This is a genomic window from Sulfitobacter sp. KMM 9851 (assembly GCF_057178245.1).
In genome coordinates, this window is record NZ_CM169991.1 from 2,841,945 (window position 1) to 3,067,727 (window position 225,783).

A 225,783-nucleotide genomic window follows, 5' to 3' on the forward strand; every position below is an offset into this window, starting at 1 on the left:
CATTATCCGCCAGATTGCGGCGCAGGCTGCGTGGCAGTTCAAGCTGCACGCCCGCGCCCGAAGATGTCCGATTGCAGATGTTCGTCTGATGTACACCGGGCAGCGCCGTGTTGCGGTCGGCCGCAAACCCCGCATCGCGCAACGCCTGTCCGATGGCATCGCGCATCGCAGTCGCGCGGCCCCCCAACCACACCGTGTCACGGCCGTCATCTTTGCGTCCGTGCACCGCAACCGCCCTGCGGGAGCGCCTGATGAGGTCAAGCGCCTGCGGTTCATCAAACCGGTGTGACGTGATGTGAAAGTCGCCGTGTACCCCGGGAATCAACGCCTCGAAGGCGTAGAAAGAAAACAGCTCCCCCGCAATCGCCTCTGCAATCTGCGCGGTTTCAGGCTCGATCGTGCCGCCGTGCGGGGCAAGGACGACCACGGGCGTGCCGCGATCCACACAGCGGATGCGGTAATCGACCTCTGCCCGCATCGCAGCGCCGAGTTTGGCAAAGCTGTCATACCGATCCGCCATTAAAACCTCGTCCTTGCGAAAGTGCCACGCCCCTTGCCCGCTGATCCTGCGCTCAAACGTCCAGCTTGCTAATCGTTTTGGAAATTTTATCGCCCTTACGCTCAAGCGCCACAATCTCGCCGAATGCGATGTTCAGCCAGGCATCGCCGTCGTCGGTCAGGGGTTCTGAGGCAAAAATGGCCGAGGTCGCTTCGCCTTCGGGGGTCGCATCGACCTTGTAGGAATTTTCATGGTCCTGAAAATTCGTACCCGTCAGCAGATACATCGGCTCCAGCAGCATCGACAGGGCATAGTCGTCACTGTCCGAGGCGGATTTACGCAGCTCTTTCCAGTCGCCTTTGGGGTGTGTCTCGCCCTTGTGTCCGGCACCATAATTGACCCCGATGATCCGGTTCGGCGCGACCAGTGCGATCTTGAGCTTGGTCAGCTCGACCAGATCAAGCTTTTTCATCGCTTGCAGGATGACCTGCAACAGCTTCTCGAACCCGGCCTTGACCTGCGCATCGCTGTCACCCTCCAGCAATGAGAGCAACAGCACATACAGGAATTCCGTATCCGTGGTGCCGCGCATCTGCTTCAGATATCGGTCCTCGCAATGCACCAGAAGTTCGCGTTGCAGAATGCGCCAGCTCGGCAAGGCCCCATTCTGCGCGATGATCCAAGGGGTTTCGTCATAGCAAAACGGGTGACAGTTTTCATCCGCCAGCACGGTGCGCGAATTATAGGCAGCGGCCCTGACATGGGCGAGCATGGTGCTGCACTGAAGGCTTGGGATAATGCTATCAGCGTTGTCGTCGTAAAAGGCGCCCATCGGGCGGTGATACAATAACGGCTCTTCGGGCTTTAGCAGATGCGCGCTCCAGGCACCAAAGCCCCAGCCAGCCAGTTGCAAAAGCGGGTGCAACTCGGGGTCCAGGCTCTGGTTGATCAGGCTGTTTTCTGGCGCAAGAAGCAGGCTTTCGAGCGGAATTTCTGGCCCGATATAGGCAAGGACGCGGCACATATATTTTCCTAACTTTTCAGTTACACGCAGGCGAAAACCGGTCATCAACCACGCGCGAGACCGCTGGCGCGCAGCCCAGACGGCGCCCAGCGCGGTCAGCGGCGATGCCTGGCCACGTGTTGATTGTTTCATGCGTTTTCATCGTGCTGCACCTAGTGCGGCGCATGGCCAAGACAACGGCGACCCTGCAATTCGCGCGCCACGCAAGCAAAGCAGAGCGCGCGTTCATGGTGCGTTTTCGTTTCGAAAAACGTAAAAAACAGATGCATTGGCTGTGGGGCAACATAAGCCGAACACCGCCCGGCAACGACAATCGTGCCGCGCGTCAGGTTCGGTGCGATGTGGGAAAATTGGCTCCGGCGGTAGGGATCGAACCTACGACCAATTGATTAACAGTCAACTGCTCTACCGCTGAGCTACGCCGGAATGCCTTTTGTCCGCCCGTGGGCCATGCCCTCGAACACGCGCTCTTTAGCGTGGGGCATCCGGGTAGTGCAAGTGCTATCCGACCCAAGTATGCAAAAAATTCGCGACGGGGTGCCGCGCACCGGTCGGCTGGGGCCTAGGACCCTGTTACAAAACCTTCGCCAATCCTCAACATTCCTGACATTCGCCCCTGCGATAGGTCGCCCGAAATCCGGGGGACATATGCTCGTTATCACTGATCTGACCAAAACTTTCGGCGCCAATACGGCGGTGGCGCGTGCCAATCTGAATGTCGACAAACCCCAGATGATCGGGATCATCGGGCGGTCCGGGGCGGGTAAATCCACCTTGCTGCGGATGCTCAACCGGCTGACCGATGCGACCTCGGGGCAAATCACCTTTGAGGGGCAGGATGTCACGGCGCTGCGTGGGGCGGCAAAGCGGAACTGGCAATCGCAATGCGCGATGATCTTTCAGCAATTCAACCTGGTGCCGCGCATGGATGTGGTTTCCAACGTGCTGCACGGCACGCTGAACCGCCGCTCGACCCTGCGCACGATGTTCAACCTCTATCCTGATGCCGATATCGTCCGCGCCATCGAAATCCTCGACCGTTTGGGCATCGCCGCTCATGCCCCAAAGCGGGCCGAAGCGCTGTCGGGGGGCCAGCAGCAGCGTGTTGCGATTGCCCGCGCCCTGATGCAGGACCCCAAGATCATTCTGGCCGATGAACCCATCGCCAGCCTTGACCCCATGAACGCCCAGGTGGTGATGCAATCGCTGCGCCGTATCCACGAAGAGGACGGGCGCACCATCATCGCCAACCTGCACACGCTGGACACCGCGCGCCGCTATTGCGACCGCGTGGTGGGTATGCGCGATGGCCGGATCGTCTTTGACGGCCTGCCAGAGCAGCTAACCACAGCCATGGCGCGCGAAATCTACGGTGCAGATGCCAGCTTTTCCGAAGCCGCCACCTCTACCGAGATCGAGACGCTGGACAAGATCCCAGCCTGACCCCTGCCCGTATTTGCGGGCCTTTTCAAACCGGAGAACCCCATGAAGAACCTGATTGCTGCCGCATTGGCAACCACCGCCCTGACGGGTGCGGCCTGCGCCGACACCACAGCCATCACCGAATTCCGCATCGGCATTCTGGGCGGCGAAAACGCTCAGGACCGGATGAATTCCTATGAATGCCTGCGCCTCGATACTGAGGAAAAGCTGGGCGTCCCGGTCAAGCTCTTTGCCCCTGCCGACTACAATGGCGTGATCCAGGGCCTGTTGGGCGGCACGCTCGATATGGCGTGGATGGGCGCGTCAGGATATGCCGCCGTCTACCTGCAAGACCCACAGGCGGTTGAACCGGTGCTGGTCAAGATCAACCTTGATGGCTCTTACGGCTACCACTCCATCGGTTTTGCCCGCAAGGACGCAGGGATCACGTCGCTCGAAGACATGAAGGGCAAGGTTTTCGGCTTTGGCGATCCCAACTCGACCTCCGGCTTCCTCATCCCTTCCATCGAAATCCCCCAGACTACGGGTGCTGGCATGGAATCGGGCGACTACTTTGGCGAGGTCAAATTCACCGGTGGTCATGAGCAGACCATCGTGGCGGTCAACAACGGCGACGTGAACGGCGGCGTGACATGGGCCGATGGCCAAGGCAACTGGGAAGACGGCTATAACTCGGGCGCGCTGCGCAAGGCGGTGGATGCGGGTCTGGTCGATATGAACGATCTGGTCGAAATCTGGCGGTCCAAGCCGATCCCCGAAGGCCCGGTTGTGCTGCGCAAGGATCTGCCTGCTGACGTCAAGGCCACGATGACCGAACTGGTCGATACCTTGTATGAAAACGATCCCGACTGCGCCTATGGCGTCGCTGCGGGCGAAAGCCTCGGCTTTGATCCGATCACTCATGACGCCTATGTGTCGATCGTCGAGGCGCGCAAGGCAAAATCCAACTGATCGCACGATCACACAGTTTGGCAGGCCCCGGCAAATCCTTGTCGGGGCCTGTTTTCACAACGGGGGACAGACACATGCACCATCCAACCACAGCACCCGGTATCGCGGCGGATTACCTTGCCCAAGCCCGGCAGAAACGGGTGCTAAACCTGATCCTGCTGATCGTCTTTGTCGCGCTGCTGATTGCCGGGTTCGGCGCCGCCGATGCGCGCAATGCGGGCGGGTTCTGGAACGGGCTCCCCAATATCTTTGACTTCCCCGGTGACGTGGTGGGCGAAGCTTGGGCGCGCGCGCATTTGTTGCCCGGCTATTTCGTCACCTATCTGCCGTCGCTGGTCGAGACCGTCAATATCGCCGGGGCGGCAACCCTGATCGGCACGATCTGCGCGTTTTTCGCGGCCCTGCTGGCGACGCGCGGCCTGGCCCCTGCCGCCTGGATCGTAGCACCGATGCGCCGGTTGCTTGATGTATTGCGCGCCGTGCCCGAGATCGTGATCGCGCTGGTGCTGATTTTCCTGCTTGGCGGTGGCCCGGTGCCTGCGATGATCGCGATTGCCCTGCACACCGTCGGCGCGCTGGGAAAACTGTTTTCCGAAGTGAACGAAAACGCCTCTCTCAAACCTGTCGAGGGGTTGGAATCGGTGGGTGCGTCGTGGTTCCAGCGCATGACGCTGGGCGTGGTGCCACAGGTCGCCCCGAATTACCTGTCCTATGCCCTGTTGCGGTTTGAAATCAACATCCGCGCCTCCGCCATCCTCGGCTTCGTCGGGGCCGGTGGCATCGGGTATGACCTGCGCAACACGATGTCTTGGGGTCAGGGCAAGTTTGATGAGGCGGCGGCGATTTTCCTGCTGCTCTTTGCCACGATCATTCTGGTCGATCAGGTATCAAGCCACTTTCGCAATCGGCTGACCCACGGCCGCGCCTTCAAGGACAAAGGAGCAATCCTGTGACAACGCAGACCCTTACCCTCGGCACCGCGCGCGCGTTCCGCCGTAAACAACTGACCGGCTTTGCCGTGCCTTTTCTGATCGTCCTTTATCTGGGCTATGTCCTTGCGTCGTTCGACGTCATGGGGCTGGCGGACCGCGTCAGTGTCAAGAACATGCAGACGCTCGTTTCCGACAGTTATAGCTACAAGACCCACGTTGTGCGCGACAACCGCAATGGCGAGATCGAGATCGCCATCGAAGGCGAGCGCAAAGGCCGCTATGAAAACGGCACTCATCCTGACTGGGTCACCCCCGGCACCACCACCCGTGTCGACCTTGGCGACGGGCATGTGATCGAGCTGGGCACAGATGTCCGCTATGATGTGCCGGGCTATGGGCTGATCACTGCCACCCCCGGCGCAGGCGGCGCGAACGCCACGCTGCCGGACGGCCCGCTGCCCGATTGGATCAACGCGTCGAAAAACCGCCTTACCGTGACCACTGACGCCGGGCGCCTGACCATCACCCGAAACCGTACCGAAGTGTTTCGCTATTTCGTGGGCTGGGAACTGTTCTTTTTCACTCTCGACAGCCCGTTTTACGGCTTGTCGGCGCTGGAGTTGCTGCGGTCGGGCGACTACGCCGCGATCTGGCAGGCATTTTGGACCAACAAAATCTGGCGGCACGGTGATGTGGCCTGGGCGCTGGTGGAAACGGTGCTGATGGCATTCTTGGGCACCTTTGGCGCAGCAGTTATCGCGCTGCCGCTGGGATTTCTGGCCGCGCGCAACTTTTCCCCACTGGGGGGCCTGCGCTTTGCCGCACGGCGGTTGTTCGATTTCCTGCGCGGGGTCGACGGGTTGATCTGGACGATCGTGCTATCACGCGCCTTTGGCCCCGGCCCGCTGACCGGGTCCCTGGCGATCTTGCTGACGGACACCGGCACCTTTGGCAAAATCTTTTCCGAAGCCTTGGAAAATGTCGATGACAAACAAATCGAAGGTATCGCGTCCACCGGGGCAAAACCGCTGCAACGCTACCGCTTTGGCGTACTCCCGCAGATCACCCCGGTGCTATTGAGCCAGGTGCTGTATTACCTTGAATCCAACACCCGATCGGCCACCATCATCGGAGCGATCACCGGCGGGGGTATTGGGCTGTTGCTGACCCAGGCGATCATCACCCAGAAGGACTGGGAAGAGGTGAGCTATTACATCATCCTGATCATCCTCATGGTGTTTGCAATGGACAGCCTGTCGGGCTGGCTGCGTCGCAAGCTGATCGCAGGCAGCGAGGGCGGACACTGATGGCACGGCTGCGGGCCGATGCGCCCTTTATCCACCCCGATTGCGATGTCACGGATACGACGTTTGGCAGCTATGTCGAGATCGGTCGCGGCACGCGGCTGGCGCATTCGGTGGTCGGGGATTATTCCTATTGCGACCGGCTGTGTGACATCGCAAATGCCGAGGTCGGCAGGTTTTCCAACATCGCCAGCGCCGTGCGCATCGGGGCCACGGATCACCCCATGGACAAGGCCAGCCTGCACCACTTTCACTACCGCGCGGCAGATTATTTCGACGATGCCGGGAACGATGACAACTGGTTTGCCCAGCGCCGAAGCCGCCGCGCGGTGATCGGCCACGACACCTGGATCGGCCATGGCGCGCAGGTGCGGCCCGACGTGACGATCGGCCACGGTGCCGTGGTGGCGGGTGGCGCCATCGTGACCCGCGATGTCGCCCCCTATATGATCGTGGCGGGCATCCCCGCCGCCCCCCTGCGCGCGCGCTTTTCCGACGCGCTGGCCGCGCGGATGGTTGATCTGGCGTGGTGGGATTGGCCCCACGCGCAGCTGCGCGCTGCATTGGACGACTTTCGCGGGCTCAAGGCCGAAGCCTTTTTGGAGAAATACGAGGGGTGCGCCGGCTAGGCGTGCCGTTCGTTATCGGCGGCTTTGGCACCAAACCAAGTGACGTCCAATGGGGGCTTTGCCCCCAAACCACTGGCTTCAAATGGGGGCTTTGCCCCCAAACCCCCAGGAATATTTACAACCAAAAAGAAAAGCGACGCCGCGGCGCCGGGCTATTCGGCAGCGAGGGAGTGGCGGCGGGGCGCGTCAGACAGGCGCTGAGCGAGTTCCCCGGCAAGATGCGACCAACGCCCGCCTGCCATCGTGCCTTCGATCATGCGGCTGCGGCGGTTGATGATGGTCAGGTCGGCACGTTTTCCGGTGGCGATACTGCCCCGGTCCGCCAGCCCCATAATCTGCGCCGGTGCGGTCGAGATCAGGCCCCAGGCCGTGGCCAGATCCATTACGCCCGCGTCGGCCAATCGGAACGCTGCCTTGTGCAGCGTGGGATAGTGGTAGTCCGACACAAGGGCGGTGCAAAGCCCTGCACGGATCAGCGCAGTGGCCGCGATATTGCCCGATTGCGAGCCGCCGCGCACCACGTTGGGCGCACCCATCAACACCGGGTCATCCCATGATTTCGCCGCCGCTGCCGCCGCCTTGCCGGTTGGGAATTCACAGACGCGCGCGCCGATCATCGAAAACCGTTCGCGGGTGTTGGCATCAGCGTCGTCATGGCTGCCGAATTTCACGCCCAGCCGATCGAATTCATGCGCAAGCGTGCATAGGTAGCGCGGCACTTCGCGGCTGCGCGCCTTGGCGGCCTGCACCACCGCCATGAACTCATCCACGCTTTGCCCCGCGCGCGCGGCCCATGCCGCAAGCCGGTCTGGGTTGCGGGCGGCCATGGCGACAGTTTCGTCGAGGTGGTTGTTAAAGATGACATAGCCCACGCCGTAGATCGCCACCGCGTCGATCAGCGCATCGCGGCTGCTGATCGTATGGGTCTCGACCCGCAGTTGGACACGCAGATCGGTCAGCATTTGCGGCTGGTACAATCGGTGTGCCTCCAGAAAGGCGCGGGCAAATTCCGGGCTGCGCTGGCCGCCTTCCCATGACCAGCTTTGCGCCATCCATGCGGTGGTCACCCCGTTGGCTGCCGCGTCGCGATCGGTGCCGACAAGCGCCATCTCCAGCGGGAACGGCGCGGTGGGCCGGGGCGCGATATGGTGTTCAAAGGCGTCGCCGTGCAGATCAATAATACCCGGCAATATCAGATAGCCCGACAGATCGACCCAAGGCGCGCCCTTTGGCATGGCATCTGTCAGCGTGCCCTGGTGCACGGCGATGGCGCCGGGCGCAATCTGTCCGTCGCGCAGGATTTCGGCATTGATCAGGTGCAGATTGGACAGGGGTCTGGACATGTTGCGGCTCTCGGGGTTTTCCCCCGGTGATACCGCTGCGATGTATCGGTGATATGACAGATCAGCTCTGATCGCTTAGTGTCAGTGTCACCCGGTCGCCGGCAAACCACGTCTGACCAAATTCAACCGGCCGCCCGGCGGGATCGACGTTGATACCCACCGTACGCAGGATTGGCGCGCCTTCGCGGATTTGCAGGTGCAGCGCCTGTGTGGCGCTTGCCAGTTTGGCGGTCAGCCGGGTGGACGCACGGGTGTAATCGGCCACCCCGCCCCGCGCCAGCGCCGCTGTGACAGATTTCGTTTCGCGGATGTCATCGGGCAGGGTCGGAAAGGGCGCCGCCGGAAAGGTACTGCGGAAAATGGCGATGGGCTGGCCGTCGGACAATGACAGGCCTTCGTAAACATGCACCGGGGTCGACGCGGCGAGGCCCAGCATCTCGGCCTCATGCGCACTGGCCATGCGGGTTTCCAACGACAGGATTTCCTTGGCCGGAACGCGCCCCGCCGCCAGCAGATTCTGATGGAACCGCACCCGCTTGCCAATCGGATACTCCGTCGGGGTCTGCGCCACAAAGACCCCCGCCCCACGGCGGCTGTGAACCAACCCATTTTCGCTCAGCTCACCCAGCGCCCGGCGCACCGTATGGCGGTTGACCCCAAAGCGCGTGGCGAGGCTGGCTTCGGTCGGCAGCTTGTCACCGGGGTGGTATTTATTGTCCGCAATTTCGGCGGTCAGGGACATGGCGATGGATTTCCAGATCGGGGTCTTGGTCGCGGTTTCGGTCATTGTCACACAAGTTTCACAGTTGAGGGGATTGCGCCGATGCAGCACTTCGATTTAGTATTTGTCTAGTTGTATAGTATATTAGACAAATACGCAAGGTGTCTAGATGAACGCGGAAACCACAAAAACGACGACCCCACGGCAGGCCTGGATGGGCCTGCTGGCGCGGGCGTCCGGCGACGAACTGGCGCGGCTCTGGGCCGCTTATGGCACGGTGCCGTCACATAGGGTGCTGCGCGCGCCAGAGATCGGGGGCGTCATGGTGCGCGGGCGCATGGGGGCCGTGGGCGATGCCTTTAACCTGGGCGAAATGTCGGTCACGCGCGCGTCTGTGCGGCTGGACGATGGCACCGACGGACATGCCTATGTCCAAGGGCGCAGCCGTGACAAGGCGCTGCAAGCGGCAATGGTGGATGCCCTGATGCAGACCGACGCCGCAGAGGCGGTGCAGGCGGCGGTACTGACCCCGCTGTCAGATCTGGAAACCACCCGTCGCGCGGCCCGCGCCGCCAAGGCAGCGGCGACCAAGGTCGACTTTTTCACCATGGTCAGAGGAGAAGACTGATGCAACCGCTGTCACTAGAAGGTGGGTTTGAACATGCCGCCATTGACGCCGCCTATGCGTTTCGCAGTGTGATGAACGCCATGGCGAAACCGGGGCAGATTGTGACCCTGAAGGGGGCGCAGCCGCCTGCCCCTCTGTCGCGGGCGGCAGGGGTTGTGGTGCTGACGCTGTGTGATCCGGAAACGCCTATCTACCTCGCGCCGGGGCTCGACACCCCTGACTTGCGCGACTGGATCACCTTTCACACCGGGGCGCCGATTGGGGCGGCGGGTCAGGCGCAGTTTGCGATTGGGGGATGGGGCGCGTTGGCGCTGGCGGACTTGCCGCTGGGCAGTGCCGCCTATCCCGACCGCTCGGCCACGGTGATTGTTGAGATGGACGCGCTGGCGCCTATGGGGGCCACCTTGCGCGGGCCGGGGATCAAGGACAGCGCCGCCTTGTCGCTGCCTGAAACGGCGGCTTTTCAGCACAACGCGGGGCTGTTTCCGCGCGGTCTCGATTTTATTTTCACCTGTGGCGACCGCCTGGCGGCGTTGCCCAGAACCACAAAGGTGACCTGATGTACGTAGCTGTAAAAGGCGGCGAGCGGGCGATTGACAATGCCCATGCCTGGCTGGCCGAGGAACGGCGCGGCGATACCGGCGTGGCCGAACTCAGCGTGGCGCAGATCCGTGAACAGCTGGCTCTGTCGGTGAACCGGGTGATGGCCGAAGGGTCGCTTTATGATCCTGATCTGGCGGCGCTGGCGATCAAACAGGCACGCGGGGACCTGATTGAGGCGGTGTTTTTGATCCGCGCCTATCGCACCACCCTGCCCCGGTTCGGCGCCTCGCGCCCGGTGGAAACCGCCGACATGGCCTGTGATCGCCGCGTGTCGGCAACTTTCAAGGACGCGCCCGGTGGGCAGGTTTTGGGGCCGACGTTTGATTACACGCACCGCTTGCTTGACTTCAAACTGGCCGCCGATGGCGATGTTCCGCCCGCCCCGGAAACCACGCCAAGCGTGGAAAAGACACCGCATATCATGGAATTTCTCGACCGGGAAAACCTGATGCAACGGGATGAGCGCCGCGAAACCACGCCCCGCGATCTGACGCGCGAGCCGCTGGAATTGCCTGCCGGGCGTGACCTGCGATTGCAGGCGCTGACGCGGGGCGACGAAGGGTTTGTGCTGGGCATGGCCTATTCGACGCAGCGCGGGTACGCCCGCAACCATGCTTTTGTCGCTGAATTGCGCATCGGCAAGGTGGCGGTGGAAATGGACATTCCCGAACTGGGGTTCGCTGTGGAAATCGGCGAGGTGGAACTGACCGAATGTGAAACGGTGAACCAGTTTCAAGGCTCAAAATCCGAACCGCCGCAGTTTACGCGCGGGTATGGCCTGGTCTTTGGCATGTCAGAGCGCAAGGCGATTTCGATGGCCTTGGTCGACCGGGCCTTGCGTTGGGAAGAACTGGGCGAGGACAACTTGGGCGCCCCGGCACAGGACGCGGAATTTGTGCTGTACCACGCCGACAACATTCAGGCGACGGGGTTTCTGGAGCATATCAAGCTGCCGCATTACGTCGATTTCCAATCAGAACTGGAATTGATCCGCAAGCTGCGTCGCGAGGCGCAGACCAATTCCGTGCAGGAGGCTGCGCAATGAGCGACTATAATTTTGCCTATCTGGATGAGCAGACCAAGCGGATGATCCGCCGGGCAATCCTGAAGGGGCTGGCGATACCGGGCTATCAGGTGCCCTTTGCCAGCCGCGAAATGCCGATGCCTTATGGTTGGGGCACGGGTGGGGTGCAGGTGTCGGCGGCAGTGCTGACGCCGGATGATACGTTCAAGGTTATTGATCAGGGGGCGGATGACACAACCAATGCGGTGTCTATCCGGCGGTTCTTTGAAAAGACGGCGGGGGTGGCGGTGACCGAGGCCACCGCGCAGGCCAGCGTGATCCAGACGCGGCACCGTATCCCGGAGGTTTCGCTGCGCGACGATCAGGTATTGGTGTACCAGGTGCCGATCCCCGAACCGCTGCGTTTTCTGGAGCCGTCGGAGGTGGAAACCCGCAAGATGCACGAGCTAGAGGAATACGGGCTGATGCATGTGAAACTGTATGAGGACATCGCCCAGCACGGCGCGATTGCCACGGCCTATGCCTATCCGGTCAAGGTCGAAGGGCGCTATGTCATGGACCCGTCACCGATCCCGAAATTTGACAACCCCAAGCTCGAGATGGCCGCGATCCAGCTGTTCGGCGCAGGCCGCGAACAGCGGATTTATGCGCTGCCGCCTTACACGCAGGTCGTGTCCTTGGATTTTGAGGACTACCCGTTTGAAGCCAGCAAGGCGGACCACCCTTGTGGGCTGTGCGGGGCCGAGGACAGTTATCTGGATGAATTGATTGTCGATGATGCAGGCGGGCGGCTGTTCATGTGCTCGGACACCGACTATTGCGCCGGGCGGCAGGCCGCCGGACATCGCGGCGCGGATGCCGCCCCGCTGACGGAGGATGCGGCATGACCCCGCTGTTGCAGGTTGAAAACATCGCGAAATCCTATGGCGCGCGGATTGGCTGTACCGATGTCAGTTTTGATCTCTATCCCGGCGAGGTGATGGGGATCGTGGGCGAAAGCGGGTCGGGTAAATCGACGTTGCTGAACACGTTGGCGGGGCATTTGGTGCCTGATCGTGGGGCGGTGCGTTTCGACACCCGCGCCGAGGGGCTGCGCGACACGGTGAGCATGAGCGAGCCGGAACGCCGGATGCTGTCGCGCACCGATTGGGCCTTTGTCCACCAGCACGCCCGCGATGGGCTGCGCATGAATGTCAGTGCGGGCGGCAATGTGGGCGAGCGGCTGATGGCCGTGGGGGCGCGGCATTACGGCGATATTCGCGCCGCAGCGACCGACTGGCTGGGTCGGGTCGAAATTGCCGAGGACCGGATCGACGACCGGCCCAGCGCCTTTTCCGGCGGGATGCAGCAACGCTTGCAGATTGCGCGCAATCTGGTGACCGGGCCGCGATTGGTGTTCATGGACGAACCCACCGGGGGCCTGGATGTCAGTGTGCAGGCGCGGTTGCTGGACCTGCTGCGCGGGCTGGTGCGCGAGATGGGGCTGAGCGCCATCATCGTGACCCATGATCTTGCCGTGGTGCGGCTGTTGGCGGATCGGCTGATGGTGATGAAGGACGGGCATGTGGTGGAAACCGGGCTGACCGATCAGGTGCTCGACGATCCGCAGCATGGCTATACGCAATTGCTGGTTAGTTCGGTGCTGTCCGTCTGAGGTTTCGCGCGCGAAACCTAAGTATTTGTTAACAAAGAGTTAATATCATGATCCAAGTCGAAAACGTTTCCAAGTCCTTTACACTGCACAATCAGGGGGCCGCCGTGATCGAGGTGATGCGGGGCGGCAGTCTGCGCGTGGCCCACGGTGAGTGTGTGGCACTGACCGGGGCATCGGGGGCAGGCAAATCAACGCTGATGCGGATGATCTACGGCAATTACCTGACCGCTTCGGGGCGGATCATGGTGGGGGAACTGGATGTCGCCAGCGCCGCGCCGCGCGAGATACTGGAGCTGCGGCGGCATGTGTTGGGCTATGTCAGCCAGTTTCTGCGGGTCGTCCCACGGGTGCCGACGCTGGACGTCGTAGCAGAGCCGCTGCGCGCGGTTGGCGCGGGCGAGGCCGAGGCACGCGCAAAGGCCGCTGGCCTGCTGGCCCAGCTTAATATCCCCGAACGGTTGTGGCAGTTAAGCCCGACGACGTTTTCAGGCGGCGAGCAGCAGCGCGTCAATATCGCGCGCGGGTTTGCCCATGACTATCCGGTTCTGCTGCTGGATGAGCCAACGGCCAGTCTGGATGCCAAAAACCGTGCCGTGGTGCTGGGGCTGATTGCGCAGGCCAAGGCGCGCGGCACCGCGATCCTGGGTATATTCCATGACGAGGCGGCGCGCGATGCGGTCTGTGACCGGGTGGTTGATGTCACCCGCTTTACCCCCGGATTGGCGGCATGACGGGCAGGTTCATCGCCGTGGTCGGCCCATCGGGTGTGGGCAAGGACAGTGTGATGGCGGGGTTGAAAGTCGCCGAGCCTGCGCTGTTTCTGGCGCGCCGGGTGATCACGCGGCCTGCCGAAGCGGGGGGCGAAGATTTTGACGGGATCAACGTGGCCGAGTTTGAGGCGATGCAGGCCGATGGCATGTTTGCGCTGAGCTGGGCCGCGCATGGGTTGCATTACGGCATTCCATTGGCGGTGGATGAGGCCTTGGCGCAGGGGCGCGATGTGCTGGCCAATCTGTCGCGCGGCGTCTTGGGGCAGGCCAAGCTGCGGTTTGCGCGGTTCGACTGTCTGGAGCTGGTGGCCGACCCTGGGGTGCTGGCGGCGCGGTTGCGCGCGCGGGGCCGCGAGGATGACGCAGAGATCAAGGCGCGGCTGGCGCGGGCGGATCATGCGCTGCCCGGCGGAATCACGGCACAGCAGATTGATAATTCAGGATCGTTGGATCAGGCGGTGGCGCGGGCGCGGGCCTGGCTTTATCCCGACAAGGTCGCCCGGTGAAGGGCGTGGAACATGCCATCCGGCCCCTGCCCGGCCAGTGTCAGGCTGTCGACGCAAAAGGGCTGCGGCAGGTGCGGCGCGATATAATGCGCAAGCTGCGTTGTGACCTGGGCCAGTTGCGCGCGGTCCATCCGGCCGGTCAGGGTGATGTGAAAGCGGAAGGCGTCCATCACATAGGGGTATCCCCATTGGGTCAGGTTCGCCTCTTGCTGCGGTGTCAGATTGGCCTGTCGGCGGCGGGCAAGGTCGGCGTCGGTCGGGGCGGCGCGGAAGCTGTCGAGATCACGCACGACATTGGCGGCAAGATCACGCAGCCGGGCGGTGTCGCCTTGCGGAGTCAGCGCCAGAAACCGACCCAGCGGCGTGAGTGCCAGCCCCGGCAACGTCACGGGGGCAAGGCGGGCGCAAAGTGTATCGAATGCCGTGCGCAGATCATCGGCACGGGCGCCATCTGCCAGCACGAAGGGCGGTTTGATGGTGGCGTGCAGCCCGTATTTGCGCGGGGTATCGGTAAGTGTGGCGACATCCAGCCCAGGCATATCGGGGTGTGGCACGTGTCGGCCCGTTGTCATATCCCAGCCCAGCCAAGCCGCCCCGGCCTGCGCCAGCGCGCCATCGGGCGTGTAGTAGATGGCGTAGCGGTCAAACTTCATGATCAATTCCCCTGCATCCCAGGATGCGCAACAAGCGTGACGTTCACATGACAAAAGAAACCATTCTCGCCAATGCCAAAATGATCCTACCCGATGCGGTGATGACGGGCAGCATCGTGCTGCGCGACGGGGTGATCGCGGATATTGCCAGCGGGGCGGGCGTGCCGAAGGGCGCTGTGGATTGCGCCGGACAGTTTGTGGCGCCGGGCCTGATCGAGTTGCATACCGACAATCTGGAACGGCATATGAAGCCGCGGCCAAATGTCGACTGGCCGCACCGCGCGGCGATCATTGCCCATGACCGTGAATTGGCCGGCACCGGCATCACGACCGTTTTCGATGCGATCCGGGTCGGGTCGATCATCTCGGACGGGGGCAAAAAGCGGTATGGCCGGTATGCGCGCAGTATGGCGGATGAAATCCTGATGATGCGCGACAGCGGGGCGCTGGCGATCAGCCACCACATCCATCTGCGCGCCGAGGTCTGTTCGGAGACGCTGGAAGAGGAGTTGGCGGAGTTCGGGGCGGACGACAAGGTCGGTATCGTGTCGCTGATGGATCACACGCCGGGGCAGCGCCAGTTCCGCGACCTGCAAAAGTTCGAGGATTACGTCTGTGGCAAAAACGGCATGCCGCGCGAGGGCTTTGCCGACTACATCGAGTTTCTGTACGGCCTGCAGGCGCGGCTGGGCGCACGGCACGAGGCGGCGGCGGTCGCGGCGGCCCAGCGCTATGGCGCAGTGCTGGCCAGCCACGATGACACGACAAAAGATCAGGTGCAGACCAGTCAGGCGCATGGTGTGCGGCTGGCAGAGTTTCCCACTACGGTTGAGGCGGCAGAGGCCTGTCACGGGGTTGGCATTGCCACGATCATGGGCGCCCCCAATCTGGTGCGGGGCGGGTCACATTCGGGCAATGTCGCGGCATCAGATCTGGCCGCGATCGACCGGCTGGACATCCTGTCGTCCGATTATGTGCCAGCAGCGCTGTTGCTGGGCGCGGTGCAGCTGGGCGAAATCTGGGGCGATATGGCGCGGGGGCTGGCGACGGTCACGGCCACGCCTGCGCAGCATGTGGGGCTGGATGACCGGGGCCGCATTGCGCCCGGCGCGCGGGCTGATCTGGTGGCCTTTGACGTTATGGCCGGCGCCCCCGTGGTGCGGCAGGTCTGGGCGATGGGCAATCGCGTGGCCTAACCCCTGCCGGATACGGATCATGTACAAAGACAACACAGTTGGGTCATCTGGACTTTGTGTTGGAACCGCAGGTGGCATTGATAGGTTTCTCCCTCGAACAGACTACAAAATGAGGGGAAGTGACATGAAACGCAGAGACTTCATCACGACATTTGCAGCATCCGGGCTGGCGCTGGCCGCCGGGGGTGCCGCTGCGAGCACGGCCAGGACGATCCCATCCTACGACCTGCCGCCACATATGCTGCCGCAGATCGTGCCGATCGAAATGGGCGCAGGCGCGCGGCCCTACGAAATCCATGTCGACCCAGACGAATTTGCCCTCTACTGGACGCTGCCGGACAACACGGCAATGCGTTATGTTGTCGGCGTCGGACGGCCCGGTCTTTACGAGGCGGGCGAGTTCTTTGTCGGGGCGCGCAAAGAATGGCCCAGCTGGACCCCCACGCCGGGCATGATCAAGCGCCAGCCGGAGCTATATGCAAAACACGCCGATGGCATGGCGGGCGGGCTGGAAAATCCGCTGGGGTCGCGGGCGCTGTACCTGTTTCAACCCGATCGCGGTGATACCTTTTTGCGCATCCACGGCACCAATGATCCCGCAACGCTGGGTCAGCGGGTGTCCAACGGATGTGCCCGGCTGGCAAACGATCAGATGGTCGACCTTTACAACCGTATCCCGATGGGCACACGTGTTGTACTGTATGAACCACTGGCATGACCCAAGCGGCGTTATGCGCCTTGGGCGCGGCACCAGAATGATGCGGACCAAACGGGCCACCCAAGGCCCTGCACAAGGAACGATGCGACCGTGACTGAAGGCTCTTTTTTTGCGCTGAGCAGCTATCACATTGCGCTGGTCGTTGTGGGGATCGTTGTCATTCTGGCGCGGTGGCTGCCGCGACTGGTGTCCAATCGAGAGCCCGCGTCAGCGCCGCTGATGATCCTGTTCGGGGCGGGCGCCGCATTGTTGGTGCCAAACCTGCCGATCCTGCCTGATCCGCGCGAAACCCCCCTGCCCTGGGAGTTGGTCAGCGAATTGACCGTGATCGTGGCGCTGTTTGGCGCAGGCATGCGGATCGACGATCTGCGCCCCTGGCGACGCTGGATGCCAACGCTGCGGATGTTGGCGATTGCCATGCCGCTGACCATCTTTGCGGTGGCCCTGCTGGGCGTGGCACTGGGCGGTCTGACGCTGGCGGGTGCGATCCTGCTGGGGGCCGTGCTGGCCCCAACCGATCCGGTTTTGGCCGCAGACGTGCAGGTCGGCCCGCCGCAGCAAGGCGAGGAACACCCGGTGCGGTTTACCCTGACCACCGAGGCGGGGTTGAACGACGGGCTGGCGTTTCCTTTTGTCTACCTTGGCATCATCATCGCGGCGCAGGGGCTGACCCCGGACGTTTGGGTGTGGGAATGGCTGCTGCGCGACGTGTTTTACCGGATCGCGGTGGGGGTCGCGATGGGCTGGGCCGGTGGGCGTGCTCTGGGCTATGTGCTGTTCGCCGTGCCCAAAGGATCAATCCTGGCGGAAACCGGATCAGGTGTGGTCGCACTGGCGGGGGTTCTGCTGTGTTATGGATCGACTGAACTGGTCGAGGGCTACGGCTTTATCGCCGTGGCCATACTGGGCCTGACCCTGCGGCGGGTCGAGCAAGATCACCATTTCCACCGCCATCTGCACGACTTTTCGGAATCCATCGAACACGCGCTGACGGCGGTTCTGTTGATTGCACTGGGCACGGTGATGCCGCTTTTGTTTGCCGATCTGACCTGGACCCATGTGGTGATCGCGCTGGCCCTGATCGCTGTCATCCGGCCCCTGTCGGGGGCGGTTGCGCTGTGGCGGTCAGGTATGGCCAAGCGTGACCGGGCGGTGGTGTCAGTTTACGGCGTGCGGGGGATCGGTTCGATCTATTACCTGTGCTACGCGGGTAGCCATGTCGAGTTTTCCAACGAAAGCCAGCTTTGGTCGTTGGTGGCGCTGGTCATCTTGCTGTCGACGATCCTGCATGGTTTCAGCGTCGGCTGGGCGATGGACCGGATCAAAGACCCATAGGGCAATGAGCGGGTATTGGTGAAATAGCGGCAGAGGCACAGGTGTTTCGCGTGATCGCAGCGGTGCCATGGCGTTGCGGATTGAGGCAGGCGTCAACCTGTGGGGCGGTACGGTCCGCGTCAGTGACGCACCAGGCGAAACCGACTGAAAGCCACCATTTTCAAAGTAAATGGCGGCGACGGTTTCCAGCGTCATATAATGGCGTGTGAGCGCCGCCTCGTCGTTCTGCTTCAGCATCAGCGCACCGACGAGGCGTTTGATGGCTGGCTTGTTGGGGAAAATACCGACGACATTGGTGCGGCGCTTGATATCTCTGTTTAGGCGCTCAAGCGGCTTGATAGAGTGGATCTGCCGCCAGTGAGCCTGCGGGAAAGTCTTGTAGGTTAGCTCGTTGTCTTCAGCACGCAGCATCAGTTCAGAGGGCATCGCACTAGCGTAAGCCATTGCGGTTGATGAAGATAATCCCGCTCAATACACGCCGAGCATCAACACGTTGTCGACCTCGGCTCTTGGGAGAGAACGGTCGGAGCCGCGCCATTTGCTCCTCTGTCAGCCAATAGAGATTGCTCATCTGTCCCCCCAAATCATTGGGGTTCGTGAATCATCACAACAACTTAGCATCGAGCCGATTAATGGGTCCTGAACCTAGGGCAGACTTGCTTGATATGCCGACCGCCGCTGTTTGCGAAGCAGAATACTCACGATAACCAGATTTAGAATGCCAGCCAGCGCGGCCACAGCGTATGATGCTGTATAGTTGCCCGTCAGATCGTACAGCGCGCCGCCTTGGTATCCGCCGATGGCATGGCCGAACCAACCAAACATCGTCACGATGCCAAAGGCCGAAGCCCGCCGCGCAGGCGCGACCAGTGCGCGGATCGACACGAGCACGCCCGTCATCACGCCCGCATAACCAAAGCCATAAATGATGGCGTAAATATAGAAGGTGCTCAGGCTCTCAATATAGACAAAGCCGAAAACCAGCAGGGTCATCCATGCGGTTGCGGTCATATAGGCTGGCAGCGCACCTATCACATCCGCCAGTTTGCCAAAGGCCAGACGGCCCGCGATGGCAACAATCAGCATCACGAATATCACGCTCCCCGCCTGCTCTGGCGCAAAACCGCGATCCTGTATCAGCGGGACAAGATGCATCAATGGCACGGACATACAGGTGCAACACAGAATGATTGCCGCGCTCAGATAAAGGACCACAACATTTGTCGGCAATTCGGCCTGCGACGTTGCCTGCTGGGAGGTGGTCTGCGCATCGCTTAGCGCAGGCGGCTGACGCAGTAAAAAGCTGAGAGGGATCATTGTCACGAGCATGAACACCCCGATCGCTGCAAAGGCACCGCTTATGCCAAATGATCCGATGAGCATGGAGGAAACAAACGGAACAGCGCCCTGCCCCAATGCCTGCCCGGCAGAGGCAATGCCGATTGCCACACCGGCACCGACCAAAAACCAATTACCAACTGCCGCCATAACCGGCGGAAAGATCGCCCCTGCGCCGAAAAAGCCCGCGATGAAAAACAGCAGATAAAATTGCCAGAGCGATGTCAGCACAGAGGCCATGAGATAGCAAAGCCCCAGCACGACCACGCCGAACAGGACCACCGGGCGCGTGCCACGACGATCCGCCAGTGGCCCCATGACCAGACCGCCAAAGGAGAGACCCAGAATCCCGGCGAAGTTGATCAGCGTTGTGTCTCCCCTGCTCCAGCCGAAACCTTCTTGCATGGGCACGATAAAGGCGGACATGCCATTAACGATTGCGCCCATGGCGATTGCCAGGATAAGGGCCGCTGCGATCACGACAACCCAACGATAGGCGGGCTGAGTATCAGGGGTATTCATATGCGTACTGCCTTAAATTTTGCGAAAGTTCGCTAATGTATGCCGTAAAAATGATGATTCATGCGGCCGTCTGTCGGGGCCTTATGACAGTCAGTGCAATGGATATGACGATGAGCACAAGGGCGATCATCTTTTCCCACGATAGCGCCTCCCCCAGCAGCCATACCGAAGATAACACACCCACAACAGGCGCGATCAGTGTGGAAATGGCGGCGACTGTAGCTGAAAGTCGCCCCAGCAGCACGGTCCAGAGCACGTAACAGGCAACCATGGGGCCGCAAATATGAAATCCAAGGACCCACAGGGTTGCCGTGCTGGGCATAGAAACCGCGCCAGCGGGTTGCACGGCCCACATCAGCGGCCACGCCAGCGCGGCGGAAATCACAAAGAACCAGGCCGCCCGCGCCAGCGGTGAAAGCGTCCATTGGCGTGTCTGCATCAGGACATTCCCAATAGCCCAGGACAGCGCGGCTCCAAGCATAAGGACTGGTCCCAGAGGTGCCGCAATCAGCGCGGGCAAATCGGCGGAGGCGAGCAACCCAAGCCCTGCCAGGCTGATCCCAACCGCGAGAAGCAAGCGACTGTGCAGAACCTCGCCCAGAAAGGCGACAGACAAAAGCGCCGTCATGGCGGGCATGGTGTAAGCAATGATAGCGGCATTTGAGGACGGCGTGAAAAGCTGGCCTAATGCCGTCAGGGTATTGAAGCCGAAAAGCACAAAGAACGCGGTGAGAAACAGAGACGTAAGCTCGCCCGCAGCGGGCCGAAGCCGGTGGCCGAGGCCATAAGCAATGCCCACCAGCGCCAGCGCCGCCGTGCTAAATCCCACCGCGCGCAGTGTCAGCGGCGGAATTTCTGTCAGCATGAATTTGACGGCCGGCCAGTTCCACCCCCAAAGCAAACCAATGCTCACCACCATGCATAGCGTAACGGGATAGGCCGGTTTCATGCGGTGTCTCGCCCTATTGTAGGTCAGCCGCGGCAAACGCGGCTTCCACGGCATCCAGGAACATTTGCGCCTCGGGCCGTTGCAGAATAAGCGGGGGGCGGATCTTAAGGATGTTTGCGCCCGGTCCTGTGGCGCTGATCAGAACACCGTTTTCGCGCAAATGATTGACGATGAAACTGGCGCGCGCGGCGTGGGGTGTGTTTGTCGCACGGTCCGTCACACATTCCACCGCAAGAAACAGCCCCGCGCCGCGCACATCACCGATGGTACTGTGGCGCGTTGCGATGTCATGCAGCCCCTCTTTGAGGAAGGCACCGGTTTGAGATGCATTTGCCTGAAGGGCTTCGTCTCTGATCACATCGAGAACCGCCATACCAGCAGCAGCGGCCACCGGATTGCCACCGAACGTATTGAAGTAACGCGCTTTCTCTCCAAATTCCGCAACCAACTCTGGACGCATTGCCACCCCTGACACCGGAAACCCGTTGCCCATAGGTTTACCCATCGTGACCATATCGGGCACCAGCCCGTGCCGCTGAAACCCCCAAAACGCATCGCCCGTGCGTGCGAAACCCGGCTGCACTTCGTCAGCGATAAAAATTCCGCCTTCGGCACGTATCAAATCGACGGCTGGTTTGAGAAACCCTACCGGATCGGGCTGAAGCCCATCGCTAGAAAAGATCGTGTCGACGATAAACGCCGCTGGTTCGATCCCGTCGGCGCGCATTTCGGCAATCGCCTTGCCCAGATCAGCAGCAAGTTTGGCACCCTGATCCTTTGGCGGCACGCGAAGGGCGTCGGGTGCGTCGATCAACCGGATGCGCGGGCCACGCGGCGCGAACGCCCCCAGGGCGGGGGAAAGTTCCGCCACCGCTTCGGTCAGGCCGTGATAGGCAAGCCGCGTGACGATAACGCCCTGTCGCCCGGTATAACTGCGCGCAATCCGCAGGGCGATGTCGTTTGCTTCTGATCCGGTGCAGGTGAACATGACATGCCCCAAGGCATCGGGCATCGTCGCAAGCAACCGTTCTGCATAGGCAACCACATCTTCGTGCAGATAGCGGGTGTGGGTGTTCAGCACGCCTAGCTGCCCGGCGATGGCCTGCACAACGCGCGGGTGACAATGCCCGACAGAGGCCACGTTGTTGTAGGCATCCAGATATTTCTTGCCGGATTTATCCCACAGCCAAACACCTTCGCCGCGGACGATATGCAGCGGCTTTTCGTAAAACAGCCGATAGGCAGGGCCAAGCGCCTGCGTGCGGCGTTCGATCAAGGCTTTGTCGTCAGGGTCCAGCGCGCCCGCGTTGGCGGTGTCATAGGCATTGATCATGGTCATGAGCTGATTACTCCGTACCTGCGGCGGCGTGCAGGGCTTTTATCGTGGCCGCATCGCCAAGCCGGTCAAGCGTGTCGAGGCCCCGAAGGGACGCGGCGGCGTTGCGCAAAATATAGGCGGCGTTGTCGGGGTAGCGCTGCGCCCGTGATGCACCGATCGCAAGGGTGGTGGCATGGCGCAGCCGGATGAGCATCGGCAACAGCGTGACCTCTTCGTGTTCAAGCGGTAGCTTGTCGGCATATCCAGCCACCATCGCGCAGATCTGGCGCAATGGGTCTGCGCCATCATCAATCTGATAGGAACAGGCAACAGCGAGGTCGCAGACAATCGGCGTGTGCACCATATCGCCAAAATCAATCAATCCGACGGGATGAGTGGCCTCGGCCGCGTTCACGAGGACGTTGTGAGGGTTGAAATCATTATGCACCACCTGTGCCCGCAGATGTGGCAGACGAGGCGCTATGGTGGTGTCAAACTGGTCAAGGGTTCTTTCCAACCTGTCCCGCAAGTCGCCGTCTTGCACTGCGCGCACCAGCGGGCGCAGTTTGCCCGCCTGTTTGATATCCCACTGCAGAACATGACCGGCGGCAGGATGAAAGAAACCGCGCAGGCCCAGCGTTACCCGACCCAGAAACCCTCCTAGGGCATGATGCAGGCCGGGGGTGGCTGTGGCACTGCTAAGAATCGTGCCGCCGAGATAGGTAAGCAACCGCACGACATGGCTTTGACCATCGGCGGCTGTCACGATCTCACTGGCATTGCCGTTGAGGCTGGCACAGATGCGTTGGACGGGCAGAGTGGGATCGGCAGCGGCAAGGTGCATAAGCGCGGCGGTCTGCATGTCGGTAACAGCGCGGTCTTCAACCGCGTTGGTGATCTTCAACAAGGCTTCCTCGCCCGTCGGCAGGACGATCAGGAAATTTGAATCCTTTTCCGCCGACAGCCGCTTGATCGCCCCTGACACACCGTAAAACCGCATCGCGACATCGGCTGCCATTGCAGTGTCAAACGCAGGCGGATCATATGCCAGAAGGTCCACTTTGTCCGGACCGCATTCCGCCAGAACGTCGGCAAGAACTGGGGGCAGACTAACGCTCATGGCTCAATGTCCTCGGTCCCGCACCATTCCGCGATAAACAATGCCATGGCCTGCGTGATCTTTTTGACAGAGCTGATACTGACGGATTCGTTGATGCCGTGAATGTTGCGCGATTTCGGGCCATAACATAGCGCCGGTATCTTGTTATAAAGCGCATAGACACGGGTATCGAGGTATCCTGCCGTCATGAAAGATTTCAGCGGTGCGCCAATGGCCGCTTCATGGGCGCGTTCAAGCACCGCTTCTGCCGCGCTGCCCGGCTCCAGCACATAGCCTTCGGCGTGAAAGCCGTTGAAGACGACGTTGGGCGGATTGTTAGATAGAAACGCATCGCCCTGCGCAAAAGCACGGACGCGGTCGGTGATTTCGCGTGCGGCATCTTCTGCGTTGCGTCCCGGATAGATCGAAACACGGCAATCAATATTGCACCACGATGGCACGGAGGAAGCCCAGTCGCCGCCTTCGATCTTGCCGATGTTGAGGTTGATCGGGTGTGCCTCACCCTCAAAATGCGGATGATCGCCCTTTTCGGCATTCCAATCTTCTTCCATCTGGCGCAGGGCCGTAATGACACGGGTGGCGGCGTCGATGGCATTGGCCCCTTCGCCCATTTCGCGCACATGGACGGGTACGCCGCGCACTTGAACCTGAAACCAGATCACGCCGGTATTGGCGCGCACCAGCATTTCCTCTTCCGGTTCAGGGATAAAGACAGCATCGGCAGTATAGCCCTGCAAATAGGTCTGCAAAGCACCGTTGCCGGTGGATTCTTCCTCGACCACAGATTGCACATAAACCGTCGCCGCAGGTTGCAGCCCGATGCGCCGCAGCGCGTCGAGAGCAAAAAGGTTCGCCGCGGCCCCTGCCTTCATGTCAGCGGCACCGCGCCCATACATCCAGTCGCCGTCGATCTTGGCCGAAAATGGTGGGTCGTCCCACATATCGTGCAGACCTTCAGGCACCACATCGAGATGCGATTGAAGGATCAGCGAGCGGCCGGTTTCATCGCGGGGGCGGTGGATGCCCACGACGATGGGCGCGTCGGAATGATCGTCAGAGTATTTCGACCCGCCGGGATGCGCCTCAATTGCTGCGCGGTCCATTTTGAAGCGATCCATCGCATAGCCGCGCGTTTGCAGGGATTTGAACAGCAGGTCCTGGATGGCGTGTTCATGGCCACGCAAAGAGGGGATTTGCACCAATTGTTGCGTGAAGGAGATTTGATCAGAAAACCCGTCTTCGACGGCCTGAATGATCCGGTTTCTGAGGTCTGCACTTAATGCCACATCGTTTCCTTTCAGAGATCAGAGCGCCGCTTCGATGAGGTAGGGGCCGGGTTCTTTAGCCGCATCTTGGATGGCACGCATCAGATCGGTCACGTCTTCGACCCGGCGACCCGGTACGCCCATCCCCTTGGCCAGCGCCACGAAATCGAGGTGGGGGCGGTCAAGGTTGAGCATGCTCAGCGCGTCAGGCCCGGGCTGGGCACCGACATTGTGCAATTCGCCCTTGAGGATTTCATAAGACCGGTTGGCCAGTATGATAGTTGTCACATTTGCGTTTTCGCGCGCCTGCGTCCAAAGGCCCTGAATGGTGTACATCGCAGAGCCGTCGGCCTGTAGCGTGATAACGGGACGTTCGGGGCAAGCGATAGCGGCACCCGCAGACAGCGGGATGCCGATGCCGATTGACCCACCTGTAAGCGCCAGCCAGCTATTGGGCGCGGCAGTGGTGCCTGCCGCAAATGTGGCCCCGCCAGAGGAGACTGCCTCATCCACCACAATCGCGTTTTCGGGCAAGGCATGGGCCAGCGCGGCGGCGATGTTCTTGAGCGTGATCGCCCCCGCCGTCGGTACTGGCAACGCCGTCAGGTCGCCCGGCTGGCTGGGTTTTGCGCCGATCCGGTCTGCAAGGGCGGCAAGCGCAGTAGGCCCATGCCCGTCGACGTCGGCCAGCGTGACTGTATTGCACCCGACGGGCAGCAGCAGACTTGGCTTGCCGGGATAGGCAAAGAAGGCAACCGGATGCGTCGCCTCGACAAGAATGGCGCGCCTATAGGGTGCCAGCGTTTCAAGGGCTGCGTTGATTGGATAGGGGATTTTGTTCACGACAAAGCGGCCGCGCCCGCGTTCCATCCGGCGGTTTGATGTCGGCGCAAGGATATCTGCCCCGGTCTTTTCAGCGATGCCGTGCAGGAGGGCCAGCGCATCGCTATCCTCAAGCACGGAATTGGCCGCGATAATCACGGTTCGTTCGCCACTTTCCAGCGCGGCCACAGCGGCGGTTAATGCGCGTTCTTCCAAAGGCGCGGGGCCCTTGGGGGCTATCGCCTCTGCCAGCTTGCCGCCTGCGTCCCACCCGATGTCGGCAGGTGCGATGAGCGTGGCAATGCGCCCCGGATTGCCCTTGGCCACGGCCAAGGCTGTCATCGCATCAGCGGCAAAACTGCCCGCGTCACGGCCAGAGCGCACCCAGTCACTAAAGGGCGCGCAGGCACCTTCAACATCGGCAGACAAGGGTGCGTCATATTTCTGGTGCCGCAGGGCGTGATCGCCCACCAGGTTCAGCATCGGCACCCGCGCCTTGCGCGCGTTGTGCAGGTTGGCCGCAGCATTGGCAAATCCGGGTGCAAGGTGCAGCAAGGTCACCGCTGGTTTGCCTGCCATGCGGGCATAGCCATCCGCCGCGCCGGTAACCACGCCTTCGAACAGGCCCAGCACGCAGCGCATCAGCTTGGTTCGGTCCAGCGCATCCACAAACTGCATCTCTGAGGTGCCGGGATTGGCAAAACACACGTCGACCCCACCCGCATGCAAACTGCGCACAACGCTTTCGGCGCCGTTCATGTCTTTGGGTGCGGCGCTCATTGGGTGGCCCCACGGAATGTGGTGAGAAATGATTTCGCGTTGTCGGCCAGCGATGGCCCGAGATAGCCACCTTCCTGCACCAGTGCGGTTGGGATGTTCAGTTCCGCAAGCCGCCGCGCCATTTCGGCAAAACCGTCGGGATAGACGTTAACCGCCGCCAATGGATCGTCAGCGGCCATATCGAAACCCAACGAGATCACCAGCGCCTCGGCCCCAAAATCGCGTATCGCATCGATGCCCTTATTCAAAGCGGCCAGCACATCGTCCTGGCTGGCCCCCTGTTCAAGCAGCACGTTCAGCGATGCGCCCTCGCCCTCACCTTCGCCAGTTTCATCGGCGTGGCCGAGATAGAAGGTGGGATAAGTGGCCGGATCGGGGTGCAACGAGCAAAAGAAGATGTCGCCGCGTTCGTACAGAATATCGAGCGAGCCGTTGCCCGTATGAACGTCCACGTCGATCAGAGCGACCTTCTTGAATTTTTGGGTCAGATGATGCGCCACGATCGCGGCATTGTTGAAAAAGCAAAAGCCGTTGGAACAGTCGCGCATCGCATGATGCCCCGGCGGACGGCAAAGCGCATATGCCGCGCGGTCGCCTGCCAAAACGGCCTCGGCGGCTTCAACCGCGGTCTGCGCGGACCAATAGACAGCCTCCCAAGTGCCTTCGGTCAGGGGCGTCGAGGTATCCGTCATCCACCAGCCCAATTGGCCGTGAATATCCTTCGGCTCTTTTCCGCGCCGCACACCCGGGTGCATTGTCGGAATCGCAAGCGCCTCTGTCCCCGCGCTGGCGACAAAACGGCTGTGCGCGGTGGGCAGAAAGTCGACATAATCGGGGTTGTGCACGGCCTTGATCGGGGCCAGCCCGTGGTCTTGGGGTTTTGAGATCTCAAACCCTTCACCAATCAGCATATCGCGCAAAATTTCAGCACGTTGCGGCTGTTCTTGATGCGGCATCGCTGCGCCGCGACGAAAGTAATGTGTCGGTGCGTGGCGCAGCTGGCGTTCGTCGAAAAAGACTTTCATCGTAATCCCTGTGGTCTGATGGTGTTACCGCAAAGCATTGCAGTTTATATTTGCAGGCACAACAAGAATGATGCATCATGCATCAAAATGACACCCCGAATTCGACCGGGAAGCGCGAGGATGAGATGGATCAGATCAGTCAAGTTTCGCTAGGCGACGCTATTTACCAGCGGGTATGCCAGGATCTGGTCGGTGGCAAATTGCGCCCGAACGAGAAGGTGACGATCAGAGGTTTGGCCGCCGCTTTGGGGACAAGCTCGACCCCGGTGCGTGATGCCGTGCAGCGGCTTTTGCGGGACGAGGCGCTAGAACAGCGTAGCGTGCGTGATGTGCGGGTGCCTGTGCTAACACTGAAGAAATATCTGGAAATCGCGAGCATCCGGCGGGAGCTGGAAGGTTTTGCAGCAGGCCGCGCGGCAGAGGTGGTGGAACCGAAGGATATCGTGAGGCTCAAGCGGATCGTGGACAAGAACGAGACCGCCGCGCGTGGCGGGCGTTGGTCCCAAGCCGTGCAGTATAATCAGCAATTCCATTTCGCGCTGGCCGAAATCGCCGACATGCCCATCTTGCTTGGCATATTGGGGGGCTTGTGGCTGCGCATGGGGCCGTTGATCGCTGGCTATTATGCCCACGAGAAAATTGCGCTTGTTCAGCACCACCATGCGATCATTGTCGCCTGCGAAAACCGCGACCCGGTGGCCGCTGCTGCTGAAATGCGCGCCGATATAGACGACTCAAAGGAGGGAATAATCAGATACATCGATACGTTCAGGGACAAGGGTAATGATGCGTAAGCATCAGCAGCAAAATGCGGCATCCGGCAACAAGTCGCGACGCTTGAACCGCGTAAGAATCAACAGAAAACAACGGGGAATTTGAATGCTTAAACCTATGAAATTAACCGCCGCCATTCTGGCGCTGGCGCTTGCCAGCCCATTGGCCGCCCAAGACGGGGAGCCGCAATCGGGCGGCACCCTTAACGTTGTGATCCAGCCGGAACCGCCCAGCCTGATGCTGGGTCTTGTGCAGAACGGACCGACCCAGATGGTCGGCGGGGACATCTACGAGAGCCTGCTGCGATATGACTTTGATCTCAAGCCTGAGGGCCAGCTTGCTGAATCCTGGGAAATCTCGGAAGACGGCAAGACCTATACTTTCAAACTGCGCGAAGGTGTCGTTTTTCACGATGGCACGCCGTTTACCTCTGCCGACGTTGAATTTTCGATGGACAAGTTCCTGCGCGAAAGCCACTCGCGCATGCGTACCTATATGGAGCATGTCGAAAGCATCGAAACCCCTGACGACCTAACCGTTGTTTTCAACCTAAAGCAGCCGTTTGGCCCCTTTATTGGCATCTTTGAGCCCGGTACGGCACCGATGATCCCAAAACACATCTACGAAGGCACAGATTTCGCCAGCAACGAGGCGAACAATACGCCCATTGGCACCGGCCCCTTCAAGTTCGACAAATGGGAAAAAGGCAGCTTTATCCATCTGGTGAAGAACGAAGATTACTACATGGAAGGCAAGCCTTACGTCGATGAGGTGTACTACCACGTGATCCCTGACGCCGCTTCGCGTGCGGTTGCTTATGAAACGGGCAAGGTTGACGTGCTGCCCGGCGGCTCCGTCGAAAACTTTGACGTGGCGCGCATTCAGGCGATGGAAAACACCTGTATCACCGACAAAGGCTGGGAATATTTCGGGCCACTGTCATGGATGTGGGTCAACAACGACAACAAGCCGCTGGACGATGTAAAAGTGCGTCAAGCGATCATGCACGGGATCGACCGTGAGTTCGCAAAAGACGCGCTGTGGAATGGTCTGGGCAAAATCTCGACCGGTCCGCTGTCTTCTTCCACCCGGTTCTGGGATGGTGATACGCCAGATATTTCCTATGACCCGGAGAAAGCCAAAGCCTTGTTGGTCGACAGCAGCTATAACGGCGAAACCATTCGCATCCTTGGCCTGCCTTATGGCGAGACATGGCAGCGTTGGGCCGAAGCGGTCAAACAGAACCTGAGCGAGATCGGCATTACATCCGAGATCGTACCGTCGGACGTAGCAGGCTGGAATCAGAAAGTCGCGGATCGTGACTTTGATCTCGCATTTACCTACCTCTACCAATACGGCGACCCGGCACTTGGCGTATCGCGGACCTACATGGGCGACAATGCCGCGCCTGGTTCGCCTTGGAACAACGTGGCGAACTATCAGAATCCCGAAACGGACAAGCTGTTTGCCGAAGCGGCGCTGATGGCCAACCCCGAGGACCGCAAGGCCGCCTATAAGCAAATTCAGGATCAGATCGTGGCGGACGTGCCGAACATCTGGTTGCTGGAGCTGGGCTTTCCGACGATCTATCGTTGCGACATCAAGAACCCCGTAAACACCGCCTTTGGTGTGAACGACGGTTTCCGCGACGTGTGGATCGACCAAAAGTAAGGACAAATAATGTCCAAAGGTCCGGGCCGCTGCTGTGGCCCGGACCCTCTTAAAACAAGAACAGGGCGGATAGCGTGATACGATTTATAGTGGGCAGGTTGATCAAGGCGGTGTTTATCCTCCTGGCGATCCTCGTCTTCAATTTCCTGCTGATACATGCGGCCCCCGGCGATCCGGCGGCGGTCATGGCTGGTGAAGCCGGTGCGGCAGATGAAAAATTCCTTTTAGATCTACGCGCCCGCTTTGGTCTTGATCAGCCGCTGTACATGCAGCTGTGGCTTTATATCAAAGGGGCGGTTCAACTGGACCTCGGCTATTCCTTCCGGCAGCAAATGTCGGTAGCCGAGATGATCGGGGACCGACTGCCAGCGACGCTTTTGCTAACCGGCGTGGCCTTTGTTCTGTCTCTCGTGCTGGGAGTTACGGCCGGCGTGGCCGCCTCTGCCCGTCAGGGCAGCTGGGGCGACACGATCATTTCGACGGTCGCACTTTTGTTCTATGCAACACCGCTGTTCTGGGTCGCGCTGATGGCCACCTTGGTCTTTTCCGTCTGGCTCGAATGGTTGCCAGGCTTTGGCTATTCGACCATCGGTGCTGGCTATACGGGTATGGCCCATGTTCTCGACGTGGCCAAACATCTGGTGCTCCCCGCGTCCACGCTTGGGCTTTTCTTCATGGCGATCTACATGCGAATGACCCGCGCCTCCATGCTCGAAGTGTCCCGGCTCGATTTTGTGAAAACAGCGCGCGCCAAAGGGCTGAAACGCGGCGTCATTCAGCGGCGTCATATTCTGCGCAACGCGCTTTTGCCGGTGATTACCTTGGCTGGTCTTCAGGCCGGGCAGATTTTCGGCGGCGCGATCCTGACGGAGACGGTATTCGCCTGGCCGGGCATCGGGCGGCTGATGTTCGAGGCGATCAACCAGCGAGATTATAACGTGATCCTCGGCGTCTTTTACATTTCGGCGGCGATGGTGCTGCTGTTCAACCTGATCACCGACGTTGTCTATGTCATTGTTGATCCGCGGATAAGGCTGACGACATGATGAGCTTTTGGAAACGCTTCAGCTATAACCGTGGCGCCGTTATTGGTCTGGTCATTCTGGCGCTTGTGGTCGCAACAGCTATGCTCGCCCCGATCCTGTTCCCGCAAAGCCCTTGGAAGATGGTGCAGCGCCCGTTCTTGCCCCCCTTCACTCAGGACGGTCTGATGCTTGGCACGGATGCGCTGGGGCGCAATGTTATGGCGGGGTTGGCACATGGGGCCTATGTCAGCCTTCTGGTCGGTTTGGTGTCGACGATCGTCGCGCTGGCCATCGGCGTGCCGGTTGGCGCGATGGCGGGGTATTTTGCGGGACGTACGGATGATGCGCTCATGCGGTTTACCGAATTTTTTCAGACAATACCTAGCTTTGCCCTGGCCATCGTACTTTTGGCGATCTTTCAGCCCAGTCTGACCTTTGTGATCATCGCAATCTCAATCGTCTCATGGCCGCCCGTTGCACGACTGGTCCGGGGCGAAGTGCTGTCGCTGCGCACGCGTGAATTTGTTGAGGCAGCGACCCTGTCGGGCCTAGGCAATCTGCAGATCATCACACGCCATATCCTGCCCAATGCCTTGCCGCCAATCATCGTGCTGGCCTCGCTCATGGTGGCGCAGGCGATCTTGCTGGAAAGCTCGCTTTCCTTTCTTGGACTGGGTGATCCCAACATCATGTCTTGGGGCTATATGATCGGGGCGGCCCGCACGGTGATACGCACCGCCTGGTGGCTATCGTTCCTGCCGGGGATGGCGATCCTTTTGACCGTGCTGGCGCTGAACCTGATCGGCGAGGGCCTGAATGATGCGCTTAATCCGCGTTTGACGAGGACATCCGAATGACCCTGCTAAGTATCCGCGACCTGTCCATCGCCTTGCCTGTTGGGGCGGACCGCCTTTATGCGGCCAAGGACATCAACTTTGACCTCGCTCCCGGCGAAATCCTCTGTATCGTGGGGGAAAGCGGATCGGGCAAATCCATGTCGGCGAATGCCGTGATGGGGCTGCTACCACAGGGTGTTTTGCCCGACAGCGGCAGCATCACCTTTAACGGACAGTCAATTTTGGGCCTGTCGGAAAAAGAAATGCTCAAGCTGCGCGGCAGCCGTATTTCGATGATCTTTCAGGAACCGCTAAGCGCATTGAACCCGCTGATGCGTGTTGGTGCACAGATCGCAGAAGTGTTCGAAGCTCATGGCGCGCTGACCGGGGCCGAACGGCGCGCGCGGGCGCTGAAGCTGCTGGATGAGGTGGGCATTCCCGATCCCAACGCCGCGATACGGGCCTATCCTTTCCAGCTATCTGGTGGACAGCGACAGCGCGTGATGATTGCGATGGCGCTGGCGCTGGAGCCGGACATCCTGATTGCGGATGAACCGACGACGGCGCTGGATGTCACGACCCAAGCACAGATTCTCAAGCTGATCGAAGATCTGCGCCGCGCGCGTGGCATGGCGGTTATTTTCATTACCCATGATTTTGGTGTCGTCGCCGATATCGCTGATAGGGTGATTGTAATGAAAAAGGGTGAAATCGTCGAAAGCGGCACGGCGCATGACGTCTTGTTGAAACCGCAGCACCCCTACACCCGCGCTCTGATCGACGCGATCCCCCGACTAACCCATCCCCACGAGGTGAACGAAGCTGAACGGACGCCGATACTGACGGTGGAAGGTTTGCAAAAAACCTTCTCAACCGGGTCAGGCACTTTTCTTGGCAAACGCCGTGTGGTCAAGGCTGTTCAAGACGTGAGTTTTGAACTCTATGCGGGTGAAACCATCGGTATCGTGGGTGAATCCGGTTCTGGTAAGTCCACCGTGGGGCGCTGCATTGTCCGGCTATTGGACCCAGACGGTGGGCGTGTCCTGATGGATGGTGTTGATATTGCCGATATGGCGGGCGTGGAATTGCGCAACCAACGGCGCAAGTTGCAGATGATCTTTCAGGACCCGTTTTCATCCCTGAACCCCCGTGCGCGAGTCTCGCGCATCCTGACCGAAGGATTGATTGCCTACGGCACCTCCAAGAGCGATGCGCAGGCCCGGGCGCGCGAACTGCTTGAAATGGTCGGGCTGGATGCATCCGCGATGAAGCGGTTTCCGCATGAATTTTCCGGGGGGCAGCGACAACGGATTGGGATCGCACGCGCATTGGCATTGGACCCGTCCATTATCATCGCGGACGAGGCGGTATCGGCGCTTGATGTGTCAATCCAGGCCCAGGTGCTGGACCTACTGGCAGAACTGAAATCCCGGCTTCATCTTTCGATGCTCTTTATCACCCATGACCTGCGGGTGGCGGCACGCATCTGTGATCGGATCATTGTGATGCAAAAAGGCCGGATCGTCGAAGCAGGGCCGGTGGGCAAAGTGTTACATGACCCTGACACCGCTTATACCCGCAGCCTGCTGGACGCTATTCCGGGACAGGAATACGAGCGCGCGTTGGCGGCAGCAGACTAGCGCGCCCGCCAACGCCTAAACGTGCCTAGGGGCATCAATTCAGGACATCGACTTGGAAATGGACAATATGGCGCAAGGCCAGAAGACGCTTCTGCTCACGGGTGCAAGCCGTGGTATCGGCCATGCCACGGCCAAGAAATTTGCGGACAAGGGCTGGCGGGTGATCGGCTGCTCCAGGCAAGCCTTCTCGCCCGAATGCCCGTGGCCCGGCGGCGCGCGCGACCATGTGCAAGTAGATCTGAGCGATCCGAAGATGACCATGGAAGCAGTCAATCGCGTAAAAGAGTTGCTCGATGGCAGCCCGCTTCACGCGCTGGTCAATAACGCGGGTGTTTCGCCCAAGGGCCCGCAGGGTGAACGGTTGAGCACGCTTGACACAGACCTGCGGGTTTGGGGAGAGGTCTTCCACGTCAATTTCTTTGCCTCGGTCGTTTTGGCACGCGGGTTACAGCACGAACTGTCACTGGGGCGCGGCTCTGTGGTCAATGTCACCTCCATAGCGGGTTCGCGGGTGCATCCGTTTGCCGGGGCTGCATATGCAACGTCAAAGGCGGCCTTGGCGGCACTGACGCGCGAAATGGCCCATGATTTCGGCCCTCTTGGGGTCAGGGTTAATGCGGTGGCACCGGGCGAGGTGGAAACCGATATTCTGAGCAAAGGTACGGACAAAATTATCGCGACTGTGCCCATGCGGCGCCTTGGCCAGCCGAACGAAGTCGCCAAGGCGATTTATTTTCTATGCTCCGATGAAAGCTCCTATGTATCGGGGACTGAAATTGAAGTGAACGGTGGGCAGCACGTTTAGGGGCTGGCCCTCGAGCGGAGAACAATATGACGACTGGAGTGGTCCACCTATTGGGATAGAATTACCCCGTTTTCAGGAGGACGATGAGATGACTGGCAAGCGAGAGAAGCCCGAGGGCATCGTGCTGAAGCTCCGACAAGTTGAAGTTCTGCAAGGGCAAGGGCGGTCAACGGCGGAAGCCCTGCGACAAATCGGCGTGACGGTTCAGACTTACTATCGGTGGCGCAAGGAGTTCGGCGGCATGAGCCGCGATCAACTCAAGCGATTAAAGCAACTCGAGGTCGAGAATACCCGGCTCAGACGTGCGGTGTAGGATCTGACGCTGGACCAGATGATCCTGGCCGAGGCTGCACGGGGAAACTTCTAAGCCCCTCCCGCCGCAGGCAGTGCATCGATCATGTGCGCCAAACCCTCAGTGTATCTGAGCGCACGATTTGCCGCACATCAGGTCAGCATCGGTCGACGCAGCGCAAGGTGCCCTGTGGTCTGCCGGACAAAGCACGGCTGACCGAGGACATAATCACACTGTCCGAAGAGTTCGGACGCTGTGGATATCGCATGATCACCGGAATGCTGAACCACAGCGGCTGGCATGTAAATCACAAGCGCGCCTCTCATCACTGCAAGCAGCGACTGGCGGGCAGTGATCGAACGGATTTGGCGGCAGCAAGGGCTCACTGAATATCCCCTAGTATTGTAGGCACTTTCTTCCCTAATTTTGAGGCAAGGAGGCCGTTATGGGGAAGCCAAATTTCAGTGAAGATTTTGAGCGTGATGCGGTGCATCGATTGCAGTGCGGGGGTACGCCGTTCGTGAGGTTTCAGAGCGCTTAGGCGTCAGCACTTACTCGCTCTACAAATGGATGAAGTTGTACGAGAAGGCAGCATCACAGTCATCATCTGTGGACCACGAGGCTGAGAACCGGAGGCTCGAGCGTGAGCTGGCGCGGATGACTGAGGAGCGCGATATCTTAAAAAAGACAGCCGCGTACTTCGCCAAGGATGCAAGATGAAGGACGCGTTGGTGGCCGAGCATCGCCCTCAGTATTCGGTACGCAGGATATGTCGTTGCCTCAACATTCATCCTAGCGGGTTCTACGCATGAATTAACAATCCATTACGCCACCGTGCGCGTGAGGATGCGCGTCAGACGAAGCTGCTCAAAGACGCATGGAAAGACAGCGACAAGGTTTCTGGTTATCGCAAGCTGCATGATGATCTGATGGAGTTGGGTGAGGCCAGTTGCCCAAACCGTGTTGCTAGGCTGGCCCGTCTGGGAGGAATCCGCGCTGAGATCGGCTACAAACGCAAGTCGGGCAAGTGTGGTGGTAAACCTTCGGTCGTGATCGGCTGGGCCACCCAGTCACACCAACTAACCGATCTTATCTTACAAGCGTTGCTAATGGCTGTCTGGCGGCGCAAACCAAAGAAATCCGTCCTGATCCATACCGACCAGGGTTCGCAATATGCCAGTCGGGATCAGGCCGCTTTTCTGCGGGCGCACAACATCGAACATTCAATGAGCAGGCGTGGAAACGATCATGACAACGCGGTCGCAGAGAGCTTCTTTAACTTGCTGAAACGCGAACGCATACGTCGGCGAACATATAAGACCCGCGAGCAAGCCAGACAGGACATCTTTGACTACATCGAAATGTTCTATAACCCAAAACGCAAACATGTCAGAAACGGGACGCTGTCCCCCGTCGACTGTTGACTGTCACCGAGAGCGCAATGTGAACCAAGAAGGTGTCTAGGAAACTAGGGGCTATTCAGACATTAGCTGCATTGCAGAAATTCGGTGCAAAGGGCTCTTTGCTGACGTTCGCTGCGTTTGCACAGGAGATCAATGCCAAATAGGAAGGCAGGAGGCGGCTACGATGAACAACTTTCTTGAAATCTGAACCCCATGAAAGGCCCCAGATGATGTTGATACAACGCATAAGGGATCACCTTTGTGAGATTGCAGAGAACGCACTTCCCATTACGTATCAGGCACTCGCGAAGGCCCTTGAACTCTCGCCGCCAAATACGATCCACCAGCTTACTGTGGCCCTCGAATTCATGATTGAAGAAGATGTCGCCGCCGGTCATCCATTGATCGCAGCACTGGTGATCAGCAAAGCAAGAAGTGGATTACCGGCTCCCGGCTTTTTCGCATGTGCAAAGCGCGTTGGGCGTTTTGGCGGCGATCCGTTCGGACCCGAAGCTGCCGCCTTTTTTGCGATCGAATTCGATGAAGCTCTCAAATTTTGGCGCTCATCTTGAGTGTATGGACCGGTCCAAAGCCGACGTCTAACAGTAATCTTGCATGCTGCGGTGCGGCCCGTCGAAGGACACGTTCATGCATCGCGCAGCATTTTGTCTGCCGAAACGTAAGTCGGCGAACAAACCCGACTTTCCGTGCTTAAAGAAGCAATGATTTATCGCGACATCAGGCGGACCGTCATCTGCCGTCTGCTCAGTAGAGAAACGGCACGAATTTCGCTGTTTTCCGAGCATAGGCGCGGAACTCCTCGCCATAACGGTCAGCCAGATATTCGTCGAGTGGCGGGATGTGGTAAAAGACGAACAGCAAGGTCATCAGGAGCGGGATCGAAAAGGCCCAGATCGAGGCCGTCAGCATGGCCCAGCCGGTGAACAGGATGCTGTCACCAAAATAGTTGATGTGCATCGAATAGCCAAATAATCCGCTCGTAAAACAACGCCCTTTTGAACCTGAAAGTTTCTTCCAAGCGCGGCGCTGCAGCTCGGATCCGGTGTTCAGATATGACCCTAACAGCAGCAGCGCGATACCGACCCAATCCCACGGCCTAAGCGGCGTGGCTTCACCAGTCAAAATCCCGGCCCCCAGCACCAGAAATCCGACTTCGAAGATCGCGATAAAAACGGTCAAGCCCAGCCCCTCAGACAGTTCGACCTTGCGTTGTAACAGCACGAACAGGGTGATCATGTGGCGCAGCCAGTAAAGCACAGCCGCGCCAGCCAGCACCTTGGCGCGGGTCTGATCGGCCCATTCGAAGGCTCCGAAAGCCAGCCACAGGCAGATCGCTACAATGGTGCTGTGCAGAAGGGCAAAGATCAGTTTGATCCCGAACGAATAATCATGCGCGCGGTCCACGCCGCCATACTTGGTTGTCATCTTGTTTCCTTTGTCTCGCAACGCTCACTGGCGTGGCTTAGAATGGCTTGAACACCATCAGGAAAAGCGACGCGAAACTCATGATGAGTGCGGCAATGCCAATGGGTGCGGCTGCCCTGAACGTGGCTTCATACCTGTCCGGCAGCGCTGCGCCGCCGTCTTGGGCGGCTTCGGTTGCAATGTCATGCAGCTTCCGTTCGACCCGGTCGCCAACCACGAATGCCACAAGCAGGGCCAGGCTGAGGGCGATAGAGGCAACCAGCCAGCCAGTCCACCAGTCATAGCCTAGCAGCCCCATCATCCAGAGACCTGAGGCCGGGAGGACCAGCAGCGATGGCGCCATGAAAACCGAGTTGATCCGTGTCACGATGCGTAGCAGTGCCGCCGCCTCGGTAGAGGTCGAGCTCCGGGCCTGGGCGTGGATCACACCGTTGAGGATGGTCGCCCCCACCATAAGGATCACGGCAAGGATGTGGATCAGCTTCACGGACAGGAAAAGGTCGGGCATTGGGCTCTCGTTTATTTCGTCCATGTGGACTATTTAATGTCTATGGACCCCACGTTCGATTCATGTCAATCGTATTTCGACCAAGTGGACGAAATAAATGCCGAAATTTGTCGATCATGAAGCTTACAGCCAAAATCTGGCGCGGCGAGCTGCCAAATACTTCTCGCGGCACGGGTATGCCGGGACCAGCATGCGCAAGGTCGCCGACGATCTGGGGGTCTCGAAAAGCGCGCTTTATCATTACTTCCCAACCAAGGAAGACCTGTTTCTGGCCTGCACGAAACAGGTCATGTCCGGATTCAATGCGGACCTTGTTGATCCGGCCCTGTCTGAACAAGAAAACCTTGCACGTCTGACGGATATTCTTCGTGGGGACTTTGCGGCCGAGATGGCCCTGACATTCGACTACCTGCGCGGCAAAAGCCCCGCCGAAATTGCGGCGGACGAGGCAATGCAGGTGGCTATGGATACCTATCGCAACGTGGTCACGAGCATTGTCGGGGAAAAGCGGGCCGAGGTTACCCTCGCCTGCCTGTTCGGTGGCTTGTTGCTGGAATACATGTCTGGGCAGTGATGCCCCTCCGGACCCTGGTATAGCTCCGGCTGTTAGGGCTCAAACCGGACTTTAGCCGCTCCGCAGCATGGAACAATAAGCATTTAGATCGGCCAGATGGTGGCTATGCCCGACTCTACTGCCGTTGATAGCCTCCGATTAAATGTCTTCTCTGGAGAAAGCCTTAACAGACGGCGTGTTTGCTCAAGGAAAATCAACGGCAGGAAGATTTCGCAGCGACTAAAGCCATGGCCCGACGATCGAGCAGTGGTCTTCTTGGTGCTGTACCGCTTCAATATCCTTTATTTATATGGGTCATGCTGATCACCGATTTCGCGAAGCCAACTATCGCCAAGTAGCAGGTGGTGGTCCCCAGCAGCCGATGGCAGGGGACCACATAGCTTTTACTTTGGCAGCTTCATCTCGCCGTAATCGCCACGGGCGTAGAGGGTCACAGTCACATCCTGCTTATCGCGGTTGCGCCAGAACCAGCCGTGATTGCCGGTAAAGGCGGCCGTCAGAACGCCCTCGCCGCGTGGCTCTGCGCGGCCTTTTTCATAGCTGATGTTTTTTCCGCCGCCGTCGCCGTGCAGGTCATAATTGACGACCCCGCCTTCCGCAATCCAGAGAAATTCAGCTTCGGCGCCTTCTTCCATTGTCAGCTTGACCTCGGCACCTTCGCCTGGTGTTAGAACGAGACTGTATTGTTCGGTCCATTCCTCTACCACGACTTCCTCGGCATAGGCCGCCCCGAAGAATATCCCGAAGATACCGCCGCTGACACTGGACTGCTCTTCGACCACAGGGGCCGGTTGAAGCTGCATCAGCCGGTCCTCTTCGGCTTCGTCTGCCAGCTGGGTTTTGATCTCGCCCATTTCGGCAAGCCCTATGGCTTTTCCGACGCCGGTGGGGTCGATGCCGTATTCGGCTGGCAGCACTACCAGCGTCAAGATCGCCACAGCCGAAGCCGCCGCGATTGCAGTTGACTTCAACAACTGCGCCGAGGTTGGCAGGTCTTCGGGGGTGGGTTTGTTACCATTGTGCATTTCAAGTTTTCCTTTGAATTAAGAGAGAATGAAGCCGGTCAACTGGTATCCAACCAGTATGAATCCGGCCGACATCATGACGACGTTCGCGGAATAGGCGTGCTTCCAAAAACTCGCCGTCCTGCGCCAAAAGCCCATGCCAATCAGGATCGCGGCAAGCGCGAGGATCTGGCCCAATTCCACGCCCACATTAAACGCCAGCAGGTTGGGCAAAAGCCCGTCTTTGGCGATGTTGTAGTCGAGGATTTTGGTAGCCAGCCCCAGCCCGTGAAAGAACCCGAAGATCAGGGTCGCGGCCTTGGTATTGGGCTGAAACCCGAACCACCGCTGATAAGCGCCCAGATTATCGAGCGCCTTGTAAACGACGGACAGCCCGATGATGGCATCGATCAAGTAAGAGCTGAAGTTCCAGCCAAAGTAGACCCCGGCCAGCATGGTGGTTGAATGGCCGATGGCAAAGAGACTGACATAAATGGCGACGTGCTTCATCTTGTACAGGAAGAATACGACGCCAAACAGGAACAGCAGATGGTCGTAGCCCGTGACCATATGTTTGGCCCCGAGGTACATGAACGGGATCAGCTTCATGCCGCTGACCTCCATGATATAGCCTTTATCACCGGCGGTGACGGCATGGGCGTAGGCAGATGATGCAAAGGCCAGAAGAGCCAGCAGGATCATCACCAGCAGGATTAGGGGCTGCTGCAAAGCGTGCGGGTTTGCCCCCGAACCAAAGTTTCGGTTGTGTGTCATTTTGTGATTTCCGCGTGGTTAAATATTGGATGAGCGGGCCGAAAGGCCGTGTCTATCCGCGCGGAGGCCGATCCAGATCGAATATGGTACGGTTCGACATGTCCGAAGCGATCGTGATCCAGACCGTAGTAGAACGGGCGAGATAATTTGCCTCCCGCCGTTGCGGCAGAACCGCCACCGTATGATCGTGGTCGACTATGTCATGGGGGTGCCCGTGATAGGCATCCGCAACATCTACGAGATCGTCGTGATCATGGCCGTGATCTACGATACTTGTTTGTTGCGGCTCAGCAATCTGCGCGAGGTCCGGCGGGTTGTGCGAAGCGATGCGCGCATTGGCGGACATCAGGATGCCCATCGCCAAGGCGAAGGTCAGTGCGTACTGAAAGAGCGTCGCAATCTGCAGTTTCATCCTGCTCAACTTCCTGCGGGTTCTGGGAGACCTGCCTACTTGCTCTATCCCCTCGGGGGGGATAGAGCTTTCTTATGACAGATCATTTGCCGCATGCAACCCACCCTGAAATCGTGAAACGGCTGAAACGTGCCAACGGACATTTGTTAAGTGTCATTGGCATGATTGAGGCGCAGAGGGCCTGTGTCGATTTGGCCCAGCAGCTCCACGCCGTCGAGAAAGCCATCGCGCAAGCCAAGCGCACGCTAATCCAAGATCACATTGACCATTGTCTTGATGCCGTGCTGGCTGCGCCCAAAGATGAAAGCGTGCGAACAATCTCTGATTTCAAGGATATCACCAAGTACCTTTGAGAGGTCATGATGCTCTCCATTCTCGCTGACAGCACCTACCGCCATCTCTTTCTGGCACAAATCATAGCACTCTTGGGGACCGGCCTTGCCACGGTTGCCCTCGGCTTGCTCGCCTATGATCTTGCGGGGACAAATGCGGCGCTGGTTTTAGGTTTCGTCTTTACGATCAAGATGGTGGCATATGTCGGGGTGGCACCAATAGCTGGCGCCTTTGCCAACCGCTGGCCCCGGCGGACGATGCTCGTCAGTCTGGATCTGATCCGCGCCGCCGTCGCCCTTTGCCTGCCCTTTGTAAGTGAAATCTGGCAAGTCTACGTGTTGATTTTTGCGTTGCAGTCGGCCTCTGCCGCCTTTACGCCGACGTTTCAGGCGACCATCCCAGACATTCTGCCGGAAGAAGAGCGATACACGCGCGCGCTGTCCCTCTCTCGTTTGGCGTATGATCTGGAGAACCTGATCAGCCCGGCTTTGGCGGCATTGCTGCTGGCCTTCGTGAGCTATCAAACCTTGTTCTTTGGAGCAGTGGTCGGGTTCGCAGGTTCTGCATTGTTGGTGATATCCGTGGTGTTGCCGAGCCCGCAAGAAACAACACGACGGGGGATTTACGACAGAACGACGCGAGGGTTACGGATCTACCTTGCAACACCCCGTCTGCGGGGCCTTCTGTCGCTGAACCTTGCGGCTGCTGCTGCGGGTGCCATGGTGCTGGTGAATACGGTTATCCTCGTCAAATCAGGTTTCGGCTTCGGAGATACCCAAGTTGCTATCGCGCTCGGCGCGTTCGGCGGCGGCTCGATGCTTGCCGCTCTCGTGCTCCCCCGATTGTTGGATAGCTGGGCGGATCGACCTGTGATGATCGGGGGTGCTGCAATACTGGTCGTCACCTTGCTGGGTCTTGCTGCCATCGGTGTCGTGAACGGCCTGCAGTGGTATCTATTGCTCACCGGTTGGGTTGTTATCGGCATCGGGTATTCGACAGTGCTGACCCCTTCGGGGCGTCTGTTGAAACGCTCGGCGCACCCTGAGGACCGACCTGCGGTTTATGCCGCGCAGTTTGCCCTGTCCCATGCCTGCTGGCTTGTGACCTATCCGCTTGCCGGTTGGCTGATTACAATTTCAGGGCCTGCGACGGCCCTTGTCAGCCTCGCGTCACTTGCCGCTCTCGGATTGGCTGGTGGCCTGCTCCTCTGGCCCCGCGACGATGCGGAAGCTGTCGAACATGTTCATGAGAATTTGCATGAAGATCATCCTCATCTGCGAGACGGGCGGTCGCACAGCCATCCGATCGTTATTGACGATTACCACGCCCACTGGCCCCGTGTGGGCGATAAGACATTACGATGACGGCAATTCTGAGTATTGCGGAAGTGCAAAACCAGACATTGGATGCATTGCGGTATTTGACATGTATGGGCTCGAACCTGCCGTTAGCTGCGGATGCACCCCGGAAAATACCGGGGCGCCGCCCCGAGCGCCCTCTTTCTTCGGATTGCCGATTTTAGTTTGCGGGCGCGGCGAATGGTGGCTATGCGGACAAAGTGAGCTTTCGCTGCATGTGCGCCAATGTCCGGTTCGGTGAACTGTTCATCAAACGGTAGCATTTGAAGCTGCCTGTGTGGGTGCCGGGAAAGCAAGATGTTGGTCGATGGTCGCGTGTCAGGTCCTGCTTGACACTTCCAATACCAAAACCGTAAGACGAGGGCAGGTATTGGGCACCTGCCGCCTGCGGACGCAAGTCTCGGTGACGCTCAAATTGACAAAGACATACACCCTCGAAGCATTTCGCAGGTGGCAACGCAGGCTCCCATCCCATCAGAAATGCCTCATCCGAGGAGTGAATGATGTCGTCTCAAAACGCATCCGAGAATCGATTTTTAACGACTACGCCGAAGCGGCTTTTTGTCGCCAATGCTCTGCCTATGATGCTTATCATGGTGATGAGCGGTCTTTTGACCGTCGTAGATGCGGTGTTTCTGGGCCACTTCGTCGGGGCTGATGCCCTTGCGGCCGTCAGCGTCGTATTCCCTGTTATCATGATCACAATAGCACTCTCGACCCTTGTCGGCGGGGGAATGTCCAGCCTTCTCGCACGTCATTTGGGGGCAGGAAATTACAGTGATGCGGTTGCTGTATTCGCGCAAGCGCATGGTCTGGCGCTGTTTCTGTCACTTTTGCTCATATCGGCCTTTGGTGTCTTCGGCGGGGTCGTCATAGACGCGCTTGCGAACGGTCGGCCCGACATTGGACACATGGCTTATACCTATCTGGCTATCATGATCCTTGCGACGCCTGTGCAACTGCTCTTGAGTGTCCATGCAGACGCTGGGCGAAACGAAGGGCGTGCGGGCCTGATGGCGTTGATATCAGTCGGCGTCACACTCGCCAATATCGCATTGAATTACGTGTTGATCGTGCGCCTCGACATGGGCGTTGCGGGGTCAGCTTGGGGAACGGCAATTGCCCAGGGGGTAGGCCTTGCACTTCTTTTAGGCTTGCGTTTGCCCAGGCAAGAAATCTTGTCCCTTACGGTCCTTAGAAACGCACGTTGGGTTGGAAAATGGAAAGCGATATTGGTCCTTGGAGCCCCTGTCAGTCTTAGCTTCATCGGGATAGCGTTGGTTTCAGGAACGGTGATCTCGACGCTGCGACTGACGTCCGACACCGGCTATGTCGAGGGGATTGCCGCTTACGGCATCGTGACCCGAATTTTCAGTTTCACATTCATGCCCCTCATGGCCATTGCATTGGCAACCCAAAGTATTGTCGGAAACAACGTGGGCGCAAAGCTTTACCACCGCTCAAATGCTATCCTGCGGATCGCCCTCACTGTAGCCGTTCTTTACTGTGCTGCCATTGAGATGATCTTGCTTTCCGGAAGTGCTTGGATTGGCCGAGGCTTTGTCAGCGATCAACGGGTGATCGCACAGGTTGGGGTCATTTTGCGCCCAATGTTGTCCCTTTATCTGTTTTCTGGTCCGGTTCTTGTGCTCGCCCTCTATTTTCAAGCTATTGGAAAACCCGTACATACCGCCGCTCTAACGTTGATTAAGCCCTTTGTGTTCAGCCCTCTGCTGATCGCCACTTTGGGCATTTTTTATGGCGCACAAGCGATCTGGCTTGCCTTCCCAATTGCTGACGGGATCGTGGTTAGTATCGCCATTTGGATTGTGATCGCGTCCCAAAGGACGGGTAAAGACAACATTGGTTTTGGATTGTCGGGTCAGGAGGAAGCACGATGAACCTACAATCTGTGATAGAGGCCAAATCCCAAGCTAAGGCCTTGCGCGCATCACTCGCCGCGCAAGGCACAACCATCACCCATGCGCGGGCACTGGAACTCGTCGCCCATCAGAATGGTGCCCGAGATTGGAACAGGCTTCAAGCCAAGCTGTCACGGGCAGAGCCGCAGCTTTTTCATCTCAATGACGAAGTTAGCGGGCACTATCTGGGGCAGGCCTTCACTGGGCGGATCGTAGCTCTTTCAAAGGTGGGCGCAAACACGCAGGTTTCGCTTCAGCTGAACGAACCTGTTGATACGGTGCAGTTCGAAAGCTTCTCAAACATGCGCCGACATATCAGAGGCATGGTAGGGCCCAACGGCCGATCACCCCGCAAAACGTCAGACGGCGCGCCGCACTTGGTCATAGATATTCCGAGCAGGTGATCTGAAATTTCTGATCGGCAACCAATTTCGGGTGGTTGCCGTTCATGCGCGCAACCTAAATCGCACTTTCGCGCAGCTTGCCGCATCGGTGAGTATGGGCTCGTTGCTGCCGTTCGCTGCGTTTTCAAACAAAACCAACGTAAAATCGGAAGGCGAGCGGCGGCTCTGCGGACGGAGCTGCCTTCCATAACATGTAGGTCAATGTCTGGTTTGCCCCCCTTCCCAGAACGGTCGTTTTTGGAACATCTGTGCGAGCGCAGCTAAGACCTAGTTCGCGACCATATATGCTAATCAAGCAAGTCTGATGGAAACTCACCACAGGTCCCAATTGGCAGCAGCCTAGCTCGATACGTTCCGTCGGGCATTTCATAAGTAAAATTGACCCAAGCTCGGAAGCGGCCAAGCATTTTCCGAACGGGCGTTACGATTTCTTGTTCTTCGGCCCGCAGTGTGTCCCATGGCGCTATGGTGCAGCATGGGATTACCTCAAAATCAGTAAGTTCCCTATCGGGAGCGGATATTTGCTTCCACCCAAGGATTTGATTTTCTTGTATAACGATCAAGCGTTCATCGTCAGTGGCATTAACATACTGCGAAGCAATCTCGACAATTTCACGCTCGGATAGGCGCTTGCCTGTATCTGAGCATATTCCTTGATAGTTCTGGTAGGCGTCCACTCCAATCGGGGCCACGAAGAACCCTAGTCCAATCACCAGGCATATAATTGCAATCTTCAATGCGGTTTCCATAAAATCGTTATAACCTCGCAGTACTAAAAATCGAGGGAACTGTTAAGCTGGTCAGTGCGTCCAACGAAGAAACTGTCACATAGTCGACCTTCTGGGGTGTTCAAAAAACCCCGTTCAAAACAGAACAATTTGTTGAAGGTTTTTGGTAGATCTCATGATAGCGGACATTAATGCAATGTGCAGCATCGGTCAGACTGGGCTCGGACCCGACCTTCGCTGCGGTTTGGGTCATGGGCAGCAATGCGGAGAAAGCCGGCCTTCGCACCTCTTTTTCGAATGACTGCGTCCGTGGAAAACACTAAAAATTTTGTAAATTTTATAAGTACGACTTTTTCAGATTTTTCTAAGTGGAGAACAGAACAATGGCGAGGCGCGGTGGCGGCGAATTTGGAGTCATAATTTTGGGCCTGATTGTGGGTGTTCCAATCATCATCGGCAAAAAAATTTTCGAAGGGGACCCTACAACGATAGCAGTCGTAGGGGGGGCTGTTGCATTGTTTGTTGGCTGGAAAGTTGTATCCCAGTGGCAAGAGGGAAGACTGGCCGAAGGAGCGCAGAAACAGGTTTTAGCGATTGTCGAACAGCACAGAACAGAACTGGTTAAACTACACCGGCAAAAAGTCTACAAAGGTGACTATGGTGAACTTAGGTCCGAAGCTTTCGATAAAGAGATCGGCTACTTTTACCAAAATATTCTGCTCCCGAAAATGAATATTTCAAACGGCATCCTACAGCGTCCAGAATTTTATCAATACGTTGTGGCGGCAGTCTACTCTGTTGTAGAAAATGCGGAGCCTAAAGGAGTTGATTTGGATATAATTCCATCCGATCCAATTGAATTTGAACATTGGACCGCTGATGTTTTGCGTCAAAGCGGATGGGACGCTCAAGCCACTCAAGGCAGCGGCGATCAAGGTTCAGATGTGGTCGCGAATTACCACGATCATAAATGCATCATTCAGTGTAAATTGTATAAAAGCGCAGTGGGAAACAAAGCCGTTCAAGAAGTTGATGCTGCTCGGACTTTTTTTGATGGGGATAGCGCAGTCGTGGTCGGGAAAAGTGGGTATACGCGATCAGCTAAACAGTTGGCCCAAAAAAATGGTGTACTTTTGCTTGATGTGTCAGATCTACCGCAGCTTTCGAGCATGCTGGAATTGGAATGATGTGAGCACCCGCTGATCTATTCGGCAGAACAAAGCTGACACTCATCTATACTGCAGCAATCCTGCAAGATGGGCTCAAACCGGACTTTAGCCGCTCCGCAGCATGGAACAACCAGCAATCAGATCGACCAGATGGCGGCTATGCGGGACAAAACTGCCTTTCAAAATCTCACACCAATGGCCGCGTTCTCGATGTTACTCTTGCAGCGAACCGCGGTATGAGCCAAATTTGGACATTCGCTTCGAATGCGACATCCCTATCCATCTGAGAAAAAAGGAGACCTCCGAATTAGGCGCTTGGTATCTCAGAGAACGTCAGATCTTTTCGCTGAAGATGTTGTCTGGTAACCGCCCTTTGGCATCAAATGGAGTCCGAACACTTGAGGCCCGCAACCAATCTGTCCAAACATAAGATGTGAACTGCGCTTGAGGCTTGGTTCTGCCCTCTGGGCAGGTTGAAAAGCGCTTGTCTGCTGGGCGGTGCTTGATCGAAGCGATGAACGGCCTGTCGAGCGATGTAAGTAATCACCAACACAGGCCATCACGTAGTTTTAAGGTGAGGGATACACCAACCTCAAGTGTGCCGATTGTTCGGCAATTGCTATCAGTTAATGTCGGCACAAACCTATATGGAATTTTGAAAAGTCGGCCGTGACCACGTGATTGAGATGCGTAAGCCTACAGAAAACAAGAGGCGGTTCAGTATGTTTTAGATGCTGAACCACTCTAACAGAGATAATTGTCTAATACATTTGTATCACGTATTACTTCCCGAATTCTATGAGCCTAGCAAAAAAATACCTGATTTAAGGATATGCTATTTTGACATTTTTTGCTTCCAGTACAAAGTTGACACCTAGTACACCTGTACCTCCGTTGAATAAGAATGCCCGCTTCACGAGCCTTTCGCTGGCTTATCTACGCAATGACCCTGCCCAGATAGCGCGCTACGAATGCGTTCACCTGTTTGCGGATTGGGCGGTGAAAGTGGGCTGCGCTTTGCCTATCACCGATGTTCAGCTTGTCGGGACGCTTCGGAATAATGAAGGCTTTGTCGCTATCCAGTGTCGGTTACACGATCCAGCTCACTGCATTACCCAAGCAGATATAAGTAGTTTTTTGTCTGCGTCAGCTACTTATCCGTTCCGTAAGCTCGTGATCATGACGTTAACGGATATACCTTGGCACGATGATACGGAGAAACCGTTATTGGCCGGGCCGATACCTGTGGTGTGTCTGGGGCGCAGCGACTTGGAGGCCAGCGTGATCAACTGGCCCTATTTTGCAAGATCTGGCAAGGTTGTTTTGATTGATAATGATCCGTCTCAAAAAAAAGCCATCAGTGCCATTCATAGGACATATCTTGATACTCTTGTCGGATTTCGGACAAAAAAGAACAGGGTGCGCGGCCTTATATCCACAACAAGATTTGGCCGGTACCTTTCAAGAGGTCAGGTTAAGGCAGAAATGCCCGAAGTTTCGGTGCCCAACGTCCGGCGCGGCCCCTTCAAGGTTTCCGCGAAAAAAATCTATGCCGATCTCGAGATTTTATTAAGTCTGACTTGGGCGGAGAGCCAAAGCTATGCCTATAGCAAGCTCTACTACCGTCTGGCAGATCAAGACTTCAGCGAAGACCGGACAGTTTGTTTCAAAGTCAAGCGGCGCAACCACACCGAGACACTGAGGCTTGCGCTGCCTGAATTCCCAATTGGCGCGACTGTATTTTTCCGCATCGACGCCTCTGCGCATGGTGTCGGGACCATTGTTGTAAACCGGTTCGATGTGGCACCTCAACAGATGGACAGCGGGCCGACCGTATTGGCCGACTACAACGCCGCAAAAGAGCAGACCCGCGCGATGGTTCTGCAAAGCGAGGCCGGGCAAAAGGCCACTTTGGCCCACTATCCTGAATCCCTGTCTATCGAGCTTACGGCGGGGTGCAATCTGACATGCAGCCATTGTAGTTCTCACGGAACAGGGGAGGTCCACGACTTCCACAACCGCCTCCAGCGGTTTACCCCCGAAGGTTTTGCCGCATTGGCGGATGAGGTCTTTCCTTATATCACCTCCATCTGCCTTGTCGGGCGCGGAGAACCCACATTCGTATCTCATCAGCTTTGGGAATGCGTTTTTGAGAAAGCCAAACAATATAATGTCCTCGTGTCGATCGTCACGAACGGCCTGTTGCTGACAAAACGGCTGCGCCCCGAACATATGCCGTGGGTCGATACGATGATGTTTTCGATTGACGGATATCTGTCAGAAACAATGGCCGCCAACCGCGGAAATGTGTCTTTGGTCACGGTGGTCGAGGCGTTGCGCCATTATGACAAATTGCGCCGTTCAACCGAACTGGCGCGCCGCCCAAAGCTGTCGGTGTCCTTTACGCTGAAACGCAACAACATTGCAGAATTTGCCGCCTTCATCGAAGCTGTCGCACAGTTCCAGCCCGATCTGGTCTATTCCCGTCATTTACTGATCTTTTTTGAAAAGCAAGCAACCGAAACGCTTCTCACCGATCCGGAAATCGCCAACCATTATTTGGCGCAGGCCTATAGCGCGATGGCCCGCCACAACATTCCCGGCGACTGTCCTCCGATTGTCGCGGAAGCCGCCGACATAATCCCCGACCCTGATGTCATCGAAGCGATGGATCACGCCTTCACCTCGCGACGGGCGAAAAGCGCGCCGATTTGGAAGGAGCAGCCGAATACGGTGGTGCCGTGCCTGTCAGACGGGGTTTCTGATCCCATTGGCGACGCGTTGCTGCAAGCGGAACAGATAGAACGTGCGCCGCTGAACCTCAGCCAGCTTGCGGCAACCATCGATATCAAAACCGACCTGTCGCAGATGGACACGCTGCCCCCCGACCGTTGTATCTATTTTCACAGAACTGGTGTTTTGATGGCGGATCAAAGCGTTGTCACCTGCGCGCGCCCCTACGCGGCCGCCGTCGGGAATGTCGGCGAAGGAGAGAGCTTTGCGCAGGCTTGGAACTCAAGGGACATGGTCCTGTGCCGCGGTGATTTTGGCACAGACAAGGAATGGTCGCAGTGCAAAGAGTGTTGGTACCGCGAATCGCGCTATGCCGGCCAACGGGACAAGAGGAGCGAGCAGCAGGCCTATGACATGGACAGCTCGGAATCGTCCTATGATCTGAGGTCTTGGGATTTTCGTGCCGAACTCGACAACGAAGTCAGGGATGCCTCATTCGCCCGCAAACCCGGCGCACGCTAAAGGGTCAGCTGCCGCCCTGCATCCCCTGCCAGTTGTTCCAAGGCGTATCCAAAGCATTACGGCCGCCTCGATGAAGGCCGGATTTATGCGCCAGACGGAAATACAGTTTGTCAGCGAAGTGGGCGCTTTTGTTCCGGGCGACCCCATGCGGGACTAGGGAATGTGCCAAAATCACATCCCCGGGCGCTGCGAGCAATTGACGCGGCGTGCCCCACGCGACACGGGAGGCGATGCCTTGGCTGATCGCTTCCAGCGGGTCGCGCAGGTTGGGCGATTGTCGAAACATCTCGCAAATCTCGCTATGCTGGCCCGGCGAGACAAACAGATTGCCATGGTCTTCTTGCTCGGTTGCGGTTAGGGGAAAGCCGACCAATAATTGGAACCCCGGAAACTGATCCTCGGTCTGGAACTTGAGGTGCTTGTTGACCCAATCAATGTGCCAGCTAGGCTGCCATGCGGGGCCCGACGGAGCCCAGCCAATCAACTGCGCGTCAACTTCATGGACGTTGTCCGGGCCCAAAAGCGCTGCTCCCAAATCGTGTGCGAGTTGGCGTAATGGTCCGATCTCCTCCCCCTTCGTCACATCCATCGCTTGGCGTGCCCGCGCAATTTCACCGCGTGTTTTGTCATCAGCGCCCTGAGTGATAATCGTGCTCCGCCAGATGTTATATTGCCGTAAAACTGAGACGACTGCGTGCTTTGGCGCATAATCTTTGAGCAGCAAAACCCCTTCTTTGCGAAACGTTTCGCGTTGTTGCGCGTCTAGATGCACCCTATCGTTCATGGCTTTGACTTTCTTTTTGCGCAGACGGCATTCCAGATTTTGCGGTCATGCTCGGAATAGGAATACAGCAAATCTATCACCGCCTCGGACGCACCGCGCGCGCGCAACTTGTCCAGCCGGTTGGCTGGCAAACTGGAGCCGTTTTTGTTGACGTGATATGCGCCTTTCAGCGGCGTGTTCGACGTCGCCGCAATATATTGTTGGATCAATGGCAATTCGTCCAATGTATAGACGCGATCCAAAGCATCGATATTGGACAGCGCCGCATCGACCAAACGGTCGATGTCGTGAAGGCCGCGCTGCATTAGATTATTAAGCTTGCGACGGCCGTCCATACGTCTGGTACCAAAGTAGTAGGTATAGAAATTATCGTAATTGTCGGCAATGAACGCCCGCAAATGAGGCGGTCCCTCAAAGAAATATTCGTCGGGGTTCATTAAATGAACAGCTTTAAGGCCCTGGTGATGCGGTAGGCTCAGCTCTTGGGCGCTCATCTTCTCGGCCTTGTCGGCGACATAAAAATAGTATGACAAAATGCGTTCCAGCGGATCACGCAGGACAGTAAAGACCATCTTCGGCCCTGACACCGCGTCTAATGTTGACCAGTCACCGTGCGGCGCATGCACGCGGTATGCGTTCAGTTGCGCCATTGAATAGGTGCACAGCTCTTCGGTTGAGCGTGCAGGACAAATAGCCGCTTCACCAAAGGCATCGTGCAGCATCTGGCGCACCGACTGCCCGCCTGTCTTAGGCACATGAAGAAACACCAACTTTTCGTTGGTGGATACACTGCCAAATTTAAAGAGGCCTTTCAAATAATTGGCCTTTGCTTCAGGGCACACCACGTGTCCTCGTATACAGCTGCTTGCAACATCACAGACCTACCAGATCATTTTCGTGCTTGATTCATAATACTACTGCAGCACGAAGTCACAACAAATGGGCTGATACCTTGCTATGTCTGTCAGACGCGATGGCTTGTGGCATGCCTTTCGTCGGATTTTCTTAAGGTCACCCTCGCCGTAAGGGTTCGGCCAAGGTGTATCCGCTATTGAGCGTCGGCGAAACATAAGTGCGCGCCGCCGACCTGAGAACACTAAATTTCGGTTGGCGAGACTGAGGTTTTCATCCGCCGGACTGAAGTGTTGGGTCGGGTGAATAGCGGCTTCTCTAATTGGGTGTCTGGGTCAAGCTCGTTTTCCTTCTTTTGAACGATCAAGGATCGCTTGTCCGGGTCACGCTTCTCTTCGCAGTCTGGTTTGGCGCTCGAAATGGCGCCGCTGCATGCATGTGTCGGATCGGAAGTGGAGAGCCCCGCTTTCCGGCGCGCTTCAAGTTGCGCAGCAGACATTTTCGGCTTCGTCCACGAACCTCGTCCGGATTGGACGATCCCGTCAGGTTAGGTGGTAGGCTACTTGTTCATGCCGTGCCTCCAACTTGTTCCTGACGGAATTCACTGCCGTCAATCCACATACGGTGGAGTAGAACGGCAAGTTTGCGGGCAACAGCGACAACGGCGCGTCGGCGACCTTTGGTGCGCATCAACCGCATGCCCCATGATTTAATCTGTGACCCTGCCATAGTTCGCATCAGCAATGCGTTGGCGGCAGCATAAAGAGTTGCACGAACATCGCGGTCTCCTGCCTTCGATATTCGGCCAGGGTTGTCGTGTTCCCCTGACTGAAAGCGCCTTGGCGTCAGACCAAAGTGCGCAGCAACTGTGCGCGAACGCCTGAAGCGGCTCGGGTCATCAACTGCCGCCTTAAATGTCAGCGCTGCAATTGGCCCAACACCTGGAACGGTCATCATGCGCAAGCAAACCTCGTCTTGAGATGCCGCATGTTTCGCGCGCCGATCCAGCTTGAGGTAGTGTTGGAACAAAACCACTGTCTGACGCCAGCGCTTATGGGTCCAGATAGGGCAATTTGCTAGGAGAGGGTTTGTTTCTCATCGTAACCACTGAGGAGTGAACGATGAGAAAGACAACGAAAAGCCCCGGCGAGAAGTTCGTCAAAGATATCAAGCGCGCGCACCACTGCCCGGCAGTTGATACGCAGTATCAATGAGAGGGGCGCAAGCATTATTCATCAGAAGAGAAGATCAGGATCGTGTTGGATGGCCTGCGTGGCGAAGACAGCATTGCTGAGCTGTGCCGCCGTGAGGGGATATCACAGGGCATCTATTACAAATGGTCAAAGGACTTCATGGAAGCCGGGAAGAAGCGGCTGGCCGGGGACACTGCGCGGGCCGCAAACACCGATGAGGTGAAAGAACTGCGACGGGAGGCAAAGGATCTCAAAGAGGTGGTTGCCGAACAGACGCTCGAACTCCGTTTGCTCAAAAAAAGCATGATAGGCCCCTCTCGGCAGATTGCTTTGCAATCGCCTGCCGGGCAATGGATGGGGGCGACCACGAATGAGATACCCTGCATCAGAGAAGCTTGAGATCATCCGGCTGGTTGAGGATAGCCATCTGTCGGCACGCCTGACACTGGCCAAGCTGGGTATCCCGCGCACGACGTTCTATCGCTGGTATGATCGGTATTTGCAGCGCGGTGAAGCTGGATTGCAGGATCAAGCCCCCAAGCCAAAGCACGTTTGGAACCGCGTGCCTGACGAGGTGAAGCGCAAGGTTGTCGACTTCGCCTTGCAGGAAACAGAATTGTCACCGCGCGAACTGGCAGTGACGTTCACGGATCAGGAACGCTACTTTGTCTCAGAATCTACAGTGTATCGCGTGCTGAAAGCCCATGATCTGATCACCAGCCCTGCGTTCATCGTCATCAAGGCTGCCAATGAGTTCAAAGACAAGACAACTGGGATCAACCAGCTTTGGCAAGCAGACTTCACTTACATCAAAGTATTGGGCTGGGGCTGGTTCTATCTCAGCACGGTCCTCGACGACTACAGCCGCTACATCGTCGCCTGGAAGCTCTGCTACCACTGCCCCGAGAGGGGAACATGCGGGCCAAAGACGTTACCGATACACTGGATCGCGCATTGCAGGCGTCCGGCTGCGACCAAGTTCACGTTGTTCACAAGCCACGTCTACTCAGCGACAACGGATCCAGTTACGCCTCAGGGGACCTGGCTGAATGGCTGCAAGACAAGGGCATGAAGCACTCTCGTGGTGCGCCATATCATCTATTACCCGGCAGGCGATTGCGTAGCAATCTGCCGAGAGGGCACAAACCCAAGGCAAGATCGAGCGTTGGCATCAGACTTTAAAGAACCGCATCTTATTGGAAAATTACTTCCTGCCGGGTGACCTCGAAGCTCAGATCGAAGCCTTCGTCGATCACTACAATCACCAACGTTATCACGAGAGCATCAACAACGTCACACCTGCCGACGTCTACTTCGGCCGTGACAAAGCCATTCTAAAACAAAGGGAAAGGATCAAACGAAAGACACTCGAAGCGCGACGCTTGCATCACCGCCAGCACGCCGCATAATCAAACCACCAATATGAGCCAAACTCTCTCTTAGTTTAGGCCGCCATTGGTCCCAAAAACCCTGACGACGGACACGAACGATCCACCGCCGCGCGCCTGATGGATCAACAACCAGATAAAGACCACTGCCATCGCCATGACGCCCAGCGCCGAGGTTCTCGACCAACCTTTTTGTCAGCTTGCCAGATAGAGCCACTCAAAAATACCACATTCCATACCACTCAACGAAAGAGATCAAACGATGTCGAAAGAAATTCACGGCAATCGAGAAGTTCACCTAAGGCTGTGTAAATTAAAGAAAAAGGCCGCTTAAAGCGGCCCATTCAAATCCAACAAAAAGATATAGTGGCGGAGACGAAGGGATTCGAACCCTCGAACGCTTGCACGTTACTCCCTTAGCAGGGGAGCGCCTTCGACCACTCGGCCACGTCTCCGCCGCCGTGTCTATGGTCTAAGCCGCAGGAAAACAACCAAATTCTTCACCTTCAATGCAGTTGATTTAGTGTCAGTTTTTTATCTTTAATCCCAATAGCTTGCGCTGAAAATTCGTCGTAATCCCGCGGTTATTGCGCCTCTGAAGTGAGCGGTTCACCCCATCGGGCCACCAAAATGTTTCACGCGGATCGCGGTGGATGCCGCGCAGCCACGGCGGGGTGATCATTTGTGTTTTGGAATTTCGCAGGTGGCTTCCCACCTTGGTTGTATCGAACAGCGGCGCCACCCGGTGCCGTTTCTGAAACCCACCAGCGGGGCACCCACCCCACGCGACTGTGAAGTCATCGTTACCCGACGCGATCAAAAGACCTCCGACCCTGACCAAGCGATTGAAATACGGACATAATATTTTGTCACCTGCGCGGCAACATTGGCGACATGGCCAGCCATTCAGGGGTGCCGCGAGGTAAGGGCCGGAAACCTTTTGCGCCGAAAGGACGTTGATTTGCCAGACAGCAGGACGCCACTTAACGGCGCCTTGCAGTAGCTAGAAATGAAAAGGAAACGAAATGAAACTGCTTATTACAACCGCCGCCGCCGCCCTGATCAGCACCGCAGCCTTTGCTGACAACTCTGACCGCTACAACGACCTGCGCTTGGACACATCGGTAAACGCGCAGACGGAATATGCTGAAGGCACACGCACAGTCGACGCAGATGCCTCGACACGTGCAAACGACCTGCGTCTGGATACCTCCGACGCAGACAACAAGCCCGACGTGAGCTTCTCGACTCGTAGCGATCTGCGCAGCGCTGGCGAAGGCTATGTCTACGGCGGCTTTGGCCCCGGCAACGACAGCCGCTAACGCCATACTATAATTACCAAAAAGGCCCGGCATCAGCAGATGTCGGGCCTTTTTACGTTTGACGGGTCTGGTTGGCTAAAATCAGGTGTTGAACAAGAAGTGCAGCACGTCGCCATCCTTGACGATATAGCTTTTGCCTTCGGCCCGCATCTTGCCCGCCTCCTTGGCCGGCCCTTCGCCACCCAGCGTCACAAAATCATCGTAGGCGATGGTTTCGGCGCGGATGAAACCCTTTTCGAAATCGCCGTGAATCACGCCCGCCGCCTTGGGGGCCGAGGTGCCGGATTTGATGGTCCAGGCGCGCGCCTCTTTCGGGCCGACGGTGAAATAGGTCTCGAGGTGCAGCAGCTCATAGCCCGCGCGGATCAACCGGTCTAGCCCGGCTTCCTTCAGGCCCATCTCGTCGAGGAACATCTCGGCCTCTTCGCGGTCAAGCTGGCTGATCTCTTCTTCGATCTGGGCCGAGATGATAACGTGGGCATTGCCCTGCGCTGCGGCCATTTCCGCAACCTTGGTGGAAAAATCATTGCCGTCGGCGGCCTCTGCCTCGCCTACGTTGCAGACGTAAAGCACTGGTTTGCTGGTCAGAAGCTGCAACATGCGCCAGGCCTTTGCGTCGTCTTCGTCTACATCGACGGTGCGTGCGGGGCGCCCCTCTTCGATGGCGGCCTGGGCCAGGGCCAGCAGGCGGTCCTGCTGGGCCGCGTCCTTGTCATTGCCCTTGATCTTGCGCACCAAACCGGCGCGTCGCTTTTCGATGCTTTCCAGATCGGCCAGCATCAGTTCGGTGTCGATGGTTTCGGCGTCTGCCACGGGGTCAACGCGACCTTCGACATGGGTCACGTCACCGTCTTCAAAACAGCGCAGCACGTGGGCGATGGCGTCGACCTCGCGGATGTTGGCCAGAAACTGGTTGCCCAGCCCTTCGCCCTTGGAGGCACCTTTCACAAGACCTGCGATATCGACAAAAGTCATGCGTGTGGGAATGATGCTTTTGGACGTGGCTATCTTGGCCAATGTGTCCAGCCGCGCGTCGGGAACGGCCACTTCGCCCACGTTGGGTTCGATGGTGCAAAAGGGAAAATTCGCTGCCTGTGCCGCCGCAGTGCGGGTCAGCGCGTTGAAAAGGGTCGACTTGCCGACATTCGGCAGACCCACGATGCCCATTTTGAAACCCATGATGATACCCCTTTGAAAGCTGCGCGTGTGTTAGGGGTAAGGGGCGCAAAGCGCAAGGCTCAGCGCGCGCGGTGGTCCTCATGGGACTGCAAAATCAGTATCCACGCCAGCACGATGAACATCGGATGGGTCAACCCCCCGGAAAAGATCAGCGCCGGCACCCAGATCAAAAAGACAACGATGGCCAGAAACGGCCGACCCAAAAGCAGGATCGACAGCGGCGGCAAAAGCAGGGCGAGCACATAATTCATGGGATATGACATAGGGCATGGCCTACAAATTGTAAGGGTATGGCCCCGCGCGGGTGAGATTTTTCCCTGCCGCGCAGTTTTTCACACGCCCCGTCCCGATCCATGGATTGATTTTTGCCGCCACATTCGGCATTGCCGAGGAAAGCAAAGAAAAGGCCCATCCCATGACCCGTATTGACGCCAAATTCGCAGACCTCCGCGCGCGCGGTAAAAAGGCCTTTGTGTCTTACGTCATGGCGGGTGACCCGGATTTCGACACCTCGCTCGACATCGTGCGCGGCCTGCCGGGTGCGGGGGTGGACATCATCGAACTGGGCCTGCCCTTTACCGATCCGATGGCCGACGGCACCACCATCCAGCTTGCCGGTCAGCGCGCGCTTGCGGGCGGCATGACGCTCAAGCGCACGTTGGAACTGGCCACAGCCTTTCGTGAAAATGACGACACAACGCCGATTGTACTGATGGGCTATTACAACCCGATCTATTCGATGGGCGTTGAAAAGTTCCTGACTGCGGCCAAGGCGGCGGGTATCGACGGGCTGATCGTGGTCGACCTGCCCCCCGAAGAAGACAGCGAACTGTGCTTGCCCGCGCAGGAGGCCGGGCTCAACTTTATCCGGCTTGCCACCCCCACAACAGATGACAAACGTCTGCCGCGCGTGGTGCAGAACACCTCCGGTTTTGTCTATTACGTCTCGATCACCGGCATCACCGGCTCGGCCGAGGCAGATGCCGGGGATGTCGGCCCCGAAGTCACGCGTATTCAAAAGGCCAGCGGCCTGCCGGTGATCGTGGGTTTTGGCATCAACACCCCCGAAAAATCCCGCGCCATCGCTGAGGTCGCGGATGGGGTTGTCGTCGGCTCCGCCATCGTCAATCGCATCGCCCAGGGTGACAGCGTGGCCGATGTGCTGGCCTTTGTGAAATCCCTGTCGGATGGCGCCCACGCCGCCTGACGCGGGCCGCCACCCACCCTGCCTCATCTTGCCAGATAAAAGACCTCGCCGCGGCGCGCCCCCAGACGCCCCGCGCGTTGCCCCCTGCCGTGATGCGATGACGATTGCCTTGCGATGTAAAAATTGGTAATTAAACCTTACCAATCTACGAAAGGTGCCCCATGCCCGTTATCACCAACATCGCCGACCTGAAACGTATCTATCAACGGCGGGTGCCGCGGATGTTCTACGACTACGCTGAATCCGGCAGTTGGACAGAACAGACCTTTCGCGAAAACACATCGGATTTCGACCAGATACGCCTGCGCCAACGTGTCGCCGTGGATATGTCAGGGCGCAGCACCACCACCCGCATGATCGGGCAGGACGTGGCGATGCCTGTGGCCCTCGCCCCGGTCGGGCTGACCGGCATGCAATGTGCCGATGGCGAGATCAAAGCCGCGCGCGCCGCCGAAGCCTTTGGCGTGCCCTTTACCCTGTCCACCATGTCCATCAACTCGATCGAAGACGTGGCAGAGGCGACCAGCAAACCCTTTTGGTTCCAGCTATATACCATGCGCGATCAGGATTACGTCAGCCGCCTTATCCAGCGCGCCAAGGATGCAAATTGTTCGGCACTGGTGATCACGCTTGATCTGCAAATCCTGGGCCAGCGTCACAAGGATCTGAAAAACGGTCTCTCCGCCCCGCCCAAGCTGACGGCCAAGACCATCGCCAATCTGGCAACGAAATGGGCCTGGGGCATCGAGATGCTGGGCGCGAAACGCCGCCATTTCGGCAATATCGTGGGCCATGTGCACGGGGTCACGGACAATGCCAATCTCGGCGTCTGGACCGCCGAACAGTTCGACCCGACACTGAATTGGGACAAGATCGCCAAGATCAAGGAACAATGGGGCGGCAAAGTGATCCTCAAGGGGATACTTGATGCCGACGACGCGCGCATGGCGCTTAATGTCGGGGCAGACGCGATCATCGTCAGCAACCACGGCGGGCGGCAGTTGGATGGCGCGCTCAGTTCGATCCGCATGTTGCCTGCCATCCTTGACGCTGTGGGGGACCAGATCGAAGTGCATCTCGACAGTGGCATCCGGTCTGGGCAGGACGTGCTAAAGGCCGTGGCGATGGGGGCCAGCGGCACCTATATCGGGCGCGCCTTTATCTATGGCCTAGGCGCAATGGGTCAGGCCGGGGTAACCAAGGCGCTGGAGGTGATCCACCGCGAGCTGGATCTGACCATGGCGCTGTGCGGGGAAACATCCGTGCAGGCACTTGGGCGGCACAACCTCCTGATCCCGCAGGATTTTGAAGGCCGCTGGCAGGACTAAGCCCGCCCGGGGCCGCATGTCAGACTGACGCCGCTGCCGCGCGCCGGGCCAGCAGCGGCACCAGCGCCAGTGCCGTGACCACCAGCAGTGCCGCAATCAAAAGGAACGCCGCGCGCAGGCCAAACCCTTCGGCGATCAGCCCCATCATCGGCGGGCCAAAGAAAAACGCGCCGTAGCCCAGCACCGCCGCCCGGCTGATCGCCTTGAGCCGTGCAGCGGGTGGGACCATGCGCCCCACCAGTGCCAGCGCCAGCGGTGCCACGACCGAAATGCCCAAGCCCCCCAGCGCAAAACCCGCCAGCGCCATTGCCACACTGCCCGCCAGTGCCGCCAGCGCGATCCCCAGCGCCGACACCAGTATCGCCAGCAACATCAACGTCGTATCCCGCATCAGCCGCGCCAGGGCATGGCCCGACAGCCGCCCGATGCCCATAGTCAGCCCCAGCATCGCAGGCCCCAGCGCCCCTTCGGCAGCACTGCCGCCCAGGGTCCGTTCCAGATGCAGCGCCGACCAGCCTTCCGCCGACGCTTCGGCGACAAACGCGATCAGCACCACGCCGCCCGCCATCCAGACCAGCCCATGCGGCACGGTCGCCGCCCCCAGGCCGCTGTCTTCGTCGATATGCGGGCTGACATCGCGCGCCCACCACGCCAGCAGGCCCAACAGCAGCACAAGCCCGGCGAAAACCTGCACCGGCGTGGCATCTGCGGCCCGCAAAGCGCCCGTCGACAGCGCGCCCCCGGCATAGGCAAAGGAATAAAGGGCGTGGTTGAGGTTCATCAGACTGCGCCCGCTGCGCGCCTCGATCTCGGACACCCGCGCGTTGATCAGCACATCGACCACACCAGACCCCATCGAGGCCAGCAAAAGCGCCGCCGCCAGCAGCCCCAGACCCGGCGCCACTCCCGCGGCAAACATCCCCGTGCCCACGACCGCGATCCCCAGCGACAGCGCCAGCCCCCCGGCCAGCCGCTGTGCCAGTGGGGCCAGCCACATCGCCGCCACCGCCCCCATCGCAGCAAAAAGCACCGCCGCGCCATAGGCACCATCCGACGCCCCGACAGCGGTCTTGATCACCGGCATCTGGGCAAAATAGCACGCCCATGCGACCCCGATGGCGATGAACCCCGCCAGCGGCTTGCGCGAAAGGTAAATATCCTGTTTCAGTCCCATCTGGCGGCTGTGCCACGCGTCCTTGCCATTGCCAAGGGGCGCGTTGGGGATTTTACCCTTTTCACACGCCCGAAACCCGTCTATACGCGCGGCTTCACGCGGGGATACAGCCTTGGAGGATTCCCGCCCTAAATAAATTGGAGATTAAAATGGCCGGAGAGATTCCTGATCTTGAAGCCCAGGTACGGACGGGGACAGGCAAGGGCGCCGCTCGTCAGGCACGCCGCGATGGCATGGTTCCTGGTATTGTGTTTGGTGGCGACAACGAGCCGCTGCCGATCAACATTCCTTTCAACAAGCTGCTGACCAAGCTGCGCGCGGGCCGTTTCAAAGCGACCCTGTTCAACCTCAAGGTTGAAGGCCACGATGACGTCCGCGTCATCTGCCGCGACGTTCAGCGCCACGTTGTAAAAGACCTGCCCACGCACATCGACCTGATGCGCCTGAAGCGGACCACACAGATCAACTTGTTCATCAATGTTGAAGTCTCGGGCGAAGAAGAATGCCCCGGCCTGCGCAAAGGTGGCGTGTTGACGCTGGTACGTCCAGAAGTCGAACTGGTTGTGACCGCCGCTGACATTCCTGAGAGCATCACAGTCGATATCTCGGAACTGCAAATCGGTGACAGCGCGACCATCGCGAACGTCAAACTGCCCGAAGGCGCAAAGCCTGTGATCGACCGCGACTTCGTGATCGCGCAGATTTCGGCACCTTCCGCCCTCAAGAGCGCGGATGACGACGCAGACGACGATACAGCCGCTGACGAAGTGCCGACCACCGAAATGGGTCCACCCGACGGCGAAGAATAAGCATCCTACCCAATTGGGTGATGTTGAAACGGGGTCGCGCCATGCGGCCCCGTTTTGCGTTTGCGGGGGATACGCCATTCCACTCCCCCGCCCCGCTTGCTAGACTGCACCGACCGCGCAAAGGGAGACACGCCCGTGAAACTGATTATCGGCCTTGGCAATCCGGGCGCGAAATATGCACGCAACCGCCACAACATCGGCTTTATGGCGCTGGACCAGATCGCGGCGGACCACGGATTTGCCCCCTGGAAGGGCAAGTTTCAGGGCAGCGTCAGCGAAGGGCGCTTTGTGTCGGACCGCGCCGTGCTGCTTAAGCCTGAAACCTTTATGAACAACTCCGGCCAGTCGGTGCAGGCCGCCATGCGGTTTTACAAACTGGAACCACAAGATGTCATCGTGTTTCACGACGAATTGGATCTGGCCCCCGGTCGGCTGAAATGCAAGACGGGCGGCGGCCATGCAGGCCACAATGGGTTGCGGTCGATCCATGCCCATATCGGGCCGGATTATATGCGCGTGCGCATGGGCGTCGGCCATCCCGGCCACAAGGACGCGGTGGCGGGTTATGTTCTGCGTGATTTCCCAAAGGCCGACGAAGGCTGGCTGGACGATGTGATGCGCGGTGTCAGCGACGGCATCGGCGATCTGGTGGCGGGCGATGCGGGCCGGTTCATGAATGCGGTCGCCCTGCGGGTATCGCCGCCCCGGTCCGGCACCGGCACCAAGGCGCCGCAGGCCCCTAAGGCAGATACCGATGCCGAAACCAAAGCGGACTCGAACACGCAACACCCAAACACCGAAACGCAGCCACAATCAGCGCTGCAAAAACTGATGGAACGTTTCCGATGAGCCTGAAAGCAGCCTTTGCCGACCAGGCCGAGGCCTGCCGGGCGCTCGGCTCGCCCTTTATGGGGCAATTGATGGACCTGCTTGCAACCGATTGGCCTGCCGACAGCGCGCTGGCACTCAAACTCGGGGCTTACGAGGGCGACATCGGGCCGCGCGGCCATTCCCTGCCCCTGCGTGTGGCCAGTGGGCTGCACGCGCTGGTGCTGAAACGGCTGGACGCCGATCTGGTTGCCGCCTATCCGCCTGCGACAGTCAGCGATGCCGTACTGCGCAAGGCGGTTCTGGGCGCAATCGACCGTCACGGCGTCTTCCTGATCGACTGGACAGCCAGCGCCCCGCAAACCAACGAGGTCCGCCGCGCCGCCGTGTTGATTGCCGGGGCCGCTGTGGCGGTCAAACATTTCGACCTGCCGATCCTGCTGAGCGAGTTGGGCGCCAGCGCCGGGCTGAACCTGCTGTGGGATCAATATGCGCTCGACATCAAAGGCACCCGTTTTGGCCCGTCGCTGCCTGCGCTGATCCTGACACCCGACTGGTCCGGCCCGCTGCCGCCCGCCAACCGCGCGCAGATCACCGCGCGCGCCGGGGTCGACCTTAATCCGCTGGATCTTCGACGCCACGACCATCTGCTGCGGCTGATGTCGTACCTCTGGCCCGATCAACCCGACCGGCTGGCCAAGACGCGCACCGCAGCGTCGTTGGATCAGGCGCCGGTTTTGCAGGGCGACGCCGTTGACTGGCTTGCCACAAGGATGCATCAGGCCGCGCCGGGGCAATTGCACCTGATCCAGCACACGATTGCGTGGCAGTATTTCCCGGCTACGGCACAGGCCCGTGGCCGCGCCCTGATCACCGCAGCGGGGGCCAAAGCCACCGCAAAACGCCCGCTGGCCTGGCTGGGTATGGAAAACGATGGCGATCCCCAGGGCCTCGGCGGGGCCGCGATTACCCTGCGGCTCTGGCCCGGAGACATCCATCTGACGCTGGGGCGCGCTGATTTTCACGGGCGCTGGGTCAACTGGACATATGACGCCTGATCAGCAACATCGCGGATGACGCAATGTTGCACTGGCCCCGCCCCGTGCCCTGTGATTGGATGCGCAAAACAGGGGGTAAATCATGCGAACATTCGGAAAATGGCTGGGCCGCATCCTGCTGGCCTTGGTGCTGGCGGCGGTTCTGATCGGGTTTTGGAAACGCGAACAGATCACGCGACTTCTGGCGGTCAACTCGCTGTTTTCCCAAGAAAAGATCGTGCAGAATTTTAGCCATATGGACGCGGCCTTTCTGTCGGCTCCGGTATCGCGTGGCGATGGCGCCACCGTCGATCTGCCCTACGGCCCCGAAACGACCCTGCCGCCTGCGGTCGACGACTGGATCGCGGCGCGAGACGTGACAGCGCTTGTGGTGCTCAAGGACGGGGCCATCGTTTATGAAAACTACTTCAAGGGCACGGCCCCAGACGATCGCCGGATCAGTTGGTCAGTCGCCAAAAGCTATCTTTCCGCCTTGGTTGGCATCCTCATGGCCGAGGGCAAGATCGCCTCGCTCGACGATCCGGTTACCAAATACGCCCCCAGCCTTAAGGGCGGTGCCTATGACGGTGCCACCCTGCGCAATGTGCTGAACATGGCCAGCGGCGTGACCTTCGACGAAGACTACCTGGACTACGATTCTGACATCAACCGCATGGGCCGCGTGCTGGCCTTGGGCGGCAGAATGGACGATTTCGCCGCCGGGCTGACCGAAACCTTCACCGCGCCGGGCAGCGAATGGCAATATGTCTCCATCGACACCCATGTCATTGGCATGGTCGTGCGCGGCGCAACCGGGCGCACAATTCCCGATTTGCTAAGCGAAAAGATTATCGCACCGCTGGGGCTGGAATACGCGCCCTATTATATCGTCGACGGCGCGGGTACGGCCTTTGTGCTGGGCGGGCTGAACATGACCACGCGCGATTACGCCCGCTTTGGCCAGATGTACGCGCAAAAGGGACAGTGGAACGGCAAACAGATCGTACCCGCCGACTGGGTTGCGGCCTCGACGATACCGACGGCCCCAACGGCCGAAGGCGAAATCGGCTATGGATATCAATGGTGGGTGCCGCAGGGCGCGGCTGCGGGCGAATATATGGCGCGCGGCGTCTACGGGCAGTATATCTATATCGATACCGCCCGGAACGTGGTGATCGCAACCAATGCCGCCGACCGTAAATTCCGCGACGCGGGCGTAAACGATGAAAACATCGCGATATTCCGCGAGATCGCCAATAACCTGTGAGGGCCCATGCAGCCAGATGACAGTATCAATGTCCTGAACAAGCCGCTGCAACTGTGCGGCACTGACCCGGTCACCGGGTTCTTTCGCGATGGCCACTGCAACACCTGTGAACAGGACGAAGGCAGCCACACAGTCTGCGCCATTATGACAGCCGAGTTTTTGGCCTATTCGAAATATGTCGGCAATGACCTCAGCACGCCCCGACCTGAATTTGGCTTTGACGGGCTAAAGCCGGGCGATAGCTGGTGCCTATGTGCCGGGCGGTTCCTACAGGCCGCCGACGAGGGCTGCGGGCCAAAGGTGCACCTGGCCGCGACCCATATCCGGGCGCTGGAAATGGTGCCGCTGGCGCTGCTGCGCGCGCACGACAGCAAGGGCGGCTGATATGCGCCCGCTCTATGCCCTCGTCGCGCTGTTGCTGATCCCTGCCCCGCTGGTGGCGGACACTGCCCTGCGCCCGCAGGACCGCGCGCGGCTTGACGGGTTCGACGCCAGTCTGGGCGACGCGGTGATGCAGGCGCTGGCAGGCGGCGCTGCACAGGATGTCGCGGCCCTCACTCGGGCGTTGTCCGGCACGCCCGACATTGCCTTTGACCCCAGCCTGATCGGGGATTGGTCCTGCCGCACGATCAAGCTGGGCGGGATCAGCCCGCTGGTGGTCTACACCCCATTCAAATGCCGCATCACCGCGTCCGAGCGGGGATTTGCCCTTGAAAAGCTTAGCGGATCGCAGCGCACCAAGGGCGAGATCACGCTGAACGACGGGCGCGCGATCTATGCCGGCGTCGGTTATGTCGCGGGCGAGCAGCCACCGGCCTATGGCGAGCTGCCCGATAATTTCGCCTCAGATGGGCGTGTGCAGGCCGATGTTGCCGTGTTCCAGCGGATCAGCCCCACCCGCGCGCGGCTGCTGTTCCCCGCCCCGGCAGTGGAAAGCGATTTTGACATTCTCGAATTGACCCGCTGATGCGGCAAGGCGCCACGAAAAAGGCCAGCCGGGCATCGCCTGACTGGCCTAAAGCGTGGCGTTCGGCCGCAGATCACTTGCGCGCAAAGGCGTCCTTGTACCCGGCACCGCGCAGCTTGGACACGGCGGACTGCACCGCACCCGCCTGACCAAATGGCCCGGCCTGCACGCTGTGATAGGTCTTGCCCCCTTGGGTCAGCTTGCCGATGCGCGCGGGCATACCCATGCGTGCGATGGTGTTCGCGGCGCGCTGCGCATTGCCCGGATTGCCATAAAGCCCGACTTGCACAAACCGTGCACCGGTCACCGCACGCGGGGCGGCGGGGGCAGGTGCGGCGGCCTTGGGGGTCGAGCGGCTGGAATACACCGGAGCACGCTGGATCGGGGCACGCTGGATCGGGGCGGCGTTGGCATGGCGGATCACACGTTTCATCAGCTTGCCGTCGCGCTGCACGATGGTGACCTCGCCCAGTTCGCGCTTTTGCGTGGTGATGTCGAGATAGGGGTAGATCAGCGGCACCGATGCCGTGACGTCCCGCCCGGTGGCTTGATTGATCAAGCGGCGCGGCACCGATTGGGTCCAGATCAGCAGCATCTCGTGACGCCCGGCGAGGTTCTGTTCGGCCCGGTTGGGGTTCAACCGCCCATCCTGCCAGACCTTGCGATAGCCCTTGGGGACCGACACATTGGTCGTGTTCTGCCGGGCGATGGCCACATGTTTCGGCACGATACGGGTGGTCGCCGTGACCTCGGGTGCCACCGCGCGGCGATAGGTCGGCGCGGCGGCAACCGGGGCTGTGCTGCTGACCGCTGCAGTGCGATAGGGCGACGGGGCATCGGCGCGTGCCGGCGCCACAGGGGCCACACGTGATGCCACGATGGGTTCAGACTGCGGGCCACAGCGCACGGCCATGCGGCCATCCCCACGCAGGTACTGCTGCGACAGCGCCGAGGCACCGGGACAGGCCGTCACAACCCGCTTGCGCGTCACAGTTTTGACCGTTTTCACGGGCTTGGTTACCACTGGGGCCGCGACCACAGGGGCCGGTTTCGCGGCGGCAACCACAACCGGCTTCGCCACCCGGCGCACCGGCTTGGCCGCCGTCTTGGCCGCCGTCTGGCGCACCACGACAGGCGCGGGTTTCGCCGCCTGTTGCACCACCTTGCGCGGTGCAGGTTTTGCAACCGGGGTCTGGGTCGCTGGGGCGGTGTTCAGGGTGATCTGAACCGGGGCTGCGGCCGTCGCGGGCTGTGCTGCCGCACTCGCCACGCCTGTGGGCTTGAACCCGCAGACCGGTTTGCGCGCCCGGCTCATACGCGGAATCCACGTCACATTGCCATCAATGCCTGCCCGGATGAACACACAGCCGCCACTGTCGACATACTGCTTGCCCTTATAGGCGGACGACGGGAATTCTGCTGGCTGTATCTGGCCATTTTGCGCCTGCAATCCGCCGACGCCCAAAGACGCGACGATGACGGCCATGGCAATACTTCTGGTAAAAGTCATCTGGTGCCCCCACACTATCTGGTAGGCACGATGCCTTACCGCGCGCCGTGAGTAAAGCACGACGCGCAGCAAAACCGGCAAAATTGGTCGATTATTTCGTGCCGAACATGCGATCCCCGGCATCGCCAAGCCCCGGAACGATATAGCCTTTGTCATTGAGCGCCTCATCGACCGCCGCCGTGACGATCGGCACATCGGGATGCGCCGCCTTCATCCGCGCAATGCCTTCGGGCGAGGCCAGCAAGCACAGGAAGATGATATTGGTCGCGCCCGCCGATTTCAGCAGATCAATCGCTGCCGCCGATGAATTGCCCGTGGCCAGCATCGGGTCCACGGCGATGACCAGACGATCGTCCAGACCTTCGGGCACCTTAAAGTAATACTGCACCGGTTGCAGGGTCTCTTCGTCACGGTAAAGCCCGACAAATCCGACCCGCGCCGAGGGGATCAATTCCAACACCCCGTCCAGCAGTCCGTTGCCCGCCCGCAGGATCGAAATCAGCGCCAACTTCTTGCCATCAAGTGTCGGCGCGTCCATCACCTGCATCGGCGTTTCGATCCGTTTGGTCGTCATCGGCAAGCCGCGCGTCACCTCATAGGCCAGCAGTTGACTGATCTCGCGCAGCAATTGCCGAAACACCGCCGTCGGCGTGTCCTTGTCGCGCATGATTGTCAGTTTGTGCTGCACCAGCGGGTGGTCAACGACGGTCAGGTGATCGGTGTGGGACATGCGGCAGGCTCCTTGGTTTCCATTGCTTCTAGCCGCGAAAGCGGATGTTTCGCAAGCGCGCGGCCGGCCTATCCCGGCACCGCCACACCCAGATGCCCCGCCACCAGCGTTGCCACATCGACAAAACCGATCTGCCCCAGCGCGCCCGCGCCCTGTTCCGCGCCCTGTCCCGCCTCCGGCCCTGCGACCAGCACCGGCACCCGTTCGCGGGTATGATCGCTGCCGATCCAGGTGGGATCATTGCCATGATCCGCCGTGATCACCAGCATGTCGCCCGGCCGCAGCGCCGCAATCACCTTGCCGATCTCGGCATCGAACCATTCCAGCGCGCGGGCATAGCCCGACACATCACGCCGATGCCCATAGAGACTGTCAAATTCGACAAAATTCGCAAAGGTCAGGCTGCCCTCCTCTGCCTCGGCCACCAGATCGTGCAAATGCCCCATCAGCACCGCATCCGGCCCCTTGCGCAGCTCATCTATCCCCTGCATCGAAAAGATATCGCCAATCTTGCCAACGGCATAGACACGCGCACCGGCATCCTGCACCCAATTGGTCAGCACGGCCTCAGGCGGCATGATCGCATAGTCGCGCCGGTTGGCCGTGCGGGCAAACGCCCCCGGCGCGCCCGTAAAGGGCCGCGCGATCACCCGGCCTACCTTCATTTCGTGCAAACGCGGCGCGATGGCCTCGCACAGCGCCAGCAAACGGTCCAGCCCAAAGGCTTCCTCATGCGCTGCAATCTGAAACACCGAATCCGCTGAGGTATAGCAGATCGGCCAGCCGCTCTGGCAATGCTCCGCGCCCATGTCATCAATGATCGCCGTCCCCGAGGCATGACAGTTGCCCAGGACGCCGCCAACCCCGGCCAGCCGCGCCACCTCCTGCGTCAATTCGGCTGGAAAAGCAGGCACAGTATCAGGGAAATACTGCCACTCCCACGGCACCGGCAGCCCGGCCAATTCCCAATGCCCCGATGGCGTATCCTTGCCGCGCGACACCTGCGTCGCGGCCCCCCAGCGGCCTCGCGGCACAGCGCCCAGCCCCGGCGCATCCAGCCCGCTGGCCAGGTGCACCGCCGCCCCCAACCCCAACCGGTCCAGATGCGGCAGATGCAACGCCCCGCTGCGCCCGTCCTCGGCCTGCCCCGCGGCACAGGCCTGCGCGATATGGCCCAGCGTATTTGCGCCGGTATCGGGCACCGCACCGTTAAAGAATTCATCGGCATCCGGCGCACCGCCAATACCGACGGAATCGATCACCACCAAAAACGCACGCGCCATCAGCCAACCCTCTCAAGTATCAATGCTGGCACCGGCTCTGGCGCGTCGCCAATGGTGATCGCCGCCTGTACTGCCGCCGCCGCAAGGTCTGCCGCACCGGGGCGCGCGGCGTGCACCATGGCAAGGCTCTGGCCCTGTTGCACCGCATCGCCCAACCGCACCACATCCGACAGGCCCACCGCTGGATCAATCTGGTCCGCCTCCACCACGCGGCCACCGCCCAGGTCCACCACCGCCAGCCCCAAGGCCGCGCCATCAATCGCCGTCACATATCCGGCGCGCGGGGCCGGCACCGACCGCATCACCGTGGCTTCGGGCAGAAACCGCTGCCAATCCTCGGCAAAGCCCACTGGCCCGCCCATCGCGGCCAACATCCGGCCAAAACGCTCCAGCGCGCGGCCATCGGCAATCGCGGCAATAATCGCATCCGCCCCGGCCTGCACATCCTTGGCCAGACCACCATTTGCCAGCAAGACCCCGCCCAGCGCCGCGGCCACTTCGACAATCGGGCCACGGACGCTGCCGGTCAGAACGCGCATCACCTCGGCCACCTCCAGCGCATTGCCAAGGCTCGGAACGAGAGGCTGGCTCATGTCACTGATCACTGCCGTCGTGGGACATCCCGCCGCAGTCGCCGTGCCGCTCAGCGCCTGCGCCAGTGCCCGCGCCTCCGACATATCCTTCATGAACGCCCCGCTGCCGACCTTCACATCCAGCACCAGACCATCCAACCCCGCCGCCAGTTTTTTCGACAGGATCGACGCCGTGATCAGGTCCAGCGAATCCACGGTCGAGGATACATCACGCACCGCATAAAGCCGCTTGTCGGCGGGCGCGATATCGCCGCTGGCGCTGACAATGGCACAGCCCGCCGCCGCCACAACCGCGCGAAACTGCGGCTCCTCCAACTGGGTCGTCACCCCCGGGATCGCTTCGAGCTTATCCAGCGTGCCGCCCGTATGGCCCAGCCCCCGGCCCGAAATCATCGGCACATAGGCGCCACAGGCCGCCAGTGCCGGGGCCAGGATCAAGGACACGCAATCGCCCACACCACCCGTGGAATGCTTGTCCAATACCGGCCCGCCCAAATCCCAACGCAGCACCTGCCCCGAATCCCGCATTGCCAGCGTAAAGGCCACGCGCCCGGCCTCATCCAACCCGTTCAGACAGACCCCCATGGCAAAGGCCCCGGCCTGCGCATCGCTGACCCCGCCATCGGCCAAGGCCCGCGCCATCCATGTCAGCTCGGCCGCGCCCAACGGCTGCCCGTGGCGCAAAAGCGCCAGAATTCCGCGCGCATTCATCGGCTCACCCCTTCATATGGGCGGCGCCAAAAGCCCCCGGAAGCAGGTCGGCCAAGGTCATAACCTGTTCGGTGCCCGCCACCGTTGCCATGGTCACCTGCACCTCGCCTGCCCCAAATTCCGCCAGCTTCTGACGGCAACCGCCACAGGGCGTCACGGGCAGATCGCTGCCCGCCACCACATAGGCCTCCGTCAACCGGGTCTCGCCCGCCGCCACCATCGCGGCAATCGCGCCCGCCTCCGCACAGGTGCCTTCAGGATAGGCCACATTTTCGACGTTACAGCCGCAATAGACAGCACCAGACGCGCCGCGGATCGCCGCCCCCACCTTGAAATTGGAATAGGGCGCATGGGCATTTTCCCGCACCCGCACGGCTGGTTCGCGCAGTTCACTCATCTAACGTCTCCCTTTTCACCAACTATAGGAATTTCCCCCGACCTGTGCGATGCAAAACAGCACGCTATTCTTTCTGGGCAAAAATATTCCCGGGGGAATCGCCTCTTGGGGCGATGGGGGCTGGCCCCCGGCACGGCCCAACACCCGCGCGGCGATTTCTCAGTTTGCCCCCGGCGCGAAATAGTTTAACACTAAACCATTCCCTGGGAGGAGCCTCAAACCCATGTCCGACACGCCCAATCTGCGCCAAGCCGCTCTGGATTATCACGAATTCCCCAAACCCGGAAAGCTTGAGGTGCGCGCCACGAAACCGCTGGCCAACGGCCGCGATCTGGCCCGCGCCTATTCCCCCGGCGTGGCCGAGGCCTGTCTCGAAATTCGCGATGATCCGGCAAATGCCGCCCGTTTCACCGCGCGTGGCAATCTGGTGGCCGTGGTCACCAATGGCACGGCCGTTCTGGGGCTGGGCAACATCGGCGCATTGGCGTCCAAACCGGTGATGGAGGGCAAGGCGGTCCTGTTCAAGAAGTTCGCCAATATTGACTGTTTCGATATCGAACTGAACGAAGCCGACCCCGAGAAACTGGCCGATATCGTCTGCGCGCTTGAACCGACCTTTGGCGCCATCAACCTTGAAGACATCAAAGCGCCCGAATGTTTTGCGGTGGAACGGATCTGCCGCGAACGCATGAACATTCCCGTCTTTCACGACGACCAGCATGGCACCGCCATCGTCGTCGGCGCGGCTGCCACCAATGCGCTGTATGTCGCGGGCAAAAAATTCGAGGACATCAAGATCGTCTCGACCGGCGGCGGGGCGGCGGGCATTGCCTGCCTCAACATGCTGCTGAAACTGGGCGTCAAACGCGAAAACGTCTGGCTGTGCGACATCAACGGTCTGGTTCACGAGGGCCGCGAGGTCGACATGAACCCGATCAAATCCGAATACGCGCAAAAATCCGACCTGCGCACGCTCGACGATGTGATCCACGACGCGGACCTGTTCCTCGGCCTGTCCGGCCCCGGCGTGCTCAGCCCCGAAATGGTCGCCAAAATGGCCAATCGCCCGATCATCTTTGCCCTTGCCAATCCCACGCCTGAAATCCTCCCCGATCTCGCCCGCGCCGTGGCCCCTGATGCCATCATCGCCACCGGGCGCAGCGATTTCCCCAATCAGGTCAACAACGTACTGTGTTTTCCCTTCATTTTCCGGGGGGCGCTGGATGTCGGGGCAACCGTCATCAATGACGAGATGAAACTGGCTTGTATCGCAGGTATCGCCGCCCTTGCCCGTGCCACCACCTCTGCCGAAGCCGCCGCCGCCTATCAGGGCGAACAGATGACCTTTGGCGCGGATTATCTGATCCCCAAACCGTTTGATCCACGGCTGATTGGCGTGGTTTCCTCTGCCGTGGCCCGCGCCGCAATGGAAACCGGCGTGGCCACCCGCCCGATCGAAGACCTCGATGCCTACAAACGCAAACTTGACGGGTCGGTGTTTAAATCCGCCATGGTCATGCGCCCGGTGTTCGAGGCCGCCCGCACCTCGCCCCGCCGTCTGGTCTTTGCCGAAGGCGAAGACGAACGCGTGCTGCGCGCCGCCCAGGCGATCATCGAGGAAACCGTCGAACGCCCCATTCTGATCGGCCGTCCCGACGTGATCGAACGGCGCATCGAAAAAGCGGGGCTGAACCTGCAACTGGGCAAAAACGTCGATCTGGTGAACCCTGAAAACGATCCGCGCTACCGTGATTACTGGGAAACCTACCACAATCTGATGTGCCGCCGGGGTGTTTCCCCCGACATCGCCCGCGCCATCATGCGCACCAACACCACGGCGATCGGCGCGGTCATGGTGCATCGCGGCGAGGCCGACAGCCTGATCTGCGGCACCTTTGGCGAATTTGGCTGGCATCTGAACTACGTGCAGCAGGTGCTGGGCCGCGACGGGCTGCGCCCACATGGCGCGCTCAGCATGATGATCCTCGAAGATGGTCCGCTCTTTATCGCGGATACGCAGGTGCATCTACATCCAACGCCCGAACAGATCGCAGAAATTGCCATCGGTGCTGCGCGCCACGTACGCCGCTTTGGCATCGAACCCAAAATCGCATTCTGTTCTCAAAGCCAGTTTGGCAACCAAGGCGAAGGCACCGGCGGCCGTCTGCGCGCAGCACTTCGCCTGCTGGACGCGGGCAACCATGATTTCTGCTACGAGGGTGAAATGAACATCGACACCGCGCTGGACGCCGACCTGCGCGCGCGGCTGCTGCCCGACAACCGCATGGAAGGCGCGGCCAATGTGCTGGTCTTTGCCCATGCCGATGCTGCATCGGGTGTGCGCAACATCCTCAAGATGAAAGGCGGCGGGCTAGAGGTAGGTCCGATCCTGATGGGGATGGGCAACCGGGCGCATATCGTTTCGCCGTCGATCACCGCGCGCGGATTGCTCAACGTCGGGGCCATCGCCGGCACGCCGGTGGCGCATTACGGCTGACCGCCCCCCGTAAACGTAAAACGCCGCCCCCACGATAGGGGCGGCGCTGCCCAATCCGGGCTGGGATTTTCCGGCGTGGGCGGGGTTACTTGCGTGGCGTGGATGGCTTGATAGCCGCCACTGCAGCGGGTGCCTTGGGGGCAGGTTTTGCTGCCGCTTTGGCTTGTTTCTTCTTGTTGCCGATCTTGTCACCCATATCGCGAACCTCTGTTCATGCGTGCGGCGCAGGCACCGTGCCGCGCCTGTGCCAAGGGTCGCAATTTTGCCCGCGCGCGTCTGGTCCGTTTTCGACGTCGATGTCGAATTTGGCCCTTCCGCGCGGGGACTTAGAACCGCAGCGTAAAGGCCCGGCTCAGCCCGATGCGCACGGTCCACTGATCTTCTGATCCGGCGCGGGTGATCGGGCTCAGGGCCGCGTCATTCAACAGGTGTTCATATTTGATGGCCCCTTGCACGGCCCAGGCATCATCCAGCTCATAGGTCGCCTTGATCTCGACGCCCGCGCCCAGCAAACCGCCATCCGCCGCAAAGGCACCAAAGCTGGGCGATAGCGCCGCTTCGGCCCCGGTCACCCCGAAATAGGTCGATGCATAGGTGTCGTTGCCCATGTTGAAACGCGGGCCTGCGGTGATGGTCCAGCGGTCACTAGGGCGAAAAATGACGTCAGACCCAATGGTGCCGCGTACGCCTTCATGCCCGCCAAAGCCACGGCGCACCTCACCAAAGACCTGCCAGTTCACTTCGCGGTAAATCACGCCGAACCCCAGTTCGACCGCCGCGTCGATGTCGTTCAGACCCGCCAGTTCAGGGTTGTCCGCTGCCTCGCGCGCACCGACATAGCGAAACGCGCCGGTAAAGGCGAAACCGGTGTCCGGGATCGCCCCGATGCCCTTGCCAATCGTGCGCCCGCCCCAATTCAGCGACCCAAAGGTAAACCCGACGTCCGGCGTGGCCCTATAGGTGCTGGCACCGGGATAATCAGGTGCTGCGCCCACCCCGCCGCGCAGGGCAAAGTTGAACGACCGGTCCTGCGCGGCGGCAGGCAGTGCAGCCGCGCCAACAAGGGCAACGCTCAGCATCAGGGAAGGGAAAAGGCGCATGGATTGGCTCCTGCTAAAAGGGGATAATATTTGTTGTGCATCTAGCACGAACCGCATCCAAGGACAGGGCTTAGCGCAGAAACCCCGTTGAAAACATATCGACCGGGCAGCTATGCAACATGTAAAAAGGTTTTCAAAGGTCTGGCCCCGCGCCCCCGGCCCGGTTGCCCCGACGCCGTTGCCCGCCTAACAAGGTCAGACCGCAGGGAGGATACCATGGGATACCGCGAAACCTATAGCCGCTGGCAGGCTGACCCAGAAACCTATTGGCTGGACCAAGCCCGCGCCATTGACTGGGATGTGCCCCCGACACGCGCCCTGTATGACCGCGGTGACAACCTTTACGAATGGTATGCCGACGCACAGGTCAACACCTGCTACAACGCCGTCGACCGCCATGTGGAAAAAGGGCGCGGCGACCAGCTCGCCATCATCCATGACAGCCCGATCACCGGCACCCAGACCAAGATCACGTATGCCGAACTGCAAACCCGCGTTGCCTCCCTCGCCGGGGCGCTCAGCGCGCAGGGCGTGGGGCTTGGCGACCGGGTTATCATCTATATGCCCATGGTGCCCGAAGCGCTTGAGGCGATGCTGGCCTGCGCGCGCATCGGGGCCATCCACTCTGTCGTGTTTGGCGGGTTTGCCGCCAATGAACTGGCCGTGCGCATTGACGATTGCACCCCCAAGGCGATCATCGCCGCCTCTTGCGGATTGGAACCGGGCCGCACCGTGGCCTATAAACCCCTGCTCGACGGCGCGATCGACATGGCGCAGCACAAACCCGAGCTTTGTCTGATCCTGCAACGCGATCAACAGCCCTGCGATCTGACACCGAGCCGCGATCTCGATTGGAACGCGGCACAAGACGGCGTTGCCCCCGCGCCCTGCGTCCCCGTGCCGGGAAATCACCCCGCCTATATTCTCTATACCTCCGGCACAACCGGCGCGCCCAAAGGTGTGGTGCGGCCCACAGCGGGCCATCTGGTTGCGCTGAACTGGACGATGAAAAACATCTACAATGTCGATCCGGGCGATGTCTTCTGGGCCGCGTCCGATGTCGGCTGGGTCGTGGGCCATTCCTACATCTGCTACGGCCCGCTGATCCACGGCAACACCACCGTGGTGTTTGAGGGCAAACCGGTGGGCACCCCCGATGCCGGCACCTTCTGGCGCGTCATATCCGAACATAACGTGCGCAGCTTTTTCACCGCCCCCACCGCCATCCGCGCCGTCAAACGCGAAGACCCCAAGGGCGAGTACATCAAGAAATACGACCTATCGTGCCTGCGCGCCCTCTATCTGGCGGGTGAACGCGCCGACCCTGACACAATCGAATGGGCGCAACAGATGCTGGGCAAACCCGTCTACGACCACTGGTGGCAGACCGAAACGGGCTACACCATCGCAGGCAACCCCGCCGGGCTCGAAGCGCTCCCGGTCAAGATCGGCTCGCCCACCGTGGCGATGCCCGGCTATGACGTGCAAATCCTCGACGAAGGCGGCCATGCCAAAAAACCCGGCGAACTCGGTGCCATCGCGATCAAACTGCCCCTGCCCCCCGGCACCCTGCCCGGCCTGTGGAACGCGCCCGACCGCTTTGCCAAATCCTACCTCACCACCTTCCCCGGCTACTACGAAACCGGCGATGCAGGTATGATCGACGAAGATGGCTATCTCTATATCATGGCGCGCACCGATGACGTGATCAACGTCGCGGGCCACCGCCTGTCGACCGGTGCCATGGAAGAAGTGCTCGCTGGCCACCCCGATGTCGCCGAATGTGCCGTGGTCGGTGTCAGCGATACGCTCAAGGGCCAGATGCCCGTGGGCTTTGTCTGCCTGACCAAAGGTGTCACCCGCCCGCACGCCGATATTACCGCCGAATGTGTCAAACGCGTGCGCGACCAGATCGGCCCGGTGGCGGCGTTCAAACTGGCGCTGGTGGTGGACCGCCTGCCCAAAACCCGCTCTGGCAAAATCCTGCGCGCCACGATGGTGAAAATTGCCGATGGGGCAGATTTCAAGCCACCCGCAACCATAGACGACCCGGCAATTCTCGACGAAATTCGCGCCGCACTCCAGACCATCGGCTACGCCAAGACCTAAGGCAGACCCCGTAGGGGGCGCAGACCCGGTTCCAACGCCGCCTACCGGACCCAGACAGACGGATACCGCCCGTCGACGGGCGCGGCTTTATCAAAGATACAGACTTTTTGCCGGTATTAAGGTACTATGACGCCGATTGACCAAGGCGCAGCCGATGATTGACAGATACGGAAATCCCCTGTCTACCCAGTCCGCCACCGCGCGGGACGCTTATGTTCTGGGGCTGGACCGTTTTCTAGGCGCCGAAATCGGTGTCCAAGCAGCGTTGAACCTAGCCATCAAAGAAGACCCGGATTTCGCCCTCCCTCACGTGGTTCTGGCACGCTACCTTCAGCTCACCGGCGATCGCGCCGGGGCGCAGTCGGCACTGCGCGCAGCGTCCAATTGCAGCCGCCCCCTGACCGACCGCGAAAGCCGCCAGATCGACATCATCGGCCTGCTGATCGCGGGACAAAGCGCCACAGGATACCGCGCGGCGCGCGACCTGCTGCGCGACCACCCCCGCGATGTGCTCGTTGCTCAGGCTTGCCTCGGCGTTCTCAGCTTGATCGGGTTCAGCGGACAGCCGGGGCGAGAGGCTGAAAACCTGGCGTTGGCCGAAATGCTTGAACCACACTATGGCGACGACTGGTGGCTTCAGGGCCTGCTGGGATTTGCACAGGTCGAGGTGGGTCAGATCGACCGCGCCGAAAAGAGCATCGAAAAGTCGCTGAACGCCAACCCGCGAAACGCGCACGCAGCACATTTTCGATCACATCTCTATTACGAAACCGGTCAGACCGACGCCGGTTATACCTTCATTACCGATTGGCAAAACGCCTACCACAAGGAAGGCCAATTACACTGCCACATCGCATGGCACATCGCGCTTTGGGCCTTGGCACGGGGCGACACGGACGAGATGTGGCGGATCGTCGACCGTGATATTGATCCACGTGGGGCATGGGGGCCGCCGTTGAACGTGATGGTTGATCTGGCGGCAGTACTCTACCGCGCGGAACTGTCGGGCGTCAAAGTTCCGAAGGCGCGCTGGCAGGTGGTCTGCGACTACGCCGCCATACATTTCCCCAAACCGGGCTTGGGTTTTGCAGATGCCCACGCGGCACTTGCCTATGCCATGGCGGGCCGGTCCGACGCGCTTGGCCGCATTATTTCGGGTGCCAAAGGACCGGCAGCAGATCTCGTGCGCTATCTTGCCGAAGCGTTTAAATCCATCGCCGACCAGAACTGGTCACAGGCCAACGACTTTTTGACACATGCCCTTTATGATCACGCGCGCCTCGGCGGCAGCCGCGCACAACGCGACCTCATCGAATATGCCTCTGTGGGCGTCCTGTTGCGCTTGGGCCGTCACGACGAAGCACGGCGGCAACTTGCCATGCACCGCCCCAACGCCGTGATCGGTAATGCCGTGATGGGCCTCTGACGCGGCAGCTCTGCCCGGCAAACGTGAAAAGACCGGCAAACGTGAAAAGACCGGCAAACGTGAAAAGACCGGCAAACGTGAAAAAGGCGACCCAACGGGCCGCCTTTTTCATCAAATGTCTCGCAGATCAGTGGCGCGCGGCCCATGTGTCCAGCTGGCGCTCTGCTTCATCCTTGGCCACGCCATAGCGTTCCTGGATTTTCCCGGCGAGCTGTTCGCGGTTGCCATTGGCTTCGGCGATCTCGTCGTCGGTCAGATCACCCCATTCTTCTTTCACCTTACCGGTGAATTGCTTCCAATTGCCTTCAATTCGATCCCAGTTCATCACGGAACTCCTTTGTTCTAGGTGTCTGAGGCAGGTGGTGGTGATACCCCCGACCTCTTGAACACCCAACGCCAGACCCTCGGCAAAGTTCCCGCATGCGTATGAACCGCCCCCCAAATCTGGCGAAATCCCGCCCGCCCAGTCGCGCCCGTCGCGTCACTTTTTTGAGTCGTAAATACCCTCGGGGGGTCCGGGGGGCTGGCCCCCCGGTAGTATGCAGGGGTCCGGGGGGCTGCCCCCCGGTAGTATGCAGGGGTCCGGGGGGCTGCCCCCCGGTAGTATGCAGGGGTCCGGGTAGGCCGGGGCGCGGCTGCTCGCCGTAGGTCGCGTTAGCGATCCACCTAAGTGAACTGCTCGGAAATCAACCGTTCTTCCAACCCATGCCCCGGATCAAACAATATCCGGTGCTCGATCGTTGGGTCCGATGCAATCTCGACCGTGACCACATCGCGGTGCGACTGCCCGTCGGCGTCCGCCATCACCGGCCGCTTTTCCGGCTCCAGCACATCAAACCGCACCGTGGCGCCTTTCGGCAACAAGGCCCCGCGCCAGCGCCGGGGCCGGAACGCCGCCACTGCCGTCAGCGCCAGCACATCCGCCCCGATTGGCAAAATTGGCCCATGCGCGGAATAGTTATACGCCGTTGACCCCGCAGGCGTGGCCACCAGCGCCCCGTCGCAGACCAGCTCTTGCATACGCAGGCGCCCATCAACCGTGATCTGCAATTTCGCGGCCTGCGGGCCTGCGCGCAGCAGGGCCACCTCGTTCAGCGCCAGCGCCCGGCTCTTGCTGCCGTCCAGATGGGTGGCATTCATCACCAGCGGGTTGATCACCGCCTCCTCGGCGGCGGCCAGACGCGCCACTAGATCACTCTCGGAATAATTGTTCATCAGAAACCCGATGGTGCCCCGGTTCATCCCATAGACCGGCACGCCCAGCGCCTGAATCTCATGCATCGTGTGCAGCATGAACCCATCACCGCCCAACGCCACAACGACTTCTGCCTCCTCAGGCGGCACATTGCCGTACCGCCCGATCAGCGCCGCACGCGCCGTCTGCGCCACCGTGGCGCGGCTGGCGACAAAGGCGATTTTCACAGGCATGATACTTTGGTCATTTGGGGCAAGTTTCCGATTGTCTGCATTTGGGGCCAAAACAACCACATTATTCCGCTCTTAACCAGCATTGCCGCACATATCTTTCAACACGTCGGATTCCTGCCTTCACCCTTGGTCAAGTTTCCTATAGGCAACAGACAGTCTTGACCCCGATAAAGGATCCACCATGTCCGGTTTCTTCACTAAATCCCTTGCCGATTCTGATCCCGCGATCTTCGCCTCAATAACTGACGAACTTGGCCGCCAGCGCGACGAGATCGAACTCATCGCCTCTGAAAACATCGTCTCCGCCGCTGTGCTTCAGGCCCAAGGCACTGTGCTGACCAACAAATATGCCGAAGGCTACCCGGGCCGCCGCTACTATGGTGGCTGCCAACATGTCGACGTGGTCGAGAACCTCGCGATCGAACGCGCGTGCGAACTCTTTGACTGCAAATTTGCCAACGTGCAGCCGAACTCCGGCTCCCAGGCCAACCAGGGCGTGTTTCAGGCCCTGCTCCAGCCCGGTGATACGATCCTGGGGATGAGCCTCGACGCAGGTGGCCACCTCACCCACGGTGCCGCGCCAAACCAGTCGGGCAAATGGTTCAACGCCATCCAGTACGGCGTGCGCAAAGAAGACAACCTGCTAGACTACGATCAGGTCGAAGCGCTGGCCCGCGAGCATAACCCCAAGATGATCATCGCCGGCGGCTCCGCCATCCCGCGCCAGATTGATTTCAAACGCATGCGCGAGATCGCCGATATGGTCGGCGCCTACCTGCATGTCGACATGGCGCACTTTGCGGGAATCGTGGCTGCGGGCGAACACCCCTCGCCCTTCCCCCACGCCCATGTCGCCACCACCACCACCCACAAAACCCTGCGCGGCCCGCGCGGCGGCATGATCCTCACCAATGACGAGGCGCTGGCGAAAAAGTTCAACTCCGCCATCTTCCCCGGCATCCAGGGCGGCCCCCTGATGCATGTCATCGCCGCCAAGGCCGTGGCCTTTGGCGAGGCCTTGCGCCCCGAGTTCAAGACCTACATCAAACAGGTCATCGCCAATGCCCAGGCCCTGTCGGATCAACTGATCAAAGGTGGGCTTGATACCGTGACCCACGGCACCGATACCCATGTCGTGCTGGTCGACCTGCGCCCCAAAGGCGTCACCGGCAATATCGTCGACAAGGCACTGGGCCGCGCGCATATCACCTGCAACAAGAACGGCGTGCCATTTGATCCGGAAAAGCCAACCGTGACCTCCGGTATCCGCCTCGGCTCGCCCGCTGGCACCACCCGCGGCTTTGGCGAGGCCGAGTTCCGCCAGATCGCGGATTGGATCATCGAAGTGGTTGACGGCCTGGCCGCCAACGGCGCCGACGGCAACGCGGCCGTCGAGGAAAAGGTAAAAGCCGAAGTCGAAGCCCTGTGCAAACGCTTCCCGCTGTATCCGAACCTGTAAGAGGTACGCATTACGTCCAAGGCCCTCGCAGAAATGCGGGGGCCTTTTTTATTGTGTCTCCCTCGCCCGGAACAAGCGCACAGCGCGCCGGGCCATCGCCTGCCCGCCCCACGGGGAGGCGATTTATCAAGGCTTGGCCCAACTCTGATAGGTCGCGTTACCGCTGCACCATTAAGTGGGATGAGTAACCCGCTCAATCGCCACCCCACGGGCAGCCGCTGCCCCTCAGCACCCCGCATCACCCCCTTGCCCCCCCTCGCCACAACCGCCACACTCCGCCCAAAAGGAACCGCAAATGATCATTCACCCCAAGGACAGCCGCCCGCCCGAACCCGGCCCCGCCAATTACTTCACCGGCACCGTCACCATCGCCCCGCTGATCTCGGCCCCGGCACCGGCCCGCCTGCGCGGTGCCAGTGTCACCTTTGCCCCCGGCGCACGCACCGCGTGGCACACGCACCCACTTGGCCAAACCCTTATTGTGACAGACGGCCACGGCCTCGCCCAGACCGACGGCCAGCCAATCCGCAGCCTCGCCCCCGGCGATGTCATCTGGTTTGAACCGGGCGAAAAACATTGGCACGGGGCCGCCCCCGACAGCGCCATGACCCATATCGCCCTGCAAGAAGCCCAAGACGGCAGCGCGGTGGACTGGCTTGAACAGGTCAGCGACCAACAATATCAGCCCGGCTGACGGCCCCTTGGCGGTCAGGCCCTAGACGTATCCCCGCCACCACAGCCAGACCACAAAGACGGCAAAAACCGCGATCAGATTAAAGGCCACCACCGCCGCCAGCGACAACAGCCGCGCGCGGCGGCGGTCTGCCACATCAACGGACCGCAGAAATTCGCTGACCCGTTCAAATGCCGCCCGCAGCGTGCCGCCGTCCATCTGCCGCGCCAAACGCGGATTGGCGATGTCACGCTCTGCCTTGGCCAAAATCGCGCCCTGCCCCCGCACCCGGCGCGGCAACAACCGCCCCGCCCGGCGAAAAGCATGACGCAAATCGCGGCTCTTGACCCCCAGTTGGGCCTCAAACTGCTGGCGCAACGCCTCGGCGCGTCTGGCAAATTCCTGTGGCTCTATCATCCGCGCAATCTAATCGCTCTGGCACCGGGGCCGCAATGGCAGTAATCCTACCCCATGCTCAGCTTTTCCGAATACGGCGACACCGCCGCCACCGCCCAAACACCCGCCCTTGTCATCGTTCATGGGCTTTATGGCTCTGGCCGCAACTGGGGCGTCATCGCCAAACGGCTCTCTGACAGCCGCCGCGTGATCACCGTAGACATGCGCAACCACGGCACCAGCCCGCGCGAAAACAGCCACAGCTATCCCGATATGGCCGATGATCTGGCACAGTTGATTGCCCATATCGGTGGCCCCGTCGACATCTGCGGGCATTCCATGGGCGGCAAGGCGGCGATGGTGCTGGCCCTGCACCACCCCGACCTGCTGCGCCGCCTGATCGTCGCCGACATCGCCCCCGTGGCTTACGGCCATACGCAGCAGATGTTCATTGATGCCATGCGCGCCGTGGACCTCGATAAAATCGAACGCCGCTCAGACGCCGAAACGCAACTCGCCGCCGCCGGGGTCGAACGCGCCCTGCAAAGCTTTTTCACCCAATCGCTTGATGTGGCAAACAAGGCATGGCGCCTGAACCTCGATGTGCTTGAGGCCGAAATGCCCAAGATCATCGGCTGGCCCGCCGATGTGGCAGGACAGTTCGACGGCCCCACCCTGTTTCTGTCAGGCGGCGCGTCTGACTATGTGCGCCCCGAACACCGCGACCAGATCAAATCGCTGTTCCCCGCCGCCCGTTTCGCCAAAATCCCCGGCGCAGGCCACTGGCTGCATGCCGAAAAACCGCGCGAATTCGAAGCTGCCGCGCGGGTTTTTCTGGATGCCGCAGCGCCAGACTAACGCTCTGACCCGGGGCGCGCCCCTAAGGCAACAAACGCAACTTTTAGCGGTCAATGGGACTTGCCTGAAACAGCCGCTTGCCACCGATCACGCAGGTGCAGCGCACGTCTGATTTGTATCCGTGTTTTTCGCAGATTCTGCACACCAGCCAATCTCTGCCAAGCCGGTAGAGGCATAAGCGCCCAACAACGGGCTGGATTTTTAACCGGATTTGTGCCAGCGTCGCCCTGTATAGTTTGCGATTTTTCCAAAAGACACTTTTTTAGCACCGACAAGTTGACAGTTCTAGCAACGCCGCTGCCAGCATCTTATTTGCTGGTCTGGCCCCAAACAGTTTTTCAATTGCAACAGATGTAATGAGCATCTTTGCCGCGCTATTTTATATGAAAGGAACGCGATATGATCAAAAGTATTTTCACAGCTACAGCCCTGACCTTGGGCCTTGCCGTTCCAGCCTCCGCTGATCCCAGCCTAGGCTTCGGCTTGAGCATGACTTTCGGCGGCGGGAATGTGGATTATGGCGCTGGGATCCGCGTGTTTTCAACAGACGAACAGGACGAATTTGCGGCCAGTCTTGGCCTTGATTACATGTTCAAGTCACAGCGTGTCCGCCCGACTGTAGGTGCTGCCTATCTTGGCGATAACAGCTACATTGGTCTCGACTTGGGACTTGGCCTGAATGGTGAAGGCATTGATTTTGGCGTGGGTATTGGTGGCGTGAATACGGATGGTGGCGTGGTTGCACCTGTCGTTGTCGTAAGTGACGCGTCTTAGTCGTCGTAGCTGACGCCGGGTCCATCTGTACCAATACTGTGTAGACACCCCAAACGGGTCCATTGTTGAACGGCGCCATCGACGCCGACATTGGCGCGACCGCACCAATAGCATTGCGGTCGCGCCACGATAGCGTCAGACGGCGCGGGTCAATCCGCCGTCGATCCGCAAGTTTTGACCGGTCATGTATCCTCCGCTTTCGGACGCCAGCAGTGAAATCATCGCGGACACCTCCTGTGCCCGTCCATAGCGCCCCATCGGAATACGCGCCTTGCGATCCTGCGTCTCTGGCAAGCTGTCGATGAAACCCGGTAGTATATTGTTCATCCTGATATTTTCAGCGGCATATTTGTCGGAATAAAGCTTGGTAAAAGCAGCAAGTCCCGCCCGGAATACGCCCGAGGTCGGGAACAGCGGGTCAGGCTCAAACGCGGCAAAAGTCGAAATGTTGACAATCGCCCCGCCCCCCTGCGCCTGCATGATCGGGGTGACCAACCGCGTTGGGCGAATGACGTTCATCAGGTACATTTCCATACCCTTGTGCCAATCATCATCTGAGATTTCCAGCACCGGTCCCTTCGGGCCGTGGCCTGCGGAGTTTACCAGTGCGTCCACCCGGCCCCACCGCGCAACAGCGCCTTGTACCAGTGCGGAGAGGTCGTCGGGATTGGTGTTGGAACCGGTGACGCCAAAACCACCCAATTCCTCGCCAAGCGCCTCGCCCTTGCCCGATGATGACAATATCCCCACCTTAAATCCATCCGCAGCCAACTGGCGTGCGGCATCTGCCCCAATGCCACTTCCACCTGCGGTAACAAGTGCTACTTTTTCTACTGACATTATTTTCTCCGACCTATATTCACCTGACTGATATTCACCCGACTAATAAGGTAGAATATACCGTATCACGATGGAGAATTGATGTTCCCTGACCATAGGAATACTACTGCCATATGGGCCAACTACCTCCCCTCAATGGACTGCGCGCATTTGAAGTGGCCGGCCGATTTCTGAATTTCCGTGCCGCGGCGGATGACTTGGGCGTTACGCAAGGTGCTGTCGCCCAACACGTGCGCCAGCTTGAGGCGCAGTTGGGTGTGCAACTGTTTGAAAGACTGCCCAAAGGTCTTGCGTTCACGTCATCAGGCCGAAGTTATCATGCGTCTGTCGCCGCCGCGTTTGACGCCCTACGCACTGCCACCGATCACCTAAAACCTGAACCGGGCAAGGTCCTTGTCAGCGTGACACCCACGTTCGCCGCAAAATGGCTGATCCCTAACCTGCCTGATTTTTCGGCCAAGCATCCCGAAATTGACCTGCGTATTCTGGCCACTGAAAAGATATCCAGCTTTCACAGCGATGGCATCGACCTTGCGGTGCGCCAAGGCGAACCTCCTTTTGGGGCCTCCTTGGACGCTCACCTTTTGTTTCGTCAGGAGGTCGTCGCAGTCGCTTCGCCAAACTTGATCGGCGGGCGCGCCTTACCTCTTGATGCGGCAGCAATATCGTCGATACCCAAACTTCACGATGCCCATGATCTTTGGCCCGAATTTCTCAAATCGCACAACATCGAGGATGGCCGAGGTCATGGCCTGCGCCTCAGTCAGACGTCTTTGGCAATGGACGCCGCGCTGTTTGGTCAGGGGGCAGCATTGGTAAGCCGCTTTCTCGTGGCAACGGACCTTGCCGCGCAACGGCTGATACAGATCACGCCAAAAACCCTGTCCGGCAAACAGGATTTTTACCTGCTCACCGCGCGCAAATCCAAGCAGAACGCCGCCATTGGCGCCGTCGTAACGTGGTTCTTGGCGCAAGCGGAAAAACCGCTTTAGCCCGCACCGTGACAACAGGGGCGACATTGACGTGCCTGCGGCAAATACACGCCCAATTCTGCCCCGCCGACACCCACCGCCGGGCGCCCCTTACCCCGTCCGAACCAAAACGCGCCCCGACCTCCCCGCGCCCACGCCTGCGATCAACCCTGACCCGGCAATCCACGCAGCGCCCGTCAGCCCCACAAATACCTGCCAAGCGGCCCTGTCACACATCATATACCCCATCATGCCATTCGGTCCTTGCACCTCGCGGCCCCATGCCTATAACCCACGACAATTTGCACATGACCGGGGGCCTGACCGATGCCAAAAAGAACCGACATCAAGTCGATAATGATCATTGGCGCAGGCCCTATTGTGATCGGACAGGCCTGCGAGTTTGACTACTCCGGCGCCCAAGCGTGTAAGGCGCTGAAAGAGGAAGGCTACCGCGTCATCCTCGTCAACTCCAACCCGGCAACCATCATGACCGACCCCGGCCTGGCCGACGCCACCTATATCGAACCGATCACCCCCGAAATCGTCGCCAAGATCATCGAAAAAGAACGCCCCGACGCCCTGCTGCCCACAATGGGCGGCCAGACCGGCCTGAACACCTCGCTCGCGCTCGAAGAGATGGGAATCCTTGAGAAATTCGGCGTCGAAATGATCGGTGCCAAACGCGAAGCCATCGAAATGGCCGAAGACCGCAAGCTTTTCCGCGACGCGATGGACCGTCTGGGCATCGAAAACCCCAAGGCCACCATCGTCACCGCCCCCAAACGCGCCGACGGCAAAAAAGACCTCGCCGCGGGCGTCGCACTGGCCGTCGAAGCGCTGGATTATGTCGGCCTGCCCGCCATCATCCGCCCCGCCTTTACCATGGGCGGCACCGGCGGCGGCGTGGCCTATAACCGCGACGATTACGAATTTTTCTGCCGCTCGGGCATGGATGCCTCGCCGATGGGGCAGATCCTGATCGACGAATCGCTGCTCGGCTGGAAAGAGTTTGAAATGGAAGTCGTGCGCGACACCGCCGACAACGCCATCATCGTCTGTTCCATCGAAAACATCGACCCGATGGGCGTGCACACCGGCGACAGCATCACCGTCGCCCCCGCGCTGACCCTCACGGACAAAGAATACCAGATCATGCGCAACCACTCCATCGCGGTCCTGCGCGAGATTGGCGTGGAAACGGGTGGCTCCAACGTGCAGTGGGCAATCAACCCCGCCGATGGCCGCATGGTGGTGATCGAAATGAACCCGCGCGTGTCACGCTCCTCGGCGCTCGCGTCCAAGGCGACGGGTTTCCCCATCGCCAAAATCGCCGCCAAACTCGCCGTCGGCTTCACACTGGATGAGCTGGACAACGACATCACCGGCGTCACCCCGGCATCCTTTGAACCCACCATTGACTATGTCGTCACCAAAATCCCGAAATTCGCCTTTGAAAAATTCCCCGGGTCCGAGCCTCACCTGACCACCGCGATGAAATCCGTCGGCGAGGCAATGGCGATTGGCCGCACCATCCACGAGTCCCTGCAAAAGGCGCTCGCCTCGATGGAATCCGACCTCACCGGGTTTGACGAGGTCGACATCCCCGGCGCCCCTGATGCCGCCGCCCTGACCAAAGCGATCGCCAAACAAACGCCCGACCGCATGCGCACCATCGCTCAGGCGATGCGCCACGGCATGTCAGACGATGACATCCACGCCGTCACCATGTTTGACCCCTGGTTCCTCGCCCGCATCCGCGAGATCGTCGAGGCCGAAGAAGTCGTGCGCACAAACGGCCTGCCCACCGATGAACACGGGCTGCGCGATCTCAAGATGATGGGCTTTACCGATGCCCGCCTCGCCACCCTGACCAACCAGCGCGAAGCGGCCGTGCGCGATGCCCGCCTCGCCCTTGGCGTCAAGGCCGTGTTCAAACGCATTGATACCTGCGCCGCCGAATTCGAAGCCCAGACGCCCTATATGTATTCCACCTACGAGGCCCCCCTGATGGGCGACGTCGAATGCGAAGCACGGCCCTCGGACCGCAAAAAGGTCGTGATCCTTGGCGGCGGCCCCAACCGCATCGGCCAAGGCATCGAATTTGACTACTGCTGCTGCCACGCCTGCTATGCGCTCACCGATGCGGGCTATGAGACCATCATGGTCAACTGCAACCCCGAAACCGTGTCGACCGATTATGACACCTCAGACCGCCTGTATTTTGAGCCGCTGACCTTTGAACACGTCATGGAAATCCTGCGCGTTGAGCAGGAAAACGGCACCCTGCACGGCGTCATCGTGCAGTTCGGCGGCCAGACCCCGCTGAAACTCGCCAATGGGCTCCAAGAGGCGGGCATCCCGATCCTTGGCACCACCCCAGACATGATCGACCTTGCCGAAGACCGCGAGCGTTTTCAACAGCTTGTGCTGAACCTCGGGTTGAAACAGCCGCACAATGGCATCGCCCATTCCGACGCCGAAGCACTGGAGATCGCCAAGGACATCGGCTTCCCCCTCGTGATCCGCCCCTCTTATGTGCTGGGTGGCCGCGCCATGGAAATCGTGCGTGATCAGGCCAGCCTCGAGCGTTACATCACCAGCGCCGTCGTGGTCTCAGGCGACAGCCCCGTGCTGCTCGACAGCTACCTTTCCGGCGCGGTGGAACTGGACGTTGACGCGCTCTGCGATGGCAAGGACGTACATGTCGCAGGCATCATGCAGCACATCGAAGAGGCCGGCGTGCATTCGGGCGACAGCGCCTGTTCCCTGCCGCCCTACTCCCTGCCGCAACACATCATCGACGAGGTCAACGTCCAAACCCGCGCCCTCGCGCTGGCACTGAACGTCGTCGGCCTTATGAACATCCAGTTCGCCGTCAAAGACGACGAGATTTACCTGATCGAGGTCAACCCACGCGCCTCGCGCACCGTGCCTTTCGTGGCCAAGGCGACCGATAGCGCCATCGCCTCCATCGCCGCGCGGATCATGGCGGGCGAACCGCTATCCAACTTCCCGCTGCGCGCGCCCTACCCCGCGCAGGCCGCCTACGAAGACACCCTCCCGCTGGGCGACCCAATGACACTGGCCGACCCCAACATGCCGTGGTTCTCGGTGAAAGAGGCCGTGCTGCCCTTTGCCCGCTTCCCCGGTGTCGACACGCTGCTTGGCCCGGAAATGCGCTCCACCGGCGAAGTCATGGGCTGGGACCGCGATTTCCCCCGCGCCTTCCTCAAGGCGCAGATGGGGGCGGGCAATCCGCTGCCGCGCTCCGGCTGTGCCTTCCTGTCGATCAAGGATACGGACAAAAGTGCCGACATGCTGGCGGCTGCAGAAATCCTGCTTGGGCAAGGCTTTACCCTGATCGGCACGCGCGGCACCGCCGAGTGGCTGACCCAGAACGGCCACACCTGCGCCGTGGTCAACAAGGTCTACGAAGGCCGCCCCGACATCACCGACATGATGAAGGACGGCGACGTTCATCTGGTGATGAACACCACCGAAGGCAGCCAAGCGGTTGAGGACAGCAAATCCATCCGTTCCATCGCGCTCTTTGACAAGATCCCCTATTTCACCACCGCCGCCGGCAGCCACGCCGCCGCCCTGGCGATCAAGGCGCAGGCCGAGGATGAAATTGGGGTAAAGGCTTTGCAGGGCTAAGAAAGGCTGCCCGGCGCAACGCGCCGGGCCATCGCCTGCCCGCAGTTCGATTTGATGCGCACCTCCGGTGCGACGGGAAGGCGATTTCGCACTCCCCCTCACCCCCACCACACCCAGCAACGCCAACGCAACCACCCCGCCCGGAATCAAGCGGCAGGCGCCGGGCCATCGCCTGCCCGCCAATTGAATTGATGCGCACCTCCGGTGCGATGGGAAGGCGATCTTGCGCACCCCCTCACCCGCACGCATAATGCCACGCCCATCCTGCCAGCGGCCCGGAATCAAGCCGCAGGCGCCGGGCCATCGCCTGCCCGCCCCACGGGGAGGCGATTTATCAAGGCAGGGATTAAGTTTGATAAGTCACGCCAAGGCTGCACCATAAAGTGGGACGAATAACCCTAGTTAATCGCCACCCCACGGGCAGGCGCTGCCCCTCTGCATCCTATCGCCACCCGTCACGCCAAAGGCGTGCCATCATTCACGGCGCACCTTCGGTGCGACGGGCAGGCGGGCCCTCACCCCGCCCCCCGCGCAGTCGAAAACACCACCGCCTGCGCCGCGGCCTCCTCCACTGCCGCCTCAACCACCTCGGCCTCCGCGGTCAAATCCTCCTCCGCCAAATACCGCTCCTCATCCAGCGAATACAGCCGCCCGTCATCGCGCCGCACGATGCCCTTCAGGTTCATCGCCACATCCCCCGCCCGTGGCCGCGCATATTGCTGCACCAGCGCCACCGTCAGATCCTCTGCCTCCGGCCCATCAATCACCCCGGCCACGCGTCCATGCATCCAGGCCCGAAGCACATCGTTCATCCGCTCCTGATAGCCCTTTCCCATGGCGCGGAAAAACTTCACCACATCCTCCTCCACCCGCAAGGTTACGCGCACCTTCTCCCGCGCCCCGCGCCGCCGTGCGATCCGGTGCCACTGCCGCGGCACCTCGCCATTGTCCAACACCGTCTGATGCACGTCCCAAGTCACCTGTTGCATGACATCGGTAAAATAATTCATATGCGCGCGCTGCACATGTCCACGTGGCGCCATGATCGTCTCCTTGTGTCAAACCCGTGGCAACTGTGCAAAAGTTTCGTTAAAAACTTCTAAGACCACCGTATGCACGCGCTGTGTACGTCCGGTGTACGCCGTGTGACATTTAACGCCTGCTTAACCTCCTGCGTTTTCCACACAAAGAAACCAAGGCAAGCCGCTGATAAGAAAGAGAGAACGCAGATGTACACACCCGCCATCACAGGAACGGGCGTTTTCACCCCTGAACAGACCATCAGCAACGCCGAACTGGTGCAGGCTTTCAACGCCTATGCCGACCTATATAACGCCGACCACGCCGCCGACATCGCCGCCGGAACGATCGAGGCAAAGCCCCATTCCTCCGAGGAATTCATCCTCAAGGCGAGCGGCATCGAACAGCGCTATGTCGTTGATAAAAAAGGTATACTTGATCCGCGCGTCATGCACCCCCTGCTGCGCCAGCGCGACGATGACGAACCATCTCTGATGGCTGAAATGGCCCTGGATGCCGCGCAAAAGGCGCTCGCCCAGGCAGGCAAAACCGCCGCCGATGTCGACGCCGTGATCTGCGCCGCCTCAAATCTCGAACGCGCCTACCCCGCCGTCGCCATCGAAATCCAGGACTTATTACAAATCAACGGCTTCGCCTTCGACATGAATGTCGCCTGCTCCTCCGCCACCTTCGGGATTCAGGCCGCCGCCGACATGATCCGCTCCGGCTCCATCCGCTCCGCCCTCGTCGTCAACCCCGAGATCTGCTCCGCCCACCTGGAATGGCGCGACCGCGACTGCCATTTCATCTTTGGTGACGTGGCCACGGCGACGCTGATCGAACGGGCCGAAGCCGCAACCGGGCCGTATTTCGAAATAAAATCAACCCGTTGCGCCACCGAATTTTCCAACAACATCCGCAACAACAACGGTTTTCTACGCCGATCCCGCCCCGACGGTGTGGCCGATCGGCGCGACATGCAATTCATGCAAAACGGGCGCAAAGTGTTCAAGGAAGTGCTGCCCATGGTTGCCGATCACATTGCCGGACACATGCAAAGCGACGGCATCGAAGCCGCTGATTTGAAACGTCTTTGGCTACATCAGGCCAACAAATCCATGAACGACTTTATTGGCCGCAAGGTGCTGGGCCGGGTGCCCGAACCGGGTGAACAGCCCAACATCCTGCAAGACTACGCCAACACCTCCTCCGCCGGGTCGATCATTGCCTTTTCCAAACATTCCAGCGACTTGGCCGATGGCGATACCGGGCTGATCTGCTCTTTCGGGGCCGGATATTCGGTGGGATCTGTCATCGTTCAGAAACACGGTTAGCGGATCAAAGGCAGGTGAAACGCGGCGTTAACTACTTTTTCATCCGTCGGCGCTATGGTCATCGCAGTTTGGTAACGAGTGCCGTGTTTCAATCCAGATCGGCGCACATCTGACGCAGCGCATCAAATCACCGGGCGACCGCCGCGCGATATACGTTCTTGATCCAGTCTGTTCTGCCGCGTAACACGTCCGGCATGGCAAAACTGTACTTTCATTATTCCACCATGAACGCGGGCAAGTCGACGGTGCTGTTGCAGGCGGCGCATAACTATGTCGAACGTGGCATGGCCCCCTATTTGTTGACCGCCCAGTTCGACAACCGCGCCGGTGATGGCCGCATAGCGTCACGCATCGGCATCGGGCAGGACGCCGACACTTTTTCGCCGGGTGAAGACATCCTCGCCAAAATCAAAGTTCGTATAGAATCAGGTCCTTGCGCTTGCATTTTCATCGACGAGGCGCAATTTCTCGACAAGGATCAGGTCTGGCAACTGGCCCGCGCGGTGGACGATCTGGGCGTGCCCATCATGTGCTACGGTCTGCGCGTCGACTTCCGGGGGGAGCTTTTTCCCGGCTCTGCCGCCCTGCTGGCCCTGGCCGACGAAATGCGCGAAGTGCGCACCATTTGCCACTGCGGCAAGAAGGCCACGATGGTGGTGCGCCGCGACGCCGCAGGCAACACCACCCGCGACGGCGCACAGGTTCAGATCGGTGGCAACGAAACCTATGTCTCTCTGTGTCGCCGCCACTGGCGTGCTGCGATGGGCGACGGTTAAACGACGTTCGGCGGGGTCTGGCCGGCAAAGAACGCTTGTAGATTTGCGACCGCCATCCGGCCCATATCCACACGCACCTCAAGGGCTGACGTGCCCAAATGCGGCAATAGAACCACGTTATCCAGTTCCCGTAATGCCTGCGGCACCTTGGGTTCAAATTCGTAGACATCCAGCCCCGCACCACCGATCTCGCCCGCTTGGAGGGATGCGATCAGCGCCGCCTCTTCCACCACATCGCCGCGCGAAATGTTGATCAGCCGCGCATGGGGCTGCATGGCGCGCAGCACGGAGGCGTCGATCAGATGTCGCGTCTGTGCACTGCCGGGCACTGCGGCCACCAATACGTCCACCTGACCGGCAAGATCGTGCAGGTCTTCCACGCGCTCGGCAGAGTACGACAGCACCTTGGCGCTGCGGCTGAAGTATTTGATCTTCATGTCAAAACCAAAGTGACATCGCCTAGCGATGGCTTGACCGATGCGGCCCATTCCGACAATTCCAACTGTCTTGCCGCTCAGGTGCAAGCCCAGCATCTGCGTCGGGTGCCAGCCTTCCCATGCCCCAGACCGCACCAGCCGCTCGCCCTCGCCAGCGCGTCGGGCGGACATCAGCATCAGTGTCATCGCAATATCTGCGGTGGCATCCGTAACGGCTCCCGGCGTATTGGTCACCACCAACCCGGCTGCCTGTGCGGCAGCGGCGTCGATGTGGTTATAGCCCACCCCGAAATTGGCCAGAATCTTGCACCGAGGGCGTGGGACATCCGAAAAGACCTGTGCCGAAAACGCGTCCCCCAAGGTGGGCAGAACACCATCGAAATCCCGCAGGGCAGCGCGCAATTCGTCCGCGGTCAGCGGGGCAGTGTTGCGGCGCACCGTGACGTCAAACCCAGTCAGCGTTTCGGTCACTTCGTCCGGCAAGGGTCTGGCAATCAATATCTTTTTCAATGCATCCGCCCCCCGCTTGGCACCACCTGATCGGGACCGAGCAATACAATTTCACCCGCCGCATCCGGCAGGCCAAGCACCAGAACCTCTGACATGAATTTGCCTATTTGACGCGGGGGAAAGTTGACAACCGCGACCACCTGCCGCCCCACCAGCGTGTCGGGTTGATAATGTGCGGTGATCTGCGCCGAGGTCTTCCGCTCGCCAATGTCGCCGCCAAAGTCGATCCAGAGTTTGATCGCCGGTTTGCGGGCCTCTGGAAAGGTTTCGGCGCGCAGTACGGTGCCTACTCGAATGTCGACTTTCGTAAAATCGTCAAAGGAAATCTCAGCCATTGGCCAGTTCCCGCGATCGATCCGCCGCCGCCGCAACGGCGCGTTTCAGCAGGGCAGGAAAGCCGTTTTGGGCATCCATCAAAACCTCAAGTGCAGCCTGGGTCGTGCCGTTGGGGCTGGTCACATTGACCCGTAGCTGTGCGGGAGTTTCGTCAGCCTGCATTGCCAGCGCGCCAGCTCCGGCCACCGTTGCCTTGGCCAGTTGCATGGCCAGATCTTCGGGCAGCCCCTGCGCCACGCCCGCCGCTGCCATCGTTTCAATCATGTGGAAAACATATGCTGGGCCAGAACCGCTGACGCCCGTCACCGCGTCGATCTGCGCCTCGTTCTGCAAGCGCACCACATCGCCGACCGCGCGCAGCAATGTCTCGGCTTCGTCCAAATTTTGCGGGCCGGTATGATCGTTGCCGGTGATCGCCGTTATCCCCTGGGAAATCGCCGCTGGTGTGTTGGGCATGGCGCGTACGATTGGGGTCTGGCCGCCCAGTACCTGTTCAAAATAGGCGATTGTGGTACCGGCCGCGACACTGACAAACAGTGTCTGGCCATTCCCCATCTTCTGCAACGTCGGCAGCGCCTCGGCCATCATTTGCGGTTTGACCGCAACAATGACCACAGCAGGCTGCGCGGGCAGCTCGGCGTTCAAATTTACGCCCTGCGCCTGCAACCAGTCAGATGGGTGCGGATCGGTCACCCAGACCGATGTCGCAGGCAGACCCTTGGCCAACCATCCGGCCAGCATCGCCGAGCCCATCTTGCCACAGCCCAGCAATACCAGACCGTCCCGTGCCACGCGGCTGTCTTTCATGATCTTTCCCCCGAAATGTTATTCCGGGGACGTTGTTACGCCCGCCCGTAGGCCTCTGCAATGGCGACTTCGAGCGCATCTTTTGGGGTACGGTCGCCCCAGACCAGCAATTGGATCGCGGGATAATAGCGTTCTGCGCTCATTACTGCGGCCCCGATCATCGTGTCGATCTGTTCAGGGCTGGCCACTTGCCCACCGCTGAGCACTAGCCCGTAGCGGTAGACCATCAGTTCCTGATCCGCCCAAAAGCTGAAAGCACCAGCCCAGCACTGATCGTTGACTAAGTTCAGAAGCTCGTAAAGTTTGGGCAGTTTCTCGGCCGGGGGCTCCATCTCGAAGGTACAGATCAGGCGCAGTGTTTCGTCGTAGGCGGACCACGCAAGGGTGATCGAGTAGGTGCGCCACTGGCCTTCGACAGCCATCGCGATCTGATCATCCGCGATGCGGTCAAAGTCCCATTCATGATGGGCCGCCAGATTTTCAACGATATCAATGGGGTGAATGTCTTCTTCAAGGTAATGCTCGGACAGGGCCATTTCGCCACCTCTTTATATACTCCAGTCAGGGGCAGCTACGCGCCACCAGACATGGATGCCTGCACTAATAGACGTGGCTATAACCACCGCCTATACAAGATATGGTGCGGGCATGAGGGCGATCTGGCAACCCTTTTCTTGGGGATAACTACAATTCGTAGGGGATAACCACAATAAGTTGTGGGTAACTTTGCCAGACACACAGAATTTAGGCGCAGGCAGGCCAATTCTGATCAACACCGGGGGAACGCGCGCCGCGCAGCGGGACACTGCGGCACGCAGAAGGTGGGCGGGTGAATGAAATGGCGCGGCAGCGCCACCATGGTTTCAGCCCTTGGCGTCCATCGCATCCAGACGCGCTTTGAGCGCCTCATTTTCTTCGCGGGCCTTTTGGGCCATGGCGCGCACCGCATCAAATTCCTCGCGGGTGACAAAGTCGCGATCGGCCAGCCAGCGATCCAACATGCCTTTGAACGCGGTTTCGGCCTCGTCCTTGGCGCCCTGCGCGACGCCCATCGCATTTGTCATCATTTGTGAGATGTCGTCGAAAAACTTGTTACGGGTCTGCATGTCTGGCCTCCGATGTCCTGTTGAACTCTATATGGGGTGTCTGACCTGCGCCCGCAAGGTTGACTTCCCCGCGCGGCCTTGCTCAATCAGCATCATGATAGCCATGCTCCCCTTCCCCGATATCGCGCCCGAGATTTTCTCGGTTGATTTGTTTGGCACCACCTTTGCCCTGCGCTGGTACGCGCTGGCCTATATCGTGGGCATTCTGTTGGGCTGGCAGTTGGTCGTCCGAATGGTACGCCGACCAAAGTTGTGGAAAAATGACACACCGCCGATGCAGCCCGGCCAGATCGAGGATCTGCTATTCTGGGTCATTCTGGGTGTAATCCTGGGCGGTCGGCTGGGGTATGTGCTGTTTTATCAGGCGGGCTATTACCTCGAAAACCCTGCGCGCATCCTGCAACTGTGGGAAGGCGGCATGTCGTTCCATGGTGGCGCGCTGGGGGTCATTCTGGCCGGGCTGTTCTATACATGGCGGCACAAGCTGCCGGTAATCTCGACCGGTGACATGGTCTGCCTCGGCCTCGCGCCAGGGCTGTTTCTGGGGCGTCTGGCCAATTTCATCAACGCCGAACTCTGGGGCAGACCCACAGATTTGCCTTGGGGTGTCGCCTTTCCGACGGAGGCTGCACAGTACTGCCCGGATGTGGCGGGTCTGTGCGCACGGCATCCATCGCAACTATATGAAGCGCTGCTAGAAGGCTTGGTTCTGGGCGCGCTGTTGATCTGGATGGCATGGCGGCGCGGCGCACTGAAGCGGCCCGGCCTGATCGCGGGCACGTTTCTGGCAGGCTACGGGCTGGCTCGCTTCGTGGTCGAGTTTGTGCGCCAGCCGGATGCGCAGTTTGTGACTGATGGCAATCCGCTGGGGCTGGCATGGCACCTGGGCGGATATGGGCTGACCATGGGGCAGGTCCTGAGCCTGCCAATGATGATGGTCGGTGCATTCCTGATGATGCGGGCGATGCGGCGCGCATGACGCTGAAGGATCATCTGCTAGGGCGGATTGCCCATGACGGGCCGCTGCGGCTGGATGCGTATATGCAGGCCTGCCTGCTGCATCCCGACTGGGGTTATTACACTACCCAACACCCGTTCGGGCAGGCCGGCGATTTTGTCACCGCACCCGAGATCAGTCAGATGTTTGGCGAATTGATGGGTCTGGCGCTGGCGCAGTCCTGGCTGGATCACGGAGCGCCCGCGCCCTTTACCCTAGCGGAATTGGGACCGGGGCGGGGTACGTTGATGGCCGATATGTTGCGCGCCTGCGTCAAGGTCCCGGGGTTCATCGACGCGGCGCGGATCACGTTGGTCGAGGCGTCACCGGTATTGGAGGCCCAACAACGCGAGGCACTGGCCGGATATGCGGTGCGTTGGATACCCGATGCCAGCGCCCTGCCCGACCAACCGCTGTTCGTGGTCGCAAATGAGTTCTTTGACGCGCTGCCGATTCGCCAGTTCGTGCGCGCCGGCGCTGCATGGCGCGAGCGGCAGGTGGGGATGGCTGACGGGAATTTGTCGTTTGGGCTGGGTCCGGTGTTGCCACAACCCGTGCTGAACGACCGCTTGGTGGATACCGAAGACGGCGCGCTGGTGGAGCTGTGCAGTGCCGCAGCCCCGATCATCGACGCCATCGCTCGTCGGATCGGCAGTCATGGAGGCGTGGCGCTGATCATTGATTATGGCGATTGGCAGTCACTGGGAGATACCTTGCAGGCGGTGCAAAACCATAGCCCAGTTGATGTGCTGGCCACCCCCGGACAGTCCGATCTGACCGCGCATGTGGATTTTGCGGCGCTGGCCGGGGCCGCCACAGCCTGCGCGCATAGTCGCGTCACGCCGCAAGGCCTGTTTCTGGAACGCCTTGGCATCAGCGGCAGGGCTGCGCGACTGGCCCAAAGCCTGACCGGCCCCGCGCTCGAAAGTCATATCGCCGCACATCGACGGTTGACGCACCCCGAAGAAATGGGAAACTTGTTCAAGGTGATGGGGCTATATCAAACGGGACAGACCCCGCCACCGGGACTGGAGCCATGACGCTTGAAATTCTGACATCAGACAGCCTTGCACCTCTGCGCCACGGGTTCTTTACCCGGCGGGGCGGTGCGTCATCTGGCGTATTTGCAGGGCTGAACTGCGGCACTGGCAGCTCTGATCAGACCGAGATTGTGGCGATCAACCGTGCCCGTGCAGCCGAGGCAATGGGGGTCGCACCTGAAAACCTGCTTGGTGTGCATCAGGTCCATTCTGCGACGGCATTGCATGTGACCGGACCGATGCCGCAAAAGCCGCGTGCCGATGCGATGGTGACAAGCACCCCCGGTATTGCGCTGTCTGTCCTAACCGCGGATTGTCAGCCGGTGCTGTTTGCCGATGTGGATGCGGGCGTGATCGGGGCGGCCCATGCGGGCTGGCGCGGTGCGCTGGACGGCGTGCTGGAGGCCACCGTTGATGCGATGATCGAGTTGGGTGCTGTGCGCGAAAACATCACCGCCGTGATCGGGCCGTCGATTTCGCAGCGCGCCTATGAGGTGGGCCCCGAGTTTCTCGATAACTTTCTGGCGGCCGATCCCAGCTTCTCGCGGTATTTCATCCAAGGCGACGGTGATCGAATGCTGTTTGACCTGCCCGGCTTTGGCCTTAACCGGTTGCGTGCCGCCGGAATAGGCCATGCAGAGTGGACGCGCCACTGCACCTATCATGATGCCGAGCGATTCTATTCCTACCGCCGCACGACCCACGCCAAAGAAGCGGACTATGGCCGCCTGATCGCCGCGATCACGCTCTGATCTGGGCAGGATTGGGGCAGATTTGGCCGTGCTTGCGCCGCAAAGCGAGGTGCGAAATCGGAAACAATCCGTCAAATTTCAAAGAACTGGCCACACCAGCGCGCCTATTTTCGTTGAAAACAAAGAGTTTTTCAAATTTGGGCAAGAGCACCACAAATGACCCAAAAGAACGCCGAATTTATGTCGAGTTTTTTCCAAACTGCCAAAAACCAGCCCGATTGCTCCGTCATATTAATCTCAAGCAAGGGCAGACGCCCAGCAGACATACTGAGAGGACTGAGCCATGAAAACCAACAAGCGCTTCATCAAGTCGGTTGTAGAAACAGCAGCCAAGAACGACACCGTCATGCCTTGGGCCCGCGGGACACGCCGCGCCGCGTTTATCGCCAAGCGCAATGCGACCCCCGTCGAACGCAAGACGGCTTGATCCTCTAGACCACTCCTCCCCTGGCACCGCCCAAACCACGGCGCGGTGCCCCTTTTCCCCCTGTCGCGTTGATTCGCTTCAGGGGGTTTTCTTTTGCCCGAATGTGGCAGCCAACCCCTGAAATGCGGAAACAGAAAGGCCGATTTCCCTCAAATTGGCCCGAAACAAGGCGTTAATGTTGTTCATACTTTGACAATCCGGGCCAGACGTGGCGATTTAATCGGCATAGACCAGAAATGACACCAACACGTTATTTCCGTGCCGTCGGTGGGGGCCGACGCGGATGTGACAGACCGATAAAGGTTTTCGCATGACACCAATTGCTGCTCCGGCTCAGCGCCTTCAAAGTACGTCCAAGACCTCAGGCGGGTTTGACCTGTCCGGTTCAGGGTCTTCCACCGGTGGGATACGCCCGGCGGCAACGATCCCGACGCGCAGCTACGAAGTCGCTGCATTGCGCGCCGATGGATCGCTTTACATCGGTCAGGACAATGCCCCTGCCCTGCCGCTGTTCGAATCCGCATTTTCGGCCTTTGCGCGCGGCACGTTGATCAACACCGTACAGGGCGATATCGCTGTCGAGGATTTGCAACCCGGTGTCATGGTCAATACGTCATCTGGCGAACCGGCCCAGCTGATCTGGGTCGGGTCGAGCAATTTTATTCCTGCGGATGCCGGGCGGCGCACGCCGCTGATCCGGATCATGACGGACAGTTTTGGCCAGGGCCGCCCCAGTTCGTTTTTGACCGTCGGCCCCGCCGCGCGCGTGCTGCACACGCCGCACCATCTGCGCGGCGAAGCAGGCGGCACACAGATGTTGACCCCGGTGCGCGAATTCATCGACGGGGTGAACGTGATCGAAGTGGTGCCGCCAACGCCAGTGCGCCTGTTTCACATCTGCCTGTCGCGCCATGCCGCGATCAAGGCGGGCGGGATCGAAATGGAAACATTCCATCCCGGCGCAAATGCAACGCGGTCCGTGTCACATTCGCTGCGCGATCGGTTCTTGTCGATGTTTCCGCAGATCAGCCACGCGACCGATTTTGGCCCGCTGGCCCACCCCCGCGCGCCCGAAGCGGACGCCGAGGCCGTGCCGAACTGAAGGCAATCAGGGCGCTGTTGCCAACCGCGCCTCAAGCACGTCGAAGGGCACGCCCGGTTCGTCTTTCGCGCCGCGAATGACGAGGCTGGTCTTGACGCTGGCTACATTCGGGGTTGTCAGCAACTGCCCTGTCAGAAAACTTTGAAAGCTCGACAGGTCCGGGGCGACGCATTTGAGGACGAAGTCCACCTCGCCGTTCAGCATGTGACATTCACGTACAAGCGGCCAGTCGCGGCATTTCTGTTCAAAGGCGCTCAGATCGACCTCGGCTTGACTGGCAAGCCCAACCATGGCGAACACCTGCACCTCGAATCCCAACGCGCGCGCGGCGACGTCGGCGTGGTAGCCCCTGATATACCCCTGCTCTTCGAGGGTGCGGACCCGGCGCAGGCAAGGTGGCGCTGAAATACCGACGCGTTTTGCCAATTCGACATTGGTCATCCGACCGTCAGCCTGAAGTTCAGCCAAGATCATCCGATCTATCGGATCAAGCCGTGTACCTGCCATACTATCCTCATTGAATTTTCGATTCTTATAGCAGCATCGCCATTACGCGCAATAATGTTTCACCCAAGCGCAAGATTCTTTCTGCTTGATTGATCCGGTGGGGGCCTGCCCCTGGCGCCGCAGGCTGCGTTCCCTCGTCGAGTTTTATTTTGCAAGGTGCAAGCGGGGGGTACGTCTGCGTGACTCAGAAGGGCCACCCTGCACAGGAGGGGTTTAATGGCCGCGCGCGCGCCGCTATATGAGGCGGGCATTATCAAAGAAAAACCGGGGGCGCCAGATGGCCGAGACACGTAAAACGAAAGTTCTGATCATCGGCTCCGGCCCTGCGGGCTATACCGCCGGGGTCTATGCCAGCCGGGCGATGCTGAACCCCATTCTGGTGCAGGGCATCGAACCAGGCGGGCAGTTGACCACCACGACCGAGGTTGAAAACTGGCCCGGTGACAGCGAAGTGCAAGGCCCCGACCTGATGATCCGGATGCAGGATCACGCCAAAGCCATGGGAACAGAGATCATCGGTGACATCATCACTGATCTGGATCTGTCCAGCCGCCCCTTTCATGCCAAAGGTGACAGCGGCACCACATATGTGGCAGATGCCGTGATCCTTGCCACGGGGGCGCGCGCGAAATGGCTGGGCCTGGAAAGCGAAGAGAAGTTCAAAGGCTTTGGCGTGTCGGCCTGTGCCACCTGTGACGGATTTTTCTACCGGGGCAAAGAAATCGTGGTGATCGGCGGCGGCAATACCGCTGTAGAAGAAGCGCTGTTTCTGACCAATTTTGCGTCTAAAGTGACGCTGATCCACCGGCGCGACGAATTGCGGGCAGAAAAAATATTGATCGACCGCTTGATGAAGAACCCCAAGATCGAGACGCTGTGGTTTCACCAACTTGAGGAGGTCTATGGCACCGATAGCCCCCTGGGCGTCGAAGGTGTGAAGGTTAAGCACACCAAGACCGGTGAGATCACCGATATCCCCGCCAAGGGCGTCTTTGTTGCCATCGGCCATGCACCGGCAAATGAACTGGTGAAGGATGTGCTGGAAACTCACATGGGCGGCTATGTTGTGACCAAGCCCGACAGTACAGAAACCTCGATCCCGGGCGTGTTTGCTGCGGGTGATCTGACCGACCACAAATACCGCCAGGCGGTAACAAGTGCGGGCATGGGCTGCATGGCGGCGCTTGAGGCCGAGCGTTTTCTGGCCGAAGTTGGCGATGACGCAGGCAAGGACACATCATTGCCGCTGGGATATGGCGCTGAAATCACCGAAGAAGTGTGATACGTAGCTTCCATAGCAACTGTGTTCTGAATTTTCGTCTGCGGCAAAACACTTGTCGCAGACGTCTTTAATTCTGCAACATTTCATTCCTTTGGGGTCAGAAAACGCCCCAATCACTAGACTTTAACCCTGATCAGGCGGTATTGCGCCCTCAATTACGACCAACCGCGCCAGTCATTCAACACGAGTATAGTATGTCAATGCCAAGCAACCTTTCCCCGATCCCCGAACTTTACGTTTCCTACGAGTTTGCGCAAAAGCTCAAGTCTGAGGCCGGGGATCTGGTCAGCCACGATCTCACGCCGCGCCAGATCTGCGATCTGGAATTGCTGATGAACGGTGGTTTCAACCCACTGAAAGGTTTTCTGAGTGAGGAAGACTATAACGGTGTTGTGGACAACCTGCGTCTTGCAGATGGCACGCTGTGGCCGATGCCGATCAATCTGGATGTGTCAGAGGAATTCGCGGCCAAGCTCGAAGTGGGACAGGACATTGCCCTGCGCGATCAGGAAGGTGTGATCCTTGCCACCATGACCGTGACCGACCGTTGGGAGCCGAACAAAGCACACGAGGCCGAGAAAGTCTTTGGCGCGGATGACGATGCACACCCGGCAGTGAATTACCTGCACAACCAGGCTGGCAAGATCTATTTGGGCGGCCCGATCACCGGTATTCAGCAGCCAGTTCACTATGATTTCCGCGCACGTCGCGACACACCCAACGAATTGCGGGCCTATTTCCGCAAACTAGGCTGGCGCCGCATCGTCGCGTTTCAGACCCGCAACCCGTTGCACCGCGCACATCAGGAACTGACGTTCCGTGCCGCGCGCGAGGCGCAGGCCAACCTGCTCATCCACCCCGTTGTCGGCATGACAAAACCCGGCGATGTCGATCACTTTACCCGCGTGCGCTGCTATGAGGCGGTGTTGGATAAATATGCCGCTGCCACGACCACGATGAGCCTGCTGAACCTTGCCATGCGTATGGCAGGCCCGCGCGAGGCCGTCTGGCACGGCCTGATCCGCAAAAACCACGGCTGCACGCATTTCATCGTCGGCCGCGACCACGCAGGCCCCGGCAAGAATTCGGCCGGCGATGATTTCTATGGCCCCTACGATGCACAGGATTTGTTCCGCGAGCATCAAGAGGAAATGGGCATCGAGATGGTCGATTTCAAACACATGGTTTATGTGCAGGAACGCGCCCAGTACGAACCCAATGACGAGATTGCCGACAAGGACAACGTTACGATCCTAAACATCTCGGGGACGGAATTGCGCCGACGTCTGCAAGAGGGGCTGGAGATTCCTGAATGGTTCTCGTTCCCCGAAGTGGTCAAAGAGCTGCGCCGCACCCGCCCACCGCGGAGCCAGCAGGGTTTCACCGTGTTCTTCACCGGTTTTTCCGGGTCGGGTAAATCCACCATTGCCAACGCGTTGATGGTTAAACTGATGGAAATGGGCGGCCGTCCTGTGACGCTGCTAGACGGTGACATTGTACGCAAAAATCTGTCGTCCGAACTGGGTTTTTCCAAAGAGCATCGCGATTTGAACATCCGGCGCATTGGCTATGTCGCGTCTGAGATCACCAAGAACGGCGGCATCGCAATTTGTGCGCCGATCGCCCCCTATGCCACCACGCGCCGTGCTGTGCGCGAAGACGTCGAAAGCTTTGGTGCCTTCGTCGAGATCCATGTGGCGACCAGCATCGAGGAATGCGAACGCCGCGACCGCAAGGGGCTGTACAAGCTGGCACGAGAAGGCAAGATCAAGGAATTCACTGGGATTTCTGACCCCTATGATGTGCCCAAGAATGCTGAGCTGGTTCTGGATACTGAGAATATCGATGTCGACAACTGCGCACATCAGGTATTGCTGAAGCTTGAAAATATGGGGCTGATCAAAGGGTAATCCGCCCTTCGGCACGCCACGGTGAAACGCAGCCCCAGGGCTGCGTTTTGCGTTCTAAAGGCTGTCCAGCACCGACTGAGCCGCGCGCCCTTCGAGGTCGCCCCAATGGGCAGCCCGCGATTTATCCGCGCGCAACGCCGGGATCAGCCGGTCGAACTGGTTTTGACTGGCCGCCGAAATAGCAGCTTTCAACTCCTCTGCACTATTGCAGATCACCATACCCTCAGTGTCGAAAAAATCGCCAATATTGGGGCAGCCCCAGTAGATCGGAACCGCCTCGCAGAGCACGGCGTCGACAATCTTTTCGGTAAAATAGTTCGGCTCTTGGATGTTTTCGATCACGACCGAAAACCTATACGGGGCCAGGCCATCCGCCTTGTCCTCAAAGGGGGCAAAGCCGCGCCCAAGCACGTCAACATCCAGATCCCGGGACTGAACAAAGGACACCATATCGTGGCGCAAAAGATGCCCCTCAAGATCGCGTTTGGTTGAGGCGATCAGCGACATGTGTCTGCTTTTGGTTACGTCCAGTTCGGTATGGTCTGGTATCCAGGTGGTGCCGAATGGATGTTTAATCCCATTGGGGATAGCGCTGAGCAGGTTATCGTTATGGGTCAGCACCCTGAAAAAGCGGCGATAGGTCCAGCGCAGCAATTTCAAGTGACGCGCGTGGATCATTGCGGGCTCGACAACCATGACGGATACCTTGGCCTTCACCCCCCAGTCGGGCTGAAAATGCAGGCCCGTTTTCGGATAGACAATCAGATGATCATCAGGCGACAGATCGGCCAGCGTCCCGTTTCGCAACCGCGCAGGACGCCCCAAGGGCCAGTGCAGATCATCCAGCGGACGCCCTGCATGGTGGCGGCCCAGCTTTTGTCCGTAGGGCAGAATGGCGATGGCGGGTGTCGGCATGGGGCGTTCCTGTTTGATTGGCCTGTCCTAGCTGACGTTTTCGGGTAGGAAAACCTTTCCTGACATCACGATGGTCCCCTGCCCGGCCACCTGCACCCCAGTTATGGCATCGCGTGGCCCTAGCACGGTGACCTGCGCCTGTCCGGGGCGCCCCATGCCGTGGCCCTGTTCCGCAACAAAATCAGGGGTATCGATTAACCCCTGTGCCCAAAGATAGGCCGCCATCGCACCGGTGGCCGAACCGGTGAACGGGTCTTCGGCGGGGCTGGGTGGCGCGATCAGCAGGCGTGAATATGTATCGCCCGCCGGTGTCGCCCCTTCGAGGCACACCCAGAACGGTTCCATCATATCAACCCCATCTTGTCCGAGGGCCACCGAATAGCGTGCCAGCGCATCGACATCCAGACGCAACTTCTCAAGCGTCTGTCGGTCGCGAACGAGGGTGATGCAAAACGGCAATCCGGTCGAGACGATCTGTGGCTGCCCAATGATATCGTCGCCCAACAGCCCGCCCACGGCCGCGACCAGTGAAGGGTCGACCAGCGGGCCAAATTTCGGCGCGACCTGTGTCATCGTTATCAGCGCGCCGTCGACGTTGACCGCGACGATACCGGCCCCAGTTTCTAACGTGAGCGTGCCCTCGCCGATGATACCGCGATGGCGCAGGGCCGCAACGGTGGCAATGGTCGGATGGCCGGCAAAAGGAATTTCGCGACTGGCGAGGTAGTATTTCACGCGGAAGTCCGCGACATCGGACGGACCGGTAAAGGTACATTCTACGAGTGACGTTTCGCGCACGTAGGCCATGCAGATTTCATCGCTTAACCCGGCACCGCCGTGCACCACGGCACATCCGTTGCCGCCAAACGCGTGGTCGGTAAAGGCATCAACCCAGTCAAAATCATATTCCATCGCACACCCATCACGTAAGAAAGGCCGCAGAACATGCTGCGGCCTTGGTTCATCTTACACGGTACCGTGCCTGTGCGTGGCGTCAATGCACCAAGACAGGTGCGTAGTCATGTTCACGTGCGAGGGCAAAAGCCAGTTTGCGGTCGCCTACGAGCGCCAATTGCTGACCCTGTGCATCATGAACGGCGTAAAGCAATTCAAGCCCTTCGGCCTGATCGCGCACTTCGCGGGGCAGGTCCGTCACGGCGATGGTTTTGACATAAACCGTGCGGTCGCCGGAATGGGTAATCTCTTCGTGCATGATGTTAACCCTTCTTTATCTTGATGGTCTGCACCACCGTTTCAGGTTTGGCGCGGGTCAGGTCCACGTGCAGCAGACCATTTTCCATCACCGCGTCGCCCACATCGACCCCATCGGCCAAAACGAAAGACCGCTGGAACTGCCGTGCAGCGATGCCATGGTGCAAAAACACCCTGTCCTCGCCAGCGTCGGTCTGTCGGCCCCGGATGACCAGCTGTCTATCCTCAACGGTTATCGAAAGATCCTGTTCCGAAAAACCTGCCACCGCCAAGGTGATGCGGTAGCTGAAATCAGATGTTTGTTCGATATTGAACGGCGGATAACCTTCGTTACCGGCTTTGGCGCTGCGTTCCAGCACCCTTTCCAATTGCTCAAACCCCAGCATGTGAGGATAAGAGGCAAGCGTCAGTTTCGTCATGCGACACGTCCTTATCAGGTCAAGCGACAGTCATATCAGGCCCCGCAACCGGCAACCTGATGGGATAAATATGGGGGTGCTTGTGCATCTGTGCAAGGGCTATGCCAAACGGTCACAAAAGCTTATATTCTCAGAACCAGTGCTAACGGAATCACCTGACCCATGAACGCCCCCACCGATCTGTCGATGAAGAATGACGATGTGTTGCGCGTCGAGCTTGAGGTGTTTCGCCGTGAACACCGCGATCTCGACGATGCCATTCATGCACTTGTCGAAAAAGGCACCGGGGACCAACTGACCTTGCAACGCCTGAAAAAGCGCAAACTGCGCCTCAAGGATCTCATCGCACAGATCGACGATCGCCTGACCCCCGACATTATAGCCTGATTGCCCGACTTTCGCGCATTGCCACCTCGTGTTGCATGGGTATAGTGCGCGCTCTGATCCATGACCAAAAGGCCACAGCGCTATGACCACGCCCCCGGTTGGCATCATCATGGGGTCCCAGTCCGACTGGGCCACCATGCGCGAGGCAGCAACGCTGCTCGACGAGTTGAACATTGCCTATGAGACCCGCATCGTGTCGGCGCATCGCACGCCGGACAGGTTGTGGGATTATGGCAAGACCGCCGTCGACCGCGGCCTGCAAGTGATCATCGCCGGTGCGGGTGGGGCGGCGCATCTACCGGGCATGATGGCATCAAAGACCCGCGTGCCGGTGATCGGTGTCCCGGTGCAGACCAAGGCGCTGTCGGGTGTGGATTCGCTTTATTCCATTCTGCAGATGCCGCGCGGATTTCCAGTGGCGACCATGGCCATCGGTGCGGCCGGCGCGGCCAATGCGGCACTGATGGCTGCCGGTATTCTTGCCTTGCAGGACAAAGGCATCGCACAACGGCTGGACGATTGGCGCAGCGCGCTGAGTGCGTCTATCCCAGAGGTGCCTGATGACAGTTGAACCGTTAAAGACCGGGGCCACGATCGGCATTCTGGGCGGCGGCCAACTGGGCCGTATGCTGTCGGTCGCCGCCGCGCGGTTGGGTTTTCGCACCCATATTTTTGAACCGGGCGCAGACGCCTCTGCCGGGGATGTGGCACATGCCGTCACAACAGCGCCTTATGATGATCACGCCGCACTAACGGCCTTTGCCCACGCCTGCGACGTCGTCACGTTTGAATTTGAAAACATCCCGACCGACGCGCTGGACATGGTCGAAGCCATCACGCCGATCCGCCCTGGTCGAGAGGCGTTGCGCATTTCGCAGGACCGCCTGACGGAGAAGAACTTTCTGCGTGATCTGGGACTGAACGTCGCGCCCTTTGCCGATATTCCTGATGCCGCCGCACTTGATGCCGCGCTAAAGACAATCGGCGCGCCCGCGATTCTCAAAACCCGCAGGTTCGGCTATGACGGCAAGGGGCAATCCCGCCTGCGCGATACCGATGACGCCGCACGCGCCATCGCGGATATGAACGGTGCGCCAGCGCTTCTCGAAGGGTTTGTCAATTTCAGCATCGAGGTATCGGTGATTGCCGCGCGCAGTGCGACCGGCGAAGTGGCCTGTTTCGACCCCGGCGAAAACGTGCACCGCGACGGGATTTTGCACAGTACCACGGTTCCCGCCCAACTGAACCATGGGCAGCGCACGGATGCGATCCTGCTGGCCGGGCGCATTCTGAATGCGCTGGACTATGTTGGCGTGATGGGCGTCGAATTTTTCGTGACGCCGCAGGGATTGGTCGTCAACGAGATCGCACCACGGGTGCATAATTCCGGGCATTGGACGCAGAACGGCTGCACCGTGGATCAATTCGAGCAGCACATCCGCGCTGTCGCAGGATGGCCATTGGGCGACGGGCAGCGTTATGCGGATGTCGTGATGGAAAACCTGATCGGCGACGATATGGACCGGGTGCCAGAACTGGCGCGCGCGCGCGACACCGCGCTGCATCTTTATGGCAAGTTGGACGTTAAACCGGGCCGCAAGATGGGCCACGTCAATCGGATCACCCGCGCCTAAAGATATCAGCGCGCAGCAAAGCGGTCAGCGATGGCGCCGTTCATATAGCTGACGCGCCCCTGCACAAGTGTCGCGGCCACGCGGCGCGTTTTGGCATCAAGCACCACCAGATCAGCCCGCAGACCGGGGCGCAGCGCGCCACGGTCTTTCAGCCCAAGTACCGCCGCAGGGCCGGATGACACCAGTGACCATGCGTCGTTAAGGCTTGCCACGCCGCTATCGGCCAACATCAGCGCCGCGCGGCGGGGTGAGGGATAGTGATAATCCGACGCCAGCGCATGACACATGCCCATGCCGATCAGGTCCAGCGCCGACAAGTTACCGTTGTGCGACCCGCCCCGCACCACGTTGGGCGCACCCATCACCACCGCATCGCCCGCGACAAACGCCGCCTCTGCCGCCGCGTGGGTTTCCGGAAATTCCGCCAATGTCACACCGCGCGCGCGCCATGCCGCGCGGGTTTCGGGGGTTTGGTCGTCATGACTGCCCATCAACACGCCGTCCTGCGCGAGAATTGTGCAAAGCTGGTCGAGGGCTGCGGGCACCGCGTCGCGCCCGCTGTGTAGGTCCTGCATCTGCGCCAGATGGCTTTCGGGGCTGCGCCCAGCCTTGAGCGCTTGGCCCACCAGACGTTTAGGGGTCTTGCCCGCCGCCAACCGGTCATGCGGCAAATGATCATTAAAGACGACGTAGGTCACGCCCCACTCCGCCAGACGGGCAGGCAAACTGGCATGCAGGTCAAGCAGATGGGTCTCAAACCGCAACTGCGCCCGCAGGTCGGTGACCACTTCGGGCGCGGTGGCGCGGATGGCCTTGAATACCTGGTCGGCAAATTCCAGCCCCCGCAGTCCGCCTTCCCAACTCACAAACTGCGCGAGCACCGCAGTGGTGATGCCATTTGCGGCCAGTTCTGCCTCGGCGGCGATCAAACCTTCTGACATTTGCTTCATTGCGCCGCGACGCGGGGCCAGATGGCGCTCAAAACCATCCCCGTGCAGATCGACAATCCCCGGAAGGATAAGAAACCCTGTTAAATCAACGGCATGCCCAACTGGCCTATCAACAATCTGTCCCTCGGCGATCGACAGGGTCACACGCTGTAGCCCGTCGTCGAGAAGAACCTGCGCGCCGGTCAGATCAAGGTTTGGCATCTTCAGGCTCCAATCCCGGCAGACATCTGCCCTCGGAACACCCAATCGAATCGAGCACGCCATCAAACCATGTCATCGACCGGTCAAACTTCCCCCGGTTCAAAAAGGCCATCGTTTCGGCAATGACGCGCGGATTGTTCATCATAAATGTGTGGCTGACCGGCAATACGATATGGTCGCGCATCCCGGCCACGCGGGTTGATGTGACCGATACTTTACCATCATCCGCGCCGGGCAGAAGCGTCGAAAAATAGGGGTTCAACGATTGTGTTCCTGCGATCACGCCCAGTTCGAACGACACAGGCGGCAGGCCGCGTGGAACCGACCCCTCTCCCGTGCCCATCTGCGCCCCGGCCGGGCCGTTCATCCAATCAAAGGCGGCGATATCGCCCAGTTCGTCGACCACTTCACTTCCCTGATTTGGCGGGCCAAGCATGACAACGCGCCCGATCTGGTCATCGCCGTTTTCAAGCACCCAACGCCGCACCAAAATGCCGCCCATTGAATGTGTTACGAAATCGACCTTTTGTGTCCCGCATTCGGCCACAGCGGCGGGCAAGGTCTGCTTGACCAAAGCCTCCACCGGCGCTTCGGTTGACGGGTAGCCGGGGCGCACCACGCGGTAACCTTCTGCGGCCAGCGCGGTTTCCATCAAGGCAAATGACGCCTCACTGCGGGCCAGGCCGTGCAACAAGACAACGCAGCGCGTCTGCGCCTCGGCCAGGAGCGCCGATGGCAGCGCAAGCGAGAATAGCGCAAGGAGCAGGGTGTAGGAACGGTTGGACATCCCTTGCAGATAGACCGAATGCACGTGTTGTGAAATGGTATTGCGTGGTGACTTTACGAAACTTTCGGCCCGTGGCGCCTTGCTCGCACTGCGTGCAGGGGGTCAGCGCTGGTCTACGGGAACTGACCGCGCGCTGAGGGCCCAAGCGATGCCACCGAGCACCAGCATCGTTGCAATCAACAAGGTCGTGGTCACAGCTTCGCCCAGCACGATCACCCCGCCGATCATCGCGATGACCGGTACACTCAACTGAATAACGGCCGCGGCGGATGCGTCGAGCTGGCGCAGAACCTTATACCAAAGCGCATAGCCAAGCCCGGACGTCAGCCCGCCACACAGCATACCCAGCGCAACGCCCGTCCAACTGAGCACCAGACCGGTTCCTGCCAAGAGGATCAGCATCAGCGGCAAGCAAAGCAGGAAATTTGCGGCAGTCGCTGCCAGAGGATCTGCGGCGCGACGACCGACGATCGTATAAGCAGCCCAGCCGATCCCGGCAAAGATCATCAGGACCGTCCCCGACAGGCTGCTTGCCCCACCCGCACCGGGCCAAAGCGCAAGTAGCAGTCCCAGAAATGCAACGCCCGCTCCGGCCAGTTGCCGCCGCGCAGGCGCATGTCCGGTAAGCGCGCTGTGTGCGAACATCGTAATCTGGACGACCCCAAATAGGATCAGAGCGCCTAATCCGGTGTCCAGTGTCAGATATGCCAAAGTAAACCCGATCATATAAACAGCGAGACTGAGGGCGCCCGGAATACGATTGCGCCGAAGCAGTGGCAGGCCCCCGCCCCTTGCGTTGATCAACATGCCCAGTACCAATGCGCCCGAGGCCACCCGCACCAGCGCAAAGCCTGAAGGGTCGATATGTCCGGCTTCGATCGCCAAGCGGGTCAACACGGAGTTGGCGGCAAAGGCGATCATTGTCGCGGCTGTCAGTAAGGCGAGTTGCATGACATGGGCTTATCGTCAGAAAGCCGTCACGCCAAGTGGAATACTGCACGGCAAACTCAGGCACGCCGGGCGGAGAAGATAAATTCGTCGGGTGCCGCTAACCCCGCCACCATTTCATCAATCTGTTGTGAAACAACGTCGATTGCGCGCAGCCTTTGTGAAGAGAGAGTGTTTGCAAGCACAGCTCGTAGCATCTCTGACAGGTGTTCCTGCACCCCAGCATCGCTGAAGGCAGCAACGACACCTTGGCGGATGGTCTCGCGCTGATCGACGAGCTGGTGCTGCAATTGCCGTTCCTGATGCGCCCGCTGCAGGGCATTTCGCATGGCACGGCTGAGTGCTTCGGGGCTTATCGCCGCCTTGTCGAGAAAATCATGGAAACCACTTTGCATTGCCTGCACGGCGGTGTCGACACTGCCATTTCCGGTCATCATGATTTTGGCCACATCATGATTTCGCTCCGCTCGGCTGATCGTATCAAGCGCCATCAAGCCATCGCCACGCGGCAGGCGGTAGTCGATCATGATCAGGTCATATTGCACGCGCTCTACCGCAGTTTCGAATTCTTCCAGATTTCCCGCTTCATCAAACTGGATAGCAATATCGCCTTTACCACCCAGCCGTTGGATACGCCTGCGGTCAAAGCTACTGTCATCCAGCAAAAGCGCACGGACCAGCTTTGGCGTGGTGAAGTGTTGCTGCGCGTGCATGTCGGCGGCGCGTGCTGTGTCCCGCATACTGCTATCCCATCTAGTCCTGTGGAAGCCATGATTTCAAAAAAGAATGACCAATTGGTGCACCTTTCTGACAAGAGACCGCCCCGAGCGAAAAAGTGAAGTAGAGCCGCGATACATTCAGGTTTCGATGCCAGTGGGTGTCGGCGGCATCCTCACTTCGATGCAACTGCCACGGCCATACGGGGATGCGACCAACCTCGCGCGCCCGCCGTACTGCGCGGCGATCTTGCGCACATTGGCAAGGCCCAGGCCGCTGCCTTCAACTTCGTCGCGCGAGCGCAGCGTTGTCATCGCGCCAAAAACCTTTTCGTGGAATTCCTCTGGAATGCCCGGCCCATCGTCAGACACGGCCAAAACGGTAGCGCCGCCATCGCGGACGCTGGTAATCACGATACGGCCTGACGGTTTGTCGTGGTGTTTGATCGCGTTGCTGATCAAAGCAGACAATAAAGTCATTATGTCCCGATCCCCGACCGTAACGATCGGGCAATCGAATGCGCGGATTATGGTGAATGATTTAGGCGGATTTAGTTCCTCCAACACCTCATCCAGTGCTGTGTCGAGGTTGATTTCCCGCGTGGTTTGCATGCGGCCGATACGCGAAAATGTCAGCAAATCTATCAACATCTTGTCAAGCCGAGCGGTATGCCTGTTCATCAGTTGGATCGACGTTTCTACCTGCCCGCCCATCTCGAACCCGGCAGCTTCCAGATCCTCTGCTATCCATTGTGGCAATTCCAGCAAGGCCCTTACCGAACTGCGCACGTCATGGCTGATCAGATAGATGAATTCATCTATGTCCTGCGGTATCCGCTCGTCTTGAACGGCGCTACGCGACACCGGAACGGCAGGGCGGTTGGGCAGGGGATGTGTCATGATACCTCGTACTTGTCGTTCGCTATCCAGATAACGTCACGACGTTGAAGAACACTTAACATCAGCGATGTTGCCCCTGCTCAACCCAAGTCACGAAGCAGTCGGCGCGCCGTTTGGGGGTACTTCCCCCGTAGCCTCTGCCAGCGTTCCACCTGGGCGGCACGGCCAATTCGATTGGTGATCAGTTCCCATTCCTGCGCCACACGCCCCAAGGCCATGGCGGGCGTCAACTGCCCTTGCAGCGCGGCATCTAACCCCTTGCCAAGCGTATGGAAATATTCGGACTGGCCCCTGAGATAGAGGTCTGGAATCGCACCCTCTAAAGATTGTCGCTGAACCGCGAGGAACGGCTGCGAATACGCCGCCCCGATGCCCGCATCGCTATAATGCTCGGGCCGATAGGGATCGAAGAACCCACCGGCCTGACGAATAGCAAGAGTCGACATTTCCGGACTGCACGCAAAGAGCGAAAAGAGATAGGCCAATTCAGGCTCCGGCGAAACCGAACTGACGACAAAACTCCACCCCCAATTGAAATATGGCGTTGTTAGAAATCCCCCGTTCACATCTCCGCCCGGCGTCGGGCCAAACAGCATCTGCCCGCGCATCTTGGACGAATTGCTATTGAGGTATTTCTGCGTCCCGCCCCAACCGATGTTGCAATAAACATCGCCCTGCGCGTAGCGTTCCCAGTTTTCGAATAAACCCAGCCTGCCTGCCTCCGGCAGCAGACAATCTGTAATTGCGATCAAGTCTTCGAGAGCCGCGATGCCGGCGTCTCCGGCAATTTGGGGTGTCATATCTGGTGCCAGCGGCCAGACGCCCTTGGCATGGAACCGCACCCACCATTCCCACGCCAGATATCCCGGCGTGCGGAAAAGCAGCCCGCCAAATCGCCCATGGTCTGGTTGGTGAAAAAACCTGATCTGTCGATCCAGATCCGCCCAAGTATGCGGCAGGCGCAGTTTGAGGCCAAACTGATCTTCGTACATGGCCACGAGTGACGGATCTTGTATCATTGCCTTGTGATAAAACATCACATAGGCATCTCCATCCGTTTGAAATCCATAGGTTTTTCCATCGAACTTATCGCCGACTGAATATAGGATACCGTCCCGAAAATCAGGCGGTTCGTAGCGCAGTGCAAAGTCGTCCAGCGGCCGGATCGCACCCGAATCGACCAGATCCGGCAACGCAAAAGTGGCCGGCAGCGCCACGTCAAACGTGCCACGCCCCAGCATCGCGTCCAGCATCAATTCACTGTTGATCTGATCGACATCCACTATGACCAGCTCGATTTCGACCCCGGCCTGCGTTTTGAAAGCCGCCGCAACGGGGGCCAGGTTTGCCTCTGACCCTCTGGGTAACAGGACGGAGATCGGCCTGGTGAGGGCTGAGAACTTCTCACGGACGGTCTGCGCCGTTACGGTCGCCAATGGCGCTGCAGATGCCCCGCCCGGCAGCGCCATGGCGGAAGCCGTTGCCGCGAGACCGCACAGCATATCGCGGCGGTTCAAATTTGATCTGGCGCACCGCGCGAAAGCCATTGTGGTTCTGATCCTGTTTCCGATGTCGGCTACATATTTTTGGCAACCTGCCTTGTGTCATCTAGAACGGGGTTTTTTAACATTAAGTTAAGTGGTGATCTTTAAACGTGGCGCATGGCCCTTGCACGTAATCCCAAGCTACGCCTCCAAGCCTCAGGTCGCCGCATCACCACCCGACTTCGGATGGTGCTGGGCTTGATCGCGGTGACAATCTGTATCGCGGGATTTGCATCGGCCTTGCAGCTCCGCACGATCCTGGACACACACAAGCAGCTGAACAGTCGGGCCCTTCCCATGTTCGCCCTGGCACAACGGACTGCGCGGGACTTGAACGCACTGTTTCTCGCGCTGGACACTTTGAATGCTGGCGGTACCGAAGATGATCTCGTTACGGCGATGGCGGGCATTGCCAACCATCGAACAAGCATTCAGCAGGACCTTGATAACCTGCGGGATTTTGGTCTGTCCAAAACGACAATCGACGCATTTCAACACCAGCTGAGCGCGGCAAAGACCACCGGAAACGAATTTCTGCAAAGCCACCGGGAAAAATCCCGGATTGACAGGGCGGTTGCGTCAGCCCTGGTCGGGATATCAACTGTACAGGCAGACAGCCATGTTTTTCTCGACACACTGGCATCAGAAATCGCCAGCGATACCAACAGTTTGGTCCGCAACTACGCAGCCGTTGGCAGCAGCGGGCGGGACACCCCCGACCACGGGCTTTCCGCTTTGCTTTTGTCCGCCCTCAACCTCAACCATATCCGACTGGACCTCGATGCGGCGATCAACAGCGCCCTCGCCATCGGGACTGTCTATCGACCGGAAACGATCGAACGTAGCAAACTGGTGGTATCAGACAGGCTGCGGGGGATAATCGGGCGCTTGTCCCAAATCGACGACAGAGCAGTGCAGCACCCGTTGGCGCAACACGTTTCTGCGCTACGGCAGTTGATCCTAGGCGAGCAGGGTATTTTCGCACTGGTGGCCGCCCGAAACCGTCATGAAAACCAGTTTGTCAGCATCCGCGCCACCCGATTGCCGCTGATTGCCGAAATATCAAACCTGTCATCTAATCTTATGCAGCAGACCCTTATGGGTGTAGAAACCGCGTCGCACAAACTCGATAATGCAATCTACCGGCTTTTGACCGTGATCGCGACAGTTTTGGCCTTTTCGCTGTTGATTATCGCGCTGACCGACAGATATGTCGTTGAACGCCAGTTCAACCGGCGCATCAAGACGCTGACCGGCGCAGTCACAGCAATCGCCGACGGCAAGCTTGACCATCCCATTCCCATCACGGGACGCGATGAGCTTGGTGATATGGCGCAGTCGTTGGTTGTGTTTCGCCGCAACGCCGAAGAGTTGCGGCGCTCCAACATTGAGTTAGAAAAATTTGCCTATGTCGCGGCGCACGATCTGCGATCGCCCCTGCGCGCCATTCGCGAACTCAGCGCTTGGGTGCTCGAAGACGAAGACAACGTGCTTAGCGTCGAAAGCAGGGCGTTCATGACCATGCTTCAAGACCGCATAGACCGATTGAACCGTCTGCTGAACGACCTTTTGGATTACGCACGTGTCGGTCAAAGTGATCCGCAAGTTGAACCTGTCGATCTGCATAATCTGGTCTGCGAAAACGCTCTGCTTGCCGATCCAGACGGCCGGTTTACCATCACCTACGACGGCCCTGACGCCCCTGTCATCGACTACCCGACACAGCTGCAGCAAATCGTCGGAAATCTGCTTGGTAATGCGATCAAGCACCATGACCTCCCGCATGGGACAATTCGCGTGGTTGCGGCAATTTCAGAAGGTCATCTGCATCTTGACGTCCAAGATGATGGTCCGGGCATCCCACCGCAGTACCAGACGCGCATTTTCGAGCTATTCCAAACCCTGAGCCCCCGTGACGAGGTGGAGGGTAGCGGGCTGGGCTTGGCCATAGTGCAAAAGCTGGTTCAGCATCGCAGGGGCAGTCTATCGCTGGCGTCTGATCCCTCGGTGGGGCGCGGTACCACCTTTAGTCTGAAAATCGCGTTGGCAGCAGCTCAGACTGTTTCAGGCAACCTGTCAGCGCAGGCCGCCGCATGAAAAAATTATAAGGAACTGATGATGAGGCAGGAGACTTCCGAAGTGAAATTCTTAATCGTAGACGACGACACAGTCAGCGTGATGGCGATGCAGCGGGCTATGCGAAAGCTCAAGATCGTAAACGAAACCAAGGTGTGCAACGACGGCCAGCATGCGCTTGAATTCCTGCGAGCAGAGGTCTGCACCTATGGCCGCCTGCCCCCTTATATTATCACGCTCGATCTGAATATGCCGCGTATGGGCGGGCTGGAATTTCTGGAAGCCGTGCGCGCAGATCCGGCGCTGGCGCGTGTTATCGTGTTCGTCTTCACCACGTCGGACATGCCCAACGATGTGCAATCCGCCTACAGCAAGAACGTCGCAGGATATATTGTGAAAGAGAACCCGTCCGAAACCTTTGCCAAGGCTTTAGATATGTTGGATTCCTATGTCCGCATCGTTGAATTGCCCGCGTAAAAGGCATTTTTTCCGCGGGAAAAGTCGGGCGTCGGAACAAAAAAATGGGCGCGCCGGTTATGGCGCGCCCGTCGGTCGTTTCCCTTAGGGGGATGATTTACATCATGCCGCCCATGCCGCCCATGTCGGGCATGCCGCCGCCGCCGGAACCTTCTTTCGAAGGTTTGTCGGCAACCATGGCTTCGGTCGTGATCAGAAGACCGGCGATAGAAGCCGCGTCTTGCAGGGCTGTACGCACAACCTTGGCCGGGTCAATCACGCCGAACTTGAACATGTCGCCATATTCTTCGGTCTGCGCGTTAAAGCCGAACTTCAGGTCGTCGCTTTCGCGGATCTTGCCCGCCACGACGGAACCGTCGACGCCAGCGTTTTCAGCGATCTGACGCAGTGGTGCTTCCAGTGCCTTGCGCACAATGGAGATACCGACGTCTTGGTCGCTGTTTTCGCCTTTCAGGCCTTCGAGCTTTTTACCGGCCTGGATCAGAGCAACACCACCACCAACAACGATACCTTCCTGAACAGCGGCGCGTGTCGCGTTCAGTGCATCGTCAACGCGGTCTTTGCGCTCTTTCACTTCGGTTTCGGTCATCCCGCCAACGCGGATAACGGCAACACCGCCGGCCAGTTTGGCCACGCGCTCTTGCAGTTTTTCACGGTCGTAGTCGGATGTGGTTTCTTCGATCTGGTTACGGATCTGCGCCACACGTGCTTCGATTTCGGCTTTCTCGCCGGCACCGTCAACAACTGTGGTTTCGTCCTTGGTGATCGACACTTTCTTGGCCGAACCCAGCATATCCATTGTCACGGATTCCAGCTTCATGCCCAGATCTTCGGAGATCACCTGACCGCCTGTCAGAACTGCAAGGTCTTGCAGCATGGCTTTGCGACGATCGCCGAAACCTGGTGCTTTGACGGCAGCAATTTTCAGACCGCCACGCAGCTTGTTCACAACCAAGGTCGCCAGGGCTTCGCCCTCAACGTCTTCGGCAATGATCAACAACGGCTTTTGACTTTGGATAACCTGCTCGAGCAGAGGCACCATTGGCTGAAGGCTCGACAGTTTCTTTTCGTGCAGCAGGATGATCACGTCTTCCAGCTCAACGGTCATTTTGTCGGTGTTGGTGACAAAATACGGGCTCAGGTAGCCACGGTCGAACTGCATGCCTTCGACAACATCGGTCTCTGTTTCCAGGCCTTTGTTTTCTTCGACGGTGATAACACCTTCGTTGCCGACTTTCTGCATCGCGTCTGCAATCTGACGGCCGATTTCTTTTTCGCCGTTTGCAGAGATGGTGCCGACCTGGGCGACTTCGTCGCTGTCAGATACGTCACGCGCCGCCGCTTTGATCGCTTCGACAACACGCGCTGTTGCCAGATCGATACCGCGCTTGAGGTCCATCGGGTTCATGCCGGCGGCAACAGATTTCATGCCTTCTTTGACGATGGCTTGTGCCAGCACGGTGGCGGTTGTTGTACCGTCGCCTGCTTCGTCATTGGTGCGGCTGGCCACTTCTTTGACCATCTGCGCGCCCATATTTTCGAACTTGTCTTCCAGTTCGATTTCTTTCGCCACGGATACACCATCTTTGGTGATGCGCGGTGCGCCGAAAGATTTATCCAGAACCACGTTGCGGCCTTTGGGGCCCAGCGTGACTTTCACCGCGTCGGCCAGGATGTTTACACCCCGGAGCATACGATTGCGGGCATCGGTGTCAAATTTGACGTCCTTAGCAGCCATGTTGTCTTCTCCTAAAATCTTGAATTGATGTCAGCGATTGTCGATGGGTCTTTCGGCCGGATGGCTTACTCGATGATCCCCATGATGTCGCTTTCTTTCATCATCAGCAGTTCTTCGCCGTCGAGTGTGACCTCGGTACCGGACCATTTGCCGAACAGGATCTTGTCGCCGGCCTTCACAGCCATCTCGATCAGCTCGCCGTTGTCTTTGCGTGCGCCTGCGCCAACAGAAACAACTTCACCCTCAGAGGGCTTTTCCTTGGCGGAATCGGGGATGATAAGACCACCCTTGGTCTTTTCTTCGCTCTCCGTGCGACGTACCAGCACGCGGTCATGAAGCGGTTTCAATGCCATCTTTGCAGCTCCTTAAGGCTCAAAGTTACTCTCCCAAGCCACCCCCTCCGGTCGAGGGGTGCAGCCGTTAGCACTCATCGTGTCCGAGTGATAACGACGCATAGCTATGCAGCGCATCGCTCTGAGTCAACAAGATCATCTGAAAAAATTTCGCGGTGTCGGCGCGGTTCAGCCTGTGCCCAGCACCCGTGCCGCAGTGGCCACCGCACCCGCGCCTGCCGGGGTCAGGCCATAGACCCCTTTGTCAACTTTTTCAAACCAACCATAGTGATCGTCACGCATCATGCGGGTTGCCGCCGCGACGCCAGTTTCGCGTGCGACATCAGCGCCCTTGCAGGCCCCGGCCTCAAAAAGATAGACCGCCAATTTCAACGCATCCTGCCGGTATGCGGTGATCAGCCCGGCGCGCGTCTGTCCGCCATCATTCGGATCACCCTGCCGCCGGGCAAATTCTCTCAGCAGGCGGGCTTGGCGTTTCGAGGATTTGCGCGGGCTATAAGGCCCCGGATCGCAATGCACCTCGACCAAGGCATCGCTAAGCCGCACGGTGATCAGCCCCAAACCCAGCCGACGCGCCAGTGCCACATTATCCTTCAGCGCCTTGGCGAAACGTTTCCCCGGCTGGCGCGACACCGCCATGTAGACGTCTTCTGATACGGCCAGTCGGGCCACACATTGATGAAAAAGCGCAAGCGAAAACCCCAACTTCAACTCCACCACCACAGGCGGCTCGCCTCCGCGCAGCGCCACGACATCTGCCGCCCCGACCTCTGCTTTGACGACGTAACCCTGCCCTTCCAGAAAGGATTTGATGGCGGGATACAGGTCCGTTTCGCGTGGTTTGCTCATGCGGCCAACCTGCCCCACAATGCGACGACGATCAAACCCGCTTTTTATGTAGGCATGGGGGGTGTCACGGTTAGCGATGCCGCAGCGCAGCGCGGGTGTGGTGACACGGCGCGTGAACCTGTTATAAGGCGCGCAAATCCATCTGATTGAATACAGGAATCCCCCCCATGACGACGCTTGTTTTTGGCCATAAATCCCCCGACACAGACAGCACCGGTAGCCCGATCATTTGGGCGTGGTATCTGAACGAAATCAAAGGCACCCCTGCCAAACCTGTTCTGCTGGGTGAACCCAACACCGAAGCGCTGTTCGTGCTGAACCACTGGAACCTCGACAAGCCCGAGATTCTGACCGATCTGGCCGCCGACACGCCCGTCGTGATTGTTGACACCAACAACCCGGCTGAATTGCCTGCCAATATCAACGCCGCAGACATCACAGGGATCATTGACCACCATCGTCTGGTGGCCGGTCTTGAAACCCGCGGCCCGATCGAGATCAACATTCAGCCGCTCGCCTGCACCGCAACCATCATGTACCAGATGATCGGCGATGATTGGACAAAGGCCCCCCGCGGCGTGAAAGGGGCAGCGCTGTCGTGCATTCTGTCCGATACACTGGAATTCCGCAGCCCCACTACGACCGACACCGACCGCAGGGTGGCCAAGGCGCTGGCCGAGGATCTGGGTGTAGATATTACAAGTTTTGCCGCTGAAATGTTTGCTGCGAAATCCGACGTTTCGTCGTTCTCCGAAGCGGAACTGCTGCGCATGGACAGCAAGGAATTTGATCTTAATGGCACCGGATTGCGGGTTTCCGTTCTTGAAACCACATCCCCTGCGCCTTTGCTGGCGCGCAAGGATGCCCTGATGGCCGCGATGCCCGGCGTTGCCGAAGAAGACGGTGCCGCGCAGGTGTTGCTGTTCATCGTCGACATCCTGAACGAAGAGGCCACGCTGCTGGTGCCCAACGATATGGTCAAACATATTGCCGAGCAAAGTTTTGGCGCGACTGTCAGCGGCGATACCGTGGTCCTGCCCGGCGTGATGAGCCGCAAAAAGCAGATCATCCCGAACCTGAAAATGTAACGCGACATAAGGCGGGCCCGGTGCCCGCCTTTTTCATACCCCCAGCAAGGCACGCCCATGACCCGGATCATCACCACCCTTTCAGAGGTTTCCAGCCAATACGACGCGTTGTTTGTCGACCTTTGGGGCTGCGTTCACAACGGCGTGGCGGCCCTGCCCGATGCCGTGGCCGCCTTGCAGGCCTATCGCAAGACGAGTGGCAAGGTTGTGCTGGTCACCAACTCCCCCCGCCCCCGCGCGGGTGTGGAAAAGCAGCTGGTGCAATTCGGCGTACCTCAGGATGCCTGGGATACCATTGCCACCTCGGGTGATTCCGCGCGGTCAGCCATGTTCCGTGGCACAGTGGGTGAAAATGTGTGGTTTATCGGCCAACCGACCGAGCGTAAGTTCTTTGAACCGATGGCCTTGCTGGAAAACCCCGTTGAGATCAGACCAGTGCCGCAGGATGAGGCCGAAGGCATCGTCTGCACCGGCCCGTCCGACCCGATGGCCGATCCCGCCGACATGACACCGCAGTTCGAGCGTGCGATTGCGCGCGGGCTGAAACTGCTCTGTGCCAATCCTGATATTGTGGTCGACCGGGGCGAGGTGCGCGAATGGTGCGCCGGTGCGCTGGCCGCTCTTTATACCAAGCTTGGCGGTGAAAGCCTGTATTTCGGCAAACCACATTCCCCGATCTACGATCTTGCCCGGCGGCGGTTGACGGCTTTGGGCCGCGCCATCCCGGACGATCGCATTCTGGCCATCGGCGACGGTGTTCAAACCGACATCGCAGGTGCCATGGGCGAAAACATCGATTCGCTGTTCATCACCGGTGGCCTTGCCGCAGCCGAAACCAAGACCGAGACCCAGCCGGATGCGGCAGCGCTTGACGCCTACCTGACCCGCGAAAGCGCAGTCCCGACCTACTCCATCGGATTCCTGCGTTAATACGTGCGGCTTTTTTGTTTGATTTTTCTGCACTTGCAAAGTAACAAAGTTACCAAACGGATGATCATGGTGTCATTTTGTTACTTAGGGAATCGTTATGTTGGACAATCTGCCGCGCGGAACAATCTGTATTGAAGACATCGAAATCGGCATGTCCAGGCATCTGCGTAAGGTCGTCACCGATGAAGATATCGAGATGTTCGCGAAAATTTCGACCGACCACAATCCGGTGCATCTGGACGACGACTATGCCCGCGACACCATTTTTGAAGGGCGCATCGCGCACGGCATGCTGACCGCTGGCCTGATTTCAGCGGTGATTGGGGAACAATTGCCCGGCCATGGCACAGTTTATTTGGGTCAGTCGCTAAAGTTTCTCGCCCCTGTGCGCCCGGGCGATATGGTCTATGCCGAGGTCAAGGTGACTGACATCGACATGTCCAAGCGCCGGGTGAAAATGGATTGCCACTGCGCGGTTGACGGCAAAAACGTCCTTGTCGGCGAGGCAACGGTGCTCGCCCCCTCGCGCAAGTTCGACTGAGGCGCAAGTTTTCATCGCACCGCCCCCGCCTGTGGCTTGCTCTCGCTGCGCCGCGCGGCTAGGCAAGGCATATGCGTATTATCCGCGATCATCAGTTTGTTGACGCCCCAGATCGCGGCGCTACCGCCGCGATCGGCAATTTTGATGGCGTGCACCTGGGGCATCGGTCTGTCATCGAACTGGCACAGCGCGCCGATCCCGATGCACCGCTTGGCGTCGTCACATTCGAACCGCACCCGCGCGAATACTTTGCCCCCGACGCCCCGCCCTTTCGCCTGATGGGCCGAGACGCCCGCGCGCACCGTCTGGAAAAACTTGGGGTCGAGCGGCTGTATGAACTGCCCTTTAACGGCATCCTGGCCGCGCTCAGCCCCGAGGAATTTGCCCGCGATGTCCTTCATGTTGGCTTGGGCCTGTCGCATGTGGTTGTGGGCGCCGACTTCTGCTTTGGCAAGAACCGGGCAGGTAGCGCCGGTGATCTGGTGCGATTTGGTGCGCAGTACGGCTTTGGCGTCACCATCGCGCCCTTGATGGCGCAGGCGGATCTCACTGTTTCCTCTACCGCGATCCGCCAGGCGTTGACCAACGCCGCCCCGCGCGAAGCCGCCGCAATGCTGGGCCACTGGCATCGCATCGAAGGCCCGGTGATCAGCGGCGAACAGCGCGGGCGCGAATTGGGCTTTCCCACAGCAAACATGTCTATCGACGGGCTGCACCCGCCGGCCTTTGGTGTTTATGCCGTGCTGATCGACGTGCTGGAAGGCCCCCACAGGGGCAGCTATCACGGCGCAGCCAGCTTAGGCGTGCGCCCGATGTTCGGCCAAAACCGCGCCAACCTTGAGACCTATCTCTTTGATTTCAAAGGTGACCTTTATGGCGCCCCGCTGTCGATCGCGCTGGTCGATTATCTGCGCGGCGAAGAAAAATTCGACGGGCTGGACGCGCTGATTACCCAGATGGATGCCGATTGCGCGCAAGCTCGCCGAATTCTGGCGGCACTATGAGCGATCCGATTGCCCGCAACGGCCTGGCCCCGCGGTTCTGGGAAAAGAAAAAGCTGACCAATCTGTCACAACCCGAATGGGAGGCGCTTTGTGATGGCTGCGGCAAATGCTGCCTGAACAAGCTCGAGGACGAGGACAGCGGCGAAGTCGCGCTGACCCGCGTTGCTTGCCGCCTGCTAGACGATTCCACCTGCCGCTGCGTGCACTACGAAAACCGCCATCAGTTCGTGCCCGACTGCATCGTTCTGCGCCCTGACAACTTGGATACCCACGCCTATTGGATGCCGCAGACCTGCGCCTACCGTCTGCTGTGGGAAGACAAGCCACTGCCCGACTGGCACCCCCTGATCACCGGGACCGCCCAAAGCGTGCATGACGCCGGCGTCAGTGTACGCTTTGGCACCGTATCCGAATTCGACACCCCGTTCGAGGAATGGGAAGATCATATTATTGAGGAGCCCACCTGATGTTTTTCGCCTCTGACAACGCAGGCCCCGTCCACCCCAAGATCATGGAACGGATCACATCGGCAAATGCCGATTACGCGATGCCCTATGGCAAGGACGCGATCATGGACGAGGTGCGCGATCAAATCCGCCAGACGTTCGAGGCGCCCCAGGCCGAGGTTTTTCTGGTGGCCACCGGCACCGCGGCCAACGCGCTGGCGCTGTCGTGCTATTGTCAGCCGTGGCAAACGATCTTTTGTGCCCGCGTGGCCCATATCGAGGAAGACGAATGCAACGCTCCGGAATTCTACAGCGGGGCGGCCAAACTTTCGCTGGTCGACACCGATGACAAGATGACCCCCAACGCGCTTGCAAATGCGATCGAGCACCGCGGCTTGGGCGACGTGCACTCACCGCAGCGCGGACCCGTCTCGATCACTCAAGTCACAGAGCGCGGCGGCGTCTATACCCTGGACGAATTGCGCGCCCTGACGGCAGTGGCCAAGGCGCATGACCTGCCCGTTCATATGGACGGTGCGCGCTTTGCCAATGCGGTGGCAAAGCTGGGCTGCTCCGCGGCTGACATGACGTGGAAATCCGGCGTTGATGTCGTCAGCTTTGGTGGCACCAAAAACGGCTGCATGGGCGTCGAAGCGGTGGTGTTCTTTGATCCGTCAAAGGCCTGGGAATTTCAATTGCGCCGTAAACGCGGGGCGCATCTGTTTTCAAAACACCGCTTCTTGTCGGCGCAGATGGCGGCCTATCTAACCGACGACCTGTGGCTGGCAACCGCGCAGGCAGCCAATGCCAATGCCGCCTACCTAGCCGATGGGCTGCGCGGGGTCGGCGCAGAATTCCTGCATGAACCACAGGCCAACATGGTCTTTGCCCGCTTCCCCCGCGCGATCCACCGCAAACTACACACCGCAGGCGCGCGGTACTACCTGTGGGATGGCACGCTGGACGGGCCGGATGATGAGATGGTCGGCGCACGGATGGTTTGCGACTGGTCGATCAGCCGCGAACAGATTGACAGCTTTCTGGCACATTTCTAAGGAACGTGTGGATCGCCCCGGCCACCGCAGCCGGGTGGGTCAGTGGCACCATGTGCCCGGCCCCTTCGATCACCACGCGCTGCGCATTCGGCAGCCGCCGCATCAGCGAGGTATTGATCGCATCTGTCATGTCGGGCGATGCACTGCCTTCGATCAGCAGTGCTGGCATCGCGGCGCGCTCGAACATGCCCGCGCGCAGCAACCCGGCACTGTCATGTCCGATAAACGCCGTGGAAGCCGGCACAAAGTGGATGCGGTCGGCCATGTACTGGCGCGTCGGCTCCGGTATCTGATCCCATTTCGTGCCATCGCCCCAAGCGCGGTTGAACAGGCGGGCGGCCTGCATCATGTCCCCCGCTGCCAAGGCGGCCTCGAACGGAGCATTCTGCGCTTCGTAGTTCGCCACCCCCGCGGGGTTGTCCAGCGCAGCAGCCGCAAAGTACACTGGTTCGATCAGCGTGACACTGCGCACCAGATCGGGGTGTTCAACGGCCAGTCGCAGTGCGATGGCGGCGCCGAACGAGTGGCCGATGATATCCATCGGTTCGGACAGCTGCGCCAGCGCAAGTTCCGTCGCCTGCGCCGGTATGTCGCCCTGCCCCGACAGATCCAGGTTGCGGCCATGCATCGGCAGATCGACCGCCAGCAGCGTCAGTTCATCCGCCAGCGCCTCGCCGACCCCGCGCCACGCCCCGGCGTGGGCCAGCGAACAATGAATCGCCAGCGCCCGACGCGGGCCGTGGCCGAACGACCGCCCCGCTTTGCCGTCGCTCACAGGGTCCCCGCGAGGTGGGCGTCGACCTCGCCGATCCGATCTTGCCCCCAGAACCGCTGATCCCCAACGAAGTAAAATGGCGCGCCAAACACGCCGCGTTCAACTGCTTCTTCCAGGTTTGCGGCATAGGTCTCTGCCCCTCGCAACAGACCGCTGTCGGCAAGCGACGGGTCAAACCCGGCCTCGGTCAAACAGGCGCGCACAACATCATCCTGCGCGATGTCCTGTTCCTTGGCCCAGACACAGCGGGTGATAGCATGCGCCAGCTTCCCCAGGTCACCGCCACCCGCGTGCTGCGCCGCGATAAAGGCATAGGCTGCCGGTGCGCCGTTGGTAGGCCAATGCGCGGGTTTGAGATTGAATTCCATTCCCAGCTTCTTTGCCTGGCGCAGCAGATCCTGCGCGCGGTACTCCATCCGGCTGGGGTGGCGGTCCTTGGGTGGCGTCCCGCCCGTCCGACCAAAGGCCGCGACGATGTCGAACGGCTTGTAGTTTATCGTGGCACCATGTTTTGCCGCCACTTCTTCGAGGCGTTGACCGGCAAGGTAACAATAAGGGGACAGGGTCGCGAAAAAATAGTCGATCTGGGACATTTGGCTCTCCGTGAAGGGCAGTGCTGCTTTGCCCGACCGTACGCCCATGCTAAGCGGTGTCAACGTCACGATTCTGTCATGTCCCGCTGCCCCGGAGCCCCTATGCCACGCACCTCTGAACCAAAGTTGATCTCAGGCAATGCCAATATGCCACTTGCCAAAGCCATTGCACGGCGCATGTCGCTGCATCGCGGCGTTAACGTCGGACTGGTAGAGGCGCGGGTCGAGCGGTTCAACGACGGCGAGATCTTTGTCGAAGTGTTCGAAAACGTCCGCGGCGAGGATATGTTTATCATCCAGTCCACGTCGAACCCTGCCAATGACAACCTAATGGAACTCCTGATCATGGCCGATGCGCTGCGCCGGTCTTCTGCTGCGCGGGTCACGGCCGTGCTGCCCTATTTCGGCTATGCCCGCCAGGACCGCCGCACCAAGGCGCGCACCCCTATCACTGCCAAACTGGTCGCAAACATGTTGGTCGGCACTGGCATTGAACGCGTGCTGACCATGGATTTGCACGCCGCGCAGATTCAGGGTTTTTTCGACATCCCCGTGGACAACCTTTATGCTTCGCCTGTCTTCGCGCTTGATATCAAGGACGCCTTCAAAGACCGAATGGATGAGCTGATGATCGTCTCGCCCGACGTCGGCGGTGTGGCGCGCGCGCGCGAATTGGCCAAACGGATCAACTCGCCGCTGGCTATCGTCGACAAACGCCGCGAAAAGCCCGGCGAGATCGCAGAGATGACCGTCATCGGCGACGTCAAGGGCAAGACCTGTCTGATCGTGGACGATATCTGCGACACTGCGGGTACGCTGTGCAAGGCTGCTGAAGTCCTGTTGGAAAATGGTGCCAAGGAAGTGCATTCCTATATCACCCACGGCGTAATGTCCGGCCCGGCAGTGGAACGTGTGACCAATTCTGTGATGAAATCGCTGGTGATCACCGACAGCATCGCACCAACTGCTGCTGTGAAAAAAGCGCCCAACATCCGGATCGTGCCCACGGCGCCGATGTTCGCCCAAGCGATCCTGAACATTTGGAACGGTACATCGGTATCATCGCTGTTCGAGGCAGAGACCCTGGGCCCCATTTACGACGGCATGTACACCGCAGGATAACGCCGCGCCCTGCCCTACCTGACTTTTTGGACCAAAAATACCCTCAGAGGGTTTGGGGGACAGCGTCCCCCATATCGGACCGCGCCAGCGGTCCGATCAGATCACATCCCAGTCATCTTCGTCCGACATTTCACCTATCGCGGTCCAGGCAATGCGCACCCGTGCAACGCGGGTATCGCCCCAAGTGCGAAACACCATGTCGAAACCCGATTTCGTGACCGCCTCTGCGCTCAGATCCGCGCGCATGACCGTCGAGCTGTCCACATCCCACAGTGACAGCGACAACTGCACCGTCGGATCGGAAAAGAACTTTTCAGAAAACTTGATCCGCCGACGCCGCTCGCGCTGGCCACGGCCAGTCCACATTTCGCCGCCGTCTTCGTAGTCAGAAAAAAGAACAACGTCGCCACTGTCGACGCCGACCGTATGATTGCGCAGTTTTTTCATAGTCTTGCCAGAGCCCGCCCTGTTCTTAACCCTGAAGATAATGCCGCAGTAGCAGGCGGCATTAAAGCAAAAAGCCCCGCCATAGCGGGGCTTTCCATTCAATTTTCAACCGTTCAAAGGTTCGGCTGTTTGGACGAAAGTCCGATCTCGTCCCCAACTGCAACCATATCGGCCAGCAGTTTGGCAGCGTCGTCAACCGGACCCGGCTCGTTCGCAGCGTTTTCCTTGGCCTTGGCATAAAAGCCTTCGGCCTCTGTCATCATGCTATCGAGCTGATCCTGCGTCATGGCGCCGCGTGTCACGGCGCGTTCTGCCAGAACCGACACACCGGCGCTGCTGATCTCGGCGAAGCCACCGGTCACGACATATTCCGCCGTGCCCTCTGGGCCCTCAATGCGCAGCATACCGGGGCGCAGGGTGGTGATGGTGGGGGCATGGTCGGCCATAACCGTCATGTCCCCATCACTGCCCGGAATCTGCACGGCCGTCACCTGCAACGATGCCAGCCGCCGTTCCGGCGAAACGAGGTCGAATTGCATTGTGTCTGCCATAGTCAGCGCTCCTTAAGCGGCGTCTGCCGCCATTTTCTCAGCTTTCGCTTTCACGTCTTCGATGCCGCCAACCATATAGAAGGCACCTTCGGGAAGGTGGTCATACTCACCGGCAACCACAGCCTTGAACGACGCGATTGTTTCTTCCAGCGGCACCTGAACACCGTCGGATCCGGTAAAGACCTTGGCCACGTCGAAAGGCTGGCTCAGGAAACGCTCGATCTTGCGCGCACGGGCCACGGCCAGTTTGTCTTCTTCGCTAAGTTCATCCATGCCGAGAATGGCAATGATATCCTGCAAAGACTTGTAGCGCTGAAGCACCTGCTGCACGTCTGTCGCGACTTTGTAGTGCTCGTCGCCGATGATCAGCGGGTCAAGCAGACGCGAGGTGGAGCCCAGCGGGTCAACCGCAGGATAGATGCCTTTTTCCGAAATCGCACGGTCCAGAACGGTGGTCGCGTCGAGGTGGGCAAAGGATGTCGCAGGCGCAGGGTCGGTAAGGTCATCCGCAGGTACGTACACGGCCTGAACCGATGTGATCGAACCGGATTTGGTCGAGGCAATCCGTTCCTGCATCACACCCATGTCGGTGGCCAGTGTTGGCTGATAGCCCACAGCGGAAGGAATACGGCCCAACAGAGCGGACACTTCGGAACCGGCCTGTGTGAAGCGGAAGATGTTGTCCACGAAGAACAGAACGTCCGACCCGGATTCATCGCGGAACTGTTCGGCCAATGTCAGACCGGACAGAGCAATCCGCATACGCGCACCTGGAGGCTCGTTCATCTGACCGTAGACCAGCGCAATTTTGGATTTTTCCAGATCATCGGGCACGATAACGCCGGACTCGATCATCTCGTGGTAAAGATCGTTACCTTCGCGTGTACGCTCGCCCACACCCGCAAACACGGACAGGCCCGAGTGCACTTTGGCGATGTTGTTGATCAGTTCCATGATCAAAACGGTTTTGCCCACGCCGGCACCGCCGAACAGACCAATTTTACCACCCTTGGTATAAGGGGCCAGAAGGTCGATCACCTTGATACCTGTTACCAGGATTTCGGTTTCGGTCGACTGCTCAGCGAACTCGGGTGCATCGCCGTGGATCGCACGGGTCGCGTCAGAGTTTACCGGACCTTTTTCGTCAACCGGATCACCAGTCACGTTCATGATACGACCCAGTGTCGCGGTGCCGACGGGCACGCGGACCTGGTCGCCTGTGTCTGTCACGGACTGGCCGCGCACAAGACCTTCGGTGGCGTCCATCGCGATGGCACGAACGGTGTTTTCACCGAGGTGCTGCGCCACTTCCAGAACCAGTTTTTTGCCTTGGTTGTCCGTTGTCAGTGCGTTGAGGATCTGTGGCAGATCATCCTCGAACTGCACGTCAACGACAGCGCCGATGACCTGTGTAATTTTGCCGACTGCATTTGCCATGTCGTTTCTCCGATTTGTCTTACAGCGCTTCCGCGCCGGAAATGATTTCGATCAGCTCGTTGGTGATGACAGCCTGACGCGAGCGGTTGTATTGGATGGTCAGCTTGTCGATCATCTCGCCCGCGTTGCGTGTGGCGTTGTCCATCGCCGACATCCGTGCGCCCTGTTCAGACGCCCCGTTTTCCAGCAACGCCGAGAAGATTGCCGTAGCAACACCGCGCGGCAGCAGATCGGCCAACACGGCCTCTTCGCTGGGTTCATAGTCAAACAGGGTGGACGCACCGTCTGTCGCCGTTTCGTCAGCGTCGAACTTGGCGGGGATGATCTGCTGCGCCGTCGGGGTCTGCATGACCACATTGACGAATTTCGCATAGAAAATCGTTGCCACGTCAAACTCACCGCCGTCGAAACGGTTCAGGATATCTTTGGCAATGCCTTGCGCATCCCCATATCCCAAGCGTTTTACGTCGCTCAGATCAACGTGACCCACCAGCAGCTGACCAAAGTCGCGGCGCAGCTGGTCGCGGCCTTTCTTGCCAACGGTGAGGATTTTCACGTCCTTACCTTTGGCCAGCAGATCGCGCGCATGGGCTTTCGCCAGCTTTGCGATGTTGCTGTTGAAACCGCCACACAGACCGCGTTCTGCGGTCAGCACGACCAGCAGATGCACTTTGTCCTGACCCGTACCGCTCAGCAGTTTGGGTGCGCTGTCGGAACCGCCAACGCTGGCCGCGAGCCCTGCCATCACGGCGTTGAACCGTTCTGTATAGGGACGCGAAGCCTCGGCAGCCTCCTGCGCGCGGCGAAGTTTCGCCGCGGCAACCATTTGCATGGCCTTTGTGATCTTGCGGGTCGATTTGACCGACGAGATCCTGTTTTTAAGGTCCTTGAGATTGGCCATTGGCTTATCTCTCCTTAAGCGAAGTCAGCGGCAAAACCGTCGATGGCGGCTTTGATTTTCTCTTCCAACTCATCTTTGACCTTACGGTCGTTGTTGGTGATGTCTTTCAACAGATCGTCGTGCTTGGACCGCAGGTGCGCCAGAAGGCCCGCCTCAAAACGGCCCACTTCTTTTACGGCAACTTTGTCGAGATAGCCGTGTGTACCGGCGTAGATCACGCAGACGATCTCAGAGTTGGTCAGCGGCGAATACTGTGGCTGCTTCATCAGTTCGGTCAGGCGCGCACCACGGTTCAGCAACTGCTGGGTCGCGGCATCCAGATCGGAACCAAACTGCGCAAAGGCCGCCATTTCGCGGTACTGAGCCAGCGACAGCTTCACAGGGCCAGCCACCGAGGACATCGCCTTGGTCTGGGCAGAGGAGCCAACGCGAGACACCGACAGACCGGTGTTCACAGCAGGGCGGATGCCTTGATAGAACAATTCGGTTTCAAGGAAGATCTGACCATCAGTGATCGAGATCACGTTGGTCGGAATAAACGCCGAAACGTCACCACCTTGGGTTTCGATGATTGGCAGCGCGGTCAGAGAACCATTGCCAGCCGCATCGCCCAGCTTGGCGGAACGCTCAAGCAGACGCGAGTGCAGATAGAAAACGTCGCCAGGATAGGCTTCGCGGCCCGGTGGGCGGCGCAGCAGCAGCGACATCTGACGGTAGGACACGGCCTGCTTGGAAAGGTCGTCATAGATGATCAGGGCGTGACGACCATTGTCGCGGAAGTGCTCTGCCATCGCGGTCGCGGAATAGGGCGCGAGGAACTGCATAGGTGCAGGCTCGGACGCTGTTGCGGCCACAACGATGGAATATTCAATCGCACCGGTTTCTTCGAGCTTTTTGACAAGCTGCGCCACGGTGGAGCGTTTCTGACCGATCGCGACGTACACGCAGTACATCTTCTTGCTCTCGTCGTCGCCGGCTGCGGCGTTAACCTGCGCCTGGTTCAGCATCGCGTCGAGGGCAACAGCCGTTTTACCGGTCTGACGGTCACCAATGATCAGCTCGCGCTGGCCACGGCCGATTGGGATCATCGCATCGACCGATTTCAGGCCGGTTGCCATCGGCTCGTGCACCGATTTGCGTGGGATAATGCCGGGGGCTTTTACATCAGCAACGCCGCGCGCGGTTGTTGCGATAGGGCCTTTGCCGTCGATCGGGTTGCCCAGACCGTCTACAACACGGCCCAGCAGTGCGTCACCGATTGGCACGTCCACAATGGAATTCGTGCGCTTGACGATATCGCCTTCTTTGATGTCCCGGTCAGAACCAAAGATCACGACACCGACGTTATCGGCTTCGAGGTTCAGGGCCATACCCTGAATACCACCGGGGAATTCGACCATTTCGCCGGCCTGAACATTGTCCAGACCATAAACGCGGGCGATACCATCACCGACAGACAGAACGCGGCCAACTTCGGCTACTTCTGTCTCTTGACCGAAATTCTTGATCTGGTCCTTAAGGATCGCAGAAATTTCTGCTGCTTGGATACCCATTTATCCGACCTCTTTCATTACATTCTGGAGGGAATTGAGCTTGGAACGAATCGACGTGTCGATCATTTTCGAGCCCACTTTGACAACAAGACCGCCGATGAGGCTTTCATCAACGGTCGCATGAAGTGTTACGGTCTTACCTGTGGTCGCGTTCAGCGACTTGGTCAGCTTGTCGGCCTGCGTTTTCGTCAGGGCCTTGGCCGAAACCACGTCTGCCGTGATCTCGCCCTTATCAACGGCGATGATCTCGCGCAGTGCGGCAACAAGTTGCGGCAGAACGAACAGACGCCGCTTTTGCGCCATAAGCGCCAGCGTATGCGTCATCATCGGCGTGAGTGACATCTTTTTGGCGAGGGCGTCGATGGCCCCTGCCTGTTCATCGCGCGTATAGATCGGCGAATGGATCAGGCTGCGGAAATCGTCGCTGTCATCCAGCGCAGATCGCAGCGCATCAAGGTCACCCTCAACGGCTTTGACCTTGTTGGCCTCCTTGGCCAGTTCATAAACGGCGGTCGCATAGCGGGTCGCGATGCCGGTCGAAATGGAAGCTGGTTCGGACACGTCCATCCTCTCGTTCAAAAAGCGCCGGATATGCGAAACATGTCGCGTCACCAGCAGTTGGCGCGGCTTGAAGTTACCCAAGACGTCTAAATCAGGGGCGATGTAGCAGACAGCCCCCCGTCCCGCAACACAGTATAGTGAGGTAATGGTTCCCGCCAGAGCCATTATTTCAACACGATCAGCGGGGTGCGGCGGTTTGACCCGAAAAAAAATTGCATCCTGTAGCCTCGGTCACGTGAATGGGCGAATCTTACCCATCCTCATGCGGAACAAGAATAACCTACACCGGCTTTGCCACCGGCTCTGTTATGCCCTCCAGTACGCTGATCGCACGGCGCGACGCCGTGCGCGCGGCGCGGCCTTTGGGCGGGTAGACCAGTTTGGTGGCTTCGACCATGAATGCCCCGCCGGCCATCATAGTGGGAACGTGGCGCCCCACCCGTTCAAAAAGACCCGCTGATTTCATCCACACCCGTTGCTGCGACGGAAACTGATAGAGCGCGCCAAGGTGCCGTTCGGGCAGAAACTGATGTTTGCGCAGCTGGGTTTCCAACTGGCCCGGTGAATAAGGGCGGCCATAGCCGAACGGCGTGCGGTCCCGCCGCGCCCACATGCCCGCCCGGTTCGGCACGATGAACAACGCCCGTCCCCCCGGGCCCAGCACGCGCCAACATTCTTCCAGCAGCTCACCGGGACATTCAGAGGTTTCCAAACCATGTAGCAGCACCAGCTTGTCGACATGTCCGGTTTCGACAGGCCATAAGGTTTCTTCGGTCAAGACGGATGTGTTAGGCATACCTGCGGGCCAAGGCATCACGCCCTGCGGCCCCGGCATCAACGTCATGACGCGCCGTGCATGCGCCAGATAGGGCCGCAACAGGGGCGCGGCAAAGCCAAATCCGACCACCGTCTGCCCCTTGGCTTCAGGCCAAAGCTCCAGCATCCGGGTGCGCATTGATTTCTGCGCCGCACGGCCCAATGCACTTCGATAATAGAAATTGCGCAAGTCTTGCACATCAAGATGCATTGCAGCCCGCCCCGGTGGATGTCACTCTGACCCCAACCATAACAACTGAGTTGAGGTACGCCACCATGAGTTTCGATCTGGTCACCATTCCCTGCCTGTCCGACAATTACGCCTATCTGCTGCGCGACCACGACAGCGGCAAGGTGGCGCTGGTCGACGTGCCCGAGGCGGCGCCGATTATTGCCGAACTCAAAACGCGCGAATGGGAGCTGAGCCAGGTCTGGCTGACCCACCACCATCCCGACCATGTGCAGGGGCTGGCCGAGGTGCTGGCCGCCTTTCCGGCACGCGTTATCGGAGCCAAGGCCGACAGCGCCCGCCTGCCCGAGCTTGACCGCAAGGTCGACGGCGGCGACATGATCGACCTCGGCGCGCTGGAGGCCGAGGTAATCGAAGTACCGGGCCACACCGTCGGCCACATCGCTTTTCACGTGCCCGCGGCCAAGGCCGCCTTTACCGCCGACAGCCTGATGGCATTGGGCTGCGGCCGTCTGTTTGAGGGCACACCAGAACAGATGTGGGAAAGCTTGCAAAAGCTGATGGCGCTGCCGTCTGATACCACGCTGTGTTCCGGCCACGAATACACCGCCGCGAACGCAAAATTCGCTCTGACAGTTGATCCCGACAATGCGGCACTTATATCAAGGTCCAAGGACATCGAAACAGCCCGCGCCGCGGGCCAGCCCACCGTCCCGTCGCAACTTTCACTGGAACTTCAGACCAATCCCTTTCTGCGCGCCGCCGACCCGGCCATCCGCGCCACATTGGGGATGCCAGACGCCACCGACACAGAAGTGTTTACCGAAATCCGCAAGCGTAAGGATTCATTCTGACCGCCTGCAATCATGGCTAAAAATCCTCGCTCACGGCAAAAGTGACCGAAATTTGCAAGAAATCTCTTGAAGATGCGCCATGATCAACCAAACTCTAATACTATGAGGCCATGGTCGGACCGAGGCCCTGAAACATCTCAGCGCTTTACCGACCCCGATCGAAAAGGAGCACGCCCGTGCCTTCATTCTCGACTACACTAGAGCAGGCAATCCACGCAGCCCTTGCGCTGGCCAATGCCCGCCGCCACGAATTCGCCACGCTGGAACACCTGTTGTTGGCGCTGCTTGATGAGCCTGACGCGGTTCAGGTGATGAAAGCCTGTTCGGTCGACGTCTCTGATCTGCGCGATACGCTGGTTGAATTTGTGGACGACGACCTCAGCAATCTGGTCACCGATGTTGACGGTTCCGAAGCCGTGCCAACGGCCGCTTTCCAGCGCGTGATTCAACGCGCTGCGATCCATGTGCAATCGTCCGGCCGCACCGAAGTGACCGGGGCCAATGTTCTGGTCGCGATCTTTGCCGAACGTGAATCAAACGCCGCCTATTTCCTGCAAGAACAGGATATGACCCGCTACGACGCGGTCAACTACATCGCCCACGGTGTCGCCAAGGACCCCGCCTTTGGCGAGGCCCGTCCGGTTGCCGGCGCACCCGAACACGAAGACGAACCACAAGGCGTGACCGAGGGCGAGAAAAAGGAATCCGCGCTGGCGAAATACTGCGTGGACTTGAACGCCAAATCCCGCGAGGGCGATATCGACCCGCTGATCGGCCGCGAGGCCGAGGTTGAGCGCTGCATTCAAGTGCTCTGCCGCCGCCGCAAGAACAACCCCCTGCTGGTGGGCGACCCCGGTGTCGGCAAAACCGCCATTGCCGAGGGTCTTGCACGCAAGATCGTCGCAGGCGAAACGCCCGAAGTGCTGGCCAAGACCACGATCTATTCGCTCGACATGGGCGCATTGCTCGCAGGTACGCGCTATCGCGGTGACTTCGAGGAACGGCTCAAGGCCGTCGTGACCGAACTTGAGGCTCACAAGGACGCGGTTCTGTTCATTGACGAGATCCACACCGTGATTGGTGCCGGTGCCACGTCCGGCGGCGCGATGGATGCGTCCAACCTGCTGAAACCTGCATTGCAGGGCGGCAAGCTGCGCACCATGGGCTCCACCACCTACAAAGAGTTCCGTCAGCACTTTGAAAAGGACCGCGCGCTTGCACGCCGTTTTCAGAAAGTCGATGTGAATGAACCCTCGGTCGAGGATGCAACCAAGATCCTGCGCGGCCTGAAGCCCTATTTCGAAGAGCATCACAGCGTCAAATACACCGCCGACGCGATCAAGACCTCCGTGGAGCTGGCGCACCGCTATATCAATGACCGCAAGCTGCCTGACTCGGCAATTGACGTCATCGACGAAGCAGGCGCCGCCCAACATCTGGTTGCCGCCTCCAAACGCCGCAAGACCATCGGCACCAAAGAGGTTGAGGCCGTGGTGGCCAAGATCGCCCGCATTCCGCCGAAAAACGTCTCCAAAGACGATGTGGTGGTACTCAAGGACCTTGAAAACTCTCTCAAGCGGGTTGTGTTTGGTCAGGACAACGCGATCGAGGCGCTGTCGTCTGCCATCAAACTGGCGCGCGCCGGACTGCGCGAACCTGAAAAGCCCATCGGCAACTACCTGTTTGCCGGGCCAACTGGTGTGGGTAAAACTGAGGTCGCCAAACAGCTGGCCGATACGCTGGGTGTGGAATTGCTGCGCTTCGATATGTCGGAATACATGGAGAAACACGCCGTATCGCGCCTGATCGGTGCACCTCCGGGCTATGTCGGCTTTGACCAAGGCGGCATGTTGACCGATGGCGTCGATCAGCACCCGCACTGCGTGCTGCTGCTTGACGAAATGGAAAAGGCGCACCCTGACGTCTATAACATCCTGCTGCAGGTGATGGATCACGGCAAGCTGACGGATCACAACGGGCGTACCGTTGATTTCCGCAACGTCGTGCTGATCATGACCTCCAACGCCGGTGCCGCCGAGCAGGCCAAGGAAGCCATCGGATTTGGCCGTGACCGTCGCACAGGTGAAGACACCGCAGCGATTGAACGGACCTTCACACCGGAATTCCGCAACCGTCTTGACGCGGTGATCAGCTTTGCGCCGCTACCAAAATCGGTGATCCTGCAAGTGGTCGAAAAGTTCGTGCTCCAGCTTGAAGCGCAGCTGATGGACCGCAACGTGACCATCGAACTCAGCAAAAAAGCCGCCGAGTGGCTGGCCGACAAGGGCTATGACGACAAGATGGGCGCGCGTCCACTGGGCCGCGTGATCCAAGAGCACATCAAGAAACCTCTCGCGGAGGAATTACTCTTTGGCAAACTCGCCAAGGGTGGTGTGGTCAAGGTCGGTGCCAAGAAGGGCGAGCTGACGATCGAGGTACTTGGCCTTGAGAACAAGCGTCTTTCCGGCGACAAACCCCCGCTGCTTACAGCGGAATGATCTACCGGGCCACGCTGGCCCTGATCCTGCCCTTCGCCAGCCCCGCGCTGGCGGAGGGTTTGCAATTAGACCTGCCCGTTGATTGCACCCTGGGTGACACCTGCCATATCCAACAATATATGGACCGCGATGCGGGCCCCGGTGTGCGTGACTATACCTGCGCAGCCCTCAGCTATGATGGTCACAAAGGGACCGATTTCGCCCTGCCCAGCCTTGCCGCCATGCAGGCGGGCGTGACTGTCTTTGCCGCCGCAGCAGGAACGGTCAAAGGCGCGCGAGACGGTATGGCGGATGCTGACCCCGACACCCAAGAGATCACGAACCGAGAATGCGGCAACGGCGTGCTGATCGACCACGGCAACGGATGGGAGACGCAGTATTGCCACCTCAAAAACGGGTCGATCATCGTCACCAGCGGCGATGCGGTCGCGCCCGGCACCCCGCTGGGGCAGGTTGGCCAATCCGGGCTCGCGGCCTTTCCGCACCTGCACCTGTCGGTCCGCCATGATGGCACACCGGTCGACCCGTTTGATCCCGACGGCACAATCACATGCAGTGCCCCCGGTGACAGCACCCTATGGAAAACGCCCCCTGCATATCAGCCAGGCGGCCTTATCAACCTTGGATTTTCCGATCAAATTCCTGACTACGCCGCGATCAAGGCGGGTACAGCGAACAGCAGCAGCCTGCCCCCCACCGCCCCTGCCCTGGTGATCTATGGATACAGCTACGGAACTTTAGCCGGGGATATGTTGCGGCTCGTTCTTACCGGCCCGGATGGCGTGACGATCTCAAAAGACGTCCGACTGGACAAGCCGCAGGCACAGTCCTTTCGCGCCATCGGAAAAAAACGCAATGCCGCGCTCTGGCCTGCCGGAAACTATAACGGCACCGTCACCTTGATGCGCGGCGCAACCGTCATCGACGAAAAATCCGCCACAATGACGGTGAACACTCCTTAAGCCTTTTTCGGACCGAAAATACCCTCCGCCGGAGGCGCATGGTGCACGAAGTGCCACCGCTGCCGCACCGCCACCCGACCCATCACTTTTCGGTAAATTTCAGTTCGATTCGCCGGTTCTGCGCCCGCGCCTCTTCGCCATCGCCCGCCACCACCGGCTGATACTGGCCAAAACCATTGGCCGCCAGCCGATCCGGCGCAATACCGAGGGAACCAACCATATATTTCACCACCGACAGGGCACGCGCCTGGCTCAGCTCCCAGTTGTCAGAGAACGCTCCAAACCCCGACAGCGGCACATTGTCGGTGTGGCCGTCGACCCGGATCACCCAATCAATCTCGGGCGGGATTTCATCGACGATGCCCCGCAGAATGCCTGCGACCTTAGCAATCTCGGCTTTGCCATCCTCAGACAATACTGCACCGCCGGGCGGAAACAGCACCTCTGAAGAAAAGACAAAGCGGTCGCCCTCGATTCGCACGCCTTCCTGATTGCCCAGCAGGTTGCGCAGCCGGCCGAAAAACTCCGACCGATACTGCGCCAGATCCTTGGTTTCCGCTTCCAGCCGCGCACGCTCAGCTGCTTCGAGATCGGCGCGGCGGCTTTGTTCCGCCGCCACACGGGCAAGTGCCGTGTTCAATTCAGACCCGAGCGATTGCAGCTCGATCGACTTCGCCGCATCGCGCGCCACGGCATCGTCCAGCAGCGCCTGCAAGCTGCCCAATTGCGCGCGCAGGGCGGCGACCTGCTGGTTCAACAACTCGGTCTGGCGTTGCGCTTCCGCGCTGGTGGCCTTTTCTGCCGCCAAGGTTTTTTGCGCCTCTGCCAGCAGTGCCGCGCGACGCTCGGCGGCGGTACTGGTGTCGGCAGCCTGCGCTTCAGCCGCCAGTTTGGCCGCCAGCGCCTCGGACAGTTGCGCGCGCAGGGCCTCGCGGTCGACGGTCAAATCTTCACCAGTTTCTTTCAACTGCTGCATCCGCACCAGTGCCTCGGACAGGCGCGCATCGAGATCGTTTTCGGCGGCACGCGCCGCGGCCAGCAGGGTAAGGGTGTCCTCGGCGTTCTTGCGCTGCGCTTCCAAGGCCAGTGTCATCGCGGTCAGTTCCGCATCGGCAGTTTCCATTCGCGCCCGCAGCGCTTCGGCTGCGGCTGCTTCGACGAGGCGTGCCGCCTCCTGCGTGCTCAGCGCCTCTTGGGCCGCAGTCACGTTGCCGGTCAGTTCAGCCACTTGCGCCTCAGCCGCGGCATTGCGCGCCCGCAAATCCGCCACCAGCGCATCCAGTGCCTCGCGCCGTGCCGCTGCCAGCCGCGCCACCTCGGCCTGGGCATCCACTTCGTCACGGGCGCTGGCCAGCGCGACATTCAGCGCCTCTTGTTCACTCAGCAGTTCAGCGGCCTGCGTTTCCAGCGTGCCGATCTGTTCTTCCGCCGCGTCCCGCGCCGCCAGCAAGGCCGCGACGCGCGCCTCAAACCCAGTGATCTTGGTCTCAGCGGCCTGCAATGCCGTCGCCTGCTGATCCCGTTCTGCCGTCAGCCCCGCAATCAACGCAGCCTGCTGCGATACTTCTTCGCGCGCATCGTTAAGCGAGGAATTGAGCGCCCCCAATCGGGCCTGCAACTGCGCGTTGCTGCGTTCTTCAAGCCCCAGCGCCTGCGCCAATGCCGCCACTTCACCGGCCAGCGCATCAAGTTCAGTTTCCTGTCCCGAGATGCGTTCAGTGAGTACGAACTGCACGACCATGAAAATGGTTAGCACAAACATCAATACCAGCAACAGTCCGGTCATGGCGTCGACAAAACCGGGCCAGATCGAGGCCTGAAACCGTGTGCCTGTCCGCCGTGAAAGCGCCATCCTAGCGCTCCCCTCCACCGGGTTTGTCGGGGTCGCGCAGGCGGCGCGCCTCTGTGGCACGCCCGCCCGACAGCGCCTTGGCGAGCAGGGAAATATCCTTGCGGAACTCCGCCATGGTTTCCTGCCGCCCGGCCGAAATTTCTTCTAGAATCCGCAGCATCTGGACGTCGATAGACCGCAGGCGCATCCGGCTTTCGGCGTCAATGCCTTCGCCGCTGAGCTGACCTTCCATCACCGCGATCAGGCGCTCCTGACCATCGGCAAAGCGTTCCTGGCCTTCGGCCAGACGCGTGAGGGCGTCATTCGCACTGTCAGGTTTTTCCATGCGCGTGGTCATTCGGTCAACCGCATCGGCCAGCTTGCCCAGCTTGTCATCCACCATCGACCGGCTGATGTCAGACTGGGTGAACATCTGCTGCAATTCACCCATCTGTTCCACCATGTGATCCACCACACTGGCCATGACGTTGTGATCACCACCTTCTTCACCCGAGGTGAAACCGACGCGCGTGATCGAGCTTAGCCAGTCCTCAAGCTCTTGATAGAAACGGTTCTGCCCATGGCCCGCAAAAAGCTCCAGCAGGCCCACGACCAGCGATCCGGCGAGACCCAGCAGAGACGACCCAAACGCCACCCCCATGCCGCCAAGCTGCGCCTCAAGCCCCGTCATCAGGCGACCAAAGACATCAACGCCGCCCTCGCCTTCGACCGGCGCAAGCGAACGGATGGTATCGACCACGGCGGGCACCGTCGTGGCGAGACCATAAAAGGTGCCGAGCAGGCCGAGGAAAATCAGCATGTTGACGATGTAGCGGGTGATCTCGCGCGCTTCGTCGATACGCGATGCTACGGAATCAAGGATCGACCGTGTCGAGGTGGCACTGACCTGCATCCGCGCACCGCGTTGGCGCAGCAAGGACGCAAGCGGCGCCAAAAGCTGCGGCGCAACGGTTTCGGGGTCGGGACTGTCAGAGGCAAAGTTCTCGATCCAGCGGACCGAGCCGATTAACTGCAGCACCTGATAGAAACAGGCCAGCACGCCGACGAAAAATACAAAGATGATGACGCCGTTCAAATAGGGGTTTGCGGCGAAAATCGGCAGCACACTGGGCAGCGCCAAGAAGGCACCGAACCCTGACAGCGCCAGTACGATCAACATCAGCGAAATCTGTCGTACGGGCTGCGAAAACTGTAGTTTTGTCTCTCGGTCTGGCTGCGCCATGCGGCCTTGCTCCTGACCCTTTGTCCTGCTCTCGTCGCAGCCTACACTGAAACTGCGACCAAGTGCCAAGGGTTTATGATGCCAAAGTCTTTACCCGGTCATTCAACCATTCCAAGGCGGGATCGTGCAGGCCGACCTCTGCCAGATGGTTGGCGGTGTTGAACAGATATTCGGTATTCGGCCCCCGGTCGCCCACAGCGCGGGCGATGATCTGGGCCTGTTCTTCCAACGGCAACGCGCCGCAATACTGCACATGCGCCGCGTCAATCACATAGACCAGCGCATCAACATCGCGGCCATCGGTGAGGTGGGCCGTGAGGGTCTCTTCCAGATAGGCGGAGGAAATCAACTCGCGCTCGCGCAGATAGGCCAATGTGGTCGCCTCATGGCCCTCGGCGACCCGCAGGGCGACGCCCTCGCAGGCACTGCCCGGCACCGCGTCCAGCGCCAGCACCAGTCCCGGCTCCGCTTCAGTGCCACGGTGGTGGATAGAGCGCATACAAAACGACCGCGCATAGCCCGGCAGCGTGGCGATCACGCTTTCTGCAACTTCAAATCCCGGATTCCATAACAGACTGCCATATCCGAATACCCACATTGCCATCGCGCTGGTCCTTTTTGATTGCCTTGGGTAAACCGCATCTGCGGTGCGAATTAAAGGGCTTTTGAAATGCGCAGGGTGCTTTGGTGGCTTTTGGTGATGGGTGCGCTGTGGTCTGCGTGGTGGGCGGCGGCCAGCGTTGGTGTACAGACCGCAATGTACAGCTGGCTCGACACCCGTCGCGACGCGGGTTGGCAGGCCGAGGTGGACGAAATCGCACTCTCCGGGTTCCCCGCAAGATTGCACAGTCGGGTGACAAACGTCGCGCTGGCGCCCCCCCTCAGCGGCGCAACGCTGACCGCGCCGGTTGTCGATCTGTCCGCCCCGGCATGGTGGCCCGGCTATGTCGATCTACGCCTGCCCGGGTTTGTTCTGGGCCTGCCCGGTCGTTTCGGGAACGTGACGCTTACCGCCGCTGACACCTCCGCTGATCTGCGGCTGCACCCCGGCGCCGCGCTGGAGATGCAAAGCCTTCAGGGCGCCGCCGCCAGCGCGCAGGTCGCTGGCCCCGAGGGTGATTGGCTGGACGTTCAAGGCCTGGCATTTTCGGTGCACCAAGATGCCGTGACCCCGGCTTGGTACCACATCAGCCTGACGCCGGAGCGCGTGATCCCCGGCGCGGAACTGCGCAAGGCGCTTGCCCTTGACGGTGAATGGCCGCCCGCTCTTTCACAGGTCTCGGCAGACATCGACATCCTGCTGGACCGCCCCATCGACCGCCACGCGGCATCAGGCATCACGCCCCTGCCCCGAGAGATCAACCTGTCGGGCATCAAGATGGCTTGGGGCAAGGTTGCGTTGACGGCCACCGGGGCGCTGCGTGTCGACGCGGCAGGTGTGGTGCAGGGTCACGTCACGCTGAAAGCCACCAATTGGCCGATCCTGCTGGAAATGGCAAAGCGGCTTGGCGTGCTGGTCGGACCTGCAGAAAGAACGGTCGAGCCCGTGCTGCGGGCACTGGCCAACCGGGGCGACGACCCTGATAAACTTGATCTGGATCTGGTATTTGACGGCGGGATGATGACGCTTGCTGGTATTCCACTAGGTGCCGCGCCGCGCCTGATACCGCGCTAAAGCCGGGGGCCAGCCCCCAGACCCCCGAGGGTATTTCCTGTCCAAAAAAGCTGAAGCGGCGTTACTGGCAGTAGCTGCCACTGCGATATCGGGCGGTGTCAAAGTGGAAGTGATCGCGGTGATACCTGTTTGCTTCGGGACCGAGTACGGTGCCAAAGGGGCCGCAGGCGCCACGGTGCATCTGTCGCAGGGCTTTGCTGGTTTTGCGCGCGCCCCAGCCGTCAAGCACGGTCACTTCGCTGCCATCGGCAAGGCGAAAGGCAGAAATATCGATCGCGCGGCCACGGCCATGTTCAGAGATTTTCGCGCCCTTCTTGTTGTTGCGTGGGCGGCAGGCGTAATGCGCAGCCACGCGCAGACTTTTCAGGCCACCCCCCTTGCGCGCGAGGGCCGGGCCCGCCGATTTGCGCACCCAGGTGTTCAGGGCCTTGGCAGTTGTGCAATCCATCACCGCGGTCTGACTGAGGCTCACACCCGAAACTGACCGGATGCGCACCGCATTGTCGACGCCGCAGCCCTTTAGCTTGGCCTGAACGCGGCCAATCACTTCGCCCTGGATCGAAAGGTCGCCGCAGACTGCCCCCTTGGTCAAAAGCTGGCGCTGCGCGCGGGCAGTTTTTTCCACCTTGGGACTGCGTTTAAAGGGGCGCAGCGAAAACCGCAGACCGTTGCCGGATGCCGCTTTCTGGGCAGGCGCGTCACGCGGCGTCGGCTGGATCGCACCCGACGGTGCGAGTGTCACCGGCTGAACCGCATCGCCACCACGCGGCACCGGGCGTTTCGAGGCGTCAGGCCCGGCGGCGATGGCCATTTGACCCAGGACCACAAGACTTGCTGTGGCCCAGACCCTCACGACTTGCGTCCCCCACGGCCAAAATCCGGCGCGTCAGTATCTTGCCCGGCTTCGATGATACCCCGGCGGATTGCACGGGTATGGGTGAAATAGGCATGCAGATGTTCACCGTCGCCCTGCCGAATGGCCCGCTGCAGCGCAAACAACTCTTCGGTAAAGCGGCCCAGAATTTCCAGCGTGGCGTCTTTGTTCGTCAGGAACACGTCGCGCCACATTGTTGGGTCGCTCGCCGCGATGCGGGTAAAATCGCGGAAACCCGCGGCTGAGTATTTGATGACTTCACTGTCGGTCACCCGCCGCAGATCGTCAGCGACGCCAACCATCGTATAGGCAATCAAATGCGGCGCGTGACTGGTCACTGCCAGAACAAGATCGTGGTGGTCGGCGTCCATTTCCTCGACATTGGCGCCCATCCCTTCCCAAAGACTGCGCAGCCGCGCTACCGCCGCCGGATCAGACCCCTCGACCGGGACAAGCAAAGTCCAGCGGCTGTCGAACAATTCGGCAAAGCCACTGCGCGGCCCGGAATGTTCGGTGCCCGCCAAGGGGTGACCGGGGATGAAATGTACGCCTTGGGGTATATGCGGGCCCACTTGGGTGATCACGTCACCCTTGACCGACCCCACATCGGTGACTGTGGCGCCGGGGGCTAGGTGGGGCGCGATTTCTGCGGCGACAGCGCCCATGACGCCCACCGGCACGCAAAGCACCACCAGATCCGCACCCGAGACAGCATCGGCGATCGTGTCGCACACCCGGTCGCACAGGCCAATCTCGCGCGCCGTCTCGCGGGTTTCCGCGCTGCGCGCATAGCCTGTGACCTCGCCCGCCAACCCTTTGCGTTTGATCGCCCAGAACATCGACGACGCGATAAGCCCGAGCCCAATCAGGGCGACGCGATCATATACCTGAGCCATTTGCGCCCCCTTTAAACTGGCGAATGGCATGTACTACGCGGCGGCAGGCACTTTCATCCCCGACTGTGATGCGCAGGCACTGCGGCAGGTTATAGCCCGCCACCCGGCGTACGATCAGCCCTTGGGTTTTCAGATAGTCGTCACAGGCCTCGGCCTCGGCCTGATTGGCAAAACGCGCCAGCACGAAATTGGCGCAGGACACATCCGAAGGCACGCCGATCTCGGCCAGCGCATCCGACAGCCAGACCCGCCAGCGGGCATTTTCCGCGCGGCAGTGTTCGGCATAGGCGCGGTCACGGATGGCAGCTTCGGCGGCGTTCAGTCCCGCCTGTGACAGGTTGAAAGGTCCGCGCACCCGGTTGAGTACGTCAATCACCTGTGCCGGGCCATAACCCCAGCCGACCCGCAGCCCGCCCAGGCCGTAAAGCTTGGAAAAGGTACGTGTCATCACGACGTTCTCGCGGCTGTCGACCAGCGCGGCGCCACCGTCATAGCCATCGACGAATTCGGCGTACGCCCCGTCCAGCACCAACAAGGCCTGCTTGGGCAGTTTGTCGGCCAGTCGCGCGATCTCGGCCAGGCCGATCATCGTGCCGGTGGGGTTGTTGGGGTTGGCGATAAACACCAGACGCGTGGCATCAGTGCAGGCTGCAAGGATCGCGTCAACGTCGGTCACGCGCTCGCGTTCGGCCACTTCAACCGGGGTGGCCCCAGCGGCCAGCGCTGAAATGCGGTACATCGCAAATCCGTGTTCGGTGTGAATCACCTCAGTCCCCGGTCCGGCATAGGCCTGACAGAGAAAGGCAATCACCTCGTCCGAGCCGGCACCGCAGATGATACGATCCGCGTCCAACCCATGTACGTCGGCAATCGCGGCGCGCAGAGGGCCGTGATCAGAGGATGGATACCGGTGCAGGTCAAACGCCGCGCGGCGGTAGGCCTCAACGGCCGCCGGGCTAGGCCCCAGCGGATTTTCGTTCGAACTGAGCTTTACCACATTCTCAAGCCCGGCCACATGTGCGGCACCGCCCTGATACAGGTCGATGTCCATAATGCCCGGTTGCGGTGTGATCGCTGTCATTGTGCGCTCTTCCTTGGTGTCGTGAATGACCTTCTAGCGGGGCCGCCGGCGCTGCGCCACTGCCAACTTGTCACAACCGCCACGCGGTCAACCCGCTGGCAGGTTACAAATCGGCCTGAATCGCAACCGGCATCGCCCACCGCCCTATCCGTCCTGTCCTGCGCCCGTCCCACATGCAAAAAAGGCCCCGTCAATCTGACGAGGCCTTTTCCAATTTCCTGAAACCCTAAGAACCTTAGTTCTTGGCGTAGAATTCCACGACCAGGTTTGGTTCCATTACAACCGGATAAGGCACATCACCCAGGTGTGGGGTGCGCACGAATGTCGCTGTCATTTTGGAGTGATCGACCTCAAGATAATCAGGCACGTCACGTTCGGCCAGTTGGGTCGCTTCCAGAAGGGCCGCCATCTGCTTGGAACGATCACGTACTTCGATCACGTCACCCTCTTTTACACGGTAAGAGGGGATGTTGACCTTTTTGCCGTTCACACGGACGTGGCCGTGGTTCACGAACTGGCGCGCAGCAAAGACTGTGGCCACGAACTTGGCGCGGTACACAACGGCGTCCAGACGACGTTCCAGCAGGCCAATCAGGTTTTCACCGGTATCGCCTTTTACACGCTCAGCTTCGCCATAGATGCGGCGGAATTGCTTTTCGGTCAGGTCGCCGTAGTAGCCCTTGAGCTTCTGCTTGGCGCGCAGCTGAATACCGAAATCAGAGATTTTGCCCTTGCGGCGCTGGCCGTGCTGGCCGGGGCCGTATTCGCGGCGGTTCACTGGGGATTTAGGACGGCCCCAGATGTTTTCGCCCATGCGGCGGTCTAGTTTATGCTTGGCAGACGTGCGTTTGGTCACGGCTGTTCTCCTTTATAAGGCCCTCTCGGGCGGTAAAGGGCGTTGTCCTCTGGCTTGCGCCCGACAGGCATCCCCTCGCAGGGGCCACCAACACCAATGAAGGGGCGCTTATACGGGTGTGATGGGGGGAGTCAACGGGGGAAGTGAAGAACGGGTTGTCGCCCGCCCGTGGGGTCACGATCCAAACCCCGATCCGTCCCACTTTATCTCTTGGCTATGGTGTGTCCTGTCACAGTCCTACCCAGCCTAACCAAATCACCTCTGCGCCGGACGGGCAGCCGACGGGCCTCATCCCCAATCGCACTTTACCGCGTCGTTCCCGCGCAAACATCGTGCCGATGGCAGCTTACGATATGATCATTTACCAGCCCGCAAGCCTCCATCCAGGCGTAGACAATCGTCGGGCCGCAAAACTTGAACCCCGCCCTTTTCAAATCTTTCGATACCTGCTCGGACAGTGGGGTCTTGGGCGGGACATCGGACTGGGTCGCAAAGCGGTTTTGCAACGGCATCCCATCTACATACCGCCACATGAACGCATCAAAGCCACCTTTCGCCTCGACCTCCTGCCAGGCGCGCGCATTGGTGATCGCCGCTTCAATCTTGCCCCGATGCCGGATGATGCCTGCATCGCCCAACAGCCGTGCCACACCCGCCTCGTCCCAGCCCGCGATCACATGCGGATCGAAACCCGCAAATGCGGCGCGAAAGTTGTCGCGTTTTTTAAGGATCGTGATCCAGCTCAACCCCGCCTGAAACCCATCCAGGATCAGTTTTTCCCACAGCGCCCTGCTGTCATACTCCGGCACACCCCACTCGGTGTCGTGGTACTGCTGGTATATCGGCTCGTCTCCTGCCCACCCACAGCGCTGCATTCTGGCCCCTCTTCTGATTAACCTCTTTGGCAAAAATGCAGCGGGTTAAGCCGACGTTATCACCTCATCGACCATACAATCCCGGAGACAATCAAAAGAGTAAAGCCGTGGTCAACCGCTTCAAGCGCAGATTTGCAGACGTCCCGCCGGGGTCAGACAACCCGCTGAACCATGCAGTGACCCGCCGTGATGCCAATACGCTCGACATGGTTCGCGACGCGATCACCCACAAACAGACGCTGCTGGCGTTCCAGCCGGTGATGCGCGCCAGCGACCAGACCAAGATCGCCTTTTACGAGGGGTTGATCCGGGTGCTTGATGAAACAGGCCGCGTGATTCCCGCCCGCGACTTCATGCATGTCATCGAAGACACGCCAACCGGGCGCGAAATTGACGTTCTGGCCCTGCGCATGGGCCTTAGCGCATTGCACGACAACCCCGGTCTGCGCCTGTCGATCAACATGTCCGCCCGGTCCATCGGATACAAGGGTTGGGGCCAGATGCTGCGCCGCTGGCTGGACCGTGACAGCACCATCGGTGAAAGGCTGATCCTCGAAATTACCGAAGCCTCTGCGATGCTAGTGCCGGAATTGGTGGCCGATTTCATGGACCAGCTGCAACCGCATGGTATTTGCTTTGCCATGGATGATTTCGGCGCAGGCCATACTGCCATCCGATATTTCAAAGATTTCTATTTTGACATCCTCAAAATCGATGGCCAGTTCATCAAAGGCATTGCACACAACCCCGACAACCGCGCCCTGACTGCGGCGCTGATCTCCATTGCTTCGCATTTCGACATGCTGACGGTTGCCGAATGTGTCGAAAACGCCGAAGACGCCGCGCTACTGACCCAGATGGGCGTCGATTGCCTGCAAGGCTATTACTTCGATGCCCCGACCACGCGCCCCGCGTGGATGCATATCGCCAAGCAAAGTGCCACTGGCTGACACGCGCCTGTTCAGTTGCCGCGGTGCAGCGCATCCGTTATCACTATCGTAATGGGTGGGAGTCGCCGGATACCCAACTTTATGCGTGCCGGTCAATTCCCGCCATTTAGGTAGAGGAATTACAATTAATGACCAATGTCGTCATCGCATCCGCCGCCCGTACTGCCGTTGGCAGCTTCGGGGGCGCATTTGCCAACACGCCTGCCCATGATCTGGGCGCCACCGTGCTTAAGGAAATCGTAGCGCGCGCCGGTATCGACGCCTCCGAAGTGTCCGAAACCATTCTGGGTCAGGTGCTGACCGCCGCCCAGGGTCAGAACCCTGCCCGTCAGGCCCACATCAACGCAGGCCTGCCACAGGAATCTGCGGCTTGGTCGATCAACCAGGTCTGTGGCTCCGGCCTGCGCGCCGTGGCACTGGCCGCACAGCATATTCAACTGGGCGATGCCGCCATTGTTGCCGCCGGTGGCCAGGAAAACATGACCATGTCCCCCCATGCGCAAAACCTGCGCGCGGGTCAGAAAATGGGCGATCTGCAATTCATCGACACAATGATCCGCGATGGCTTGTGGGATGCGTTCAACGGCTACCACATGGGCCAGACCGCCGAAAACGTCGCCAACAAATGGCAGATCACCCGCGAACAGCAGGACGAATTTGCCCTCGCCTCGCAGAACAAGGCTGAAGCCGCGCAAAAGGCGGGCAAGTTTGCCGATGAAATCGTGGCCTATACGGTCAAGAACCGCAAAGGCGACATTACCGTGGATCAGGACGAGTATATCCGCCACGGCGCCACCATCGAACTGATGCAGAAACTGCGCCCCGCCTTTACCAAGGACGGTTCGGTCACTGCCGCCAACGCATCGGGCCTTAATGACGGTGCCGCCGGTGCCCTGCTGATGTCCGCCGACGAGGCCGAAAAGCGCGGCATCGAGCCGCTGGCGCGCATCGCATCCTATGCCACCGCCGGGCTGGACCCGTCGATCATGGGTGTGGGCCCGATCTATGCCTCGCGCAAGGCGCTGGAGAAAGCGGGCTGGAAGCCGGAAGATCTAGACCTGGTCGAAGCCAACGAAGCCTTTGCCGCACAGGCCTGCGCCGTCAACAAGGACATGGGGTGGGACCCGTCGATCGTGAACGTCAATGGCGGTGCCATTGCCATCGGTCACCCCATCGGCGCATCTGGTGCCCGTATCCTCAACACGCTGCTGTTCGAAATGCAGCGTCGCGGTGCCAAAAAGGGTCTCGCAACTTTGTGCATTGGCGGCGGTATGGGTGTTGCCATGTGCCTTGAGCGCCCCTAAAACTAAATTTGGCGCGCAATTTTGTTGCGCGCCAATACATGCATTTGCAATAACGTTACCTTGAGGGAGGAGCATTATGTCACGTATCGCTTTGGTCACCGGAGGCAGCCGTGGCATCGGCGCCGCCATTTCGACCGCGTTGAAGGACAAGGGCTATACCGTTGCCGCGACCTATGCTGGCAATTACGAAGCCGCTGCGAAATTCACCGCCGAAACCGGCATCAAAACCTACAAATGGAACGTGGCCGATTATGACAGCTCCAAAGCGGGCATAGCACAGGTCGAAGCCGACCTCGGCCCGATCGAAGTGGTCGTCGCAAACGCGGGCATCACCCGCGACGCGCCTTTTCACAAGATGACCCCGGATCAGTGGAACGAAGTAATCGGCACCAACCTCACTGGCGTCTTTAACACCATCCACCCGATCTGGCCCGGTATGCGCGAACGCAAGTTTGGACGCATCGTCGTGATCTCGTCGATCAATGGCCAGAAAGGCCAGTTTGCGCAGGTAAACTACGCCGCGACCAAAGCCGGCGATTTGGGGATCGTGAAATCCTTGGCCCAAGAAGGCGCGCGCGCAGGCATCACAGCCAACGCCATCTGCCCCGGCTACATCGGCACCGATATGGTCATGGCTGTGCCGGAAAAGGTCCGCGAAAGCATCATCGCGCAAATCCCCGCAGGCCGTCTGGGCGAACCCAGCGAAATTGCCCGCGCGGTGACATTCCTGGTGTCCGATGACGCAGGTTTCATCAACGGCTCGACCATCTCGGCCAACGGTGCACAGTTTTTCGTCTAACCGATGACGTCAGATCAAAAAAGCAAAAGGCCGGTTCACTCGAACCGGCCTTTTTCATTCCGTAAGAGCTGGTACCGGCTCAGCGGAAAGTCGGGTGCCGCAGCCAGCCCCAAAGTGCCGCCATCGCGGCGCCCCGCGCGGCATGGGCCTTTTGCATCGCGTTACGGACAGCGGGATTTGTTGTGGCCTCGAACATGGGATCATTCCTATCTACATCAGTGTTACTGAACTGAACCCAATATGATCCCCCTACGAAAAAGCTACAAACGAGACTTTTCAACTTATCAGTTAAGCTGTACTTAACTGATATGGTCACACGACTTCCCCCTCTTACCGCCTTGCGCGCCTTTGACGCCGCCGCGCGACACATGTCTTTTGCCAAAGCGGCGGACGAGCTGAACGTCACCCCTGCCGCGCTGAGCTTTCAGATTAAATCGCTTGAGGACCACTTGGGCGCGCCGCTGTTTCACCGCCTCAATCGCGCCGTTACCCTGACAGATGCGGGTCAGGCGCTGGCCCCTGGCGCCGCTGACGCATTCCAAACCCTCGCAACCGCATGGCGCGCGGCGCAGCGATTGCAGGACAATACCACGCTTACGGTCACCGCCGGCCCCGCCTTTACCGCAAAATGGCTGGCACCCCGACTGTACGAATTTGCCCAAGCCCACCCCGAGATCGAGCTGAGGTTTTCTGCGGCCCTCAAGATGATGGATTTTGCCCGCGACAACATTGATGTCGCCATCCGTTTTGGCGTTGGGCCCGACCCGGGGCTTTACAGTCTGCCACTGGCCGATGAATGGGTTGTCCCGGTCATGACACCCGAACTTGCCCGCCGGTATCCAACGCCCCAAAGTCTGCAAGATGCAGTACTGATCAGTGACGAATCCATCGCTTTTCTTGACCCACCCGTTGACTGGCCGGCATGGTTTCGCGCGATGAAACTGCCCGAACCGACCCGCTTTGGCCCCAAGTTCAGCCAGGCGGATCACGCCATTGATGCGGCACAAACGGGTGTCGGCGTCGTGCTGGGCCGCCGCGCTCTGATCATCAAGGATCTCGCAGATGGCCGCTTGGTCGCGCCTTTCCCCCTTGCCCTCCCGACCGGGGCGCGGTTTCGTTTCATCTGCCCGGAAGGGATGGAAGACCGCCCTCAGATCGCTGCGTTCAGGGCCTGGATACTATCCGAAATCGCCAAAACCGCCCCCATAGCCGCGCAGATAACCATGCTTGAGGCCACATAATGACCCGCCAGACGGCTACCGCTACCGGCTTTATTGCCGTCCTGCTCTGGGCGCTGCTCGCGCTTTTCACTGTCGGCTCGGCACCCACACCGCCCTTGCTGCTCAACACGCTGTGCTTTGCCATTGGCGGTACGTTAGGCCTGATCTGGGCTGCGGCCAGCGGCACGCTGCACCGGCTGCGCACCGTGCCGCTGCGGGTCTATGTCTTTGGCACTCTCGGCCTATTTGGTTACCACGCGCTTTACTTCTCGGCGCTGCGGCTTGCCCCCGCCGCCGAAGCCGGGTTGGTCGCCTACCTCTGGCCGCTGCTGATCGTAATATTTTCCGGCCTTCTGCCGGGCGAAGTGCTGCGCCGTGGGCATATTATTGGCGCGCTGATCGGATTTGTCGGTGCGGCGCTGATCATCACGGGCGGCGCGGGCGGGTTCAGCACGGCCTATCTGCCCGGTTACGGCCTGGCATTGCTCTGCGCGCTGACATGGGCCAGCTATTCGGTACTGTCACGCCGCATCGGCACGGCGCCAACCGCCAGCGTGGCGGTGTTCTGCCTCGCCAGTGCCGCGCTGTCGTTCCCCCTGCACCTGATGTTCGAGAATACCCACCTGCCGGACACCGCCCTGGGATGGGCCGCCATCTTCGGCCTTGGTCTCGGCCCTGTGGGCCTCGCCTTTTTTGTTTGGGACATTGGCGTGAAGCAGGGCGATATCCAACTGCTCGGCACCGCCTCCTATGCGGCCCCTCTGCTATCTACCCTTGTGCTTGTTTCCAGCGGCGTAACCGCCCCCAGCATGACACTGCTCTGGGCCACGCTTTTGATCACCGGCGGGGCGTACATTGCCGCGCGCGCCAGCTTCTCCAAACCACGCTGACACGCAGCGCCACACCGCACCCTGCGCCACACGTCGCTTCTTTTTTGGACCTTAAATACCCCCGGGGGGGGGCTTGGGGGGCTGGCCCCCCAAATTCACTCGCTTGGGCTTGGGAGGGGGCTGGCCCCCAAAATAAACCACTGGGACTTTGGGGGAGGCTGCCCCCCCAAAGCACTATCGTATAATATCTCGGAAATCAGCTCGACAGTCGATTGATTTCCTCTTTCAGCCGCAGTTTCTGCTTCTTCATGGAAGCCACTTCTAGATCATCCACGCCGGGTGCCCGCTGGGCATGTTCTACCGCGTCGCTCATCGCCTGATGTTTGCGCTTCAGTGTGTCCAGATGTGCAGTCAAAGCCATATAATCCTCCATGGTGAAAGTTCGTATTTTGAGTGGACCACAAGCCGCGTAACAAGTCACGCAGCACCGCAGCATAAATCCAAATCCGGTAAAAAAATGCTTAACCCGCCGGGAAAATAAGCGGCGCGCCGCCACGCAAAACCGCAACAACCTGCGGCACATAGCTGTCCCCTTGCGCACCGTGGTGCGCACCCCCATGCATCACCAGCGGCAGATGCAACCTGAATGCGCCGCGCCCGTTCTTGCGCGCCCGCAAGAGAATCAGTTCCGGCAATCGTCCCGCGCGCGGCGCGATGGGCAGCACCTCGACCGATCCCAGGTCATGCGGCAACGCTTGCAGCAGTTCCGGCAACCGCTCGGCGCGGTGGATGAAATACGCTTGCCCCTTGGGTTTCAGCCGCTTTGCCGCAATACGCACCCAGTCGCCCAGCGGTGTCGCTTCGCCCAGGGCCGCCTCACGCGCATCATCCGTCGACCGGATCGACGCGCCGCGATCAAAATAGGGAGGATTGGCAAGCACATGGTCGAATTGTTGCTGCCGCAGGTCCAGCGGCATTGCGGTGATATCGGCCTCAACCACCTTCAGACTGTCGCCGCCATTGCGCCGGGCCAGCGCGGCATAGGTTGGCATCATTTCAACCCCGGTCAGATCCAGCCCCGGCACCCGCGCGCCCAGACACAGGATCGCCGCCCCCACACCGCAGCCCAGCTCCAGCACGGTTTGCCCCGCCTCTGCCTGCACGCTGGCCGCCAGCAACACCGGATCAACGCCCGCGCGGTACCCCCGGCGCGGTTGCCACAGATGCAGCAGCCCGCCCAGAAATGCGTCATGGGTCAGCTCAGGCGCGCCTGCGTCGCTCACAGCCCGGTGGGAATATCATTGTCACGCAGAACCCGCAGGGCAGCGTCGTGGTCGTCTTCGCGTACCATCACCCGGCGTGGGAAAATTCCGATGCCGCCTTCGAGCACGCTCATGTTTACGTCCATTTCAAAGCAGTCTATATCCTCCCCCCGAAGAAGGGCGGTGGCAAAGGCGATGATGGTGACGTCGGTGCTGCGCAAAAGTTCCTTCATATCAGGGATGTAGGGCTAAATCAGACAGTTTGTCGAGCCTGCGGTGGGAAATAGTGATGAAAACGGACGCGACCCTAAAACCTCATGACCGCCTTGCGGCTTATCTGACCGAGGACATGAGCGCTGTCAGCGATCTGATCCGCGCACGCATGGCGTCCAAACACGCGCCGCGCATCCCCGAGGTTACCGCGCATCTGGTCGAGGCCGGCGGCAAACGCCTGCGCCCGATGCTGACGCTGGCTGCGGCGCGGATGTGCGGCTACGCGGGCCCCTATCACGTGCATCTGGCTGCAACGGTCGAATTCATCCACACCGCCACCCTGCTGCACGATGATGTGGTCGACGAAAGCGCCCAGCGACGGGGGCGGCCTACGGCGAACCTGTTGTGGGATAATAAATCATCCGTGCTGGTTGGCGATTACCTCTTTGCCCGCAGTTTCCAGTTGATGACCGAACCCGGTTCGATGCCCGTGATGCGCATCCTGTCGAATGCGGCGGCGACCATCGCAGAGGGCGAAGTGCTGCAGCTCACTGCCGCCCAGAACCTCGCGACGGACGAGGCGGTCTATCTGCAGGTCGTGCGCGGCAAGACCGCTGCCCTGTTTTCCGCCGCGACCGAGGTGGGCGGCGTGATTGCCGATGCCCCGCAGGCGCATGTCAAAGCTCTGTTTGACTACGGTGATGCCTTGGGGATTGCATTCCAGATCGTCGATGACCTGCTCGACTATCAGGGCCAGGCCAGCGCCACCGGCAAGAACATCGGCGACGATTTCCGCGAACGCAAACTGACGCTACCGGTGATCAAAGCGGTGGCACGCGCAGATGCCGAAGAGCGCGCGTTCTGGAACCGCACCATCGAAAAAGGTCAACAAGATGAGGGCGATCTCGATCATGCGCTGACGCTGCTGCACAAACACGGCACGCTGACGGCCACGCAATCGGACGCCCGCTCTTGGGCTGACCGCGCCAAAGCCGCATTGGCGCCACTGCCCGATCATGATCTCAAGGATATGTTGGTTGACCTGGCCGACTACGTGGTCAGCCGGATCAGCTAAGCACGGGCGCCGCCGCCACCCACCAGTCGGGATGTTTGGCGCTGATCCTTGCGGCGGCTGCCTGCGCCGCCGCGACACCGGGGTACAGCCCGAAACACGTCGCCCCTGATCCCGACATGCGCGCCAGCAAGGCGTCTTCCAACCCTGCCAGAACCTGCGCGATCACAGGCATCAGTTGTACCGCAGGGTCCTGCAAATCATTGCGCTGCGTTGCCAGCCAATCGGCCAGCCGGGCGGCATCGGCAAATGTCGGGATGGCGTCCGGCATCGGCGGATTAACCTTGTCCGCCAGCGCGGCAAAGACCTGTGGAGTCGGCAGCGATACGCCGGGGTTGACCAGTACTATATGACACGCGGGCAACGCAGGCAGGGGCGACAGAAGCTCGCCGACCCCCTGCATCCTCTGCGGCCCCTGCGACAGGCAGACAGGCACGTCAGCCCCCAAGACAGTTGTATCATCGGGCAGCGGCAGCCCCCAATGCTCGGCCAGGGCGAGCAGGGTCGCGGCGGCGTCCGCCGATCCGCCGCCAATGCCTGCGGCGGCGGGCAAATGTTTGGTCAGATGCACAAGCGCCCCACGCCCGGTGCCGCCATCCAGCAACTGCGCCGCACGCACCACGAGATTGCGCGCGTCCGTTGGCACGCCTGCCGCACGCGGGCCATCGACCGCAAGCTTCAGCACAGGGTCGGCGTGAACCTGCAACCGGTCACCAATGCCCAGCCGCACCACCAGCGAATCAAGCAGGTGATACCCGTCGGGCCGCTGCCCGGTGACATGGAGCGTCAGATTGACCTTGGCCCAGGCAGTCTGGGTTGCGGGCAGACCGACCTTGCCGGGGTCGCCCGAAACTTCTGCTGTCATTTTTCCGCCGTGAGCTTTAGCGCCGGGGCACCTTCTTTGGCCAAAACGGCATCTAGGCCCACTTCCAACTTGCGGCGCATCCGGTCAGGATCGGCTTCGGATTCAGCATCGTCCTTATCGACAAAGGACAGCGCCCGCCGCCACTGGAACTCTGCCTCACGCTTGCGGCCAACGGCCCAATAAACGTCGCCCAAGTGATCATTGACCACCGGGTCCACCGCGACCAGTTCAACCGCGCGTTCCATATGGTCCACCGCCTCGTCGTAGCGGCCAAGGCGGTACAGCACCCAGCCCAGGCTGTCGACGATATAGCCACTGTCGGGGCTGGCAGCGACCGCGCGTTCGATCATGTCCAGCGCCTCGTCCAGATTGCGCTGCTGTTCGACCAGCGAGTATCCCAGATAGTTCAGCACCTGTGGCTGTTCAGGGTTCAGCGCCAGCGCGGCCCGAAAATCGGCCTCGGACGCCGCCCAGTCGCCGCTGCGTTCATGGGCGATGGCGCGGGAATAGTAGAGGACCCAGCGCACGCGCGTCGTTTCTGTTGTGCGCTCCAGGGCGCGGTCGTAGGCATTGATCGCACCTTTGAAATCGTCCTGCCCGCGCAGGATATCGCCCAGCGTGGAATGCACCACCGCCAGATCACCGTGGCTGCGCGCCAGTTGTTCCAACACTTCGACCGCCTGTTCGGTCTTGCCCGAGCGCCGCAGCGCATCGGCGCGGCCCAGTTCTGCGGCGTGATAGGCCGGATTGTTGGCGGGCACGTGCTTATATTCTGCAATCGCCAGATCGTATTGCCCAAGATTCTCCAGCAGGTTCGCCGTCAGCAACAGCGCGTCGATATGGTCGGGCCGCAGATAGCGCGCCACGCGGGAATAAAGCAGCACGTAGTAATCCCCTGCAGCTTCACTCTTGAGCACGGCAGCAAAGGTAAAAAACACCTCGGCCATGCCGGCCTGCGCATCAGGGACATGGCCAAACGGCTTGGGCTCGCCTGTTTCCAGTCCTGCGATCAACTGATCAAGTTCGGGATCGGTGTCGTTGGCGAAACTGTCGCGCAGCACCTTGAGCGCGTCTTCGTTCCGGTCCAACTGACCAAGGATTTCCGCATGGGCCATCACGCCGCGCCTCGTCTGCCCGGCAGAGCCCGCCTTGTCGCTGGAGAAAATCGCCTCCGCCCCTTCAAAGTCGCCTACGCTCGCCAGGGCCAAGGCTTTGTGATACATCACAAAGCCCTGCATTCCGGCTTCTTTGCTCAGCGCGTCGAATTCAGCCATCGCGGCGGTGACATCCCCCGCGCCCATCTGCGCCCAGGCATGCAGCAGCCCGCCCACCCAGGGCCCGATGCCCGATGTATCGCCTTCACGGCTCAGCAGTGCGCTATAGTCGCCGTCCTTGGCCAACCCGGCCACGACGGTCATTTCGGCCACCTGGCTTTTGGTGCCGCTTTTCAACATTGCCTCGGCCAGGGGCATGGCCTGATCAACGCGGCCCAACGACAGATACGACAGCACCGCGCTTTCGAGCAGCTCCAGATTGCCGGGATCACGCGCCAGCGCTTCGGTGTAATAACGTGCGGCCTCGGAATAATCGCTGTTCACCGCGGCATGGCGCCCTGCCAGATAGGCCCCCGCCACCGATTGCGCACCGGCGGGCACTGCAAGGGACAGGCACAGCACCGCAGCACTGGTATAACTCAGGACATTCCGAAACATGCAAACCGCCTCATATCGCTTTTGTTCAAGCTATCAGGTCTGTTGCCGGGTGCAATGGTGCCGCCCTTGCATGCCCAATTTGTAACGGGTTTTTGCCGAAAATTTGATGTTCCAAAGGCAAAGCGGGCCGGATCGTATGCACGATCCGGCCCGCCGGGGCGCTGCCCCGGACCCCGAGGGTATTTAAGACCCGAAAAAGCGAAGGCCAGAACGGGGTTCAGTGGTACTCTTACATGTTGGGATAGTTCGGACCGTCGCCGCCCTGCGGTGTGGTCCAGACGATGTTCTGTGCCGGGTCCTTGATGTCGCAGGTCTTGCAATGCACGCAGTTCTGGAAATTGATGACGAAACGCGGCTCCTTGCCTGCCTCCTCGACAAATTCGTAAACGCCTGCGGGACAATAGCGCGCCGATGGGCCTGCGTAGGTGGGCAGGTTGAAATTCACCGGCACCGATGGGTCCTTGAGCTTCAGGTGAGCAGGCTGGCTTTCTTCGTGGTTGGTAAAAGAGAAAGCCACGTTGGTCAGCCGGTCAAAGCTCAGCTTGCCGTCGGGTTTTGGATACGCAATTTTTTTGTGCTTGTCGGCAGGTTCGGTGGCTTCGGCATCGGATTTGCCATGTTTTAACGTCCCCATCAGCGAGAAGCCAAAGGTGTTCGTCCACATGTCCAGCCCTCCCAGCGCGAGCGACGCGGTTAGCCCATATTTCGACCACAATGGTTTGACGTTGCGGACCTTTTTGAGGTCGGCAGCAATCGGACCGCCGCGCACGTCTGCCTCGTAGTCCGTCAGTTCATCGCCACCGCGCCCGCCCTGGATCGCGGCATAGGCCGCTTCGGCTGCGGCCTTGCCCGACAACATGGCGTTGTGGTTGCCCTTGATGCGCGGCACGTTGACCATGCCGACCGAGCACCCCAGCAGTGCCACACCCGGTGCCACCATCTTGGGCATTGATTGATAGCCACCTTCGGTGATCGCGCGCGCGCCATAGGCCACGCGTTTGCCGCCCTCAAGAAGGTCGGCCACCATCGGATGATGTTTGAACCGCTGAAATTCCATGTAGGGGAACAGATGCGGGTTCTTGTAGCCCAGATGCACCACGAAACCGACATAGACCTGATTGTTATCAAGGTGATATATGAATGACCCGCCGCCCGCATTGGCGCCCAAAGGCCAGCCCATGGTGTGGGTCACGGTGCCTTCTTTGTGCTTGGCGGGGTCAATTTCCCAGATTTCCTTCATGCCAAGGCCGTATTTCTGCGGTTCCTTGCCCTCGTCGAGCCCGTATTTCGCGATTACCTGCTTGCTCAGGCTGCCGCGCACGCCTTCGGAGAGGAAGACATATTTGCCGTGCAATTCCATGCCCGGTTCATAGTTCGGTCCCGGCGTGCCATCGGCCTGACGGCCCATCTCACCCGCGACCACGCCTTTGACTTCACCGTTGTCGCCGTAGACCAGTTCGGAACAGGCCATGCCGGGGAATACCTCGACGCCCATTTCCTCGGCCTGTTCGGCCATCCAGCGGCAGACATTCCCCATCGACACGATGTAATTGCCGTGGTTGTTCATCAGCGGCGGCATCGGGAAATTGGGGATGCGCAGCTTGCCCGCTTCGCCCAACATGTAAAAGTTGTCTTCTTTTACCGGTACAGTGATCGGGGCGCCTTTTTCCTTCCAGTCAGGGATCAGCGCATTCAGCCCGCAGGGGTCCAGCACCGCGCCCGACAGGATATGCGCCCCAACTTCAGACCCTTTTTCCAATACCACGACATTGCAGTCGGCATCCATTTGCTTGAGCCGGATCGCGGCAGACAGGCCCGCAGGACCGGCCCCGACGATTACCACGTCATATTCCATTGCTTCGCGTTCAATCTCGGCCATTGTGGCGCTCCCTCACCGGTAATTTGCTTTGAATTGGGCTAAACCACTGCTGCGCGCATTGCAATCGCGACCCTGCGTTTATTGCGCAGCAGGGACGGTTTGCGACATTACTTTGCGCGCGCCTTCGTCACGACACCGGACTATCGCCCATCAGATAGCGCGGCCCCGGCCCGTTTTCCGCGGCTTGGTCCACGGGGTTGTACAAAGCACAGACCTCAAGGCTCAGGCAGCCGCAGCCGATGCAGCCGTCCAGATTGTCGCGCAGTTTGACCAGCGTGGAAATGCGCGCGTCCAGGGCGGCACGAAAGCCTTCGGAAATGCGCGCCCAATCGGATTTGGTTGGCGTGCGCCCGCCGGGCAGCAGATCCAGTTCAGCCTTGATCTGGGGTAAGGTAAAACCAAATTGCTGCGCAATCATGACAAAGCTGAGCCTGCGCAGGTCAGCGCGTTGAAACCGCCGCTGGCCGCCGGAATTGCGCCAGGGTTTGATCAGCCCCTGCCGTTCGTAATACCGGATCGCAGAGACTGCGAGACCGGTCCGCTGCGCCAAGGCCCCAATCGACAACCCTTCGTTTACCGCCATATTTGATCTCGCCTAATACCTTGACCTAAAGTTAGGTTTAGCAATTACACCTAGGTGGATCAATGGTTTCAAAAAGGAAAATCCAATGTCCGCATTGCTTGAGCACGCAAACTTCACTGTCTCTGACCCGGCCGCGACGGCCCTATGGATGCGCGACGTCTTTGGCTGGCACATCCGTTGGGAAGGTGACGCAATCGCGGGCGGGCATACCAAACATGTGGGCACAAAAACGCATTACGTGGCGCTTTATTCCCCCGGCAGCCCCACTGCGGCGCAGACCAGCAGCTACCACACCATAGGCGGGTTGAACCATATTGCGGTGGTCGTCGATGATCTGGAAGAAACCGAGGCGGCGGTAAAGGCACAGGGGTTCACAACCGGCAACCACGCGGATTACGAACCGGGTCGACGGTTCTATTTCAACGATGGCGATGGCATCGAATTCGAGGTCGTCACCTACGATTGACGCCACTGCCCCGCCGATCTCCCGCCCATCCCCCCTTGCAATTGCGCGCCAGTTTGGGTCAGGTAACGGACCAGTTGAATTTGCAATCGGCCGCCCCCCGGCTCACTACCGGGTGCGGCCCTCATTACGTAGGCATACCGCCATGGAAAAGATCCCGATGACCCGCAACGGCCACACCGCATTGGAGGTGGAGCTGAAGCATCTGAAATCCGTGGAACGCCCCGCCATCATCAAAGCCATCGCAGAGGCCCGCGAACATGGTGACCTGTCGGAGAATGCCGAGTATCATTCTGCCAAGGAAAAGCAGTCGTTCATCGAAGGCCGGATCAAAGAGCTGGAAGGCGTAATTTCGCTGGCCGATGTGATTGACCCGTCAAAAATGTCCGGCACAATCAAATTTGGTGCCAAGGTGACCTTGGTCGACGAGGACACCGACGAAGAAAAGACCTATCAAATCGTTGGCGAATACGAGGCGAATATCGAACAGGGGCTTTTGAACATCAAATCCCCCATCGCCCGCGCGCTGATTGGCAAGGACGAAGGTGATTCCGTCGAAGTGCGCACACCAGGGGGCAGTAAATCCTATGAGGTTGTCAAAATCGTCTACGCGTGACGGGGTCCGCTGACATGGCCGACACACCCGTTGCATCTGTCTCTGATCCACGCCCTGATGCGGGCGGGAAACGCACGTCGGCTGGCGGCAGCGCACGGCCCACGCCGCTGGGCATCTATGACCGCCCCAAAGCCGACGGCATTTCCGAGATCGAAATCATCGCCATCACGCTGAGCGCGGTCTGGCTGCTGGGGTCCGCGGTCTATTTTCTGGCGCTGGCGCCAGCCACGCCCGAGGGCGAGGACAGCACCGGGGGCCTGCGGTTCCTGATGACCATGCTGGCGGTCTTCATGCCCGTCGCGATGATCTGGGTTGCGGCCACTGCCGCAAAGGCCAGCCGCGTGATGCGCGAGGAAAGCCAGCGTTTGCAGGCCGCCATCGACGCAATCCGCCACGCCTATATCGCGCAGCAGCAGGGCCACAACCTACAGGGCGATTCGAGTGTGGCACGTAAGCTGGATGAAATCGCAGCTGCCGCGCGCAAGACCGAGACAGCGCTTGCCACTTTTCAAAGCCGCCGCGAAGAAAGTGCCCGCAACCCCGTCAAACCAGCACTTGCCCCGCCGGAGGACCAGCCGGTGCTGGCGCTTGGAACCCAAGCGAGCGACATGGCCCCGCCCCTGTCGACCGATGATTTCATCCGCGCCCTGAACTTTCCCGAAACAGCCGAGGACGAAGTCGGATTTGCCTCGCTGCGCCGCGCGCTCAAGGACCGTGCTGCGGCACAGTTGATCCAGGCTGCACAGGATGTGCTGACCCTGCTGAGCCAGGACGGTATCTATATGGACGACCTGCGCCCCGACCGCGCCCGTCCCGAAGTCTGGCGGCAGTTTGCCAATGGGGCCAGGGGCCGCACAATCGCGCCGCTGGGCGGGATACGCGATCGGTCGTCCCTGGCGCTGAGCAATGCTCGGATGCGGCAGGACCCGATTTTTCGCGACGCCGCGCATCATTTCCTGCGCCGTTTCGACCGGACCTTTGCCGAGTTCGAAAAGGCGGCCTCGGACGGAGAAATCTCGGCGCTGGCCGACACACGCACCGCGCGCGCCTTTATGCTGCTGGGGCGCTGTGCCGGGACCTTTGATTAAGCCCGCTTTGCGGTCTCTGGGGGACGCTGTCCCCCAAACCCCCTGAGGGTATTTTTGACCCGGAAAAAGCAGGATGGAAAAAGGGGCTTTACCTCACCCATGGTTCAGCCCGCAGGATAAGTGTCAAAGCTGATATGCGGAGACACGCAATGCCCCTTTCGCCCATCGCCACAGGTATCAGTGGCATCTTTGAAACCCACCTTCCAGTGCGCGATCTGGCAACTTCGGTCGCCTTTTACCGCGATCGCATAGGGCTGACGCTTGCCACCGAAATCCCGGCGCGCAACATCGCGTTTTTCTGGGTCGGCGCGCCCGAAGCCGGGATGCTGGGCCTGTGGGGTGGCGGCAGCGCCCCACTGAACATGACGTTGCATTTCGCCTTTCGCGCCAGCCATGAGGCCGTGTTGACGGCATGCGCGGCGCTGACCAAAGTCGGCATCACGCCGCTGGGTTTCAACGGCGAACCTGTAACCGAGCCGGTGGTCCTAGGCTGGATGCCTGCCCTGTCGGTCTATTTCAAAGACCCCGATGGCCATTCGATCGAGATGCTGCACCTGTTGCCCGACGCAGCGGATGCCGATTTTGGCACCGGCCCCTTGTCGGCCTGGCGGGCGCGGGCAGATCAGGCCCCAAAACTGCCGTAGGGCAAGAACCGGACCGTGTCACCGGGGCGGATGTCGCGGGCATCTTCGGCCAATTCCACCAGCCCTTCGGCCCAGGCCAGCCCGCTGATACGGCCAGACCCTTCGGAGGCAAAGACCTCGGCCTGCCCGTCGCGGATGCGGGCGCGCAGGTATTCGCGGCGGCCGGGTTTTTTACGTTTCTCGAAGGCCGCAGGCACGTCGAACCCTTGGGCCTGCTGCCAGCCGAGGCCAGCCAACAGACCCAGGGCGGGCCGCGCAAATATCAAGGTGCAGACCATCGCCGCCACCGGATTGCCCGGCAGGCCAAAGACCGGCACGCCGTCCCAAAGGCCCAAGGCCAGCGGTCGCCCCGGCTTTACCGCGATGCGCCAAAGTTGCATCGCGCCTGCCTCGGTCAGCAGGGCCGACACATGGTCTTCGTCACCCGCAGACGCGCCGCCGCTGGTCAAAATCACATCAACGTCTTGTGCCGCCTGATCCAGCCGTATGCGCAGGGCCGCGCGATCATCGGCGACGCGCCCCAGATCGACAGGCTGGTGGCCGAACTGTGCGATCAGGCCCAGCAGCATCGGGCGGTTGGCGTCGAAAATCTGACCGTCACGGGCGTCATCGCCCATCTCGACCAGCTCGTCCCCGGTGGAAAGAACACCCACCTTCAAGGGCTTGCGCAGTGCCAGCGCCGCGACACCGCTTGCGGCCAGCAACGCGATTTCCGCAGGTCCAATGCGCGTGCCAGCGGCAAGCACGATCTGGTCTGCGCGCACATCCTCGCCGGCCTTGCGCGTATTGGCACCCTGTTTTACCGCCCCGTCAAAGCGCAGGGAGCCATCCACCACCGTCACGTCCTCTTGCAGGATCACCGTGTCGACACCACGGGGCAGCGCCGCACCGGTCAGCACGCGTATCGCATGGCCGCCGGGCACCGCGCCGGGGGCATCACCTGCGGCAGCCCGGCCCGAGACCAGCGGCAGCACATGGGCCCCCGGCCCGCGCCCCCCGGCAAAGCCATAGCCATCGACGGCCGTGTTTGGCAGCGGTGGATTGGCGCGTGTGGCATGCACATCAGCCGCGCAAACCCGGCCAAGCGCCCGGGCGACCGCAACCGTTTCGACTTTGGTGACCACATGCAGACGGTCCCGCAGCAGGGCCAGCGCCTCGTCCACCGGGGTCCAGTGAACGCCGGGTGGCAGCGCGAAACAATCGTTGCGCAGGGGCGGCACCGCATCGGGCGCGCCCCTTTGCAGGCCAACCTTGCGCAGGATAAAATCCGCCACCGCCGTGGTATCGTCCAGATCAAACACCGGGCGGTCTAGCGTCAGCGGCACGTCACTGGCCACGGCCAGGATCGTGGGATCATCGGGCGCAATCAATGGGTTACCAGCAGCGGCACGATGGGCCTCAACCTTGGGATGGCGGTCGCGTTTATAGCCTTCGACCAGCACCAGATCGACCGGGGTCAGCCGCGCCAAAAGTGTCTCCAGCGGCGGCTCGTCGGCATCGCGCAGTTCCTGCATCAACGCGACGCGCGCGCGCGAGGCCAGCATCACCTCGCGCGCGCCGGCGATGCGGTGGCGGTGGCTGTCCTTGCCGGGGTGATCAACGTCAAAGCTGTGGTGGGCGTGTTTCACCGTAGAGACGGAAAACCCCCGCGCCGTTATCTCGGCCACCAGCCGTTCCATCAGGCCAGTCTTGCCCGCGTTTTTCCACCCGGTTACGCCAAATATCTTCATAACATCGCCTCGGCCCGTGCCAGATCTTCGGGTGTGTTGACGTTAAAGAATGCGTCGTCGTCGGGGAACATCGCCAACCGGCCGTCGTGGCGATCTGTCCACATAACCACCTTGCGCAACCCGCCTGACAGCGCCGCGCGCAGGTCGTGGCGCAAGGCCACGGGCCAGAGACCGAAGGTCGGGTGTCGTGCTGTGCCGCGCTGCGCATCAGGGGTCGCGGCCAACGCCAAAGGATGTGCCATGCCATCGGCGGCGAGCAAGAGGCGCGGCACCAGATCGCAGGGGAAAAACGGCGTGTCCGCCGCCGCCGTCACAATCGTATCGGCGCCTTGCTCTGCCGCCCAGTCCAGACCCGCCAGCACCCCGGCCAGAGGCCCGGCAAATCCCGCTATACTGTCGGCGAGCACCGGCAGGCCAAGTGCGGCAAACCGCGTCGCATCACCATTGGCGTTCAGCGCGATCTGCGCCACCTGCGGGTCTAGCCGGTCCAGCACTGAGGACAGCAGCGTGCCCTGCCCCAGCGGCAACAGCCCCTTGTCACCGCCACCCATCCGGGTGGCCTGCCCCCCGGCCAAGATCACTCCAAGTGGTTGTTTCATGTGGTTTTCTCACTGCCCTTTCGCCCAGATTTGCGCGGCTCATCCGCCACCGAATCTGGATCGGCATCGCGGATCAGGCGGTCTTCTCCGGCGAGGCAGATAAACCGCTGGCCGCGCATCCGGCCAATCAGGGTCAGCCCGACCTGCTGGGCAATTTCCACGCCCCAAGCGGTAAAGCCCGAACGGGACGCCAACACCGGGATGCCCATCATCGCCGTCTTGATCACCATTTCTGAGGTCAGCCGCCCGGTGGTATAGAGGATCTTGTCGTCTGCCACCACGCGCTCGGAGAGCATCCAGCCCGCGATCTTGTCGACCGCATTGTGTCGCCCCACGTCCTCCATATAGACCAGCGGCCTGTCGCCCTGACATAACACCGTACCGTGGATCGCCCCCGCCTCAAGATACAGGCTGGGGGTGCGGTTGATCTTTGCCGCCAGCGCATAAAGCCAGGACGTGCGCACCGGTGTGGCAGGCAGGGTGACCCCAGCCAGCCCCTCCATCATGTCGCCAAAAACTGTGCCCACGGCGCAGCCGCTGGTGCGGGTCTTGCGGCGCATCTTGTCTTCATAGTCCGTGGCACGCGACGTACGTACAACCACGGTCTCCAGCTCTTCGTCATAGTCGACGCCGGTGATATCCTCATCGTCCCGCAACATGCCCTGGTTGCGCAAGAAACCCAGCGCCAGATAGGCCGGGTAATCGCCGATCGTCATGGCCGTCACGATTTCCTGACGGTTGAGAAAGATCGTCAGCGGGCGTTCTTCGACCACGCTGATGTCGGCCACGGCACCGGTGTGATCAACGCCGCGCACTGCACGCGTCAACCGCGCGGCACCCGGATCAGGTGCGATCAGATAGTCGGTCAGATTGCTGTCGCGGGCCAATTGTATCCCCCCGTGGTTAACGCTAAGTCTTGCCAAGATAATCTAAGGGCATCGCATGGCCATCACCACCACGAAATCCGCATATCGCAAGGGCGTTGCCGACGGGGCACCGTTTATTCTGGTGATCATACCCTTTGCCTCGCTTTTTGGCCTGTTGGCAACCGAGGCGGGGTTGAGCGTGATCGAAGCGCTTACCTTTTCGGTCGCTGTCATCGCCGGGGCGGCGCAGTTCACCGCGCTGCAACTGATGCAGGAAAATGCCCCCACCGCAATTGTGCTGGCATCCGCCTTGGCGGTGAACCTGCGCATGGCGATGTATTCCGCGTCGCTGACCCCTTGGATCGGCGCGGCGCCGTTATGGCAACGCGCCCTGGCGGCCTATCTGACGGTGGACCAGTCTTATGTCGTGGCGATGGCGCAGTATGAACGTGACCCGCAGATGACGGTGCCGCAGCGCACTGCCTATTTCTTTGGAGCGGTGACGCCGATTGTGCCGTTCTGGTACTTCTTTACCCTGGTCGGGGCCATGGTGGGGGCCCGCGTGCCGGATAGCTGGGCCCTTGATTTCGCCATCCCGATTACTTTTCTGGCGATGATCGCACCGATGTTCCGCACTTTGGCACATGTGGTAGCCGCCGTTGTTGCTGTGATCGTAAGCCTGCTGGCAACGCAGGTTCCCTATTCACTCGGGCTGATCATTGCTGGCATTGCCGGCATGATCGCCGGCGCGCAGGTCGAAGCCATGACGGATCGGCGCAGGGCGTCCCAAGGTGTGAAATGATTGATAAAACAACCCTCTGGATCGTGATTGTCGGGCTGGCGATTGGCAGTTTCTTCTTGCGCTTTGTCTTTACGGGACTGGTCGGCAACCGGGCCATGCCGCCCTGGCTGCTGCGCCATCTGCGCTATACTGCCGTGGCGATCCTGCCCGCGCTGGTTGCCCCACAGGCGATCTGGCCTGCGGCCACCGGGGGCCAGCCCGACCCGGCGCGGCTGTCTGCCGCTGCCGTGACACTCGTTGTGGGCCTGCTGACCAAGAACGTGCTTGCCGCGATCCTGTCGGGCGCGGCCACGCTTTATGGCATGTTGTACCTGCTGGGCTGACCGCCCGGCAGGGCCAGTTTACTGTGCCAGTTGCGAGGCACGCTGAGCGTCGATCACTTCGCCCGCGTCGTTCTCATAATATTTGGTGGTGGTGACACCGGGGAAAGCTGCGAATTGTTCCTGCAATTTCACCGGATAGAACGTCTGGCTGATGCCCTCAAACCCCGGCACGCTTTTCAAGATACCGCTGGTGGCATTTGCACAATAGGCGCCGGGCACCGATCCGTTGGTCATTACCAGTTGCAACGCCCGCTCGGCCTGTGCCGGTGTCACGGTGATTTCCTGACTGACCACGTGAAAGGTGCTGCGCGCATGGGCCGATTTATAGGATTGCACCCAGTTGGGCGACATCCCGTACAGCACATCACCACGTTCCACCACGCGGGAATCACGGAAAGATCCGGCAGGATCGAAAACCACCTGCTGCGATCCATTCACCATCAAGGCGGTATGGCCCCCACTGCCGGTGCGGTTGTTGACCACCGTCAGCAATGTCAGCGTCTTTGGTCCCGGCGCGCTGTACGCGGCTGCTGCCACCACTTCGGGGGGGCTGTCGGGACTTTGGTCAACAGAACACCCCACCAGCAGGCCGATGGCCGCCGCAGCGCCTAGCAAACGTAACACAGAAAGGTAGCCTCCGGTTTGGAAAATGGGTGCAATCGCGCCTTAACGCGCAAAGATTGCCATCAGCACGAGAATCGCCAGAATCACGACGACGCTGCGGGTGACAAAGGACATAAAGCCGTCAAATGTCTTTTCCTGCGTATCAATGTCCATGCTGCCATGTTCGTGTTCGGCCATACCTAAGCTCCCTGAAACGTTTTGAACTGCGGGCTGATTACCCTATTCGCGCCGCCCTGTCACGACAGCAAAATGCGGCCGGCGAAACTATCCCGCCCCGCGCGCTTTTTTCGACCAAAAATACCTTCCGACCCCGCCGGATAGAACCAGGTTTTTGGCACACGGTCACACCTCATCGGCCGGGCCGCTTTCCAGATCCTCGACCAAACGAAAGCCGATCCGATTTGGCGGCTCATTTTTCGCTTCTTTCGGCAGGGCGCGCAACATTACATTCAACTGGCTGACGTGCTGCACCAGCTGCGCCCGACCGCCCGCCGGGTCGGACCCGTAAAAGGTGATCACATCGGGATCGAAATATCCCATGCCCTCGATGCGCAGCACGCCGGCATCGGCGCCGGTAAACCCGATTGCGACCTCGTGGTTGTTGTCGAGCTGTTCCTCGAAATTTTTGAGGTAAAGCACGACGCGTTCATAGGCCCATTGCGCCGGAGATTTCTGGCCCACGGGTCGGTCTGTCACCCCCTTGAGCGCGACCGGAGCGCCGGCCTTGCGCCGCTCAGGATCGCTGTGGACCTCGTGCAGGCGTGGCAGCGCATCGGCCTCATAGGCCTCGGCGGCGGTCTTGATGTCGTCACTCATGGCTCAATCCTTGCGCTGGTACACCCACGCCCCATCTGCGGCGCGCAAACTGCGCGTGGCAAGACCGGTTTGATAAAGGTGGCTCAAATGCGCCACGGCTTCAACCAGCGCGAGGCCATATTCCGCCTCGCCTATCGCGCGTTTAAACAGGGGCGCAAAACATTCGGACGCGGATTTCGGCGTGTCGATATGGGACAGCAGCCGTTTCAGCGCGCCGTGGTGATTCTCGATCAGCTGCGTCATACGCTTGGGCAGCCCGGTAAAGGGCAGCTTGTGACCGCCCAGCACCAGATGATCCGCCCGCGCCAGCAGGGCCAGCCGTTCGCAGGCCTCTAGCCATTCAGCGATCGGGTCGGCCATGGGTTCGGTGGGATATACGCCCACATTGGGGCTGATCGACGGCAATATCTGGTCGCCCGCGATGACCAGATTGTCGTCTCGGCTCCAGAATGTTGCATGTTCCGGGGCGTGGCCATTGCCCATATGCACATCCCAGACGCGCCCCCCCATGGTGATCACATCACCCTGCCTGATACGGGTATAGCCCAGCGGCAGGGGGGCGACGATATCGGCAAAGTTGAACGGGCGCTCAGCCGCGCGTTTGTCGTAAATTTCGGCGTCCATGCCGGACTTGCGGTAGAACGACAGCGATTCTGCCACCGGCACGTCCTGCACATCCAGCGTCAGCATCCGTGCCGTCAGCCACGCGGTACGTGTCGTGACCAATTCAGCGCCAAATTCGGTCTGAAACCAGCCCGCCAGTCCGATGTGATCGGGGTGATGATGTGTCACCACCACACGGCCCACCGGTTTGCCCCCCAGCGGCCCCGCCATGATCTCGCGCCAAATCTCGCGGCTTTTGTTGCTGGCAAATCCGGTGTCGATCACCGTCCAATGATCGCCCTCGTCCAGCGCATAGACATTCACATGGTCCAGTTTCATCGGCAACGGCAGGCGCAGCCACAACACGCCGGGGGCCACTTCGATCGCTTCGCCCCGTGCGGGCACCTCCTCCCAAGGGTAGCGCAGCCCCTCGGGTGCTTTCACGCGGATCGTATCAGGCATCAGCCCCCCAATTCAGCAATGGTCACATCATACAGCGCGTCGTCGCCCGCCTGCGCGTGAACCAAAAGACCGGCATGTTCCGGCAGCAACCGCTGCATATAGAACCGGGCCATTTTCTCGCGCACGCCGCCGATATTGCCTGCGTTCTTCTCTGCAATGGCCGCTTTGAGGTGCAGATGTCCACCCAAGACGCGTGCAAAAGCACGTAAATAGGGCACCGCACCCGCAAATCGGTTGTTCATCTCAGTCTGCGCGACCATCCAGTCGGTTGCCTCGCGCAGGGTCTCGCTGGCCTGCCACAGCGCGTCGGTCATGCGGGGAAATGTATCGCGCGCCGCCTCGCTGTCGGCCTGTATCTCGTCCAGCAGGCGGTTGGCCGCGTCGCCGCCATCCATCATTTTGCGGCCCACCAGATCCATCGCCTGAATGCCGTTGGTCCCTTCGTAGATTGCCGTCACCCGCACATCGCGGCTGAACTGTGCGGCGCCGGTTTCTTCGATAAAGCCCATGCCGCCGTGCACCTGCACGCCCATTTCCGCCACCGCGATGCCGGTATCGGTGCCGAATGCCTTGGTAATCGGAGTCAGAAACGCCGCGCGCGCTTGCCAATGTTGGCCCGCCTCCGCCCGCGCCATATCGCTGGCATAGGCACAGCTTAGCGCGATGGCCCGCGCCGCAAAGATATCAGCCTTCATGCTCAGCAACATGCGGCGCACATCAGCGTGATCGACGATGGTGCCGGTGCCGCCTTCAGTCAGCGCGCGGCCCTGTTTACGCTCCAGCGCAAAGCTCAGCGCCAGTTGATACGCGCCCTCAGCCGCCCCGATCCCCTGTTCGCCCACGCCCAGCCGTGCGTTGTTCATCATGGTGAACATCGCGGCCATGCCGCCGCCTTCGCGCCCGATCAGCCAGCCGGTGGCAGCGTCATACTGCATAACAGCGGTGGGCGAGCCGTGCAGGCCCATTTTATGCTCAAGACTGACGACATTCAGCGCATTGCGCGGGCCAGGTTCGCCGTTTTCGTCGGGCAGGAATTTGGGCACCAGAAACAGGCTGATCCCCTTGGTCCCGGCCGGCGCACCAGGCAGGCGGGCCAGAACCAGATGGCAAATGTTACCCGCGAAATCATTATCGCCCCAAGAGATGTAAATCTTTTGTCCGCTGACGGCGTAGGTGCCATCGCCCTTATCCTCGGCCTTGGATGACAGCGCGCCGACGTCCGATCCGGCTTGCGGTTCGGTAAGGTTCATGGTGCCTGTCCATTCGCCGCTGATCAGCTTGGGCAGGTACAGGTCCTTGATCGCGTCGCTGGCATGATGCTCCAGCGCTTCGATCTGGCCCTGGCTCATCAACGGGGCCAATTGCAGCGACAGGCAAGCGCCGCTCATCATTTCGTTGACCGCGCTGGTCAGGGTCATCGGCAGGCCCATGCCGCCATATTCCGGGTCCGCCGACATGCCGATCCAGCCACCCTGAGCAATCGCCTTGAACCCTTCGGCATAGCCCGGCGAGGTGCGCACGACGCCGTTTTCCAGTCGTGCAGGGTGCAGATCACCGCCGCGTTGCAAGGGGGCCAGTACATCGTCGCATAGCCGCGCGGCCTCTGTCAGGATCGCTTGGGTCAGATCATCTGTAGCATCGCCAAACCGTTCGGTTTTGCGCAGAGCGGCAAAATCCAGCACCTCCTCGATCAGAAAACTGTAATCATCCACGGCAGCGCGGTAGGGCATTTGATATCCTCCTGAAGGACTGGCTGATCTGGCAAGCCTGCCGCAGCCCTGATAAAGGCGGTGGGGCATTGGGACCAGCATGAAATGCCCCCACCCCCCTGCGCAACCCAAACGCGGCGTCACGAGGCCCAAGATGAACCAAGACACCCAGACCCTGCTGCCCACGCCCACCGGCATCGCCCGCGCCGCCGACCTGCTGCGGGCCGGTGCGCTGGTCGCGCTGCCGACGGAGACGGTTTACGGGCTTGGGGCTGACGCGCGCAACGGTCAGGCGGTGGCCGCAATCTATGAGGCCAAGGGCCGCCCCAGTTTCAACCCCCTTATCGTGCACCTGCCTGATATCGCGGCGGCGCAACGCCATGTGGTGTGGTCCGATACCGCAGACCGCCTGGCAGATATCTTCTGGCCCGGTGCGCTGACGCTGGTGCTGCCGCTGCGCGACGGGCACGGGCTGTCGTCGCTGGTCACCGCCGGGCTGCCCAGCCTCGCCATCCGCCTGCCCGCACATCCCACGGCACAGGCACTTTTGCGGGCGTTCGACGGGCCGATTGCCGCCCCTTCGGCCAACCCCTCCGGCAAGATCAGCGCCACCTCGGCGGCGCATGTGCTGGCCGCGCTGTCAGGCCGGATCGCGGCCGTGCTGGATGATGGCCCTTGCACCGTTGGATTGGAAAGCACCATCATCGGGCTGACCGACGACGCCCCCAGCCTGCTGCGCGCGGGCGGATTGCCGCAAGAGGCGATCGAGGCGGCCCTTGGCCATCCCCTAAAGACCGTCAGCGGCCACGACATCATCGCACCTGGGCAGTTGGCGTCACATTACGCGCCGGGTGCGGCCGTGCGGTTGAACGCGCAGAATGCCGAGCCGGGCGAGGTGTTGTTGGGGTTTGGCCATATGGACTGTGATCTTAACCTTTCCGCCTCCGGTGATCTGGTCGAGGCGGCGGCGAACCTGTTTGATCACCTGCACAGGCTGGATGCGACCGGGCGCCCCATCGCGGTGGCACCGATCCCCGATCACGGTCTGGGCCGCGCCATCAATGACCGATTGACCCGCGCGGCGGCCCCCCGCTAGGCGCGCCCGGCGACGGCAGAGAGGCCCAGTGGATCAATGCCAATGGATTTCAGCGCCGCGCCCCATTTCTTGCCATCCGTTACATCGAAAACCAATTCCGGCGTCGCGGGGCAAATCAGCCAGCCATTCTGGGCAATCTCGTCTTCCAGTTGCTCCGGCCCCCAACCTGCATAACCCAGCATCAGCATCGCCTGCTGTGGTCCCTGACCTGCTGCTATATCCTCGAGAATATCCAGGGTCGCGGTCAGGGCAAAGCCATTGCCGATCGCCAATGTTTCAATTGCCGACCGGTATTCATCGGAATGCAGCACGAACCCGCGCCCGGTTTCGACCGGCCCACCAAAGTGTACCCCCAGCCCCCGCGCCTTTGGAGCCGTGCCCTCGGTCAGCTGATCCAGCACATCCGACAGGCGCAGTTCCGGGGCAGGTTTGTTGACCATCAGTCCCATCGCGCCCTGATCGGAATGGGCTGTCAGAAAGATCACCGAATGGGCAAAGCGCGGATCACCCATGCCCGGCATCGCCACCAGCAACTTGCCTGTCAGATCCATCGCAGTCGCGCCCATGCTTTTGCCCTTTCGCATGATCATCCGCCCCGAACATGCCCATTGCTGCCCGGTCTGACAAGGGCGCGGCGCAGGCGGCCTCACCGGTGATGATACAAATGTGACTTGGCACAGGTGCTGCGATGGCCCATCAACGGTGTATGATAATCACACGCCTCGCAACCACCCTCTCCCAGTGTCTCGCCTTGGGTCTCGCCCTGTGTCTCGCCGCGCTGCCCGCCTTGGCGCAGAACAGTATTGGCACGCCGCTGACGGCTGAAATCCTGCCCGGTTGGCGCATGGCAGACGGTCGGCACGTGGCGGCGGTAAAGCTGACGATGGCGCCGGGGTGGAAGACCTATTGGCGCAGTCCGGGTGACGCAGGTATCCCACCGACTTTTGACTGGAAACGGTCAAACAACCTTCGTGATGTCGCCATCACCTGGCCTGCGCCCAAGGTGTTTGACCAGAGCGGCGCACGTTCCATCGGATATGCGCATCAGGTTGTCCTGCCGCTGACCATAACCCCAAAGCGCAACGGCAAGCCGATTATGCTGGATACAACAATTGATCTGGGCGTGTGCAGCGACATCTGCGTGCCACAGACCCTGCGCCTGAAGGCGACGCTGGACACGGAGGTAAGCACCCCAACCCCCGCCATCGCCGCCGCCCTTGCCGCACGGCCCTTTACTGCCGTTGAAGCGGGCGTGAAAAGCGCCACTTGCAGCATACGACCCAATGAGCAGGGGCTTGGCATTGAGGCACGCTTGACCCTGCCCAGCAGTGGTGGGGCGGAAACGGTGGTGATTGAACCGGGAAGTCCAAATCTATGGATGAGCGAGATGCAGAGCAAGCGCAGCGGCCAGACCCTGACCGCAACGGGGGTGCTGATGGCCAATAGCGGGGGTGCCTTTGCGCTGGACCGTTCGGCGCTGCGCATCACGGTGATTGGCAGCAATCACAGCGTTGATATTTCAGGCTGTTCGCCGGAGTAACGCCGAACGGCTGCGCGGGGGCAAGGCCCGGCACAGGTTCTATGTGTTCTATGCATATGGATCGTGGGTGTGCCTGATAAAAAGGGCGGCGCCGCCAGATCGGATATATGAGACAGGATTTTATCCCTGCATGTCTGAACCGTTCAGATATGGCGCGATCGTCTGCGCCTCTGGTCCGTAGGTAGGCTTGTTGCAACGGGGCTAAGAATGAGGCGCGGGCGTTAAGATCGGGTGAGGCCTGCGTACGGTCGAAACAGCGGGCAGACGGCAGCGCTATGTCTACGGCCTGTACCCCGCCCGTGGCACACGGCGCGTCAGCGCAAATCCGATTGCACCCACGGTATAGCCCAGAAATGCCAGCCCCGCCGCCCCTGCCAGAAACAATGCCAAGCCAGCTGACACCCCAGCCCCCGGCCACGCCGCCGCCAGTACCGGGTGCAGCGCACCAAACCACCACAGCCAGCCCAGCGTCATCGCGCCCCAGCCCAGCACCAACGCCCCCAGCAGCAGCAGCCCCCAGCGCAGCGCGGCGACCGGCGCGCGCAGGCCCCGGCGCAGCGCCGCCATCTGGCGCGCCACGTCATTCTGCATCGCCACAAGTGCCGGCACGACCAACAGCACCAGAAACATGCCAAAGCCCAAGCCGTAAACCAGAGTGATCACCGTCGGCTTCAGAAACTGCGCCTGCTGGCTTTGTTCATAAAGCAGCGGCGCCATGCCAAGGACGGTTGTTGCCGTGGTCAGAAACACAGGGCGCAACCGATCTGCCGCACCGTCAATGATCGACGGGATCACGCCACGTGTCTCGGCGTATTCGTCGATTGTGGTGACCAATACGATGGAATCGTTGATTATGATCCCCGTCATCCCCAACAGCCCCACCACTGTAAACATGCTGAGCGGCACGTCCCACAGCGCATGGCCATAGATCGTGCCAACCAGACCAAAAGGAATGATCGCCATCACCACCAAGGGTCGCGTCCACGACCCAAATACCCACGCCAGCACCAGGAATATGCCTGTCAGACACAGGATCAGCCCGGTTGCCGCGTCGGTGAGAAACTCATCCTCCTGCGCGCTTAACCCATCGAGCCGGAATTCCACCTGCCGCGCGCTGGCGATCGTCGGCAAGATGTCATCCTGCAGGGTCGCGGTGATCTCGCTTGCGCGCGCCGGGTCGTCTTCGGATATGTCGCCTGTGACCGAGATCAGCCGTATCCCATTTTCGCGCCGCACCGTGCTGAAACCGGTGCGCCGGGTCACACTGACGATATCGGCCAGCGGCACGTAATCCCCCCCCGGCGTGCGCATCAAAGTGCGCTCCAGAAAATCCGCTGTCAGTTCGCCCTCGGGCAGCTCCACCCGAATGGTAGCCGACCGCGGCCCATCGGGATAGCTCGCCGCTTCGATCCCACCCAGACGCGCGCGCAGCACCCGGCCCAGCGCGTCGATGGTAAAGCCCAATGCCTGCCCCTGCGCCGTCAGATCAAGGATCAGTTCTTCCTTGTCATAGGCCAGATTGTCCTGCACCGCGCTGACCTCAGGGTACTGCCGCAAGGCCGCCTGCAAATCTTCGGACGCGGCCTTGAGCACATCGGTGTCGGCCCCGTAAAATTGCACATCCAGCGCATCCCCACCCGGGCCCGAGCGCCAGCTGCGAAAGCTGACGACCTCGGCCAGCGGATGGTTCACCACGCGCTCTTGCAACTCTGCGACAAAGGCAAAGCTGGAATAGGGGCGCAGATCGGCGTCGATCAGTTCGATCGAAATGCCGCCCAGCAAATCGGCATCTTTCGCTTCGGCCCCATCCAACCCCCGCCCGGCGGTGCCCCCGATCTGCGCTATCACGTAATCCAGCGGATTGGCGCCATAGCGCTCGGCGTAATCAGCACCCAAGGCTTCGGCAGCGCGTTGCATTTCACGCATCATCGCCAAGGTGTCCGCGCGGGTCGCGCCTTCGACCATGGCGAAGTTGCCGGTCACGCTGCCGCGCTCGGGTGCGTTAAAGAACCGCCACTGCACGTCGCCCGATATGAACAACGCTGCCTGACTGGCCAGCACCGCTATGGCCCCCGCCAGAACAACATAGCGCGCGGCAATCACGCCGGCCATGAAGGGGCGGAACAGCCTTTCGCGCAGCCAGACAAAGCCGCGATTGACCACGCGGCTGGGCAGGTCATACCAGTGTTTCTCGCGCGCCGCGCGCATGGCGTGGGCCATGTGGTTGGGCAGGATCAGAAAACATTCCACCAGCGATGCCGCCAGCACTGCAATCACGGTAAATGGGATATCCTTGATCAGATCGCCAAAGCGCCCGCCCACCGCAACCAGTCCGAAAAACGCGATAACCGTTGTCAGTGTCGCAGCAAAGACCGGCATCGCCATGCGCCGCGCCGCGTTTTCCGCCGCTTCCATCGCGCTTTCGCCGTAGGTGCGGAACCGGTGATCGGCGTGTTCTCCCACGACGATGGCATCATCCACCACGATCCCTAGCGTGATGATCAGCCCAAAGAGCGAGATCATGTTGATGGTGATGCCGCCCACATACATCAGAGCAATCGCTGCCGCCATCGACACCGGAATGCCGGCGGCCACCCAAAAGGCGGTGCGCGCGTTCAGGAACAAAAACAGCAGCGTCACCACCAGCGCCAGCCCTGTCAGGCCGTTGTCGATCAACAGGGTCAACCGCCCGGTGATCGCCTCGGCGCGGGTGCGGATCAGCTCGACGGTGACCTCGGCTGGCAGGTTAGCCTTCAGCGCCGCCGCGACCTCTTCGACACGTGCCTGAATTGCGATGGCATCGCCCCCGTCCGACCGATCAATCCGCACCGACATCGCCGGGTGTTCACCCACGAAATAGCTTTCCTCGCGGTCCAGCCCTTTGGCCCGCACGGTGGCCACATCGCCAATGGTCAGGGTCGACCCGTCCGGGTTGCTGCGCAGCACAATCCCCGCGATCTGCTGGGCGCTGCGCTTGGCGACGCCGGTACGGACCCGCGCCGTGCCACCGCCGACGTCGCCCGCAGGGTCGGCATCCACCTCTGCCGCGATGGCGGCGGCAATTTCGGCCATGCTGACGTCATGGGCGATGAGTTGCGACGACGGTACCTCGATCAGGGTCTGTGGCGCCGCCACCCCCTGCACGCTGGTGCGCGTGACCCCTGCGGCGAACAATCGGGTTACGAATTCATCGGCAAACCCACCCAGTTGAACCACCCCCACCGGGCCGGTGATCACCACATCTGTCACGCGGTCACGCCATACGCCGCGCCGCACTTGGGGGTCTTCGGCCTCTTCGGGGAGGCTGTCGACGGCATCGACCGCCGTCTGCACGTCGTTGGCGGCACGTGCCATGTCCCAACCGGGCTCAAAATCCAAGGTGATCGTGCCACGCCCTTCGCGCGACGACGCGGTCGACCCCTCGACGCCTTCGATGCTCAGCAACACAGGCTCCAGCACCTGCACGATGGCACGGTCCACATCTTCGGCGCCAGCGCCCTGCCAGACGGTTGTGACCGCCACATTGTCGACGATCACATCGGGAAAGAACTGCGCCCGCATGTTGGGCGCGGCGGCGGCACCGGCCACCAGCAACAGCACCAGTAAAAGGTTCGCCGCCGTGGGGTGGCGCGTGAAATACGACAGCAGCCCGCCCGCAGACTTAGGGATACCGCGCGCCATCTAGCCCCCCATGCGGCTTTCGATCCGCGCAATCACACTGGCCGGCACCTCAGGCTCTGCAAGGGCTGCCAAGACACGCGCCTTGGCTTCCTGCGGCATCCGGCTGTTGCCTTGGACAAAGGCCACCAGCGCAGCGCGCCGCGCGTCGCTGAGCGTGACCATCTCGGGCGCGGCAGGCTCGGCGCCCTCGGGGCGCAGCGCAGTCACTGCGATCCCTGCCCCCAGCAAGGGCGAGCGCGCCTCGACCACCTCGCGGCCCAGGATCGGACCGCGCACCAGCACATCATCGCCCTGTCGCCGCAGCAACGTCACCTGCACCACCTCAAGCCGATCATCCGCCAGCACCAGCACCTCGCCCGCCGCATCAAGGGCCGAGGCCGGCAAGCGCACAACCCCTTGCAACACAGGCTCCTGCACGCGGACGGTCACAAAATCACCGGGTCGAAACCCCGCACTGCTGTCCAGTGTGGCAAAGATCAACCGGCCCGAGACGCCTTCACCCGCCGCCGCACTGGCGCGGGTGATCTGCCCCTTGGCCTGCAAATCGACGCCCAAGACATCCAGTGTCGCGGTCACCTCTGTCGGTATCAACTGCCCCGCATCATCCAGCAGTCGAACATATTGCGCGGTCGATATGCGAAACGACACTTCCAGATCGTCCGGGTCGATCAGCTCTGCCAATCGCTCATTCGCCGAAACCAGACGTCCCACGACCACATTGGTCGCCGACAGTCGCCCGTCAAAGGGCGCGGTCAGGCGCGTGTCCCCCAGCCGCCGCTCGGCCTCGGCCAGGGCAATCTGCGCGCGGGCAAGGCCGGTTTTGGCCTGATCCACCCGCGCCTCGGCCTGTGTCGCGGCCTGCCTGCGCGACAACACGGCCTGCCGCGCGGCAGAGGCGGCCAGTTCCGCGGTTTCGGTCGCCGCCGCCGTCCCGACGCCGCGCTCTGCCAGGCCGCGCTGACGGTCAAACGCCGTTTCGCGCAGCACTGCCTGTTCCTGCGCCGCAGCCAGTTCATCACGCGCAAGATCAAGCCCGCGCGCGGCATCGCGCCCCTCAGCTTCGGCATCGGCCACATCATTGCGTGCGCGGTCCACCGCCGCCTGCGCCTCTGCCGGATCAAGCTGCACCAGCACCTGCCCCGCGCTTACTGCGCCGCCGTCCTCAAACCCTTCGGCCAGATCCACCACCCGCCCGGCCTGTGCCGCGCGCAGTTCCAGCAACCTGCGGCTTTGGACCTCGCCAAAGGTCTCGAGCGCGGGGGCGATGTCTTCCGCTTTGGCCAGCGTCACATTTACTGCAAACACCCGCTCGCGCGCGGGCGGTGCCTTGCTGTCCTGTGCCATACGCACCTGGACGGCGCTTGCAATCATCTGCCCCGCGACCACCAGCAGCCCCAAGGCCGCCGCCGCCAGAAACAGTCCCACCATGCTTTGCCGCAAAAAACGCATATCGTTCCGATCACAAAAACGCGGGCCAGAGCGCGCAGAATAACTTAACCCAAACTGGTCTAAACCCAAGTCACATATCTGATACGCAGGCCCATCCCACTTCCGTCGCTGGTATCTTCATCTTGCACGATAAACCTCCGGGGGGTGGGGGGGGGGCGGCGCGCGCGACACATGGTGGGGGGGGACGCCGCAGACCTCGCCCCTCATTTGCGCCGTAGATGTTCGTCCAGACGGGGCATGATCTCGACAAAATTGCAGGGGCTGTGACGGTAATCCAGTTGTTTCACCAGTATCTCGTCCCAGGCATCCTTGCAGGCGCCGGGCGAGCCGGGCAGCGCAAACAGATAGGTGCCCTGTGCCACGCCGCCGGTTGCCCGGCTTTGTACCGCGCTGGTGCCGATCTTTTGCATGGAGACAATAGTGAACACCGTGCCAAAGGCGTCGATTTCTTTTTCGTAAACATCGCGGTGCGCCTCAACGGTGACATCGCGGCCCGTCAGGCCAGTGCCGCCTGTGCTGATCACCACGTCAATCTGCGGGTCCGCGCACCAGCCCCGCAGGCGCGCTGCGATATCGCCACGGTCGTCCGTGACGATGTCGCGCGCGGCCAGATGATGCCCTGCCGCCGCAATCCGCGCCACCAACACATCGCCAGAGCGATCGTCGGCGAGGCTGCGGCTGTCCGAAACGGTCAGCACCGCGATGCGTACGGGAATAAAATCTCGGGTCATGCGCGCTCCATCACAGCCAGACGTGCGGCCAAGGCCACGAATATGCCGCTGCTGACATAGCTAAGCATCCGGCCCCCACCAGCCAATCGCCGCCCCAGCCCGGCGGCGAAATATCCCACCGCGCCATTGATGATGAACCCACCCAGCGCCAGCACCGCGCCAAAGATCAGGAACTGCCCCAGCACCGATCCAGCCTGTGGCACGACGAACTGCGGCACAAAGGCCAGCACGAACAGGATCACCTTGGGGTTGGTCAGATTGACGATGAACCCGGTGCGAAACGCCCGCCGGGCGCGCAGCGCCGGGGCCGCATCACGCGCCGCGCTTGTCGGGCGCAACGCCTGTGCCGCGAGATAAAGCAGATAGGCCACGCCGATCCAGCGGATCACGTCAAAGGCCCAGGGCAGTGTCGCCACAAGCGCACCCAGCCCCAGCCCGGCCAGCGCCACATGCACCATTCCGCCGGCGGACACCCCGGCACTGGCTGCAATCGCCGCGCGCGGGCCAGAACGGATGCCCTGCCCAAGGCAGAACATCATATCCGCCCCCGGCGTCAGGTTCAGCGCCAATGCGGCCGGGATAAAAGCCAGTAAGGTCAGCGGGTCAACCATCGCGCAATCTCGCCTTGAGGCTCAGAAGGTCGGCCCAGGTCTCGCGCTTGGCCTCTGGGGTGCGCATGAGGTGGGTCGGGTGAAAGATCGGCAGGGCCGGCAGGCCGCAGGCCTCGGCCCAGGTGCCGCGCAACCGTGCGATATTGGGCGCGCCCAGCAGCGCCTGACAGGCCCAGCGGCCCACCAGCAGCAGCGCTGCGGGCTGCGCCAGCGCGATATGGCGCGCCAGAAAGGGCCGCATCAGGGCCAGTTCATCGGGTCTGGGGCTGCGGTCCTGCGGCGTGCGCCATGGCAGCGCGCTGGTGATATAGACATTGCTGTCGCGCGACATATCAATTGCCGCCAGCATCCGATCGAGCAACTGCCCCTCGCGCCCGACAAAGGGTTTGCCGGCGCGGTCTTCTTCGCGGGTGGGGCTGTCACCGATCACCATCAAACGCCCCCCCTCAACACCGTCCGAAAAGACCATATTGCGCGCGCCGTTGCGCAACTCGCAGGGGTCAAAGGCGGCAATCGCGGCGCGCAATTCCTCTAGGCTGGTCACGGTGGCGGCTGCCCGGGTCGCCAGATCAACCGGGTCCACCTCGGTGCGGGCGGCCTGCCCGGCAGCGGCAACCGTGGCAGCAGCAACGCTCACCGGATCAACCGCTTCGGGCTTGGGCGCCGCCTGCGCCTTTTGGGGCAGGGCGTAGCGGTTCACCGGCGCATCACAAAGCGCCTCTGTCGCGCCCAGTTCTACCTGCCAGGCCAGAAGTGCGACCGCCTGATGATACTCAACTGATTCCATACTCGGCAGCTTACGCGCTGGCTGTCGCAATCAAAATCCCCGATCTGACCGCATCGCGCGCGCTTCACCATCTTGCCGCGCCCGCCCTCGACCGCCTATAAGGCCCCAACAGAAAAGGGACCGCGCGATATGTCATTTTCCCACCGCCACCTGCTTGGCATCGAACAGCTTTCCCAGACTGACATCACAACATTGCTTGACCTGGCGGACACCTACGCCAACCGCAACCGCCAGCCCGACAAACATTCGGACGCGCTGCGCGGGCTGACCCAGATCAACATGTTCTTTGAAAATTCCACCCGCACGCAGGCGAGTTTTGAAATTGCCGGCAAACGTCTGGGGGCGGATGTGATGAATATGGCGATGCAGGCGTCGTCGATCAAAAAGGGCGAGACCCTGATCGACACGGCCCTGACGCTGAACGCGATGCATCCCGACCTGCTGGTGGTGCGGCATCCGCAGTCGGGCGCCGTCGATCTGCTGGCGCAGAAGGTAAACTGCGCCGTGCTCAACGCGGGCGATGGCCGCCATGAACACCCAACCCAGGCCCTGTTGGACGCGCTGACGATCCGCCGCGCCAAGGGGCGGCTGCATCGGCTGAGCATCGCAATCTGCGGTGACATTGCACATTCCCGCGTGGCGCGGTCCAACATCATGTTGTTGGGCAAGATGGAAAACCGCATCCGCCTGATTGGCCCGCCGACGCTGATGCCCAGCCAGATTGATCAATTCGGTGTCGAAGTTTTTGATAACATGGCCGAAGGGCTGGCAGATGTGGACGTGGTGATGATGCTGCGCCTGCAACGCGAACGGATGGATGGTGGGTTCATCCCGTCGGAGCGCGAGTATTATCACCGCTTTGGATTGGACGCCGAAAAACTGGCCCATGCCAAACCCGATGCCATCGTGATGCACCCCGGCCCGATGAACCGCGGTGTCGAGATCGACGGCACCCTGGCCGACGACATCAACCGCAGCGTCATTCAGGATCAGGTCGAAATGGGTGTCGCCGTGCGTATGGCCGCGATGGACCTGCTGGCGCGGAACCATCGCGCGGCGCAACACGCACCCGCGTAAACCACGCTGCCGCCGAAGCCACGCTGCCGCCGAAGCCACGGAACCGCGCCGCCGGAACCCGCGTTGACCCCGTGTGATCAAGACGACCTGACGAGGAAGCCCCAAACGAGGAAGCCCAATGCCGCCCATCGCCGTGCCTGCCCATGAAATCGGAAAGATCCGCATCTTTTCGCTGTCACTATCCGATGACGAAGCCCGCGCGCTGAGCGATGACGCCATGGCGCAGGCCGAAGCCCTTGGCGTTATGCGGGTCGACGCCAGCTGGATCGAAGTCTTCCCGGTGTCCGATCTCGACAGCTTTGGCCTGGTCGGCTATCTGCGCGAGGGCAACGATGTCGTGCCAGAGCAGATTGAACGCGACCGCGCCAAGCTTGCCGCCCTCGAAGGTTGGGTGATGATCGTCTATTCCGCCGCGTTTCCAACACAGCCTCAGTCTCTGCAACCGGTATCCGCCCTGACGCTGATCGGCAGCTACGACGAAAACCGCCCCGAAACCCCGACCGCCCCCATAACGACCGAGGCCGCCCGCCCCTATAGCGGCACCGCCCGCAACACCCCCGCCACCCCGCCACGCGGCGCACCGGGGCGGGCCATGGTGATCCTTGGACTGATCGTACTGTCGGGGCTGTTGCTGTGGTGGGTTTTGCGATAACTCTGCGACTATCCGCGCGGCGCGCAAAACGCTAAGGTGATCCCATGCAGGAACCCGAACCCGATCCGAAAATGTCTGGCCGCATCGCGATGATCGCATTGCTGGTCGCCTTTGGCGTGGTGGGCCTGATGCTGTGGGTCGGCTAGATGGACGACGCGCTAAGCTGGGCGCCGCAGCGCGCCGTATTTGTGCGCCGCAGCCTGCGCACGGCGGTCATAACTTTTGCCGCACTTGCCTGTGTCGGGTTGGGGACATCGCTGGCATTTGATCTGCCGTTGTCATGGATTACGCCCACGGCGTTCCTGCTGAGCCTTGGGTTTCTCATTGAAGATTTCATGCGCTGGCGCACCCGCCGTTTTGACCGATGGCAGATCAGCGATCACCAGTTACGCCATGACGGCCCCGATGGCCGCGCGAGTGTGCCGCTGTCGGAGGTTGCAACTGTGTTTGCGCGCTTTGGCAATCGGGTTGTGATAGAACTTCATTCCGGCCAGCGTGTCATGCTGCGCGATTTGCCCTACCCCGTCGAAACCGCGCGCCAAATTGAGGCCGCGCGTCTGGCCGATGGCGGCAAAGTGGGGGGATAGGTCGCAGACCTGCGCCTGCCACCCAGGGATGTCCGCCCCCAAGTGACATTCCGCACTGGGGGGCCAGCCCCCGCCAGGAGTATATCTGGTTAAAAAGGTTGGCAGAGCGCTGTGGCGTTTACAAAGAGTCCTTGGCTCATCTGTCGAATTGGGGCATGACTGCCGCGCACATCCGCGCCCCTGACGACAAAGGCCCGCCGCCATGACCCAGCTTTTCACCAACCTGCGCCTGATTGATCCCGAAGCGGGCACAGTGACCGAAGGCGCGCTGGTTGTATCGCAGGGCAGGATCACCGAGGTCCTGCGCCAGCCACCTGCCAATACCGACAGCTTTGCGCCTGAGGATATTGTGGATTGCGGTGGCAAATATCTGGCGCCCGGCATTATCGACATTGGCGTCAAGGTGTGTGAGCCGGGTGAGCGGCACAAGGAAAGCTATCGCTCTGCCGGGATGGCGGCAGCGGCGGGCGGGGTGACCACCATGGTCACGCGCCCGGATACCGATCCGGCCATAGACAGCCCCGAAGTTCTTGAATTTGTCACCCGGCGCGCCAACGAGGTGGCCCCGGTGCATGTGGTGCCCATGGCGGCGCTGACCAAAGGCCGCGCGGGCCGCGAGATGACCGAGATTGGTTTCTTGATGGACGCCGGGGCCGCTGCCTTTACCGATTGCGACCGTGTGGTAACGGATACCAAGGTATTTTCACGCGCGCTGAGTTATGCCCGCAGTCTGGGGGCGCTGGTGATTGCACACCCCCAAGAGCCGATCCTGAGCCAGGGGGCGGCGGCGACATCGGGCAAGTTTGCCTCGCTGCGCGGCTTGCCCGCCGTATCGCCCATGGCCGAACGCATGGGGTTGGACCGCGACATTGCGTTGATCGAGATGACAGGCGCAAAATATCACGCGGACCAGATCACCACAGCGCGCGCCCTGCCCGCGCTGGCCCGCGCCAAGGCGAATGGGTTGGACATCACGGCGGGGGTCGGCATCCACCACCTGACGCTCAATGCGCTGGACGTGGCCGATTACCGCACGTTTTTCAAACTCAAACCGCCGTTGCGCGACGAAGAAGACCGCGTGGCGGTGGCCGAGGCGGTGGCCTCTGGCCTGATCGATATTATCTGTTCCATGCACACGCCGCAGGACGAGGAATCCAAACGTCTGCCGTTTGAAGAAGCCGCCAGCGGTGCCGTGGGCCTGGAAACCCTATTGCCTGCCGCGATGCGGCTGGTGCACGCGGATGTGATGGATCTGCCGACGCTCTGGCGGGCGCTGTCGCTGAACCCGGCCAAGCGGCTGGGTCTGCCGGGGGGGCGCATCGCGGTCGGCGCGCCTGCCGATCTGGTGCTGTTTGACCCCAACGCCCCCTTCGTGATGGACCGTGCAACACTTCGGTCGAAATCACGCAACACTCCGTTTGACGGGATGCGGATGCAGGGTAAGGTGCTGGCAACTTATGTTGCAGGCAATTGCGTATACAAGGCGAACTGATGCCCCCTATTGAAAATTCTATCGACGTGCTGATCCTCTGGTCCGTGCTGGGATATATCATCGGTTCCATCCCGTTCGGCATGGTTCTGGCGCGGCTGATGGGCCTTGGCAATCTGCGCGACATCGGCTCTGGAAATATCGGTGCGACCAATGTGCTGCGCACCGGCAACAAGACGGCCGCGGCGCTGACACTGCTGCTTGACGGGGCCAAGGGCGCGGTTGCCGTGCTGCTGGCGCGCAGCTTTGCGGGCGACGACGCGGCGCAACTGGCGGCCTTGGGCGCGATGATCGGCCATTGCTACCCGATGTGGCTGGGATTTCGCGGCGGCAAAGGGGTGGCAACGTTCCTCGGCATCATGCTGGCGCTGGCCTGGCCCGTGGGCTTGGGGTGCTGCATTGCCTGGGCAATCGCCGCAGCAACAACGCGCATTTCGTCAATGGGCGCGCTGGCGGCGGCGGCGGCGTCGACCTTTTTGCTGGTGTTCCTTGGCTATGGCACGGCGCTGGTACTGGGTATCACGCTGACTGTGCTGGTGTTCTGGCGCCACCGCGACAACATCCGCCGCATCCGCGCCGGGACGGAATCAAAAATCGGCCAAAAGGCCTAGGCTTTGACGCGGACAGGTGCCAGGCAAACGCCCGGCCCCTGTCCTGTCTCACCTTAGCTTCTTAGCTGTTGCGGGCCTCAAGAATGTCGGCCGTGCGCTTGGTATTTTGATAAATGCCCAGCCCCAGATACATGAAGCCTGCGACCATGATCAGGTATATGAACCCGCCGATCAGGATCAGCAGCCCCGCCAAAAAGCCGTTCATCCCCAATTGCGATGACGCAGCCCCGCCGCTTAGCATCGCCCCGCCAGCGGCAATGACGATGGCGATTGCAGCAATAATAACCACAACATTGATCACCATCTCAAGCGACCGGATAAAAAAATCACGCATAATATGTCCCTCGTTTTGTGTTAAAAGTGGCTCACGATAGCGTGAGATCACGAACCACTCAAACAAAACCCGACAGGTGATCAGTAGGAATAATCTGCGTAGATCTGCGTGAGATCGCCGTTCCACTTGCCATGGTAATCTGCGAGCAGATCGTCGGCAGGGACCCGGCCTGTCTCGACGCTGTCTTTCAGCGCATTCAGGAAATGGGTTTCATCAGGAACCAGCCCGCCTGCACCGGTGCGCGCACGGTTTTTCAGGCCCAATTCGGCCAAGGCCAACGTTTCGCGCGCGATGTCATGCATCTTGATGCCCGAGACCTCTGCCTGCAAACCATCGATACTGGCCGCCGTCCGCAGCGCATCGTGCTGGGCGGGCGTCCAGTTTTTCACCAGATCCCAGGCACCATCAAGCGCGTCTTGATCATACATCAGCCCCACCCAAAAGGCGGGCAGTGCGCACAGACGCCGCCACGGGCCACCATCAGCGCCGCGCATTTCGATAAACTTTTTCATCCGCGCCTCGGGGAAAGCCGTCGTCAGATGGTCGGCCCAATCGCTCAGCGTCGGTGTCTCGCCGGGCAGCGCGGGCAGCTTGCCCTGCATGAAGTCGCGGAAGGATTGCCCCAGCGCGTTGATGTATTTGCCATCGCGGTAGACAAAATACATCGGCACATCCAGCGCGTAATCCACCCAGCGTTCAAACCCAAACCCATCCTCGAAGACAAAAGGCAGCGTGCCGGTGCGCGAGGCATCCAGATTACGCCAGACCATGCTGCGCAGGGACTTGTAGCCGTTGGGTTGACCTTCGGAAAATGGCGAATTGGCAAAGAGCGCGGTGGCCACGGATTGCAGGGCAATCGCCACGCGCATCTTTTGCACCATGTCCGCCTCTGATCCGAAATCGAGGTTGACCTGTACCGTGCAGGTGCGCCGCATCATTACCCGACCCATGGTGCCCACCCGGCCCATGTAGTCATTCATCAGCTTATAGCGGCCCTTGGGCATCAGATCCATTTGCTCATGGGTCCAGATCGGAGCCGCCCCCAGGCCGATGAAACCGACACCGATTTCATCCGCCACATCCTTGACCTCGCGCAGGTGCACATTCACCTCATCACAGGTCTCATGGATGGTCTCGACGGGTGCGCCCGACAATTCCAGTTGCCCGCCCGGCTCAAGGCTTACATTGGCGCCGTCTTTTTCCAGACCGATAAGCTTGTCGCCTTCCAGTACCGGCGCCCAGTTGTGGCGGTCGCGCAGCCCCTCCAGCATGACACGAATAGACCGCTCACCCTCATAGGGCAGCGGTTTGAGCGTGTCCTTGCAGTAGCCGAATTTCTCATGCTCGGTGCCAATCCGCCAATCTTCTTTGGGCTTGCAGCCGTCAGACAGATACTGCGCCAATTGGTCGTGATGTTCGATCGGGCCACCGCCGGATTGAGGAATGGACATGGGGGTAGGCTCCGTTCTTGTTTTACTGCCTCGAAGGGATGGGCGGAATTCCGGGGGGTGTCAATGCAACACGGCATGTGCAGGGCGGGTCGCCTCGCGTTCCCAAATCACAACCGCGTCATGTCGGGTCTTGCGCAATTCGAACAGCATCCGTTCGGTGCGCAGGCCCGGCAGCACGGCAAAGGCGTCGAACAGGGCGTCCGACCCTGCGGCATTCACCGGGATCAGCAGGGGGGCGGCGTCTTTCGGCTCCAGCCGCCAATGGGCCGGGAACAACTGGCGATCCAGACTAAGCCGCTGCAATTCACGCAAGGATACGGTGCCGCCGGTCAGAGGACCAAAATAGGTGATCTCGCCCTCGTCGACCTGCACCGCCCCAGCGCCATCATCCGCGCCGCGAAATCGGGCGCGCTGTGCCCCCAGCCAGACCAGCGCCGCCCCCAGCGCCATCAACCCATAGCCGGGGAACGCCAACAGCAGCCCCGGTCCGATCACCAGCCACAGGCCCAGCACCGCCAAGGCGCCCCCCACCAGCGCCTCGCGCCAGCGCCAAAGTCCAGCCTGCGCTTCGGGACGCAAGAAACTCATGTCACCGCCCCGCCTTGTTTGGACCAAAAATACCCGCCGTCGGAGGCATCAAATCTCTTTTGCACCACTATCACCAATCCCCCAATCGCTGCTGCCAGACGGTCATCGCCGCGACGGCCGCCGTATCGGCCCGCAGGATACGCGGCCCCAAGGATACCACATGCGCGTGCTCGACCCCATGCAGACGCGCGCGTTCCTTGTCAGAAAAACCGCCCTCTGGCCCAATGAGGATCGCCCAGGAACCGCCAGCAGTGGCGGGCAGCGTGCCAGTTTCGCCAGCCATGGTTTCATCGCAGAACATGATCTGGCGCGTCTTGTCCCAGCCTTCCAGCAGTTTGGCCAGCTTCACCGCCTCCGCCACCTCAGGCACATAGGTGCCGCCACATTGCTCGGCGGCCTCGGTGGCGTGGGCTTGCAGGCGGTCGCGCTGTACCCGGCCTGCATTGGTAAACTCTGTCATCACCGGCACGATCCGCGACGCGCCCATCTCGGCCGCCTTTTCGACGATGAAATCCGTGCGCGCCTTTTTGATCGGGGCAAATAGCAGCCAAAGGTCGGGTGGCATTTGCAACGGGCGGGTCTGGACAACGCAGGCCAGAACACCGCCGCGTTTGCCTGCCTCGGCTATCTCGGCCAACCATTCGCCATCGCGGCCATTGAACAGCAACACCTGCCCGCCCACGGCCTGCCGCATCACCCCAAAAAGATAATGCGCCTGATCGCGGTTCAAAGGAACTGTTTGCCCCTGCCCCAAGGGCTGATCTACATAAAGTCTGATTTTCGCATTCATGGGCTTAGATATATGCACAACCAACCGCCTTCGCCAGATGCCCCGACAGATGCGCCGGTTGCCGATGCCGTTACCGACAACTGGGTCGACCTCTATGCCCCGGCAGCCCTGCGCCCCTATCTGCGGCTTTCGCGGGCTGACCGGCCCATCGGGACGTGGCTGCTGCTGCTGCCCTGCTGGTGGGGTCTCAGCCTTGCGATGCTGTTTGACCAGTCGCCCCGCTGGGGCGATGCCTGGATATTCATCGCCTGCGGGCTGGGCGCGTTTCTGATGCGCGGGGCGGGGTGCACGTGGAACGACATCACCGACCGCCACATCGACGGCAAGGTGGCCCGCACCCGGTCGCGGCCGATCCCGTCGGGGCAGGTTACCGTCAAAATGGCGCTGGCGTGGATGGTATTGCAGATGCTGTTGTCATTGGTGATTCTGCTGACGCTAAACCGAGCGGCCATCGCGATGGGCGTTCTGGCCCTGCTGCCGGTCACGATCTACCCCTTTGCCAAACGGTTTACCTGGTGGCCACAGGTGTTTTTGGGGCTGGCGTTCAACTGGGGCGCAATGCTGGCGTGGGCGGCCCATACCGGCACGCTGCATGCGCCTGCCATTGTGCTTTACCTTGCGGGCATCGCATGGACGCTGTTCTATGATACGATCTATGCGCATCAGGACGCTGAGGATGACGCGCTGATCGGGGTGAAATCCACCGCGCGGCTGTTCGGTGACAAGAGCGATGCCTGGCTGCGCCGTTTCTTGATGGCTTGTGTCGGGCTTATGGGAATCGCGGTGATCTATGCCGCATTGCCCCATGCGTCGGTGCTGGCACTTGCCCTCGCCTTGGGTGGACCTTGGGCGATGGGATGGCATATGACGTGGCAATTGCGCGGGCTCGATACCACGAACAACGCGAAACTTCTGCAACTTTTCCGCGCCAACCGCGACACTGGCATCATCCCGCTGCTGTTTTTTGCGGCCAGCCTGCTGGCATGATTGCACCCCCCGCGTGACGCGCGTATCAAGTGCTCACGTTAACAACCCGGAAGTCTGCCCATGCGCCTGTCCGCCCTCCTCACCATCGCCCTGACGTTTGCAGCCGCAGCGGTGGTCTCTCTGGTGGCGGCCAACTTTTCGGTTCAACTGATTGAAGACACCTCGGAAATCGGGGTGCGCGATGCGCTGGACGATCAGGGGATGACCTGGGCCGAAGTGCAGGCTGACGGGTTGCAGGTCACGCTTGCCGGCATCGCACCGACCGAAGCCGTGCGGTTTCGCGCGCTTTCCACCGCCGGTTCGGTGGTGGATGCCGCGCGTGTCATCGACGAAATGGAGGTCGAAGCCCAAGCAGCCATCGCGCCACCTCGCTTTTCGGTAGAAGTGCTGCGCAACGACGCGGGCATCTCCATTATCGGGTTGATCCCCACCAGCACCGACCGCGACGCTGCCATCGAACGCTTTGAGGCCATGGCAGGTGACGCCACGGTGACGGATCTGTTGGAATCTGCCGACTACCCCGCGCCCGAAGGCTGGGAAACCGCGCTGCGTTTTGCCATTACCGCGATGGAAAAACTGCCCCGCGCCAAAGCCTCGGTAGAGGCCGGGCGCGTGACCATTACCGCCATATCCGACAGCGCCGCTGCCAAGGCCAAGATGGAAGCCGCCCTAAAGCGCGCGGCACCCACAGGCATGCGGCTCGCGCTGGACATTGCAGCACCGCGTCCGGTGATCACCCCTTTCACCCTGCGCTTTGAAATCGACGCCGAAGGCGCGCGTTTTGATGCCTGTTCTGCCGATACCGATGCCGCGCGCATCCGAATTCTGGCGGCGGGCACCCGCGCCGGTGTGGCTGAAACCGCGCGCTGCACCGTGGGATTGGGTGTGCCCAGCCCGAACTGGGCCCAGGCCGTGGGCCTCGCCATCGACGCGCTGCACCAGATCGGCGCAGGTTCCGTCGCCTTTGCAGATGCCGATATCACGATGATCGCGGCCCCCGGCACCGACGCCACCATATTCGACCGCGTGGTTGGCGAGTTGGAAACCGCGCTGCCAGATGTTTTTGCCCTGTCGGCCAAGGTGCCCGCCATCGCAGACCCCAATGCGGGCCCGCCCGAATTTAACGCCACGCTTAGCCCCGAAGGCCAAGTCCAGTTGCGCGGCCGTCTGAGCAATGAAACCCTGCGCGACCTGGCCGACAGCTATGCCAAATCACGTTTTGGTTCTGACAAGGTCTATACCGCAGCGCGACTGGCCGATGATCTGCCTGCCGACTGGGCCACCCGCGTACTGACCGGGCTCGAGGCGCTTTCCGCCCTCAGCAACGGATCGGTCAATGTGACGCCGGACCGGATGGTTGTGACGGGCAACACAGGCAACCCTGACGCCAGTACACAGGTCGCGTCGCTGCTGGCCGGTAAGTTGGGCGAAGGCGCGGATTACAGCATCGACGTCACATATCAAGAAAAGCTGGACCCCGTCGCGGGCCTGCCAACACCCGACGAATGCGAGGCCGAAATCGGTGAAATCCTAAAGGTCGGCAAGATCACCTTTGAGCCCGGCAGCGCAACCATCGACGCAGGCGCGCTTGGCACGATGGACGATATCGCGGAGGTCCTGAAACGCTGTGGTGACCTACGGCTGGAAATTCAGGGCTATACTGACAGCCAGGGCCGCACCGAAATGAACCAGGCCCTGTCGCAATCGCGCGCCGAATCAGTTTTGAATGAACTGCGCGCGCGCCGCGTGCTGACGGGGTCTTTCGTCGCCAAAGGCTATGGTGAGGAAAATCCGATTGCAGATAACAAGACCGAAGCGGGCCGCGAAGCCAACCGCCGCATCGAATTCCGCCTGATCCGGCCTGATACGGTGGACATCCCCAGCGAAACAACGCTGGAATCTATCGCCGAAACGGGCGATACCCCTTCCGAGCAGACCGACGACGCGGAAGACACGACATCCGTCGAGAGCGGCGAAACCGAAGAAGGCAGCGGTGATGAGCAGAACTGAATTTGTCCTGGCAACGGCAATCATTCTATTTGTGGCCTTCTGCCTGGGGTGGTTCGCCAATTGGCTGCTGCACCGCTTTACCCGCGTGGCCGCAGACGACGTGGCACAGCTTGACCGGATGAGCCAAGAACTGCACGAAGCGGAAGAAACCCGCGATCAGGCGATTACCTACTTGCAGCAGCGCGAGGCGGAATTGACCAACCAACTGGCCCAGACCGAAGCCGAATTGCGTGCCGCGATGGACGGGCTGCGCGACGCGCGCCACGAGGCCGAGGAAATGCGCTCCTATATCGAGCGCCAGAAACCGGCCTGAACCGGGCAAGCGCACCGCGCCCACCTGCCCTCCACTCCGCACCTGGATCAGGCGCTGTAAATCTAAGCCACCGTCAGGCAAGCGCATGTCGCCAAATGGGTCACGTCGCTTGATGTGCTGCCCATCACCAGGGCACGCAAGCTGCCCAATCCGCGCCGGCCCAAAACCACCAGTTCCGCGTCAGTTGCCGCGATGCAGGCCAATATGTCGCGCGCCGGGTCGCCATTGCCCTGGTGCGTGGTGACCTGTGCCACGCCTGCCTCCGCAGCCACGGCTTTGGCCTGCGCAAAAATCTTGTCTGCCGCCGTCGTGATCTCTTCCGGGGTGGGCAGATTTGCCGCGATATACGAATCCGCCATCACGCCCAGTGCGAATCCCACCGTGTCACGGCGCGGCGTATGCGCCACATGGATTGCAGCACCACTGGTGTTGGCCAGATAGCAGGCCATGCGCAGCGCATTCTCTGACGCGGTCGAGCCGTCAAACCCCACAACGATATTGTTGAACATAGTGCCCTCTTTGAGATGCGTTCGGGGCAATATATCAAATGGCGCGGCGGACTATCTTGATCCTGATCAAAGTTCAGCGCGCGCGTTTTGGGCTGCGGGTGCGGTGCGTGAAAGCGCCGCTTATCCTGTGCGCGGCCGGTCTTGCCAGCGTCCTAGCGCTTCCTCGTCATCGTCCTTGGCGGCGACCCACGCGGCACCACGCGCGCTGATCTCGCGTTTCCAGAACGGCGCGCGTGATTTCAGGTAGTCCATCAGAAATTCCGCAGCTTCAAAGGCCGCCACCCGATGCCGCGCGGCGGTGGCAACCATCATGATCACCTCGCCCGGCGCCAGCCGCCCATATCGGTGGATCACCAGCACATCCGCCAAATCAAATCGCACGACCGCCGTTTGCGCCATTTCGCGCAGCGCGGATTCGGTCATGCCGGGGTAGTGTTCAATTTCCATCGCCACCAAAGGCGCATCCGCACTGTCGCGCACCACGCCGGTAAAGGTCACGATGGCCCCGGCGTCACCCTTGCCACCAGCGGCAAATGCAGCGGCTTCGCGCCCCAGATCAAAGGCGTCTTCCTGTACTGAAATACGCATGTTAACCCCCTGTCATGGGCGGGAAAAATGCCACTTCGCGCACGTCTTTCAAAGGCGCATCAAAAGTTGTCAGCTGTTGATCCACCGCCACACGCAGCGCGCTGAGATCACTAAAGGCCAGGGCGTAGCGCTCTTCGCGTGTGCGCAGCTCTGCTACCAGGTCGGCCACTGTCGCGGCCGTTGTTTCGATCCGCTCTCTCGGCAGGCCAATTCGCTCTCTGACCCATGCAAAATACAAGACATCCATCAGCGTCCCTCCCGCAGATGTGGCAGTGCCTTCATCAGGTAGTCGGCCCCGGTAATCGCGGTCAACAGCGCCGCGAACCAGAGCAGCCACAGCCCGATCATGCCAGCCCATTCCATGCCTGCAAGTTTCCAGCGCAGCCCCAGCACGTCGTCCTCTTCGCCGTTTAGTATGGACTGAATCAGCTCCTGATCCATGCCAAAGACGCTCATCCCGAGATAATGTTCAAACACGCCTTGCGAAAACAGAACCGCAATTGCGATCATCTGCAACGTGGTCTTCCACTTGGCCAGCTGCGTCACCTTGAGCGTGCCTGCCACGTTACCCAGATATTCGCGCAGCCCCGACACAAAAACCTCGCGGAACAAGATTAGCGTGGCGGGCAGGACCAGCCAGGGCGACCAGCTGGAAAAGCCTACGATCACCATCAGCGCAATCACCACCATCGCCTTGTCGGCAATCGGGTCCAGCATCGCGCCCAGCTTGGTTTCCTGTTCCCAGGCGCGGGCAAGATAGCCGTCAAACCAATCGGTTATCGCCGCGCCGACGAACAGCACCAGCGCGAACCAGTCGGCATAAGGGCGCGTGAAATATAAAAACATCAGCGCCACGCCGGGCGCTGCGATCAGACGCAGAAGCGTCAGAATATTGGGCAGGTTCCACTTCATTTATCCATCCTAGCCCGCGCTTTCACGAGCCGAAAGCACCAAACGGTATCATACTGCCTCAACACATCACCCACGCTCGTGAAAAAACGCATAGATCGTCTCTGCCAGCGCATCTGACACACCTTCTACTGCCTTGAGGTCACTGAGATTCGCACGCCCGACAGCCTTGGCCGACCCGAAATGCGCCAGCAAGGCCCGTTTGCGCCCGGCACCCACGCCGGGCACGTCATCCAACGGTGTGGCGCCCACGGCCTTGGACCGTTTCGCGCGGTGGGTGCCGATGGCGAAACGGTGTGCCTCGTCGCGCAGACGTTGCACGAAGTAAAGCACCGGATCATTGTGCCGCAGCGCCATGACCCGTTGGCCGACACGGTGGAATTCCTCTTTGCCTGCGTCGCGGTCGATGCCCTTGGCGACGCCGACCATCGGGATATCCTGCACCCCGTGTTCTGCCATGATCGAGGCCACAGCGCTGACCTGCCCTGCCCCGCCGTCAATCAGCAAAAGATCCGGCCACATACCCCTGCTGCGATCGGGGTCTTCCTTGATCAGGCGTTTAAAGCGCCGGTGCAGTACCTCTTTCATCATGCCGAAGTCATCACCGGGGGTCAGGTCGTCGCCGCGAATGTTGAACTTGCGGTACTGGTTCTTGAGCAGCCCCTCCTGCCCCGCCACGATCATCGCGCCAACGGCAAAGGCACCTTGTATGTGCGAGTTGTCATAGACCTCGATCCGCGTGGGGGGAGCGGGCAGGTCAAACGCGTCGGCCAGCCCTTGCAACAATTTGGTCTGGGTGGCGCTTTCGGCCATCTTGCGAGCCAAGCTTTCGCGGGCGTTTCGTAGTGCACCATCCACCAGCTCGGCTTTTTCACCGCGCTGTGGCACCAGAAGTTCCACCCTGCGCCCCAGCTTGCCTGACAGCGCTTCGGCCATCAAATCAGGACTTTCAATTTCGTTGCTGAGGATCAATTGACGCGGCGGTTCGCGGGTGTCGTAGAACTGGCCGATAAACGCCTCCAGCACCTCTGCGGCATCCACATCCGGGCCGACGCGCGGGTAGTAATCGCGGTTTCCCCAATTCTGGTTGGCGCGGATAAAGAACACCTGAACACAGGCCTGCCCTCCTTCCATATGCAGCGCGATGATGTCGGCCTCGGACACGCCCTGCGGATTGATCCCCTGGGCCGTCTGCACCTGGGTCAGCGCCTTGATCCGGTCGCGCAGGGCGGCGGCGCGTTCAAATTCCATCGCCTCTGATGCCGCTGCCATGTCGCGGGCCAGCCGGGCCTGTATGTCGGTCGACTTGCCGCAAAGAAAGCGTTCGGCATCGCGTACGGTCTGGCGATAGTCCTCCGGGGAAATCTTGCCCACGCACGGGGCAGAGCAGCGTTTGATCTGATGTTGCAGGCAGGGCCGTGTACGGCTGTCGAACATCGCGTTCGAACAGTCACGCAGCAGGAACACGCGCTGCAACTGGTTCAGTGTCCGGTTCACAGCACCGGCGCTGGCGAAGGGGCCGTAATAGCTGCCCTTTTCCTTTTTCGCGCCGCGGTGCTTCTTGATCTGGGGATAATCACTGTCTGCCGTCACAAGGATGTTGGGAAAGCTTTTGTCGTCACGCAGCAGCACGTTGAATTTCGGCTTGAGCTGTTTGATCAGGTTCTGTTCGAGCAAGAGCGCTTCGGTTTCGGTCTTGGTCGTCAGGAACATCATCGACGACGTGGCACCGATCATCCGCGCGATGCGCCCAGAATGCCCTGTGGGGCGCGCATACGAACTGACCCGCGCGCGCAGGTTGCGCGCCTTGCCGACGTACAACACCCTGCTCTCGCCATCGAGCATCCGGTAGACGCCGGGCGAACTGTCCAGCGTCTTGAGATAGGCCTGAATAACGGCATGGCCTGTGGGCGCGGTTGTGTTGTCGGGCTGGGTCATCGCTGTGTCTGATTCTCTGCTGTCGCTGCACTAGCTTCCGGGTCGGGGCAAGTCTTAACATGTCCACTGAACTTGTGGATAAGTCTGACTATAACTTCTGCCCTTTTGAGTTTTATCGTTATTTTCGGCTGGTTTCGTCGATATGCCTATTTTTTAGGCACTTACTTAAGGCGTTGTTTTCAAAGACAACTTTCTCAACCCTGCAACAAGCCCCTGAAAACAAAGGGCTTTTGGTAACACTTTCGTAACAATTTGGGCAAAGGTGCAAAACTTTGCCCGCCGCCCGCTAGATATCGCCGATCTCGTCCGAAGTTGGCCACCTTAGGTGTTGACCACCGTCGGTGCAGATCAGTTGGCCGGTCACCCCTGGCGCGTCCAGAAAGTACCCCAAGGCCGCCGTGATATCCCCTGGATTTGCCCCCCGTCCCAACACCGTCCCCTGACGCTCTGCCGCAAAGGATGCAGCGGATTGGTCATGGCCTTTCAGCGTCGGGCCGGGCCCAATCGCGTTGACTCGGATCGCAGGTGCCAACGCCTGCGCGGTGGTGCGCGTCATCGCCCAAAGGCCCATCTTAGCCAATGTATAGGTCATGAACTCTGGCGTCAGGTTGCGCACGCGCTGGTCCAACATGTTGACGATCAGGCCGGTGGCCTGCGGCTCTGCGTCGGCGTCCATCTGGGGGGCCAGCCCCTGCGCCGCCATCGCCTGCGTCAGGATAAACGGGGCGCGCAGATTGCTGCCGATGTGGCGATCCCAACTCTCGCGGGTGGCGCTGGTCACCGTGTCATATTCAAAGATCGACGCATTATTGACGAGGCAGGTGATTGCCCCGCCCAGTGCCGCGGCGGCGGCGGGCAGCAGGGCCTGCGTCGCTGCTTCGTCCAGCAGATCGGCCTGAATCGCGACGGCGTGGCGACCCATCCCCTCGATCTCGGCCACGGCACTTTGGGCGTCGGTTTTGGACTGGCCGTAATGCACCGCCACGTCAAAGCCGCGTCCAGCCAGATACACTGCCATCGCGCGGCCAAGCCGGGTGCCTGCGCCAGTCACAAGTGCACGGGACATGGCAATGCTCCTTCCAGCTTAGTAGGTGAGGACAACAAACAAATAGAGGGCATAAAGCGCGCTGAGCGCAATGCCCCACGTGCGCGTGATATCCTGCTTGAGATAGACAAACGGGATCAGCAGCAGCGATGCCGCCAGCATGACCCACAGGTCAAAGCGCAGGAACGAGGGATCAACGGCAATCGGCCCCACAAAGCCTGCGATGCCGATGATGGCCAGCAGGTTGAACATATTCGACCCAATGACGTTGCCAAGGGCGACATCGGCCTGACGGCGCAGCGCCGCCATCACGGTTGTCGCGAGTTCCGGCAACGATGTGCCGACGGCAACGAGGGTCAGCCCGATGACGGTATCGCTGACACCATAAGCCTGTGCGATGATTGTTGCGTTGTCGACCAACAGCCCCGCGCCCAGCGGCAGACCAATAAGGCCCAGCACCAGAAACATCCCGATCTGCCAACGGGCCATGTCAGGATCAGCCCCTTCAAGATCGTCAGGGTCGGTTTCTGCGGCGTTGCGGCAGGCGTGACGATGATCCTTGGCATCGCCAAAGGCATCGTAAAGAACGTAGCCCAATGCCCCCAGCAAGATGATGCTTGCGATCCAATCGAACACGCCCCGAAAGGCCAACAGGATAAACAGGGCCGAGGCCGCCAGCATGAAATTATAGGTCTTGCGCGTGCTGCACTCTGAGGTGTGCATCGTCGCCAGCAGTGCCGGAATACCAAGCACCAAAAGAACATTGGCCGTATTCGACCCCACCACATTGCCGAGGGCAAGACCCGGCGCGTTATCCAGAATCGCCTTGACCGAGATCAGCAATTCCGGCGCCGAAGTGCCAAAGGCGACGATGGTCAGGCTGACGATCAGCGCGGGCACGCCCAGTCGCAGCGACAGATTGACGGCACCTTTGACCAGCGCATCCCCGGCAAGCAGCAAGATCACGAGGCCAAGCCCCGACAGTAGCCACGGCATCAACATCAGCGCCCCCCTTTGCAGGCACAGGTGCCTTTCCCGATACGGTAGCGCCCACAGCTGTCGCATTTGGTCTGGGACAGGCGTTTGCCTCCCAACCAATGCATTTTACCAAACCAAGCCAGCAGGCCCATGAACACCAAAAATAGCAGAACGATTTTAAAAACCATGCGCTACAGACCAAAACGCGCATAGGCTGCGCGTTCCTCGATGTCGGCAACGGCGTCCTGTACGATCTGCATCCCAAACCGCGACAGCAGCCCGCGCTTAGCGCCGTAGCGGCGGAACTTTACCTTGTCACCAAAGCGGCCCTTGAGCAGCGGGCGCAGGTGGCCGATACCGTCGATCAGCCCCAGCTCAGTCGCGCGTTTTGCCAGCCAGATCTCGCCCGTGAACAGATCCTTGTCGGTGCTCAACTTAGAACCGCGTCGGTCTTTAACGTGGTCGATGAAATTGCCATGAATATCCTCAAGCAGGGTTTTCAGCCGCGCCACATCCTCGGGGTTTTCCGGGCGGAACGGGTCGAGCATGGATTTCGACTGACCCGCCGTATAGACGCGCCGTTCTACGCCATGTTCCTTGATAAATTCATGCACTCCGAAGGACGCCGATATCACGCCGATAGAGCCGACAACCGAACTGGGATCGGCGTAAATCTCGTCTGCGGCGGCGGCCAGCCAGTAGCCGCCAGATGCCGCGACGTCCTCAACAAAGGCGATGACGGGAATTTTCTTTTCCTCGGCCAGGCGGCGGATGCGCGCCCCGATCAACGAGGATTGTACAGGGCTGCCGCCGGGAGAGTTGATCTCAAGCGCGACAGCGTCGGGTTTGCCTTTGGAAAAGGCTTTTTCAATGACGGGGCCAAGCGTCGCATCGTTCAAAGCCGCGCGGCCCTGGGTGCCTATGGCACCGGACAGACGGATGATGGCAACGCTGGGCGGGGACTTGAGGAAGGGTAACCGATGTCTCATCCCTCCCATGTAGAACGCCCCCGCCTTGCAAACAAGACGGGGGCGGAAGATTACCGTTTCGTCACTGACGGATGCGCCAGCCGGTGCGGAAAATCCACCAGATCACGCCAAGGCACAGACCGGTGAAAAGCCCGATTGCCAGAAGGCTGGTGACGATCGGCACATCGGCAGAGCCAAAGAAAGCCCAGCGAAAACCCGAGATCAGATAGACCACCGGGTTGAAGTGCGAAATGACCTGCCAAACCGGCGGCAACATCGAGATCGAATAGAAGGAACCGCCCAGAAACACCAAGGGCGTCACGATCAGCAGGGGGACCAGTTGCAATTGTTCAAAGCTGCCCGCCCAGATGCCAATGATAAAACCCATCAGCGAGAAGCTGATGCAGGTCAGTACGAGGAACAGCACCATGGCGATGGGATGCGCGATCGAGATATCGACAAAGAAGAACGCCGTGATGAGGATAATGACCCCGATGAACAACGCCTTGGTTGCCGCCGCCCCCACATAGCCGATCACGATCTCAAGAAAGTTAATCGGTGCCGAAAGCAGTTCGAACACGGTGCCGATGAATTTCGGGAAATAGATGCCGAAGGATGCGTTTGAAATGGACTGCGTAATCACGCTGAGCATGATCAGCCCCGGCACGATGAAAGCGCCATAGCTCACGCCTTCGACCTCTTGGATACGGCTGCCGATGGCGGCGCCGAAGACCACGAAATACAGCGAAGTCGACAGAACGGGGGAAATGATGCTCTGCGCGATAGTGCGGAAAAAGCGCGCCATCTCAAAGGCATAGATTGATTTGACTGCGATCCAATTCATGCCGCGTCCTCCTCGTGCAGAAGATCGACAAAAATATCTTCCAGACTGCTTTGCCGTGTTGCCACGTCACGCAGCACCAGCCCGCTGGCGGCAACGTCGGCCAACAGTTTGGTGATACCCGTGCGCTCGGCGTTGGTGTCGTAGGAATAGATCAGGGTCAGCCCGTCGTCGGACAATTGCAGCGCATCCGATGTCAGCGCGGCAGGCAGGGTCGTGATCGGTGCCGTCAGCTGCACCTCCAACTGCTTTTTGCCCATGCGCGCCATCAGTGTTTTCTTTTCCTCGATCAGCATCAGTTCGCCGTTTGCGATGACGCCAACGCGGTCGGCAATTGCTTCGGCTTCTTCGATGTAGTGGGTGGTCAGGATGATCGTCACGCCATCGGCCTTGAGCCCAGCCACGATTTTCCACATGTCCTTGCGCAGCTCCACATCGACCCCGGCAGTGGGTTCATCTAGGAACAACACGCGCGGATCATGGGCCAGCGCCTTGGCAATCAGCACACGGCGCTTCATGCCGCCGGACAGCGCGCGGATCTGGCTGTCTTTCTTGTCCCACAGCGAGAGTTGCCGCAGTACCTTTTCCAGCGCGGCGTCGTCGGCCGGGCGGCCAAACAACCCGCGCGAAAAACGCAGGGTGTTGATTACCTTTTCAAAGGGTTCGAGGTTGATCTCTTGTGGGACCAGCCCGATCATGCTGCGCGCGGCGCGGAAATCGGTGATGATGTCATGCCCACCCACCGTCACGCTACCGCTGGTGGGGGTGGTGATGCCGCAGATAGTGGAAATCAGCGTGGTCTTGCCCGCGCCATTCGGCCCCAACAGGGCCAGGATTTCACCCTCTTCGATTTCCAGATCGACGCCTTTCAGCGCCTCAAAACCACCCGCATAAGATTTGCGCAGGTTTTTGATATTCACAATTGTCGGCATGATGGCTCCGCTCTTTTCAAGCGGGCAATCTAACCCGGTTCGACAGAAGTGAACAGAGTAGTTCAGTCCTTTGTCTTACCGAACCAGCCCTTTTTGACCGGCGCTGCTTCTTCGATGGTGCCGTCGTCAGCCGGGCCTTCTAGCGAGGCTTGCAAGTTGTCAAAGAACTGATCCGCCATCTTCTTGGCAAAGCCATCAATGATGCGACTGCCCAGTTGCGCAAGTTTGCCGCCAACCTTGGCCTCCACGTCATAGCTCAACGCGGTGCCGCCGTCCTTTGCGGCCAGTCGCACCTCTGCGCCGCCCTTAGCAAACCCTGCGGCCCCGCCCTTGCCTTCACCACTGATCTTGAGTGACGTGTCGGGGACAAGATCAGACAGAGTCACCTGCCCCTTAAACGTTGCCTTAACCGGGCCCACCTTTTGCACCACAGTCGCCTCATAGCCTTCCTCGACCGAGCCAGACACGTCCTGCGCGCCCGGCACGCATTTTTGCAGCATCTGAGGGTCCAGCAGCGCGGCATAGACCTCTGCTGGGGTTGCGGCAATCTGGCGGGTGTCGGTCATCTGCATCGGAGGCCCCCTTCGGCGTAAGTCATCGCGGTGAACCTAGCCGCTTTTTTTGGCGGCACCAATCCCAAACCTTCTGGACCTTCCCCCGCGACCTGATAGGTCTTGGCGATGAACACCTCTCCCCAAAGCCGCGCCGGACTGGCGATCCTGTTTGTTCTGGCCGGTGTGGCTGCGATTTCAGTCAATGACATGCTGATCAAACGGCTGTCGGGGGGCTATCCCCTGCACCAGATCGTTTTCACACGCTCGGCTGTTGGCATCCTTTTGGGGCTGGCCCTCGTCCAGATGGAAGGCGGGCTGCACCTGCTGAAAACGCGCCAGCCCGGTATGCATCTGTTGCGCGGCACCCTCGTGGTGATTTCCAACATGTCATTTTTCCTGGCCCTCGCGGTGCTGCCCTTGGCCGAGGCGACGGCCTTGTTTTTTGCCGCGCCGCTTTTCATCACGCTGCTGTCGATCCCGATCTTAAAGGAAAAGGTGGGGCCCCTGCGGCTTGGGGCGGTGATTGTGGGGTTTGTCGGCGTGATGATCATGCAGCGTCCCTGGGCCAGCGACGCCAGCCTGCACGCCTCGCGGCTGGTGCTGCTGCTCCCGGTGCTCGCGGCGCTGACTTATGCGCTGAACCAGTTGATGACGCGCAAGCTGGGGGTCACCACAAAGGCGTCGGTGCTATCCGTATACATTCAGCTGGTTTTTGTCGTGGTGTCGCTGACCTTTTTCATCGTTGCAGGCGACGGACGGTTTATCGACGCAAACAGCGCCGCGCCGCTGCAATTTTTGCTGCGGGCGTGGATCTGGCCCGAACAGGGTGATCTGTGGGTGTTTGCCATCCTTGGCCTCAACGTCGCGATCATCGGCTATTGCCTCAGCCAGGCCTACCGCATGGGCGATGCTGCCACTGTGGCCCCGTTTGAATATATCGGCCTGCCGCTGGCGGTGTTCTGGGGATTTATCATATTTGGTGACCTGCCGAGTTGGGAGGTCTGGGTGGGCATTGCCCTGATCCTGGCAGCGGGGCTGTTCGTCTTTCTGCGAGAGCGCCAGAAATCCCTGCGCGTCACCCGCGCCCAGGGCAACAGACGGTACTGATTGACCCGCCCATTATCGCGCCGAAGCCACTGCCAGCTTTACCTTGCCAAATATGTCCAGCGCGGCCGGGGCCACGGCCCCTGCCCGATCGTGGTCAACGGGCGACCTGCACCACCACCTTGCCGGTTGCCTTGCGATCGCGCAAAAGTGACAGCGCATCGTTTGCCTGCTCCAGCGGGAGGACATTGCTGACGTGCGGCTTTAGCTTTCCGGCGACATACCAGTCGATCAGCGTTGCGAAACTGTCGGTGAGCACGGACGGTTTTATCCGCGCATAACCGCCCCAGTAAAAGCCGAGCACGGTCAGGTTCTTGACCAGCAAGATGTTCGCGGGAATTTGGGGGATGTCACCGCTGGCAAAGCCAAGCGGGATCAGGCGCGCTTCGGGGTTGCAGGCGCGCATGGCAGCCTTGAACTGGTCACCGCCAACCGGGTCATAGACCACATCGGCGCCGCCCAATGCCTTGACCGCCTCGCGGATATCGTCGGTTTCGGAATCAATCAGGTGGTCCGCCCCGGCGGCCTTGCACACCGCCAGCTTGTCCTTGCCGCGCGCAACGGCGATGACCTCGGCCCCCATCAGTTTGCCCAGTTCAACCGCCGTCAGACCCACGCCGCCAGACGCGCCCAGCACCAACAACCGCTCGCCCTTTTGCAGCCGCGCCTTGTAGTCCAGCGCCACATGGCTGGTGCCATAGGCAATCAGGAAGGCCGCGGCATCAACCGCGCCCATTTCATCGGGCAGCGGCACGCAGACCTCGGCCGGGATGGCCGCATATTCAGCCAGCCCGTCAAACCCGGTATAGGCCGCAACGCGCTGGCCCTTTTTCAGGTGATCAACCCCAGCGCCCACGGCGGTGATCGTGCCGGCCAGCTCCATGCCTAGCGTAAAGGGCAAGGGTGGTTTTTCCTGATAGGTCCCTTTGATGATCAGCAGGTCGCCAAAATTCAGCCCGCAGGTGTCAATCTGAACCAGAACTTGCCCTTGGCCCGGCACCGGCATCTCTAGGTCCTGCATGGTCAGGGGCTGATCATAGGCTGTGACTTGCATGGCGCGCATGGGGGGCTTCCTTTTTCGATTATCGTGCAACAGTTGCCGCAAGCGCGGCCCGTTTAGCAACCCCTCATGGAACCAAATGCGCCGACGTCAAGTTAGCCAGTTACACCCGTCGCAGCCGCATTGATGACGGCATTGGATATATATCATGCACAACGTTGTTCTTGTCGGTTCCGGCCCCACGTCGCTCTATACCCTTGCGGCCTTACTTGCCCAGCCCGCCGGGTTGGCCATCACCGTAATCGAGCGTGAAAGCCAAAGCGGCACGGGTATGCCCTTTCGACCTGATGACACCGATGTGGTCATGCTGAGCAATATCGCCAGCATCGAAATCCCCCCGATCTGCCAGACCTTTCTGGCGTGGATCGAAACATTACCCGACGAAGTGCTGGGCCATCTGGGCATCAGGCAGGCAGACCTGCACGCGCGGCATTTCTTTCCACGCGTTCTGCTGGGGGCCTATCTGCGCAGCCAGTTGGGCACACTTGCGAAAGGTGCCGAAGCGGCGGGCCATGACGTGACGATCTTGAACAATGCCCACGCTGTCGATGTGGTGCGTCTCGGCAAAGGATACCGCGTTACCTTTCGTCAGGGCGGCAATATCCACGCGGCGCAAGCCGATCAGGTGGTTCTGGCGACGGGGCATGAATGGCCCGAGGACCACGCAGAAACAGGATATTATGCCTCGCCCTGGCCCTCGGCCAAGCTGCGCAATATTCCAGCCGCGCGGGTCGGTGTTCTGGGCTCATCGCTCAGCGGGATCGACACGGCGCTGGGGATCGCGGCGGCACACGGGCAATTCGAAGACGGCGGGACCGTCTATCAACCCAGCCCAGACGCCGCAAAGAAACTGCGCATTGTTCTGATGTCGCGCAAAGGCCTGCTGCCCGAGGCAGATTTCTGGTGTGAGTTGCCCCACCTTCCGCTTGATCACTGCACACCCGAGCGTCTGGCTGATTTGGCCGCGACCTCTTATACAGTCGACGATATCTTTGCCCTGATCCGCGAGGAATTAGGCGCCGCTGACCCCGCCTACGCACTGCACATCGGCTTGGCATCCTTACGTGCCGACGACTTCGCAGATGCCTACTTTGCGGACCGCATTGATCAGGACCCATTTGTGCTGGCCGCCGCCAATTTGGCGGAGGTCGACAAAAACTATCAAAGCCAGACCACCGTACCATGGCGTTATGCCATACTGCGCCTGCACGAGGCCGTGGCCCCGTTTGTACCCGGACTTTCGGACGCCGAGCGGGCGCGATTCCACCGGGCCATTGCGCCGGTGTTCATCGACAACTACGCCGCTGTCCCACCACAGACCATCCGCCGTCTGCTTGCGCTCGGCAAAGCGGGTGTGCTGGAGGTTCAGGCAATTGGCGATACCGCAAAGATCAAGCATTCACCCGAAAAGGCGCGCACCCAAGTGCGCTGGGACAAGGCGAGCCGAAGCTTTGCGTATTTTGTGGACGCGCGGGGACAGCGGGCACTGAATGCCGGCGACCTGCCATTCCCCACCTTGCTGGACCAGCTTGATCTGGACCCCGATGCAGCTGTGCCGCTGGACGACTGTTTTCGCGTGAACACGGACAAGGGCATTTGGCCGGGGATCTATTGCGCGTCGCTGCCCTATATCCTGCACCGCCACCCCTTTGCACAGGGCATCACGGTGAGCCATGAAATCGGCGAGACATTGGCCAAGGCCATCGCGGCCCAACGCGACACGGACAAAAGCCGCGCAATAGCACAAGCGGGGTAAGACAGCGTTAGGGCATGATGATCGAGCGGATGCCGTAGGCCACCAGCCCCAGCGCCGCGACACTGGCCAGCCAGATCAGGACGAACCATCCGACGCGGGACATCCAGTGTCGCATCAGTGATAGCCTTCATCAGGGTCAATCTTGCCGCGAAACACCCAGTAGGCATAGGCGGTATAGCCTAGGATCATCGGCAGCAGCACCAGCGTACCAACCAGCGTAAAGGCAAGGCTTTCATCAGGCGCCGCCGCCTCGACGATGGTCAGGCCGGGGGGCACGATATGCGGATAAAAGCTGATCCCGATACCGATAAAGCCCAACACGAACAGCGCCAACGCGCAGAGAAACGGCTGTACGTCGCGTTGCTTTTGCAGGCCGCGCAACATGCCCAAGGCGGTCAGCGCGACCAGCACCGGCACCACGCCGCTGAACAGGGCTGTGGGCCAGGCGAACCAGCGCTCGAAATAGACGGCATCTTTGAACGGGGTCCACAAGCTGACCAACGCCATCAGGATCAGGGTCGCGATGGCAAAAGGCCAGGCCAGCCGGCGCATGTGGCTTTGGATACGCCCCTCAAGTTTCATGTTCAGCCAAGTCGCGCCCAACATGGCGTAGCCCAGCGTCAGCGCGACCCCGGTCAGCAGGGAAAACGGCGTCAGCCAATCCCACCAGCCCCCGGCATAGGCGCGGTTTTCAACCTCGATCCCCTGCACCAGCGCGCCAAGTGCGATACCCTGACAAAAGGAGGCCACCAGTGAGCCGCCGAAAAAGGCCATATCCCACAACGGCTTCCACCGTTTTGCGCGCCAGCGGTATTCGAACGCCACACCCCGAAAGATCAGTCCCAACAGCATCAAAATGATCGGGAGATAAAGTGCCGGCATCACGACCGCATAGGCCAGCGGGAACACCGCAAAAAGTCCGCCGCCCCCCAGAACCAGCCAGGTCTCGTTGCCGTCCCAGATCGGGGCGACCGAATTCATCATCACGTTGCGCTCGCCTTCGTCCTTGGTCAGCGGAAACAGCAGACCCACACCCAGGTCGAAGCCGTCAAGGATGACATAGATCAGCACCGCCCCGGCGATGATGCCCGCCCAGATGAATGAAAGTTCCAGTCCAAACATATCAATCCTCTCCCGGTTTACCGCGCACGGCCGCTTCTTCGCCAACAGCCACAAGCGGCCCGTCTTCTTGTGCGTCGTCACGTTCGTCTTCCAGCACGTGATCACGCACCGGTTTGCGCATCATCGCAAGGATGTACCAAGTTCCCGCACCAAAGACGAAAAAGTACACCACGATGAAGGCAATGAGCGAGGCTGCCACCGCGGGTGCCGCCACGGGCGCGAGACTGTCAGACGTGCGCAGCAACCCGTAAACGGTAAAGGGCTGGCGCCCGACTTCGGTCGTGATCCAGCCCGCCAGCACGGCGACAAAGCCAGCGGGGCCCATCACCAGCGCCGCACGGTGCAGCATGGGCGCCGCGAACAACCGCCCGCGCAGGCGCGCCAACAGTCCCCAAAGGCCCAGACCGAGCATGGCAAAGCCCAGCGCAATCATGATGCGGAAGGACCAAAAGACAATTGCCACTGGCGGCTCGTCCTCATCGGGGATTGTGTCGAGCCCTGCCAGAGGCGCGTTCAAATCGTGTTTGAGGATCAGAGAGGACAGTTTCGGGATTTCTATCGCATAGTCGATGCGTTTTTCAGCCGTGTTGGGGATGCCGAACAGGATCAGCGGCGCGCCGTGGTCATGGCTATCGAAATGCCCTTCCATTGCCATCACTTTGACGGGCTGGTGTTCAAGCGTGTTCAGCCCGTGTACGTCCCCCGCAGCGATTTGCAGCGGCGTCACCAGCACCAGCATCCACATCGCCATCGAGAACATCCTTCGGGCAGCGGCATCGGCGCGATCGCGCAGCAGGTGCAGCCCCCCCACCGCCCCCACGACCAAGGCCGTGGTCAGGTAGGCCGCCAGCACCATATGCACGAGGCGATACGGGAATGACGGGTTGAACACGATCTGCCACCAATCGCGCGGCACGAACTGACCCACATCGTTGATGGCAAAGCCTGCGGGGGTCTGCATCCAGCTGTTAACCGACAGAATCCAGGTGGCAGACGCCAATGTGCCCAGCGCAACCATCGCCGTGGCAAACATATGAAGCCCGTCACCCACCCGGCGACGACCAAACAGCATAATGCCCAAAAACCCGGCCTCAAGGAAAAATGCCGACAGCACCTCGTAGGCCATCAAGGGGCCAACAACCGGCCCTGCCTTGTCGGAGAAAACCGACCAGTTGGTGCCGATCTGGTAAGACATCACGATGCCCGACACGACCCCCATGCCGAAGGCGACGGCAAATATCTTTTTCCAGTAGTTGAACAGTTTGAGAAAGGTTTCGTCCCGCGTCCACAACCAGCGCGCATTGATCACCGCCAGAAAGCTGGCCAGGCCGATGGAAAATGCCGGAAAGATTATGTGGAATGAAATCGTGAACGCAAATTGCACCCGCGCCAGAAGTTCGGCGGTGTAGCCTTCAAACATGATCAAACCCTCAACAATTGGTTTAGGCTTATATATGGGGCGTGACCCGGCGCTGCACAGGCCAAATTGCCGCAGCGCCCCGGCGTCAGGGGTCAGTCGGTAAAATCTACAACCACCCGCAGCCCCGGCGCGTTGTCCTGCAATTCCATCGTCGCCCCGTGCAGCTTGGCCACAGCCGCCACAAGTGCGAGGCCCAACCCATGCCCCGGCGTGTTCCGGCTGGCATCCATTCGGAACAGGCGCTGCAACACTTTGTCGCGCATGTCGGGTGGGATGCCCGGCCCATTGTCGGCGACGACCAGGCGCACATGTTGCGGCGTCTGTTGCACTGTGATGGTCACGCGGTTGCCGCCGGTGCCGTGGTGCAACGCATTTTCGATCAAGTTTGTCAGCAGTTGCCCAAGCAAGGTGCGGTCGCCCAGCAGCTGCACCGGATGATCCGGCAGATCAGCTATCAACGCCTTGTTTAGATCGCTGGCAGTTGGTTCGAACAGGTCAGTCATCACCTGGCAAAGGTCCGTCAGATCAACCGCTTTAAAATGCGCCCGCGCATCGCCGCTTTCGACCTGCGCCAATTGCAGCAGGGCCTGAAATATCTCGGCGATACCGTCCAGTTCGGCGCGGGCGCGGGCGATGGGCTGCGCCCGATCCCCGCCCGTCGCTTCGGCACGGGCCAGATCATCCAGATGCACCGATACCCGCTGTATCGGCGTCTTGAGATCATGGGCGATATCAAGTGACACCTGACGCAGGGCCGCCACCGATGCCTCCTGCGCCTGCGCCATCTGGTTCACCGTGTCGCCGATGCGCATCAGATCATCCGACCAGCGCGGCCCGACCAGTACCCGCGCGGCCAGATCGCCGGTGGTCAGATCGTCAAGCGTGCGGCGTATCACCTCGACGTGGCGTTTGGACCTGCGCGCGAGGATCAACCCACCTGACAGCGCGATCAGCGCGGTGGGCAGCAGGCTGACCAACAGGATGTTCACAAAGACCACACGCAGCGCTTCGATTTCGGCGCGGCTGCGGGCAATGGTCAGCAGACCACCGTAAAGCGTATCGGTCAGGGTGAGATACACCCCGCTGTAGGGCGTGCGCGCGGCATCCAGCGACACGATGTGATACCCCTCGTCATCGCGGGCGATGGCTCCGTTGCCATAAATCCGGCCATCCGGGGCGATATAGCTTAGGATCAAGCGGCCCGGATCGGTTGCACGCGATTCCGCCTCGACCAACTGTGCCAGCGCGCGGGCACCCGGCGCGGCGCGGAACCCTGCCATGTCCTGCGCCAGATCGGCGCGAATGGCCTGTTCGAATGAACGCTGAGTGACTGCGTAACTGGCAGCAAGGCTCAGCAGGCTGGCCCCGGTGAATAGCACCACCAGCAAAAGCGCCAAGCGCAGCGGCATGGAGCGCCAGAGCTGGGCAAGCCGCGCGGTCACCCGTCGATCCTGTAGCCGGCGCCCCGTACGGTCTGGATCAGCTCAGTGTCGAATGGGCGGTCAACCTTGGCGCGCAGGCGGCTGATATGGGTCTCCACCACGTTGGTCATCGGGTCAAAAGAGATATCCCAGACCGATTCCAGCAGCATCGTGCGGGTCTGCACCCGGCCCTTGCGCCGCAGCAGATGTTCCAGCAGGGCAAATTCGCGCGGTAACAGATCAATCTCCTGCCCCGCCCGCGTCACCCGACGCGAGATCAGATCGACGCAAAGGTCACCCACACGCAGGGTCGTTTCCTGATCGAGCGCCTGCGGACGGCGGGCCAGCGCACCGACACGTGCCGAAAGTTCGCCAAAAGCAAAGGGTTTGACCAAATAATCATCTGCCCCGGCTGTCAGCCCTTCGATCCGGTCCTGCACCGCGCCCATAGACGTCAGCAGCAGAACCGGCGTGGCGTTGCCCGCCCCGCGCAGGGTTTTCACCAGGGCAAGCCCGTCAAGTTCGGGCAGCATCCGATCCACGATCAGAACGTCATATGCACCGGCAGTCGCCTGCACCAAACCGTCACGCCCGGTGGCAACTACATCGACCACATGCCCCTCTTCGCGCAATCCGCGTGCGATGTAGGTGCTGGTGGTGGTGTCATCTTCGACAATCAACAGTCTCATGGTGCTCGCTATGTAGGGTCGCCCAATGTCTAAAGCAATTCGCGCGCCGCCGCAGCCATCCCGTGCGATCCTTACAAATTTGTATAGCGCAGGCGACGCGGATGTTATGCGCGCCCCCCATTTGTCGTTCACAACATCAGATGCAAGGAGCATTTACATGCAGATCACCCTATCCAAGACCCCCCGCGCCGCCGCCCTTGCGTTAAGCGCGGCACTGGTTAGCACCCCGATGCTGGCGCTGGCCCCCTCGGCAGCGATGGCGGTGCCCCCCGGCGGCTATGCCGATCTGGTCGAAGCCGTTTCGCCCGCTGTGGTCTTTATCGAAGTCACGGCGACAGCGCAGAAGGTCGATATGCAGCACCAATTGCCGCAGGGCATGCCCGAAGAGCTGCGCCGCCGGTTCGAACACATGCTGCCCGGTCAGGACGGCGCGGGTGCGGTGCCGCAGCAAGGGCTTGGGTCCGGCTTTATCATCTCGGCAGACGGTCAGATCGTGACCAACCATCACGTTGTGGCGGGGGCCGATACCGTAACGGTCAAGCTTGCCGATGGCCGCAGTTTTGCAGCCGAAGTGGTGGGCAGTGATGCCATGACAGATATCGCCCTGCTCAAGATAACGGCGGATGTTGATCTGCCGATGGTGGCATTCGGCACTTCCAAGTCGCTGCGCGTCGGCGACGAAGTCGTGGCTGTGGGGAACCCCTTTGGCCTTGGTGGCACAGTGACGTCGGGCATCGTGTCCGCATTGTCGCGCGATATCCAGTCGGGCCCGTTCGATGACTTTATCCAGACGGATGCTGCCATTAACCGGGGAAATTCCGGCGGCCCACTATTTAACAACGCAGGCGAGGTCGTGGGTGTGAACACTGCGATCCTGTCGCCCGGTGGCGGGTCGGTCGGCATCGGGTTCTCTGTGCCGTCTGATCTGGTGCAGACCGTGGTGGCCGATCTGGCCGATGATGGATCGGTCGAACGCGGCTGGCTGGGCGTCCAAATCCGGCCGATGTCGCCCGAAGTGGCGAACGTGCTGGGCTATGACAGCCCCAAGGGCGCTGTAATCGAAGCCGTGAGTGCCGACAGCCCTGCCGCAAATGCGGGGTTGAAAGCGGGCGATATCATCCTGTCGTTTGGCGAAACAGAAGTGAACGACCTGCGTGACCTGACCCGAGCCGTCGCCACGTCCACGCCGGACGAAGCAACCAAGGTGGTGGTGCTGCGCAAAGGCGCAGAGCAGACCATCGACGTGACCGTGGGCGCGCTGAAACCCAAGCCAGCGTAAGCCCACGTCCCCCCCGGCGGCTATGCTCCTGTCCCTGTACCGCCGGACCCTGCCCGCGCGCCTCCCCCCTCGTGGCGCGCGGGCTGCCTGACCCCTTGGCATTTGCCCCTGTCCGACGCCATACTGTCCGTGATCTGGTCCGTTCAGGGCCGTATTGCGCAAAGGGATACCATGACGTCACCCACCCTATTGCTGCTTGTCATCCTAGCGGCCTTTGCCCTCTACGCCCTGCTGAGCGATGTCATTTCCCGTAGTATCCTGACACTGCCGATCCTGTTTTCCGGTCTGGGGCTGGCATTGGCCGAACCGGTGGCGCGGCATACGGACCCGGCCCTGATTGATCAGGGCAAGCGTCTGCTGGCTGAGGTGACCCTGATCCTGATCCTTTTTGCCGATGCCAGCCACGTGCGCTTTGCCAAGCTGCGGGCGAATTGGCAGCTGCCAGCCCGCATGCTGGTCATCGGTATGCCGTTGACCGTGGCATTGGGCACTGCCGTGGCCTATTGGCTTGATCCAACGGCGGGGATCGCCATGGCACTGCTGACCGCTGCGGTATTGACCCCAACCGACGCCGCCCTGGGGCAGGCCATCGTCACCAACCATGATCTCCCGCTTCGACTGAGCCAGACGATCAATGTCGAAAGCGGCCTCAACGATGGATTGGCGCTGCCGTTTGTGCTGCTGGGCGCGACCCTGGCCAGTACCAGCGCAACTGACTTTGATACCGGCGCACTCGCCCTGGATACACTGGGTCAGGTGGTACTTGGCCCGCTGGCGGGCATCGCAGTTGGCTGGATCATGGCGCGGGCTACCGACATCGCCCAAACGCGCGGCTGGATGGGCGAAGCGGCCGGGGGCATTGTGTTTCTGAGCACCGCATTTGCCAGCTATCTTGTCGCGGAGCATCTGGGTGGCAACGGATTTATCGCAGCCTTTGTCGCGGGCATGACCTTTGGCAATTGTTATCGGCACGACATCCACTTCATCACCGAATTCATGGACGATGTGGGCCAGTTGCTGACAATGGCGGCCTTTCTGGTGTTTGGCGCGCTATTGCTACCCGAGGGGTTGGCGCATGTCACACCGCGCGTTCTAATGCTGTCGGTCCTGTTCCTGACCCTCGTGCGCATGGTGCCGATTTTCGTATCTCTGACGGGCAGCGGAATACGTGCCGGCGACAAACTCTTTCTTGGCTGGTTCGGGCCGCGCGGACTGGCATCCATTCTTTTTACGCTGATCATCCTGGAAGAGTACAACCTCTCGGGTGCCGAGGACCTGCTGGCCTGCGTCACGTTGACAGTCGGCCTGTCGGTTATCCTGCACGGGTTCACGGCCACGCCGCTGGCCCGCTATATCGTGGGCCAGAACACCATTTCCAATGACAGGTAGGTTGATTTATTCAGGATTCGTCAGATCAAACGCTTCCAAATGAAAGCGGACGAGCTGGGCGACCGACTCCGCTTCGAGTTTGCGCATCACGCGGGCACGGTGCACTTCGACGGTCTTGATGGAAATCTGCAGCTCCGCAGCGATGTCGCGGTTTGATTTACCCGCAGCGACCAGCAGAAACACGCGGTGCTCTTGCGGCGTGAGCCGACTGAGGAGTTCAGCGGCTTCGGATTCTGCATCATTGGCAGCGCGCCGGGCCTCGTCCTTCAACAGAGCCGTATTGATCAGGTCCAGCATATCCTGATTGGAAAAGGGTTTTTCGATGAAATCCACGGCGCCGGCCTTCATCGCTTTGACCGCAGTGGTTACGTCGCCAAAAGCTGTCATCAGAATGATCGGCGCCTTGATCTGGCGCGCGATCATCGCTTTTTGCAACTCAAGCCCGCTCATCCCCGGCATGCGTACGTCGGTGACGACACAGGACACGCCACTGTCATCATAGGCTGCGAGAAAGTCCAGCGCCGACCCGAACGCCACCGTGTGTATGTCGACCGATTCCAACAGCCATACCAGCGACTCTCTGACCGCAGCGTCGTCATCGACAACATAGACGATAGAATTTCTTTTCATGCTATTCCTGTCCTGCCAGCGGCAGCGTCACAGACAGGCACGCACCGCTTTCATTGGATTTAGTGATTTCGATGCTGCCGCCGTGAGAATCCACGATGGCCGCGCATATAGCCAAGCCAACGCCCAAACCCTTTTCTTTGGTCGACCTAAAGGCCTGAAACGCTGTTTCGGGGCTGATCCCGGCGCAAAAACCGTTGCCGTCGTCTGCCATGACGATGGTGATCACTTCGTCCTGGCAGCGCGTTTCAACGCGCACTTGAGCATGTGGGCGACCGGCTTCAATACAGGCCTCGATGCCGTTCTTGATTAGATTGATCAATAACTGTTCGATCTCGATCTTGGCGCAGGTCAACACGGCGTCTCCGGTGTGGTCGTCAAAGATCACATCAACACCGGAGGACGTTATTTCGGCCTGAATGAGCAGTTTCACCGCCGACAGGATGTCGTCAAAGGGCACATCGGCGCGCACTGCATCGCTGCTGTGAAGATAGGTGGACATTGACCGCAGGATGGCACTGGCGCGTTCGGACTGGTTGACCATATTTGTCAGCACGGCAATCATATCGTCCCGCTTGAGCTGGTTATTCTTTGCCCGCAGGACACAGCCTGCGGCAAAATTATGAATTGCAGCCAGAGGCTGGTTAAGTTCATGGGCGATCGAAGCGGTCATCTGTCCAAGGGTTTCACGCCGGTTCAGCAGTTGCAGCGCCGCTTCGTGCGAGCGCAGTTTTTCCTCGCTGGCCACCCTTTTGGTGATATCGGATGCGATCGTCAGCAGGCTGCCGTCTGCCACGACGTAATCCGTTACCTCAAGCCAGCGGCCATCAGGCATCTGCACGCGGGTGAAATCCGCAGGGTTCTCGCGGCGGTTCTTGCGCGCGCGTTCCCAACGCTCTTTGCCGTCCGTTGGCTTACCGAGTTTTCCGCCGGTGAAAAACCTTTCATGCAGCGTCTCGAATTTTTCACCCAGAATCTCGCCGCTGACCGCCCCTGGCAAGAAATTCGCACGGTAGTTTTCGTTGCAGTATACGACCCGGTCCTCGCTGTCATACAACGCCACGATGGTGGAAATCTTCTCGAACGCCAGAGCGAGCGCATCGACGGCTCTTTTACGTTCCGACTCTGCTGCGACGATTTCGGTACGGTCAAACGACGTGCCCCTGAATCCGGCAAGCGCGCCGTCGCTGTCATAATAGGGTTTACCGGATACGTCGACATGATGAACCTTGCCGTCGTCGCGTTGCAACATCACACGCAGATTGCGGAACGGCGTCTGTGCGGCAAGGCGTCTGCGGACAACGTCATAATCAAGCGCGGTTGTATCGACGCCACATTCGGCCATCGTCTTGTGCAATGTGAAAAAGCTGCTGCCATCCGGCACGTCCTGACTTCCGCCAGACAGATAGGTAAAGCGTGTCTCGGGGTCCATTTCCCAGATCCAGTCGGTCGCGCTTTCGGTGAAATCACGAAATCGGCTGCCGCTTTCGGCAAGGTCGGTCATCGCTTGCTGGTGATCTGTGACATCTTGAATTGCGGCAATCAGACGGACACCTTTTGTCGTGGGCAGTCGGCGCAGGCAGGCGCGTAGATAGATCGTTCGACCGTCTCTTGCTACGAAACGCACGTTCTCGATCTGGTCGTTCTCCAAACCGGACATCGCCGTTTCGACGCCATCGCTGTTCCCCACGCCGCGTTGCCACAGCGAGAAAATCAAATTCGCATCACTATCAAGCAGCTTTTCCACCTCGGTGGAAATATCTTTGAGCGTTCCGTCCGTATCCCATTCCAGATAACCGACGCCCGCAACGTCAGCGGCCAGCGCACGCTTGGCTTCGCTAATTGCTACGTTGTACTCGGCCTTCTCAAGCTCCGTCTGGTCCATGACAACCACCAAAACGCCCATAACCTGATTGCGTTTGGTCACAGGCAAATAGGTTGCAGATCCATTTTCACGGTCCAACTCGGGGCGGCTAAAATCAAAATGCCACGTCACCTGTCGACCGGACATGGCCTTTTCGAGGTTGGGCATGATCGTGAGCAGAATGTCGTCAGGGATCAGCGAAGACAGTTTTTGCCCAATCACCTGAGCCGGTGGTTTTCCCAGAACCTTGCAATACGCCCGATTGGCAAAGCCGTAGCGAAAATCAGGCGTAATATAGGCTGCTTGCAACGGCAGCGAGTTCAACATGCTGTGCAACTGATTGCCAGCATCCGTGACCGGATCGACGATCGTGCCAAATCTTCTGAACTCGCGGATGCGTGTGACCAGAATAATCAGGATGCCCAGTATTAGCAGTACCAGCGCAATTTCGGCGGGATGCTGAAACACCGGGTATTCGCCCGGAGTATAGGCCAAGTATAGGGCCGCGGCGATCATGCAATTTGTAGCAAACGCGACATAGGCCCCAACCTTGAACAGCCGGTCGCCGGACATCCGATAGATCATCACCGCCAGGCCAGTGTATAGGCACAGCACTGTCAGACTGAATATTGAAATCAGACTCATTACAGCCCCCAACCCTGCCAAATGATTCTACGAAAGCCCGCAGATGTCCATTAGGGGAAACCCCTATGCCACCGCATATCGCAGCGAAGCGCGATAGGCATTGTCTCCGCTTCGCTCTTTCGGTCAGGATAATGCGCGATGACACGCGATATTCTGTTAACCAGAACAATGCGATGCTGCGACGACTAGGGGTTTACCCGTAGCACCCACAGGCTTTGCCCAATATCCCACCTGATAATCGTTAAAGTAGAATGGTTATGGCCCAGCCTTTGTTGGGACCGTTTCTATCAGGCCTTCCGATGAAAAAATCACCAGATCAAGGAAATAAGATGCTTAAAGAGTTGACACGATCCAAGCCTGCACCCACGCCACTGGAACTGAAATTCGTCGACGACATGTACGCCAAAGCGGATATGTTGATGGCGAAACAGTTGCTACAGATCGGTACTCAGAAAATGTCATCGTCGCCTACTGTGGCGAACACGACGGAAATCGACTGCGACTGCGACGACGAATAACCGTCCTATCAGCGCTAAATTGCGCTTTTCGAGACGACATGTTCGCTGTCGATTCCGCCCAGCGAATGAAACAGCCCAGACGTATTGCTCACCCCAAATTTCTTGAGCAACTTGGCGCGGTACACCTCGACCGTGCGATGCGAGATATCCAGTTTGATCGCAATTTCCTTGCTTGTCAGCCCTTCTGACAGATGGCTCAATATTTCACGCTCGCGCCGGGTCAGCGGCAGGTAAGGACGATCAGCCGATAGGTCGGCAAAGCTCCAGACCGCGCGATCCAGCGGCGTTTCTGGGGTAAACGAATGACCGCGCACCCGGCACCAGAACAGGCTGCCATCTTTGCGCGCCATGATCCGTTCGTCCCAATACGTGTTGGTTTCACGCAGCTGTACGACGCCTCTGTCGCGGATGTTCACAAATTCCTCGTCTGACGGATAAAGCACCGAAAACAATTGGTTGCGCAGGTCGATGCGGGCATAGCCGAACATCTGGGCAAAGGCGTTGTTGCATTCGCGGATCATGCGGTTCTGTGTCACCACCAACCCCACGGGCGCATAGATGAACGCCAGTTCGGCAAAATCGCCGTCCCGAAAGCAGTCTTCGGTACGTATTTCCACCATCTTGCTCCGATTGCATTAATTCTGGATGCTCAAATTTCAAGCTAAACGACGGGTATGCGCGGCGCAACAGCGCCCGCGCCCCGTTCAGGGAGGATACCATGAAGACATTCACGCGGATCGCCGCCGTGGCTGCGAGTGTTGCGTCATTCGCAAGCGCGGCCTTGGCCGAAGACCCGATCAAGATCGCTCTTGTTCACGGGCTGTCGGGCAGCAGTTTCGAAGCGTTTTCCAAGCAGGCCCAGACGGGATTTGAACTGGGCATCGAATATGCCACCGGCGGCACCAACACCGTCAAGGGACACCCGATTGAGTTGATCATCAAGGACACCCAGTTCAAACCCGACGTCGCCCGTGCCGTACTGGCCGAAGCATATGGCGATGACGATGTGCTGATGGCCATCGGATCGACCTCTTCTGGTGTGGCCCTGGGGATGTTGCCGATCGCCGAGGAATACGAAAAAATTCTGATCGTCGAACCCGCGGTGGCCGATAGCCTGACCGGACCAGACAGTAACCGCTATGTGTTCAAGACATCGCGCAACTCTTCGATGGACATGCAGGCGCAGGCGATTGCGTTGCAACCCGACGAAAATCTGTTCGTCGCCACCATCGCAGAAGACTACGCTTTTGGTCAGGACGGTATTGCCGCGTTCAAGGCCGCCCTTGATGGCACTGGTGCCACGGTGGTGAGCGAAGAATACGTGCCCCAAGGCACCGCAGACTTTACCGCCGCTGCCGAGCGTATGTTCAACGCCCTGAAAGACAAAGAAGGCCGCAAGGTCATCCTCGTCTACATTGCGGGTGGCGGCGACGCACCGGGCAAAATTCAGGCGTTGGACCCGTCGCGCTATGGTATCGAGATTTCGATGGGCGGGCATATCCTGCCGGTTCTGCCGACGTACAAGCGTTTCCCCGGTCTGGAAGGGGCGGTGTATTACTACTACGAAGCCTACGACAATCCGATCAATGAATGGCTGGTGAAAACACACCAAGAACGTTTCGACAGCCCGCCGGATTTCTTTACCGCAGGCGGCATGGCGGCAGCACTAGCGGCGGTCAAAGCGATCGAAACAGCCGACAGCCTTGAGACGGAAGACCTGATCAAGGCGATGGAAGGCATGACCTGGGACACGCCCAAAGGGTCGATGACCTTCCGTCCCGAAGACCATCAGGCGCTGCAATCCATGGTGCACTTCAAAATCCGTGTGGATGACAACGTCGATTGGGCGATCCCCGATCTGGTCCGCATCATCGAAGCGGATGAAATGAACATCCCCGTCGGTCGCAACAACAACTAATCGCGTCTGGGCTGGCCCCCATCCCATGTGGGCCAGCCCCCGCGACAAAGGTTTTTCCCAATATGCCGACGCCTTCGCTCATCACGCGCGATCTGACCATTCGTTTTGGCGGTCACGTTGCCGTCAACGCTGTGTCCTGCGCCTTTCACCCCGGCGAGCTGACCGTGATCGTGGGGCCGAACGGGGCGGGCAAGACCACGTATTTCAACCTGATTTCCGGCCAGCTGGCCGCCACATCCGGGCAGGTTATGAAAGGTGATGTCGATCTGACACGCATGGCCCCCTCGACGCGTGCGCGTCAGGGCGTGGGCCGCGCCTTTCAGCTGACCAATCTGTTTCCGCAGCTCTCCGTGCTTGAGAATATCCGCCTGGCCGTTCAAGCCCGCGCCGGGGACGGCTGGCGCCTGCTGCGCCCCGTCTCTCGGTTCACCGGGTTGATCCGCGATGCCGAACATTACCTTGAAGCCGCGCGGCTGACCCGTGTTGCCCATCTGCCTGCGACTGCATTGCCCCATGGCGACCAGCGCAAGCTGGAGGTGGCGCTGCTGATGGCGATGGAACCGGACATCTACATGTTTGATGAACCCACCGCTGGCATGTCGCTGGACCATGCACCCGATGTGCTGGACCTGATCGGCCAGATCAAATCCGATCCGACCAAAACCGTGCTGCTGGTCGAACACAAAATGGAGGTGGTACGCCGCCTCGCCGACCGGATCATCGTGCTGCACAACGGCGAGTTGTTGGCGGATGGCCCCCCCGATGAAGTGATGAACAGCCAGATCGTGCGGGATGTCTACCTAGGCACCGCGACGGAGGAAACCGCATGAGCCTGCTGCGCATCAATCAAATGAAGACCGATATCGGCCAGTACGCCGTGCTGCATGACGTCAGCCTTGATGTGGCCGAAGGTGGCGTGTTTGTCCTGCTGGGGCGCAATGGCGCCGGCAAGACGACGACACTGCGGTCGATCATGGGGCTGTGGAAACCCACGCCGGGGTCGGTGCAATTTGACGGCCGCGACATCACCGGGTTGCACACCGCCGACATCGCCCGCCGTGGCATTGCTTATGTACCGGAAAACATGGGTATCTTTGGCAGCCTGACGGTCGAGGAAAACTTGATCCTGGCCACTGCCAAGGGGCAGTTTGACGAAGCGCGGCTGAGACGCATCTATACGCTGTTCCCCGCGTTGGAACGGTTCTGGACCAAACAGGCGTGGAGCCTTTCGGGCGGGCAGAAACAGATGCTGGCTGTGGCCCGCGCCATCGTAGAGCCCCGGCGACTGATCCTGATTGACGAGCCGACAAAGGGGCTGGCGCCCGCCATCGTTGCGGCAATGGCCGACGCTTTTGTCGAGATTTCACAGGATGCTACGATCCTGTTGGTCGAACAGAATTTCCACTTTGCCAAAAGCATCGGCCGCGACATGGCCGTGATCGACGATGGGCGGGTGGTGCACAGCGGCACTATGGCGGGCTTTGCCGCCGACAAGGATTTGCAAAATCGGCTGCTGGGCTTGGCCGCATGAGGAAATACATGGAACGAATTTCGGACATTATGGGCCGTCTCGGCGGGGTTTATCTGCTGCCGCTGGTCCTTGCCCTCGTCGCTTTTGTGCTGATCGGTGCACCATCGTCCTGGGCGACACTGACCGTGGCGGGGCTGGCGATGGGGATGATGGTGTTTCTGATGGCCTCAGGGCTCAGCCTGATCTTTGGATTGATGGACGTGCTCAACTTTGGTCATTCCGCGTTTATCAGCTTTGGCGCGTTTGTTGCCGCCTCGGTATTGGCCGCGCTTAGCGGTTGGTTGGGGGCGGATAATGTGCTGCTGAACATTGCGGCACTCGGTCTTGCCATCATTGCCGCGATGTCCTTTGGCCTTGCCGCAGGGTGGTTCTTTGAAACGGTGATCATCCGCCCCGTTTATCATGATCATTTGCGCCAGATCCTGATCACCATGGGCGCGCTGATCGTGTCAGAGCAGATCATCCTCGCCGTCTGGGGCGGCACACCAATCACGGTTCTGCGGCCACAGTTCCTTGAAGGAGCGTGGATCATTGGGGATGTCAGCATCGAGATCTACCGCATCTTTGCCTTTGGCCTGGGGCTGGCGGCGTTCATCGGCCTATACCTTGTTTTGAACCGCACCCGCATCGGGCTGCTGGTACGCGCCGGCGTGGAAAACCGCGAAATGGTTGAAGCACTCGGCTTTCGCATCGACCGGTTATTCATCGGCGTTTTCATGGTCGGCTCGGCGCTGGCGGCGGTGGGCGGTGCGATGTGGGCGGGATACGAGACGTTGATCACTCCGGCGCTCGGCGGTGAGATGATGATCGTGGTCTTTATTGTGGTCATCATTGGCGGCCTAGGCTCCATCGAAGGCACGCTTCTGGGGGCGCTTTTGGTCGGGCTGACGGCGAACTACGTCGGCTTTCTGGCGCCGAAACTGGCGTTGGCCAGCAATATGATCCTGATGACGGCGATCCTGCTGTGGCGGCCCAATGGGTTGCGCCCGGCGGTGAAGTGAGGTGAGCATGCAGACCAAATCAACCTATGGCACCATCGCGGTAAAAACTGCCGTGCTGATCATCGCCACCCTGCTGCTGTTTGCACCGTTTCTGTTTCAGGACGTGCGTGCGTTGGAAGTGGCAGCGCGCATCTGTATCTTTATCGTGCTGGTAGCCAGCTATGACCTGCTGATCGGCTACACCGGGATCGTCAGCTTTGCACATACCATGTTCTTTGGTTTTGGCGCTTATGGCGCTGCGATCCTGCTGCGGCAGATGGGGGCGGGTTGGGATGCTGTGCTGCTTGGGGGGCTGTCCGGTGTGCTTGTTTCGGTTATCGTCGCCACCGCCGTGGGGCTGCTTAGCTTGCGGGTCAAGGCGATCTTTTTTGCGATGATCACCTTGGCCACCGCGTCGGTCGCGCTGGTGCTGGCATCGCAGTTGTCACAGTTCACCGGCGGCGAGGATGGCATCACCTACCGCGCGCCGGACCTTTTCAAACCCGCGACCAAGCTGATGGTAGATGCCGATGGCAAGGTGGTAACGCTGTTCGGGGTCAAGTTGAACGGCAAGCTGGCGGCCTATTATTTCGTGTTTTTCACGTCACTGGCGCTGTTCCTATTGATGCTGCGCGTGGTGGCCGCCCCGCTGGGCGCGGTGTTGAAGGCCATCCGCGAAAACGAAGCCCGCGCCGAGGCGATTGGATATCGCGTCGTGGCCTACCGCACCTTTGTGTTCTGCCTGTCGGCGGCGATCGCGTCGCTCGCCGGGACAGTCTATGCGGTCTGGCTGAAATACACCGGTCCGGACACCACGCTGAGCTTTGCCATCATGATCGACATCTTATTGATGGTCGTGATTGGGGGCATGGGCACGATGTGGGGTGCGGTTGTGGGCGCGGTGTTGATGGTCATGGCGCAATATTACCTGCGCGATCTGATGGGCGCTGCGGCTGAGGCAACGGCGAACATTCCCCTGCTGCCGGAATTGCTTAACCCTGACCGCTGGCTGTTCTGGCTGGGCATTATCTTTATCCTTCTGGTCTATTTCTTTCCGCGCGGGATTACCGGCACGGTGATGCAGAAAGGCGTGCGCTGATGTCCTTGCCGCGCTTTGCCTTTGTGCCGGTCATGGATCATGAAATCCACGTGACCGAATGGGGCGATCCGGCCAACCCCGCGCTTGTCATGTCTCACGGGTTGGCGCGGACGGGCCGCGACTTTGACGAAGTGGCGCAGGCCCTTTCAGACAGCTTTCACGTGCTTTGCCCCGACATGATCGGCCGCGGCATGTCCAGTTGGTCGCAGAATCCCGATGCCGAATACTCGGTTGAATATTACGCGGGCATCGCCGCCGATTTGCTGGACCACTACAAAATTGACAGCTCAGCGTGGCTCGGCACGTCGCTGGGTGGGTTGATTGGTATGCGCCTTGCCTCTGGTCGTGATTCAGACCGGATCACTGCGCTGATCATCAACGACATCGGGCCCGAACTGCCCGACGCCGCAATCGACCGTATTTTGTCCTATGTCGGCGAGTTGCCAAAATTTGCGGATTTTGCCGAAGCGCAGATATGGCTGCGTACCGTTTACGCGCCCTTTGGTCCAGCGTCCGACCGTTTCTGGCAGCGCATGGCGCGCACATCATTGCGGCGACGGGATGATGGCCAGTTGACGTTGCATTACGACCCGCGCATCACGACCCAGTTTACCGCTTCCCGGCATGAACTGCGCAGTTGGGATCGTTGGCAGGATATCCGCACGCCCTGTCACCTGTTTCGCGGCGCACAGTCGGATCTGCTGCTGCCCGACACGGCGGCGCGGATGTGTGCCTCCGGGCCGCGACCCGGCCTTTCTGAAATCGGTGACTGTGGCCATGCGCCAACACTTTCCAATCCGTCAGACATCAAAGCGCTGCGCGGGGTTTTGCGCAATCTTAGGCGCTAGATCCTCGGTCCCGTGGTCAAAACCATTGCGATGCTGCGGTCGCTTTAGAGTCTTTACAGCCACAAGTAGTATCTTTGGCACGGGTGCACGCGCTTTGCCCTAGGCAAATCAATTCAGCATACGCCATGGTCAGTCAAACTTGGATCAGGGTCGCACGGGCCCCGATTTCGTGCGGCATCGGCATTAACGCCTGAAAGGACAAGGTTTGGCCAAAGTCACCAAGACACCTGCGACTGGGGGCTCCTCGCAGCGCATCAAACGGATCGTGATCCTGCTGACTTTCGGTCTGGTTATCCTTGGTTTTGGCTATCGGATCGAAGATCTATCCTATCAGACCTACGTGCAGGATCTGGAAATGGAAGCGACAATTGAACTGATCGAAGTGCGCGAAAAGATTCAGACTGAGATATTCGACCAGATCCTGAAGCTGCGCGAACTGGCGACGATCATCAGTGAAAACCCCCGCATCAATCAGCAAGAGTTTGGCGCGCGGGCACAGGATTTTCTGGACAAAAACCCAGACGTGATCAACGTCGCAGCCGCACCGGATCAGGTGGTGACAATCGTCCACCCGCTGAAGGGAAACGAGAGCGTGATCGGGTTGGATTACCGAACCAACGCCGAACAATACCCCAAGGTATTGCAGGCGATGGAGACCGGCGAAGGTTTGGTAACCGGCCCTGTGAACCTGGTGCAAGGTGGTCAGGGGCTGATCCTGAGGCAGCCGGTTTTTTACGCGATGAGCGATGGGGACACCGCGCCAAGGCGCGCCTGGGGGATCCTGTCGATGGTGGTCGACTATCAGCGCTTTGTCGAAAAGCTAAAGATCAACGAAATCGAAGAGCGTTATGATGTCGTCATCCGCGAGGTCAACAGTGACGGCCTTGTGGAGCAGATAATCCTGGGCGATCCCGATGTAGCCCTGCACGATCCGATCACGCTGGGCTTCAACTTCTCGATCGGGCAGTGGGAAATGGCCGCCACGACCGACGGCGGCTGGCCAGCACAGCGGCCAAACTACGCCCGACGTTGGCTGATACGGATCGTCGGAATATCGGCGGCGATGGCGCTTTTGTCGTACATCATGAGACTGGCCGAGACCCGTCGCATCGCGGAATCACGCCTCTATAATGGGATCGAAGCCCTGGATCATGGGTTCGTCATGTTCGACCCCGATGGAAATCTGGTGGTGCATAATGACAAGTACAAGGAAATGCACAGCGCGCGCGATGTTGTCGCCCCCGGCGTTACATATGAAAGCATCGTGCGCGACAGCATTCAACGCGGGCTGGTACCAGACGCCATTGGCAACGAAAAAGAGTGGGTTCGCATCTGGTTAGAAAAGCAGGAACAGGGCGCTTTTGACACCGAACAGCGCATGCTGGACGGGCGGATCATCAAGACCTCGGACCGACGGATGAAAGATGGCAGCATCGTGGGCCTGCGCATCGACGTAACTGACCTCAAAAAAGCGCAACTGGCCGCTGAGAACGCGAACAAGGCCAAGACAGACTTCATGGGTGTGCTTAGCCACGAATTGCGCACACCGCTGACTGTGATCCTGGGCCATGTGCGGCTGGCACGCCATTTCGACAAACAGCCTGTCGCGCGCGCGCTGTCCGATGCCATCAACGAATTGCCCGGTGGCCCGGAAAACTTGCAACCCAGATTAGAAGCAACCTTCGACAAGATGTCGCAAATCATGAGCACTGTGGAGCGGTCTGGGAACCACCTGCTCATGCTTATCAACGAAGTGCTGGATTTTGCCAAGATCGACGCAGGCGGCTTGTCGATCGAAAAGGAACCTGTCGATATCGACGATATCGTTGAGCCTGCCGTCGATCAGATGCGCCCACTGGTCGAAGACAAAGGGTTGCAGTTTGACGTTATCTGCCAGCCCGGCATCCTGATTGCCGATGCCAAACGGGTTCAACAGATTTTGATCAACCTTATCAGCAATGCCGCCAAATTTTCGGATGCAGGGGAAGTCCGGCTCGTGGTCACGAACACCGGCGACACGATGGAATTCCGGGTGTCAGACAGTGGTATCGGCATCCCGGAGGCAGAGCTGGAGCGCGTGTTTGAGCCGTTCCATCAGGTCGATTCCAGCGCCGCGCGTCGCTTTGGCGGCACCGGACTTGGCCTTGCCATTTCGCGCGATATTGCATTGGCGCACGGCGGCAGCCTGACTGCCACAAGCGTCGAAGGCGAAGGCAGTACATTCCTGCTAACCCTACCGCTACAGGAGCAAGCGTCTATCGAGACAGGCCTTTCCGACTAAGCGCGGAGCGCACGTCGCGGATGGGCCTGCAGGTACAGGGGCTAAAGTTCGGTCAAGTTGACCAACGTGCGCGCGCCATGCAAGAGTTTTGAGGCGTCAGTCGTTGTCATGTGGCACCCGCCCGTGGTTGGATACCGCTCAAGATAGAGCGCCGCCCTACCGAAATTTTCGGATCATTGCCTTGAACGCCGCATCATAATCAGCCTTTTGCTAACGGCGTCACGCTCTGGGTCTGCTCACCAAGACCTTCGATCCCCAACCGCACCTGATCGCCGGGCTTGAGAAACCGGGGCGGTTTGAACCCTGCCCCAACACCCGGAGGAGTGCCGGTGCAAATCAGATCACCGGGTTCCAACCGGGTGAATTCTGACATGTAGGATACGATCGTCGCCACGTCGAAAATCATCCGCGCCGTGCTGCCATCCTGTACGCGCTCGCCGTTGACCTCCAGCCACATGGCAAGCCGACCCGGATCTGGCACTTCGTCGCGGGTGACCAGCATCGGACCCGTCGGGCAGAAGTTGGGGAAACTTTTGCCTTTGGTCCACTGCCCGCCACGTTCCTGCTGCCACGCCCTTTCGGATACATCGTTGACGACGCAATAGCCCAACACGTGATCAAGCGCGTCTGCGTGACTGACGTTTAACGCAGATTTTCCGATTACCACACCCAGTTCGACCTCCCAGTCGAGTTTGGTCATCTTGTCGGACCACAGGATCGGGTCATTTGGGCCGCAGTAGGTCACGCTTGATTTGTTGAACAGGATCGGCTCGTCGGGCACGGGCAGACCGGCCTCGGCCGCGTGATCGGAATAGTTCAGTCCGATACACCAGATATTGCGGGGCTGTGCGACGGGTGCTGCGATACGCTTGTCTTTCGTATCCAGTATCGGCAGCGTGGTCAGATCGACGCCGCGCAGTCGATCAAATAGGCCTTCGATGACCTGCGGCGTGAAGTCCGGCACTATGCCCGATACATCCCGCGCCACCCCATCGTGGTCCAAGACAGTGGGCGTTTTGACCCCTTGCCGATCCCCAAACCGCATCAATTTCATCGCGCAACTCTCCTGTTTCTCCCGGACCACAGGGCGGACCATAGTCATCTTAGTGCTCAACGCCAGTGTATTTTCAGGGTATTTTCCACCAACCTTGGCGTGCTGGGCAACGTTCACCACGGCATCAGGGCGGCGCGTTGGGCCGTCGTGTTGGCAAACACCTCTGTCAAAACGGACGAACTGCGGTTAATTGGGCTGACCCCAAAGCCCGATGCGCGAGGATACGAGCAATGCAAAAAACCGCCACGCCAGATGGGTCGGGATATTTTCTCTATCACTCCATTGGCCAATACCCTGACAAAGCCAGCGAGATGCGCCGCGCAACGGCGGACTTTGCCGACCTCTGGGGCTGTTTTGACGACAGCCAGTGGCCAAACGTCTTGCCGCTCAAGACACGCTTTATCGATGGTTGGTCACAACTGATAAACGCGCCCCGCGGTACGTTGACCACTGCGGAAAATGTCACCGTGGCGCTATATTCGCTGATCGGCGCCCTGCCCGCCCAGCATCTGCGCGGCAAGCGGGTGCTGGTGGCGCAGGATTGCTTTCCTTCACTGCACTTTTTGCTGGCGGGCATTGCAGATCGGTTTGAGTTTACACTGGATACCGTGCCGCTGCGCCAAGGCGCAACTTGGGTCGAAGACGATGACATGATTGCCCAGTGGGGCGATGATGTCGGTCTGGCACTGCTGACCTGGGTTACGTCGACCGCGTCACATCGTTGCAACCTAGACAGGCTGGTCGCACATGGACGTGCCAAGGGCAGCCTTGTTGGTGTGGACATTACCCAGGCTGCCGGGTTGCTGGATTTTGACGTGATGGCTCCGGTTGTGGATTTC

224 protein-coding genes, 2 tRNA genes and 6 pseudogenes (2 of these 232 running past the window's edge) are annotated in these 225,783 nt (G+C 60.1%); 110 read left to right on the forward strand and 122 right to left on the reverse strand.

Translation table 11 applies throughout. From position 1 onward, the window contains the following. From AC1965_RS14055 to AC1965_RS14065, 3 genes are all read right to left on the reverse strand, one after another. Positions 1-520 carry the 5' portion of a poly-gamma-glutamate hydrolase family protein gene (locus tag AC1965_RS14055; RefSeq protein ID WP_483884477.1) on the reverse strand. 68 nt of this gene lie to the left of the window's left edge, so the window shows 520 of its 588 coding nt (coding positions 1-520); its start codon is at positions 518-520; the stop codon falls past the left edge of the window. A 52-nt stretch (positions 521-572) separates the two neighbouring features. Continuing rightward, positions 573-1,655 (reverse strand): class II glutamine amidotransferase, encoded by a 1,083-nt coding sequence (locus AC1965_RS14060; protein WP_483884478.1) that lies wholly within the window; start codon positions 1,653-1,655, stop codon positions 573-575. A gap of 219 nt (positions 1,656-1,874) precedes the next feature. Beyond that, positions 1,875-1,949 (reverse strand) — tRNA-Asn (locus AC1965_RS14065). Positions 1,950-2,171: 222 nt separating this feature from the next. Between AC1965_RS14065 and phnC the strand changes: the two genes are divergently transcribed. The 5 genes from phnC (at position 2,172) to AC1965_RS14090 (ending at position 6,782) form a co-directional block, all read left to right on the forward strand. Further along, positions 2,172-2,966: a phosphonate ABC transporter ATP-binding protein gene (gene phnC / locus AC1965_RS14070; protein ID WP_483884479.1), complete on the forward strand. Its 795-nt coding sequence runs from the start codon at positions 2,172-2,174 to the stop codon at positions 2,964-2,966. A gap of 42 nt (positions 2,967-3,008) precedes the next feature. Further along, positions 3,009-3,917 (forward strand): phosphonate ABC transporter substrate-binding protein, encoded by a 909-nt coding sequence (gene phnD, locus AC1965_RS14075; RefSeq protein ID WP_483884480.1) that lies wholly within the window; start codon positions 3,009-3,011, stop codon positions 3,915-3,917. Between the two features lie 74 nt (positions 3,918-3,991). Further along, positions 3,992-4,870, forward strand: a complete 879-nt coding sequence (gene phnE, locus AC1965_RS14080; protein WP_483884481.1) for a phosphonate ABC transporter, permease protein PhnE — start codon at positions 3,992-3,994, stop codon at positions 4,868-4,870. Continuing rightward, entirely contained in the window at positions 4,867-6,156 is a 1,290-nt protein-coding gene (phnE, locus tag AC1965_RS14085; protein ID WP_483884482.1) for a phosphonate ABC transporter, permease protein PhnE, read from the forward strand. Before phnE (AC1965_RS14080) ends, phnE (AC1965_RS14085) begins: the two co-directional genes overlap by 4 nt. Further along, a complete protein-coding gene (locus AC1965_RS14090; protein ID WP_483884483.1) occupies positions 6,156-6,782 on the forward strand; it encodes an LbetaH domain-containing protein in 627 nt (208 codons plus the stop codon). Before phnE (AC1965_RS14085) ends, AC1965_RS14090 begins: the two co-directional genes overlap by 1 nt. 152 nt (positions 6,783-6,934) lie before the next feature. Here the strand turns inward: AC1965_RS14090 and AC1965_RS14095 are convergent, their stop codons facing one another. Next, entirely contained in the window at positions 6,935-8,125 is a 1,191-nt protein-coding gene (locus AC1965_RS14095; protein WP_483884484.1) for an alpha-D-ribose 1-methylphosphonate 5-triphosphate diphosphatase, read from the reverse strand. A gap of 61 nt (positions 8,126-8,186) precedes the next feature. Continuing rightward, a complete protein-coding gene (gene phnF / locus AC1965_RS14100) occupies positions 8,187-8,912 on the reverse strand; it encodes a phosphonate metabolism transcriptional regulator PhnF (RefSeq protein WP_483884485.1) in 726 nt (241 codons plus the stop codon). 103 nt (positions 8,913-9,015) lie between these two features. On the opposite strand from phnF, the gene phnG reads away from it, so the two are divergent. The 7 genes from phnG to phnN are packed head-to-tail and all read left to right on the forward strand — an operon-like array spanning position 9,016 to position 14,031. Beyond that, on the forward strand, positions 9,016-9,474 hold the full coding sequence (phnG, locus tag AC1965_RS14105; protein WP_483884486.1) for a phosphonate C-P lyase system protein PhnG: 459 nt from the start codon (positions 9,016-9,018) through the stop codon (positions 9,472-9,474). Further along, the gene (phnH, locus tag AC1965_RS14110) at positions 9,474-10,034 is read left to right on the forward strand and encodes a phosphonate C-P lyase system protein PhnH (protein WP_483884487.1); all 561 of its coding nucleotides are present in this window, start codon (positions 9,474-9,476) and stop codon (positions 10,032-10,034) included. Before phnG ends, phnH begins: the two co-directional genes overlap by 1 nt. Continuing rightward, a complete protein-coding gene (locus tag AC1965_RS14115) occupies positions 10,034-11,122 on the forward strand; it encodes a carbon-phosphorus lyase complex subunit (RefSeq protein WP_483884488.1) in 1,089 nt (362 codons plus the stop codon). Before phnH ends, AC1965_RS14115 begins: the two co-directional genes overlap by 1 nt. Beyond that, a complete protein-coding gene (locus AC1965_RS14120; RefSeq protein ID WP_483884489.1) occupies positions 11,119-11,988 on the forward strand; it encodes an alpha-D-ribose 1-methylphosphonate 5-phosphate C-P-lyase PhnJ in 870 nt (289 codons plus the stop codon). The genes AC1965_RS14115 and AC1965_RS14120 overlap by 4 nt, the downstream gene beginning before the upstream one ends. After that, the gene (gene phnK / locus AC1965_RS14125; protein WP_483884490.1) at positions 11,985-12,755 is read left to right on the forward strand and encodes a phosphonate C-P lyase system protein PhnK; all 771 of its coding nucleotides are present in this window, start codon (positions 11,985-11,987) and stop codon (positions 12,753-12,755) included. The genes AC1965_RS14120 and phnK overlap by 4 nt, the downstream gene beginning before the upstream one ends. 47 nt (positions 12,756-12,802) lie before the next feature. Continuing rightward, positions 12,803-13,486 (forward strand): phosphonate C-P lyase system protein PhnL, encoded by a 684-nt coding sequence (gene phnL, locus AC1965_RS14130; protein WP_483884491.1) that lies wholly within the window; start codon positions 12,803-12,805, stop codon positions 13,484-13,486. Further along, positions 13,483-14,031, forward strand: coding sequence for a phosphonate metabolism protein/1,5-bisphosphokinase (PRPP-forming) PhnN (phnN, locus tag AC1965_RS14135; RefSeq protein ID WP_483884492.1), 549 nt, complete (start codon positions 13,483-13,485; stop codon positions 14,029-14,031). The genes phnL and phnN overlap by 4 nt, the downstream gene beginning before the upstream one ends. Here the strand turns inward: phnN and AC1965_RS14140 are convergent. Beyond that, complete coding sequence (locus tag AC1965_RS14140; protein WP_483884493.1) at positions 14,007-14,684, reverse strand: DUF1045 domain-containing protein; 678 nt, start codon at positions 14,682-14,684, stop codon at positions 14,007-14,009. The two genes, phnN and AC1965_RS14140, sit on opposite strands and share 25 nt — an antisense overlap. A 47-nt stretch (positions 14,685-14,731) precedes the next feature. Between AC1965_RS14140 and AC1965_RS14145 the strand changes: the two genes are divergently transcribed. From AC1965_RS14145 to AC1965_RS14155, 3 genes are all read left to right on the forward strand, one after another. Beyond that, positions 14,732-15,880 carry an alpha-D-ribose 1-methylphosphonate 5-triphosphate diphosphatase gene (locus tag AC1965_RS14145; RefSeq protein ID WP_483884494.1) on the forward strand — a complete coding sequence of 383 codons (1,149 nt, stop codon included), beginning with the start codon at positions 14,732-14,734 and terminating at the stop codon, positions 15,878-15,880. A 124-nt stretch (positions 15,881-16,004) separates the two neighbouring features. Further along, complete coding sequence (locus tag AC1965_RS14150) at positions 16,005-16,598, forward strand: L,D-transpeptidase (RefSeq protein WP_483884495.1); 594 nt, start codon at positions 16,005-16,007, stop codon at positions 16,596-16,598. A gap of 90 nt (positions 16,599-16,688) precedes the next feature. Continuing rightward, complete coding sequence (locus AC1965_RS14155; RefSeq protein WP_483884496.1) at positions 16,689-17,933, forward strand: cation:proton antiporter; 1,245 nt, start codon at positions 16,689-16,691, stop codon at positions 17,931-17,933. 168 nt (positions 17,934-18,101) lie between these two features. Here AC1965_RS14155 and AC1965_RS14160 read toward each other — a convergent pair. The 9 genes and pseudogenes from AC1965_RS14160 to AC1965_RS14200 all read right to left on the reverse strand — a co-directional run. Beyond that, positions 18,102-18,353, reverse strand: a pseudogene (locus AC1965_RS14160) (transposase); the annotation flags it as partial. 13 nt (positions 18,354-18,366) lie between these two features. Next, a pseudogene (locus AC1965_RS14165) lies at positions 18,367-18,504 on the reverse strand (transposase); the annotation flags it as partial. A gap of 74 nt (positions 18,505-18,578) precedes the next feature. Next, the gene (locus AC1965_RS14170) at positions 18,579-19,793 is read right to left on the reverse strand and encodes an MFS transporter (RefSeq protein WP_483884497.1); all 1,215 of its coding nucleotides are present in this window, start codon (positions 19,791-19,793) and stop codon (positions 18,579-18,581) included. Positions 19,794-19,851: 58 nt separating this feature from the next. Next, positions 19,852-20,742 (reverse strand): DMT family transporter, encoded by an 891-nt coding sequence (locus tag AC1965_RS14175; RefSeq protein ID WP_483884498.1) that lies wholly within the window; start codon positions 20,740-20,742, stop codon positions 19,852-19,854. 13 nt (positions 20,743-20,755) lie between these two features. Continuing rightward, a complete protein-coding gene (locus tag AC1965_RS14180) occupies positions 20,756-22,081 on the reverse strand; it encodes an aspartate aminotransferase family protein (RefSeq protein ID WP_483884499.1) in 1,326 nt (441 codons plus the stop codon). A 7-nt stretch (positions 22,082-22,088) separates the two neighbouring features. Further along, the gene (locus AC1965_RS14185; RefSeq protein WP_483884500.1) at positions 22,089-23,180 is read right to left on the reverse strand and encodes a phosphotransferase; all 1,092 of its coding nucleotides are present in this window, start codon (positions 23,178-23,180) and stop codon (positions 22,089-22,091) included. Further along, positions 23,177-24,466: an ArgE/DapE family deacylase gene (locus tag AC1965_RS14190; RefSeq protein ID WP_483884501.1), complete on the reverse strand. Its 1,290-nt coding sequence runs from the start codon at positions 24,464-24,466 to the stop codon at positions 23,177-23,179. The genes AC1965_RS14185 and AC1965_RS14190 overlap by 4 nt, the downstream gene beginning before the upstream one ends. An 18-nt stretch (positions 24,467-24,484) precedes the next feature. Further along, a complete protein-coding gene (locus AC1965_RS14195; RefSeq protein ID WP_483884502.1) occupies positions 24,485-26,047 on the reverse strand; it encodes an acetolactate synthase large subunit in 1,563 nt (520 codons plus the stop codon). Then, positions 26,044-27,072: a histone deacetylase family protein gene (locus AC1965_RS14200; RefSeq protein WP_483884503.1), complete on the reverse strand. Its 1,029-nt coding sequence runs from the start codon at positions 27,070-27,072 to the stop codon at positions 26,044-26,046. The genes AC1965_RS14195 and AC1965_RS14200 overlap by 4 nt, the downstream gene beginning before the upstream one ends. A gap of 77 nt (positions 27,073-27,149) precedes the next feature. Here AC1965_RS14200 and AC1965_RS14205 point away from each other — a divergent pair, with 77 nt between their 5' ends. The 9 genes and pseudogenes from AC1965_RS14205 (at position 27,150) to AC1965_RS14245 (ending at position 36,090) form a co-directional block, all read left to right on the forward strand. Then, a complete protein-coding gene (locus tag AC1965_RS14205; RefSeq protein WP_483884504.1) occupies positions 27,150-27,866 on the forward strand; it encodes a GntR family transcriptional regulator in 717 nt (238 codons plus the stop codon). A 97-nt stretch (positions 27,867-27,963) separates the two neighbouring features. Next, complete coding sequence (locus AC1965_RS14210) at positions 27,964-29,517, forward strand: ABC transporter substrate-binding protein (protein WP_483884505.1); 1,554 nt, start codon at positions 27,964-27,966, stop codon at positions 29,515-29,517. A gap of 74 nt (positions 29,518-29,591) precedes the next feature. After that, complete coding sequence (locus AC1965_RS14215) at positions 29,592-30,563, forward strand: ABC transporter permease (protein WP_483884506.1); 972 nt, start codon at positions 29,592-29,594, stop codon at positions 30,561-30,563. Then, positions 30,560-31,399: an ABC transporter permease gene (locus tag AC1965_RS14220; RefSeq protein WP_483884507.1), complete on the forward strand. Its 840-nt coding sequence runs from the start codon at positions 30,560-30,562 to the stop codon at positions 31,397-31,399. The genes AC1965_RS14215 and AC1965_RS14220 overlap by 4 nt, the downstream gene beginning before the upstream one ends. Then, entirely contained in the window at positions 31,396-33,018 is a 1,623-nt protein-coding gene (locus AC1965_RS14225; protein ID WP_483884508.1) for an ABC transporter ATP-binding protein, read from the forward strand. The genes AC1965_RS14220 and AC1965_RS14225 overlap by 4 nt, the downstream gene beginning before the upstream one ends. A 58-nt stretch (positions 33,019-33,076) precedes the next feature. Next, positions 33,077-33,823 (forward strand): SDR family NAD(P)-dependent oxidoreductase, encoded by a 747-nt coding sequence (locus AC1965_RS14230; protein ID WP_483887052.1) that lies wholly within the window; start codon positions 33,077-33,079, stop codon positions 33,821-33,823. Between the two features lie 88 nt (positions 33,824-33,911). Continuing rightward, positions 33,912-34,432: pseudogene (locus AC1965_RS14235) on the forward strand (transposase); the annotation flags it as partial. A gap of 128 nt (positions 34,433-34,560) precedes the next feature. Beyond that, a pseudogene (locus tag AC1965_RS14240) lies at positions 34,561-35,579 on the forward strand (IS3 family transposase). 166 nt (positions 35,580-35,745) lie between these two features. Continuing rightward, the gene (locus AC1965_RS14245) at positions 35,746-36,090 is read left to right on the forward strand and encodes a hypothetical protein (protein ID WP_483884509.1); all 345 of its coding nucleotides are present in this window, start codon (positions 35,746-35,748) and stop codon (positions 36,088-36,090) included. A 193-nt stretch (positions 36,091-36,283) separates the two neighbouring features. Here AC1965_RS14245 and AC1965_RS14250 read toward each other — a convergent pair whose 3' ends face one another. Both AC1965_RS14250 and AC1965_RS14255 read right to left on the reverse strand, forming a co-directional pair. After that, positions 36,284-36,964, reverse strand: coding sequence for a DUF1295 domain-containing protein (locus AC1965_RS14250; RefSeq protein WP_483884510.1), 681 nt, complete (start codon positions 36,962-36,964; stop codon positions 36,284-36,286). A gap of 37 nt (positions 36,965-37,001) precedes the next feature. Further along, entirely contained in the window at positions 37,002-37,472 is a 471-nt protein-coding gene (locus AC1965_RS14255; protein ID WP_483884511.1) for a DUF2269 family protein, read from the reverse strand. A gap of 97 nt (positions 37,473-37,569) precedes the next feature. Between AC1965_RS14255 and AC1965_RS14260 the strand changes: the two genes are divergently transcribed. Further along, positions 37,570-38,046 carry a TetR/AcrR family transcriptional regulator gene (locus AC1965_RS14260; RefSeq protein WP_483884512.1) on the forward strand — a complete coding sequence of 159 codons (477 nt, stop codon included), beginning with the start codon at positions 37,570-37,572 and terminating at the stop codon, positions 38,044-38,046. 383 nt (positions 38,047-38,429) lie between these two features. Here AC1965_RS14260 and AC1965_RS14265 read toward each other — a convergent pair whose 3' ends face one another. The 3 genes from AC1965_RS14265 to AC1965_RS14275 all read right to left on the reverse strand — a co-directional run bounded on the left by AC1965_RS14265 (position 38,430) and on the right by AC1965_RS14275 (position 40,236). After that, the gene (locus tag AC1965_RS14265) at positions 38,430-39,071 is read right to left on the reverse strand and encodes a transmembrane anchor protein (RefSeq protein WP_483884513.1); all 642 of its coding nucleotides are present in this window, start codon (positions 39,069-39,071) and stop codon (positions 38,430-38,432) included. A gap of 18 nt (positions 39,072-39,089) precedes the next feature. Next, positions 39,090-39,752: a HupE/UreJ family protein gene (locus tag AC1965_RS14270; RefSeq protein ID WP_483887053.1), complete on the reverse strand. Its 663-nt coding sequence runs from the start codon at positions 39,750-39,752 to the stop codon at positions 39,090-39,092. A 124-nt stretch (positions 39,753-39,876) separates the two neighbouring features. Then, positions 39,877-40,236, reverse strand: coding sequence for a hypothetical protein (locus tag AC1965_RS14275; RefSeq protein ID WP_483884514.1), 360 nt, complete (start codon positions 40,234-40,236; stop codon positions 39,877-39,879). A gap of 74 nt (positions 40,237-40,310) precedes the next feature. Here AC1965_RS14275 and AC1965_RS14280 point away from each other — a divergent pair, with 74 nt between their 5' ends. The 4 genes from AC1965_RS14280 (at position 40,311) to AC1965_RS14295 (ending at position 44,253) form a co-directional block, all read left to right on the forward strand. Next, the gene (locus AC1965_RS14280) at positions 40,311-40,589 is read left to right on the forward strand and encodes a metal-sensing transcriptional repressor (protein ID WP_483884515.1); all 279 of its coding nucleotides are present in this window, start codon (positions 40,311-40,313) and stop codon (positions 40,587-40,589) included. 9 nt (positions 40,590-40,598) lie between these two features. Next, complete coding sequence (locus tag AC1965_RS14285; RefSeq protein ID WP_483887054.1) at positions 40,599-41,933, forward strand: MFS transporter; 1,335 nt, start codon at positions 40,599-40,601, stop codon at positions 41,931-41,933. Between the two features lie 494 nt (positions 41,934-42,427). After that, the gene (locus tag AC1965_RS14290; protein WP_483884516.1) at positions 42,428-43,828 is read left to right on the forward strand and encodes an MATE family efflux transporter; all 1,401 of its coding nucleotides are present in this window, start codon (positions 42,428-42,430) and stop codon (positions 43,826-43,828) included. Further along, a complete protein-coding gene (locus tag AC1965_RS14295) occupies positions 43,825-44,253 on the forward strand; it encodes a glyoxalase superfamily protein (RefSeq protein WP_483884517.1) in 429 nt (142 codons plus the stop codon). Before AC1965_RS14290 ends, AC1965_RS14295 begins: the two co-directional genes overlap by 4 nt. A gap of 287 nt (positions 44,254-44,540) precedes the next feature. On the opposite strand, the gene AC1965_RS14300 is transcribed toward AC1965_RS14295, so the two are convergent. After that, positions 44,541-45,002 carry a hypothetical protein gene (locus AC1965_RS14300; protein WP_483884518.1) on the reverse strand — a complete coding sequence of 154 codons (462 nt, stop codon included), beginning with the start codon at positions 45,000-45,002 and terminating at the stop codon, positions 44,541-44,543. Positions 45,003-45,349: 347 nt separating this feature from the next. Between AC1965_RS14300 and AC1965_RS14305 the strand changes: the two genes are divergently transcribed. Both AC1965_RS14305 and AC1965_RS14310 read left to right on the forward strand, forming a co-directional pair. Further along, positions 45,350-46,168, forward strand: a complete 819-nt coding sequence (locus AC1965_RS14305; RefSeq protein WP_483884519.1) for a restriction endonuclease — start codon at positions 45,350-45,352, stop codon at positions 46,166-46,168. 822 nt (positions 46,169-46,990) lie between these two features. Continuing rightward, on the forward strand, positions 46,991-49,405 hold the full coding sequence (locus AC1965_RS14310) for a radical SAM protein (protein WP_483884520.1): 2,415 nt from the start codon (positions 46,991-46,993) through the stop codon (positions 49,403-49,405). A gap of 4 nt (positions 49,406-49,409) precedes the next feature. Here AC1965_RS14310 and AC1965_RS14315 read toward each other — a convergent pair whose 3' ends face one another. The 3 genes and pseudogenes from AC1965_RS14315 to AC1965_RS14325 all read right to left on the reverse strand — a co-directional run. Continuing rightward, positions 49,410-50,189, reverse strand: coding sequence for a phytanoyl-CoA dioxygenase family protein (locus tag AC1965_RS14315; protein WP_483884521.1), 780 nt, complete (start codon positions 50,187-50,189; stop codon positions 49,410-49,412). Then, on the reverse strand, positions 50,186-51,031 hold the full coding sequence (locus AC1965_RS14320; protein WP_483884522.1) for a sulfotransferase family 2 domain-containing protein: 846 nt from the start codon (positions 51,029-51,031) through the stop codon (positions 50,186-50,188). The genes AC1965_RS14315 and AC1965_RS14320 overlap by 4 nt, the downstream gene beginning before the upstream one ends. Before the next feature lie 577 nt (positions 51,032-51,608). Further along, positions 51,609-52,073: pseudogene (locus AC1965_RS14325) on the reverse strand (transposase); the annotation flags it as partial. 162 nt (positions 52,074-52,235) lie between these two features. On the opposite strand from AC1965_RS14325, the pseudogene AC1965_RS14330 reads away from it, so the two are divergent. Beyond that, positions 52,236-53,643: pseudogene (locus tag AC1965_RS14330) on the forward strand (IS3 family transposase). A 346-nt stretch (positions 53,644-53,989) separates the two neighbouring features. Here the strand turns inward: AC1965_RS14330 and AC1965_RS14335 are convergent. Next, positions 53,990-54,077, reverse strand: a tRNA-Ser gene (locus tag AC1965_RS14335). Positions 54,078-54,647: 570 nt separating this feature from the next. Between AC1965_RS14335 and AC1965_RS14340 the strand changes: the two genes are divergently transcribed. Further along, the gene (locus AC1965_RS14340) at positions 54,648-54,944 is read left to right on the forward strand and encodes a hypothetical protein (RefSeq protein WP_483884523.1); all 297 of its coding nucleotides are present in this window, start codon (positions 54,648-54,650) and stop codon (positions 54,942-54,944) included. A gap of 81 nt (positions 54,945-55,025) precedes the next feature. Here the strand turns inward: AC1965_RS14340 and ychF are convergent, their stop codons facing one another. Beyond that, the gene (gene ychF / locus AC1965_RS14345) at positions 55,026-56,123 is read right to left on the reverse strand and encodes a redox-regulated ATPase YchF (RefSeq protein WP_483884524.1); all 1,098 of its coding nucleotides are present in this window, start codon (positions 56,121-56,123) and stop codon (positions 55,026-55,028) included. Positions 56,124-56,182: 59 nt separating this feature from the next. Beyond that, positions 56,183-56,374 (reverse strand): hypothetical protein, encoded by a 192-nt coding sequence (locus tag AC1965_RS14350; RefSeq protein WP_483884525.1) that lies wholly within the window; start codon positions 56,372-56,374, stop codon positions 56,183-56,185. Positions 56,375-56,538: 164 nt separating this feature from the next. On the opposite strand from AC1965_RS14350, the gene trpA reads away from it, so the two are divergent. Together trpA and AC1965_RS14360 are read left to right on the forward strand one after the other, a co-directional pair. Beyond that, the gene (gene trpA / locus AC1965_RS14355) at positions 56,539-57,330 is read left to right on the forward strand and encodes a tryptophan synthase subunit alpha (RefSeq protein ID WP_483887055.1); all 792 of its coding nucleotides are present in this window, start codon (positions 56,539-56,541) and stop codon (positions 57,328-57,330) included. A 161-nt stretch (positions 57,331-57,491) separates the two neighbouring features. Then, entirely contained in the window at positions 57,492-58,658 is a 1,167-nt protein-coding gene (locus AC1965_RS14360; RefSeq protein ID WP_483884526.1) for an alpha-hydroxy acid oxidase, read from the forward strand. A 19-nt stretch (positions 58,659-58,677) separates the two neighbouring features. Here AC1965_RS14360 and AC1965_RS14365 read toward each other — a convergent pair whose 3' ends face one another. Then, on the reverse strand, positions 58,678-59,832 hold the full coding sequence (locus AC1965_RS14365) for an MFS transporter (RefSeq protein ID WP_483884527.1): 1,155 nt from the start codon (positions 59,830-59,832) through the stop codon (positions 58,678-58,680). 149 nt (positions 59,833-59,981) lie between these two features. On the opposite strand from AC1965_RS14365, the gene AC1965_RS14370 reads away from it, so the two are divergent. From AC1965_RS14370 to AC1965_RS14395, 6 genes are all read left to right on the forward strand, one after another. Then, entirely contained in the window at positions 59,982-60,641 is a 660-nt protein-coding gene (locus AC1965_RS14370; protein WP_483884528.1) for a 50S ribosomal protein L25/general stress protein Ctc, read from the forward strand. A 135-nt stretch (positions 60,642-60,776) separates the two neighbouring features. Next, positions 60,777-61,490: an aminoacyl-tRNA hydrolase gene (gene pth / locus AC1965_RS14375; protein ID WP_483884529.1), complete on the forward strand. Its 714-nt coding sequence runs from the start codon at positions 60,777-60,779 to the stop codon at positions 61,488-61,490. Next, entirely contained in the window at positions 61,487-62,527 is a 1,041-nt protein-coding gene (locus AC1965_RS14380) for a DUF2332 domain-containing protein (RefSeq protein ID WP_483884530.1), read from the forward strand. Before pth ends, AC1965_RS14380 begins: the two co-directional genes overlap by 4 nt. 82 nt (positions 62,528-62,609) lie before the next feature. Then, positions 62,610-63,773 (forward strand): serine hydrolase domain-containing protein, encoded by a 1,164-nt coding sequence (locus tag AC1965_RS14385; RefSeq protein WP_483884531.1) that lies wholly within the window; start codon positions 62,610-62,612, stop codon positions 63,771-63,773. 6 nt (positions 63,774-63,779) lie between these two features. Then, positions 63,780-64,157: a DUF2237 family protein gene (locus tag AC1965_RS14390; RefSeq protein ID WP_483884532.1), complete on the forward strand. Its 378-nt coding sequence runs from the start codon at positions 63,780-63,782 to the stop codon at positions 64,155-64,157. A 1-nt stretch (position 64,158) separates the two neighbouring features. Continuing rightward, on the forward strand, positions 64,159-64,740 hold the full coding sequence (locus tag AC1965_RS14395) for a DUF4893 domain-containing protein (protein WP_483884533.1): 582 nt from the start codon (positions 64,159-64,161) through the stop codon (positions 64,738-64,740). 73 nt (positions 64,741-64,813) lie between these two features. Here AC1965_RS14395 and AC1965_RS14400 read toward each other — a convergent pair whose 3' ends face one another. From AC1965_RS14400 to AC1965_RS14420, 5 genes are all read right to left on the reverse strand, one after another. Beyond that, the gene (locus AC1965_RS14400) at positions 64,814-66,250 is read right to left on the reverse strand and encodes an SPOR domain-containing protein (RefSeq protein WP_483884534.1); all 1,437 of its coding nucleotides are present in this window, start codon (positions 66,248-66,250) and stop codon (positions 64,814-64,816) included. A gap of 91 nt (positions 66,251-66,341) precedes the next feature. Further along, positions 66,342-66,980, reverse strand: coding sequence for a uracil phosphoribosyltransferase (upp, locus tag AC1965_RS14405; RefSeq protein ID WP_483884535.1), 639 nt, complete (start codon positions 66,978-66,980; stop codon positions 66,342-66,344). Between the two features lie 68 nt (positions 66,981-67,048). Next, positions 67,049-68,263 (reverse strand): phosphopentomutase, encoded by a 1,215-nt coding sequence (locus AC1965_RS14410; protein ID WP_483884536.1) that lies wholly within the window; start codon positions 68,261-68,263, stop codon positions 67,049-67,051. Further along, a complete protein-coding gene (locus AC1965_RS14415) occupies positions 68,263-69,567 on the reverse strand; it encodes a thymidine phosphorylase (protein WP_483884537.1) in 1,305 nt (434 codons plus the stop codon). Before AC1965_RS14415 ends, AC1965_RS14410 begins: the two co-directional genes overlap by 1 nt. A gap of 4 nt (positions 69,568-69,571) precedes the next feature. Next, positions 69,572-69,964: a cytidine deaminase gene (locus AC1965_RS14420; protein ID WP_483884538.1), complete on the reverse strand. Its 393-nt coding sequence runs from the start codon at positions 69,962-69,964 to the stop codon at positions 69,572-69,574. A 223-nt stretch (positions 69,965-70,187) separates the two neighbouring features. Between AC1965_RS14420 and AC1965_RS14425 the strand changes: the two genes are divergently transcribed. After that, positions 70,188-72,461 (forward strand): NADP-dependent malic enzyme, encoded by a 2,274-nt coding sequence (locus tag AC1965_RS14425; protein WP_483884539.1) that lies wholly within the window; start codon positions 70,188-70,190, stop codon positions 72,459-72,461. Between the two features lie 85 nt (positions 72,462-72,546). Here AC1965_RS14425 and AC1965_RS14430 read toward each other — a convergent pair whose 3' ends face one another. Both AC1965_RS14430 and AC1965_RS14435 read right to left on the reverse strand, forming a co-directional pair. Continuing rightward, a complete protein-coding gene (locus AC1965_RS14430; RefSeq protein WP_483884540.1) occupies positions 72,547-72,657 on the reverse strand; it encodes a malic enzyme in 111 nt (36 codons plus the stop codon). Between the two features lie 130 nt (positions 72,658-72,787). Continuing rightward, positions 72,788-73,561: a MipA/OmpV family protein gene (locus AC1965_RS14435; RefSeq protein ID WP_483884541.1), complete on the reverse strand. Its 774-nt coding sequence runs from the start codon at positions 73,559-73,561 to the stop codon at positions 72,788-72,790. 216 nt (positions 73,562-73,777) lie between these two features. Between AC1965_RS14435 and AC1965_RS14440 the strand changes: the two genes are divergently transcribed. After that, positions 73,778-75,670 (forward strand): propionyl-CoA synthetase, encoded by a 1,893-nt coding sequence (locus AC1965_RS14440; RefSeq protein ID WP_483884542.1) that lies wholly within the window; start codon positions 73,778-73,780, stop codon positions 75,668-75,670. 154 nt (positions 75,671-75,824) lie between these two features. Beyond that, entirely contained in the window at positions 75,825-77,096 is a 1,272-nt protein-coding gene (locus AC1965_RS14445; RefSeq protein WP_483884543.1) for a tetratricopeptide repeat protein, read from the forward strand. A gap of 127 nt (positions 77,097-77,223) precedes the next feature. Here the strand turns inward: AC1965_RS14445 and AC1965_RS14450 are convergent, their stop codons facing one another. Both AC1965_RS14450 and AC1965_RS14455 read right to left on the reverse strand, forming a co-directional pair. Beyond that, entirely contained in the window at positions 77,224-77,421 is a 198-nt protein-coding gene (locus AC1965_RS14450; RefSeq protein WP_483884544.1) for a CsbD family protein, read from the reverse strand. Positions 77,422-77,762: 341 nt separating this feature from the next. Further along, the gene (locus tag AC1965_RS14455; RefSeq protein WP_483884545.1) at positions 77,763-78,524 is read right to left on the reverse strand and encodes an NAD kinase; all 762 of its coding nucleotides are present in this window, start codon (positions 78,522-78,524) and stop codon (positions 77,763-77,765) included. A gap of 181 nt (positions 78,525-78,705) precedes the next feature. Here AC1965_RS14455 and glyA point away from each other — a divergent pair, with 181 nt between their 5' ends. Continuing rightward, positions 78,706-79,983, forward strand: a complete 1,278-nt coding sequence (glyA, locus tag AC1965_RS14460; protein ID WP_483884546.1) for a serine hydroxymethyltransferase — start codon at positions 78,706-78,708, stop codon at positions 79,981-79,983. Between the two features lie 295 nt (positions 79,984-80,278). Beyond that, positions 80,279-80,677, forward strand: a complete 399-nt coding sequence (locus tag AC1965_RS14465) for a (R)-mandelonitrile lyase (RefSeq protein ID WP_483884547.1) — start codon at positions 80,279-80,281, stop codon at positions 80,675-80,677. Positions 80,678-80,698: 21 nt separating this feature from the next. Here the strand turns inward: AC1965_RS14465 and AC1965_RS14470 are convergent, their stop codons facing one another. Continuing rightward, complete coding sequence (locus tag AC1965_RS14470; protein WP_483884548.1) at positions 80,699-81,073, reverse strand: hypothetical protein; 375 nt, start codon at positions 81,071-81,073, stop codon at positions 80,699-80,701. 54 nt (positions 81,074-81,127) lie between these two features. On the opposite strand from AC1965_RS14470, the gene AC1965_RS14475 reads away from it, so the two are divergent. After that, positions 81,128-81,910: an alpha/beta fold hydrolase gene (locus AC1965_RS14475; RefSeq protein WP_483884549.1), complete on the forward strand. Its 783-nt coding sequence runs from the start codon at positions 81,128-81,130 to the stop codon at positions 81,908-81,910. A gap of 399 nt (positions 81,911-82,309) precedes the next feature. Then, a complete protein-coding gene (locus tag AC1965_RS14480) occupies positions 82,310-82,684 on the forward strand; it encodes a hypothetical protein (RefSeq protein WP_483884550.1) in 375 nt (124 codons plus the stop codon). 135 nt (positions 82,685-82,819) lie between these two features. On the opposite strand, the gene AC1965_RS14485 is transcribed toward AC1965_RS14480, so the two are convergent. Continuing rightward, on the reverse strand, positions 82,820-83,524 hold the full coding sequence (locus AC1965_RS14485; RefSeq protein WP_483884551.1) for an SDR family oxidoreductase: 705 nt from the start codon (positions 83,522-83,524) through the stop codon (positions 82,820-82,822). A gap of 113 nt (positions 83,525-83,637) precedes the next feature. Here AC1965_RS14485 and AC1965_RS14490 point away from each other — a divergent pair, with 113 nt between their 5' ends. Next, positions 83,638-84,516 carry a LysR substrate-binding domain-containing protein gene (locus tag AC1965_RS14490; RefSeq protein WP_483884552.1) on the forward strand — a complete coding sequence of 293 codons (879 nt, stop codon included), beginning with the start codon at positions 83,638-83,640 and terminating at the stop codon, positions 84,514-84,516. A 306-nt stretch (positions 84,517-84,822) separates the two neighbouring features. Further along, positions 84,823-88,155 (forward strand): carbamoyl-phosphate synthase large subunit, encoded by a 3,333-nt coding sequence (carB, locus tag AC1965_RS14495; protein ID WP_483884553.1) that lies wholly within the window; start codon positions 84,823-84,825, stop codon positions 88,153-88,155. A 515-nt stretch (positions 88,156-88,670) separates the two neighbouring features. Here the strand turns inward: carB and AC1965_RS14500 are convergent. Further along, entirely contained in the window at positions 88,671-89,198 is a 528-nt protein-coding gene (locus AC1965_RS14500) for a BrnA antitoxin family protein (protein ID WP_483884554.1), read from the reverse strand. Between the two features lie 186 nt (positions 89,199-89,384). On the opposite strand from AC1965_RS14500, the gene AC1965_RS14505 reads away from it, so the two are divergent. After that, positions 89,385-90,509 carry a beta-ketoacyl-ACP synthase III gene (locus AC1965_RS14505; protein WP_483884555.1) on the forward strand — a complete coding sequence of 375 codons (1,125 nt, stop codon included), beginning with the start codon at positions 89,385-89,387 and terminating at the stop codon, positions 90,507-90,509. 194 nt (positions 90,510-90,703) lie between these two features. Further along, on the forward strand, positions 90,704-91,285 hold the full coding sequence (locus tag AC1965_RS14510; protein ID WP_483884556.1) for a thymidine kinase: 582 nt from the start codon (positions 90,704-90,706) through the stop codon (positions 91,283-91,285). Here AC1965_RS14510 and AC1965_RS14515 read toward each other — a convergent pair. The 5 genes from AC1965_RS14515 to AC1965_RS14535 form a co-directional block, all read right to left on the reverse strand. Further along, the gene (locus AC1965_RS14515; RefSeq protein ID WP_483884557.1) at positions 91,282-92,232 is read right to left on the reverse strand and encodes a 2-hydroxyacid dehydrogenase; all 951 of its coding nucleotides are present in this window, start codon (positions 92,230-92,232) and stop codon (positions 91,282-91,284) included. The two genes, AC1965_RS14510 and AC1965_RS14515, sit on opposite strands and share 4 nt — an antisense overlap. Then, positions 92,229-92,567: a tRNA-binding protein gene (locus AC1965_RS14520; protein WP_483884558.1), complete on the reverse strand. Its 339-nt coding sequence runs from the start codon at positions 92,565-92,567 to the stop codon at positions 92,229-92,231. Before AC1965_RS14520 ends, AC1965_RS14515 begins: the two co-directional genes overlap by 4 nt. Further along, positions 92,560-93,375, reverse strand: a complete 816-nt coding sequence (gene proC / locus AC1965_RS14525; protein ID WP_483884559.1) for a pyrroline-5-carboxylate reductase — start codon at positions 93,373-93,375, stop codon at positions 92,560-92,562. The genes AC1965_RS14520 and proC overlap by 8 nt, the downstream gene beginning before the upstream one ends. Before the next feature lie 35 nt (positions 93,376-93,410). Continuing rightward, on the reverse strand, positions 93,411-93,911 hold the full coding sequence (locus AC1965_RS14530) for a type III secretion system chaperone family protein (protein ID WP_483884560.1): 501 nt from the start codon (positions 93,909-93,911) through the stop codon (positions 93,411-93,413). A gap of 327 nt (positions 93,912-94,238) precedes the next feature. Further along, positions 94,239-94,481 carry an accessory factor UbiK family protein gene (locus tag AC1965_RS14535; protein ID WP_483884561.1) on the reverse strand — a complete coding sequence of 81 codons (243 nt, stop codon included), beginning with the start codon at positions 94,479-94,481 and terminating at the stop codon, positions 94,239-94,241. A 94-nt stretch (positions 94,482-94,575) separates the two neighbouring features. Between AC1965_RS14535 and lgt the strand changes: the two genes are divergently transcribed. The 5 genes from lgt to AC1965_RS14560 all read left to right on the forward strand — a co-directional run bounded on the left by lgt (position 94,576) and on the right by AC1965_RS14560 (position 98,799). Then, complete coding sequence (lgt, locus tag AC1965_RS14540) at positions 94,576-95,460, forward strand: prolipoprotein diacylglyceryl transferase (protein ID WP_483884562.1); 885 nt, start codon at positions 94,576-94,578, stop codon at positions 95,458-95,460. After that, the gene (locus AC1965_RS14545; protein ID WP_483884563.1) at positions 95,457-96,518 is read left to right on the forward strand and encodes a class I SAM-dependent methyltransferase; all 1,062 of its coding nucleotides are present in this window, start codon (positions 95,457-95,459) and stop codon (positions 96,516-96,518) included. Before lgt ends, AC1965_RS14545 begins: the two co-directional genes overlap by 4 nt. Further along, complete coding sequence (gene pgeF / locus AC1965_RS14550) at positions 96,515-97,270, forward strand: peptidoglycan editing factor PgeF (protein WP_483884564.1); 756 nt, start codon at positions 96,515-96,517, stop codon at positions 97,268-97,270. The genes AC1965_RS14545 and pgeF overlap by 4 nt, the downstream gene beginning before the upstream one ends. Before the next feature lie 283 nt (positions 97,271-97,553). Further along, complete coding sequence (locus AC1965_RS14555; protein WP_483884565.1) at positions 97,554-97,697, forward strand: hypothetical protein; 144 nt, start codon at positions 97,554-97,556, stop codon at positions 97,695-97,697. 310 nt (positions 97,698-98,007) lie between these two features. Continuing rightward, positions 98,008-98,799: a Hint domain-containing protein gene (locus AC1965_RS14560; protein WP_483884566.1), complete on the forward strand. Its 792-nt coding sequence runs from the start codon at positions 98,008-98,010 to the stop codon at positions 98,797-98,799. 6 nt (positions 98,800-98,805) lie between these two features. Here AC1965_RS14560 and AC1965_RS14565 read toward each other — a convergent pair whose 3' ends face one another. Then, positions 98,806-99,306: an Lrp/AsnC family transcriptional regulator gene (locus AC1965_RS14565; RefSeq protein ID WP_483884567.1), complete on the reverse strand. Its 501-nt coding sequence runs from the start codon at positions 99,304-99,306 to the stop codon at positions 98,806-98,808. Positions 99,307-99,583: 277 nt separating this feature from the next. On the opposite strand from AC1965_RS14565, the gene trxB reads away from it, so the two are divergent. Together trxB and AC1965_RS14575 are read left to right on the forward strand one after the other, a co-directional pair. Continuing rightward, positions 99,584-100,588: a thioredoxin-disulfide reductase gene (gene trxB / locus AC1965_RS14570; RefSeq protein ID WP_483884568.1), complete on the forward strand. Its 1,005-nt coding sequence runs from the start codon at positions 99,584-99,586 to the stop codon at positions 100,586-100,588. 194 nt (positions 100,589-100,782) lie between these two features. After that, on the forward strand, positions 100,783-102,498 hold the full coding sequence (locus AC1965_RS14575) for a bifunctional sulfate adenylyltransferase/adenylylsulfate kinase (protein WP_483884569.1): 1,716 nt from the start codon (positions 100,783-100,785) through the stop codon (positions 102,496-102,498). Positions 102,499-102,552: 54 nt separating this feature from the next. On the opposite strand, the gene AC1965_RS14580 is transcribed toward AC1965_RS14575, so the two are convergent. The 4 genes from AC1965_RS14580 to AC1965_RS14595 all read right to left on the reverse strand — a co-directional run bounded on the left by AC1965_RS14580 (position 102,553) and on the right by AC1965_RS14595 (position 105,044). Further along, positions 102,553-103,413, reverse strand: a complete 861-nt coding sequence (locus AC1965_RS14580) for a glycosyltransferase family 10 domain-containing protein (protein ID WP_483884570.1) — start codon at positions 103,411-103,413, stop codon at positions 102,553-102,555. Between the two features lie 27 nt (positions 103,414-103,440). Next, positions 103,441-104,325 (reverse strand): PhzF family phenazine biosynthesis protein, encoded by an 885-nt coding sequence (locus AC1965_RS14585; RefSeq protein WP_483884571.1) that lies wholly within the window; start codon positions 104,323-104,325, stop codon positions 103,441-103,443. Between the two features lie 82 nt (positions 104,326-104,407). Next, positions 104,408-104,626 carry a DUF1150 family protein gene (locus AC1965_RS14590; protein ID WP_483884572.1) on the reverse strand — a complete coding sequence of 73 codons (219 nt, stop codon included), beginning with the start codon at positions 104,624-104,626 and terminating at the stop codon, positions 104,408-104,410. A 4-nt stretch (positions 104,627-104,630) separates the two neighbouring features. Then, positions 104,631-105,044 (reverse strand): Hsp20 family protein, encoded by a 414-nt coding sequence (locus tag AC1965_RS14595; RefSeq protein WP_483884573.1) that lies wholly within the window; start codon positions 105,042-105,044, stop codon positions 104,631-104,633. Positions 105,045-105,206: 162 nt separating this feature from the next. On the opposite strand from AC1965_RS14595, the gene AC1965_RS14600 reads away from it, so the two are divergent. From AC1965_RS14600 to AC1965_RS14610, 3 genes are all read left to right on the forward strand, one after another. Then, on the forward strand, positions 105,207-105,431 hold the full coding sequence (locus tag AC1965_RS14600; RefSeq protein WP_483884574.1) for a YdcH family protein: 225 nt from the start codon (positions 105,207-105,209) through the stop codon (positions 105,429-105,431). 82 nt (positions 105,432-105,513) lie between these two features. Then, entirely contained in the window at positions 105,514-106,002 is a 489-nt protein-coding gene (gene purE, locus AC1965_RS14605; protein WP_483884575.1) for a 5-(carboxyamino)imidazole ribonucleotide mutase, read from the forward strand. Continuing rightward, on the forward strand, positions 105,992-107,065 hold the full coding sequence (locus tag AC1965_RS14610; RefSeq protein ID WP_483884576.1) for a 5-(carboxyamino)imidazole ribonucleotide synthase: 1,074 nt from the start codon (positions 105,992-105,994) through the stop codon (positions 107,063-107,065). Before purE ends, AC1965_RS14610 begins: the two co-directional genes overlap by 11 nt. 5 nt (positions 107,066-107,070) lie before the next feature. On the opposite strand, the gene AC1965_RS14615 is transcribed toward AC1965_RS14610, so the two are convergent. From AC1965_RS14615 to AC1965_RS14640, 6 genes are all read right to left on the reverse strand, one after another. Then, positions 107,071-108,216, reverse strand: coding sequence for an alpha-D-ribose 1-methylphosphonate 5-triphosphate diphosphatase (locus AC1965_RS14615; protein ID WP_483884577.1), 1,146 nt, complete (start codon positions 108,214-108,216; stop codon positions 107,071-107,073). Continuing rightward, on the reverse strand, positions 108,203-109,003 hold the full coding sequence (locus tag AC1965_RS14620; RefSeq protein WP_483884578.1) for an alpha/beta fold hydrolase: 801 nt from the start codon (positions 109,001-109,003) through the stop codon (positions 108,203-108,205). Before AC1965_RS14620 ends, AC1965_RS14615 begins: the two co-directional genes overlap by 14 nt. 102 nt (positions 109,004-109,105) lie before the next feature. Then, a complete protein-coding gene (locus AC1965_RS14625; protein ID WP_483884579.1) occupies positions 109,106-109,954 on the reverse strand; it encodes a DMT family transporter in 849 nt (282 codons plus the stop codon). Positions 109,955-110,010: 56 nt separating this feature from the next. After that, positions 110,011-110,691, reverse strand: a complete 681-nt coding sequence (locus AC1965_RS14630; RefSeq protein ID WP_483884580.1) for a response regulator — start codon at positions 110,689-110,691, stop codon at positions 110,011-110,013. 117 nt (positions 110,692-110,808) lie between these two features. Beyond that, positions 110,809-111,567, reverse strand: coding sequence for a sensor histidine kinase (locus tag AC1965_RS14635; RefSeq protein WP_483884581.1), 759 nt, complete (start codon positions 111,565-111,567; stop codon positions 110,809-110,811). 80 nt (positions 111,568-111,647) lie between these two features. Further along, entirely contained in the window at positions 111,648-113,084 is a 1,437-nt protein-coding gene (locus tag AC1965_RS14640) for an ABC transporter substrate-binding protein (protein ID WP_483884582.1), read from the reverse strand. A gap of 357 nt (positions 113,085-113,441) precedes the next feature. Between AC1965_RS14640 and AC1965_RS14645 the strand changes: the two genes are divergently transcribed. Together AC1965_RS14645 and AC1965_RS14650 are read left to right on the forward strand one after the other, a co-directional pair. Further along, positions 113,442-115,208 (forward strand): sensor histidine kinase, encoded by a 1,767-nt coding sequence (locus AC1965_RS14645; protein ID WP_483884583.1) that lies wholly within the window; start codon positions 113,442-113,444, stop codon positions 115,206-115,208. Between the two features lie 42 nt (positions 115,209-115,250). Continuing rightward, positions 115,251-115,664 carry a response regulator gene (locus tag AC1965_RS14650; protein WP_483884584.1) on the forward strand — a complete coding sequence of 138 codons (414 nt, stop codon included), beginning with the start codon at positions 115,251-115,253 and terminating at the stop codon, positions 115,662-115,664. Positions 115,665-115,761: 97 nt separating this feature from the next. On the opposite strand, the gene groL is transcribed toward AC1965_RS14650, so the two are convergent. From groL to AC1965_RS14665, 3 genes are all read right to left on the reverse strand, one after another. Further along, the gene (gene groL, locus AC1965_RS14655; protein ID WP_483884585.1) at positions 115,762-117,402 is read right to left on the reverse strand and encodes a chaperonin GroEL; all 1,641 of its coding nucleotides are present in this window, start codon (positions 117,400-117,402) and stop codon (positions 115,762-115,764) included. Positions 117,403-117,467: 65 nt separating this feature from the next. After that, the gene (gene groES / locus AC1965_RS14660) at positions 117,468-117,755 is read right to left on the reverse strand and encodes a co-chaperone GroES (protein WP_483884586.1); all 288 of its coding nucleotides are present in this window, start codon (positions 117,753-117,755) and stop codon (positions 117,468-117,470) included. A gap of 168 nt (positions 117,756-117,923) precedes the next feature. Next, positions 117,924-118,604, reverse strand: coding sequence for a DUF2161 domain-containing phosphodiesterase (locus AC1965_RS14665; RefSeq protein WP_483884587.1), 681 nt, complete (start codon positions 118,602-118,604; stop codon positions 117,924-117,926). Positions 118,605-118,771: 167 nt separating this feature from the next. On the opposite strand from AC1965_RS14665, the gene AC1965_RS14670 reads away from it, so the two are divergent. The 6 genes from AC1965_RS14670 to AC1965_RS14695 all read left to right on the forward strand — a co-directional run bounded on the left by AC1965_RS14670 (position 118,772) and on the right by AC1965_RS14695 (position 123,668). Next, a complete protein-coding gene (locus tag AC1965_RS14670) occupies positions 118,772-119,692 on the forward strand; it encodes a manganese-dependent inorganic pyrophosphatase (RefSeq protein ID WP_483884588.1) in 921 nt (306 codons plus the stop codon). Positions 119,693-119,749: 57 nt separating this feature from the next. Continuing rightward, the gene (locus AC1965_RS14675; protein ID WP_483884589.1) at positions 119,750-120,622 is read left to right on the forward strand and encodes a TIGR01459 family HAD-type hydrolase; all 873 of its coding nucleotides are present in this window, start codon (positions 119,750-119,752) and stop codon (positions 120,620-120,622) included. 97 nt (positions 120,623-120,719) lie between these two features. Then, the gene (locus tag AC1965_RS14680) at positions 120,720-121,163 is read left to right on the forward strand and encodes a MaoC family dehydratase (RefSeq protein WP_483884590.1); all 444 of its coding nucleotides are present in this window, start codon (positions 120,720-120,722) and stop codon (positions 121,161-121,163) included. Between the two features lie 71 nt (positions 121,164-121,234). Beyond that, the gene (locus tag AC1965_RS14685; protein WP_483884591.1) at positions 121,235-122,167 is read left to right on the forward strand and encodes a bifunctional riboflavin kinase/FAD synthetase; all 933 of its coding nucleotides are present in this window, start codon (positions 121,235-121,237) and stop codon (positions 122,165-122,167) included. Beyond that, positions 122,164-122,634 carry a YcgN family cysteine cluster protein gene (locus AC1965_RS14690; protein WP_483884592.1) on the forward strand — a complete coding sequence of 157 codons (471 nt, stop codon included), beginning with the start codon at positions 122,164-122,166 and terminating at the stop codon, positions 122,632-122,634. The genes AC1965_RS14685 and AC1965_RS14690 overlap by 4 nt, the downstream gene beginning before the upstream one ends. Continuing rightward, positions 122,634-123,668: a threonine aldolase family protein gene (locus tag AC1965_RS14695; RefSeq protein WP_483884593.1), complete on the forward strand. Its 1,035-nt coding sequence runs from the start codon at positions 122,634-122,636 to the stop codon at positions 123,666-123,668. Before AC1965_RS14690 ends, AC1965_RS14695 begins: the two co-directional genes overlap by 1 nt. Here the strand turns inward: AC1965_RS14695 and AC1965_RS14700 are convergent. Beyond that, complete coding sequence (locus tag AC1965_RS14700; protein ID WP_483884594.1) at positions 123,628-124,443, reverse strand: alpha/beta fold hydrolase; 816 nt, start codon at positions 124,441-124,443, stop codon at positions 123,628-123,630. The genes AC1965_RS14695 and AC1965_RS14700 overlap by 41 nt on opposite strands. Beyond that, the gene (locus AC1965_RS14705) at positions 124,440-125,036 is read right to left on the reverse strand and encodes a DsbA family protein (protein ID WP_483884595.1); all 597 of its coding nucleotides are present in this window, start codon (positions 125,034-125,036) and stop codon (positions 124,440-124,442) included. The genes AC1965_RS14700 and AC1965_RS14705 overlap by 4 nt, the downstream gene beginning before the upstream one ends. A 102-nt stretch (positions 125,037-125,138) precedes the next feature. On the opposite strand from AC1965_RS14705, the gene AC1965_RS14710 reads away from it, so the two are divergent. Further along, entirely contained in the window at positions 125,139-126,158 is a 1,020-nt protein-coding gene (locus AC1965_RS14710; protein WP_483884596.1) for a ribose-phosphate pyrophosphokinase, read from the forward strand. Between the two features lie 96 nt (positions 126,159-126,254). Here the strand turns inward: AC1965_RS14710 and AC1965_RS14715 are convergent, their stop codons facing one another. The 7 genes from AC1965_RS14715 to AC1965_RS14745 form a co-directional block, all read right to left on the reverse strand. Continuing rightward, the gene (locus AC1965_RS14715; protein ID WP_483884597.1) at positions 126,255-126,605 is read right to left on the reverse strand and encodes an H-type lectin domain-containing protein; all 351 of its coding nucleotides are present in this window, start codon (positions 126,603-126,605) and stop codon (positions 126,255-126,257) included. A gap of 113 nt (positions 126,606-126,718) precedes the next feature. Then, positions 126,719-127,156, reverse strand: coding sequence for a F0F1 ATP synthase subunit epsilon (locus AC1965_RS14720; RefSeq protein WP_483884598.1), 438 nt, complete (start codon positions 127,154-127,156; stop codon positions 126,719-126,721). Between the two features lie 12 nt (positions 127,157-127,168). Further along, the gene (gene atpD / locus AC1965_RS14725) at positions 127,169-128,593 is read right to left on the reverse strand and encodes a F0F1 ATP synthase subunit beta (RefSeq protein WP_483884599.1); all 1,425 of its coding nucleotides are present in this window, start codon (positions 128,591-128,593) and stop codon (positions 127,169-127,171) included. Between the two features lie 19 nt (positions 128,594-128,612). Beyond that, the gene (locus AC1965_RS14730; protein WP_483884600.1) at positions 128,613-129,494 is read right to left on the reverse strand and encodes a F0F1 ATP synthase subunit gamma; all 882 of its coding nucleotides are present in this window, start codon (positions 129,492-129,494) and stop codon (positions 128,613-128,615) included. A 14-nt stretch (positions 129,495-129,508) separates the two neighbouring features. After that, a complete protein-coding gene (gene atpA / locus AC1965_RS14735; RefSeq protein WP_483884601.1) occupies positions 129,509-131,047 on the reverse strand; it encodes a F0F1 ATP synthase subunit alpha in 1,539 nt (512 codons plus the stop codon). Continuing rightward, positions 131,048-131,608 (reverse strand): F0F1 ATP synthase subunit delta, encoded by a 561-nt coding sequence (locus tag AC1965_RS14740; protein ID WP_483884602.1) that lies wholly within the window; start codon positions 131,606-131,608, stop codon positions 131,048-131,050. 280 nt (positions 131,609-131,888) lie between these two features. Next, positions 131,889-132,635: a class I SAM-dependent methyltransferase gene (locus AC1965_RS14745; RefSeq protein ID WP_483884603.1), complete on the reverse strand. Its 747-nt coding sequence runs from the start codon at positions 132,633-132,635 to the stop codon at positions 131,889-131,891. A gap of 65 nt (positions 132,636-132,700) precedes the next feature. Here AC1965_RS14745 and gloB point away from each other — a divergent pair, with 65 nt between their 5' ends. The 3 genes from gloB (at position 132,701) to AC1965_RS14760 (ending at position 136,928) form a co-directional block, all read left to right on the forward strand. After that, on the forward strand, positions 132,701-133,468 hold the full coding sequence (gene gloB, locus AC1965_RS14750; RefSeq protein WP_483884604.1) for a hydroxyacylglutathione hydrolase: 768 nt from the start codon (positions 132,701-132,703) through the stop codon (positions 133,466-133,468). A 176-nt stretch (positions 133,469-133,644) separates the two neighbouring features. After that, the gene (gene clpA, locus AC1965_RS14755) at positions 133,645-135,966 is read left to right on the forward strand and encodes an ATP-dependent Clp protease ATP-binding subunit ClpA (protein ID WP_483884605.1); all 2,322 of its coding nucleotides are present in this window, start codon (positions 133,645-133,647) and stop codon (positions 135,964-135,966) included. Further along, on the forward strand, positions 135,963-136,928 hold the full coding sequence (locus tag AC1965_RS14760; RefSeq protein ID WP_483884606.1) for a M23 family metallopeptidase: 966 nt from the start codon (positions 135,963-135,965) through the stop codon (positions 136,926-136,928). The genes clpA and AC1965_RS14760 overlap by 4 nt, the downstream gene beginning before the upstream one ends. Positions 136,929-137,010: 82 nt before the next feature. Here AC1965_RS14760 and AC1965_RS14765 read toward each other — a convergent pair whose 3' ends face one another. The 3 genes from AC1965_RS14765 to AC1965_RS14775 form a co-directional block, all read right to left on the reverse strand. Next, a complete protein-coding gene (locus AC1965_RS14765; RefSeq protein ID WP_483884607.1) occupies positions 137,011-138,780 on the reverse strand; it encodes a peptidoglycan -binding protein in 1,770 nt (589 codons plus the stop codon). Position 138,781: 1 nt separating this feature from the next. Next, on the reverse strand, positions 138,782-140,002 hold the full coding sequence (locus AC1965_RS14770; protein WP_483884608.1) for a biopolymer transporter ExbB: 1,221 nt from the start codon (positions 140,000-140,002) through the stop codon (positions 138,782-138,784). A 73-nt stretch (positions 140,003-140,075) separates the two neighbouring features. Further along, the gene (locus AC1965_RS14775; protein ID WP_483884609.1) at positions 140,076-140,606 is read right to left on the reverse strand and encodes a gamma-glutamylcyclotransferase; all 531 of its coding nucleotides are present in this window, start codon (positions 140,604-140,606) and stop codon (positions 140,076-140,078) included. A 96-nt stretch (positions 140,607-140,702) separates the two neighbouring features. Between AC1965_RS14775 and AC1965_RS14780 the strand changes: the two genes are divergently transcribed. After that, a complete protein-coding gene (locus tag AC1965_RS14780; protein WP_483884610.1) occupies positions 140,703-141,677 on the forward strand; it encodes a DUF2125 domain-containing protein in 975 nt (324 codons plus the stop codon). A gap of 61 nt (positions 141,678-141,738) precedes the next feature. On the opposite strand, the gene AC1965_RS14785 is transcribed toward AC1965_RS14780, so the two are convergent. From AC1965_RS14785 to AC1965_RS14805, 5 genes are all read right to left on the reverse strand, one after another. Continuing rightward, positions 141,739-142,488, reverse strand: a complete 750-nt coding sequence (locus AC1965_RS14785; RefSeq protein ID WP_483887056.1) for an extensin-like domain-containing protein — start codon at positions 142,486-142,488, stop codon at positions 141,739-141,741. Positions 142,489-142,526: 38 nt separating this feature from the next. Continuing rightward, positions 142,527-143,447: a prephenate/arogenate dehydrogenase family protein gene (locus AC1965_RS14790; RefSeq protein ID WP_483884611.1), complete on the reverse strand. Its 921-nt coding sequence runs from the start codon at positions 143,445-143,447 to the stop codon at positions 142,527-142,529. After that, entirely contained in the window at positions 143,431-144,528 is a 1,098-nt protein-coding gene (hisC, locus tag AC1965_RS14795) for a histidinol-phosphate transaminase (RefSeq protein WP_483884612.1), read from the reverse strand. Before hisC ends, AC1965_RS14790 begins: the two co-directional genes overlap by 17 nt. Positions 144,529-144,763: 235 nt before the next feature. Further along, positions 144,764-145,384 (reverse strand): 30S ribosomal protein S4, encoded by a 621-nt coding sequence (gene rpsD, locus AC1965_RS14800; protein WP_483884613.1) that lies wholly within the window; start codon positions 145,382-145,384, stop codon positions 144,764-144,766. 305 nt (positions 145,385-145,689) lie between these two features. Beyond that, complete coding sequence (locus tag AC1965_RS14805; protein ID WP_483884614.1) at positions 145,690-146,259, reverse strand: DNA-3-methyladenine glycosylase I; 570 nt, start codon at positions 146,257-146,259, stop codon at positions 145,690-145,692. A 107-nt stretch (positions 146,260-146,366) separates the two neighbouring features. On the opposite strand from AC1965_RS14805, the gene AC1965_RS14810 reads away from it, so the two are divergent. The 5 genes from AC1965_RS14810 to yddG all read left to right on the forward strand — a co-directional run bounded on the left by AC1965_RS14810 (position 146,367) and on the right by yddG (position 151,422). Then, a complete protein-coding gene (locus AC1965_RS14810) occupies positions 146,367-147,209 on the forward strand; it encodes an EAL domain-containing protein (protein ID WP_483884615.1) in 843 nt (280 codons plus the stop codon). A 128-nt stretch (positions 147,210-147,337) separates the two neighbouring features. Continuing rightward, positions 147,338-148,513 carry an acetyl-CoA C-acetyltransferase gene (locus tag AC1965_RS14815; RefSeq protein ID WP_483884616.1) on the forward strand — a complete coding sequence of 392 codons (1,176 nt, stop codon included), beginning with the start codon at positions 147,338-147,340 and terminating at the stop codon, positions 148,511-148,513. 76 nt (positions 148,514-148,589) lie between these two features. Continuing rightward, positions 148,590-149,312 (forward strand): acetoacetyl-CoA reductase, encoded by a 723-nt coding sequence (gene phbB, locus AC1965_RS14820; protein WP_483884617.1) that lies wholly within the window; start codon positions 148,590-148,592, stop codon positions 149,310-149,312. Positions 149,313-149,620: 308 nt separating this feature from the next. Then, positions 149,621-150,553 (forward strand): transcriptional regulator GcvA, encoded by a 933-nt coding sequence (locus tag AC1965_RS14825; protein WP_483884618.1) that lies wholly within the window; start codon positions 149,621-149,623, stop codon positions 150,551-150,553. Beyond that, entirely contained in the window at positions 150,553-151,422 is an 870-nt protein-coding gene (yddG, locus tag AC1965_RS14830; RefSeq protein WP_483884619.1) for an aromatic amino acid exporter YddG, read from the forward strand. The genes AC1965_RS14825 and yddG overlap by 1 nt, the downstream gene beginning before the upstream one ends. 196 nt (positions 151,423-151,618) lie before the next feature. On the opposite strand, the gene AC1965_RS14835 is transcribed toward yddG, so the two are convergent. The 3 genes from AC1965_RS14835 to AC1965_RS14845 all read right to left on the reverse strand — a co-directional run bounded on the left by AC1965_RS14835 (position 151,619) and on the right by AC1965_RS14845 (position 152,857). After that, positions 151,619-151,783: a YdcH family protein gene (locus AC1965_RS14835; RefSeq protein WP_483884620.1), complete on the reverse strand. Its 165-nt coding sequence runs from the start codon at positions 151,781-151,783 to the stop codon at positions 151,619-151,621. A 100-nt stretch (positions 151,784-151,883) separates the two neighbouring features. Then, complete coding sequence (locus AC1965_RS14840; protein ID WP_483884621.1) at positions 151,884-152,645, reverse strand: tRNA1(Val) (adenine(37)-N6)-methyltransferase; 762 nt, start codon at positions 152,643-152,645, stop codon at positions 151,884-151,886. Further along, positions 152,642-152,857, reverse strand: coding sequence for a putative signal transducing protein (locus AC1965_RS14845; RefSeq protein ID WP_483884622.1), 216 nt, complete (start codon positions 152,855-152,857; stop codon positions 152,642-152,644). Before AC1965_RS14845 ends, AC1965_RS14840 begins: the two co-directional genes overlap by 4 nt. Positions 152,858-152,913: 56 nt before the next feature. On the opposite strand from AC1965_RS14845, the gene AC1965_RS14850 reads away from it, so the two are divergent. Continuing rightward, positions 152,914-153,912, forward strand: a complete 999-nt coding sequence (locus tag AC1965_RS14850; protein WP_483884623.1) for a polyprenyl synthetase family protein — start codon at positions 152,914-152,916, stop codon at positions 153,910-153,912. On the opposite strand, the gene AC1965_RS14855 is transcribed toward AC1965_RS14850, so the two are convergent. The 4 genes from AC1965_RS14855 to soxR all read right to left on the reverse strand — a co-directional run bounded on the left by AC1965_RS14855 (position 153,905) and on the right by soxR (position 158,948). Next, entirely contained in the window at positions 153,905-154,774 is an 870-nt protein-coding gene (locus tag AC1965_RS14855; RefSeq protein WP_483884624.1) for a 4-(cytidine 5'-diphospho)-2-C-methyl-D-erythritol kinase, read from the reverse strand. The genes AC1965_RS14850 and AC1965_RS14855 overlap by 8 nt on opposite strands. Beyond that, positions 154,771-156,486: a tetratricopeptide repeat protein gene (locus AC1965_RS14860; RefSeq protein ID WP_483884625.1), complete on the reverse strand. Its 1,716-nt coding sequence runs from the start codon at positions 156,484-156,486 to the stop codon at positions 154,771-154,773. The genes AC1965_RS14855 and AC1965_RS14860 overlap by 4 nt, the downstream gene beginning before the upstream one ends. Before the next feature lie 229 nt (positions 156,487-156,715). Further along, a complete protein-coding gene (locus tag AC1965_RS14865) occupies positions 156,716-158,365 on the reverse strand; it encodes an electron transfer flavoprotein-ubiquinone oxidoreductase (RefSeq protein ID WP_483884626.1) in 1,650 nt (549 codons plus the stop codon). A gap of 127 nt (positions 158,366-158,492) precedes the next feature. Then, positions 158,493-158,948, reverse strand: coding sequence for a redox-sensitive transcriptional activator SoxR (gene soxR, locus AC1965_RS14870; protein ID WP_483884627.1), 456 nt, complete (start codon positions 158,946-158,948; stop codon positions 158,493-158,495). 85 nt (positions 158,949-159,033) lie between these two features. On the opposite strand from soxR, the gene AC1965_RS14875 reads away from it, so the two are divergent. From AC1965_RS14875 to AC1965_RS14890, 4 genes are all read left to right on the forward strand, one after another. Continuing rightward, positions 159,034-159,414, forward strand: coding sequence for a VOC family protein (locus AC1965_RS14875; protein ID WP_483884628.1), 381 nt, complete (start codon positions 159,034-159,036; stop codon positions 159,412-159,414). Positions 159,415-159,556: 142 nt separating this feature from the next. Then, the gene (gene greA, locus AC1965_RS14880) at positions 159,557-160,027 is read left to right on the forward strand and encodes a transcription elongation factor GreA (RefSeq protein WP_483884629.1); all 471 of its coding nucleotides are present in this window, start codon (positions 159,557-159,559) and stop codon (positions 160,025-160,027) included. 14 nt (positions 160,028-160,041) lie between these two features. Then, the gene (locus tag AC1965_RS14885; protein ID WP_483884630.1) at positions 160,042-161,115 is read left to right on the forward strand and encodes a hypothetical protein; all 1,074 of its coding nucleotides are present in this window, start codon (positions 160,042-160,044) and stop codon (positions 161,113-161,115) included. Positions 161,116-161,264: 149 nt separating this feature from the next. Then, on the forward strand, positions 161,265-161,759 hold the full coding sequence (locus AC1965_RS14890) for a VOC family protein (protein WP_483884631.1): 495 nt from the start codon (positions 161,265-161,267) through the stop codon (positions 161,757-161,759). On the opposite strand, the gene AC1965_RS14895 is transcribed toward AC1965_RS14890, so the two are convergent. The 3 genes from AC1965_RS14895 to AC1965_RS14905 are packed head-to-tail and all read right to left on the reverse strand — an operon-like array spanning position 161,738 to position 164,981. Next, positions 161,738-163,489: a bifunctional molybdopterin-guanine dinucleotide biosynthesis adaptor protein MobB/molybdopterin molybdotransferase MoeA gene (locus AC1965_RS14895; protein WP_483884632.1), complete on the reverse strand. Its 1,752-nt coding sequence runs from the start codon at positions 163,487-163,489 to the stop codon at positions 161,738-161,740. The two genes, AC1965_RS14890 and AC1965_RS14895, sit on opposite strands and share 22 nt — an antisense overlap. Beyond that, positions 163,486-164,088 carry a molybdenum cofactor guanylyltransferase MobA gene (gene mobA, locus AC1965_RS14900; protein ID WP_483884633.1) on the reverse strand — a complete coding sequence of 201 codons (603 nt, stop codon included), beginning with the start codon at positions 164,086-164,088 and terminating at the stop codon, positions 163,486-163,488. The genes AC1965_RS14895 and mobA overlap by 4 nt, the downstream gene beginning before the upstream one ends. Beyond that, on the reverse strand, positions 164,085-164,981 hold the full coding sequence (locus AC1965_RS14905; RefSeq protein ID WP_483887057.1) for a formate dehydrogenase accessory sulfurtransferase FdhD: 897 nt from the start codon (positions 164,979-164,981) through the stop codon (positions 164,085-164,087). The genes mobA and AC1965_RS14905 overlap by 4 nt, the downstream gene beginning before the upstream one ends. Positions 164,982-165,030: 49 nt before the next feature. On the opposite strand from AC1965_RS14905, the gene AC1965_RS14910 reads away from it, so the two are divergent. Both AC1965_RS14910 and AC1965_RS14915 read left to right on the forward strand, forming a co-directional pair. Continuing rightward, entirely contained in the window at positions 165,031-165,756 is a 726-nt protein-coding gene (locus AC1965_RS14910) for an AzlC family ABC transporter permease (protein ID WP_483884634.1), read from the forward strand. Further along, entirely contained in the window at positions 165,753-166,079 is a 327-nt protein-coding gene (locus AC1965_RS14915; protein ID WP_483884635.1) for an AzlD domain-containing protein, read from the forward strand. The genes AC1965_RS14910 and AC1965_RS14915 overlap by 4 nt, the downstream gene beginning before the upstream one ends. 18 nt (positions 166,080-166,097) lie before the next feature. Here the strand turns inward: AC1965_RS14915 and AC1965_RS14920 are convergent, their stop codons facing one another. The 5 genes from AC1965_RS14920 to AC1965_RS14940 all read right to left on the reverse strand — a co-directional run bounded on the left by AC1965_RS14920 (position 166,098) and on the right by AC1965_RS14940 (position 170,314). Beyond that, positions 166,098-166,703 carry a hypothetical protein gene (locus tag AC1965_RS14920; protein ID WP_483884636.1) on the reverse strand — a complete coding sequence of 202 codons (606 nt, stop codon included), beginning with the start codon at positions 166,701-166,703 and terminating at the stop codon, positions 166,098-166,100. 42 nt (positions 166,704-166,745) lie between these two features. Further along, positions 166,746-166,880 carry an aa3-type cytochrome c oxidase subunit IV gene (locus AC1965_RS14925; RefSeq protein ID WP_483884637.1) on the reverse strand — a complete coding sequence of 45 codons (135 nt, stop codon included), beginning with the start codon at positions 166,878-166,880 and terminating at the stop codon, positions 166,746-166,748. Between the two features lie 165 nt (positions 166,881-167,045). After that, a complete protein-coding gene (locus AC1965_RS14930; RefSeq protein WP_483884638.1) occupies positions 167,046-167,519 on the reverse strand; it encodes a DUF6173 family protein in 474 nt (157 codons plus the stop codon). Between the two features lie 3 nt (positions 167,520-167,522). Then, entirely contained in the window at positions 167,523-168,584 is a 1,062-nt protein-coding gene (locus AC1965_RS14935; RefSeq protein ID WP_483884639.1) for an MBL fold metallo-hydrolase, read from the reverse strand. Next, on the reverse strand, positions 168,584-170,314 hold the full coding sequence (locus AC1965_RS14940) for an acyl-CoA dehydrogenase (RefSeq protein ID WP_483884640.1): 1,731 nt from the start codon (positions 170,312-170,314) through the stop codon (positions 168,584-168,586). The genes AC1965_RS14935 and AC1965_RS14940 overlap by 1 nt, the downstream gene beginning before the upstream one ends. Positions 170,315-170,447: 133 nt before the next feature. On the opposite strand from AC1965_RS14940, the gene AC1965_RS14945 reads away from it, so the two are divergent. Beyond that, positions 170,448-171,389 (forward strand): L-threonylcarbamoyladenylate synthase, encoded by a 942-nt coding sequence (locus tag AC1965_RS14945; RefSeq protein ID WP_483884641.1) that lies wholly within the window; start codon positions 170,448-170,450, stop codon positions 171,387-171,389. Here AC1965_RS14945 and AC1965_RS14950 read toward each other — a convergent pair. Further along, the gene (locus AC1965_RS14950; protein ID WP_483887058.1) at positions 171,386-171,940 is read right to left on the reverse strand and encodes a YqgE/AlgH family protein; all 555 of its coding nucleotides are present in this window, start codon (positions 171,938-171,940) and stop codon (positions 171,386-171,388) included. The two genes, AC1965_RS14945 and AC1965_RS14950, sit on opposite strands and share 4 nt — an antisense overlap. A gap of 155 nt (positions 171,941-172,095) precedes the next feature. On the opposite strand from AC1965_RS14950, the gene AC1965_RS14955 reads away from it, so the two are divergent. Next, positions 172,096-172,929: a protein-disulfide reductase DsbD domain-containing protein gene (locus tag AC1965_RS14955; RefSeq protein WP_483884642.1), complete on the forward strand. Its 834-nt coding sequence runs from the start codon at positions 172,096-172,098 to the stop codon at positions 172,927-172,929. A gap of 279 nt (positions 172,930-173,208) precedes the next feature. Here AC1965_RS14955 and AC1965_RS14960 read toward each other — a convergent pair whose 3' ends face one another. The 5 genes from AC1965_RS14960 to AC1965_RS14980 form a co-directional block, all read right to left on the reverse strand. Continuing rightward, a complete protein-coding gene (locus AC1965_RS14960) occupies positions 173,209-176,610 on the reverse strand; it encodes an efflux RND transporter permease subunit (protein ID WP_483884643.1) in 3,402 nt (1,133 codons plus the stop codon). Next, entirely contained in the window at positions 176,611-178,059 is a 1,449-nt protein-coding gene (locus AC1965_RS14965) for an efflux RND transporter periplasmic adaptor subunit (protein WP_483884644.1), read from the reverse strand. A 203-nt stretch (positions 178,060-178,262) separates the two neighbouring features. Further along, complete coding sequence (gene moaB / locus AC1965_RS14970) at positions 178,263-178,790, reverse strand: molybdenum cofactor biosynthesis protein B (RefSeq protein WP_483884645.1); 528 nt, start codon at positions 178,788-178,790, stop codon at positions 178,263-178,265. Further along, complete coding sequence (locus tag AC1965_RS14975) at positions 178,787-179,401, reverse strand: LysE family translocator (RefSeq protein ID WP_483884646.1); 615 nt, start codon at positions 179,399-179,401, stop codon at positions 178,787-178,789. Before AC1965_RS14975 ends, moaB begins: the two co-directional genes overlap by 4 nt. After that, a complete protein-coding gene (locus AC1965_RS14980) occupies positions 179,394-180,188 on the reverse strand; it encodes a uracil-DNA glycosylase (RefSeq protein WP_483884647.1) in 795 nt (264 codons plus the stop codon). Before AC1965_RS14980 ends, AC1965_RS14975 begins: the two co-directional genes overlap by 8 nt. A gap of 129 nt (positions 180,189-180,317) precedes the next feature. On the opposite strand from AC1965_RS14980, the gene AC1965_RS14985 reads away from it, so the two are divergent. From AC1965_RS14985 to plsY, 5 genes are all read left to right on the forward strand, one after another. Further along, positions 180,318-181,265, forward strand: coding sequence for an aspartate carbamoyltransferase catalytic subunit (locus AC1965_RS14985; protein ID WP_483884648.1), 948 nt, complete (start codon positions 180,318-180,320; stop codon positions 181,263-181,265). A 118-nt stretch (positions 181,266-181,383) separates the two neighbouring features. Beyond that, complete coding sequence (locus AC1965_RS14990; protein WP_483884649.1) at positions 181,384-181,917, forward strand: hypothetical protein; 534 nt, start codon at positions 181,384-181,386, stop codon at positions 181,915-181,917. A 146-nt stretch (positions 181,918-182,063) separates the two neighbouring features. Next, complete coding sequence (locus AC1965_RS14995; protein WP_483884650.1) at positions 182,064-182,504, forward strand: hypothetical protein; 441 nt, start codon at positions 182,064-182,066, stop codon at positions 182,502-182,504. 202 nt (positions 182,505-182,706) lie between these two features. Next, on the forward strand, positions 182,707-183,996 hold the full coding sequence (gene pyrC / locus AC1965_RS15000; protein WP_483884651.1) for a dihydroorotase: 1,290 nt from the start codon (positions 182,707-182,709) through the stop codon (positions 183,994-183,996). Continuing rightward, complete coding sequence (gene plsY / locus AC1965_RS15005; protein WP_483884652.1) at positions 183,996-184,604, forward strand: glycerol-3-phosphate 1-O-acyltransferase PlsY; 609 nt, start codon at positions 183,996-183,998, stop codon at positions 184,602-184,604. The genes pyrC and plsY overlap by 1 nt, the downstream gene beginning before the upstream one ends. 61 nt (positions 184,605-184,665) lie before the next feature. Here plsY and AC1965_RS15010 read toward each other — a convergent pair whose 3' ends face one another. From AC1965_RS15010 to AC1965_RS15025, 4 genes are all read right to left on the reverse strand, one after another. Continuing rightward, positions 184,666-184,938: a hypothetical protein gene (locus AC1965_RS15010; protein WP_483884653.1), complete on the reverse strand. Its 273-nt coding sequence runs from the start codon at positions 184,936-184,938 to the stop codon at positions 184,666-184,668. A gap of 80 nt (positions 184,939-185,018) precedes the next feature. Next, positions 185,019-186,389 (reverse strand): glutamate--cysteine ligase, encoded by a 1,371-nt coding sequence (locus AC1965_RS15015; RefSeq protein WP_483884654.1) that lies wholly within the window; start codon positions 186,387-186,389, stop codon positions 185,019-185,021. 60 nt (positions 186,390-186,449) lie between these two features. After that, positions 186,450-186,977 (reverse strand): hypothetical protein, encoded by a 528-nt coding sequence (locus AC1965_RS15020; RefSeq protein WP_483884655.1) that lies wholly within the window; start codon positions 186,975-186,977, stop codon positions 186,450-186,452. A 70-nt stretch (positions 186,978-187,047) separates the two neighbouring features. Next, positions 187,048-187,767, reverse strand: a complete 720-nt coding sequence (locus AC1965_RS15025) for a 16S rRNA (uracil(1498)-N(3))-methyltransferase (protein ID WP_483884656.1) — start codon at positions 187,765-187,767, stop codon at positions 187,048-187,050. A gap of 12 nt (positions 187,768-187,779) precedes the next feature. On the opposite strand from AC1965_RS15025, the gene ubiA reads away from it, so the two are divergent. The 3 genes from ubiA to AC1965_RS15040 are packed head-to-tail and all read left to right on the forward strand — an operon-like array spanning position 187,780 to position 191,077. After that, the gene (gene ubiA / locus AC1965_RS15030) at positions 187,780-188,754 is read left to right on the forward strand and encodes a 4-hydroxybenzoate octaprenyltransferase (protein ID WP_483884657.1); all 975 of its coding nucleotides are present in this window, start codon (positions 187,780-187,782) and stop codon (positions 188,752-188,754) included. A 60-nt stretch (positions 188,755-188,814) separates the two neighbouring features. Next, positions 188,815-190,764, forward strand: a complete 1,950-nt coding sequence (locus tag AC1965_RS15035; protein WP_483884658.1) for an OmpA family protein — start codon at positions 188,815-188,817, stop codon at positions 190,762-190,764. Further along, positions 190,751-191,077, forward strand: coding sequence for a hypothetical protein (locus AC1965_RS15040; RefSeq protein ID WP_483884659.1), 327 nt, complete (start codon positions 190,751-190,753; stop codon positions 191,075-191,077). The genes AC1965_RS15035 and AC1965_RS15040 overlap by 14 nt, the downstream gene beginning before the upstream one ends. 62 nt (positions 191,078-191,139) lie before the next feature. On the opposite strand, the gene AC1965_RS15045 is transcribed toward AC1965_RS15040, so the two are convergent. The 11 genes from AC1965_RS15045 to AC1965_RS15095 form a co-directional block, all read right to left on the reverse strand. Further along, a complete protein-coding gene (locus AC1965_RS15045) occupies positions 191,140-191,586 on the reverse strand; it encodes a universal stress protein (protein WP_483884660.1) in 447 nt (148 codons plus the stop codon). Positions 191,587-191,706: 120 nt separating this feature from the next. After that, positions 191,707-192,174 (reverse strand): molybdenum cofactor biosynthesis protein MoaE, encoded by a 468-nt coding sequence (locus AC1965_RS15050; RefSeq protein WP_483884661.1) that lies wholly within the window; start codon positions 192,172-192,174, stop codon positions 191,707-191,709. A 1-nt stretch (position 192,175) separates the two neighbouring features. Next, entirely contained in the window at positions 192,176-192,421 is a 246-nt protein-coding gene (gene moaD, locus AC1965_RS15055) for a molybdopterin converting factor subunit 1 (protein WP_483884662.1), read from the reverse strand. Continuing rightward, a complete protein-coding gene (gene pgsA, locus AC1965_RS15060; protein WP_483884663.1) occupies positions 192,421-193,086 on the reverse strand; it encodes a CDP-diacylglycerol--glycerol-3-phosphate 3-phosphatidyltransferase in 666 nt (221 codons plus the stop codon). Before pgsA ends, moaD begins: the two co-directional genes overlap by 1 nt. A gap of 66 nt (positions 193,087-193,152) precedes the next feature. Beyond that, entirely contained in the window at positions 193,153-195,021 is a 1,869-nt protein-coding gene (gene uvrC, locus AC1965_RS15065; RefSeq protein ID WP_483884664.1) for an excinuclease ABC subunit UvrC, read from the reverse strand. Between the two features lie 286 nt (positions 195,022-195,307). Then, the gene (locus tag AC1965_RS15070) at positions 195,308-196,087 is read right to left on the reverse strand and encodes an SDR family oxidoreductase (RefSeq protein ID WP_483884665.1); all 780 of its coding nucleotides are present in this window, start codon (positions 196,085-196,087) and stop codon (positions 195,308-195,310) included. Positions 196,088-196,105: 18 nt separating this feature from the next. After that, the gene (locus AC1965_RS15075) at positions 196,106-197,065 is read right to left on the reverse strand and encodes a calcium/sodium antiporter (RefSeq protein ID WP_483887059.1); all 960 of its coding nucleotides are present in this window, start codon (positions 197,063-197,065) and stop codon (positions 196,106-196,108) included. Positions 197,066-197,235: 170 nt separating this feature from the next. Beyond that, positions 197,236-198,033 carry a S49 family peptidase gene (locus AC1965_RS15080; protein ID WP_483884666.1) on the reverse strand — a complete coding sequence of 266 codons (798 nt, stop codon included), beginning with the start codon at positions 198,031-198,033 and terminating at the stop codon, positions 197,236-197,238. 61 nt (positions 198,034-198,094) lie between these two features. Next, the gene (locus AC1965_RS15085) at positions 198,095-198,856 is read right to left on the reverse strand and encodes an ABC transporter permease (protein WP_483884667.1); all 762 of its coding nucleotides are present in this window, start codon (positions 198,854-198,856) and stop codon (positions 198,095-198,097) included. Beyond that, positions 198,853-199,785, reverse strand: a complete 933-nt coding sequence (locus AC1965_RS15090) for an ABC transporter ATP-binding protein (RefSeq protein WP_483884668.1) — start codon at positions 199,783-199,785, stop codon at positions 198,853-198,855. The genes AC1965_RS15085 and AC1965_RS15090 overlap by 4 nt, the downstream gene beginning before the upstream one ends. A gap of 62 nt (positions 199,786-199,847) precedes the next feature. After that, positions 199,848-200,357, reverse strand: a complete 510-nt coding sequence (locus tag AC1965_RS15095) for an SRPBCC family protein (RefSeq protein WP_483884669.1) — start codon at positions 200,355-200,357, stop codon at positions 199,848-199,850. A 108-nt stretch (positions 200,358-200,465) separates the two neighbouring features. Between AC1965_RS15095 and AC1965_RS15100 the strand changes: the two genes are divergently transcribed. Next, positions 200,466-201,446 (forward strand): DMT family transporter, encoded by a 981-nt coding sequence (locus tag AC1965_RS15100; RefSeq protein WP_483884670.1) that lies wholly within the window; start codon positions 200,466-200,468, stop codon positions 201,444-201,446. Positions 201,447-201,540: 94 nt separating this feature from the next. On the opposite strand, the gene AC1965_RS15105 is transcribed toward AC1965_RS15100, so the two are convergent. Continuing rightward, positions 201,541-202,506, reverse strand: coding sequence for an NADPH:quinone oxidoreductase family protein (locus AC1965_RS15105; RefSeq protein WP_483884671.1), 966 nt, complete (start codon positions 202,504-202,506; stop codon positions 201,541-201,543). Positions 202,507-202,651: 145 nt separating this feature from the next. Between AC1965_RS15105 and AC1965_RS15110 the strand changes: the two genes are divergently transcribed. Continuing rightward, complete coding sequence (locus tag AC1965_RS15110; protein WP_483884672.1) at positions 202,652-204,259, forward strand: FAD/NAD(P)-binding protein; 1,608 nt, start codon at positions 202,652-202,654, stop codon at positions 204,257-204,259. A gap of 7 nt (positions 204,260-204,266) precedes the next feature. Here AC1965_RS15110 and AC1965_RS15115 read toward each other — a convergent pair whose 3' ends face one another. The 5 genes from AC1965_RS15115 to AC1965_RS15135 all read right to left on the reverse strand — a co-directional run bounded on the left by AC1965_RS15115 (position 204,267) and on the right by AC1965_RS15135 (position 208,911). Further along, on the reverse strand, positions 204,267-204,374 hold the full coding sequence (locus AC1965_RS15115; RefSeq protein WP_483884673.1) for a DUF2474 family protein: 108 nt from the start codon (positions 204,372-204,374) through the stop codon (positions 204,267-204,269). Then, positions 204,374-205,381, reverse strand: a complete 1,008-nt coding sequence (gene cydB, locus AC1965_RS15120) for a cytochrome d ubiquinol oxidase subunit II (RefSeq protein ID WP_483884674.1) — start codon at positions 205,379-205,381, stop codon at positions 204,374-204,376. Before cydB ends, AC1965_RS15115 begins: the two co-directional genes overlap by 1 nt. 1 nt (position 205,382) lies before the next feature. Further along, positions 205,383-206,801, reverse strand: coding sequence for a cytochrome ubiquinol oxidase subunit I (locus AC1965_RS15125; protein WP_483884675.1), 1,419 nt, complete (start codon positions 206,799-206,801; stop codon positions 205,383-205,385). 92 nt (positions 206,802-206,893) lie between these two features. Continuing rightward, positions 206,894-208,243, reverse strand: coding sequence for a sensor histidine kinase (locus AC1965_RS15130; RefSeq protein WP_483884676.1), 1,350 nt, complete (start codon positions 208,241-208,243; stop codon positions 206,894-206,896). Continuing rightward, on the reverse strand, positions 208,240-208,911 hold the full coding sequence (locus AC1965_RS15135; protein WP_483884677.1) for a winged helix-turn-helix domain-containing protein: 672 nt from the start codon (positions 208,909-208,911) through the stop codon (positions 208,240-208,242). Before AC1965_RS15135 ends, AC1965_RS15130 begins: the two co-directional genes overlap by 4 nt. Positions 208,912-209,068: 157 nt before the next feature. Between AC1965_RS15135 and AC1965_RS15140 the strand changes: the two genes are divergently transcribed. Both AC1965_RS15140 and AC1965_RS15145 read left to right on the forward strand, forming a co-directional pair. Then, positions 209,069-210,190 (forward strand): Do family serine endopeptidase, encoded by a 1,122-nt coding sequence (locus AC1965_RS15140; protein ID WP_483884678.1) that lies wholly within the window; start codon positions 209,069-209,071, stop codon positions 210,188-210,190. A 171-nt stretch (positions 210,191-210,361) separates the two neighbouring features. After that, complete coding sequence (locus AC1965_RS15145; RefSeq protein WP_483884679.1) at positions 210,362-211,579, forward strand: cation:proton antiporter; 1,218 nt, start codon at positions 210,362-210,364, stop codon at positions 211,577-211,579. A 6-nt stretch (positions 211,580-211,585) separates the two neighbouring features. On the opposite strand, the gene AC1965_RS15150 is transcribed toward AC1965_RS15145, so the two are convergent. Continuing rightward, complete coding sequence (locus tag AC1965_RS15150; protein ID WP_483884680.1) at positions 211,586-212,209, reverse strand: response regulator transcription factor; 624 nt, start codon at positions 212,207-212,209, stop codon at positions 211,586-211,588. A gap of 1 nt (position 212,210) precedes the next feature. Next, the gene (locus tag AC1965_RS15155; protein ID WP_483884681.1) at positions 212,211-214,715 is read right to left on the reverse strand and encodes a PAS domain-containing sensor histidine kinase; all 2,505 of its coding nucleotides are present in this window, start codon (positions 214,713-214,715) and stop codon (positions 212,211-212,213) included. 329 nt (positions 214,716-215,044) lie between these two features. Here AC1965_RS15155 and AC1965_RS15160 point away from each other — a divergent pair, with 329 nt between their 5' ends. Next, positions 215,045-215,233: a hypothetical protein gene (locus AC1965_RS15160; RefSeq protein WP_483884682.1), complete on the forward strand. Its 189-nt coding sequence runs from the start codon at positions 215,045-215,047 to the stop codon at positions 215,231-215,233. Positions 215,234-215,247: 14 nt separating this feature from the next. Here the strand turns inward: AC1965_RS15160 and AC1965_RS15165 are convergent, their stop codons facing one another. After that, the gene (locus AC1965_RS15165) at positions 215,248-215,853 is read right to left on the reverse strand and encodes a LuxR C-terminal-related transcriptional regulator (RefSeq protein ID WP_483884683.1); all 606 of its coding nucleotides are present in this window, start codon (positions 215,851-215,853) and stop codon (positions 215,248-215,250) included. A 98-nt stretch (positions 215,854-215,951) separates the two neighbouring features. On the opposite strand from AC1965_RS15165, the gene AC1965_RS15170 reads away from it, so the two are divergent. The 7 genes from AC1965_RS15170 (at position 215,952) to AC1965_RS15200 (ending at position 223,890) form a co-directional block, all read left to right on the forward strand. Continuing rightward, a complete protein-coding gene (locus tag AC1965_RS15170; RefSeq protein ID WP_483884684.1) occupies positions 215,952-217,151 on the forward strand; it encodes a substrate-binding domain-containing protein in 1,200 nt (399 codons plus the stop codon). A 62-nt stretch (positions 217,152-217,213) separates the two neighbouring features. Beyond that, positions 217,214-217,981 (forward strand): ABC transporter ATP-binding protein, encoded by a 768-nt coding sequence (locus AC1965_RS15175; protein WP_483884685.1) that lies wholly within the window; start codon positions 217,214-217,216, stop codon positions 217,979-217,981. After that, the gene (locus AC1965_RS15180) at positions 217,978-218,682 is read left to right on the forward strand and encodes an ABC transporter ATP-binding protein (protein ID WP_483884686.1); all 705 of its coding nucleotides are present in this window, start codon (positions 217,978-217,980) and stop codon (positions 218,680-218,682) included. Before AC1965_RS15175 ends, AC1965_RS15180 begins: the two co-directional genes overlap by 4 nt. An 8-nt stretch (positions 218,683-218,690) precedes the next feature. Then, the gene (locus AC1965_RS15185; RefSeq protein WP_483884687.1) at positions 218,691-219,683 is read left to right on the forward strand and encodes a branched-chain amino acid ABC transporter permease; all 993 of its coding nucleotides are present in this window, start codon (positions 218,691-218,693) and stop codon (positions 219,681-219,683) included. Positions 219,684-219,690: 7 nt separating this feature from the next. Next, complete coding sequence (locus AC1965_RS15190; RefSeq protein WP_483884688.1) at positions 219,691-220,761, forward strand: branched-chain amino acid ABC transporter permease; 1,071 nt, start codon at positions 219,691-219,693, stop codon at positions 220,759-220,761. Continuing rightward, positions 220,761-221,609 (forward strand): alpha/beta fold hydrolase, encoded by an 849-nt coding sequence (locus tag AC1965_RS15195; protein WP_483884689.1) that lies wholly within the window; start codon positions 220,761-220,763, stop codon positions 221,607-221,609. The genes AC1965_RS15190 and AC1965_RS15195 overlap by 1 nt, the downstream gene beginning before the upstream one ends. A gap of 205 nt (positions 221,610-221,814) precedes the next feature. Beyond that, complete coding sequence (locus AC1965_RS15200; protein ID WP_483884690.1) at positions 221,815-223,890, forward strand: sensor histidine kinase; 2,076 nt, start codon at positions 221,815-221,817, stop codon at positions 223,888-223,890. 199 nt (positions 223,891-224,089) lie between these two features. On the opposite strand, the gene AC1965_RS15205 is transcribed toward AC1965_RS15200, so the two are convergent. Continuing rightward, entirely contained in the window at positions 224,090-224,944 is an 855-nt protein-coding gene (locus AC1965_RS15205) for a fumarylacetoacetate hydrolase family protein (RefSeq protein WP_483884691.1), read from the reverse strand. Positions 224,945-225,174: 230 nt separating this feature from the next. On the opposite strand from AC1965_RS15205, the gene AC1965_RS15210 reads away from it, so the two are divergent. Next, a protein-coding gene (locus AC1965_RS15210) for an aminotransferase class V-fold PLP-dependent enzyme (protein WP_483884692.1) crosses the window boundary here: on the forward strand, positions 225,175-225,783 show its 5' portion. The gene runs 540 nt beyond the window's last position; 609 of the gene's 1,149 nt are visible here — the first part of the coding sequence; it begins with the start codon at positions 225,175-225,177; its stop codon lies beyond the right edge, outside the window.

Excerpts from the sequence above, each read along its gene's own strand:
- AC1965_RS14060 (WP_483884478.1), bottom strand. The coding sequence starts at position 1,655 with ATGAAACAATCAACACGTGGCCAGGCATCGCCGCTGACCGCGCTGGGC.
- phnC (WP_483884479.1), top strand. The coding sequence starts at position 2,172 with ATGCTCGTTATCACTGATCTGACCAAAACTTTCGGCGCCAATACGGCG.
- phnD (WP_483884480.1), top strand. The coding sequence starts at position 3,009 with ATGAAGAACCTGATTGCTGCCGCATTGGCAACCACCGCCCTGACGGGT.
- phnE (WP_483884481.1), top strand. The coding sequence starts at position 3,992 with ATGCACCATCCAACCACAGCACCCGGTATCGCGGCGGATTACCTTGCC.
- AC1965_RS14090 (WP_483884483.1), top strand. The coding sequence starts at position 6,156 with ATGGCACGGCTGCGGGCCGATGCGCCCTTTATCCACCCCGATTGCGAT.
- AC1965_RS14095 (WP_483884484.1), bottom strand. The coding sequence starts at position 8,125 with ATGTCCAGACCCCTGTCCAATCTGCACCTGATCAATGCCGAAATCCTG.
- phnF (WP_483884485.1), bottom strand. The coding sequence starts at position 8,912 with ATGACCGAAACCGCGACCAAGACCCCGATCTGGAAATCCATCGCCATG.
- phnG (WP_483884486.1), top strand. The coding sequence starts at position 9,016 with ATGAACGCGGAAACCACAAAAACGACGACCCCACGGCAGGCCTGGATG.
- phnH (WP_483884487.1), top strand. The coding sequence starts at position 9,474 with ATGCAACCGCTGTCACTAGAAGGTGGGTTTGAACATGCCGCCATTGAC.
- AC1965_RS14115 (WP_483884488.1), top strand. The coding sequence starts at position 10,034 with ATGTACGTAGCTGTAAAAGGCGGCGAGCGGGCGATTGACAATGCCCAT.
- AC1965_RS14120 (WP_483884489.1), top strand. The coding sequence starts at position 11,119 with ATGAGCGACTATAATTTTGCCTATCTGGATGAGCAGACCAAGCGGATG.
- phnK (WP_483884490.1), top strand. The coding sequence starts at position 11,985 with ATGACCCCGCTGTTGCAGGTTGAAAACATCGCGAAATCCTATGGCGCG.
- phnL (WP_483884491.1), top strand. The coding sequence starts at position 12,803 with ATGATCCAAGTCGAAAACGTTTCCAAGTCCTTTACACTGCACAATCAG.
- phnN (WP_483884492.1), top strand. The coding sequence starts at position 13,483 with ATGACGGGCAGGTTCATCGCCGTGGTCGGCCCATCGGGTGTGGGCAAG.
- AC1965_RS14140 (WP_483884493.1), bottom strand. The coding sequence starts at position 14,684 with ATGAAGTTTGACCGCTACGCCATCTACTACACGCCCGATGGCGCGCTG.
- AC1965_RS14145 (WP_483884494.1), top strand. The coding sequence starts at position 14,732 with ATGACAAAAGAAACCATTCTCGCCAATGCCAAAATGATCCTACCCGAT.
- AC1965_RS14150 (WP_483884495.1), top strand. The coding sequence starts at position 16,005 with ATGAAACGCAGAGACTTCATCACGACATTTGCAGCATCCGGGCTGGCG.
- AC1965_RS14170 (WP_483884497.1), bottom strand. The coding sequence starts at position 19,793 with ATGAATACCCCTGATACTCAGCCCGCCTATCGTTGGGTTGTCGTGATC.
- AC1965_RS14175 (WP_483884498.1), bottom strand. The coding sequence starts at position 20,742 with ATGAAACCGGCCTATCCCGTTACGCTATGCATGGTGGTGAGCATTGGT.
- AC1965_RS14180 (WP_483884499.1), bottom strand. The coding sequence starts at position 22,081 with ATGACCATGATCAATGCCTATGACACCGCCAACGCGGGCGCGCTGGAC.
- AC1965_RS14185 (WP_483884500.1), bottom strand. The coding sequence starts at position 23,180 with ATGAGCGTTAGTCTGCCCCCAGTTCTTGCCGACGTTCTGGCGGAATGC.
- AC1965_RS14195 (WP_483884502.1), bottom strand. The coding sequence starts at position 26,047 with ATGAGCGCCGCACCCAAAGACATGAACGGCGCCGAAAGCGTTGTGCGC.
- AC1965_RS14200 (WP_483884503.1), bottom strand. The coding sequence starts at position 27,072 with ATGAAAGTCTTTTTCGACGAACGCCAGCTGCGCCACGCACCGACACAT.
- AC1965_RS14205 (WP_483884504.1), top strand. The coding sequence starts at position 27,150 with ATGCATCAAAATGACACCCCGAATTCGACCGGGAAGCGCGAGGATGAG.
- AC1965_RS14210 (WP_483884505.1), top strand. The coding sequence starts at position 27,964 with ATGAAATTAACCGCCGCCATTCTGGCGCTGGCGCTTGCCAGCCCATTG.
- AC1965_RS14220 (WP_483884507.1), top strand. The coding sequence starts at position 30,560 with ATGATGAGCTTTTGGAAACGCTTCAGCTATAACCGTGGCGCCGTTATT.
- AC1965_RS14225 (WP_483884508.1), top strand. The coding sequence starts at position 31,396 with ATGACCCTGCTAAGTATCCGCGACCTGTCCATCGCCTTGCCTGTTGGG.
- AC1965_RS14230 (WP_483887052.1), top strand. The coding sequence starts at position 33,077 with ATGGACAATATGGCGCAAGGCCAGAAGACGCTTCTGCTCACGGGTGCA.
- AC1965_RS14245 (WP_483884509.1), top strand. The coding sequence starts at position 35,746 with ATGATGTTGATACAACGCATAAGGGATCACCTTTGTGAGATTGCAGAG.
- AC1965_RS14250 (WP_483884510.1), bottom strand. The coding sequence starts at position 36,964 with ATGACAACCAAGTATGGCGGCGTGGACCGCGCGCATGATTATTCGTTC.
- AC1965_RS14255 (WP_483884511.1), bottom strand. The coding sequence starts at position 37,472 with ATGCCCGACCTTTTCCTGTCCGTGAAGCTGATCCACATCCTTGCCGTG.
- AC1965_RS14260 (WP_483884512.1), top strand. The coding sequence starts at position 37,570 with ATGCCGAAATTTGTCGATCATGAAGCTTACAGCCAAAATCTGGCGCGG.
- AC1965_RS14265 (WP_483884513.1), bottom strand. The coding sequence starts at position 39,071 with ATGCACAATGGTAACAAACCCACCCCCGAAGACCTGCCAACCTCGGCG.
- AC1965_RS14270 (WP_483887053.1), bottom strand. The coding sequence starts at position 39,752 with ATGATCCTGCTGGCTCTTCTGGCCTTTGCATCATCTGCCTACGCCCAT.
- AC1965_RS14275 (WP_483884514.1), bottom strand. The coding sequence starts at position 40,236 with ATGAAACTGCAGATTGCGACGCTCTTTCAGTACGCACTGACCTTCGCC.
- AC1965_RS14280 (WP_483884515.1), top strand. The coding sequence starts at position 40,311 with ATGACAGATCATTTGCCGCATGCAACCCACCCTGAAATCGTGAAACGG.
- AC1965_RS14285 (WP_483887054.1), top strand. The coding sequence starts at position 40,599 with ATGCTCTCCATTCTCGCTGACAGCACCTACCGCCATCTCTTTCTGGCA.
- AC1965_RS14290 (WP_483884516.1), top strand. The coding sequence starts at position 42,428 with ATGATGTCGTCTCAAAACGCATCCGAGAATCGATTTTTAACGACTACG.
- AC1965_RS14295 (WP_483884517.1), top strand. The coding sequence starts at position 43,825 with ATGAACCTACAATCTGTGATAGAGGCCAAATCCCAAGCTAAGGCCTTG.
- AC1965_RS14300 (WP_483884518.1), bottom strand. The coding sequence starts at position 45,002 with ATGGAAACCGCATTGAAGATTGCAATTATATGCCTGGTGATTGGACTA.
- AC1965_RS14315 (WP_483884521.1), bottom strand. The coding sequence starts at position 50,189 with ATGAACGATAGGGTGCATCTAGACGCGCAACAACGCGAAACGTTTCGC.
- AC1965_RS14340 (WP_483884523.1), top strand. The coding sequence starts at position 54,648 with ATGAAACTGCTTATTACAACCGCCGCCGCCGCCCTGATCAGCACCGCA.
- ychF (WP_483884524.1), bottom strand. The coding sequence starts at position 56,123 with ATGGGTTTCAAAATGGGCATCGTGGGTCTGCCGAATGTCGGCAAGTCG.
- AC1965_RS14350 (WP_483884525.1), bottom strand. The coding sequence starts at position 56,374 with ATGAATTATGTGCTCGCCCTGCTTTTGCCGCCGCTGTCGATCCTGCTT.
- trpA (WP_483887055.1), top strand. The coding sequence starts at position 56,539 with ATGACCCGTATTGACGCCAAATTCGCAGACCTCCGCGCGCGCGGTAAA.
- AC1965_RS14360 (WP_483884526.1), top strand. The coding sequence starts at position 57,492 with ATGCCCGTTATCACCAACATCGCCGACCTGAAACGTATCTATCAACGG.
- AC1965_RS14365 (WP_483884527.1), bottom strand. The coding sequence starts at position 59,832 with ATGGGACTGAAACAGGATATTTACCTTTCGCGCAAGCCGCTGGCGGGG.
- AC1965_RS14370 (WP_483884528.1), top strand. The coding sequence starts at position 59,982 with ATGGCCGGAGAGATTCCTGATCTTGAAGCCCAGGTACGGACGGGGACA.
- AC1965_RS14380 (WP_483884530.1), top strand. The coding sequence starts at position 61,487 with ATGAGCCTGAAAGCAGCCTTTGCCGACCAGGCCGAGGCCTGCCGGGCG.
- AC1965_RS14385 (WP_483884531.1), top strand. The coding sequence starts at position 62,610 with ATGCGAACATTCGGAAAATGGCTGGGCCGCATCCTGCTGGCCTTGGTG.
- AC1965_RS14390 (WP_483884532.1), top strand. The coding sequence starts at position 63,780 with ATGCAGCCAGATGACAGTATCAATGTCCTGAACAAGCCGCTGCAACTG.
- AC1965_RS14395 (WP_483884533.1), top strand. The coding sequence starts at position 64,159 with ATGCGCCCGCTCTATGCCCTCGTCGCGCTGTTGCTGATCCCTGCCCCG.
- AC1965_RS14400 (WP_483884534.1), bottom strand. The coding sequence starts at position 66,250 with ATGACTTTTACCAGAAGTATTGCCATGGCCGTCATCGTCGCGTCTTTG.
- upp (WP_483884535.1), bottom strand. The coding sequence starts at position 66,980 with ATGTCCCACACCGATCACCTGACCGTCGTTGACCACCCGCTGGTGCAG.
- AC1965_RS14410 (WP_483884536.1), bottom strand. The coding sequence starts at position 68,263 with ATGGCGCGTGCGTTTTTGGTGGTGATCGATTCCGTCGGTATTGGCGGT.
- AC1965_RS14415 (WP_483884537.1), bottom strand. The coding sequence starts at position 69,567 with ATGAATGCGCGCGGAATTCTGGCGCTTTTGCGCCACGGGCAGCCGTTG.
- AC1965_RS14420 (WP_483884538.1), bottom strand. The coding sequence starts at position 69,964 with ATGAGTGAACTGCGCGAACCAGCCGTGCGGGTGCGGGAAAATGCCCAT.
- AC1965_RS14425 (WP_483884539.1), top strand. The coding sequence starts at position 70,188 with ATGTCCGACACGCCCAATCTGCGCCAAGCCGCTCTGGATTATCACGAA.
- AC1965_RS14430 (WP_483884540.1), bottom strand. The coding sequence starts at position 72,657 with ATGGGTGACAAGATCGGCAACAAGAAGAAACAAGCCAAAGCGGCAGCA.
- AC1965_RS14435 (WP_483884541.1), bottom strand. The coding sequence starts at position 73,561 with ATGCGCCTTTTCCCTTCCCTGATGCTGAGCGTTGCCCTTGTTGGCGCG.
- AC1965_RS14440 (WP_483884542.1), top strand. The coding sequence starts at position 73,778 with ATGGGATACCGCGAAACCTATAGCCGCTGGCAGGCTGACCCAGAAACC.
- AC1965_RS14445 (WP_483884543.1), top strand. The coding sequence starts at position 75,825 with ATGATTGACAGATACGGAAATCCCCTGTCTACCCAGTCCGCCACCGCG.
- AC1965_RS14450 (WP_483884544.1), bottom strand. The coding sequence starts at position 77,421 with ATGAACTGGGATCGAATTGAAGGCAATTGGAAGCAATTCACCGGTAAG.
- AC1965_RS14455 (WP_483884545.1), bottom strand. The coding sequence starts at position 78,524 with ATGCCTGTGAAAATCGCCTTTGTCGCCAGCCGCGCCACGGTGGCGCAG.
- glyA (WP_483884546.1), top strand. The coding sequence starts at position 78,706 with ATGTCCGGTTTCTTCACTAAATCCCTTGCCGATTCTGATCCCGCGATC.
- AC1965_RS14465 (WP_483884547.1), top strand. The coding sequence starts at position 80,279 with ATGATCATTCACCCCAAGGACAGCCGCCCGCCCGAACCCGGCCCCGCC.
- AC1965_RS14470 (WP_483884548.1), bottom strand. The coding sequence starts at position 81,073 with ATGATAGAGCCACAGGAATTTGCCAGACGCGCCGAGGCGTTGCGCCAG.
- AC1965_RS14475 (WP_483884549.1), top strand. The coding sequence starts at position 81,128 with ATGCTCAGCTTTTCCGAATACGGCGACACCGCCGCCACCGCCCAAACA.
- AC1965_RS14480 (WP_483884550.1), top strand. The coding sequence starts at position 82,310 with ATGATCAAAAGTATTTTCACAGCTACAGCCCTGACCTTGGGCCTTGCC.
- AC1965_RS14485 (WP_483884551.1), bottom strand. The coding sequence starts at position 83,524 with ATGTCAGTAGAAAAAGTAGCACTTGTTACCGCAGGTGGAAGTGGCATT.
- AC1965_RS14490 (WP_483884552.1), top strand. The coding sequence starts at position 83,638 with ATGGGCCAACTACCTCCCCTCAATGGACTGCGCGCATTTGAAGTGGCC.
- carB (WP_483884553.1), top strand. The coding sequence starts at position 84,823 with ATGCCAAAAAGAACCGACATCAAGTCGATAATGATCATTGGCGCAGGC.
- AC1965_RS14500 (WP_483884554.1), bottom strand. The coding sequence starts at position 89,198 with ATGGCGCCACGTGGACATGTGCAGCGCGCGCATATGAATTATTTTACC.
- AC1965_RS14505 (WP_483884555.1), top strand. The coding sequence starts at position 89,385 with ATGTACACACCCGCCATCACAGGAACGGGCGTTTTCACCCCTGAACAG.
- AC1965_RS14510 (WP_483884556.1), top strand. The coding sequence starts at position 90,704 with ATGGCAAAACTGTACTTTCATTATTCCACCATGAACGCGGGCAAGTCG.
- AC1965_RS14520 (WP_483884558.1), bottom strand. The coding sequence starts at position 92,567 with ATGGCTGAGATTTCCTTTGACGATTTTACGAAAGTCGACATTCGAGTA.
- proC (WP_483884559.1), bottom strand. The coding sequence starts at position 93,375 with ATGAAAGACAGCCGCGTGGCACGGGACGGTCTGGTATTGCTGGGCTGT.
- AC1965_RS14530 (WP_483884560.1), bottom strand. The coding sequence starts at position 93,911 with ATGGCCCTGTCCGAGCATTACCTTGAAGAAGACATTCACCCCATTGAT.
- AC1965_RS14535 (WP_483884561.1), bottom strand. The coding sequence starts at position 94,481 with ATGCAGACCCGTAACAAGTTTTTCGACGACATCTCACAAATGATGACA.
- lgt (WP_483884562.1), top strand. The coding sequence starts at position 94,576 with ATGATAGCCATGCTCCCCTTCCCCGATATCGCGCCCGAGATTTTCTCG.
- AC1965_RS14545 (WP_483884563.1), top strand. The coding sequence starts at position 95,457 with ATGACGCTGAAGGATCATCTGCTAGGGCGGATTGCCCATGACGGGCCG.
- pgeF (WP_483884564.1), top strand. The coding sequence starts at position 96,515 with ATGACGCTTGAAATTCTGACATCAGACAGCCTTGCACCTCTGCGCCAC.
- AC1965_RS14555 (WP_483884565.1), top strand. The coding sequence starts at position 97,554 with ATGAAAACCAACAAGCGCTTCATCAAGTCGGTTGTAGAAACAGCAGCC.
- AC1965_RS14560 (WP_483884566.1), top strand. The coding sequence starts at position 98,008 with ATGACACCAATTGCTGCTCCGGCTCAGCGCCTTCAAAGTACGTCCAAG.
- AC1965_RS14565 (WP_483884567.1), bottom strand. The coding sequence starts at position 99,306 with ATGGCAGGTACACGGCTTGATCCGATAGATCGGATGATCTTGGCTGAA.
- trxB (WP_483884568.1), top strand. The coding sequence starts at position 99,584 with ATGGCCGAGACACGTAAAACGAAAGTTCTGATCATCGGCTCCGGCCCT.
- AC1965_RS14575 (WP_483884569.1), top strand. The coding sequence starts at position 100,783 with ATGTCAATGCCAAGCAACCTTTCCCCGATCCCCGAACTTTACGTTTCC.
- AC1965_RS14580 (WP_483884570.1), bottom strand. The coding sequence starts at position 103,413 with ATGCCGACACCCGCCATCGCCATTCTGCCCTACGGACAAAAGCTGGGC.
- AC1965_RS14585 (WP_483884571.1), bottom strand. The coding sequence starts at position 104,325 with ATGGAATATGATTTTGACTGGGTTGATGCCTTTACCGACCACGCGTTT.
- AC1965_RS14590 (WP_483884572.1), bottom strand. The coding sequence starts at position 104,626 with ATGCACGAAGAGATTACCCATTCCGGCGACCGCACGGTTTATGTCAAA.
- AC1965_RS14595 (WP_483884573.1), bottom strand. The coding sequence starts at position 105,044 with ATGACGAAACTGACGCTTGCCTCTTATCCTCACATGCTGGGGTTTGAG.
- AC1965_RS14600 (WP_483884574.1), top strand. The coding sequence starts at position 105,207 with ATGAACGCCCCCACCGATCTGTCGATGAAGAATGACGATGTGTTGCGC.
- purE (WP_483884575.1), top strand. The coding sequence starts at position 105,514 with ATGACCACGCCCCCGGTTGGCATCATCATGGGGTCCCAGTCCGACTGG.
- AC1965_RS14610 (WP_483884576.1), top strand. The coding sequence starts at position 105,992 with ATGACAGTTGAACCGTTAAAGACCGGGGCCACGATCGGCATTCTGGGC.
- AC1965_RS14615 (WP_483884577.1), bottom strand. The coding sequence starts at position 108,216 with ATGCCAAACCTTGATCTGACCGGCGCGCAGGTTCTTCTCGACGACGGG.
- AC1965_RS14620 (WP_483884578.1), bottom strand. The coding sequence starts at position 109,003 with ATGTCCAACCGTTCCTACACCCTGCTCCTTGCGCTATTCTCGCTTGCG.
- AC1965_RS14625 (WP_483884579.1), bottom strand. The coding sequence starts at position 109,954 with ATGCAACTCGCCTTACTGACAGCCGCGACAATGATCGCCTTTGCCGCC.
- AC1965_RS14630 (WP_483884580.1), bottom strand. The coding sequence starts at position 110,691 with ATGCGGGACACAGCACGCGCCGCCGACATGCACGCGCAGCAACACTTC.
- AC1965_RS14635 (WP_483884581.1), bottom strand. The coding sequence starts at position 111,567 with ATGACACATCCCCTGCCCAACCGCCCTGCCGTTCCGGTGTCGCGTAGC.
- groL (WP_483884585.1), bottom strand. The coding sequence starts at position 117,402 with ATGGCTGCTAAGGACGTCAAATTTGACACCGATGCCCGCAATCGTATG.
- groES (WP_483884586.1), bottom strand. The coding sequence starts at position 117,755 with ATGGCATTGAAACCGCTTCATGACCGCGTGCTGGTACGTCGCACGGAG.
- AC1965_RS14665 (WP_483884587.1), bottom strand. The coding sequence starts at position 118,604 with ATGAGCAAACCACGCGAAACGGACCTGTATCCCGCCATCAAATCCTTT.
- AC1965_RS14670 (WP_483884588.1), top strand. The coding sequence starts at position 118,772 with ATGACGACGCTTGTTTTTGGCCATAAATCCCCCGACACAGACAGCACC.
- AC1965_RS14675 (WP_483884589.1), top strand. The coding sequence starts at position 119,750 with ATGACCCGGATCATCACCACCCTTTCAGAGGTTTCCAGCCAATACGAC.
- AC1965_RS14680 (WP_483884590.1), top strand. The coding sequence starts at position 120,720 with ATGTTGGACAATCTGCCGCGCGGAACAATCTGTATTGAAGACATCGAA.
- AC1965_RS14685 (WP_483884591.1), top strand. The coding sequence starts at position 121,235 with ATGCGTATTATCCGCGATCATCAGTTTGTTGACGCCCCAGATCGCGGC.
- AC1965_RS14690 (WP_483884592.1), top strand. The coding sequence starts at position 122,164 with ATGAGCGATCCGATTGCCCGCAACGGCCTGGCCCCGCGGTTCTGGGAA.
- AC1965_RS14695 (WP_483884593.1), top strand. The coding sequence starts at position 122,634 with ATGTTTTTCGCCTCTGACAACGCAGGCCCCGTCCACCCCAAGATCATG.
- AC1965_RS14705 (WP_483884595.1), bottom strand. The coding sequence starts at position 125,036 with ATGTCCCAGATCGACTATTTTTTCGCGACCCTGTCCCCTTATTGTTAC.
- AC1965_RS14710 (WP_483884596.1), top strand. The coding sequence starts at position 125,139 with ATGCCACGCACCTCTGAACCAAAGTTGATCTCAGGCAATGCCAATATG.
- AC1965_RS14715 (WP_483884597.1), bottom strand. The coding sequence starts at position 126,605 with ATGAAAAAACTGCGCAATCATACGGTCGGCGTCGACAGTGGCGACGTT.
- AC1965_RS14720 (WP_483884598.1), bottom strand. The coding sequence starts at position 127,156 with ATGGCAGACACAATGCAATTCGACCTCGTTTCGCCGGAACGGCGGCTG.
- atpD (WP_483884599.1), bottom strand. The coding sequence starts at position 128,593 with ATGGCAAATGCAGTCGGCAAAATTACACAGGTCATCGGCGCTGTCGTT.
- AC1965_RS14730 (WP_483884600.1), bottom strand. The coding sequence starts at position 129,494 with ATGGCCAATCTCAAGGACCTTAAAAACAGGATCTCGTCGGTCAAATCG.
- atpA (WP_483884601.1), bottom strand. The coding sequence starts at position 131,047 with ATGGGTATCCAAGCAGCAGAAATTTCTGCGATCCTTAAGGACCAGATC.
- AC1965_RS14745 (WP_483884603.1), bottom strand. The coding sequence starts at position 132,635 with ATGCATCTTGATGTGCAAGACTTGCGCAATTTCTATTATCGAAGTGCA.
- gloB (WP_483884604.1), top strand. The coding sequence starts at position 132,701 with ATGAGTTTCGATCTGGTCACCATTCCCTGCCTGTCCGACAATTACGCC.
- AC1965_RS14760 (WP_483884606.1), top strand. The coding sequence starts at position 135,963 with ATGATCTACCGGGCCACGCTGGCCCTGATCCTGCCCTTCGCCAGCCCC.
- AC1965_RS14765 (WP_483884607.1), bottom strand. The coding sequence starts at position 138,780 with ATGGCGCTTTCACGGCGGACAGGCACACGGTTTCAGGCCTCGATCTGG.
- AC1965_RS14770 (WP_483884608.1), bottom strand. The coding sequence starts at position 140,002 with ATGGCGCAGCCAGACCGAGAGACAAAACTACAGTTTTCGCAGCCCGTA.
- AC1965_RS14775 (WP_483884609.1), bottom strand. The coding sequence starts at position 140,606 with ATGGCAATGTGGGTATTCGGATATGGCAGTCTGTTATGGAATCCGGGA.
- AC1965_RS14780 (WP_483884610.1), top strand. The coding sequence starts at position 140,703 with ATGGGTGCGCTGTGGTCTGCGTGGTGGGCGGCGGCCAGCGTTGGTGTA.
- AC1965_RS14785 (WP_483887056.1), bottom strand. The coding sequence starts at position 142,488 with ATGGCCATCGCCGCCGGGCCTGACGCCTCGAAACGCCCGGTGCCGCGT.
- AC1965_RS14790 (WP_483884611.1), bottom strand. The coding sequence starts at position 143,447 with ATGGCTCAGGTATATGATCGCGTCGCCCTGATTGGGCTCGGGCTTATC.
- hisC (WP_483884612.1), bottom strand. The coding sequence starts at position 144,528 with ATGACAGCGATCACACCGCAACCGGGCATTATGGACATCGACCTGTAT.
- AC1965_RS14805 (WP_483884614.1), bottom strand. The coding sequence starts at position 146,259 with ATGCAGCGCTGTGGGTGGGCAGGAGACGAGCCGATATACCAGCAGTAC.
- AC1965_RS14815 (WP_483884616.1), top strand. The coding sequence starts at position 147,338 with ATGACCAATGTCGTCATCGCATCCGCCGCCCGTACTGCCGTTGGCAGC.
- phbB (WP_483884617.1), top strand. The coding sequence starts at position 148,590 with ATGTCACGTATCGCTTTGGTCACCGGAGGCAGCCGTGGCATCGGCGCC.
- AC1965_RS14825 (WP_483884618.1), top strand. The coding sequence starts at position 149,621 with ATGGTCACACGACTTCCCCCTCTTACCGCCTTGCGCGCCTTTGACGCC.
- yddG (WP_483884619.1), top strand. The coding sequence starts at position 150,553 with ATGACCCGCCAGACGGCTACCGCTACCGGCTTTATTGCCGTCCTGCTC.
- AC1965_RS14835 (WP_483884620.1), bottom strand. The coding sequence starts at position 151,783 with ATGGCTTTGACTGCACATCTGGACACACTGAAGCGCAAACATCAGGCG.
- AC1965_RS14845 (WP_483884622.1), bottom strand. The coding sequence starts at position 152,857 with ATGAAGGAACTTTTGCGCAGCACCGACGTCACCATCATCGCCTTTGCC.
- AC1965_RS14850 (WP_483884623.1), top strand. The coding sequence starts at position 152,914 with ATGAAAACGGACGCGACCCTAAAACCTCATGACCGCCTTGCGGCTTAT.
- AC1965_RS14855 (WP_483884624.1), bottom strand. The coding sequence starts at position 154,774 with ATGACAGCAGAAGTTTCGGGCGACCCCGGCAAGGTCGGTCTGCCCGCA.
- AC1965_RS14860 (WP_483884625.1), bottom strand. The coding sequence starts at position 156,486 with ATGTTTCGGAATGTCCTGAGTTATACCAGTGCTGCGGTGCTGTGCCTG.
- AC1965_RS14865 (WP_483884626.1), bottom strand. The coding sequence starts at position 158,365 with ATGGCCGAGATTGAACGCGAAGCAATGGAATATGACGTGGTAATCGTC.
- soxR (WP_483884627.1), bottom strand. The coding sequence starts at position 158,948 with ATGGCGGTAAACGAAGGGTTGTCGATTGGGGCCTTGGCGCAGCGGACC.
- AC1965_RS14875 (WP_483884628.1), top strand. The coding sequence starts at position 159,034 with ATGTCCGCATTGCTTGAGCACGCAAACTTCACTGTCTCTGACCCGGCC.
- greA (WP_483884629.1), top strand. The coding sequence starts at position 159,557 with ATGGAAAAGATCCCGATGACCCGCAACGGCCACACCGCATTGGAGGTG.
- AC1965_RS14885 (WP_483884630.1), top strand. The coding sequence starts at position 160,042 with ATGGCCGACACACCCGTTGCATCTGTCTCTGATCCACGCCCTGATGCG.
- AC1965_RS14890 (WP_483884631.1), top strand. The coding sequence starts at position 161,265 with ATGCCCCTTTCGCCCATCGCCACAGGTATCAGTGGCATCTTTGAAACC.
- AC1965_RS14895 (WP_483884632.1), bottom strand. The coding sequence starts at position 163,489 with ATGAAGATATTTGGCGTAACCGGGTGGAAAAACGCGGGCAAGACTGGC.
- mobA (WP_483884633.1), bottom strand. The coding sequence starts at position 164,088 with ATGAAACAACCACTTGGAGTGATCTTGGCCGGGGGGCAGGCCACCCGG.
- AC1965_RS14910 (WP_483884634.1), top strand. The coding sequence starts at position 165,031 with ATGGCCATCACCACCACGAAATCCGCATATCGCAAGGGCGTTGCCGAC.
- AC1965_RS14915 (WP_483884635.1), top strand. The coding sequence starts at position 165,753 with ATGATTGATAAAACAACCCTCTGGATCGTGATTGTCGGGCTGGCGATT.
- AC1965_RS14925 (WP_483884637.1), bottom strand. The coding sequence starts at position 166,880 with ATGGCCGAACACGAACATGGCAGCATGGACATTGATACGCAGGAAAAG.
- AC1965_RS14930 (WP_483884638.1), bottom strand. The coding sequence starts at position 167,519 with ATGAGTGACGACATCAAGACCGCCGCCGAGGCCTATGAGGCCGATGCG.
- AC1965_RS14935 (WP_483884639.1), bottom strand. The coding sequence starts at position 168,584 with ATGCCTGATACGATCCGCGTGAAAGCACCCGAGGGGCTGCGCTACCCT.
- AC1965_RS14940 (WP_483884640.1), bottom strand. The coding sequence starts at position 170,314 with ATGCCCTACCGCGCTGCCGTGGATGATTACAGTTTTCTGATCGAGGAG.
- AC1965_RS14945 (WP_483884641.1), top strand. The coding sequence starts at position 170,448 with ATGAACCAAGACACCCAGACCCTGCTGCCCACGCCCACCGGCATCGCC.
- AC1965_RS14950 (WP_483887058.1), bottom strand. The coding sequence starts at position 171,940 with ATGGATCTGACAGGCAAGTTGCTGGTGGCGATGCCGGGCATGGGTGAT.
- AC1965_RS14955 (WP_483884642.1), top strand. The coding sequence starts at position 172,096 with ATGATAATCACACGCCTCGCAACCACCCTCTCCCAGTGTCTCGCCTTG.
- AC1965_RS14960 (WP_483884643.1), bottom strand. The coding sequence starts at position 176,610 with ATGGCGCGCGGTATCCCTAAGTCTGCGGGCGGGCTGCTGTCGTATTTC.
- AC1965_RS14965 (WP_483884644.1), bottom strand. The coding sequence starts at position 178,059 with ATGCGTTTTTTGCGGCAAAGCATGGTGGGACTGTTTCTGGCGGCGGCG.
- moaB (WP_483884645.1), bottom strand. The coding sequence starts at position 178,790 with ATGACCCGAGATTTTATTCCCGTACGCATCGCGGTGCTGACCGTTTCG.
- AC1965_RS14975 (WP_483884646.1), bottom strand. The coding sequence starts at position 179,401 with ATGGTTGACCCGCTGACCTTACTGGCTTTTATCCCGGCCGCATTGGCG.
- AC1965_RS14980 (WP_483884647.1), bottom strand. The coding sequence starts at position 180,188 with ATGGAATCAGTTGAGTATCATCAGGCGGTCGCACTTCTGGCCTGGCAG.
- AC1965_RS14985 (WP_483884648.1), top strand. The coding sequence starts at position 180,318 with ATGTCATTTTCCCACCGCCACCTGCTTGGCATCGAACAGCTTTCCCAG.
- AC1965_RS14990 (WP_483884649.1), top strand. The coding sequence starts at position 181,384 with ATGCCGCCCATCGCCGTGCCTGCCCATGAAATCGGAAAGATCCGCATC.
- AC1965_RS14995 (WP_483884650.1), top strand. The coding sequence starts at position 182,064 with ATGGACGACGCGCTAAGCTGGGCGCCGCAGCGCGCCGTATTTGTGCGC.
- pyrC (WP_483884651.1), top strand. The coding sequence starts at position 182,707 with ATGACCCAGCTTTTCACCAACCTGCGCCTGATTGATCCCGAAGCGGGC.
- plsY (WP_483884652.1), top strand. The coding sequence starts at position 183,996 with ATGCCCCCTATTGAAAATTCTATCGACGTGCTGATCCTCTGGTCCGTG.
- AC1965_RS15010 (WP_483884653.1), bottom strand. The coding sequence starts at position 184,938 with ATGCGTGATTTTTTTATCCGGTCGCTTGAGATGGTGATCAATGTTGTG.
- AC1965_RS15015 (WP_483884654.1), bottom strand. The coding sequence starts at position 186,389 with ATGTCCATTCCTCAATCCGGCGGTGGCCCGATCGAACATCACGACCAA.
- AC1965_RS15020 (WP_483884655.1), bottom strand. The coding sequence starts at position 186,977 with ATGAGTTTCTTGCGTCCCGAAGCGCAGGCTGGACTTTGGCGCTGGCGC.
- AC1965_RS15025 (WP_483884656.1), bottom strand. The coding sequence starts at position 187,767 with ATGAATGCGAAAATCAGACTTTATGTAGATCAGCCCTTGGGGCAGGGG.
- ubiA (WP_483884657.1), top strand. The coding sequence starts at position 187,780 with ATGCACAACCAACCGCCTTCGCCAGATGCCCCGACAGATGCGCCGGTT.
- AC1965_RS15035 (WP_483884658.1), top strand. The coding sequence starts at position 188,815 with ATGCGCCTGTCCGCCCTCCTCACCATCGCCCTGACGTTTGCAGCCGCA.
- AC1965_RS15040 (WP_483884659.1), top strand. The coding sequence starts at position 190,751 with ATGAGCAGAACTGAATTTGTCCTGGCAACGGCAATCATTCTATTTGTG.
- AC1965_RS15045 (WP_483884660.1), bottom strand. The coding sequence starts at position 191,586 with ATGTTCAACAATATCGTTGTGGGGTTTGACGGCTCGACCGCGTCAGAG.
- AC1965_RS15050 (WP_483884661.1), bottom strand. The coding sequence starts at position 192,174 with ATGCGTATTTCAGTACAGGAAGACGCCTTTGATCTGGGGCGCGAAGCC.
- moaD (WP_483884662.1), bottom strand. The coding sequence starts at position 192,421 with ATGGATGTCTTGTATTTTGCATGGGTCAGAGAGCGAATTGGCCTGCCG.
- pgsA (WP_483884663.1), bottom strand. The coding sequence starts at position 193,086 with ATGAAGTGGAACCTGCCCAATATTCTGACGCTTCTGCGTCTGATCGCA.
- uvrC (WP_483884664.1), bottom strand. The coding sequence starts at position 195,021 with ATGACCCAGCCCGACAACACAACCGCGCCCACAGGCCATGCCGTTATT.
- AC1965_RS15070 (WP_483884665.1), bottom strand. The coding sequence starts at position 196,087 with ATGTCCCGTGCACTTGTGACTGGCGCAGGCACCCGGCTTGGCCGCGCG.
- AC1965_RS15080 (WP_483884666.1), bottom strand. The coding sequence starts at position 198,033 with ATGAGACATCGGTTACCCTTCCTCAAGTCCCCGCCCAGCGTTGCCATC.
- AC1965_RS15085 (WP_483884667.1), bottom strand. The coding sequence starts at position 198,856 with ATGAATTGGATCGCAGTCAAATCAATCTATGCCTTTGAGATGGCGCGC.
- AC1965_RS15090 (WP_483884668.1), bottom strand. The coding sequence starts at position 199,785 with ATGCCGACAATTGTGAATATCAAAAACCTGCGCAAATCTTATGCGGGT.
- AC1965_RS15095 (WP_483884669.1), bottom strand. The coding sequence starts at position 200,357 with ATGCAGATGACCGACACCCGCCAGATTGCCGCAACCCCAGCAGAGGTC.
- AC1965_RS15100 (WP_483884670.1), top strand. The coding sequence starts at position 200,466 with ATGAACACCTCTCCCCAAAGCCGCGCCGGACTGGCGATCCTGTTTGTT.
- AC1965_RS15105 (WP_483884671.1), bottom strand. The coding sequence starts at position 202,506 with ATGCGCGCCATGCAAGTCACAGCCTATGATCAGCCCCTGACCATGCAG.
- AC1965_RS15110 (WP_483884672.1), top strand. The coding sequence starts at position 202,652 with ATGCACAACGTTGTTCTTGTCGGTTCCGGCCCCACGTCGCTCTATACC.
- AC1965_RS15115 (WP_483884673.1), bottom strand. The coding sequence starts at position 204,374 with ATGCGACACTGGATGTCCCGCGTCGGATGGTTCGTCCTGATCTGGCTG.
- cydB (WP_483884674.1), bottom strand. The coding sequence starts at position 205,381 with ATGTTTGGACTGGAACTTTCATTCATCTGGGCGGGCATCATCGCCGGG.
- AC1965_RS15125 (WP_483884675.1), bottom strand. The coding sequence starts at position 206,801 with ATGTTTGAAGGCTACACCGCCGAACTTCTGGCGCGGGTGCAATTTGCG.
- AC1965_RS15135 (WP_483884677.1), bottom strand. The coding sequence starts at position 208,911 with ATGAGACTGTTGATTGTCGAAGATGACACCACCACCAGCACCTACATC.
- AC1965_RS15140 (WP_483884678.1), top strand. The coding sequence starts at position 209,069 with ATGCAGATCACCCTATCCAAGACCCCCCGCGCCGCCGCCCTTGCGTTA.
- AC1965_RS15145 (WP_483884679.1), top strand. The coding sequence starts at position 210,362 with ATGACGTCACCCACCCTATTGCTGCTTGTCATCCTAGCGGCCTTTGCC.
- AC1965_RS15150 (WP_483884680.1), bottom strand. The coding sequence starts at position 212,209 with ATGAAAAGAAATTCTATCGTCTATGTTGTCGATGACGACGCTGCGGTC.
- AC1965_RS15155 (WP_483884681.1), bottom strand. The coding sequence starts at position 214,715 with ATGAGTCTGATTTCAATATTCAGTCTGACAGTGCTGTGCCTATACACT.
- AC1965_RS15160 (WP_483884682.1), top strand. The coding sequence starts at position 215,045 with ATGCTTAAAGAGTTGACACGATCCAAGCCTGCACCCACGCCACTGGAA.
- AC1965_RS15165 (WP_483884683.1), bottom strand. The coding sequence starts at position 215,853 with ATGGTGGAAATACGTACCGAAGACTGCTTTCGGGACGGCGATTTTGCC.
- AC1965_RS15170 (WP_483884684.1), top strand. The coding sequence starts at position 215,952 with ATGAAGACATTCACGCGGATCGCCGCCGTGGCTGCGAGTGTTGCGTCA.
- AC1965_RS15175 (WP_483884685.1), top strand. The coding sequence starts at position 217,214 with ATGCCGACGCCTTCGCTCATCACGCGCGATCTGACCATTCGTTTTGGC.
- AC1965_RS15180 (WP_483884686.1), top strand. The coding sequence starts at position 217,978 with ATGAGCCTGCTGCGCATCAATCAAATGAAGACCGATATCGGCCAGTAC.
- AC1965_RS15185 (WP_483884687.1), top strand. The coding sequence starts at position 218,691 with ATGGAACGAATTTCGGACATTATGGGCCGTCTCGGCGGGGTTTATCTG.
- AC1965_RS15190 (WP_483884688.1), top strand. The coding sequence starts at position 219,691 with ATGCAGACCAAATCAACCTATGGCACCATCGCGGTAAAAACTGCCGTG.
- AC1965_RS15195 (WP_483884689.1), top strand. The coding sequence starts at position 220,761 with ATGTCCTTGCCGCGCTTTGCCTTTGTGCCGGTCATGGATCATGAAATC.
- AC1965_RS15205 (WP_483884691.1), bottom strand. The coding sequence starts at position 224,944 with ATGAAATTGATGCGGTTTGGGGATCGGCAAGGGGTCAAAACGCCCACT.